The following is a 230,686-nucleotide window of genomic DNA, read 5'->3' as shown; positions in this document are numbered from 1 at the left end:
CACCTGATCGATAACCCGGAAGCGCAACTGCATGATGTGATGCAGTACGTGCAAGGGCCAGATTATCCGACCGAAGCGGAAATTATTTCACCCAGAATTGAAATTGAGAAAATATATCGCTCAGGTCGCGGCAGTATCAAAATGCGCGCGGTTTGGCATAAAGAGGGTAGTGATGTTGTGATCACAGCATTACCTCATCAAGTCTCAGGCGCTAAATTGCTCGAACAAATCGCTAACCAAATGCGCGCGAAGAAATTGCCAATGGTTGAAGATTTACGCGATGAATCGGATCACGAGAACCCTACGCGTATTGTTATTGTGCCGCGTTCTAACCGCGTAGATTGTGACTTGTTGATGAGCCACTTGTTCGCATCAACCGATCTAGAGAAAAGCTTCCGTGTTAACTTGAACATGATTGGCTTAAACAATCGTCCTGAAGTGAAAGGTTTAGTGACCATTCTTTCTGAGTGGATTGAGTTTCGTCGCACCACGGTTCGCCGCCGCTTACAGTACCGTCTTGATAAAGTCATGGCGCGTTTGCACATCTTGGAAGGTTTGCTCATTGCTTATCTGAATATTGATGAAGTGATTGAAATCATTCGTACTGAAGATGAACCGAAAGCGGTACTGATGGCCCGTTTTGGTATTAGTGCTATTCAAGCCGATGCGATTTTAGATACCAAACTTCGCCACTTAGCCAAACTTGAAGAGATGAAGATTCGTGGTGAGCAAGATGAGCTTGCCAAAGAGCGGGAAAAATTAGAGCAGTTGCTTGGTTCTGAGCGTCGCTTGAACACATTGTTGAAGAAAGAGATCAAAGCGGATGCTGAGAAGTACGGTGATGACCGCCGTTCACCACTGATTGAGCGAGCTGAATCTAAAGCGTTGACTGAGCGTGACCTTGTGCCAAGTGAAGCGATCACCGTTGTGCTTTCGGAAAAAGGCTGGGTACGTCATGCCAAAGGGCATGATGTGGATTGCCAAAGTTTGAGCTATAAATCCGGCGATCAGTATTTGGCTCATGCTTGTGGTAAGAGCAATCAACAGGTCGTATTCTTGGGTAGCGATGGTCGAAGTTATTCGCTTGAAGCTCACTCGCTACCTTCGGCGCGCAGCCAAGGTGAACCGATTACGGGTCGTCTCAACATCACAGAGGGCTCGTCTATTCGCCAAGTAGTGATGGGAGAAGAGGATCAACTCTGGTTAGTGGGCTCGGATGCCGGTTATGGTTTTGTGTGTAAAGGTGGTGAACTGCTGTCGAAAAACCGTAGTGGTAAAGCCTTAGTTAATTTGCCTGAGAACTCAGAGGTAATGACGCCGCAGGCCATCGGTAATTTGGAGTCTGATGACATTTTAGCGATCACGAATCAGGGCCGAATGTTGCTATTCCCAATCAAAGATTTACCACAGCTAACCAAAGGCAAAGGCAACAAAATAATCAATATTCCTGCGGCTAAGTCCAAAGAGCGTGAAGAGTTTGTATCACATTTAATCTCCTTGCCTCAAGGAGCGGCTATTACGCTCTATGCCGGCAAACGCAAACTTGGTTTAAAAGCCAGCGATCTAGAAAACTTCCGTGGTGAGCGTGGACGTCGAGGTAGCTTGCTGCCGAGAGGGTTACAACGTGTTACTGCGATTGAGATTGAATCAGAACTTAGTGATTCAGATCTTGAGCAAGAGTAAAAATCTATAAATAAAAGCCCTCTTCGTGAGTTGGGGGCTTTTTTATGTCTCTTTGTTTTGTTTTTGGTGGCTTAGTTTTATTCGCGTAGGTCTTCAACAATTGTCACGGGAAGTGTCATCTCTTCACCCTTACGTAAGATGAGCACATCGACAACGGTACCTGGGCGCAAGTCAGTGACAATTTCCATCACACTCTTGCGACCATTAATTTTTTTACCGCCAATTTTTAGAATAATGTCCCGCTCTTTAAAACCAGCCGTTTCCGCAGGGCCATTGGGGTCAATGCCCAACACAACTATGCCGCCAATATGTTCACTGCCAAGTAGGCGAGATGTTACTGGAGTAATATCTTGCCCATCAATACCGATATAGCCGCGAATCACGCGTCCATCAGCAATGATTTTTTCCATAATGGTATTGGCTAATTTGTAAGGAATCGCGAATGATATACCATCGGTTTTCATTTCAGTTGCTTGTTGAAACGAAGCCGTGTTAATACCGACGAGCTCTCCTTGAGTGTTGACCAAAGCTCCACCTGAATTGCCTTCATTAATGGCCGCATCAGTTTGGATGAAAGCTTGACGTCCATCGGTACTGACTGATGAACGTTCAGTGGCAGAAATGATACCAAAAGTAGTGGTTTGTCCAAGGTTGTATGGATTGCCAATGGCCAGTACCACATCGCCAACTTTCACCGAGTAATTGGGATTTTGTGGAATAACGGGAAGGTTCGTTCCTTCGATTCGCAAAATTGCGATATCCGTGCGTCGATCTTTGCCTACTAATTGCGCTGCTGCGAGACGGCCATCTTGTAAGGCCGCTACGATTTGGTCGGCTTGGGCTACTACGTGATAGTTAGTAATGATGTACCCTTTCTCGCTCACAATCACACCAGAACCTAACCCTTGAATCGACAGTTTACTGCGATCGCTTTCGGTGTATTTTTGGTTGTAAATATTGACTACAGCAGGTGCGGCGCGGCGAACGGCTTGGTTAAACGAAATTTGCAAAGAGAGCGCATTGGGAGACTCTTCGGCCGCGATTTGCGGGAGAACATTTGAACGTAGCGAGGGAACCGCTAGTAAAATAACAATAGCAGCGAGAAGCCCAAGCCCCACTGAACGAAGTAAAAAGTTAAGCATATCTTCCCCAAACAAAACCCGCTATATACTCAGCTTATTTTACACCTGAGCTTGAGAGAGGAAGAATAGCACTACATGATTGAATAAGAAAAGGGCAGCATTTAAATGCTGCCCTGATCACTCGACAAGAGATTCTCACTAATTAGCGAATAACCAAGTAAATAGTTCTATCACCTCGTTGGATATTCAGCGCAAGTATGCTCGGTTTTTTCTCCAAAATTTCGCGTAATTGTGCGAGGTTTTTCACTCGTTGGCGGTTAACACCAATGATGATGTCCTCTTTTTGTAGTTGATACGCTTCTGCCGCTGACCCTTTCTCTATAGCAGTCACTTTAACGCCAGCGATTGGGTCTTGATCCGTCGTATTGGTCAGTGCCGCACCAGTCAACCCCGAGTGCAGTTGCTCTGCTTTGGTTGTGGTGTTGTTTTCACTCAAGGTTACGTCGAAGGTTTTGCTTTTACCATCGCGGATAACATCGATTGTGATTTTTTTACCTGCACCTAATGTTGCCACTTTGGCTCTTAATTCGTTGAAGGTAGAAACGTTTTTTCCATTAATAGCTGTGATGACATCACCCGCTTTGATCCCTGCTTTATCGGCGGCGCTATCTTTGATAACTTGGCTAACAAACGCCCCTTTACTTGACTCATAGCCTAGCGCTTCAGCCAGTTCAGAGGTTATTTCCCCCCCTTGAACGCCGAGCACTCCACGTTTTACCTCACCAAATTCTAAGATCTGTTCGGTCAAGTTTTTCATCATATTTGATGGTATTGCAAAACCGATCCCAACGTTGCCACCATTCGGCCCAAGAATCGCGGTATTAATCCCAATCAATTCACCATTGAGATTGACTAAGGCACCACCAGAGTTGCCACTGTTAATCGCGGCATCGGTCTGAATAAAGTTCTCAAAGTTTTCAAGATTAAGTCCACTTCGTCCTAGCGCAGAAACAATGCCGGAAGTCACCGTTTGACCAAGACCAAACGGGTTCCCGATCGCGACAGTGAAATCACCTACACGCAGTTTGTCTGAATCTGCGATACGAATTTGGGTTAAATTTTTTGCTTTTTTGAGTTTGATCAGCGCGACATCGGACATTTTATCGCCACCGACGAGCTCCGCATCGTATTCTCGGCCGTCGTATAGTTTGACGCGAATCTTATCAGCGCCATCGATGACGTGATAATTAGTCACAACATAACCTTTGTCTGCGTCAGTAATGACACCAGAGCCTAATGCTCTAAATGGCCGCTCTTGCGATTGGTCGATTGGGAAGTCAGGACCAAAGAAAAATCGAAACTGCTCGGGTAAACGTTGATGGGAGACTTGAGTTCCCTCAACTGAGATACTCACAACCGCCGGTGTCACTTGCTCTAGCATCGGTGCTAAGCTCGGCAATGGCTCACCACTGACAGAAAAGGGTAGCGCTGCCATTGCGGGTAGTGGGGTGATGATTGAACTTAAACTTAACGATAGAGCGGTTAAAAGAAGTAAAGGTTTTTTCATCATAAGCTCCTTTGGAATAACTGTGTTCGAAGTTTAATATTTGTACGAAAGACAAAACTTCAACACTCTCGTGAGGTTTATGACTCAAAAACCTTTATAAAGTTCATGAATTCAGATTAAACGGCTTTCACCTTAACCACGTCTGCAGAATGAATGATCTCTTTTTTAGGGGTATTAAAAAGCCCTGTTGCGCCATTGGCATAATCTTTCGGTGGCTGTTCCAAAATGTCATCGTTGCTTTTCTCTGTATCATTATGCAGAGCGATTTTTTTGATAAATGGGTTATCTTGCTCTGGCATATTCGGCAGAATTTCGGACGATGTTTTGGCCATGTGTTGATACAGTTTTGTATAATCTTTACCTAGGGTATCGAGTATTTCTGCCGCTTGAGCAAAGTGATCTGACAATTCTTGGCGTTGTTGTTCCAAACTAAATTTCGCGTTATCTAATTCTTTTTGTAGAGACTTTTGGTTTTTATATTGAGGCGTAGTCAATCGTGAAATGACCATTCCCAACACGGCCCCTACTAGCAAGCCTACAATGGCATATATCCAAGGCATAACAGCTCCTTATTGTTGTTATTTAACATGTTTTTTACCTGTTGGTTACACACGTCGCTTGGACATGTTACTATGACTGCTCTAGCCAATAAAGCGAAATACACGAAATAGCAGTTTCCATTTTCTTTAGTGCAGTAGGCGGTCATGACACCAAAACAGCGATATGAACACGATGTAAAAAAACTCGGTTTTCAACGAGACTCTGCTCAAGAAAGCGCCGTCGATGCGCTGGATTTACTCTACCATCAGTTTCAGGATTATCTTAACCAACCAGTTAAGCCCTCCGCGGTTTGGACCAAATGGCTTGGTCGCCAACCTGAACAGCCTAACTTACCTAGAGGGCTCTATTTTTGGGGCGGTGTCGGGCGAGGAAAAACCTATCTAATGGATACGTTTTTTGAGGCTCTGCCAACCACTTGCAAAATGCGAGTGCATTTCCACCGTTTTATGTACCGAGTTCATGATGAGTTGAAGGCGCTGGCTGGAGTTGAAGAGCCTTTAGAAAAGGTTGCCGATATTTTTAAGTCTGAAACGGAAATTATCTGTTTTGATGAATTTTTTGTATCAGATATTACCGATGCGATGATTTTGGGTACCTTGTTTCAAGCACTGTTTAAGCGCGGTATTATCTTAGTGGCGACATCGAACATTCCACCGCACGACTTATACCGCAACGGCTTGCAGCGAGCACGCTTTCTCCCTGCAATTGCTTTGATTGAATCACACTGTCATGTGTTGAACATCGATAGTGGCATTGATTATCGCTTAAGAACATTAGAGCAAGCGGAAATTTACCACTATCCATTGGATGAAGCAGCAAGCCACAATTTACAACATTACTATCGGCAATTGGTTGGTGACGAGAAAAAAGAAGCACGCAGTGAGATTGAAATCAACCATCGCACCCTCCCTGTTGTAAAGGCTAGTGATGGTATTTTACATGCGACATTTGAACAGTTATGCCAAACGGCGAGAAGCCAAAACGATTACATTGAGTTGTCCAAAATTTACCATACAGTACTGTTGGCTGATGTGAAGCAAATGGATCGCGCCATCGATGATGCAGCGCGGCGTTTTATTGCGTTGATTGATGAATTTTACGAACGACATGTAAAAGTAATTATCTCCGCCGAAGTGGCGCTGGACGATCTGTATCTGCATGGGCAACTTGAGTTTGAATTCAAACGTTGTCAGTCGCGGTTAATTGAAATGCAAAGTCATGAGTATTTATCAAGGGAACATCTGGCCTAGCTCAATCCGAACACTTTTAAAGCAAAATAAAAAATTCGTGATTTTGTTCAAAAAGAGGTGATTTTTTCTACTGACTTCCCTATAATCCTGCGACCCACCGTTACTGCAGGCCTGTTTCTGTGAAACGAGAGGCCGAGAGAAACCAAACGCTCGAAGGGGCAACTTTGGACTCTTAGACAGTGGGGGCATTTTAATGCTCCTTTTAGTGTAAATTTTATTTAACGGGTTATTATTAGCATGAAAACTTTCGTTGCTAAACCAGAAACTGTAAAACGCGACTGGTATATCGTAGACGCTGAGGGTAAAACTCTAGGTCGTCTAGCAAGTGAAATTGCATCTCGCCTACGTGGCAAACATAAAGCTGAATACACTCCTCACGTAGACACTGGTGATTACATCATCGTTGTAAACGCTGAGAAAGTTACTGTAACTGGTAACAAAGCAGCAGCTAAAACTTACTACCGTCACACTGAATTTCCAGGCGGCTTAAAATCAATCACTTTCGACAAGCTGATTGTTCGTAAGCCAGAGATGGTTATTGAGCTAGCGGTTAAAGGTATGCTACCACGTGGTCCTCTAGGCCGTGCTATGTACCGTAAGCTGAAAGTTTACGCTGGCGCTGAGCACAACCATGCTGCTCAACAACCAAAAGTACTAGACATCTAATTGGGGATTTCGAAAATGGCAGAGAATCAATACTACGGCACTGGCCGTCGCAAAAGCTCAGCTGCACGCGTTTTTATTAAACCAGGCAGCGGCAACATTGTAATCAACAAGCGTAGCCTTGATGTTTACTTTGGTCGTCCAACTTCTCGCATGGTTGTTAAACAACCTCTTGAGCTTGTTGAACTAACTGAGAAATTAGATCTATACATCACTGTTAAAGGTGGTGGTATTTCTGGTCAAGCTGGTGCTATCCGTCACGGTATCACTCGCGCTCTAATGGAATACGACGAATCACTACGTCCTGTTCTACGTGCAGCTGGCTACGTTACTCGCGACGCTCGTTGCGTTGAACGTAAGAAAGTTGGTCTGCGTAAAGCACGTCGTAAACCACAATTCTCTAAGCGTTAATCTTTTTTCAAAAGATTCGCTTCCAGTGTTACTGGATTGTGGTTCAAAAGCCCGGTATTTATACCGGGCTTTTTGTTTTTTGGTGTTAGCAAACACTCATTTTTTTAATCACATCATTTGGTTGTTGCTCTTTAATCTTCCTTTTGTGACCTCACGTGCGATTTACTTCACGAATGTTACGAAAAGGTAGCTTTATCTTGTCAAAAAGTAGGGTTTTATTTATGATTTGCCATCAAATAAATACAACTAGATTCGTATTTTGTTAGCCATGCTCTTGATAAGCGGAATAATAATAATCCACAGGGAGCAAATGGGAGAATGTTTGGATGAGCAATGCGCCTTTAAATAACGGTCGCAGACGTTTCTTAACCGCGACAACAGCCGTTGTCGGAGGGTTAGGAGCCGCTGCTGTCGCCGTTCCTTTTATTAAATCTTGGAACCCAAGTGCCAAAGCCAAAGCGGCTGGAGCCCCCGTTGAAGTTGAAATCGGTAAACTTGAAGAGGGGCAAATGGTTCGTGTTGAGTGGCGAGGAAAACCTGTTTGGGTTGTTCGTCGTTCTCAATCAGTGGTCGATGGGCTAAAAGATATAGAAAACCAACTTCGAGATCCTCAATCGGATGAGCAGCAGCAGCCTAATTATGCGCAAAATGCTTATCGATCGATTAAACCTGAATATTTCGTTGCTGTGGGTATTTGTACTCACCTTGGCTGTTCACCTACTTATTTGCCTGATTCTTTTAGTGAACAAGTTCAAGGGGTTAAATCTGGTTTTTTCTGTCCTTGCCATGGTTCGAAATTTGATATGGCGGGTCGAGTTTTTCAAGGTGTTCCGGCACCACTAAACTTGGTTATCCCTCAATATATGTATCTTAGCGATACTCGTATTGTCATAGGATTAGATGAGACCGGGGAGGCTGCATAATGCAAGTTTTACTTGATTGGGTAGAAAAGCGTTTACCTGCAATGAACGCTTACAAAAAACACCTATCTGAATATCCAATGCCGAAAAACTTTAACTTTTGGTATTTGTTTGGATCGTTAGCCATGTTGGTTCTTGTTAACCAACTGCTCACTGGCGTGTGGCTAACCATGAACTATGTGCCATCAGGTGAAGGGGCTTTTGCATCTGTTGAATACATAATGCGTGATGTTGAGTATGGTTGGTTACTGCGCTATATGCACTCCACTGGCGCTTCAGCTTTCTTTGTGGTGATTTATCTACATATGTTCCGTGGCTTAATTTACGGTTCCTATCAAAAGCCTCGTGAGCTGCTATGGCTATTTGGTATGCTGATCTTCTTAGTGTTGATGGCCGAAGCCTTTATGGGATACTTGCTACCATGGGGACAAATGTCCTACTGGGGAGCGCAAGTTATTATCTCTTTGTTCGGTGCAATCCCCGTTATCGGTGATGATTTAACTCTATGGATACGTGGTGACTACGTTATTTCAGGTGCCACTCTGAACCGTTTCTTTGCACTGCATGTGATTGCTTTACCTATTGTTTTATTGTTGCTAATTGTTCTCCATATATTAGCACTGCATGAAGTCGGCTCTAATAACCCTGACGGTATCGAAACCAAAGTACCAAAAGGGTCGATGGGCGATGATTATAAAACGCAGTTTAAATTTCATGACTACTACACCAAGAAATACGACATCATTGATTCGATTCCATTCCATCCTTACGGGACAGTGAAAGATCTTATTGGTGTAGCTGGTTTCTTAATCCTGTTCTGTTATGTGTTGTTCTTTAACCCAGAGATGGGGGGCTACTTCCTTGAGCCGCCTAACTTTGAAGCGGCAAACCCACTAAAAACGCCAGCACACATCGCACCTGTTTGGTATTTCACGCCTTTCTATGCAATTTTACGTGCTGTTCCTGATAAGTTAATTGGTGTGGCTGCGATGGGTGCATCGATTGTGGTGTTGTTCTTATTGCCATGGCTGGATCGTTGTAAGGTTCGTTCTTACCGTTATCGTAGTAAGTTCCACTTAATCAATATTATTCAGTTCACTATCTGCTTTATTGCGTTAGGTGTTTTAGGTGCGTTACCTGCGACAGCCACTTACACAATGCTTGCACGTATATTTAGCGTTGGTTACTTCATGTTCTTTGTTTTGTTGTTCTTCTACAGCAAAAATGAAGCAACGAAACCATTACCAGAGAGGGTGACATTTAAATGAAAAAGTGGATTGTAATTTTGTTTGCAATGCTGCCATCTCTTGCTTTGGCAGCTGGCGCAAATGTACATTTAGATAAAGCAAATAATGATTTAACAGATCAAGCATCACTGCAGCATGGTGCAAAGCTATTCATGAACTACTGTTTTGGTTGCCACTCAACTCAGTACCAGCGTTATGAGCGTGTAGCGAATGATTTGAATATTCCCTCGGATTTGATGAAAGAGAATTTGATTTTTGATCCGAATGCCAAAATTGGTCAACTGATGGAGAATGCGATTCCAGATAAGTCGGCAGCGAAATGGTTTGGTGCACCACCACCAGATTTAACGCTTGTGGCTCGTGTTCGAGGAACAGATTGGTTGTATACTTACCTTCGTTCATTTTATGCCGATCCTAGTCGGCCCTTTGGCGTAAACAACATCGTATTCCCAAGTGTCGGTATGCCCCATGTGCTTGAAGAGCTACAAGGGATCCCACAACCAGTTTATGGTACTCATCTTGTCAATGGCGAGGAAGTCAAGGCTGTTATTGGTGCCGAGTCTGATGGAACGGGTGAACTGAGCCAAAGTGAGTATGATCAAGCGGTCCGTGACATTGTTAACTTCCTTGAATATTCAGCAGAACCAGTCAAGCTTGAGCGTCAAACTTTAGGTTGGTGGGTAATGGCATTCCTTGTGCTATTTACTATCGTGGTTGTTCTATTGAAGAAAGAATATTGGCGTGATGTGCATTAATTGTGCTACCATGCGGCGTTAATTTCTAATTTTTAGAATCTTCAATGGAGGCTTGGCCTCCATTGTTTTTATATCTGTAAGTGTGCTGGAGGGCTCCATGGCTGTAGCTGCCAATAAACGTTCTGTGATGACGCTATTTTCGAGTGCATCTGATATGTATAGTCATCAGGTACGTATTGTTCTAGCGGAAAAAGGTGTCAGTGTTGAAGTAGAATTAGTTGATGAAACCAATCTGCCAGCTGACCTTATTGAGCTAAACCCATATAAGACAGTACCAACGTTAGTTGATCGTGAGCTTGCTCTTTATGACTCAAAGATCATCATGGAATACCTAGATGAGCGTTTCCCTCATCCACCGCTGATGCCTGTTTATCCTGTGGCTCGTGGTAATAGCCGTTTGATGATTTACCGTATTGAGAAAAACTGGTACTCACTGGCTGAGAAAGTCGTGAAGGGTAATGCGGAAGAGTCAGAAGCTGCTCGTAATAAATTACGCAATGATCTGCTTACTCTTGGTCCTGTGTTCGCGGAATACGAATATTTCATGAGTGAAGAGTTTAGCCTCATTGACTGTTATTTAGCTCCATTACTATGGCGCTTACCTATTTTGGGTATTGATCTGATTGGTCCTGGCTCTAAAGAGCTTAAAGTATATATGAATCGTGTTTTTGAGCGTGATTCATTCTTGGCTTCTTTAACAGAAGCTGAACGTGAGATGCGTTTAGTTCGTTAAGGCAGTTTGATGGATATCTCTCAAATGACTCCTCGCCGACCTTATATGCTTAGAGCATTTTATGATTGGCTATTAGAAAATGAATTGACTCCTCATGTTGTTGTGGATGCTACTCTTACAGGTGTACGAGTGCCGATGGAGTTTGTGCAAGATGGACAAATTATCCTTAATCTTGCCCCAAGAGCGATAGGTAACCTTGAGCTTGGTAATGAAGCGATTACGTTCAATGCTCGCTTTGGTGGACGTCCTCATTCGGTCATAGTGCCTTTGTACGCAGTGCAAGCTATCTATGCACGTGAAAACGGTGCAGGTACTATGTTTGAACCTGAAGAGGCCTATATCCCTTATCTAGAAGCGGGCATAACAGAGGAATCTGAACAAGAGCCGATGTTAAGCGTTGCTTCTCAAGAAGATGAGGAATTATTAGAGACTCGAGCACAAGAAACCTCTCGGCCGAAGGGAAAACCAAGCCTAAGAGTTATTAAGTAACTCATTTTCACACATTAAGCAGTCATGATCGAAAAAGCAGCGATATTCGCTGCTTTTTTTCTAAAAAAACAAAGGATAACCGAGGTTATTCGCTGTATTGAAATGCCTTAATCACCTGTTTTACGCCTGATATGTTTCGAGCAATATCACTGGCTAGATTAGCCTGTTCCGCCGAGACATAGCCAAGTAAAAATACTTCTCTATTTTCTGTGATTACTTTGATTTTGATTGTGTTCAGTTCAGAATTGGCCAACAGCGCTGATTTTACTTTAGTCGTAATCCAACTGTCGTTACTGATTTCGCCAATTGATAAAGGCGCTTTTATTCTGACTTGATTATGAATGGTTTTGACCCCTTTTGTCTCACGTGCTTTATTTTCAAACTCATTGAGTAATCCGGAGTTTTCAGCTTGTCCCATCAACACGACAATCCCTTGATAAGAACTGGCCGTAATGCGAGTTTTTCCGTTAAAGGGGGCTTTATTGGCGATACCTGCTACTTCAAATTCGATGTTATTATCATTCCAAATTTCTTGAGTGGTTCGAGGGTCTGTTACTAGGCTCGCTGTTGTTGCCGCGCCAGCAAGGATAACTCCTGCACAACCTGATACAGCAAAGCTCAACAGTAGAATGAGTGAAAGTTTTAATCTATTCATTGTCTATTCTTCATGAGAAGGGAAAAGGACTTGATCAATCAAGTCACATAAGCAGTGTAGGGTGACCATATGAACTTCATGGATTCGAGCCGTCCGCTGCGAGGGGATGCGGATCTCCACATCATTTTCACCTAGAAGACCAGCCATTTCTCCACCGTCTTTGCCTGTGAGAGCGATAATCGTCATATCACGAGTCACAGCCGCTTCCATCGCTTTAATGATGTTTTTGCTGTTACCACTGGTTGAAATAGCCAACAAAACATCACCAGGTTGACCAAATGCACGTACCTGTTTAGAGAATATTTCTTGGTAGTGATAGTCGTTAGCAACTGCGGTTAACGTGGTATTGTCTGCGGTTAATGCAATGGCGGGTAAACTCGGACGTTCAGTTTCAAAACGGTTCAGTAAGCAAGAAGAAAAAAGCTGGGCATTGGCCGAAGAGCCACCATTACCGCAACAGAGAATTTTATGACCGTTAAGTAGCGTTGCCACCATGGCTTGTGCAGCATGCGTGATCGCATGGGGTAGTGCTTCAGCAGCCGCAATTTGAATTTGGATGCTTTCGGTAAAACTGTCTTTAATGCTGTCGAGCATCGTTTATCCTTGAGTTATTGCGTTTTTAATCCACTCAATGTGGTGCACATCTTGGTGGATGGCGATCACATCGAAACGAAAATCGGTGTCATAGGGCGATAGGCCATGTTTCAGTAGCCATAAATTCGCGGTTTTCATCAACTTTGCCATTTTTGCGGTAGTAACCATTTCTGCGGCATGCCCATGACATTGGTTTTTTCTGTATTTAACCTCTACGAACACTAAGGTGTTTTTATCTCGCATAATGAGGTCGATTTCACCGACTTTGGTATTGAAGTTTTGTTCAATAAAAGCCAAACCACAACCTAATAAATAGTGTTTGGCTGCGGTTTCATACTGTTGACCAACTGCGCGGCGACTAAAGAGCGCCATGCACCGCCCAACTGATCTCTCTCTGTACCACGCATTGCTCATCAATACTTAATGTGCCTGTTTTGCCATCGATACTATACCCCTCGACGACCTTCATTTGTGGCAACTCAATCATTAACTGATAAGCATCCATACCTAATGCTTGTAAGCGTCGCTCGCTATTGGAGTTCTTTGGCCACAATTGGTTCATTTCATTATCCAGCATTGAATTGGGATGAATGAGTAATGGAATATCGCTATAAGTTACACCAGAGAGGTCTTCATACTGTGTGTTACCACTGTTACTACGAGAGTTTGAGAACAGTTTAGGTGGCTTAGTGTCAGGGTTAATTGCGACCTCGATAAAGGGTTTAATTAAAGTCAATTCTGCGCTGTTAGCCACGATATAAACCGAATCGATATCACGACGACTGCGGGGCAGGCTTTGCAAATCAATACCCATCAACGCATCCATTTGCGCGATATTTTGTTGGCTATCTTGTAGACCAAATACTGAGTTAATGTTGCGTTGCAATTGACGCTTATCACCAAATAGGTTCACCGATACTTTATTCTTGCTGTATTTTTGCCATTCTGCGTTAAACGCTTCTACTACACGCTGGCCGTAATTACCTTGAGGAGCGAGTATTAAAGGGTATTGATAGCCTTGGCTAAACAGATACTTAGCGGCTTGTTCAACCTCTTGCTCTGGCGAAAGTGCAAGATAGCAAGTGTTAGGATGATCTTCAATTTGGTCTGGAATATTCAACGCCAGCGTAGGGATAGAAGCTAAGCGTGCTTGTTGAAGCTTATGTAGATTCTCGATGTTCTCTTTGATGAGTGGTCCAACAATGAAATCAATGTTTTTTTCAATCAGTTGCTTGTCTATGAGCGCGGCGTCTTCGACATTGGTATCAATCACAGTCAAGGTAGCATTGAGGTCACGGTTACGGTCATTCATCATCGCCATGATAAAGCCATCACGGATCAGTTGAGCTTGCGTGGCAAACTTTCCTGAAAGAGGAAGTAACAACGCGGTGTTAGTGGGCTTGATGATCTCCAGCGCTAAAATATCTTGTATCGCTTTAGGCGTATAACGAGCCGCTGGGTGATTGCTGTTTTCCGCGAGCCATTTTTCGAGCGTATTCTTCAACTGCGGAATATTACTATTGAGCGTTTTCATATATACAGCCAGTTGTAGCCAGCCATCGAGCACGTTTTCGTTAGGCTCTGGATTTAATTGGGTAATTTCACGCTCGCTATAGTGATTGAAATTGAGCCAAATTTGATCAGCAATCGCCTCTTGCTCGGCATCATCAACGTAAGTGCTTAATGCAATAAGCTCCCTACTTGAATCAAAAGGGCGGCTGAGCGCGGTAAAAATATCGGCGCGCATTTGATGGTATTGAGCCCATGTTTCAGGGCTTAGCTTCCACCAAGCCTGAAAATTAAGCTGAGAGAGCGCTTGTGAAAACTGTTCCGCATTACTCAACAACTGCGCCTTAGCCATTTGCCATTCAGCTTGTTGCGCTTCAGAGAGCGACTGTTTGGCTAAGCGCATAATCAACAGTTGCGCTTGTTCGCTGTTGTTTTCGTTAATGGCGGCTTTAAGAGCCATGATCAACCAATCATTTTGCAGTGGACCTTGGCTACTATCTGCTTGCATCAAGTAAGTTTGCGCTGACTTGGTGGGATCTTGCGTAATATCGACTGAGGTGGGCGTCGACGGTGAAGACGAACACGCCGCCAAAGCCATTGCTAATGCAACGGGCGTGAATAAGCGTGGTACACTGAGTCTCGGATGGTTCTTCATAGCCATGAGTTCTTTCGTTATTCCGTGTAAAATTGTCTCTATATTAATCGTTGAAGTGATGGTAAACAAATGACAGATAGCAAAACCTTGCCAGCAGAGATCCCAACTCTCTACATTGTTCCTACGCCAATTGGCAATTTGGGTGATATTACCCAGCGAGCCATTGAAGTACTCTCAAGTGTTGATGTTATCGCTGCGGAAGATACACGCCATACTGGCAGACTTCTCGCTCACTTCAATATCCAGACTAAAACCTTTGCCTTGCATGATCACAACGAACAGCAAAAAGCACAAGTGTTAGTCGATAAATTATTATCAGGGCAATCTATTGCGTTGGTTTCTGATGCAGGAACGCCACTGATCAGTGATCCAGGGTACCATCTTGTCAATCAATGTCGTCAAGCTGGTGTGAGAGTTGTGCCACTTCCGGGCGCCTGTGCTGTGATTACTGCGCTCAGTGCATCAGGCTTGCCTTCTGATCGTTTCAGTTTTGAAGGTTTTTTGCCGCCGAAAAGCAAAGGGCGTAAAGATAAATTCCTAGAGATCGCTAAGGCTGAACGCACCTGTATTTTTTATGAGTCACCACACCGAATTAGCGAATCACTGCAAGATATGTTAGCTATCTTAGGGCCAGATCGTAACGTGGTGCTAGCCCGCGAGCTCACCAAAACCTTCGAGACGATTCAAGGTTTGCCGTTAGGCGAACTGATTAATTGGATTAATGAAGATGAGAACCGCAAGCGTGGTGAAATGGTGTTACTGATCCATGGTTACAGAGAAAGCGTGGACGATAGCTTGCCAGACGAAGCGTTGCGCAGTTTAGCGATTTTGACAAAAGAGCTGCCTCTGAAAAAAGCGGCCGCATTGGCGGCTGAAATTTATAACCTTAAGAAAAATGCCCTTTATAAGTGGGGGCTTGAAAACCTATCTGCTTAATTAGCCAGCGGCATCTTGATGTTTTAAATCGATGGATAATTAAACGCTTAAGCGTGAATTAAACACAGAAGTTGTTTGAGCCTAGACAGTACCTATCTTTCTCTATACAATCCGCCCTCGGAGTTGACTGGGTAGTCGCTGCTTCATTGATGTCCTTTAGCCTTGTGCTGGGGAGACTGATGGAGGGGAGGAAAGTCCGGGCTCCATAGAGCAGGGTGCCAGGTAACGCCTGGGGGGCGAAAGCCTACGACAAGTGCAGCAGAGAGAAGACCGCCGATGGCCCAATTTCTTCGGAATGGGCACAGGTAAGGGTGAAAGGGTGCGGTAAGAGCGCACCGTGCGTCTGGCAACAGTTCGTAGCAAGGTAAACTCCACCCGGAGCAAGACCAAATAGGCTTCCACATTGCGTTGCTCGCGTAAGGAAGCGGGTAGGTTGCTTGAGCCAGTGAGTGATTGCTGGCCTAGAGGAATGGCTACTGCCGCGCAAGCGGAACAGAACCCGGCTTATACGTCAACTCCACCTATTGCAGACCCATCATAACTCTTGCGGTTATGATGGGTTTTTTGCTTTTTATTGACGAAAATTATTTCGTAAGCACTAAACTTAGCGCAATATCACGTGATGCCAACGTCAAGTGGTAGCGATGCGGCGTTAAATCAGTAAACTGAATACTTGCGCCGTAGCCGATTGCTATATTTCAGCTTTAGCCCGATGAGAAAACGATGACTGAACCTTTTCAACACATTTCTGTACTACTGAATGAATCCATTGATGGCCTTGCTATCAAACCAGACGGTATTTATATCGACGGCACGTTTGGCCGTGGTGGTCATAGTCGTACAATTCTCTCTAAGTTGGGTGACAATGGTCGTCTGTACAGCATAGATCGCGATCCACAAGCGATTGCTGAAGCTGGAAAAATTAACGACCCGCGTTTTACTATCATTCATGGCCCATTCTCTGGCATGGCACAATACGCTGAGCGCTACGATCTGGTCGGGAAAGTGGATGGAGTACTACTTGATTTAGGCGTTTCCTCGCCGCAGTTGGACGATGCCGAGCGCGGTTTTAGTTTCATGAAAGATGGCCCGCTTGATATGCGTATGGACCCGACGTCGGGGATCCCTGTCTCGCAGTGGCTTGCGCAAGCCGATTTGGACGACATTACTTGGGTGATTCGTGAATTTGGTGAAGACAAGCATGCGCGCCGTATTGCCAAAGCGATTGTCGCTTACCGTGAAGACGATGAAAAAGAGCCTCTGACGCGCACCAGTCAATTGGCTAAACTGATTTCAGAAGCTGCGCCGAAAAGCTTTAAAGAGAAAAAACACCCGGCTACGCGCTCATTTCAAGCATTTCGTATCTATATCAATAGTGAATTAGAAGAGATCGACACTGCATTAAAAGGCGCAGCTAAGATCTTAGCCCCACAAGGGCGCTTATCGGTGATCAGTTTCCATTCGCTTGAAGATCGCATGGTCAAACGCTTTATTCGTAAAGAGAGTAAAGGCCCAGAGGTTCCACATGGTTTGCCGTTAACAGAAATACAAATTCAGGCATTGGGCTCAGCCAATTTAAAACCAGTTGGGAAAGCGATTATGCCAACTAAAGAAGAGGTGGAACTCAATCCCCGTTCACGCAGCTCAGTATTACGAGTTGCTGAAAAACTGTAGTCCATGTCTAAGTCGCCGCCTAACTTAACCAAACTGATTGCACTTGACCTGTTTACGGTGGGTCGAGTGCCGCTTATTTTGTTAATGTTAATTTTTGCCAGTGCGATGGGAGTGGTGTTTATTACCCATCATTCTAGGCAGGCGATTTCAGAAAAAGATCAAACCTTAGTTGAGCGCGAGCGGCTCGATAATGAATGGCGTAACCTCATTCTTGAGGAAACGGCCCTCGCAGAACATAGCCGCGTGCAGAATCTTGCCAAACAAGAGCTGGAAATGAAGCGACCTGATTCTGATAAAGAAGTGGTGATTACGCTCAAATGAAAAAAAACAAAGACAAAGCCCAAGCGGCACCTCGTCAAGAAAAAGCGACATCTCCTATTTTGATCCGTTGGCGATTCTATCTCATCCTCTTTTTTGTATTCGTTACTTTCGCTTTATTGGTTGGGCGCGTTGCCTTTATCCAAATTATCGAACCGGATAATTTGATCCGCGAAGGGGATATGCGCTCTGTCCGAGCCAAAACCTTGCCATCGGCACGCGGAATCATTTCAGATCGTAATGGTGAACCTCTCGCAGTCAGTGTTCCTGTCGATGCAGTATGGGCTGATCCTGTGGCTATTTTTAAAGCCGGCGGCTTAGTTGAACGTGAACGTTGGTACGCACTGGCTGATGTGTTAGGCATTAAGCGCAGTGAGCTGCTGAAAAAAATTGAAGAGAACCAAACCCGCCGTTTTATCTATTTGCAGCGTCAAGTGAGCCCTGCAATGGCCAATTATATTCGCGAACTTAAATTAGCGGGTGTGGGGCTCAAGGCCGAATCTCGCCGTTACTATCCAGCTGGTGAGGCGAGTGCGCACTTAATTGGTGTGACGGGCATCGATGGCCACGGTTTAGAAGGGGTTGAGCGCAGCTATGATAAATGGCTGACGGGGGAAGCTGGCAAACAGGTGATCCGCAAAGATCGGTATGGCCGAGTGGTGGAAAATATCTCGCTTGAAGAGCGTGAAGAGGGCAAGCCACTGGCGTTGACCATTGACCAACGTTTGCAAGCGATCGCCTTTCGTGCGGTCAAGCAAGCTGTGGCGGACTATCGTGCCACTTCGGCATCGGCGATTTTGCTCGACGTGAAAACGGGTGCAGTATTAGCGATGGTTAACGCCCCCTCATACAACCCCAATAACCGTTCCGATTGGCAAAGTTTTAAAATGCGTAACCGCGTGATCACGGACGCCTTTGAACCGGGCTCAACTGTCAAACCTTTTGTAGTATTGGCCGCGCTTGAAAATGGCGTTGCGAATGACAAAACGGTGATTGATACAGGGAATGGCATCATGCAAATCGGTGGTAGTCGAGTGCGTGATACCTCAAAAGTCGGCAAAGCCGATTTAACCTTAATTCTGAAAAAATCGAGTAACATCGGAGTGGCTAAGCTGGCGCTTGAAATGCCTCTCGAAGCTCTATTAGGTATGTATACCTCTGTAGGGCTTGGTGAAATGTCCGGTTTAAACCTCGTCGGTGAGACTTTGGGTATTTTCCCGAATCGCCGCCGTTGGTCACCGTTTGAAATTGCCACCTTGGCATTTGGCTATGGTTTGTCAATTACCCCCATTCAGTTGGCTCATGCTTATGCCACTTTAGGCAATTTAGGTCAGTACCAACCAATCCATATTATTGACAGCAACCAGCAAGATTTATCACGCCAAGTGGTTGATAAAACTAATGCTAAGAAAGTGTTGGAAATGTTAGAAACCGTTACCCAACCCGGTGGCACAGCAACTCAAGCCGCGGTTCCGGGCTATCGTATTGCGGCCAAGTCAGGCACTTCGCGCAAAGCGATTGCCGGCGGTTATGGTGATGAATATTTTGCTTACACGGCAGGAGTGGCTCCAGTGAGCGACCCTCGAGTCTCGTTAGTGGTGATGGTGAATGAACCTCAAGGTGACTTATATTATGGCGGCTCCGTTGCCGGCCCTGTCTTTGCCGAAATAATGAAAGGAGCGTTGCAGATCCTCAATGTCGCTCCTGATGAAAATCGATTCCAAAAATAATTAAGAGAGAAGCACAATGACGCCGAGTATGTGTTTACAAGATCTCATCGCCCCTTGGCTTGACCTCGATGGCCATTCTATTTCAACGTTGTCGGTGACTCGTTTAGTGCTCGATAGCCGTAAAATATCACCCAATGATACCTTTATTGCAGTGGTCGGCCATGCCATCGACGGAAGGCAGTTTATTGATAACGCCACTCAAGCTGGGGCGAATCTGGTATTGGCTCAAGCGTGTGGGCAGCATCCGCATGGCAGTATGACTACCGTCAATGGCGTGTTAGTGATTTACCTTGCTGATCTAAACCAACATCTATCTCAACTGGCATCGCGGCTTTATCGTTCGAAGACCAACACGTTGATTGGGGTTACGGGAACCAACGGTAAAACCACCATTACTCAATTAATTGCGCAGTGGATTGACTTGTTGGGCGAGAAAGCGGCGGTGCTGGGTACGACGGGGAATGGTTTTCTTAACCATTTACAGCCTGCCGCCAATACCACAGGTAATGCCATTGAGGTCCAAGAAACACTCTATCAATTAGCGCAGCAGGGCGCTCGCTATACTGCGCTGGAAGTCTCTTCGCACGGATTAGTTCAAGGGCGAGTTCAAGCATTGAAGTTCGCTGTGGGCGTGTTTTCTAACTTAAGCCGCGATCATCTCGATTATCATGGCACCATGGAAGAGTACGCCAAAGCAAAGCTCTCCTTATTTACCGCTCATCACTGCCAACACGCTGTCATTAATGCCGACGATGCGGTGGGTGCGAGTTGGTTAGCACAGCTGAAAGCACCGATTGCCGTCTCTTTAAAACAGCAACCGCAATGCGCTAAAGCGCTGTGGGCGAGCTCGGTCTCTTACAGTGATAATGGTATTTCATTAACCTTCGACGGCTACTATGGTCAAGGTGAATTGAGCGTGCCGTTAATTGGCGAATTTAACGCCAGCAATCTTCTACTCGCTTTTGCCGCTATGCTGACTTTAGGTTTTGATAAACAAGCCTTGATGACAACGGCTTCTCAGCTGCAGCCAGTCTTAGGGCGAATGGAGCTCTTTCAAGCGCCAAATCGTGCGAAGATCGTCGTCGATTATGCACACACGCCTGATGCTTTGGAAAAAGCACTGTTGGCACTTCGCGTTCATTGCCAAGGTCAGCTATGGGCGATTTTTGGTTGTGGTGGCGACCGTGATAAAGGCAAACGTCCGATGATGGCCGAAATTGCAGAGCGCTGCGCCGATAAGATCATTTTGGCCGACGATAACCCTCGTAGCGAAAAACCGGCAGACATTGTACAAGATATGGTGGCAGGGCTTGAGTTTGCAAGTCGCGCACACGTTGAACACAATCGTTACGCTGCCGTGCAATACGCCCTGCAACATGCTGATCAGCAAGACATCATTTTATTGGCAGGTAAAGGGCATGAAGATTATCAAGTGATGGCCCATCAAACTATTCACTATTCGGATCGCGAAACGGCGCAAACCTTACTGGAGATAAGTGCATGATAGAAGTCTCTTTACAGCAATTGACGCACGTTTTGCATGCACAATTGGTTGGTTGTGATGTCACCGTGTCTGAGGTCTCGACCGACACACGTCAAATCAAACCCGGTGCGCTCTTTGTTGCCTTGGTCGGTGATAAATTTGATGCTCATGAGTTTGCTGTACAAGCGGTTGCGTCTGGTGCAAAGGCGTTATTGGTTCAGCGCCCTTTGACGGTTTCGGTTCCTCAACTGGTGGTTACCGACACCAAACTGGCGTTAGGCCAGCTTGGCGCTTGGGTTCACCAACAGTGTCAAACACCGACTGCTGCGATTACAGGCAGTTGCGGTAAAACCACAGTCAAAGAGATGGTGGCAAATATTTTATCAGCCAAAGGGCGCGTGCTCTTTACTGCTGGCAATTTTAATAATGATATCGGCGTGCCGCTCACTCTGCTTCGCTCTGATCTTAATGATGCGTATGCGGTGATTGAGTTAGGGGCGAACCATATTGGTGAAATTGCTTATACCACCTCTTTAGTGAAGCCGGATGTCGCATTAGTGAACAATGTTGCCGCGGCGCATCTGGAAGGTTTTGGCTCAATTGAGGGCGTAAAACAGGCGAAAGGTGAAATTTATCAAGGCCTTGCTTCAGGTGCGACAGCCATTATTAATTTAGAAAGCCACGGTGGTGAGCGGTGGAGCGCTATTTTAGCGGACAAAACCGTTAAAACCTTTTCCAGCCGTCAAATGGCAGATTTTTACGCCCGTGGTATTAGGCTTAACGAACAAGGTGAAGCTCAGTTTGAAATGATCACACCCGTCGGTCATATTGACATTGGGCTCAATATTGTGGGTGAACATAACGTTTCCAATGCGTTGGCGGCGGCGGCATTAGCCATTGAGTTGGGTGCAAATCTTGAAGAGGTGCAGTACGGACTTGCGCATCTAGCTCAGGTGAAAGGGCGTGTTGATGTCACCCAATTGAGCACGACTGTGAAACTGATTGATGACAGTTACAATGCCAGTGTTCCAGCGATGAAAGCGGCGGTTGATCTACTTAACACTTTCTCTGCAAGGCGTTGGTTAATTTTAGGTAATATGGCTGAGTTGGGCGATGAAAGCCTTGCACTTCATCGTCAAGTCGGTGAACATGCTGCACCATTCCAGTTTGACTATGTCCTTACTTACGGTCGCGATGCAAAAGTGATCAGTGACCTATGCCATGGCCTCCATTTTGAAAGCCATGCGGACATGATTGCTTATATCGAGCAGCAATTATCACAATTCGATCAAGAGTCTCATACCTTACTTGTCAAAGGTGCAAACAGTGCGGGTATGAGTAAAATTGTGGCTGCTCTAAAGGAGAAATACTCATGATTATTTGGCTCGCGGATCTACTCCAGCCATACTTCTCTTTTTTTCGTCTGTTCGAATATCTCTCATTTCGGGCCATCGTCAGTATTTTAACCGCACTTGCTCTGTCGTTATGGATGGGGCCGCGCTTGATTAAACGTTTGCAACTACTGCAAATTGGTCAAGTAGTGCGGAACGACGGCCCAGAATCACATTTTAGTAAGCGCGGTACGCCAACCATGGGCGGAGTGATGATCCTCGCCTCTATCATTACTACCGTACTGCTGTGGACAGATCTCTCAAACCCTTACGTGTGGGCTGTACTCGCGGTGCTGCTTGGCTATGGCGTAGTCGGTTTTGTGGATGATTATCGCAAAGTGGTGCGTAAAAACAGTGATGGATTGATCGCGCGCTGGAAATACTTTTGGCAGTCGGCCATTGCGTTGATAGTGGCGTTTGCTCTCTATGCGCATGGCAACGATACCGCAGCTACTCAGCTTGTGGTGCCTTTCTTTAAAGATGTGATGCCGCAACTGGGCTTGCTCTACATTGTGCTGACCTATTTTGTCATCGTCGGAACCAGTAACGCGGTGAACTTAACCGATGGTCTGGACGGTTTAGCCATCATGCCGACTGTTTTGGTTGCTGCCGGTTTTGCTGTGATTGCATGGGCAACTGGGAACGTCAATTTCGCCAGTTATCTGCATATTCCTTATGTTCCTTATGCCTCAGAGCTAGTGGTGGTGTGTACTGCAATTGTGGGGGCCGGTTTAGGTTTTCTGTGGTTCAACACTTATCCTGCGCAAGTCTTTATGGGCGATGTGGGTTCACTCGCTTTAGGCGGTGCACTCGGTACAATTGCAGTGTTGGTTCGTCAAGAGTTTGTGTTAGTGATCATGGGCGGCGTGTTTGTGATGGAAACCTTGTCGGTGATTTTACAAGTCGGTTCCTACAAATTGCGTGGTCAACGTATTTTCCGGATGGCCCCTATCCATCACCACTATGAATTGAAAGGTTGGCCAGAACCACGCGTGATCGTCCGTTTTTGGATTATCTCAATTGTGTTGGTGTTAGTGGGTTTGGCTACACTAAAAGTGCGCTAGTGATAGAGCAAAACGGTGTTGAATGGAATGAAGATGGATCGTTGGCAAACTGTTAATAATGTGGTGGTCGTGGGGCTGGGTATGACGGGCCTCTCGGTGGTTAACTACCTTTTGAGCCTAGATCGCTCGCTCACGATTAAGGCGATCGACACACGTGAAAACCCGCCAGGTCGAGAGCATTTAAGCTCGCAAGTTGAGCTACATTGTGGCGGCTGGAACAAAGCTTGGTTATTTGACGCTGACCTGATTGTTACTAATCCGGGCATTGCTTTAGCTACGCCAGAGATTCAACAGGCGTTAGCACAACATATTCCCGTGGTGGGCGATATTGAGCTCTTTGCTTGGCAGGTGGATAAGCCTGTTATCGCTATCACAGGAGCCAACGGCAAGAGCACAGTGACGGATTTAACCGGAGTGCTTGCTAAAGCTGCTGGGGTTAAGGTTGCCGTTGGCGGCAATATTGGTGTGCCTGCTTTAGATCTACTTCAGCAAGAGGCCGATCTTTATGTGCTGGAGCTCTCAAGCTTCCAGCTAGAAACGACCTCAAGTTTAAAACTCGTCTCTGCTGCCTTTCTCAATCTGACAGAAGATCATATGGATCGCTACGATGGTATGGAATCGTATCGCCAAGCTAAATTGCGCATTTTTAAGTATGCGCAAGCGGCGGTCGTGAACGCCGATGATAGCCAGACGGAACCTCCCTCATTTTCAGGTCACATCGCACGTTTTTCCGTTGAACATGACGCGGACTATTGCACGCAAATGATTGATGGCAAATCGTTCTTAGTGGCGAAAGGCACGCCATTGTTAGCAAGCGAAAAACTCAGCTTAGTGGGACGACACAATAGTGCTAACGTGCTCACTGTGCTCGCACTGCTCGATTTGGCGGGTGTTGATTACTCATCTGCGCTTGATGCATTGAAATCTTACCGCGGGCTGACACATCGTTGTCAGGTTGTTGCTGATAATCACGGCGTAAAATGGGTCAATGACTCGAAAGCGACCAATGTCGCAAGCACTCAAGCGGCGTTGTCGGGGTTAAATTGCCAAGGGATTTTGTATCTGCTTGTGGGGGGCGTTGGCAAGGGCGCTGATTTCTCGCCATTAGCACCGATACTAAAAACATTGAACGTAAAACTGTGCTGTTTTGGCGTTGACGGTGGGCAATTCATGCCACTGCATCCATCGGCTCAGTTCTATTCATCGATGGAAGAGATTATCGTATCGATCAAACCGCAGCTGCGTCGTGGTGATATGGTGATGCTCTCGCCTGCTTGTGCCAGTTTTGATCAGTTTAAAAACTTTATGGCCAGAGGTGACGCCTTTGCCGAGCTTGCGCAGCGTTACGCTTAATCAACAGGAAATTGCATTTTGTCCTTTTCAAGCCTCATCAAAATGACTCGTCAATGGTTTCAGAGCCAAGCGCCTGAAGCCTTGTTTGATCGTCAATTGGTATGGATTGCTTTAGGTTTGATGCTGACTGGGCTTGTGATGGTGACATCGGCTTCGTTTCCTATCAGTTCGCGTTTAACGGATCAACCGTTTCACTTTATGTTTCGTCACGCCATTTTCTTGATGCTGGCTATCGTGACATCGAGTGTGGTGTTGCAAGTGCCAATGAAACGTTGGATGCAATACAGCTCGGTGCTACTTGGCGTCTCTTTTATGCTGCTGATTGTGGTTTTGCTCGCGGGCAAATCGGTCAATGGTGCCTCGCGTTGGATCCCGTTGGGGTTATTTAACCTGCAACCTGCTGAGGTCGCGAAACTGTCACTGTTTATTTTCATGGCTGGTTACTTAGTTCGTAAACAAGATGAAGTGAGGCAAACCTTTTTTGGTGGTTTCATGAAACCGATTATGGTGTTTGGAACCTTGGCTATCTTGCTACTTGGTCAGCCAGATTTGGGAACCGTGGTTGTGATGCTTGTGACTCTGTTTGGTATGCTGTTTATTGCTGGGGCCAAACTGTCACAATTTATTGCGCTCATGGTGGCTGGAATTGTTGCGGTAATCGCACTGATTGCGGCAGAGCCTTACCGTATTCGCCGTGTAACTTCATTTCTTGACCCGTGGGAAGACCCGTTTGGCAGCGGTTATCAATTGACTCAATCTTTGATGGCCTTTGGTCGTGGAGAGTGGTTTGGTCAAGGGCTTGGTAACTCGATTCAAAAGCTAGAGTACTTACCTGAAGCGCACACTGATTTCGTATTTGCAGTGCTGGCTGAAGAGCTCGGTTTTATTGGCGTTGTACTGGTTCTACTGCTGATTTTTAGTCTAGTGCTTAAAGCGGTGTTTATCGGTAAAAAAGCCTTTGAGCATGATCAGCAATTTGGTGGCTATTTGGCCTTTGGTATTGGAATTTGGTTTGCATTCCAAACACTCGTCAATGTGGGTGCTGCAGCGGGTATGGTGCCGACTAAGGGCCTAACGCTGCCCTTGATCAGTTACGGCGGTTCAAGCTTAATTATTATGTCGGTTGCGGTGTCGATCTTATTGAGAATTGATCATGAATGTCGACTCAAAGATCGCAATCGAGTGTCTATAGAAAAAGAATCCAATGATAAACAATAAACGTTTAATGGTTATGGCTGGTGGCACGGGGGGACATGTTTTTCCCGGTCTCGCTGTGGCTAAACAGCTCCAACAGCAAGGTTGGGAGATCCGCTGGCTAGGGACTGCGGATCGGATGGAAGCAGAATTAGTGCCTAAACATGGTATTGAGATCGACTTTATTCAGGTCAAAGGTTTACGTGGCCAAGGCATAGGGCGTTTGCTGAAAGCGCCTTTTCAAATTGTGAACGCGATTTTTCAAGCGCGTCGTTATTTGAAGCAGTGGCAACCTGATGCGGTGCTCGGCATGGGCGGATACGTCAGTGGCCCCGGTGGCGTGGCAGCGTGGTCTATGGGAATTCCCGTTGTGCTTCACGAGCAAAATGCCGTAGCAGGGTTAACCAACCGTTGGCTTTCGAAAATTGCCAAACGCGTATTTCAAGCCTTCCCCGGAGCCTTTACTGAGGCGCAAGTCGTAGGTAATCCTGTACGTCAAGATGTCGCTACATTACCTGCACCGCAAGTACGCTTTGCTGAGCGAAATGAACCGATCCGCATTCTCGTGATGGGCGGCAGCCAAGGTGCGCAGATTCTCAACCGAACTTTGCCTGACGTACTAGCTGTGCTTGGCGATAATTACCAAGTTTGCCATCAAGCAGGCAAGCATAATCAACAGTCGGTTGAGCAAGCTTATCGCGCGCTTCAGATCAAAAATGCACACGTTACCGAGTTCATTGAGGATGTGGCTGGCGCTTATGCGTGGGCTGATTTACTGGTGTGCCGCTCGGGAGCATTAACGGTTTCTGAAGTGGCAGCGGCCGGTGTTGGCGCTATATTTATCCCTTTTATGCATAAAGACCGACAGCAAGCGCTTAACGCGGATCACTTAGTCGCTTGTGGTGCGGCCAAAATGATTGAACAGCCGCAGCTCACAGTAGAAAAACTAGCGCAAGAGATTGCTTCTCTTGAGCGTCATGATCTGCTGTTGATGGCGCAACAAGCGCGTGCAGCCGCACAACTGGATGCTGATAAAGTCGTTGCCGACGCTATCATCGCACTTACCCAATAACGAGAAATTTTTCATGACCATTAAACATACTCAAGATTTAGCTCAAATCCGTGCCATGGTGCCAGAGATGCGCCGCGTCAAGTGTATTCACTTTGTCGGTATTGGTGGGGCGGGAATGAGCGGAATTGCAGAAGTATTGCTCAATGAAGGCTACCAAATTACCGGCTCTGATCTCGCTTCCAACCCTGTGACTGAAAGATTGGCAAGTAAAGGGGCTATCATTTATATCGGTCATCAAGCCACTAATATTGAACTCGCCAGCGTGGTGGTAGTCTCTACTGCAATCGATGAGCTAAATCCTGAACTGAAAGCGGCGCGTGAGCGACGCATTCCTATTGTTCGTCGTGCAGAAATGTTGGCGGAATTAATGCGTTTTCGTCATGGCATTGCGGTGGCTGGTACGCATGGTAAAACAACGACTACGGCATTGGTTACGCAAATTTATTCTGAGGCTGGTTTAGATCCCACGTTTGTTAATGGCGGGTTAGTCAAAAGCGCTGGCACCAATGCGCGTTTGGGTTCAAGTCGGATTTTGATTGCTGAAGCTGACGAAAGTGATGCTTCATTCCTTCATCTTCAGCCTATGGTTAGTATCGTGACTAACATCGAAGCGGATCACATGGATACGTATGGTGGTGATTTTGAAACGCTCAAACAGACCTTCATCGATTTCTTACACAACCTGCCATTTTATGGTCAGGCGATATTATGTATTGATGATCCTGTTGTGCGTGAAATCATTCCACGTATCAGCCGTCAAGTGATCACCTACGGTTTTGCCGATGATGCCGATGTCAGGATTGAGAATTACCATCAGCAGGGGCAACAAGGCCAGTTTACGGTCGTCAGACAGGGACGAGCCAATCTGGATATCACGCTTAATATTCCAGGTCGTCATAATGCGCTTAATGCCTCCGCGGCTATTGCAGTGGCAACGGAAGACGACATCAGCGATGAAGCGATTTTAAAAGCGATGGCTAGCACCCAAGGTACGGGACGTCGTTTTGATCATCTGGGCGAGTTTGATACGGGCAATGGGGTTGCGATGCTCGTTGATGATTATGGTCATCATCCGACCGAGGTGGGCGTGACTATTAAGGCGGCGCGTAGTGGTTGGCAAGAAAAACGGCTAGTGATGATTTTCCAACCTCATCGCTACAGTCGAACTCGCGATCTGTATGATGATTTTGCCAATGTACTGGAGCAAGTCGATGTGCTGATCATGCTCGATGTCTATGCCGCAGGAGAAAAGCCGATTGCGGGAGCCGATGGTCGATCGTTGTGCCGAACGATACGCAGTCGCGGTAAAATTGATCCTATTTTTGTTCCCGACAGCACCATACTGCCTTCGATTCTGGCTAATGTATTACAAGATGGTGACCTCGTGCTGACGCAAGGTGCTGGGGATATCGGCAAGGTAGCGAAACATTTAGCGGGACTCGAACTGAATATCAGTAAAATGCAACAGGTTTAATTTAAATGGCTTATTTGTGTATCAATATTGAATAACATGGTATCCAGTCCAGATTTATTACTTTCAATGTTTGATACTTTCAGCGACCTCAGTATAATCCGGAGGTTAAAGTCAGTGCTTTTACCTCTATTGTGAACCAAATAGGGCATGCGATTGCGATTTAGAAACAGGAACATCAGGCTTTGTTAATGAATGTGTTCGATGAAAGCCGAGCTGTGTCCCGTTCGCCACTCATAAAAGATCACGCCGCTGGCGCTATTTTTTTATTTGTGGTGTTGTTGCTGATAAGTTCACTCATTTATTCAACACTTAGTTGGATGTGGGACGAACAGAGGCTACCGCTTTCAAAAATTGTTCTACAAGGTGACTTGCAATACGTATCTTCGCTAGATGTGCAGCGCGCTTTTGCTCAGTTGGATCATATCGGTACTTTCATGTCGCAAGATATTAACGTACTTCAATCGAGTGTACAGGTCATCCCGTGGGTGGCCCATGCATCGATTCGTAAACAATGGCCTGACACAATAAAAGTGTTTCTGACAGAGTATAGAGCGGTAGCGATTTGGAATGGCAACGCTTTGTTAGACGGATATGGCACGGTATTTAATGGTGATATTGGTCAATTGAACGGCGATAGAGTGAAACTTTATGGCCCGCAAGGAACCAGTCACGAAGTACTGGATGTTTGGAATAAAACGAACCCTAAGTTTCAATCATTAAACTTAAATATATCGTCACTGTTACTCAACGATCGTCGAGCGTGGCAAATAATTTTAGATAATGGCATCCGCTTAGAGTTAGGTAAAGAATCACTAGATGAGCGAGTTGCACGTTTTATTTCGCTGTATAAGAATTTAGGTAATAAAGCTGAACAAGTTAGCTATATCGATCTTAGATATGATACAGGAGCCGCAGTAGGTTGGTTCCCTGAACAAGAAGCACAAGAGAGTAAAAATGACTAAGACCGCTGATGACAACATTATTGTTGGTCTTGATATAGGCACAGCCACCGTGTCAGCTTTAGTCGGTGAAATACTGCCTGACGGTCAAATTAATATTATTGGCGCTGGTACGAGCCCATCCCGTGGGATGGATAAAGGGGGAGTTAATGATCTTGAATCGGTCGTTAAGTCTGTCCAAAGAGCGGTTGACCAAGCAGAATTAATGGCGGAATGCCAAATTAGTAATGTGTTTCTCTCTCTATCTGGGCGACATATTGCGAGCCGTATTGAAAAAGGCATGGGAACTATTTCAGATGAAGAAGTTTCTCAAGAAGATATGGATCGAGCGATTCATACCGCCAAATCAATAAAAATTGGGGAAGAGCAAAGAATATTGCACGTCATTCCTCAAGAATTTACGATTGATTACCAAGAGGGAATTAAAAACCCGCTTGGTTTATCAGGTGTGCGCATGGAAGTGAGCGTGCATCTTATTTCTTGTCATAATGATATGGCGAGAAATATTATCAAAGCGGTAGAACGCTGTGGTTTAAAAGTTGAACAACTGGTTTACTCTGGTTTAGCGGCAAGTAATGCAGTTATTACGGAAGATGAGCGAGAGTTAGGTGTGTGCGTGATTGATATAGGCGCAGGCACTATGGATGTTGCTATCTGGACCGGTGGTGCGTTACGACATACTGAAGTGTTTTCTTATGCAGGAAACGCAGTAACCAGTGATATTGCTTTTGCGTTTGGCACACCAGTCAGTGATGCTGAAGAGATTAAAGTAAAATATGGCTGTGCGCTGAGTGAATTGGTAAGCAAGGATGATACCGTTAACGTCCCAAGTGTAGGAGGAAGACCTTCGCGAAGTTTGCAAAGACAAACCTTGTCGGAAGTGATTGAACCTCGCTACACTGAATTAATGGGATTAGTTAACCAAACTATAGATACTGTCCAAGACAAATTGCGCAAAAATGGTATTAAACACCATTTAGCGGCTGGTGTTGTTTTAACTGGCGGCGCTGCGCAAATTGAAGGTTTGGTTGAGTGTGCGGAACGCGTTTTCCGCAATCAAGTTCGCGTAGGCAAGCCTTTAGAGGTGAGTGGCCTTACAGATTATGTAAAAGAGCCGTATCATTCTACGGCGGTTGGTTTACTTCATTATGCGAAAGAGAGCCAAATTAATGACGACACGGAATACAGCGAACCGAAACGCCAATCCATGTCGAGCTTAATTGGTCGTTTGCGTAACTGGATACAAAAAGAGTTTTAACCTGAGTTGCAGGGAAAACGGAGATAACACATGTTTGAACCGATGATGGAAATGTCTGACGATGCTGTAATTAAAGTCGTTGGAGTTGGTGGTGGTGGCGGTAACGCTGTTGAACACATGGTGCGTGAGTCCATCGAAGGCGTGGAATTCATCAGTGTCAATACCGATGCGCAAGCACTTCGTAAAACAAGCGTAAGTAGCGTCATTCAAATTGGTGGTGATATCACTAAAGGTTTGGGGGCTGGTGCAAACCCGCAAGTTGGACGTGATGCAGCTCTAGAAGACCGAGAAAGAATTAAAGAAGTTCTGATGGGTGCCGATATGGTATTTATCGCAGCTGGTATGGGCGGTGGTACAGGTACAGGTGCTGCTCCTGTTATTGCAGAAGTTGCCAAAGAACTGGGTATCTTAACCGTAGCGGTTGTCACGAAACCTTTCAGTTTTGAAGGAAAAAAACGTTTGGCATTTGCTGAGCAAGGTATTGAAGAGTTGTCAAAACACGTTGACTCTTTGATTACCATTCCTAATGAAAAACTACTGAAAGTGTTAGGTCGTGGTATTACCTTACTTGAAGCATTTGCGAGTGCGAATGATGTGCTTAAAAATGCAGTGCAAGGTATTGCAGAGCTAATTACACGCCCAGGCATGATTAACGTGGACTTTGCTGACGTACGTACTGTGATGTCAGAAATGGGCCACGCGATGATGGGTAGTGGAGTGGCTCGCGGCGAAGATCGTGCTGAAGAAGCGGCAGAGATGGCAATTTCTAGCCCTCTTTTGGAAGATATTGATCTTGCAGGTGCTCGTGGCGTGTTGGTCAATATTACTGCTGGTTTGGATATGCGACTAGACGAATTTGAAACCGTCGGCAATACTGTTAAGGCGTTTGCGTCTGACAATGCGACAGTTGTCATCGGTACTTCGTTAGATCCTGATATGGCAGACGAAATTCGCGTGACTGTCGTTGCAACGGGTATTGGCAATGAGAAAAAGCCAGACATTACTTTAGTTGCAGGCGGTAAAGCCAAAGTCGCACCAGCAGTTCAACCACAAATGGTTCAACAAGCAGCGAAAATCGAAGAAAAAACGGCACAACCTTTGCAAGAAAGAGCAGAAGTGAAACCGCAATCAGCATCGTCGTCAACTGTTTCATCTTCTTCCGGTGCAAGCCAAAATACGGCACCGAAAGCAGATAAGGAAAATGGATATCTTGATATCCCAGCATTTTTACGTCGTCAGGCTGATTAACAATTAGACATAATTTGACACTGTTCAAAATTATGGTAGCATTCGCGGTCGGTGCTTTACCGACCGTGTTTTGTCGCACTGACATAGAGGCAAGTAGATGATCAGACAACGAACTCTGAAAGAAATAGTGAAAACAACTGGGGTGGGCTTACACTCTGGTCGTAAAGTCACATTAACGCTTCGCCCTGCTGCTGCAAACACTGGGATCATTTACCGCCGTACTGATATCAATCCTCCAGTAGACTTCCCTGCGGACCCTGAATCTGTTCGCGATACCATGCTATGTACTGCTTTGGTCAACGATGAAGGTATTCGTATCTCTACTGTTGAGCACTTAAATGCAGCATTAGCGGGCATGGGAATCGACAACGTTATCATCGAAGTTGATGCACCTGAAATTCCTATTATGGATGGTAGTGCTAGCCCATTTGTTTACTTGCTACAACAAGCGGGCATTCAAACGCTGAATACACCAAAACGTTTTATTCGAATTAAGAAACCAGTTCGATTTGAAGATGGTGATAAGTGGGCGGAACTTGTACCCCATAACGGTTTTCGTATGGATTTTGAGATTGACTTTCAACATCCTGCTATCGATTCTGATGAACAACGCATGGTGTTTGATTTTTCCTCGCAAGGTTTCGTCAAAGAAATTTCAAGAGCTCGTACTTTTGGTTTCATGCGTGACATTGAGTACCTACAATCGCAAAACCTCTGTTTAGGTGGTAGCTTTGATTGCGCCATCGTATTAGATGAATACCGTATTCTTAATGAAGAAGGTTTGCGTTTTGCCAATGAGTTTGTCACTCATAAAGTATTGGATGCCATTGGTGACTTGTACATGTGTGGTCACTCCATTGTGGGTGAGTTCCGTGCTTATAAATCAGGCCATGGTTTAAATAACCAGCTACTGCGTGCGGTCTTAGCCGACCAAGAGGCGTGGGAATGGGCTACTTTTGAAGAAGAAGTTGGCTCTCCAGTGGCGTTTGCTGAACCAAATATGGTTCTCGCTTAATCGCAATTTTTAAATAAAAAGGCCAGACAACTGTCTGGCCTTTTTATTTGTACTAATTCATTGATGACGCTTATTTGGGCCTAGCCAATTTCGCCAAATTTTCCAAACGTTTTTTGACTTTAGGGGAAGCGCTACTCGCCACCATCAGTAATGCCTGGGCCGTATTTTCAGATAGTGGTGGGCGAGCGACCGTTTCTTTTTCTTCTTTCATACCACGATTACGATAGAGCGCTGGGTTTATCTTGAGCTCAATGCTGATCAATTTGGCAAATCCTTGGTTGCGTAACTGATTCAAAATGTGTAATCGGTCATAATCAAGCTTCATTTTTATTGATGCACTGGCCACTTCAACGATTAAATGACCACCGCGCACATTAGCGGCTCGGACATGATCGGCCGTTCCTTTAGGAAGCAACTTATTGAGTACTTTATTTAAAGCGAGGATCTCGGTGGCATGTTGCTGTATTTTCTTCAGAGATGAATCGCTGATCAGCTCTTTCGTTAACGTGGGACGGTGATCGCGCATGGTGTCTCCCTCTTAAGTTGCCATTCAATTCTATTGTGGTGCCTATGATGCGTATAGTAATAAATCCATTTTATTGCTTAAACAGTGCTCAAAAAGCGTAAAAATATTAAGTGTGCTTCAAACAAATAGTTTTGCTATTGGTTGTTGCCGCAAAAATTCCTTACACTATGCGTTACATAATTATTTAATACCTTGAAAATAAACCTCACCGTCACAATATCTGTGATACATGATTTATCTCAGTATCCTTAGTTCAAAACTGGTAGAGACTGACGGCATTAAGAGTAGATCGAAAACGATCTAATAAAGAGAGATTCCTGACACATGATAACTAAGCTACTGACAAAGGTTATTGGCAGTCGCAATGACAGAACGCTGCGCCGCCTTAAAAAAATTGTCAAAGAGATCAACAGCTACGAGCCTACTTTTGAAGCACTAACTGATGAAGAATTAAAAGCCAAAACGGTTGAGTTTCGTCAACGTTTAGAGCAAGGTGAAACCTTAGACCAATTACTTCCTGAAGCATTTGCCACCGTGCGTGAAGCGTCCAAGCGCGTATATGGTATGCGTCACTTCGACGTACAGTTGATCGGCGGTATGGTTCTCAACGCGGGTCAAATCGCAGAAATGCGCACTGGTGAAGGTAAAACGTTAACCGCGACTTTACCTGCGTATCTCAATGCCTTGCCTGGCAAAGGCGTGCACATTGTTACTGTCAACGATTATCTTGCTAAACGTGACGCAGAAACAAACCGCCCACTGTTTGAGTTTTTAGGCATGACGGTCGGTATTAACGTACCCAATATGCCACCACAAGAGAAAAAACTTTCTTATCAAGCCGATATTCTTTACGGGACCAATAACGAGTTTGGTTTCGATTACTTACGCGACAACATGGCTTTCCGTAAAGAAGACCGTGTACAGCGTGAACGTTTCTTTGCTGTAGTCGATGAAGTGGACTCGATTCTTATTGATGAAGCGCGAACGCCGTTGATCATCTCAGGCCCTGCAGAAGATAGTTCTGAGTTGTACATCCGCATTAATACCCTCATTCCACTTCTGCAAAAGCAAGATAAAGAAGATTCTGAAGAGTATCGTGGTGATGGTCACTACACGGTTGACGAAAAATCAAAACAAGTTCATTTGACTGAAACGGGTCAAGAATTTGTTGAAGAGTTGATGGTGAAAAATGGTTTGATGGAAGAGGGCGATACTCTTTATTCACCCGCGAACATTAGCTTACTTCACCACGTCAATGCCGCATTGCGTGCGCATGTGTTATTTGAGAAAAACGTTGATTACATCGTGACAGAAGAGGGCGAAGTGGTCATCGTTGATGAGCACACTGGCCGCACCATGCCAGGTCGTCGTTGGTCTGAAGGTTTACACCAAGCTGTCGAGGCGAAAGAAGGTGTTAAAATCCAAAACGAGAACCAGACTCTTGCGTCGATCACCTTCCAAAACTATTTCCGTTTATACGAAAAACTTTCTGGTATGACGGGCACTGCCGATACCGAAGCGTTCGAATTCCAATCGATTTACGGTTTGGAAACCGTGGTGATCCCAACCAATAAACCTATGGTTCGTGATGATATGCCTGATGTGGTGTATCGCACTGAAGCTGAAAAATTTGCGGCGATCATTGAAGACATCAAAGCGCGTGTTGCGAAAGGTCAGCCAACGCTAGTCGGTACGGTTTCGATTGAGAAATCTGAACTACTTTCTAATGCGTTGAAGCAAGCTAAAGTGAAACATAACGTGCTTAACGCGAAATTCCATGAAAAAGAAGCAGAAATTGTAGCGCAAGCGGGTATTCCGGGCGCGGTGACGATTGCGACTAACATGGCTGGTCGTGGTACTGATATTGTATTGGGCGGCAGCTGGCAGGCACAAATTGAGCAGCTAGAGAATCCAACACAAGAGCAGATCGATGAGATCAAAGCTAAGTGGAAAGAGGTTCATAACCAAGTGTTAGCCGCTGGTGGTCTGCACATTATTGGTACTGAACGTCACGAATCTCGTCGTATCGATAACCAGTTACGTGGTCGTTCTGGTCGTCAAGGGGATGCGGGTTCTTCACGTTTCTATCTATCGATGGAAGATTCACTGCTGCGTATCTTCACCTCAGATCGTATGGCAAGCCTTATCCAAAGTGGTATGGATGAAGGTGAAGCGATCGAAAGTAAGATGCTTTCTCGCTCGATTGAAAAAGCGCAACGTAAAGTCGAAGGACGTAACTTTGATATTCGTAAACAGCTTCTTGAATACGATGATGTTGCTAACGATCAACGTAAAGTAGTTTATGAGCTGCGTGATGAGCTCATGGAAGCAGACGATATCAGCGAAATGATTGAGCAGAATCGTCAAGATGTTCTGACTTCCGTTATTGACGAATACATTCCGCCACAATCACTTGAGGATATGTGGGATGTTAAAGGATTGGAAGATCGTTTGAAAAACGATTTTGATTTAGAGCTGCCATTACAGCAATGGCTAGATGCTGATGATAAATTGTACGAAGAAGCGCTGCGCGAACGTATTCTTGAACAAGCGGTTAGTGTGTATCGTGAAAAAGAGAAAGCGGTTGGGGCTTCTGTTCTGCGTAATTTTGAAAAATCGGTCATGCTACAAACTCTGGATACTTTGTGGAAAGAGCATCTAGCGGCGATGGATCATTTGCGCCAAGGCATCCACCTACGTGGCTATGCGCAGAAAAACCCAAAACAAGAGTACAAGCGTGAGTCATTTGAGCTGTTTGAAGAACTACTGAATTCTTTAAAAACCGATGTGATTACTATCTTGTCGAAGGTGCGCGTACAGCAGCAAGAAGAAGTTGAACGTATGGAAGCACAGCGTCAAGCGCAAGCGGAAGAAGCCGCGCGTCGCCAACAGTTCCAGCACCAAAGTGCCGACAGTTCGGTTGCAGATGAAGCTTCTGAAGATCAAGGGCACCAGCCTATGGTTCGTGAAGAGCGTAAAGTTGGTCGTAATGAGCCTTGCCCTTGTGGTAGCGGTAAAAAGTACAAACAGTGCCACGGACAGATCAACTGATCCCTTGAATGATCACCCCAAGAGTCGCTTAGGCGACTCTTTTTTTAACTCAATATTTCTCATCTTTCTTTTCTAGGTTGGGAAGTCGGCGAATCGGAGTCTTTATGAAACGTGTTCATATTGTTGCGGCTATTATCTTCAATAGCGATAAATCAGAAATTTACATTACCAAACGACCAGATCATCTTCACAAAGGCGGTTTTTGGGAGTTCCCTGGCGGCAAAGTTGAAGCGGGAGAAACGATTGAACAAGCTATTTGCCGCGAGCTAGATGAAGAGATTGGTATTCATATTACTGAGCAATCTCCTTACCAATACCTTGAGTTTGACTATTCAGACAAGTCCTTAACTTTTGATTTTATTTGCGTGACACAATTTGATCATCAGCCGTATGGTAAAGAAGGGCAGCAAGGAGAATGGGTAGCGGTTTCTGAGTTGGCAAACTATTCATTTCCTGAAGCCAATGCGCCCATCGTCGAGCGCGTCATGAAAGAGTTTGCCTAAGTCGCTAGCCACCACAAGCAAATGTTGATAGTTTACAGAAACACCTTGAACGAAGAGAAACGATGCAAGCTTAAGCTGATGTCGTCACAATGGAGAATAACGCAATGGTGAGAATTGCGATTGCAGGAGCGGCGGGTCGAATGGGCCGCAATTTGGTGAAAGCCACTTATCAAAATAACCATGCTCGAGTGGGTGCGGGCTCAGAGCGTCCTGAGTCCTCGTTGGTTGGTGTTGATATCGGTGAGTTATGCGGTGAAGGGCGATTTGATATCGCGTTGGTAGATAACCTAGAGAATGCCGTAGATAACTTCGATGTCATCATTGATTTTACAGCTCCTGTGAGCACCTTAGCCAATATTGAGTTATGTAAAAAACACGGTAAGAAGCTAGTGATTGGCACAACGGGCTTTTCTGAAGCAGAAAGAGCACAAATCAATGCTGCCGCACAACAGATTGCGATTGTCATGGCTCCTAACTACAGCGTTGGGGTTAACCTTGTTTTCAAATTGCTTGAAAAAGCGGCTAAAGTGATGGGTGATTACTGTGATATTGAGATCATTGAAGCCCACCATCGTCATAAGGTGGATGCTCCGTCAGGAACCGCAATTGGTATGGGAGAGGCGATTGCTAATGCTATGGGTAACCAACTGAGTGACGTTGCCGTCTATGCGCGAGAAGGTATTACCGGTGAACGTACTAAAAATGAGATTGGTTTTGCTACGATTCGTGCTGGCGATATCGTGGGTGAGCATACCGCGATGTTCGCTGATATCGGTGAACGTGTAGAAATCACCCATAAAGCGACGGATCGTATGACTTTTGCCAATGGTGCAGTGAGAGCGGCGGTTTGGCTTGCTGATAAACCTGCGGGTTTTTATAGCATGACTGACGTGTTAGGTTTGAACGATCTTTAATTACATAATTATGCGTCAGTGTTTGCTGGCGCATCTTTGTTACACCTCTTTTTACCGATTTAATTATCTCACTCTATTTTTACTTTTCTGACTTACTTTTGTTGTGTTTTGAGTTGGTATTGCTTTCTTTTTGCTTTAGATGTCTAAAATTGCAGTTATTCTCTGCTTGATTAACGTTTGCGTGATTTTGTTTATCGTTGATTATTTAAAATGCATCAAAGAGTTTCAGTTTGCTGATTCTAATTCCTCTATTCTCATTTTTTTACTCATCAAACCTATCTTTTTGCTGTCTTAGGTTCGCTTTTTATCTCTAACGCTTTAAATGTTGCTTTAATTTATTATGAAATGTTGACAGTAATCATGGTGGTCATTAGAATACCGCCAATTTGTCTAATTCACCCTATGGCGCGTATCAATGGCCTTAAGGAAGACAGGTTTGCAGTTTAATTTATATTTTTTGCATTTTTATTCTGGAGGTTGTCTTGAGTAAGTCAGCACTGTTAGTCCTAGAAGATGGGACGGTGTTCCACGGTGTATCCATTGGCGCTGATGGAATATCCGTTGGTGAAGTCGTCTTTAATACCTCGATGACGGGGTACCAAGAAATCCTCACTGATCCTTCCTATTCTCAACAAATCGTTACTCTTACTTACCCCCACATAGGCAATACCGGAACCAATTCCGAAGACGAAGAATCCTCTTCTATCCATGCACAAGGCCTTGTGATTCGCGATCTCCCTCTTATCGCTTCTAACTTCCGTAATGAACTTTCCCTTTCTGACTACCTTAAATCACAAAATATTGTGGGCATTGCCGATATCGACACGCGCAAGCTAACGCGCATTTTGCGTGAAAAAGGAGCTCAGAATGGCTGCATTATGGCAGGTGACCATTTAGATGAAGCATTGGCGTTGGTAAAAGCCAAAGAGTTCCCCGGTTTAAAAGGAATGGATCTTGCGAAAGAAGTTACAACAAAAGAAGCGTACCAATGGAAACAAGGTTCGTGGACGCTCGAAGGTGGACTTCCTGAAGCGAAAGATGACAGCGAGTTGCTCTATCACGTTGTTGCCTACGATTTCGGTGCAAAGCGCAATATCCTCCGTATGTTGGTTGACCGAGGATGCCGCCTAACTGTGGTACCAGCACAAACCTCGGCTGAAGAAGTTCTAGCGCTGAAACCTGATGGTGTCTTTTTATCAAATGGCCCTGGCGACCCAGAACCATGTACTTATGCGATTGAAGCAACCAAAGTGTTCTTAGAGAAAGGACTGCCTATTTTTGGTATCTGTTTAGGACATCAAATTTTGGCATTGGCGTCTGGTGCAAAAACAGTAAAAATGAAATTTGGCCACCATGGCGCGAACCATCCAGTGAAAGATTTGGATCGTAATGTGGTGATGATTACGGCACAAAACCACGGTTTTGCTGCTGATGAAGCAACGCTGCCTATCACGCTTCGTGCAACGCACAAATCGCTATTTGATGGTTCACTACAAGGAATTCACCGCACCGATAAGCCAGCCTTTAGCTTTCAGGGACACCCTGAAGCGAGTCCTGGCCCGCACGATGCCGCCCCTTTGTTTGACCATTTTATTGAACTAATTAAAAAGCACACAGCGTAATTCGGAGTAGTAGACAATGCCAAAACGTACTGACATTAAAAGTATTCTAATTCTAGGTGCTGGCCCGATTGTAATCGGTCAGGCTTGTGAGTTTGACTACTCTGGCGCTCAAGCATGTAAAGCCCTGCGTGAAGAAGGTTACCGAGTGATTTTGGTCAACTCGAACCCTGCCACTATCATGACTGACCCAGAGATGGCCGATGCAACTTATATTGAGCCTATCCATTGGGAAGTAGTGCGTAAAATCATCGAAAAAGAGCGCCCAGACGCGGTATTACCGACCATGGGTGGCCAAACTGCATTGAACTGTGCACTTGAACTGGAAAAGCATGGTGTTCTGGCTGAGTTTGGCGTTGAGATGATTGGCGCAACGGCTGATGCGATTGATAAAGCGGAAGATCGTTCTCGCTTTGATAAAGCGATGAAGTCAATCGGCTTAGCTTGTCCTCGCGCTGATACGGCAAAAACGATGGAAGAAGCTTACCGCGTTCAAGAGATGGTGGGTTTCCCTTGCATTATTCGCCCTTCATTTACTATGGGTGGAACCGGCGGCGGTATCGCTTACAACAAAGAAGAGTTTGAAGAGATTTGCCGCCGTGGCCTTGATCTTTCGCCAACCAACGAGTTGTTGATTGATGAATCACTCATCGGTTGGAAAGAGTACGAAATGGAAGTGGTTCGCGATAAAGCGGACAACTGCATCATAGTCTGTGCGATTGAAAACTTTGACCCAATGGGTATTCACACGGGGGACTCGATCACGGTAGCTCCTGCGCAAACGCTAACTGACAAAGAATATCAGATCATGCGTAACGCATCGCTAGCCGTACTGCGTGAAATCGGTGTGGAAACGGGTGGTTCGAACGTACAGTTTGGTATCAACCCGAAAGATGGCCGCATGGTGATCATCGAGATGAACCCACGTGTTTCTCGCTCTTCGGCTCTTGCATCGAAAGCGACGGGCTTCCCTATTGCCAAAGTTGCAGCCAAATTGGCGGTAGGTTTCACACTTGATGAGTTAATGAACGACATTACTGGTGGTGCAACCCCAGCGTCGTTTGAGCCAACTATTGATTATGTTGTGACGAAAATCCCTCGCTTTAACTTCGAAAAATTTGCCGGTGCTAACGATCGCTTAACCACGCAAATGAAGTCGGTGGGCGAAGTGATGGCGATTGGTCGTAACCAACAAGAATCGCTGCAAAAAGCACTGCGTGGGCTGGAAATTGGCGTAAACGGCCTAGACGAAATGGTTGATTTAGACGCACCAGATGCACTGACTAAAATTCGCCATGAGCTGAAAGAAGCGGGTGCTGAGCGTATTTGGTATATCGCAGATGCTTTCCGCGCTGGTTTGTCTGTGGATGGGGTCTTCAACCTGACTAACGTTGATCGCTGGTTCTTGGTACAAATCGAAGAACTGGTCAAAATGGAACAAGAAGTCAAAGCGGGTGGTTTTGCTGGCTTAAATGCGGATGTTCTACGCAAGATGAAGCGCAAAGGTTTTTCGGATGCGCGTCTCTCTTCACTGCTTGGCGTGGCTGAAAGTGAAATTCGTCGTATGCGTGACCAATATAATATTCATCCGGTTTACAAGCGTGTCGATACTTGTGCGGCGGAGTTTTCGTCTGATACGGCTTACATGTACTCCTCTTATGATGACGAATGTGAAGCACAACCGACCGATAGAGACAAAATCATGGTGCTCGGCGGTGGTCCAAACCGTATTGGTCAAGGTATCGAATTTGATTACTGTTGTGTTCACGCCTCACTCGCGCTACGCGAAGATGGTTATGAAACCATCATGGTTAACTGTAACCCTGAAACTGTTTCAACAGATTATGACACCTCCGATCGCCTCTATTTTGAACCAGTGACACTCGAAGATGTATTGGCGATTGTTCGTGTTGAAAAACCTAAAGGCGTCATCGTGCAATACGGTGGTCAAACACCGCTGAAATTGGCTCGTGCCCTTGAAGCCGCTGGAGTGCCTATCATTGGTACTAGCCCAGATGCGATTGACCGCGCCGAAGATCGTGAGCGTTTCCAGCAAGCGGTTGAGCGTTTAGGTCTGCTGCAGCCAGAAAACGCAACAGTGACCACGATGGAACAGGCGATTGAAAAATCGAAAGACATCGGCTTCCCGCTGGTGGTACGTCCGTCTTATGTTCTTGGTGGCCGTGCGATGGAAATCGTCTATGACGAACAAGATCTGCGTCGTTACTTTAACGAAGCGGTCAGTGTGTCGAACGAATCCCCAGTACTGCTTGATCGTTTCCTTGATGATGCAATTGAAGTTGATATCGATGCGATTTGTGATGGTGAGCGTGTCGTCATTGGCGGCATCATGGAGCACATTGAACAAGCGGGTGTTCACTCTGGTGACTCAGCTTGCTCACTACCGGCTTACACGTTAAGCCAAGAAATCCAAGATGTGATGCGTGAACAAGTTGAGAAGCTGGCGTTTGAATTGGGCGTTCGTGGCTTAATGAACACGCAGTTTGCGGTTAAAGATAATCAAGTTTACCTGATTGAAGTGAACCCTCGTGCCGCTCGTACTGTACCGTTTGTGTCAAAAGCAACGGGCGCACCGCTTGCCAAAATTGCCGCGCGCGTGATGGCAGGGCAGTCTCTAGAGTCACAAGGCTTTACTAAAGAGATCATTCCTCCTTACTACTCAGTGAAAGAAGTGGTTCTGCCATTTAATAAATTCCCTGGTGTTGACCCACTGCTTGGCCCTGAAATGCGTTCAACGGGTGAAGTTATGGGTGTGGGTACAACGTTTGCTGAAGCTTATGCAAAAGCGGAATTAGGTTGCGGTAATGTTTATCCTGAAGGCGGCCGAGCTCTGCTCTCTGTACGTGAAGGTGATAAACAGCGTGTGGTTGATTTAGCGTCGAAACTGGTGAAATTAGGTTATCAGCTTGATGCTACCCACGGTACAGCTGTAATTTTAGGTGAAGCCGGTATTAACCCACGTTTGGTGAATAAAGTGCATGAAGGTCGCCCTCATATTCTTGACCGTATTAAGAATAATGAATACACCTACATCATTAATACAGCCGAGGGGCGTCAAGCGATTGAAGATTCTAAAGTTCTTCGTCGTGGAGCATTAGCACAAAAAGTCAACTACACCACAACACTGAATGCTGCCTTTGCAACCTGTATGTCTCATACGGCCGATGCGAAGTCATCAGTTACGTCAGTGCAAGAGTTACACGCGCAAGTGAAAGCACACTTAGCATAAGCGTTAAAAAATAATAAATCAGTAGGTCTAAGATCTACATGACAACCTCATTGCCCGCTGAATTAAGCGGGCTTTTTTTATTCGGCCGAATTGAATCGTTTTACCAATGAAGAAGAGATTTGGCTTAGAGGATAGCTTTTTAATTGATGAAAAATGGGAATGGGTTGTTGTCTTGGCTTTCGCTGTTTTCACCTTTTAAGTGGTGTTATTGTTGGTTTTTATTGTTCAATGCGTTGATAGTTGATAAGAAATGGAACTTTCACTGGAAGTATTAGGCCTGTTGTTTTTGGTTGCAGGGATTGCAGGGTTCATTGATGCGATGGCTGGCGGTGGCGGTTTGCTTACTTTGCCGGCTTTGCTGGCAGTAGGCGTGCCACCGACTCAAGCGCTGGCTACCAATAAGCTGCAAAGCTCATTTGGCAGTTTTTCCGCCACTTGGTATTTTGTACGCAATGGCATTGTGAACCTAAAAGAGATGAAGTTGGCGATAGCTTGTACTTTTATCGGCGCTGCGTGTGGGGCTGAACTTGTGCAGCATATGGATGCCAGTTTGTTGACCAGCTTAATCCCGCTGTTGCTGATCGGTATTTCACTCTATTTTCTACTTGCACCCGCGACGAAAACCCACAATGGGCCTGCTCCATTGTCTGAAACGGCTTTTGCTTTTACGGTCGGTTTTGGTATCGGCTTTTATGATGGTTTTTTCGGTCCGGGCACCGGGTCTATTTTTACGGTCTGTTTTGTCGTGTTAGGTCATTTTTCGTTGATTGAAGCGACTGCAAGAACCAAGGTTCTCAACTTCACTTCAAACATTGCTGCGCTGCTTTTTTTTGTTATTGCTGGCTTGCCGATTTGGAAGATAGGGCTGGTGATGGCCGTTGGTGGTTTTTTAGGGGCGAGGATGGGCGCAAAGATAGTGGTGACTAAAGGGCAGAAATGGATCCGCCCATTAGTTATTGTGATGTCGATGTTGATGGCAATAAAACTTCTTTGGCAACAGCATCAGCAATGGTTGTTATCAATCTTTTGACCCTTGGCGAGCGATAACTATTGCTGCGCAGACAGAGATGAACAGGCCGAACCAAAGGTTGTAGTTCATCAAAATCAAAGTAATAGCGAGGTTCAATGTTCAGCGCTTTAATCACTGAAAGTGGCACTAAAGCAGGCGTCATGCCTCCTAATGCCAATTGCGCTGCGGCCGTATACGAGTCCATTTCCATCTGTGGCGTGATGGCGAGTTTCGCCAATATATCGACTTGATAGGCGTTCGCTGGGTTGGATAAATCATTGGTAACGAGCTGTTTAGGTAATGAAGATAAGGGTGTTTGGCTGACAATGTAAAAGGGTTCATCTACCAGATGAAACGTCATTAGCCCATGATTAGCGGGCAAGTAGCCTGCGCAAAATCCTAGTGTCGCTTTGCCTGATTGAACGTGCTGAACAATCCTCGGCGTATGGTTCGTGGTGATGGTGATGAACTTATCGTGCTTGAGGTACTGCCCCATTGTGGCATTAATATAGCCAGCGACTAACGTTTCTGAGCAGTCTATCCTGATCAATGTGGCATCCGTAAAAGATTGTTGATCGAAAATTAAACCGCATAACTCACTAAAGCTTGGGCCAATAGTTTCAACCAAGGCCTGTGCATCTGTGGTTAATTTAATCTGTCGGCCATCAGGCTCAATCAGCTTTTTACCGACCCTTTTTTCTAAATTAGCAATCCGCTTACTAACGGCGGACTGGCTAATGTAGAGTAGGCTGCCCGTACGCCCCATGGTTTTTTCTTTGCTCAGCACCAGCAAAGTTTCGATACCTTCTAGCAACATAATTAATGACGATGAGGAATAGATTAGCTCATCTTATCGCAAAGCGACCATAACCCATAGCGTCTGTACATGTTACTGTTTGTGGTTTTGATGAGATCGGCTTTATTTATTCAGTGCAAAAGTGGGCAGTGATAAGTGCCAGCGGATCGCGCCAAGTCGAATGATTAAGGTTGAGGCCACTCCGGCCAGAAAGGCGCTTGAGCTATCGTAGCCCATCGCTAGTGCTGTGGTATGAAACAGACCGCCGATGATACAAGCTGTAGCATAGACTTCGCTGCGCAGCACCATTGGAATTTCACGGGCCAGTACATCACGAATAATACCGCCGCCACAGCCCGTGATAACGCCCATGATTACCGCAACCATGGCCGAGTCTTGATAGTTCATCGCCTTTTCAACACCAATGCCAACAAACACCGCTAAACCGATTGCATCACAAACGGGTAATATCCACCAAGCAACGCGTTTAGGCCTGCGAACCAGCAGCATGGTGAGTAAACAAGTGATGAAAATGACCCAAAGATAAGTGGTGTCTTTTATCCAGAAAACTGGCGTCGCACCCAATGCCATATCACGAATTGTTCCACCGCCAATTGCAGTAACGCTCGCAAGCACGACCACGCCAAACGGGTCCATTTTTAATCGACCAGCTAATAATACGCCAGAAATGGCAAAGATAGCCGTACCAAATAAGTCAATAAGATAGAGCAGCATGGAGTCCATGTTACTGGGTTCTCTTTAGTCGTTAATGGAACAAAATTCGGGCAGGAATTGTACGAGATTTTATTACGCAAGCGTTAGCGTTTTTGGCGAACGACGGAAAAGTACTCACACACTTCTTCTATCGCTTGCAGTGTTCTGGGCGTTGGTCGATTTAACCAATCTGATGTCAGTGCCCACACAAACCCGTTTTGTACAGCGGGTAGTTGCTGTTGCCACTTTTGCCACATCGTGCCATTTTTTATCGCATGTTCAGAGGTGAAAATTACATCAGGTTTAGCCAGCAGCACTTGCTCAATCCCAACTTGAGGGTAGGGGGATGCGCTGTTGGCAAAAATATTTTCGCCGCCACAAAATTCAAAGACCTCACTGGGCCAACTGCCTTTGGCCAGTGTGATGATCGGTTTTTCACTGAGTTGATAGAAATAACGAACTTTACTTTGGCTGCCATAACTCTGTTTCAGAGTGATGAGTGATTGACGAAAATCACGCGCCGCTTGCTGGCCGATACTCGGATCATCGGCAAATTGGCTAAGTGCTTCAATATTATTGGCAATGTCATCGAGTTTTTGAGTTTTTGTCGTATAAATCCTCAGCCCTAACTGCTCTAATTTATCGAGCTCCTTCGCCGGATTGCCCGCAGGCCAAGCAATCACTAAATCCGGTTTTAGGGTAAGAATGCGCTCTATATTCAACCCTTGGTAATTGGCCACTTTTTCGAGTTTGAGTGCTTGTGCTGGGTAGTCACTGTACTCGCTGACGGCCACCAATTTATCACCAAGGCCAGCCGAAAAGGCCAATTCCGTGGCATGAGGGGCTAAGCTAATGATGCGTTTAACTTGCGCTTGAACTGGAAAAGCCACGCACAGCGTGACGACAACATTGAGAAACAGTAAACGCATCTAAAATCCTTGATGGACGAGCAGCAGTATCGCGCTCTCTAATGCTATCCACGCGAAAATACGCCAAGCTAACAGTTTTTGGATTTGCGCAAGGTGGAAGGCTGATGGGGCGATACGTCCGCCTATTTTTACGCGCAGGGCTTTTTTATCACCGTAGATAGCTGGGCCACCTAAGGCCAGTGATAGTTTATTGCCGACGGCGGTTAACAACCATGCAGGCCCCGGGAGTGGCCATAAGCGGCTTTGTTGTAACATGGCTGAGAAGGTGTTTGATGCGTTGCGACCAATGATAATCAATAGGCTAAATAGGCGCAGTGGCACAAAGTCAAGCACAGCCAGCAAGCGTACCGATGGAATACCAAAAGGATGAAACGCCGCTCGCGAAGGCGCCCAAGCTCTGGCGAGTTCAGCGATGAGACGGTACATCAACGCGCCAATACCGCCAAGACAGGCGTACCAAAATAGCACTGCAATCACGTTGCGCCCATAGCCAACAATGACGGTTTCAGCCCCCGCCTTACCTAACCCCAGCGCTGACAAGCTATCGGTTTCACGATTCACAAAAGGGGCAAGCACGCTGCGAGCGTATTTTTTGTCTTCTTTGCTGAGTGCGCCGATAAGCTGATTGGCTAATAATTCTTGGCTACGCCAATCAAATGCGAGTAATAGTAGCGCTAAATCAAATAGTTGAGGTTGCCATACCAAAGGTTTTAACGCGACTAAGGTGACCCATGCGGGTAGGCACATCAATAGCCAAGCCAGTGTGCCGGAAAGTAGGCTTTGTGAATAACTGCTACTGGTATTGACTTTATCCGCTAATATTTCCGCAAATTTTCGCCACAAAGTGACGGGATGAGCGTTACGCGGGATGGGTAAAATAAGATGAAAGGCAACCGCTCCCCACATAACGAGGAGCGTACCGTTGGCATACAAGTAGGTGATTAACTCGTCCATGTTGAGTCTGTCACTGCTTACTTAAGCAGTTCGACCATCTTAATCACCATTTCTGATGAGCTTTGTGCGGCAAGCGGTAAAAATTCATCAAAGGACATCGGCGACGCTTTATCGGCTACATCTGAAATGGCGCGAACGACCACAAAAGGCACTTTGAATTGGTGGCAAGTTTGTGCAATTGCTGAAGCTTCCATCTCAACCGCAATCACGGTTGGGAAGTGTTGGCGAATAAAGCTTTGACGCTCAGCGCTACAAACGAAAGCATCCCCGGTACAAATCAGGCCGCGTACCGCGTGCTTATCTTTGATGTGTGTGAGTGCTTGTTCTGCAACGCGGATCAATGCATCATCCGCTTTGAAAGCGGCTGGTTGACCTGCCATTTGCCCCATTTCATAGCCAAATGCTGTTACATCGGCATCATGGTGACGAACTTCGCTTGAAATGACTACATCACCCATGGTTAAGCTTGAATCGAAACCACCGGCAGAACCGGTGTTAATCACTACATCTGGTTGGTATTCATTAAGTAAAAGAGTGGTGCCAATGGCTGCGGCGACTTTACCAATGCCAGATTGTAGCAGCACCACATCCACCCCATGGATTTGACCTGAAAAATAGGTGCAGCCCGCTTTGCTGACTTGTTGAACATTGTCGATTGCGTTTTTTAATATCGCGACTTCTTGCTCCATCGCGCCAATAATGCCGATTTTCATGAGGTTTCTCTTATTCGGTTAATAGTAAATATCTGGTGAATATACCCTTCCTACTTGAAGCCGCAGCGGTGTTGGCTACGTTCGTTCACCCCAATCACATAGTTTGCCTATGCTCATGGGGACTCACTCACTTGCCGCCTACCTGCAACTCCAAGTTGTTTGGGTATAGCAAAATTGGCCGAAGTTTAGCACGAAACTTTCCGCCAGTGCGATATTGAGCAACTATTCAATCAAGCCTGCTTTGGTGAGGTTTTCTCGCAGTGTTTCTGCTCGCTTACGATTGACGCCCATATCTGAATAACCAATGCGCGATTCAGATCGTACGATTAAACGTCCGTTCTCTATCTTAAGTTCAAGATCATCCACAAATCGCCAAATACGACTGGTGCATTCAATGCGGAGATAATTGTCCTCTTTCACCGCCGTTTTAGAGCGAGGAATAGAAAGCGCTACCGCTTCGATTTTATCTAAAGAGACGCCTGTTTTGAGGATAAAGGGAGAGAGCGAGAACGCGTTACGCTCATCTTGAGTCGAAACGCAATTCGGTTTATTTCCGCAAGGGGTCGCAGTGCGATCGGTCATAGTTGTCACTCCTTGGCTGCAAGCGGTTAGTGTGGCAAACATCAGTAAACTTAGTACTACGCGCATGATAGTCCTTATCAAATGAATCCTCATTACCAATCGCCAAAATACAAGCAAGCTGCAGTGTCGATGGTTGAAGGAAAATGGCCTAAGAAAAAAGGATTCACGTTACCATGAATCCTTCAAGGATATTAAGCAGTTAAGGCTTAAAGACCTAAGTAGTCAAGTATTCCTTCTGCGGCTTTGCGCCCTTCGTCAATGGCCGTGACGACCAGATCGGAGCCACGTACGGCATCCCCACCAGCAAAAATTTTTTCATTACTGGTTTGGTACTGGAACGATTGCTGCGACGCGGCCTTAATGCGTCCCCATTGATCAAGTTCAACACCGAATGGCTCAAGCCATGGCATGGCATGTGGCTGAAAACCAAACGCCATAATGACGGCGTCGGCTGCCAACACATGTTCGCTATCCGCAACGGGCTCGGGCTTGCGACGCCCAGCCGCGTCAGGCTCCCCTAAAGCGGTTTGCACCACTTTAACGCCACTCACTTGGCCTTGTTCATTGACCTCAATGGCGAGCGGTTGCAGGTTGAACATAAATTCTACGCCTTCTTCTTTGGCATTTTTCACTTCTCGGCGTGAACCCGGCATGTTCTCTTCATCGCGTCGGTAGGCACAAATCACTTTGGCGGCATGTTGGCGAATAGAAGTGCGCACGCAATCCATCGCAGTGTCTCCGCCTCCAAGTACCACGACTTTTTTGCCCGCCATATCAATAAATGGTTGGGGTGATTCCAAACCCATCACTTTATAAGTATTTGATACTAAGAAGGGTAGAGCATCGTAAACACCGTTTGCTTCTTCATTTTCTAGCCCTGCGCGCATGTTTTGGTAAGTTCCGACACCGAGAAAAACAGCATCATATTCATTAAGCAGCGTCTGCAGTGTGATGTCTTTACCTACTTCGATGTTGAGCTGAAATTCGACTCCCATCTCACTGAAAATGCGGCGGCGGTTTTCCATTACGCCTTTTTCAAGTTTGAAAGAGGGAATACCAAAGGTTAGCAAGCCACCAATTTCAGGATAGCGATCAAACACCACGGGCTTTACTCCGTTGCGCACTAAAATATCAGCTGCGGCTAGGCCAGCTGGGCCTGCACCAATGATCGCTACTTTCTTATCTGTCCACTCCACGTGCGACATGTCTGGTTTCCAGCCCATCTCAAACGCTTTGTCGTTAATGTATTTTTCGATGTTACCTATGGTGACCGCACCAAAGTCATTGTTTAGGGTACAAGAGCCTTCACAGAGGCGATCTTGTGGGCAGACTCGCCCACAGACTTCGGGCAAGCTGTTGGTTTGGTGCGATAGTTCAGCGGCTTCAATAATGCGCCCTTCGTTGGCCAGTTTTAGCCATTGCGGAATGTAGTTGTGCACTGGGCATTTCCATTCGCAGTAAGGGTTGCCGCAATCTAAGCAGCGATCCGCTTGAGCGGTCGCTTGCTGTTTAGTAAAGGGTTCGTAAATTTCGACGAACTCGATTTTGCGAATAGTGAGCGGCTTTTTTGCCGGATCAACTCGATTCACATCAATAAATTGGTATACGTTCTGGCTCATTAATCTGGCTCCTTCCAATTATTGCGCTTGAACGCGAAGTTCGGCGGCACTGCGGCTTTGATGGCCGAGTAGGGTTTGCAGATCCGCCGCCTGGGGTTTGATGAGATAGAACTTTGGAATCCATTCATCAAAGTTCGCTAAGATCTGTTCAGCATGCACCGATCCCGTCTCTTCCAAATGCTCGGCAATTAAACCACGTAAATGTTCTTGGTGAATGTAGAGATCTTGCAATGAAATAGCCTCTACTGATTCACTGTTGACTCGACCTTGGAAATCACCGTTTTCATCCATCACGTAAGCAAAGCCGCCCGTCATACCCGCGCCAAAGTTAACGCCTGTTGCGCCCAAAATGGCGACGATTCCGCCTGTCATGTATTCGCAAGCGTTATCACCAGCACCTTCGATAACTGTGATAGTGCCAGAGTTACGCACACCAAAACGCTCTCCCGCTTTGCCAGCCGCAAACAGCTTGCCGCCCGTTGCGCCATATAAACAGGTGTTGCCGATGATCGTAGCGTCGTTGCAGTTAAAAGCGGTACCAAGGTGGGGTTTGATGACCAGCTTTCCGCCTGCCATCCCTTTACCAACATAGTCATTGGCATCGCCAGTAAGGTAAAGCTCAACACCACCCGCGTTCCATACACCAAATGACTGACCTGCTGTGCCATCGAGATAAATTTTAATCGGCGAGGCGGCCACGCCTTGGTTACCATAACGTTTGGCGATTTCACCAGATAGGCGAGCACCGAGCGAGCGGTCAGTATTTTGTACGTTGTAATACAAGCTGATCGATTGTTGTGCTTCAACTGCCGCTAAAGCGTCATCGACAAATTGTTGGTTAAGTTGTCCTTTATCAAACGGTGTATTGGGTTGAGTCCAGTAAAGCGGATGACCCTGAGCGGATACTGGCGCTTCCAATAAACCGGATAAGTCCAATTTGCTTTGCTTGGCGGTCATCCCTTCAAGTACTTCTAGTAAATCGGTGCGGCCAATCAGATCGGTGAGCTTTTCAACGCCCAACTGTGCCAAGTAACCACGGACCTCGTCGGCAAGACCGATGAAATAGTTCATCACCATCTCAGGTAAGCCTTTGAAATACTCTTTACGCAGCGTTTCATCTTGCGTTGCTACGCCCGTCGCACAGTTATTAAGGTGGCAAATCCGTAAGAATTTACAGCCCATCGCGACCATAGGAGCAGTGCCAAAACCGAAGCTTTCGGCACCTAAAATCGCGCCTTTAATCACGTCCAGTCCTGTTTTTAGACCACCGTCAACTTGAAGTCGAATTTTGTGGCGCAGGCCGTTTGCGACTAACGCTTGTTGGGTTTCAGCAAGGCCGAGTTCCCAAGGGCTACCAGCGTATTTTACCGAGGTGAGCGGGCTAGCCGCTGTACCGCCGTCATAACCAGAAATAGTGATAAGATCGGCGTAGGCTTTGGCAACGCCAGTGGCAATGGTGCCAACGCCCGGCTCTGAAACCAATTTGACCGAAACCAAAGCTTTTGGGTTAACTTGTTTGAGATCGAAAATCAGCTGGGCTAAATCTTCAATCGAATAAATATCGTGGTGCGGCGGTGGCGAAATTAAGGTTACGCCTTGTACTGAATAGCGCAACTTGGCAATTTCTGCGGTCACTTTATGGCCGGGAAGTTGGCCACCTTCACCCGGCTTCGCTCCTTGCGCCACTTTAATTTGCAGCACGTCAGCATTGGTGAGGTAATGCGGAGTCACGCCAAAACGCCCTGATGCGACCTGCTTAATACGGGAGTTACGTTCAGTGCCAAAACGGCGTGGATCTTCCCCACCTTCACCAGAGTTGGAGTAGCCACCTAAGCGGTTCATTGCGGTCGCTAACGCTTCATGAGCTTCTGGGCTTAAGGCGCCAATCGACATCGCCGCAGAATCAAAACGTTTAAATAGCTCCGTACTGGGTTCGATTTTTTCCAGTGCTAGCGGTGTCGCTGATTTTTTTAAGCGCAGTAAATCGCGTAGCATCGCGACGGGGCGTGCGTTGACCTGCTGGGCAAAGCTTTGGTAATCGGCGCTTTCACCTGATTTAACTGCGGCTTGTAAGGTACCAACCACATCTGGGTTATAGGCATGGTATTCACCACCATGCACGTATTTTAATAAGCCACCTTGTTCGAGCGTTTTACGTTTGGTCCACGCTTTGCGCGCTAAATTAAATAGATCTTGTTGGAAGTCTTCGAAGTTAGCACCTTGAATGCGCGTGGTGACACCTTTAAAACACAACTGAACTACGTCGCTATGTAGGCCAACCGCTTCAAACAGCTGCGAGCAGCGATAAGAAGCGACGGTTGAAATGCCCATTTTCGACATGATTTTCAATAAACCTTTGTCGATACCGTACCGGTAGTTTTGCATCACCTCGCGATAGCTTTTTTCCAACGTGCCATCATCAATCATTTTGCCGAGCGTTTCGTAGGCCAAGTAAGGGTAGACGGCTGTTGCGCCAAAGCCGATTAAGACTGCAAATTGATGAGGGTCACGTGCGGTGGCGGTTTCGATAATGATGTTTGCATCGCAGCGTAAATTGGCTTCGACTAAGCGAGTGTGTACTGCGCCCACGGCCATTGCCGCTGGGAGCGGCAGTTTATCCTTATGCAAAGCGCGGTCAGACAATACGATCAATACCGATCCTTGGCGTACGGCCTCCTCTGCTTGTTGGCAAAGTTCGAGCAAAGCTTGCTTGAGATCCTTATGCTGTGGATCGTAATTGATGTCTAAAATGGTATTGCGATAGTGTTTGTCGCTGAGCTCCAATAGCTGTTGCATGTCAGAATAGAGCAAGATAGGTGAATCAAAGGTAACACGATAAGCGTGACCATCGGTTTCACAGAACACGTTCATCTCTTGGCCGATGCTGGTGGCCAGTGACATCACGTGTTTTTCACGTAGTGGATCGATAGGCGGGTTGGTTACTTGGGCAAATTTTTGACGGAAATAATCGGTGACCAAGCGCTCTTTCGAAGAGAGCACCGCCATCGGCGTATCATCACCCATTGATCCCACCGCTTCTTGGCCTACATCTCCCAGTACGCGCAGTACTTGATCAATCTCTTCGTTGCTCATTGCAAACTGTTTTTGATAGGTTTTCAGCTCGTCATTGTCAAAGCTGCGCTCGCCCACCAAGTCGTCACTGAGTTCAGAAAATGGCGTTAATCGGTGGACGTTATTTTTCATCCACTCGCCATAAGGGTGGCGGCTTTTGAGATCGTTATCAATTTCACTAGATTGCCACAATTTCCCATGGCGGGTGTCGATCACCAGCAGTTCACCGGGCCCAACGCGGCCTTTTTCAGCCACTTCATCGGGTGCGTAATCCCAAATTCCGACTTCAGAGGCGAGGGTGATGAGTTTATCTTTGGTGATCACATAACGCGCAGGGCGAAGGCCATTGCGATCAAGGTTACAAGCAGCATAACGGCCATCCGATAACACAATGCCAGCCGGGCCGTCCCATGGCTCCATGTGTTTTGAGTTAAAGTCGTAAAAGGCACGAAGGTCTGGATCCATATCAGGGTGATTTTGCCACGCCGGCGGCACTAACATACGCATGGCACGGAAAATATCCATTCCCCCCGCTAAAAACAGATCGAGCATGTTGTCTAAGCTTGATGAATCGGAACCTGTTTCATTGACAAATGGCGCGGCGGTTTGCAGATCCGGTAGTAGGGGAGAGGCAAATTTGTAAGCCCGTGCTCGCGCCCATTGACGGTTCCCTTCGATAGTATTGATTTCACCATTGTGCGCTAAATAGCGGAACGGCTGTGCCAGTGGCCAACGTGGCTGAGTATTGGTTGAAAAGCGCTGGTGGAACAAGCAAATGGCTGATTCCATCCGTAGATCAGCTAGGTCAAGATAAAAGCGCGGTAGGTCTGCAGGCATGCACAAGCCTTTGTAAACAATGACTTGAGTCGATAGTGAGCAAATATAGAAATCACGATCTTCGGTGATCTGTTTTTCAATGCGACGGCGAGCAATGTAAAGGCGTCGTTCAATGTCTCGTTCACGCCAACCAGCTGGAGCACTAATAAAGACTTGTTGAATATCAGGCACGGATTTGGCAGCAATAGGGCCAAGTACAGCTTGGTTCGTTGGTACGGTTCGCCAACCTGTCACTGTGAGTGTTTCTTGCGCCAGTTCTTTGTTGATAATATCGCGCGCTGATTGCGCTTTGACCGGATCTTGGCTGAAGAAAATCATACCAATCGCATACTGTTTGGCGAGCTTCCAGCCTTTTTCTTCAGCGATGAGTCGTAGGTAACTATCTGGTTTTTGTAGTAATAGACCACAGCCATCACCGGTTTTACCATCGGCTGCGATGCCGCCACGGTGGGTCATGCGATCTAATGCTGAAATCGCGGTTCTGACTAATTTATGGCTGGTTTGGCCTTCCATGTGGGCGATCAAACCAAATCCACAGTTGTCTTTCTCTAAACTTGGATCATATAGAGCCATTGCAATTCTCCCTTTGCTTCTCTGTCATCCAGACAGTAAATGACTAACTATTCTATTTTTGTTGTTTTAAGTGGGTAATTATGCGTTCATTCTCAATTTAAATTTTAACAAAAATGATTATTTTAATTTTCACTGACTTCACAACCTATAGCTTATGGTGCAAAAGGTCAAGTTGTTGGTGAAAAATCATGTTGCAATGGGATTTACCACCTAATCATCTAGATTAATATAATATATTCAATGAGATAGAATTTTTGTTGTTACAGTTTGTTAACGTGGGTAATCTCATGGAATAAGAATTAGCCATAAAAAAGGCCAGCATTAAATGCTGGCCAAAAAGTAGAACGTTGGAAGGAATCATCGCTGCTTAGCGCTCTGGATCACCTTGAACCAGCGAAAAGAGCGCGAGGCACTAGGCTGAAAGCATCAATGAGTCGGCTTTCGCTTCTAAGTTGGTATTGCCCATCAAGTAAGCGTCGATCTCGCGTGCGCACTCGCGCCCTTCATTGATACAACGTACGACCAACGATTGTCCTGTACGCATATCACCTGCAGCGAAAACACCTTTTTGGTTGGTCGCAAAACCTTGTGTTGCCACATTGCCACGCTCATCCAACTTGATATCAAGCTGAGCAAGTACACCATGTGGTTCTGGATGTAAAAAGCCCATAGCAAGGAAAGCCATATCACAAGCAATAATACGTTCACTGCCCGCGACTTCATCAAAGTTCGGGCGCTCACCCGGTTTTGCCTCTTGCCAAACGATATCAGCAACACGTAGCCCCGTGACTTGACCTTGCTCGTTGCCGAGGAACTCTTTGGTTAGAATATTCCAATGACGTTCGCAGCCCTCTTCGTGGGAGGTTGAGGTGCGCAAAATCATTGGATATTGCGGCCAAGGCATATTGGCTGGGCGTTTATTGGCTGGGATCGGCATGATTTCAACTTGCGTGATGCTTGCGGCGCCGTGTCGGTTTGAGGTTCCGACACAGTCAGAACCAGTATCACCACCGCCAATCACCACCACATGTTTGCCCTTAGCGTGGATCTCGTCAGTTTTAAGATCCATGTTATTCGCGCGGCGGTTATTTTGTGCCAGAAACTCCATCGCAAAATGAACCCCTTTTAACTCGCGCCCCGGAATCGGCAGGTTACGAGGCACGGTAGAGCCGCCAGTAAGCAAGATGACATCAAACTCTTGACGCAGTTGCTGTGCGTTGATATCAACACCGATATGTGCGTTTACTTCAAACTTGACGCCCGCTTCTGCCATCAAATTGATTTTGCGATCAATAACGTCCATACCCAGTTTGAAATCCGGAATGCCAAAACGCAGCAGGCCGCCGACTTTTTCATCACGTTCAAACACAGTAACTGAGTGACCCGCGCTGTTCAGCTGCTCAGCTGCGGCCAAACCTGCTGGGCCAGAGCCAATGATGGCGATGGTTTTTCCAGTACGAGAACGCGGCTTTTTCGCTTTGGCATAGCCTTCGCGATAAGCCGTTTCCACGATGGTTTTTTCGATATTACAGATGGTAATGGGATCTTGGTTGATCCCGAGTACGCACGAACTTTCACAAGGAGCAGGGCACACGCGACCAGTAAACTCGGGGAAGTTATTGGTTGAGCTTAAGATCTTCCAAGCTTCTTCCCAACTATCACGATAAACGGCATCGTTAAATTCAGGAATAATGTTACCGATAGGGCAACCGTTATGGCAAAACGGTACTCCGCAGTCCATGCAACGAGACGCTTGAGTATTAATTTTGCTACCAAACTCTTCATTGAGGACAAACTCTTGGTTGTTTTGAATGCGAACCGTTGGATCGAGCTTTTTTGGCAGCTCGCGGCCATGTTCTAAAAATCCAGTAGGCTTACCCATTTATACGGCCTCCACTTCTTCCGTTTGTACTTGCGCAGCTGCAGCCTTGCGTTTTTGAAGAACCGCTTTGTAGTCACGCGGCATCACTTTCACCATTTGGGTAAGGTTTGCTTCAAAATTATCAAGGAATAACTGAGCCACTTCACTTCCTGTGAACTGAACATGCTTGTTGAGCATCTCACGTAGCAGATCGGTATCTTCTTGTTGCAGTGGGTCGAGATCAACCAATTCAGCGTTAAGCTTAGTTTCGAAGTCTCCATGTCGATTCCACACGTAGGCTACACCGCCGCTCATACCCGCCGCAAAGTTACGTCCTGTCGAACCTAGGATCACAGCGACGCCACCTGTCATGTATTCACAGCCGTGATCGCCGATACCCTCTACGACTACTTTAGCTCCTGAGTTACGCACGCAGAAACGTTCTCCAGCAAGGCCGCGAATATAGGATTCACCAGAAGTTGCGCCATAGAAACAGACGTTACCCACCACAATGTTATCTTGCGCAATGATGGTTGAGCGCGTGTCAGGGTAGAGCACTAACGTACCGCCAGATAAGCCTTTGCCCCAATAATCGTTGGCATCACCTTCCACTTCAAACGTCACCCCTTTAGCAAGGAATGCCCCGAATGATTGTCCTGCGGAGCCGTTGAATTTAACTTTCATTGGCTGAGGTAGACCTTGGTCTTTATATACCTTCGATATTTCGTTCGACAGCATAGTACCCGTGCTACGGTCAGTGTTGACGATAGGGAAGATTGCGTTAACCGCTTCGCCTTTCTCAAGCGCGGGGTTGGCTACTTGAATTAGCTGACGATCTAGCACGTTTTCTAGATGATGATTTTGTTTGGTTTGGCAATAAACACCATCTTCTGCACGAGGCTCTTGAATGTACAACACTGGTGACAAATCGAGGTTTTTGTATTTCCAGTGGTTGATGTTGTCACGCACTTTCAGTTTATGCGATTGGCCAACCATTTCATCGATAGTACGGAAACCCAGTTCAGCCATGATTTCACGTAAGCCTTGCGCCATATATTGGAAGAAGGTGACAACATCGTCTACGCGGCCATCAAAGCGCTCACGCAAGGTTTTGTTTTGTGTCGCAATCCCTACTGGGCAGGTGTTTTTATGACACTTACGCATCATGATACACCCTTCAACCACTAGCGCAGCGGTGGCAATTCCCCACTCTTCCGCGCCTAACAATGTCGCCATTGCAAGGTCACGTGGTGTTTTCATCTGACCGTCACTTTGCACCACAATGCGATTACGCAGGCCATTTTTAAGCAAGGTTTGGTGCGTTTCAGCAAGGCCGAGCTCCCAAGGTAAGCCTGTGTGACGAATCGAAGACATCGGTGATGCACCCGTGCCGCCATCATAGCCAGCAATTAACACCACATCCGCTTTGGCTTTAGCCACACCGGAGGCGATAGTACCAACCCCGGCTTCGGAAACTAATTTCACGTTGACGCGACCGGTACGGTTCGCGTTTTTCAAATCAAAGATCAGTTGCGCCAAATCTTCGATCGAATAGATATCGTGATGTGGTGGTGGTGAAATAAGACCGACTCCCGGAGTCGAGTGGCGTGTCGCGCCGATCCAATCATCGACTTTATCACCCGGCAGTTGCCCACCTTCACCTGGTTTCGCGCCTTGAGCCATTTTGATCTGTAGTTCATCGGCATTGGTGAGGTAGTAAGAGGTCACGCCAAAACGACCAGAAGCGACCTGTTTAATTGCAGAGCGTTCCCAATCGCCATTTTCTTTGCGTTCAAAGCGTGCTGGATCTTCACCGCCTTCACCCGAGTTGGATTTCGCGCCAATACGGTTCATCGCCACGGCTAACGTTGAGTGCGCTTCGTAGGAGATTGAACCAAATGACATGGCACCGGTTGCGAAGCGTTTTAAAATACGTTCAATCGGTTCCACTTCCTCAATAGGAATCGAACCGGCTGGATTTTTAACAAAATCAAGCTGGCTACGCAGCGTGGCAGCGTTGTCGCCTTGGTCATCTACCGCTTTCGCGTATTGCTTGAACTGCACATAATCTTTGTTGCGTGTTGATTGTTGCAGCAACGAAATCGTTTCAGGATTAAACAGGTGTTTTTCGCCACGCTGTTTCCACTGATAAACGCCGCCCACATCCAACACTTGCACTGGAACTTCGCGAGTCGGGTAACCCACGCGATGGCGAACTAACACCTCTTTTGCGATGTCATCAATGGTCAAACCTTGGATGCGCGATACAGTGCCAGTAAAGTACTTATCTACCACTGATTTGCTGATGCCCAAGGCTTCAAAAATTTGCGCACCGTGGTAAGACTGCAGGGTGGAAATGCCCATTTTGGAGAAGATCTTCAGCAGCCCGCCGTTGATGCCTTTGCGGTAATTGTCAAACAGATCTTTCGCTGCAATGGCCGGGTCGAGTTTTTTGACTCGTTGTAAATCGATAATGGTTTCAATGACTAAATACGGGTTAACCGCATTTGCGCCATAGCCAATCAATGTCGCAAAGTGGTGCGTTTCACGCGCGTCGCCGGTTTCTACCACTATGTCACATTTCGCTCGTAAGCCTTTACGGATCAGGTGGTGATGAACCGCACCGACAGCGAGCATTGCAGGGATCGCCGCATGGTTTGAGTTTACCGCGCGGTCAGTCAATAAAATAATCGAGTAACCATCGATAACCGCATCTTCGGCATATTGGCAAATGCGTTTCAGCGCGCGTTCCAATTTGCCTTGATCTTCACTGGCTTGAAATACGATATCTAAGGTTTTCGCTTGCAGATGTTCGTTATCAATAGCGCGCAGTTTCTCAAGCTCAGAGTTGGAAAGAACCGGAGATTCCAATTCGACTTTTAAGCAGTGTAGGGGCGTCTCTGTCAGTAAGTTTTGATCTTTACCGAGGTAAGTATTGAGCGACATCACCATTCTTTCACGGATCGGGTCGATCGGTGGGTTGGTGACCTGAGCAAACAGTTGCTTAAAGTAGTTGGAGAGATGCTGTGATTGATGCGAAAGCACTGCTAGAGGCCAGTCTGCACCCATGGCCGAAAGCGGTTCATAACCGGTTTTTGCCAAAGGAAGAATGATTTCATTCACCTCTTCTGAGCTGACGCCAAACGATTGTTGGCGGGACATTAGACGCTCAGGAGCCGGTTGGCTGTACTGGTTGCTCGCTTCAGGCAGTTTTTTCAAGCTGAGGAGGTTCTCTTCAACCCATTTGGCGTAGGGCTGCGCATTCGCAATGCTGTCTTTCACTTCCTCATCAGAAATGATGCGTCCTTGCTCTAAATCAGCGACAAAGATACGTCCGGGCTGTAAACGGCCACGGTATTCCACGTTCTCTGGTGCAATTTCAACCACGCCAGATTCTGAAGCCATGATCAGAAAATCATCTTTAGTCACGGTATAACGTGATGGGCGTAGGCCGTTACGGTCCAGTGTTGCGCCAACTTGTACACCATCAGTAAAACATACTGATGCTGGGCCATCCCACGGTTCCATGACGTTGGCATGGTATTGGTAAAATGCGCGGCGGGTTGGATCCATATTTTTATTTTCTTGCCACGCTTCAGGGATCATCATCATCAGGGCGTGTGGCAGGCTGCGGCCAGACAGAACCAGTAACTCTAATGCCATATCGAAGTTGGCGGAATCTGAACTGCCTTCTTGGCAAATTGGCAGCAGCATGTCGATTTCAGCTTGTGTAAACAAATCTGATTCGAGGATCGCTTCGCGCGCTTTCATCCAGTTTAAATTGCCGCGAACTGTGTTGATTTCGCCGTTGTGCGCAATGTAACGGAAAGGTTGAGCTAAGCGCCATTTAGGGAATGTATTGGTCGAAAAACGAGAATGCACCAGTGCCAGCGCGGTCACCATGGTCGGATTTTGTAGATCAAGGAAGTACTGTGGTACTTGCTCTGTGGTGAGCTGACCTTTATACACCAAGGTTTTGTAAGACATGGAGTTGATGTAAAAATCATCACCAATGTTGGACACACTTTCTAAGCAGACTCGAACGGTGTAATTACGCAGAACGTACAATTTACGCTCTAATTCTGCGGGGGTGGTACTTGGGCCACCGGAGATGAAAACGTGCTCAAATTGAGGCTCAGTGCTAAGTGGGTCTGCGCCAATCATGGAGTTATCGGTTGGCAAAACGCGATAACCCAGTACTTCTAAATCGAGTCTCTTGGCGTTGCGTTCTAAAATATCACGACACTGGGCGCGTTTGTGCTCATCTCTTGGAAACAGCACCACGCCGACGCCGTACTTTTCAAACGAAGGCAGTTTTAAGCCAAGTTTAACGGTCTCTTCAAGTAAAAACTCATGGGGTTTTTGTAATAAGATACCTGCGCCATCACCAGAACATGGGTCACAGCCTTGGCCACCACGGTGTTCCATACGAGCAAGCATGTCTAAAGCTTGAGTCACAACTTGGTGAGACTTACGGTTTTTCAGGTGGGCAACAAAACCGATACCACAAGCGTCATGCTCCAATTCAGGAGTATATAGACCTCGTGAATCCTGCTCTCTATCTACCATAGATACATCCTTCCAGTTCAATTTAGACGCACGTGTGCTAAGGCATACTTAGCGATGCGACTTGTCCTTTAATTGTTATCAATCTAAACCTGCCTGTGTTGGCGGGTTCGAATCCTTTCCGTCTCTCGCCGGAAAAATATGGCGAGAAAAACATTCCTTAGTGATATTCAATTTATTTATGCCACTTGCTAGTGGTTTGTATAGGAGGGGTGCGAATATCACCGATTTTTCCACAACTATTTATGTAAGGAATATCACAAAAAATAGGGCGGATGTGTAAGTATCCTACAATTTTGTTTATAGGAATTCCAACGAAAACTCATTTTAGTCGCCCATTTTTTTCGTTAAAAATGCATGCACTGTTTAACATTAGTGCAACATTAAGCAAATAACGCTGTTTTTATGAATGTTTATTGATTTTTGTTAGGTAGGAGAGTGTTTGATACGGCTACTCTTTGTGAATTTATTTTGCAGGGATGTAATTTAGTTACATAAATCTAACTGAGATTCATTACTATCTATAAGCGGTATTTCTTCAATGCAATTACATCAACTGGTTAACACGATCGGCCAAGATCTGCAGCGCCGTTATGGCGAAAAAGTTCACAAGCTGACCCTGCATGGTGGTTTTAGCTGTCCGAATCGAGATGGCACGATTGGGCGAGGTGGTTGCACCTTCTGTAATGTCGCCTCTTTTGCTGATGAAGAAACACAAGCCCAAAGTATTGAGCAGCAATTGACAGAACGCGCTGGTGAAATCAAACGTGCCAAAAAATATCTCGCGTATTTTCAAGCTTATACCAGTACCTATGCAGAAGTGCAGGTGTTGAAAAATATGTATCAGCAAGCGCTTCAATCGGCTGACATTGTTGGGTTATGCGTTGGCACTCGGCCTGATTGTGTACCCGATGCTGTGCTCGATTTATTGGCCGATTATGTGCGACAAGGTTTTGAAATTTGGCTCGAACTGGGTTTGCAAACCGCCAATAATCAAACACTCAAACGGATCAACCGTGGTCATGATTTTGAATGTTATGCGTTGATCACTGAGCGCGCTCGAGCCTTGGGGATCAAAGTATGCACGCATCTCATTGTGGGGCTACCTAAAGAAACGCGTACCGATAATCTTCAAACCTTAAAGCAAGTCTTAACGGTAGGCACTGATGGTATCAAGTTACATGGGTTGCATATTGTTGAAGGCAGTACGATGGCCAAAGCGTGGCGAGCAGGAAAATTACAAGCGCCAACGTTAGAAGAGTATGTTTCCATTGCGAGTGAATTGATTCAAATGACGCCACCTGAGATCATTTATCACCGAGTCTCGTCAGCCGCCCGGCGGCCGACCCTGCTTGCGCCACTGTGGTGTGAAAATCGTTGGCTTGCGATGACCGAAATAGGTCGAGCACTTAATCAAGGTGGAGCACAAGGCTCACGCTTAAGTCGACCGTTTGTCTATACGCTTCCAAACAGCTAAAGATTCAAGCAATTTCGCAAATCCTTGTGATTAACTTGGCTGACGAATCGACGTTAAACGCGTTAGACTAGTGGCACTGTTATTACATGGAAGTGTTTAATGAAACCCATGAAAAACCTTGCCCAGTACTATGTCGACCTATTGGTCAAACTGGGCATTCTTCGTTTCTCCATTCTTCTTGCGCTCGCTTTAGTGGCCTTGGCAGTGGTGGTGCAAGTTGGTATCACGTTGGTGCTCAATGGTTATGTTGATGATATCGACATCGTTCGTTCTGTCTTTTTTGGTTTATTGATCACGCCTTGGGCGGTCTATTTTCTTTCAGTGGTGGTCGATCAGTTAGAAGAGTCACGTCAACGCCTCTCGAAGTTGGTTTCTAAGCTCAAAGACATGCGCTCACGCGATCAAGAGCTCAATTATAAGCTTCAGCAAAATATCGAAAAACTCAACCAAGAAATTGAAGAGCGAATTAAGGCAGAGGAAGCGCGTGAAGAGGCGATGGCCGATTTAGAAAATGAGGTCTATCAACGCGAAAAAACGCAGCTTGAATTGGCAGAAAGAACCGCCTTATTGCGCTCTTTTATCGATGCCTCTCCTGATCTGATTTACTACCGTAATGCGAACGGCGTTTTTTCTGGCTGCAACCGAGCGATGGAAGAGCTAACGGGCAAGCGTGAGCATCAGTTGGTTGGGTTAACTCCGTGGGATGTCTATAGCAAAGAAGTCGCGCAACAGATCGTTGAAACTGACGAAAAAGTGTTTGCTGACAATCAAGCCATCACTTATGAGCAGTGGCTTGAATACCCTGATGGCCGCAAAAACTATTTTGAACTGCGTAAAGTCCCTTTTTATAGCAAAGATGGCCGCCACTTAGGGTTGGTGGGCTTTGGGCGAGACATTACCGAACGTAAACGCAATCAAGAGTCTTTGGAAAAAGCGAGCCGGGATAAAACCACCTTTATTTCAACCATCAGCCACGAATTGCGCACACCACTCAACGGTATCGTTGGTTTGAGCCGCATGTTGCTCGATAGCCCCATGACCCCAGAACAGCGTAAGTACATGCAGACCATTAATGTCAGTGCCATTACGTTAGGTAATATCTTCAACGATATCATTGATATGGATAAGTTTGACCGCCGGAAACTAGAGCTACTGCCAGCACCGTTGAATTTTGAAGAATTTGTTGCTGAAATTGAAAGCATCTCGGCGTTGATGGCTGAGCAAAAAGGGCTTAGGTTTGATCTCGAACGGCTCAGTGATTTACCTGTTGCGATTGAAGTGGATGCGACGCGCCTGCGTCAGGTGTTGTGGAACCTGATAAGCAATGCGATGAAATTTACCAAAGAAGGTGGCGTCGTCATGACGGTCTGCGCTGACATTGAGGATAAGTTTGCGCACATTACCATGGAAGTTGAAGATACAGGCATTGGTATACCAGAGGCTGAGCTCGATAAAATCTTCGCCATGTATTACCAAGTTAAATCGGGTAAGGACAATTTACACGCTGTTGGAACGGGGATTGGCTTAGCGGTATCTCGCCAGTTAATCAACTTGATGGATGGTGATATTTCTGTGAGCAGTGAAGAAGGTTTTGGTAGCACTTTCACCGTTTCAATTCGTGTGCCTTTGGCACAAGATGCCCAATTCAAACCCACGTTACCCGTTCCTCAAAAAAGTTTAGCCATTTTTATGGTTGAAGATATTGAGCTCAATATTACAGTTGCTCGTTCTTTGCTAGAAAGTTTAGGACACACGGTTACCGTCGCTATGACAGGTGAGGAAGCCAAACAAAAATTTGTGCCGCAAGAGTACGATCTGGTTTTCCTCGACATTCAACTGCCAGACATGACCGGGTTTGATGTCGCTGCGTTTTACCGAGAAACTTATGATAACCTTCCGCCATTAGTCGCATTGACCGCCAACGTATTGAAAAACAAAGCTGAATATCTAGAGAAAGGGATGGATGACGCGATCAGTAAACCATTGTCAGTACTGGCGATTCAAGAGGTGATTGCAAAATTCACCCATAGTGAGGCGCTTCAACTTGCCGACGCTAAGCTTAAGGTTGCCTCAGAAGAACACAGTGAGTTGAACACGCATTTGCTCGATCTTGAAATGCTTGAGTCTTATATCGATATTGTTGGTCCGAAACCTGTGCTGGAAAGTATCCAAATGTTCGAGCAGATGATGCCCAGTTATGTTGAAGTGCTAGATTCCAATATGGTAGCAAAAGATCAAGCAGGCATTGTTTCAGAAGCACACAAAATCAAGGGTGCTGCGGGTTCAATTGGTTTGAAACACATTCAAAACGTTGCACAAAAGGCACAGTCGCCAGAGCTACCTGCTTGGTGGGAAAATATTGGTGACTGGATAGATGAAATTAAAAATGGGTATCAACACGATATTCAAGTCTTGAAACAATGGTTAACTCAAAGGTAATGGTATGAAAAAAATCGGGTTGGCTTCATTAGTCATGGCGCTACTATCTGGCTGTAGTTCACCGCAAGTGAATTGGCTGCAGGACAGCAGTGCCGTGATATCAAATATCACCATTGGGTTGAAAAGTAACCTTTGGATCAATCAAATGCCTACAGCTAATGAGAGCGAAATACCTCTTGTGCATGGGACATTAAGATTGGATTCGTCGGCAATATTACCTGCCAATTTAACGATTGACGCGTTGATGGTCCAGCAAAGGGATAAAAATTGGCTGGTGGGCAGTGAATCGTTAGATTTACGGACTCAAAGTGAAGATCAATGGGAAGTTGTGTTTGAATGGCCGATGCAGCTTAATGTGGATAAGCCCGTTAATGTAGCTTTGCAATTGAGCGATGGTACAACAGCGCAGTGGCTTATCGAAAAGAGCGTCTTCATCGACAAAGTCTATTAGATTTATAGAACGGCTCCACGCGCAGTAGTCAGCCATGAAAAAAGCCCTTTAACCTGAGGTTAAAGGGCTTCTAACTATCTGGGGGTAGACGCTTAGTCTTCTAGATCACCACAGAAGCGGTAGCCTTCGCCATGAATTGTGGCGATGATCTCTGGCGTACCTGATACTGATTCAAAGTGTTTACGGATACGACGAATCGTCACATCTACTGTTCTGTCGTGTGGTTTCAATTCACGGCCAGTCATCTTTTTAAGCAAATCTGCGCGAGTTTGGATTTTTCCTGGGTTCTCACAGAAGTGCAGTAAAGCGCGGAATTCTGAGCGAGGAAGCTTGTAGCCTTCACCATCCGGATTCACTAAAGAGCGGCTATTGATATCCAATACCCAACCGTTGAACTCATATTTTTCCACACTGCGTTTCTCTTCTTGAGTCGTATTGGTATTCATTGAACGACCTAGAAGATTACGAGCACGAATCGTCAGTTCACGTGGGTTAAATGGTTTGGTGATGTAGTCATCAGCCCCGATCTCTAAACCGAGGATTTTATCAACTTCATTATCACGACCAGTCAAAAACATCAGTGCAACATTAGCCTGTTCACGAAGCTCACGAGCTAACAGAAGGCCATTTTTACCTGGTAAATTGATGTCCATAATGACCAAGTTAATGGGGTTATCAGACAGCACATGGTGCATCTCTTCACCGTTACTGGCCTCAAAAACAGCGTATCCCTCTGCTTCAAAAATACTCTTAAGAGTGTTACGAGTTACTTGCTCATCTTCAACGATAAGAATCTGCGGGGTTTGCATTGGCGGTACCTAAACTTGTGAAAAAATTGTGCTAATAGAATTAATTGTAGGCAAAAAATTGCAACATACAGGTAATCTGCTGCCGATAATAAACTAAAGTTTTGAAAAAAACACTTACTTCAGTTGCCCGCCGTCCTTAGGCATATCTTGCATTGAGGTCTCCATACCCTCGGTGTTCTACTAGTCTTTAAGGCGGATTCTATAATGTTAACAGCATGCTAACAACGGCAGAATGTTAATTCCAATCACTTTGTTGATTTACATCAAGAGTTCTAATGTAACAAATATTAATCGTCTTAAGCAGTTGTAAATTTACACCACATTACCCATGCAAATAGCATGCTTTTTGGGGATTTTCGCTGGGGATGGTAGCATTAGGCGCAATGGGCTTTACCTCATATGGAAATTTACCAGCAAAGAACTTGTTAACTCGATACTTGTCAAAAAATGGGAATTGCGTAAAAAATCAACGTTTACAGCGGGGGATATCGCACTATTATGGATGTCACCAATATGAATATTCAGTCTTTTAAATGCAGTTGGCCGCCAAGTTATGCTCATTCTCAGCGGGTTTTTCTTTGCATCGTTTGTATGAATAGGTGAGTAAAGTATCTGGCATTATGGTTCATTGAGCTGTGGTTTTACAGCGCGTCTAATGTGTCAGATGAAAATAATAAACAATAATCAAGGAAGAAGGATGATAGATATCACACCAGATATTTGCGATAAATTTGAATCGCAAATCAATATATTGGATTTGCCTTTGCAAACTTTTGGTTTAAGGAGTGCTTTTTGGGGGCAAATTGTCACCGTACGTTGCTATCACGATAACTCTAAAGTTCGTGACGTATTAAGCCAAAATGGTAAAGGTAAAGTTTTAGTCGTCGATGGTAACGGTTCGTGTCAAAGAGCGTTATTGGGTGACCAACTGGCGATCATGGCGATTGAAAACGGTTGGGAAGGGGTCATCATTTATGGAGCGATACGCGATGTTGCTGCGTTATCGCAAATGGATTTAGGCGTGAAAGCGTTAGCGAGTTGTCCACTTAAGACCGATAAGAGAGGTGCAGGCGAAATTAATGTGACGCTGACTATCCTCAACCAGATGATTCAGCCGGGTGACTATGTTTATGCCGATTGGAATGGTGTTTTAACGTCAACTCAAGCGCTAGACTGGCACTAGAATCTGAAACCCACCCCAAATTGAACGCCTTGCTGCCACTCTTGATAATCAAGGGTGGCATGTAAATCAACGTTTTCTGACAGTTGAAGTCGGCTAGATAGCTCCGCCGCCATAGCATCAGCACTGCTCGTATTATTCGGATTACTGGCGGCTGAACGCAAGGTGCTTTTTAGTGATAATTTGGGGGTTAGCTGGTAGCTGAGGCCACTTAAAAAACCACTTTCGGATCCGTAGTCGGAATTATTTATCCTCGCTCCAATGTACAGATCTAAATTGTCAAAAAGGTTATAAGAATAACCGCCATCAATAGTCCAACTATCAAATTGTTGACCATCACTTTCGCTTGAAAGAAATAAGCGATGTGGAGATTGGCTCTGTGAAGAAGGAAGTGCAGGTAAGGTATTGGCCATGCTAGATAAAGAAACAAGCAGAAATAAACATAGTGCGACTTTTAGTTTCATCTACCTCTCCTTATTCTTGTTTTGAGTTACTGCGTCCACTGCGGTAACAACAATTAAAGCACAAATTTCACACGATGACAGCGTTATGTATATAGCATTTTGTTATTTGCTTATGTGTAAAATGGTTGTGCTTAACGTGCAATAAGTATCTTATTTGTGTGGTGGTTTTAAATTTGATTAATTCGGAATGACTATAAAAAATAGCAGATTTTCGTTGACTAATGATGACGAAGTAAGGTAAACGTAAAGGCAATTAAACACACGAGTATTTAAATTTTTCTATGTTACAGCGCAGCCTAGTAGTAATGACAACCACCATTATTATTACCGACATGACACATGTTGGGGCGGGCCGCTGAGCGAAAAGTTTTTACAAAAAAGGCCTGTATCCCACCAGATACAGGCCTTTTTTTATACCAATTTGAACTGTTTTGGAGGAAGGGATGCGAGTATTTAAGTTTGGAGGTTCATCGTTAGCCGATGCTGATCGTTTTTTAAGGGCGGCAGATATCATCGTTAACAATGTACAGCAAGAAGAAGTCGCCGTTGTGCTCTCTGCACCAGGAAAAACCACCAATAAATTAGTGGCAGTTATTGAGAGTGCTTTGCGTAATGGCGAAGTAGAACGCCAAATAGCGGAGCTTGAATTCTCATTTTTCGATCTACTCGCTGGCATCAAAGCACAATTACCTAATGTGGATTCGGCCGCTTTTGACAATCAAGTAAAAACGTCACTGTCTCAGCTGCGTCAATTTGTACACGGCATTAATTTACTCGGTATGTGCCCAGACAACGTCAATGCGCGCATTATCAGTAAAGGTGAGCGAGTCTCTATCCAACTGATGAAAGCGGTACTTGAAGCAAAAGGACAAGCGGCTGCATTGATTGACCCAGTACAATATCTTTTTGCTAAAGGTGAGTACCTTGAGGCAATGGTCGATGTTGAGATCTCCACGCAAAATTTCAAGCAAAATCCACTTCCGCAAGCGCATGTTAACATTATGCCGGGTTTCACGGCTGGTAATGAAAAGGGTGAATTGGTCTGTCTAGGCCGTAATGGCTCGGATTATTCTGCGGCTGTGCTTGCGGCATGTTTACGTGCAGATTGTTGTGAGATTTGGACCGATGTCGATGGCGTTTATAACTGTGACCCACGTTTGGTTGCGGATGCTCGTTTATTAAAATCACTCAGCTACCAAGAAGCGATGGAGCTTTCGTATTTTGGCGCGTCAGTGTTACATCCCAAAACCATTGCACCGATTGCACAATTTCATATTCCGTGTCTTATCAAAAACAGTTTTAACCCTCAAGGCGCAGGTACGCTGATTGGTCAAGATACAGGTGAAGATAAGCTTGCTATCAAAGGTATTACTACACTCAATAATTTGACTATGGTCAACGTCTCCGGCCCTGGCATGAAAGGCATGGTCGGCATGGCTAGCCGTGTGTTTGGCGCGATGTCTGCCGCAGGCGTTTCTATTGTGCTGATTACGCAATCCTCTTCAGAATACAGCATCAGTTTCTGCATTGAGGCGCAAGATAAAGCCCTTGCCAAAAGAGCATTATCGGAAGCGTTTGAACTGGAATTAAAAGATGGCCTACTTGAGCCTGTCGAGTTTATGGATGACGTTGCGATTGTCACTCTGGTTGGTGACGGCATGCGCACTTCGCGCGGAGTGGCTTCTCAATTTTTCTCATCGCTGGCTGAAGTTCACGTCAATATTGTTGCCATTGCACAAGGCTCTTCCGAGCGAGCTATTTCGGCGGTGATTCCAGAAGATAAAATTTCAGAAGCGATCAAGGCTTGTCATGAAAATCTCTTCAATTCTAAGCATTTCTTGGATGTGTTTGTGGTCGGTGTTGGCGGTGTCGGAGGCGAATTAGTTGACCAAATTCATCGTCAGCAAGCCAAACTAGCCGATAAAGGAATTGTGATTCGAGTGTGTGGCCTTGCGAATAGTAAGGCACTATTGCTGGATAGCGAAGGCCTGCCGCTGGAGCATTGGCGTGATCGAATGCATAGCGCGAGTGAAGAATTTAGCCTCGCAAGGCTTATCTCTCTGGTGCAGCGTAACCATATCATTAACCCTGTCTTAGTTGATTGTACTTCCAGTGAAGTGATTGCCAACCAGTACGCCGAATTTCTGGCTGCGGGTTTTCATGTTGTGACGCCTAATAAAAAAGCCAATACCGCAAGCATGGCCTACTATCACCAGCTGCGTGAAGTGGCGCGCAACTCGCGCCGTAAACTGATGTACGAAACGACGGTTGGTGCTGGTTTACCTGTGATTGAAAACTTGCAAAATCTCATTGCTGCTGGTGATGAGTTGGAAAAATTCAGCGGTATTTTATCTGGCTCTCTTTCGTTTATTTTCGGCAAGCTGGATGAAGGTATGACTCTTAGTCAAGCTACGCAGCTAGCTAAAGACAAAGGTTTTACTGAGCCTGACCCTCGTGATGATCTGTCGGGAATGGATGTGGCTCGCAAGCTGTTAATTTTAGCTCGTGAGGCGGGAATGCCTTTAGAGCTGGATGACGTAAAAGTCGATCTTGCTTTGCCGCCGGGTTTCGATATTTCGGGTACAGTTGAAGAGTTTATGGCGCGCTTGCCGCAGGCTGATGCTTATTTCCAAGAGTTATTCACTAAGGCAGCAGTCGAAGGTAAGGTATTACGTTATGTTGGTGAAATATCAGAAGGCCAATGCAAGGTGAAAATTGCAGTGGTCGATGAAAATGACCCAATGTTTAAAGTCAAAGATGGTGAGAATGCACTGGCGTTTTATAGCCGTTATTACCAACCGATTCCATTGGTGTTGCGTGGTTATGGGGCGGGTACAGAAGTAACAGCAGCAGGGGTGTTCTCTGATGTGATGCGCACCTTAGGTTGGAAGTTAGGGGTTTAATTGATGAGTTCAAGTGACATGAGTGTGGTGGTGTATGCCCCAGCTTCAATTGGTAATGTGAGCGTTGGGTTTGATGTTTTAGGGGCGGCTGTGTCGCCAATTGATGGCAGTTTATTGGGGGATCGTGTTGAAGTTAAAGCGGGCAGCGAACCTTTTGTACTCGAAACAGCAGGTCGCTTTGTCGACAAGCTGCCAGAAGATCCAAAGCAGAATATTGTTTACGATTGCTGGCTTGTTTTTGCCAGAGAGCTTGAAAAAAAGAGCATTGCAGTAAAGCCGTTGCAAATGACGTTAGAAAAAAATATGCCGATTGGTTCAGGCTTAGGTTCCAGTGCTTGTTCAATTGTTGCAGCTTTAGATGCGTTGAACCAGTTTCACGGTAACCCACTTAATCAGACTGAGCTTTTAGCGCTGATGGGCGAAATGGAAGGTAAAATTTCAGGCGGTATACATTATGATAACGTTGCCCCCTGCTACTTAGGCGGCGTGCAATTGATGCTTGAAGAGCTAGGTATCATCAGCCAAGAAGTGCCTTGTTTTGACGATTGGTATTGGGTGATGGCGTATCCTGGGATTAAAGTTTCCACAGCCGAAGCGCGAGCGATCTTACCTTCACAATATCGTCGACAGGACATCATTGCGCATGGACGTCATCTTGCAGGTTTCATTCATGCTTGTCACTCAGGTCAGCCTGAGCTAGCGGCTAAACTGATCAAAGACGTGATTGCTGAACCGTATCGTGAGAAACTTCTGCCCGGCTTTTCGGATGCGCGTAAATACGCTGCATCAGCCGGAGCGCTTACCACTGGCATTTCCGGCAGTGGCCCAACACTGTTCAGTATTTGCAAAGAAAAAGAGGTTGCCGAGCGAGTTGCTCGTTGGCTTGAACAACATTATGTACAAAATGAAGAAGGATTCGTCCATATTTGTCGCTTAGACAAAAATGGCTCGACCGTTACAGGAAGTGCTCTATGAAGCTTTACAACATAAAAGAAAATGATGAACAAGTCTCTTTTGGCCAAGCCGTACGCCAAGGATTAGGACGCAATCAAGGGCTATTTTTCCCAGCAGAGTTGCCTCAGTTTGAAGATATTGACGCGTTACTAGCCGAAGATTTTATCTCTCGTAGTACAAAAATTCTCAGCGCCTTGATTGGTGATGAATTACCAGCAGAGCAAGTGAATGCGATGGTTGATGCGGCTTTTCAGTTTCCAGCACCGATTAAGCAAGTGAAAGACGGCATTTATGCTCTAGAGCTTTTCCACGGTCCAACGCTGGCATTTAAAGATTTTGGTGGTCGCTTTATGGCGCAGTCACTGGCCGCCGTTTCAAATGGTGGACAGATCACCATTTTAACCGCGACTTCTGGTGATACTGGCGCTGCGGTGGCTCATGCCTTTTATGGAATGCCCGACATCAAGGTCGTGATACTTTACCCTAAAGGTAAGATCAGCCCGTTACAGGAAAAACTCTTCTGCACTCTGGGCAACAATATTCACACTGTCGCGATAAATGGTGACTTTGATGCTTGCCAAGCGTTAGTTAAGCAGGCTTTTGATGACGCCAAGCTTCGCCAAGAGATCGGTTTAAACTCTGCAAATTCAATCAATATCAGCCGTTTAATGGCACAAATTTGCTACTACTTTGAGGCCGCATCACAATTAAGTAAAGCGCAGCGTGAAAACTTAGTCATCTCCGTACCGAGTGGCAACTTTGGCAACCTAACCGCTGGTCTGTTGGCAAAAGCATTGGGCTTACCTATCAAGCGTTTTATCGCGGCAACCAATGCCAATGATACGGTTCCTCGTTACTTAGAAACGGGTCAATGGGATCCAAAACCCACGGTCGCGACCACATCGAATGCGATGGATGTGAGTCAGCCGAACAACTGGCCGCGCATCGAAGAGCTTTGTCGCTTAAAGGGCTGGGGGCTAGATACCTTAGGTAAAGGTGCGGTATCTGATGCACAAAGTGCGGATTCAGTTCGTGAACTTTACGCGCAAGGTTATTTGTGTGAACCGCATGGTGCCATTGCGTATCGAGTTTTGGATGAGCAGTTACAAGCGGGAGAAACGGGGCTATTTTTGTGTACTGCGCACCCTGCCAAATTTAAAGAAGTCGTTGACGATGTGCTAGGCACTGACATTGAATTACCAGCCCCTCTTGCAAAACATGCAGTGATGACGTTGCTTTCTGAAGAGTTAGACAATGATTTTGACGCTCTAAAAACGGTGTTAAGACGCGTTCAGCCTTAAAGAGATCCTGATTTCATCTTATTGAAGTCAGGATGATATTCCTCTAACGATAAAAATGGCGCTCATTGAGCGCCATTTTTGGATATGAATATTCTCATCAACGCTATGATTATAGCGTCTCAGTGAAAGTACGTGCGATAACGTCACGTTGCTGTTCTTGAGTCAATGAGTTGAAACGAACAGCGTAACCAGAAACACGAATCGTCAGTTGCGGATACTTCTCAGGGTGTGCAACGGCATCTTCAAGAGTTTCACGCTTAAGAACGTTCACATTTAGGTGCTGACCGCCTTCGATGCGAGGTGCTGTTTCAATCGCAACTTCACGGCTTTCATACTCACCAAGGTCGCTGACCGCGATAACTTGATCTGCTTGGTAGCCTGCGTTAGCGGCAACGCAACGTGCTTCATTCTTTTCATTATCGAGTAACCAGATAGAATTTAGTAGGTTGTCGTTTGCTGCTTTTGTAATTTGAATGCCTTGAATCATCACTATCTCCTAGTCCACTTAAGTGGCGTTATTGGTGTTTATTTTCTAACTTTGTTGAGTTGGTTATTATATAGCTAATATCCTTAAAATTAATATTGATTTAGGTCAAAAAACAACGATAAACATTGATAATATGGGGTTTATTTTATTGATTTAAATCAATAAAGCATTTAAAAACAATGAGTTCTACTTTTTTTTAATACATAAAATATTTTTTATTTATTTTTTTGTTGTAATTTTACTACATTTTTAGCGCGTGTTTGACCTAAGTAACAGAAAATCAGACAATTGAAGTCCAATGTTGAAAGTACAAAGTGATTTAATGACAAATAGAATTCAGGGCCGTGGAATGAAATTTATTGGTGCTCATGTATCGGCCTCTGGCGGCGTTGACCAAGCCCCATTGAGAGCGAGAGAAATTGGAGCAAATGCATTTGCTTTATTCACTAAAAACCAGCGCCAGTGGGTTGCTAAACCGCTCGAAGAGGCAACCATTCGCGCTTTTAAGGCTAACTGCCACATGCTTGGTTTTAAAAGTGAACACATTTTGCCGCATGATTCATACCTTATTAATCTGGGCGCGCCAGAAGCCGATAAGCTTGCTAAGTCACGCGAAGCTTTTATTGATGAAATGCAACGTTGCCAGCAACTGGGGCTGACGCTTCTGAATTTTCATCCGGGTAGTCACCTTAAACAAGTCTCAGAAAGTGAATGTCTTGCGACGATTGCAGAATCGATAAACCTTGCACATCAAGCCGTGCCTGAGGTCGTTGCTGTGATTGAAAACACCGCAGGGCAGGGGACGAATCTAGGCTGGCGTTTCGAACATTTAGCCGAAATTATCCAGCAAGTTGAGGATAAATCGCGAGTAGGTGTGTGCCTTGACACGTGTCATACTTTTACTGCAGGTTATGATTTGCGCACAGTTGAGGCGTGCGAGGCAACCTTTTCAGAGTTTGATAGCGTGGTGGGAATGCACTACTTACGTGCAATGCACATCAACGACTCAAAGGCAAAGTTTGCCAGCCGTGTTGACCGCCATCATTCTCTAGGGCAAGGCGAAATTGGTTGGCCATGCTTTGAATTTATTGCCAAAGATGCAAGGTTTGATGGTATCCCATTGATTTTAGAAACAATCGATCCAGACATTTGGGCCCAAGAAATTCAAACATTAAGAGATCTACACGCACAATCGGTAGATTCAGTAGCATCTTAAATAAGTTGGCATCTTTCTTTCATAAAGACAAAGGCATAGCCGCGTCAAAATGAAGGAGGATGTCACTATGTTTCATATGATCTCACGTTCACCATCAATAGCTCGACCACCAGTCCGATTGCCTATACCTAACCGACATGTGAACGGTCAAGGGCATACTCGAACGCCACAAAAATCACATTAACTGGCAAAAGCTCTGTGACATTGACTCATGCAGTGGTGGCTTTTTATGGTTACAATGCGGTAATTAGTTAATTTGCAGAGCGTTGTTATGACTCAATCATTGACTTGGCACGATGTTATCGGCCATGAAAAACAGCAGGAGTATTTTCAACAGACGATAGCGTTTGTTGAAAAGGAAAGGCTGGCGGGGAAAGTGATTTATCCACCTGCTGCTGACGTGTTTAATGCGTTTCGTTTTACCGAATTTGGCGATGTTAAGGTTGTGATTTTAGGGCAAGATCCTTATCACGGGCCAAATCAAGCTCATGGGTTATGTTTTTCGGTGTTACCCGGCGTTAAAACCCCACCTTCACTGGTGAATATCTACAAAGAGCTGGTGCAAGATATCCCCGGTTTTGTTACTCCTCAGCACGGTTACCTAAAAAGTTGGGCCGAGCAAGGGGTGCTATTGCTCAATACCGTATTGACTGTTGAACAAGGTATGGCGCATTCGCACGCTAATACTGGTTGGGAAACCTTTACCGACCGGGTGATTGAGGCGGTAAATCAGCAGCGTGAAGGTGTTGTTTTCCTGTTGTGGGGTTCACACGCGCAGAAGAAAGGCAGCATGATTGATCGCAGTAAACATCATGTATTAGTAGCACCGCATCCTTCTCCTCTTTCTGCGCATCGAGGCTTTTGGGGCTGTAAACATTTTTCAAAGACTAATCAATTACTTATTGATCAGGGGAAAGCGCCTGTGAATTGGCAACCCGTATTGGATAAGTGATTAATTGATGTTTTTTCGAGCAGGGTCAAAACAAGCACGCTGAAGCTTTTATACACTTATCTAAAATAAGTGTAATGGAGAAGCACAATGATGATTGAAAGGATCCGTAGAGAACACGGGTATATGGCGCGTTTGCTTGCCATTTTGCGAGATAAACAACGGCAATTGAGTAATGAACAAAGTATCAACTACTCTTTAGTGAGAGAGATTATTGACTACTTGGCGACGCATTCAGAGTCAGTACACCACCCCAAAGAAGATATTCTCTATCACTATTATATTGATCATTATGGTCAACATAATGATATTCAAAATTTAGCGAGAGAACATGTAGAACTTTCTGAGAAAACTCATGCTTTTCTAGAGATTGTCGATATGATTTTGCAAGATGCTGTTGTACCACAGCACGTGTTCATCGAGCAGCTTGATGCATTTATTTCTTCCCAGAAGCGTCATCTGGAGTTAGAAGAACAATCGGTTTTACCTTTGATCAGCCGCACCTTTAATGTGACTGATTGGCAAGCGGTGGAGGCGAGCTGGCAACAATCCGAAGATGATCCAGTATTTGGTGAGACAATTGCGGAGCAGTACCAACAATTAGCTCACCGAGTTCGACAAACCGCACAAGAGTGCCAGTAATCTCTGCTGATTCAGTTAAACAAAAAAGGCACTGTTGAAGTGCCTTTTTACTCAGAGTTTTATTTGATCAGCCTCGAAGCAGACATCCATTTCCATCAATTCTCTTTGTAACCGTTTTTGATCCTGAATCGCTTCAATTTCTCGCCACATTCTTTTGACTGGTTTAGTGCGACTAGAGCGGAGTTTTGTGATTTCCATTTCCAACATTTCGTCAAATTGCAAGCTTTCCATAAGCAACCTCTTGTTGTTGTTATTACGCCATGTCGTGCTCTCTAGATAGCACAGTTTTCGCTAGCCTAGCTATGATTTGTTTCTCATTTGTTTCCTTTTGATGAACCTTTTATTGGATTTTGACCAGAATTTCACAGTTTCAGAGGGATTCTTTAGTACAAAAAGGGAGCGGTTAAGCGACGCAAACGATTTTATTTGCATTTTGAAATGTTAAATAAATGTTGTTTTGAAAATTTACAATTGCCTGGTTGGTTGTTTTATGACCATTCAATAAAAAATTATCATAAATTTATGCAAGATTTAGTGGTGAAACTGATTAGCCCTTTATTCTCAAGGGGTGAGATTAAGTGAGTGCAACTGGGTTTTTATGGTTGTTTTTTATCTTTCAATGTTTCCAGTTTGGGTTGTTTTGGTTGCCAGGCTGTTGCTGTATTGGTTTGTTAAATGTTAATCAAAGGTGATTTTATAGTGAAAAATAACATTTTAACTAAACTTGTTGCATATTGATTTTTGTTCTTTCAGGTTGCATTATCCGCCCGTCAAAAATACGTTGCCCCTTCAAAAGTTGAGACTCCTCACTTTTTGGACGAATAAAATGCATTGCATAATATCGATAAAAACATGCTGGTTAGAACGTTGACTCGCAGCATGTGCATTTTTTCGTGAAGCTTTTCGCTTAGGTCAGCGCTATCACTCTATGAGAGGTTCTTGTGACAGACTTAATCAATTTAATGAATGATTTACTTTGGGGATCCATCCTTGTTTATCTTTTAGTCGGTGTTGGTGTGTACTTCACCGTTCGCCTAGGATTCATTCAATTTCGCCATTTCGGCCACATGTTTAGTGTGTTGAAAAACAGCCGCAAAGCAGATAAAGCCGGTATTTCTTCTTTCCAAGCACTTTGTACTAGCCTTGCTGCGCGTGTTGGTACGGGAAACATGGCCGGTGTAGCCGTTGCTTTAACGGCGGGTGGTCCAGGCGCGATTTTCTGGATGTGGTTGATTGCTATGCTTGGTATGGCGACTTCATTTGCTGAAAGCACGTTGGCTCAGCTATACAAAACCCGTGACAAAGATGGTAACTACCGCGGTGGCCCTGCGTACTATATGGAAAAAGGCCTTGGTATGCGTTGGATGGGTGTCCTGTTTTCCATCTTCCTGATTATTGCTTTTGGCCTAGTATTCAATGCCGTTCAAGCTAACTCAATTGCAGGAGCTATGAAAAATGCTTTTGGATTTGATCCGCTGTATGTCGGTATCTTCATCGTTGCAATTTCGGCTTTCGTCATTTTTGGTGGTATCCGTAAAATTGCGCGTACCGCTGAGTTGATTGTACCTTTCATGGCATTAGCTTACTTAGCGATTGCGATGTTTGTCATGGTCACTAATATAGAAAAGCTACCAGCCGTATTAAGCCTTATTTTCAAAAGTGCATTTGGCCTTCAAGAAGCGGCCGCAGGCGGTTTAGGTTACGCGATTGCTCAAGCCATGATTAACGGCATCAAACGCGGTCTGTTTTCCAATGAAGCTGGTATGGGTTCAGCACCTAATGCAGCGGCTTCTGCAACGCCTTATCCGCCGCATCCTGCTTCTCAAGGTTACGTGCAAATGTTGGGTGTTTTTATTGATACGATTGTGATCTGTTCAGCAACCGTCGCCATTATTTTGATGTCGGGTGAATATGTACCGCACGGTGAAATTACCGGTATCGAGCTGACTCAGCGCGCATTAAGCTCACAAGTGGGCAGTTGGGGTGGGATTTTTGTTGCTTTTGCGATTTTCTTCTTCGCCTTTACTTCAATTATTGCCAACTACTCTTATGCCGAAACGAACCTGATTTTCTTAGAGCACAACAATAAGAAAGGGTTAACGTTGTTCCGTATTGTTTTCCTTGCCATGGTGATGTTTGGCTCATTGGCGACCTTGCCTACCGTATGGGCAATGGCGGATGTCTCGATGGGGTTAATGGCGATTGTTAACTTGGTGGCGATCATTCTGCTCTCTGGCATTGTGATTAAGCTCGCGAAAGATTATAACCGTCAGCTAGCCGCAGGTAAGGTTCCCACCTTCGATGCTAATGATTACCCTGAGTTAAAATCTCAGTTGGAAGATGGCATTTGGTACAACAACAAATAGCCTGTTATCGTTACTGACGATTAAATAGATTGAAAAAGCCATGCAGACACCGCATGGCTTTTTTTGTACTCTGTGAGCCATAAAATAAGAATAGAAAGGAAGGAAAATTATGCTCATTGTTGTTTCCCCAGCCAAGACGTTAGATTACGAATCCCCGTTGGTGACAAGCAAATATACTCAGCCGGAGCTTATTGACCATTCAGCTCAGTTGATCGATGTTTGTCGTCAATTGACTCCTGCCGACATCTCAGCGTTGATGAAAGTGAGCGATAAAATCGCTGGGCTCAACGTGGCTCGCTTTGCGCAGTGGAGCCCAACCTTCACGTTGGATAATGCACGTCCTGCCATTTTGGCGTTTAAAGGGGATGTTTATACAGGATTTGAAGCAGAAACATTATCGGATGCCGGATTTGAACATACACAACAGCATTTAAGAATGCTCTCTGGCTTGTATGGTGTATTGAAACCACTGGATCTGATGCAACCGTACCGTTTGGAGATGGGCACGAGATTGGGTAACCCGAGGGGGACTAACCTGTACCAGTTTTGGGGGGATATCATTACCGATAAACTCAATCAAGCTCTGAAAGAGCAAGGCGATGATGTGTTGATTAATCTCGCTTCCAACGAGTATTTTAAAGCGGTTAATCCGAAAAAGCTTAAGGGGAGCATCATTACTCCGGTATTTAAGGATTGTAAGAAAGGGCAATACAAAGTCATTAGCTTCTATGCTAAGAAGGCTCGTGGCATGATGGCGCGCTACATTATCGATAAACAAATCTCTTCTGTAGAGCAATTGGCTCAGTTTGACAGTGCTGGCTACTATTTTGTAGAACAGGAGTCATCAGCAACTGAGTTGGTCTTTAAACGCGAAGAGCAGTGATGTAAGAGAGGCGGTTATGTGGCAGTGGTTGAAAAAGCAGGTTGCACGTTATGATCGCTGGTGTGAGAACATGGGTTTAACACCAGATAAAAAACGTAGCTGTGTTCCTTATCGTCAAGATCCTGTTCAGAGTAAAGAACGTGAGCGAGAATAAGAAGCTGCGTTTATTTGATACGCATTGCCATCTCGATTTTTCTATCTTTGAGCGTGAGTTTGAACACCATTTACACTTAGCTCGCCAGCAAGGGGTTGAGAAAATAGTGATTCCCGCGGTTGGTCCAAGTAACTGGCAGCGAGTGGCCGAGCTTGCTAACGGTTATCCTGAACTCTACTTTGCTCTCGGTTTCCATCCCTGTTTTTTATCAACCTCTTCCCCTGCGGATATCGACGAGCTTGAGCAAAAGTTACTTCAAAAACCAGCTCAATGCGTGGCTCTGGGGGAGTGTGGCTTAGATTTTACGACGGATATTGCTCCCGTTTTGCAAGAAACAATGTTTGAAATGCAACTAGAGCTTGCGAAACGAGCCAGACTTCCATTGATATTACACAGCCGCAAAGCGCACAACCGCCTTATACAACTGTTAAAAAAACATCAATTTAGCCAAGGTGGAGTGCTGCATGCTTTTTCTGGCAGCGTTCAACAGGCAAACCAGTTTATTGAACTGGGTTTTAAGATTGGCGTGGGTGGTGTTATTACCTATCCAAGAGCCAACAAAACCCGTCTTACTATTGCGGCACTCCCCATCGAAAGTTTAGTGCTAGAAACGGATGCTCCTGATATGCCACTCAATGGTTTTCAAGGGCAAGCGAATCACCCACAAAAACTGCCGATTATCCTACAAACGCTTGCGTTGCTGAAGAACCAATCAGAGCAAACGGTTGCTGATGTTTTGTGGAAAAACAGCCATTCTCTGTTCTTTCCGGTGTGAATAAATTCGAAATGAAATGTAGGTTTAATGATTCTAGTATCAGTAAATATTGAACGTGCTCACATAAATGAGTGAATGGGCAGTGAATCTTATAAGAAAGTGTGAGGCTGGCATTACTTTATCTTAGTGGTGATGAGTATAATCACCCCGCTTCATGAGCTCCATTTTATAACACGCCAACAATAACCTAATAAGGAAATCATAAACTATGAGCCTGTTTATGAGCCTAGTCGGTATGGCAGTTCTGCTAGGACTTGCAGTTCTACTGTCTGATAACCGCAAAGCTATCAATCTAAGAACAGTGGGTGGCGCTTTTGCTATCCAATTTATTATCGGTGGTTTCGTTCTTTACGTACCATGGGGTCGTGATCTCCTTGCAGGTTTCTCTGCGGGTGTTCAAAACGTCATCGACTTCGGTAAAGACGGTACTGGTTTTCTATTCGGCAGCCTAGTTAACTTTTCAGTTGACGGTATTGGCTTCATCTTTGCTTTCCAAGTTCTACCTACTCTAATCTTCTTCTCGGCACTTATCTCTGTGCTTTACTACATTGGCGTTATGCAATGGGTAATTAAGATTCTAGGTGGTGGTTTACAAAAAGCACTCGGTACCTCTCGTGCGGAATCGATGTCTGCTGCAGCCAACATTTTCGTAGGTCAAACAGAAGCGCCACTCGTGGTTCGTCCGTTTGTACCTAAAATGACTCAATCTGAGCTGTTTGCAGTAATGTGTGGTGGTTTGGCTTCAGTTGCGGGTGGTGTACTTGCTGGTTACGCATCGATGGGTGTGCCGCTAGAGTACCTTGTTGCGGCCTCTTTCATGGCAGCACCGGGTGGTCTACTGTTTGCAAAAATCATCAAACCAGAAACCGATACTCCAGATGAAGAACTGGGTAGCGATATGGATGGCAATGATAAACCTGCCAACGTAATCGATGCTGCTGCAGGTGGTGCTTCTGTTGGTCTGCAACTTGCGCTAAACGTAGGTGCAATGCTACTTGCCTTCGTTGGTCTAATCGCGTTAGTTAACGGTATGCTTGGTGGTGTGGGTGGTTGGTTCGGTATGCCTGAACTGACTCTAGAACTACTGCTTGGTTGGCTTTTCTCTCCATTAGCATTCCTGATTGGTGTGCCATGGGAAGAAGCGACGCTAGCGGGCTCTTTCATCGGTCAAAAACTGGTTGTAAACGAATTTGTTGCTTATCTAAACTTCGTACCTTACGTGGGTGATAACGCACAGATCGTTGCTGCTACTGGTGCAGTGATGTCTGAGAAAACTCAAGCTATCATCTCATTTGCACTGTGTGGCTTTGCCAACCTTTCTTCTGTTGCGATTCTACTCGGTGGTTTAGGTGGTCTTGCTCCTAACCGTCGTCACGATATCGCGAAGATGGGTGTAAAAGCCGTTTGTGCTGGTACACTGTCTAACTTAATGGCAGCAACCATTGCTGGCTTCTTCCTTTCTTTCTAATTAAACAAGAGAAAGAGATATAGACGCCGTTTAACATCGCCCCGTAGCAAGAGATTGCTGCGGGGCTTTTTTGTTTTGGCGAAAGGAATACTGTGATTCACTCTTTAGTCGGGTGGTCAGTGTTTATCACCTCAAGCTCTCTTTTATAAGTTAGCTTTTAATGGATAGATCAGAGTTTATCGGTAAACGAGATTATCGTTGACGCTGATCTTTTTTGAGATACAAACCGTTTGCTCTATGAATGACGCTACAGTTTTGTAGTGAAAATCTATACTGTATCAGTGAGATTCATTTTCAATAGAAGAGTGAAGATATCAGCTAGCGCCAATCAATACATGGAGTATGATTTGACGCAAAGGCAGCCCGTTTTATCATGTCGTGTTGCTTTGATATAAATTAGATACGGGTATAAGTTACACACGGATATACGTTAGACACGGCGATGAGTGCAAATAAGCGGCATATCATGGTTGTGCCATAGGCCAAATTGGTACTGTGCGGTGACAGGGATAGCAATTGAAATGCAAGTGCATTTCGAGTCTTCAAGGAACCAAGTCCGTTCATTTGTGGCTAGCAAGCCATCTCGCTCTCAACACTGAGCGTGGTTTACTAGTGAACTATTTGAATATATTGATCGGAGATAGAAATGAGCGATTTAAAAGCAGCCGCACTACGTGCACTGAAATTGATGGATTTGACTACGCTAAACGATGATGACACGGATGCGAAAGTGATTGCCCTTTGTCATGATGCCAAAACGGCTGTAGGTAATACCGCTGCAATTTGTATTTACCCTCGCTTTATTCCTATTGCGAAGAAGACACTTCGTGAGCAAGGCACGCCAGAGATTCGTATCGCAACCGTTACCAACTTCCCACACGGTAATGATGATATTGAGATTGCCGTTGCGGAAACTAAAGCCGCTGTTGCGTACGGTGCTGATGAAGTCGACGTTGTGTTCCCTTACCGCGCATTAATCGCCGGTAATGAGCAAGTCGGTTTTGATCTTGTTAAGCAATGCAAAGCCGCGTGTGGTGACATTCTGCTTAAAGTGATCATCGAAACTGGTGAGCTAAAAGAAGAAGCATTAATCAAAAAAGCGTCTCAAATCTGTATTGAAGCGGGCGCTGATTTCATCAAAACCTCAACGGGCAAAGTCCCTGTGAATGCAACACCAGAATACGCACGTATGATGCTAGAAGTGATTCGCGATATGGGCGTTGCCAAAACTGTAGGCTTTAAACCTGCGGGCGGTGTACGCACAGCGCAAGATGCTGCATTGTATCTCGCGATGGCTGATGAGCTACTTGGCGCAGATTGGGCCGACAGCATGCACTACCGTTTTGGGGCCTCAAGCCTGCTAACCAATCTTTTGAATACATTAGAAGTAACAGACCAAAAAGCCGATCCAGCTGCGTATTAATTATGCGCTGAAGTAGGACTGATAATAATAAGTCTGACTCGTGGAGCTGAGCCATCAGCTCCCGATTACCTCTTTACCTTACTGACCAAAGCATCATGCTTGGGAGGCAACTAATGTATTCAACTCAAACTTTTTTACCTCAAGAAATCATTCGTAAAAAGCGTGACGGCGAGATCCTCACCACCGAAGAAATTAACTTTTTTATTCAAGGTGTGGCGAATAATACCGTCTCCGAAGGCCAAATTGCGGCCTTTGCCATGACGATTTTCTTCAATGAAATGACTATGCCAGAGCGCATTGCACTGACGTGCGCTATGCGTGATTCTGGGATGGTGATCAACTGGGATGCGATGAACTTCGGTGGCCCTATCGTTGATAAACACTCAACTGGCGGTGTGGGCGATGTTACTTCGCTGATGCTTGGTCCCATGGTCGCAGCCTGCGGTGGTTTTGTTCCTATGATTTCAGGGCGTGGCCTTGGTCATACGGGCGGCACGCTGGATAAATTGGAGTCGATTCCCGGTTATAACATCACGCCAAGTAATGACGTATTTGGTCAAGTAACCAAAGAAGCGGGCGTTGCTATCATCGGCCAAACGGGTGATCTCGCGCCAGCGGATAAACGCGTATACGCCACACGTGACATTACCGCAACGGTCGACAATATTTCACTCATCACCGCCTCGATTCTTTCTAAAAAATTAGCCGCTGGGTTAGATTCCTTGGTGATGGATGTCAAAGTCGGTTCTGGCGCATTTATGCCGACTTACGAAGCTTCTGAAGAGTTGGCTAAATCTATCGTCGCAGTGGCTAACGGCGCCGGTACGAAAACCACGGCTATTTTAACGGATATGAACCAAGTGCTGGCCTCTTCGGCAGGCAATGCCCTTGAAGTGCGTGAAGCGGTACGCTTTTTAACTGGTGAATATCGCAATCCTCGCTTACTGGAAATTACCTTGGCCTCTTGCGTTGAAATGTTGTTATTAGGCAATTTAGCAAAAGACAGCAGTGATGCTCGTGCGAAACTGATGGCCGTTCTTAATAACGGAAAAGCGGCTGAATGCTTTGGCAAAATGGTCAAAGGGTTAGGCGGCCCCGCTGATTTTGTTGAAAATTACGATCACTATCTTGAAAAAACCGAGCTGGTTAAGCCCGTTTACGCTCTAGAAAGTGGCGTCGTATCGGCAATGGATACTCGCGCGATTGGCATGGCCGTGGTGGAGATGGGCGGTGGACGTCGCGTCGCAACTGACACTATTGATTACGCGGTTGGGTTTGACCAATTTATTCGCCTAGGTGACGTTGCCGATAGCAGCAAGCCGTTGGCGGTGATCCATGCGCGTAATGAAGCGCAATGGCAACAAGCGGCCAAAGCATTACAAAGCGCCATTCAAATTGGCGGAGAATACACACCAACACCCGATGTCTACGGCCAAATTCGCGCAGAAGACGTATAAAAATATCGGTTGGAGAGAGCAATGAAAAGAGCATTTATTTTAGTATTAGATTCATTTGGTATCGGCGAAACCGCTGATGCACCACAATTTGGTGATGTTGGCGCTGACACTTTGGGCCACATCGCAGACCAATGTGCTAAAGGCGAAGCGAATAACGTGGATCGCCAGGGCCCATTGACGCTGCCAAACTTATCGAAACTGGGGCTTGCCATGGCGCATAAAGAGTCAACGGGGCGTTTTGCTCCGGGGCTTGATGCCAACGCTGATATTATCGGTGCGTACGGCCACGCAGCTGAGCTTTCATCAGGTAAAGATACTCCTTCGGGTCACTGGGAAATTGCTGGTGTTCCTGTGCTGTTTGAATGGGGTTATTTCAGCGATAAGCAAAATAGTTTCCCGAAAGAGCTGACCGATCGCATTATTGAACGCGCAGGTTTGGATGGTTTTCTTGGTAACTGCCATGCATCAGGCACTCAGGTTTTAGATGATTTGGGTGAAGAGCACATGAAAACGGGTAAACCGATTTTCTATACCTCGGCTGACTCAGTGTTCCAAATTGCTTGTCACGAAGAGACGTTTGGTCTTGATCGTTTGTTAGAACTTTGCCAGATCGCACGTGAAGAATTGGCGGATTACAACATTGGCCGCGTGATTGCGCGCCCGTTCATTGGCCCGAAAGCGGGAGAATTTGCTCGTACTGGCAACCGTCGTGATTTATCCGTTGAGCCGCCAGCGGCGACCGTGCTGCAAAAATTGGTTGATGAGAAGCAAGGTAACGTGGTTTCTATTGGTAAAATTGCTGATATTTACGCCTACTGCGGCATCACTCATAAAGTCAAAGCGACAGGCATCCCGGCTTTATTTGATGCAACACTAGAACAAATCAAACAAGCGAAAGATAACACCATCGTCTTCACTAACTTCGTTGATTTTGATTCTGCTTATGGCCATCGCCGTGATGTAGCGGGCTATGCTGCGGCACTGGAGTACTTTGACAAGCGTCTGCCACAAGTGCTTGAGTTAATGGAAGAGGACGATGTACTTATTCTTACAGCGGACCATGGTTGCGATCCAACTTGGCCGGGTACGGATCATACGCGCGAGCACATTCCAGTCTTGATTTATGGGCATAAAGTGGCCCCCGGTTCATTGGGCCGCCGTGAGACGTTTGCTGATATTGGTCAGTCACTGGCGCACTATTTCGGTACGTCTGCGATGGATTACGGCACTAATTTCTTACAGTAAGCGTAGCGATTCATTTTTTGAGGATGAATAGAGAGATCACTCTCTATTCTTTGGTCAATTTAGATAAAGGATACTTTTAATGGCAACTCCACATATTAATGCTGAAATGGGTGCATTTGCAGACGTTGTTTTAATGCCGGGTGACCCACTTCGCGCAAAATACATCGCAGAAACTTTCCTTGATGATGTGGTTCAAGTGTGTGATGTCCGCAACATGTTTGGTTATACAGGGACGTACAAAGGTCGTAAAATTTCGGTAATGGGCCATGGCATGGGGATCCCTTCATGCTCAATTTACGTGACGGAACTTATCAAAGATTTTGGCGTGAAAAAAGTGATCCGTGTCGGAAGCTGTGGTGCGGTCAGCGACGATATCAAAGTGCGTGATGTTGTGATTGGTATGGGGGCTTGTACCGATTCCAAAGTTAACCGCATCCGTTTTAAAGACCACGACTTTGCTGCGATTGCCGATTACAAAATGGTTAAAGCCGCAGAAGAAGCGGCTACGGCGCGTGGTATTAACGTGAAAGTGGGTAACTTGTTCTCCGCAGAGCTTTTCTACACGCCAGATCCAGAGATGTTCGATGTGATGGATAAATACGGCATTGTTGGTGTAGAAATGGAAGCGGCAGGAATCTACGGCGTAGCGGCGGAATATGGCGCAAAAGCACTGACGATTTGCACTGTGTCTGATCACATCAAAACTGGCGAGCAAACGACTTCAGAAGAGCGTCAAAACACTTTCAATGAAATGATTGAAATTGCGTTAGATTCAGTATTGATTGGCGACGCTCAATAATATTCTTTTATAAAAAACCTCAGTGTCGCAACTGAGGTTTTTTTTATTTACAAAGCCTGCTAAGTCATATCATCCACATTCTGTAGCAGCAGGTTCTCACCACCACTCTTCGGTTTTCGACGCAGTAGTAGCAGTGTGAGCAATACACCGCTGACAAAGCTGGTTAGCAGCATGAGATACATGTAGCGATCACTTTTACGATAGTGGTGATCTGAAATTGCGGTGACGCGGCCAGTTTCAAAAGTAATGCGGATAAAACCAATAATACTGCTTTCATGATATACAGGCTCAACCAGTTGCTGACGGCCAATGCTGGCCGTGCGCAGTGGTGTATCCAATCCTAATACTTCGCGTACGCTTAACGCGTTATCGCTGGCGGCTAATTTGACCCCTTCGGAATCATAAATGGTGGCATCAAACACCAGTTTGTCTTGAGCTAACTGGTTGGTAAGGGCTAGCAGGCGCTCTTGATCTTGCTCTGATATCATGCTGCCCGCAGATAATGATGCCTGTGAAATCAAAACCTTAGTTAATGTTTCTAGTTGGTTGGCCTGAATTCGTTCGTTACCTTTACTGATCACAACGCTGTTTTTTACGGTAAAGAAGAACATGCCTGCTAATAAAATGACGGTAAGCACACGAATTGCGACGCGAAATGAAAATAAAGAGCCGTCCATAACCCACCTGATTGGATAAATAAAAACTTTACTCATATTGAGACTTGCGTTTTTAAATTGCAATAGGGTAACGTCAGGGGCATACACCCATTTATTGATACTCGAGCATTGAATCGAGTTGATCCCATTTTGCTTGTGGTGCGTTTAAGCAGGCTGAAGGAAAAGGATTGATTAAGGAATGATAAACATGGATGCCCTCAAAACATTGCCGATCAAAAGGCACACAACGCTGCTCAACCGCTTGCCTGAAACTCGTTTCTCTTCACAATTTGACAAAGCAAAAGCAAGTTGGATTGTTTTTGCACCTTATCTCTCCACTCAACACTTTGATGATATTGATTTTTTTACCGGTTACTACAACGCTGTCCTCGATATGTGGAAAGTGGGACATTATGAAGTGGCGCTGATGTCAGGTGAGCTGACGACAGAGCACGAGAAAATTTTACAAGGGCTCGAAATTGATTATGCCCGTTTGTGTGAAGTACCAGACCTTTCTAAACCGGGTTTGATTGTGATGGATATGGACTCCACGGCGATTCAAATTGAATGCATTGATGAGATAGCTAAGTTATCGGGTGTCGGAGAGGAGGTAGCCGAAGTCACTGAGCGAGCGATGCAAGGTGAATTGGATTTTGAGCAAAGCTTGCGTCAGCGGGTTGGAAAGCTTGCTGGTGCCGATGAGTCGATTCTTGAAGCGGTTCGCTCTACATTACCCATGATGCCCGATTTACGTGAACTGGTGGCGACACTGCATGCATTGGGGTGGAAAACGGCGATTGCATCCGGTGGCTTTACCTATTTTTCAGATTATTTAAAAAGCGAACTGCAACTTGATCATGCGCAATCCAATACGTTGGAAATTGTTGATGGCAAGCTTACTGGTCAAGTACTAGGTGATGTCGTTTCGGCACAAACCAAAGCCGATATTTTGGTTGAGTTAGCACAACGTTATGAGATTGAATTGCACAATACTGTCGCGGTTGGCGATGGGGCTAATGATTTAGTTATGATGGCTGCGGCAGGGTTAGGCGTTGCTTATCACGCAAAACCTAAAGTGGAAGCAAAAGCGCAAGCGGCTGTGCGTTTTGCAGGCCTTGGCGGCGTGCTCTGTATTCTCTCTGCCTCATTGGTGAAGCAGCAAAAACTCAGTTGGAAAGTGAAACCTTAAGTTAAGTAAGGCCCAACCGTGAGAGATAAGAGAGTGGGCGATGCTCACTCTCTCTATTACAAAATCAGTCTCTATTACAAAGTTAGTTCTAATCGAATTAATACTTCTTCTGTAATATCAATAATTTCACCATAACCAATGATCGAGGTGATCTCTTTTTCTAACGTACGAGCGTGATGAAGACTAATTTGTGCCAACTCATTGAGATCACTGCGCAGCAGCGTAGTTATTGGGTCAAAGACGGGTGCACTGCAAATCCTCAAGATGTAAATTTCACCCATGTGCTGCGCTTTTTGAATGAAATCAATACGCTCTTTAGTGTTTTCAAAATCACTTAATAATTTCGATTGGATTGATTGAATACGCGTGCCAAATTTGATTGCCGCAATATAAACGTCGTGATATTGCGGTATCGCTCCTTCAATGCGCCGCATCGGTTTAGCCAGTAGCGTATTGGTGTGACCTTTGAATATTGGCTCTAACGTGATGCGATTTTCTTGGCCTAATTTAGCCAGTAACACAAGATGAGGCGGCAAGGGATAATTCACGCCAATCACTTTAGGGCGTAAATTTGCACCGTGTTTATCAACGAAAATTGGCGAACTTATCATCTTATCAAGCAAAATGTTGTGCAACCCTTCCAGCAAGTTATGACTTGGTAGCACTTCTTCTTTCTGTAACAACTTATCTTGATTGTTTTCAATAATGCTATTGAAAAAAGCGATTGTTTTGATGGTATGTATATTTTCTTCTATCACCAATTGTAGACGCCGACCTTCGGGCCCAATTCGAATGACATTATAGGGAAGGCTATGCAGTGGCAGCTTTTTGTCGTAAAGCTGTAATTCGTGGTAATTGATGGTGACGTTATCGCCTGCTTTCACTGGTAGTGGTGTATCAACAATAATACTTAAACCACGTTTGGATAAATCAACCGTATGGCCAGTCGCATTTACTCCAGAGTCTGAGGTGATGGTTAGCGGTGTCTTGAATTGGTAACGAGGCTCTTTTCTACGCGAGCGAGCATCAAAATAAATGCCTGTAGGTTGACCAATGATTTGCCTTGGATGACGAAATTTATTGAGTTCGCTATTGGGTAAATTGGGTTTGTCAGTCAATAGGTAATCTTTTGCCGAATCCTCATCGCCAATTTCTTGTAAAACGCCACAGTGCGTTAAGTGGCTTGAGCGATCTGACAATTCATGGGCATGAACCGCAAGTTCTTGACGCTCTTCATCCGAGAGTTCAAAGACAAATAAGCGAAACGCTTTCCAACTTTGTCGACGAGCGCCAACATGCCAAAACATTTTTCTTTGTTCACGGTTGGCCTCTGGCATCATCATTGAAAAAAAGAGCGTTTTTTCCTGATGTTCATGCTTAAAAGCATAAAGCACATTATTGCTACCCCGCATCCCCGGCTTGGTTAACTGTTCCATCCGCTCTTTATTGAATAACGAACCGAGTGCTTGTTGATTACGCTCGTCGTGCCAGTATTGCCAGATTGGTTGGTTATTTTCAGTCAGCAGCACCAACTTCAATTCACTGCCACTAAAAAACACTGGTAAGTTACAGGTGTGTTTTAAATAGGTGTGCTCGTAACCACGGGTTCGAGCTCGGATGAGTTTATCTTGGTTATCGTGGCGCGCTTTTTGAGTGTTATTTTGCAGCGATTCAGTAATCACTTTTTCGATGATGTTAGTGTCGGAAAGTTTTAGTGTACGCAGAAATTTCACGGCATCGTTATCGTAAGACTCATCAATACCTAAAATACGATATTCAATGGCGTGGTGCAGTCCAACCACTTCTGACGTTTTGTTGAGTTCGGAAAAATAGACTTTGATCACCTCACCGAGCTTGTAGTTAAAAGCGGCGGGAACTTTAAATTTTGCACCCGAAACAGATAGATCAACACTGAGGCCATTGACCAGCTGTTTACTAGGTAGGTGAATTTCAACTTGTGAGGTGACTTTCAAGCGATTTTCTTGACGCTTGAGATCATAACCAAGCTTAATTGGCTCAGCCTCAAAAAACGTACTGCCACCACCGTCTTTTTGTGGGTTTTGGGCACCACGTTGTTGCATCACACGGAAGTTGTTTGGCGTATTGTTTAATGCTTCCCATACACCTTCCGTGTACGCACCAAATTTTTTGACCCCTTTGTGATACGCGTTAAAGGCCACATCGTCGAACCAATGTTTGCGGCCATCTAATTCATATTCTCGGCATTCCCCTTGTACCCGACCTCGCAAGTCAATACTTTTAACACAAGGAGCCATGATGCGATTGAGCTCCATTTTGACCAGTAATTTTGCCGACGGGGATTCATCTTCTGTCATTTGAGAAAGAAGATGTTCAAAATCAGATGAACGGTAAGCTGGGATCAAACGCTCTGCGATTGATAGAATTTCAGATTGCTGCATACTTTTCTGTTAGAGTGTCCGTCTTAAAGATTAATCGGCATCGTTATCATAATCTTTAGTTATCTGTTGCGAAGGTTCAACCTTTATTTAAACGTAAATCAACCTATATCACTTCATGATTACTTAACAGTTTAATCTTTAAGCTTGAAAAGTATAGGTTACCAACAAGAAACAGGAATTGTTGAGGAAGCATGGCAAAAGCAAAACGCGCCTATGTATGTAATGATTGCGGCGCAGATTTTCCGCGTTGGCAAGGTCAATGTAGTGCTTGTGGTGCATGGAATACTATCACCGAAGTACGCTTGGCAGCATCGCCGCAGGTTGCACGTAATGAGCGACTAGGTGGTTACGCTGGGGCGGTAACGGAATCACAAGTCCAAGTGCTGTCGGATATTAATCTGCAGGAAGTTCCACGGTTTTCTAGCGGCTTTAAAGAGTTGGACCGAGTATTGGGTGGTGGTGTCGTACCCGGCGCGGCGATTTTAATCGGTGGTAACCCTGGCGCTGGGAAATCGACTTTATTGCTGCAAACCATGTGTCAGCTCGCAGCGTCAATGCCTGCTTTGTATGTCACGGGTGAAGAATCGCTTCAGCAAGTCGCGATGCGAGCCTCTCGTCTTGGTTTACCTAAAGATAAGCTTAAAATGCTGTCGGAAACCAATGTAGATCGCATTTGCCAAATCGCTGAAAAAGAGCAGCCCCGCATCATGGTCATAGACTCAATTCAAGTGATGCATGTGGCCGACGTCCAATCCTCTCCCGGTACGGTGGCACAAGTGCGCGAGTCTGCGACAACGCTTACACGCTACGCTAAGCAAAATAACGTTGCCGTATTTTTAGTCGGACACGTTACTAAAGACGGTTCTTTGGCTGGCCCAAAAGTGCTAGAGCATATTATTGACTGCTCGGTATTGCTCGACGGAGGGACTGATAGTCGTTTTCGTACATTGCGCAGTCACAAGAACCGATTTGGTGCGGTCAATGAACTCGGCGTTTTTGCCATGACGGGACAGGGCTTGCGTGAAGTGAGTAATCCTTCTGCCATTTTCCTTTCGCGAGGCGAAGAAGATACTTCAGGCAGTTCGGTGATGGTCGTATGGGAAGGAACGCGTCCACTACTAGTGGAGATCCAAGCACTGGTTGACTATTCACAATTAGCGAACCCAAGGCGGGTCGCCGTTGGGCTTGAGCAAAATCGCTTATCTTTATTGTTAGCAGTGCTTCACAAGCACGGTGGCTTACAAATGTCCGATCAAGATGTGTTTGTTAATGTGGTTGGTGGCGTTAAAGTGACGGAAACAAGCGCCGATTTAGCTCTTCTGATGGCACTGCTTTCAAGCTTCAGAGATAAACCACTTGCTAAAGATGTTGTCGTGTTTGGCGAAGTCGGTTTGGCCGGAGAAATTCGCCCAGTACCTAGTGGTCAAGAGCGATTAAATGAAGCATTTAAACATGGTTTTAAGAAAGCAATTATTCCGATGGCGAATATGCCTAAAGGTGGAATACCTGGCATGCAATTGCACGGTGTGAAGAAATTATCTGAAGCAATTGAAGCATTTGATGAGTTATAAATCTTAATTAAACTCGCCTCTTTTACGGTTATGACCTATATTTCACCGACAGTTCGTAACCGTACTATATTTTTTTTCAAGCAAGCGTATGCAAGGGTATCAGTCTTGACAGATTGTGATATACTCTGCGCGCACTTTATACCTTATTAACAGAGTAAGACAATGGCAGATTTATCAAAATACAGAAACATTGGTATTTTCGCGCACGTTGATGCCGGTAAAACCACTACCACTGAGCGTATTCTTAAGCTTACTGGTAAAATCCACCGTACAGGTGAAGTACACGATGGCGCTTCTACCATGGATTTCATGGATCAAGAAGCTGAACGCGGTATCACAATTCAATCAGCAGCGACGACTTGTTTCTGGAAAGATCACCGTTTTAACGTTATCGATACTCCTGGGCACGTTGACTTCACAGTTGAAGTTTACCGTTCTCTGAAAGTTCTTGATGGCGGTGTTGGTGTATTCTGTGGTTCTGGCGGTGTTGAACCTCAGTCAGAAACTAACTGGCGTTACGCGAACGATTCAGAAGTAGCTCGTCTGATCTTCGTAAACAAACTAGACCGTATGGGTGCAGACTTCTTCCGCGTTGTAGGACAAGTGAAGAAAGTTCTTGGCGCAAACCCACTTGTTATGACTCTTCCAATTGGTCGTGAAGACGAATTCGTTGGCGTTGTTGACGTATTAAACCGTCAAGCTTACGTTTGGGATGATTCAGGTCAGCCAGAAAACTACGAAATCAAAGAAATTCCAGCAGACATGGTAGAGCAAGTTGAAGAATACCGTGAAATGCTAATCGAAACTGCAGTAGAGCAAGACGACGAGCTAATGATGGCTTATATGGAAGGCGAAGAGCCAACTATTGAGCAACTAAAAGCTTGTATCCGTAAGGGTACTCGTGAATTAGCGTTCTTCCCTACATTCTGTGGTTCAGCATTCAAAAACAAAGGCATGCAACTTCTACTAGATGCCGTTGTTGATTATCTTCCAGCTCCAGCTGAAGTTGTACCTCAAGATCTGACTGATCCTGAAACAGGTGAGCCTACTGGTAAAGTTGCAACAGTTTCTGTTGACGAACCATTCCGCGCACTTGCATTCAAGATCATGGATGACCGTTTTGGTGCCCTAACGTTTATCCGTATTTATTCTGGTAAACTGAAGAAAGGTGACACCATTCTTAACAGTGCTACTGGTAAGACTGAGCGTATTGGCCGTATGGTTGAGATGCACGCGAACGATCGTAACGAACTTGATTCCGCTCAAGCGGGTGATATCATCGCTATCGTTGGTATGAAAAACGTGAAAACTGGTCACACTCTATGTGATCCTAAACACGAATGTACTCTTGAGCCAATGATTTTCCCAACGCCTGTAATCTCTATCGCTGTTGCTCCTAAAGACAAAGGCGGTTCTGAGAAGTTAGGTATTGCGCTAGGTAAAATGGTTTCAGAAGATCCATCATTCCAAGTTGAGTCTGATGAAGAAACTGGCGAAACCATCCTAAAAGGTATGGGTGAACTTCACCTAGATATCAAAGTTGATATCCTTAAGCGTACACACGGCATTGATCTTATCGTTGGTGCTCCTCAAGTTGCTTACCGTGAAACTATCACTAAAGCAATTGAAGACAGCTATACGCATAAGAAACAGTCTGGTGGTTCTGGTCAGTTCGGTAAGATCGACTACCGTATCAAACCAGGTGAGCCAAATTCAGGTTTCACGTTCAAATCAGTAGTTGTTGGTGGTAACGTACCTAAAGAATTCTGGCCTGCGGTAGAGAAAGGCTTTAAGTCTATGATGGACCAAGGTGTTCTTGCTGGGTTCCCTGTATTAGACGTTGAAGTTGAACTGTTCGATGGTGGCTTCCACGCAGTTGACTCATCTGCAATCGCATTTGAAATCGCAGCGAAAGGTGCATTCCGTCAATCTATGCCTAAAGCTGGCGCTCAACTTCTAGAGCCAATTATGCACGTTGACGTGTTTACTCCAGAAGATCACGTTGGTGATGTTATCGGTGACCTTAACCGTCGTCGTGGCATGATTAAAGATCAAGAAGCTGGCGTAACAGGTGTACGTATTAAAGCGAACGTTCCTCTATCTGAAATGTTTGGTTATATCGGTCACCTACGTACAATGACATCTGGTCGTGGTCAGTTCTCTATGGAGTTCTCACACTACGCTGCATGTCCTGCAAACGTTGCAGAGCAAGTTATTGCTGACGTTAAAGCACGTAAAGAAGCAGATAAGAAGTAATTCTTAAAAGCTAAGCTGAACGTAAAAAGCCCCACCAGTGAAAGCTGGTGGGGCTTTTTTATGTAACAACGAAATAGAAAAAGGCATAAAAACCGATAAAAGCAGAACCGAAGTGGAAACTGCTGGGTGAAGGTAGTTTATACCACTCAATTCATATCGTTTAGTTAGCCCTTAAGGTTGATATAGATTTCTTCAACTTTAATACGTGCCCATTCAGTTTTACGTAAAAACTTCAAGCTTGATTTAATACTCGGATCCTTTTTAAAGCAGTTAATATTGACCATATAGCTGAGCTCTTCCCAGCCATAGTATTCAACGAGCTCCGTGAGTAGTTTTTCTAAAGTGACCCCATGCAGCGGGTTATTATCTTGTGTCATGATCCAATTATTCAATGGCGTTATTTAAGCTAAGTATAGCAGGCACAGGAGTTAAATTAGGACAAAATATTAGGCAATATAGGAGGTTGTTAGTGTGAAAACTTGGTGTATTGGCAGGTTAGAGGTTAAGTCCAACCTGCTCAATTAGAATGGATTACTCTTCCCAAACAACCAGTTGTCCTTTTGGCCAATTGTGCCCCATTTCATGATATTTCTGTTCTAATACATGCCGCTTGATTTTTAAGGTAGGAGTGAGGACACCATTTTCGATTGACCATGGCTCCTTTATCATTAGCACGCCTTTGATTTGCTCATGCGATTCCAATTCCTCATTCATCCGCTTAATGACTTTTTGAGTAGTACGCTCATAACGAACGCGATCAAAGTGAGGAAAATTATGTGGAACAACCAGCAAAATAGGGGCGGGAAGCCCTAAGCCAATCAGACACATCATCTCGACTCGAGTGTATTCGAACAGTTTATTTTCGATAGGTACGGGAGCCACAAACTTGCCTTTGGCTGTTTTAAATGTGTCCTTTTTGCGCCCTTGAATGGTGAGATAACCTTCAGCATCAATAAAACCGATATCGCCAGTATGTAGCCATCCTTCTTTATCAAATGACTCTTGAGTTGCAATGTCATTTTTATAATAGCCAGAAAATAGTCCTTGGCCACGCACCATAATCTCATGATCATTATTAGCGATTTTAAGTTCGATTCCTGGGCCTGCTCGTCCAACCGACCCCAATTTGTCGGCTCTAAACGGGTAGTTCAGGGTGCTATAAGCAAAAGATTCTGTCATGCCCCAAGCTTCGGTAATGTTTAGCCCAATTTGGTGATACCACTCTAATAACGCCGGTGATACGGGAGCAGAGCCACAACCAAGCACACGTGCTTGATCAAGCCCTAAGCCATCAGCAAGTTTCTTCTTAATCAGCGTGCTTACAAAAGGGATCTTTAGCAGAAAATTGAGCTTTTTCTGCGGTAATTTGTCTTGAATGCGTTGCTGAAATAGAGTCCATAACCTTGGTACTGAGATAAAGAGCGTCGGGCGCTGCATTTTGACATCTTCAATAAAGGTGTCTAATGATTCAGGGAAAGCCGTTTGTACCCCACCCATGATGGAAGAGCCAAAAATATAAACACGTTCAGTAATATGAGCCAAAGGGAGGTAGGAAAATAAACGGTCGTTTTCTTGAATGCCAATGTGGTTTATAAGCTGCTGAGCTGACCAGCTAAATGCACCGTAGGTCAGCATAGCCCCTTTCGGCAAGCCCGACGTACCCGATGTATAGACTAAAGACATCAACTTATTGTCATGATGTACAGGGCGTTCTGTGCTTGGCGGATAGTGCTCAATCAATTTTGTAAACAGGTGATCGCAAGTGGGAGCAGAATCATAGGGTAGCGCAATACTGATGATATCTGGCAAATGGCTCAATACTTGTTGGGTGGCTTGGCCGTTATCGAGTTTACCTACAATGACTATTTTTGTTTCGCTATGGGTGAGGCAGTATTCGATGGTATCGGCGCCAGCTGTTGGAAAAATGGGAACACTGACAAAGTCGCCGAGCATCATTGCGAGATCACACACAAACCATTCAGCGCAGTTTTTGGAAATGAGTGCAATTTTATCTTGGGGTTTTGCCCCTAGCGCTTGTAGCGCCGAGGCGAGCCTGAGTGCTTTGTCGGCCACTTCAGCATAGGTGTATTCAACAAATTTTCGGTTAATAATTTGTCTTAAATAAACTTGGTTGGGGCGTTCCGCTGCCCATTTCAAGATCATTTCATTCGGTGGTGGGAGAGCACAAGTTGCTTTGCTTAACTCGTTAGGCTGAATCATTCTCTAACTCCATGTTATTGGCAAAAATATTATTATTCTTATGTTAATGTTTTGTTAACTTTAGCATGGTGGAATGGTTAGGTAAAAGAAGATTGTAGTTACTAAACGTTAAAGTTGCGCGCTGGATTCACTTTCTTATTTTGACACTATTACCTCAGAGTGACGTTTATTTCTGTTCAGTTGAATCTATCCTTCGGGTCGATTTCTGGGTGAATATCAATCACATGTTTTAAGTAATCTTGATGATAGCGAAGGGCATTGACACAGTGTTTATCAAGCTTGCCGCTCACGACCATTTTTTCCAGTTCGAGAAGGGCAAAAGGAACAGACCAAGCTTGTTTGTATGGACGATGGCTTGTTAAGGCATCAAAGACGTTGGCAACAGCAATAATGCGTGCCGATATCGGGATATTGTCTTGCATTAGGCCGTAAGGATAGCCACTGCCATCCAAAAACTCATGATGATAAGCGACGATCTCTTTTAATATGGATATGCAAGGGTGATCAGGTGTACCTATGTCATCAATAATTTGATTAATGATTTCAATCCCTTTTTCTATGTGGCTATACAGTTGAGCGCGCTCTGGTTTATCTAATGAATTTGGGTTAAGTAATAAGCTTGTCGGTAGGGCAAGTTTGCCTATGTCGTGATAGCGCGAAAACTGGATGATGTTATCAATGGTTTCATCATCCAGTTGATAAATGTCAGCAACCTCAGTAGCGATGACTTTGGCATAACAGCTAATACGTTCTTTATGCTCTTTCGATTCCAGTTGATGCTCTGGGGAGCGCGCTTGAGTCAAATTTACAGTCTCTAAAATAGTGTGGACTAAATCGTATTCAGAGCAAACTGCAAAGCGAATCATCTCAATAAAAGGTTCTACATTCTGCCTTACCTGTTCGGTAAACAAATGGCTTTGACACGAGTTGAGGAAAATAAAGCCAATAAATGCTTGCTGGTGGTAAGTCGGAATCGCCAGTGATGAACAATAACCTTGCTCAATTAGCCAGCGAGTATGAGGATAGTCTGGCTTCAATTGGATTGGGATATTTTCAACGCTACGACTCTGGCCGTTTTGTGCACATTGCTTAAGGACTGGAAGCTCAGCAAGTGGAAACTCGTAATGTATAAGCTCGCCCCCGTGAAAGGTGCTGTCGGCGTAGGTTTTCAAATTATCATGATGATGGTCGTATAGCGCAAAAGAGATACGGTCAATCTCTGGGACTTTGACTTGCATTCGTTGGTGTATGTTAGCCAGTTGCTTATTGAGTGGACCAACATGTGGAAAATAGGCGTGCTCGCAACCTTTGCTATGCGTATCCATCGCGTGTTCCTCTGCGCTACAGGGTCTCCAAGGTTGAAATGGAGAGGCTCTTCTAATTGATAAGTTTAGAACAGATAAGCGATGCGTGCGTTAAATTTAACTAAAAAATGGGTTATATAATCAAGCAATATGAGGTGGTACTGGAAAGCAGTTGGATGACGCTGGGTCACTAGATAAATACGGCTATTTGACGCCATGTTTAGTCACAAGGCGTATGGCCAGTTTCAGTTTAATCCAAGTGCAATACCACTGAGCATAAAGAATATAACCAGCCAGACAATAGGCAGTTTGAGCTGTTTTAGTAGGTAAAAACCGGTCAGAACGATCGCCATATCTAGATGATTGCTGACCGAGCTTGTAAATACAGGGTGATATAAGGCTGAGAGCAGCAAACCAACGACGGCGGCGTTAACACCGTTGATTGCTCCTGATACTGATCGATAGTTTGCTAAGGCTTGCCAATTTTTAAGCACGCCGAGCAGTAACAAAAAACCCGGCAAAAAGACGGCAATGGTCGCCAGAGTTGCGCCTAAGATTGGCGCTTGTGGTAGTAGAGCGTAACCAATGTAAGTGGCGAAGGTAAACATTGGACCAGGAACCGCTTGTGCTGCGGCATATCCTGTTAAAAACAGATTCGGGTCAAGTGCGTCGCCAACTAAATTTTGCAGCAATGGAAGCACGACATGCCCACCGCCAAACACTAAGCTACCCGCTTGATAAAAGTGGTTAAATAGAGCGATTTCAGGCATTAAGTGGGCGGCAAAAGGTAAACCGACCAGTAAGCCAATAAAGAGAGCGAAAGGGATGAAAGTGGGGACAAATGAACGTTCAGTGGCTAAATCTTGACTAGGGAGCCATTTCACTCCGATCAGCGCTGCCGCAATGAGAACTCCGATTTGCGTTCCAATACTGGGTGCAACAATCAGCATCACAGCGGTGGCCACACACAACCCAACAGTTAAGCGATTCTTACAGAAGTTTTTATACATTCCCCATGTGGCATCCGCGACAACCACAACGGCTAGCAGTTTTAAGCCGTGAATCACGTTTTGAAATAAGGGGGTTTGTAGTAATTGGCTGCTGGCGATGGCAAGGGCAACCATGATCAAAACCGAAGGGAGTGTAAAACCAGCAAAAGCGGCGCATCCACCCAATAAGCCACCACGATGGTATCCTAGTGCAAACCCAACTTGGCTTGAACCTGGCCCTGGCAAAAACTGACTTAAGGCAACGATCTGTGCGTATTCTTTATCTTCAATCCATTTTAATTTTTCAACGAATGTATTGCGGAAATAACCAATGTGAGCGGCTGGCCCACCAAAGCTTATCCACCCAAGCAGAAAAAAAGTTTTGAAAATAGTAAACATGTGCATAAGCACTCTTAAAGAGACGTTGTTTCGCTACTTTAAAAGGATGTTTGAGCAGATTCAAATTTAATCCTTAACCATTTGTAAACCGCAGAAAAACGATAAACAGACAGGCATGGGTTAACTGAGTTTAAACTTAGTCCAAGCCTTAGATCGCCAACGCCTAAACATGATGATGCCTCTAAACCATTCATCCACCGAAATGGCCACCCATGCACCCATAACTCCCCATCCCCAATGTAGGCCAAATAAGTAAGTTAAACCTGCGCCAAAAGTCCACATGCTTAATATGCCCATCTGCACTGGAAAGCGAATGTCTCCTGCGCCTTTGAGTGCGGCAATAAAAATTAGGTTAAACGTGCGCCCAGCTTCCATTGCAATGGAGCCAGCAATTAACCCTGCGACCAAGGCCGTTATCTCAGGATCAGAAGTGAAGAGGGCGGTGATGTCAGCGCGCAGTAGATAAATTGAGATCGTCAATGTGCTGGAGACGAGAAAGCCAACCACAAAATATTGTTGTACTTTAGTCAGAATCTCATCCACCCAACCTTTACCAATGTAGTAGCTAGTTTGAATTTGCCCGGCTTGCCCAAGAGCCACTGAGAATGCAAAGGCGAGACGGGCAATATTTTGCGCATAAGTAAACGCGGCCAGTGAAGCCGTGCCCATTTTTACAACGAAAAAAATCACCGTCAGTTGCATCATGTTATAGGAAAGAATTTCTCCCGCATTCATCATGCCGATCTTGATGATCTTCTGGTATAGCGGCTTCGGGATGATTTTCCACTCTTTCACCGGTAGTGATATGTGGTAGTACTTAACGGTGTAGTACAGCAAAATAGTGCTGACAATTTGGCTGAACACTGTTGATATCGCAACCCCTTGTACACCGTAGACGGGCAGTCCAAAGGGTTGAAAAATAGCAATATAGTTACCGATGATATTCAATAATCCGGCAAATAAATTAATGAACATCGGCGCTTTGGAGTAGCCGTTACTGCGCAAAATCGTCGCCAGTACAATGCCGATGGTAACGTTTACTGTAAAGCTGCCACTGATAACCAGATATTCATAGCCATATTGTGCAACCTGCGCTTCTAGGCCGTAGGCATTCATGACTGAATTAGCGCTCAAATAAGCGGCTAAACTGAGCGATGAGCCAATGATTAATCCAAGCAGTAAACTGGCCACCCCAACATGTGCCGATTCACTTTGGCGGCCAGAGCCATTGTATTGCCCAATTAGGATCCCAGTACCACTGCTGACCATCATTGAGACAATCAGCAAGAAAAAATTGATTTGAGTGATAACCCCAACCGCTGATACAGCCTTGTCTGAATAACTACTCAGCATAAACACATCACTGGTGTTAATCGCCGTCCGTAATAAAATCTCAATAAAGATCGGCCAAGTCAAAGTGACGATATTCATTCGGTTATTCAGTTCTACACGGCTTTGGGTCATGGGCTAAAACTCAGCAAGGTAAGTCGAACTAGAGAAGATGATGGTGCAAGGTGGTGGGCAGCAAAACATCTCACTAGAGCCTACCTGTGCGTATTGTATACGTAATTTAAATAAAATCAGTTAAGTGAAGGGAATTGTTTTAGAGTTTTCGTGGAAACGTTTACATTGTGGTGTTTTGATCACAGATTAAAAGCGAGTAAGGCTGTTAGACTTTTTCAAAAGCGAAAATCAACCTCTATCGGTATCCCAATAGGAGAGTATGGTGAAAGTATTAGTGACGGGCGGTATGGGCTATATCGGAAGTCATACCTGTGTACAAATGATACAAGCGGGTATCGACCCCATTATCGTTGACAACTTATCTAACGCGAAGATTGAAGTATTAAGCCGTATCCATGCACTGACAGATAAAACGCCCGTGTTTTATCATGGTGATATCCGTGATGAGGCCTTTCTCGATAAGGTATTTGCTGAACATAATATTGATGCTGTGATTCATTTTGCAGGTTTAAAAGCTGTCGGTGAATCCGTGATAAAACCGCTCGAATATTATGACAATAACGTCAATGGTTCGTTGGTGCTAGCGCGCAGTATGCGTAAAGCTGGAGTGAAAAGTATTGTATTCAGTTCATCGGCGACAGTGTATGGCGATCCTGAAATCGTGCCGATAACTGAAGATTCTCCAACCGGATCAACCACCAATCCTTACGGTCGTAGCAAATATATGATTGAGCAGTGCCTATCGGATTTAGTGGTTGCTGAGCCAGATTGGAGTGTGACCTTACTGCGTTACTTCAACCCTGTGGGGGCTCACCCTTCGGGCACTATGGGCGAAGACCCGCAAGGTGTGCCGAATAATCTGATGCCGTTTATTGCCCAAGTTGCGGTAGGGCGCCGCGAGAAGTTATCCATATTTGGTAGCGACTACCCCACACCGGATGGTACGGGTGTGCGTGATTACATTCATGTGATGGATCTAGCCGATGGCCATTTGGCCGCTTTAAATACGGTTGCGATGAAAGCGGGAAGGCATATTTACAACCTTGGATCGGGTAACGGATCGAGTGTGTTAGAGATAGTTTCAGCCTTTGCTCAAGCAAGTGGTGTTCCTATTGCTTATGAGATTTGCCCACGACGCCCGGGTGATATTGCCGAGTGTTGGGCTAGTACCACAAAAGCGGAGCGAGATCTGGCTTGGAAGGCGACGCGCAGTATCAATGAAATGGCTGCTGATACATGGCATTGGCAATCCAATAACCCGCAAGGGTACTAGTTTTATCCGGCGTGACGCGTCGGACTATCAAATAGCATAATTGAGTAAGCAATATGTCGAATGTTGAATTTAACCCAGTGGATCACCCACATCGTCGCTACAACCCACTCACGGGGCAGTGGATTTTAGTCTCACCACATCGCGCCAAACGCCCTTGGAGCGGGGCTGATGAAAAGCCAGCGGTAGATGAACTGCCAAGTTATGATGAGAAGTGTTTTCTTTGCCCGACAAACGAGCGTATCTCTGGTGATGTCAACCCAGACTACCAAAGTACATACGTATTCAACAACGACTTCGCAGCACTGATGGTAGATTCACCAGATGCACCGGAGTCCGATAGCCCTCTATTCAAAACTCAAGGTGTGCGTGGTTTGAGCCGAGTGATTTGTTTCTCTCCAGATCACAGCAAAACTCTGCCAGAGTTACCCGTGGGCAACATTCGCAGCGTGATTGATACGTGGAACGATCAAATCGAAGAGTTAGGTAAAGAGTACGTTTGGGTGCAAGCATTTGAGAACAAAGGTGAAACCATGGGTTGTTCCCAGCCTCACCCACACGGCCAAATCTGGGCTAATAGCTTCTTACCCAATGAAATTGAACGCAAGGAGCACAACCTAAAAGCGTATTACCAACAACAGGGTAGTAACCTGCTGGTGGATTATGTGCAAGCTGAGCTGAAAGATGGCTCACGCATTGTGCTGGAAACAGAGCATTGGGTGGCTGTTGTGCCTTACTGGGCTGCATGGCCATTTGAAACCATGTTGCTGCCAAAAACGCATATCCGTCGCATGAGTGAGTTGAGTGAGGCGCAACGTGACGATCTCGCCGTTGCGATTAAAAAACTGACCAGCCGTTACGACAACCTGTTCCAATGTTCTTTCCCTTATTCTATGGGCTGGCATTACGCGCCTTTCTTTGAAGAGGGTACGAACATTGACCATTGGCAACTGCATGCACTGTTCTACCCACCACTGCTGCGCAGTGCCTCGATTCGTAAGTTTATGGTGGGTTATGAAATGTTGGCTGAAAGCCAACGAGATTTAACCGCAGAACAAGCGGCGCAGCGTCTGCGCGAGCTAAGTGATGTTCACTACAAAGAGCAGTAACGTCATCTGTGAAGTTGTAGCTTTGTTGCTGCGTAAACGCACCCTAAGAACATAGGTAATCTATGTTCATTGGCTGAATTTACTTATCACCTCGCTGCACCTCCAACGACTTGGGCTTAACAAAGTTTTTTTCATAGTGCTAAGTGGTTAATGAGAAATGAAAACCAGTTTATGAGTTTAGGAATGCAAATGTTTGATTTAATCCAAAATGTGAAAGCCTCTTTTGAGCAAGTGTTGGGCTACGCGCCTAGTCATATCATTCAAGCGCCAGGCCGTGTAAATTTGATTGGTGAGCACACCGACTATAACGACGGTTTTGTGCTCCCCTGCGCAATTAACTATCAAACCGTGGTAGCGGCTGCCAAGCGTGAAGATAATTTAGTCCGCATCGTATCTGTTGATTATGGCAATGCACTTGATGAGTTTGACCTCACCCAAGAGATTACTTTCCAACAAGACAAAATGTGGGCGAACTACATTCGCGGCGTGGTGAAATGTTTGCTTGCGCGTGGGTACTCGTTTACCGGGGCGGATATTACTGTCAGCGGTAATGTTCCACAGGGAGCGGGGCTTAGCTCTTCGGCTGCGCTTGAGGTCGTGACCGGTCAAACTTTTAAAGAACTTTATCAACTGGATATTTCTCAAGCGGAAATTGCACTAAATGGCCAACAGGCCGAGAACGAATTTGTCGGCTGTAATTGCGGTATTATGGATCAAATGATTTCGGCGCAAGGTCGTGAAAACCACGCGCTACTTTTAGATTGCCGTAGCTTAGAAACACAAGCGGTTTCAATGCCAGAAGAGATGGCCGTCGTGATCGTCAACTCCAATAAAAAACGCGGCTTGGTGGATAGCGAATACAACACCCGCCGTCAGCAGTGTGAAGAGGCTGCGCGTATTTTTGGCGTCAAAGCGCTGCGTGATGTAAGCATTGAACAGTTTAACCAAAAAGTTTCTGAGATTGATGAGTTGGTGGCTAAACGTGCTCGTCACATCATTACTGAAAATGACCGTACTGTTGAAGCGGCCCAAGCGTTGCGCGCCCACGACATGAAGCGTATGGGCGAGCTGATGGCTCAATCGCACGCATCGATGCGTGATGATTTTGAAATTACGGTCAAAGAGATTGATACCTTGGTTGATATCATCAAAGAGGTGATTGGTGACCAAGGCGGTGTGCGTATGACTGGGGGCGGCTTTGGTGGCTGTATTGTGGCACTTGTCCCACCGACATTGGTTGATGCAGTGAAAGCGGCTGTCGATGAGAAATATGAAGTGGCGACTGGCCTCAAAGCGTCGATTTACGTCTGCCAAGCAAAAGAGGGCGCTGGTCTAGTGGAGGCTTGCTGCACATCTTCACTTGTTCACACTATGACTCAGCAAGTAGCCTATGATGGCCACCCGGCACAACTTGTCAGTTTGACTAACCGCATTGGTAGCCGCGTAGTATTAATGGATATTGGCGCAACATGGCTCAGTTGTGAGTTGGCGCTTAAGGATGGGGAACGCAGAGAAGTTCTGCTGGGTGTTTCCACCATGAGCGACTTCCAGAAACAACAAAGCTATATGGGCGTCACTGTGGGACGTTATGCCAACCGGATCGCTAAAGGCCAATTTGAATTAAATGATCAACGCTATCAAGTGACGACCAACCAAGCTGGAAATAGTTTGCATGGCGGTCTTGAAGGGTTAGATCAGCGTCGTTGGACTATTGCTCACAAAAGTGCTCAACAAGTGACGTTTTCAATCCATTCATCGGATGGTGACCAAGGTTTTCCCGGTAATGTTGACATTGCCGTGAGCTATGAACTGAACGATCAGAATCAATTGATCCTCCGCTATTTAGCGACCACAGATAAACCAACGCCGCTTAATTTAACCAACCATGCCTATTTTAATTTGCTAGGCGCAGAGAGTGATCATACGATTTTAGATCATTCACTTTCTATAAAAGCCGATCAATTTTTACCCACAGATCCACATGGAATCCCATTGTCAGGGCCAAAATCTGTCATCGACACGGGCTTTGATTTTCGCGTTGCAAAATCAATAGGTCGTGACTTACTCAAAGATGAGCAGCAACAAGCAAGCAAAGGGTATGACCACAGTTATTTATTGCCTGATAAAGCTGATTTAACCGTGTGCGCCGCGCAACTGAAGTCACCAGATGCAAAGGTAACCATGAGCGTATTTACGACTAAGCCTGCCATACAACTTTATAGTGGAAATTGGTTATCGGGGACGCCCAATCGGCGCGGTGGGGTTTATCAAGGCTATACGGGGGTCGCATTAGAAACTCAATACTTGCCGGATGCTCCCAATCATGCCGAATGGCAGCAACCCAGCTGTATTACTCTGCCAGGGCAAGAATATACTCATACCACCATTTACCAATTTGACGTTTAAGGTGGGTGCGTCGCTTAGATGTTGAGTATTGATGCCCAAAGTGGCGAGTGAAAGTGTAACCTGAGTGCGTCAGATTTTTTCTACCGAATCTCGACGCACCAAAGTCGGTGAGAAAATCATCGGTTCTTTTTCTATCGTTTCGCCACGGGCTAATTGGAGTGCCAGTTTAGCGGCTTTTTCAGCCATCATCTCGATTGGGTAGCGGATGGTGGTCAGCCTTGGGCGAATGTAGCGTGCGATCAACGCATCATCAAAGCCGATCACTGAAATTTGCTCAGGGCTTTTTACACCATTCTCCTCAAGCACATTTAACGCGCCCGCTGCCATATTGTCGTTGTAGGCGACCACGGCAGTCATGTCGATCGAACGGATCAGCAAGTGAGTCATCGCTTGCTCGCCACCTTCGCTGTGTGGTTCGGCCAACTCGATGTAATTAGGAGCGATCTCAATACCGTGATCTTTCAACGCGGCTTGATAACCAGCTACGCGATCTGTAGCGTCTTCAATCGAATGAGAAGAGCCAATACAAGCGATTTTTTTATGACCGTGGCGGATCAAAAACTCAGTCGCCAAATAAGCACCTTTGTAGTTATCCAATGAGATGCAGCGGTTAGCTAGTTGCGGGATATGACGGTTGATCAATACCATCGATTTCACTTCGGCGGCGTAGTCGATCAATTCTTGATCCGATAAACCTTTCGAGTGAATCACCAAAGCGTCACAACGGCTGTTGATCAACAGTTCAATCGCTTGGCGCTCTTCTTCAGCACGGTGATAACCATTGCCAATCAACAGATGCTTGCCATTGTCATGAGCCACATTATCGACCGCTTTCACGAGCATGCCAAAAAAAGGATCGGAAACGTCACTGACTAGCACGCCTATGGTGTCGGTACTTTGGCTGACTAAAGCTCGTGCGGCGGCGTTAGGCCGATAGCCAAGTAAACTCATTGCGGCGGTGACCGCTTCAATCGATGTTTTACTCGCTTTAGGGGATTTATTGATGACTCGTGAAACCGTTGCCACTGACACACCGGCTTCGCGAGCTACATCTTTGATGGTAGCCATATTACACCTCTTGCTATTGCTCGCTGTATTTAACAATGGTGGTGTAAATAAGGCAAACGAACAATGCAATCAATGTGATAATTACGACTTTCTATATAGGTAAGTCAAGGCTTCCTATATAGGTAAGTCAAGGCTTCTAATTAATGTAAACGTTTAAAATTGGAATAAAAGCTAATGCGCTAACGGACCGTAGCAATCAGCCCATCAATGATCGCATGATGACAGGGTTCTACCCCTGCTAAATTACCGTATTTCGGCGCGAGGCGATCGTTAATCAGCGGATGTTGCCAGCCAACCGTGTGCTCAACAAAATGGCGCGCAAAGGTTTCTGAAAACTCTAAACAACCAGCCAGCACGGTATCGACATAGGTTTGTACGATAGGGCTTCGCTCGCAGGGAGGCTCTGGTGCCTCTTTGACATAAACCCAAATCGGCCATTGAAGGTTAAAAGCGTCATTACTCTCGATTTGATTAGCGTTGAGGGGCACTCGCTCATAACCACGCTCTCGACGGTCAAATTCTGCCAAAGCGGTTTCATCGATCTCCAGTAGTACGCCGTTGACTTGCCCTTGTCCTTCATTCACCACCAAAGGTGACAATATGTAGCTCTCATCAATTTTTCCCCAGTAACGAACTAAACCATGCGCGACCACGGGAATAGCTCTTCCTGTTTGCCCTGTTAACTGGCGAGAAGCGGAGTTGATCAAGCTGCCATAACCAAAAATATACATCATCAGTGAATTACGACTCCTTGTTGAAAAAACGTAACCGATGCAAAATCCAAAACTCTAAACCAAAAATACCAACCAGTGCGATGCAAAAGAGAGCAAAAGCAACGGGGGATTCAGTGCCGGGAATACCGCCGACATTAACCCCAAGTAAGCCAGTTAAAAAGCTTGTTGGTAGAAAGATCGCCGCAATCACCGAGAATAAATAGGTGTTTTGGTTCATCTTCTCTGCATGATATTGACGTAATTCCCCTTTGATCAGTTCGAGCTCACCAAGGTAAAAATCGAGGGTTTCATTAATGCGCGTGATGGTGTTAACGCTGTGGCGCAGACGCAAGTTTTTATCATTTGCCAGCGAGACTTTGGAATCACTGAAATCATCGATGGCGTATTGCTGAGGTTTGATAAAACGTTTGATTTTGAGCAGCGCTTTATGCGTCTGCATCAGCTCGTCACTGAGTTCAATCTCGTTATCGTATTGGGTGATTTTCGCTTCAATGCTGTTTAAGTAGTCATCGATGTTTTTGTTTAAACCATCAATGATCTGCACGAGTACATCTGAAAGAGTTTGCGGGCCTTGCCCGGCCTGCAGTAGGTCACGGATTACATTGACGGCTTTTGACGGGATTTTTCGGGTTGAAAATAGCGCGCCATTGAAATAGAGAATGCGAACGCTCAACATATCTTCTGGGTTGGCGTTGTCGTTCATGTTGACGCCACGCAAAATCAGTAAAAAGTTATCATCATCGTATTGCTCAAACAGTGGACGAGTGTCCTCTGCTAAGAGGCTGTCGACAATTGAAGTGGGGATCTGATACTGCAGCAACCACTCTTTTAAACCGGGAATATCGCGTTGGCAGTGATACCAATTCCCTGCTTCAATCAGTGAAGCACTATTGAGTTTTTGCTGCGGAGCGGATGCAGAAAAATGCCACTGGTCGATCAAAAATTCCATGAATATCCTTATAACTTGCTCCTCAATGACTCTGCATTGAGGAGCAGTAGATTATACCAATTGAGATCAGAAGCCGCGCATTTGAATACGGCGCAGAAACTCAGTCATGATCCTATCGTAAAGAAGATCGCCTAAAAACGCATCCTCAACTTGGTGATCAATACTAGGGTTATCATTCACTTCAATTACATAAACTTGGCCATCAATCTCTTTCAAGTCAACGCCGTACAAGCCACTGCCGATAAGGTTTGACGCTTTTAAGGCAACATCAACCACGTTTTTAGGTACTTGTTTTAAATCCAAGGTTTCAAAGCCGCCAGAAGAGACTCGGCCACTGTTGTGATGTTGATAAATTTGCCAGTGGCCGCGGCTCATCATGTATTTGCAGGCGAAGATGGCTTGGCGGTTCATTACACCGATGCGCCAGTCAAAGTCAGTTGGCATGAAGGCTTGTGCCAAAATCAGAGCACTTTTTTCAAACAGTGCGCCGGCTTCGCGTTCCAGCTCTTGCTCGTCGCGTACTTTGACCACACCACGTGAAAATGCGCCATCTGGAATTTTTAATACCATGGGAAAGCTCAACTCCTGCATGACATTGCTTTTCCATTGCTCATCAAAACTTTGCAAAATCACGCCTTTTGGCGCAGGCACTTTATTGCGTTGCAACAACTCAGTTAAGAACACTTTATTGGTGCATTTCATGATCGATTCAGAATCATCCATCACCACCAAGCCCATTTTCTCAGCCGTTTTTGCAAAGCGGTAAGTGTAATTACTGATGTTCGTGGTGGCGCGAATAAACAAGCCATCAAATTCACCCAAACGCGATAAGTCATCCGGTGAAATGGTTTCTAGGTTAACCCCTAAACGGTTTGCGGCGCGGCGAAAACGTTTTAATGCTGAGGGATCAGAAGGTGGCATTTTCTCTTCTTCGTCCACCAGCATGGCAATATCGTAACGGTATTTTTTCTCTTGCTTCGGTTTACGCCAAACTTTGGTTGAAAACAGCTCTAATGATTCGACGAAGAAATCTTGCTCTTGGTCGTTCAAATCTTGGAATGGGAAAGGGCCAATTTTGCTGATTTGCCACTGCCCTTGAACGCGGTTCATTTCCAACTCAATAACGGGCACCATAAACTGTTCAAACAGGCGGCGAGCCAGTTTATCCAAGCCTTTTTCTGCGGTGCGGCCAAAATAAATTTTGCACTGTATAAAATCGGTTTGGGCGCACAGTTTATTGAGTTTCAATAAGCCAGAAGAGAGTAAAAAGGGTTGATTGATGTCGTTGATTGCCATCACTCGAGGGATAACGCGGTGGCCGCGTGCCTCTGCCATCAGCGAGCAGTAATAGCCGCTGCTCATGTAGCCATAATCGCGACACAGGTTGACCACTTGCAGGCTGCGATGAGTATGGGTGCCATTACTATTGAGGTATTGGTCTACACTTACCACTTGCTCTGAGGGGAAATATTGTTGCCAGTCACTGGACTGGTCGGTCACGATCAAAAGGTTTGCCATTGCTATTCTTTTCCTTAATCAATAGGAATAATATTGAGCCGCAATCTTGCCAACCACTTAAGGACGTCGTATGGACTTTCGTCTTGCGAAAAGTGCTGATCTCACTGCTCTTAATGCGTTAGAACAACAGCTGTTTGACGGAGATAAAATCTCTCCACGTCAAATGAAGCGTTTTTTACATTCCAACCAAGCGGTGTTGTTTGTGGCCGATGCCGGCACAGAGCTGGCTGGATATGCATTGCTACTATTTCATCAAGGTACACAGCTATCAAGGTTGTATTCGATTGCCGTAAAACCTGATTTCAGAGGCCGGAGGATTGCTCAAAACTTGGTCGAGCAATGCGAGCGTGCTGCTCTTGATCAAGGTGCCACTACATTACGATTAGAAGTGCGTGAAGACAATACGGCAGCGATAAATTTATATGAAAAAATGGGCTATAAAACCCTGAAATTTCTTATCCATTATTACGATGATTTGTGTAATGGACGCCGGATGCAAAAACGCTTGTCGCCACAAGGGCCTAAGGTGCAATTACCGATGCCACTTTATGTTCAGACTACGCCATTTACTTGCGGTGCGGCATGCTTGCTGATGAGCTTTTCTTGCTTGTCTAAATCGTTTGAGCCGAGTCGCACCGCTGAGCTGCAACTGTGGCGAGAAGCGACAACGATTTTTATGGCGGCGGGGCACGGTGGGTGCAGCGGCCAAGGGTTGGCATTGGCTGCTAGTCGACGCGGTTATCATGTGGAGCTGTGGAGCCAATCCAAAAGCACGCCTTTTATTGATAGCGTGCGAGATGCCAATAAAAAACAAGTTATCGAATTGGTTCATCTTGATTTTTGTGAGCAGCTTACTCATCAAGATGTGGCGATGATTGATGCACCACCGAGTCAAGAGCAACTGGAAGCGTGGGTGACGGAAGGGGCATGTGTGCTGCTACTCATCAGCACTTATCGTTTCGATGGTAAGAAAGAGCCGCATTGGATCGTACTCAGTGGTATGAGCGATAAATTCTTCTTCATTCACGATCCACATGCAGAAACAGAAGCGGATGCGATGGCTTCGGCCTTCATTCCGGTCGGTAAAAAAGCGCTGTCACAAATCATCGGTTTTGGTAAACAAAAACAGACGGCTTGTGTGGTGATTAGCTCGAACAGCAGTGCTATGCGTGTAACCACTGCTATGGGTGTAACCACTGGTTAGGATAGAGTTTAAGTGAATTCACTGAGTCATAATGACTGTTTTTTATTGAGTTGTTATGACTCTTTTTTTTGAGTTATGTTTCTTATTGCGTTGTTTTTATTTGGTATTTTTATTGGCTTGAATTGTGCTTGTGGTGTTGGTCGTCTGTCATGATATCCACCACCGCCGTAAGAGGTCACTGTGCTCAATATTACCGATATAAAAGTAGAACAACGCATACCCGCTTGGTTGCGCCTTGGTTTTCGTCCCTTTTTCCTACTCGGTAGCGCATATGCCGTTTTAGCGGTGACGTTATGGGTCTGGATGTTTCAAACAGGTCAACCATCGGCATTGCAAGTTCCTGCGCTGTGGTGGCATGTACATGAAATGCTGTTTGGTTTTGCTATGGCAATTGTGGTCGGTTTTCTATTGACTGCCGTACAGAACTGGACTGGCATTAATGGCACGAAACATTATCGCTTAGCCGTGTTAGTCGCCTTGTGGCTAGCGCCTCGAATCTTATTGTGGACGCCGACACCTTTGTGGGTCATCTCTTCTGTCGAAGCGCTTTTTTTGGCGGCTTCGGCCTATGAAATTGGCCGCCGAGTAGTGCAAGCGAAAGGCTGGAAAAATCTCTTTTTTGTGCCGCTGTTTATTTTAGCGATCGGCGCGAACTTTGCGAGTTATGCCACCATCAAAGGAATGCCGCCCTTTAGCTCGGCGGCGGTATGGCAGGCGATGTTGTGGTGGTTCACATTGTTGCTATCAGTCATGGGAGCGCGCGTGATCCCTTTCTTCAGCGCAAGGCGTTTTAACTTTGAAAAAGCACAGCCATGGGTATGGCTCGATTGGTTAGCCAATGCACCCATTGCGGCCTTGTTTATTTTGAGTTTCTTCCCGCTGACGATGGTGCAGATTGGTCAGCCTATCATGTTACTGGCTGGGTTAGCGCAGTGGGTACGTTGGATGCGTTGGAAGCCATGGCTAACACTGAGTGAGCCTCTGGTTTGGTCGCTGCACGCTGCGTATGCCTGTATTCCTTTGAGCTTATTACTGCGCGGGTTGATTGATGATGTATATGTCACTCATAACCTGATCCATCTCTTTGCCATTGGAGCCATCTCAGGCTTGATTTTGTCGATGATTACACGCGTGACCATGGGGCATACCGGCAGGGCGATTTATCAAGGGCCTAAAATGAGTATTGCGTTTGCGGCTTTGATGATGTCGGCATTGGTACGCAGCCTCGGTGTGGCGTTTTTTCCAGCACAACTATTTTTGATGGTGAATATCAGTGCCACACTCTGGATATTGGCTTTTACTCTGTTTGTGTGGAAATTCGGCACGATGTTACTTACGCCGAGAGTCGATGGCCACCCGGGATAACGGTTTGGCTCGTAACGTGGAAGTAGCAAAATAAAAAAGTAGAAAGTAGCCTAGCAGTAGAAAGAGCGTAAAAGAAAAAGGCTTGGCACATTGCCAAGCCTTTTTATCAGAAAAACTGGATCAGTTATGGCTGTGCAGCATACTGTTCAGTTCAACGGCTGATTTATTGGCTAAACACTCAATTTGACCTGTGATCGAGTTGCGACGGAAAAGTAGATCCGATACACCAGCTAAATCACGTGCTTTGACGATTTCCACTTCTTGGCCTTGGTTATCGAGCATACGCACTTTAGTGCCAGCAGTTACATACAAACCTGATTCTATCGTGCAGCGATCGCCGAGTGGGAAACCTAAGCCTGCATTTGCGCCAAGCAGTGAGTTTTCACCGATAGAGACCACGACCTTACCGCCGCCAGAAAGCGTACCCATGATAGAAGCGCCACCGCCGATGTCCGATCCATTACCAACAACTACACCTGCAGAAATACGCCCTTCAACCATGCTCACGCCTGTTGTACCAGCGTTGAAGTTGATAAAACCTTCATGCATCACTGTGGTACCTTCGCCCACGTGCGCGCCAAGGCGAACGCGCGAGGTATCCGCAATACGGATGCCCGCTGGGACAATGTAATCAACCATTTTCGGGAATTTATCGACACAATCTACCGTTAAAGCACGGCCTGCAAGGCGAGCTTCAATTTGACGATCTGCTAGTTCAGGTAGGTCGATAGGACCTTCATTGGTCCATGCGATGTTGTGCAGCAGGCCAAAAATACCATCAAGCACAGTACCGTGTGGTTTCACTAAACGGTGTGAAATCAGTTGTAGCTTCAAAAAGCCTTCAGCGACTGATTGAGGTTGTTGGTCGGAAGCTAAAATAACCAGCACTAGTGGTTGTGAGGCGTTAGCGGCTTTATCGGCAAAATTGGCATTGTTAGCCTGATCATGTTGAGCAAATATCGCGGCGAGTTGGGCGCTTTGCTCGGTTGAGATGTCGAGATACTGGTTGCCTTCGCCATAACCAGAGACTTGAGCAAGCTCGCTCACTAGTGCGTCACTTGGGTTGAGAATTGGCGCTGGAAAAAACGCTTCAATAATTTTTCCATCACGGTTTTTGGTTGCCGTGCCAAAGGCAAGTGCAAAGTAAGCCATTTTGATATCTCCATGTTGTCACTATTGATGCGCTCGCCAGCGTAGGTTGAGCATCATTGCGGCGCACTCGATTTATCAAGCATCATAAAGAGTGAGGCAGGGGTAGGAAAGGGCAAAAGGGGAGAAAGTCCGTAAAACGATACCTTTTGTCTTTTTAGCGATGTATTTCTTTAGACAGAAATACAAAACCGCTGACGAAGCAGCGGTCTTTTCACGTTCTATCATCTTAAGTTAAGCGTTTAATCGCCTTAAGCTGCATCTTCTTCTGGTGCTTCGTCTTTTACCGCTTTGGCTTTTTTAGGCTTAGCCGGTGCAGGCTTGCGCTTTGCGCCAAGTGCGTAAAGCACTTCTTCTTTGTTTTGCGCTAAGAACATCGCCAAAGCTTCTTGCTTGGCTTCATCTTCTAGCAACTCACTTTTCCCTAACAGTTCGAAAAGCTCATCTGCCATATCGAGCATTTTGTCATAAGCGTCAGCGTCTGCTTTAGAGGTAAAAGTCATCTTTTCTTCTCCGTTGCGTTCCACCACGTACTTGACGATTACAGCCATGGTTAATCCTCTAACTTAGTCATTAATTCTACTGGCTGTTTATACAGTTTTTAAACCATGAAGTCTAGGTGAGCAGGAAAAAGTGAGAGGTGGATGGCTACTCTTTGTTCCATTGATAACAAAATTCAATAAAGTGTTTGAGCAGTGGGCTTTGGTATTTTTCTTTATGCACCAATAGCCAAAAACGGCGTTTCATGTCCAGCGGAACATCGAGTCTTTTAACCCGGCCATCTTGCAGTGCTGAATGCGCAGCAAGGGTGGATAAACAACCCAAACCTAACCCTGCCGAAACACTGTTGATTAAGGCTTCAGTGGTATTCAATTCAAAGGCTTCATGCCACTGCTCAAGTCGTGGTGCGATAGCCCGTAAGAAAAACTCTCGCGAGCCAGAACCCGCTTCGCGCAATACCCATTGGCTCTGTTCGAAATCATTTAGGGTGAGCTGATTTATCATTGTGAGTGGATGTTCGGGTGCGCAAATAATACACATTTCATCGTGTGAAAAAGGCGTTGAAATCAGCTCTGGGTGCAGTGTTTTTCCTTCAATCAACGCAAGATCCAGTTCGTAATCGACCAACTTTTGGCAAATCAGCGCCGAGTTGGAAATAAACAAACTTTGCGAGATGTGTTGGGTTTGCTGGCGAAATTGACTGAGTAGATAAGGCGCAACATGGTTGCCAATCGTATCACTGGTGCCAATGCGCAATTGGCCTGCGAGGGTTTGCTCACTGTCAAACAGTTGGTTAATGTTGCTCGCACGGCTTAGCAGTTCATCGGCGAGCGGCAACAGTTTTTGTCCCTCTTGATTGAGGATTAAACGGTTATTGACCCTATCGAACAGCGCATGCCCAAGCTGTTTTTCCAGTTCAGACAGTGACATGCTCACGGCCGCTTTTGACAAAAACAGCGCCTCTGCGGCTTGGGTCAAGGTTTTATGTTGCGTAATCGAAGTGAATACTTTCAATTGCTTAAGAGAAATATTGGCAGCCATAATTTTGTTTAATTAATCTGAACGTGTGTTCTATATATTTAGATATATCAGAACAAAAGGCAAGCGTATGATAGCGACATTGAACAACTACTTTGTTAGTTCTGATGAGAGGTCAATATGATTCGAGCAGCAAAAGCGAAAGTTATGGGTGCGCCAACCCCTATGGCGGGTTTAGCTCTAGGCATCGCAAGCTTGGGTTGGAGTTGGGAAAACTTTGCACCATTACAAGGTTATGGCCAATTAAGTGGAGCCGTTATTGCCAGCGTGTTGCTGGTGGTTCTTGCGTTTAAATTTCTCTTTCATGGCCACTTATTACGCCAAGATCTCGCTCATCCGGTCGTGGGCAGTGTTGTGCCTACTTTTGCGATGGGCACAATGGTGGTTTCCAATTCATTAGGCCATTTTTACCCAATGGCTGGTGATGCGTTATGGCTATTTGCTGTGGGTTTACACATCATCTTCTTGGTCAGTTTTTTGTACCATCGTGCACAGTCTTTTGAACTTCACCACATGGTGCCAAGTTGGTTCGTTCCACCTGTGGGTATTATTGTGGCCGACGTGGCGTTTTCTGGAAACCCAGCACTTGCACCAATCGCAAATGCAACCATGATGTTCGGTTTAGTCGCTTATGCGGTGATGCTGCCGATGATGATTTACCGTTTCATGTTCACGCATGAAGTTCCAGATGCAGCAAAACCAACCATGGCTATTTTGGCGGCGCCAGCGAGCCTCTCATTGGCTGGTTACTTAACTGTCACGGCTAACCCATCGCCAGTGATTATCGGCATTTTATTTGGTATTGCCGTGTTAATGACAACGATTATCTACTTAGCTTTCTTTAAATTATTACGCTTGCCTTTTAGTCCAGGCTACGCAGCGTTTACCTTCCCAATGGTGATTGGAGCAACGGCGCTATTTAAACTCACACATTGGATGGAAACCGTTGGGGTGAGTGCTGAGTATGTACAGCAAGTGCATTGGTTGGCTGGGTTAGAGTTGATTGTGGCAACCATTGTGGTGGGTTATGTTGCTATTCGTTACTTAAATTTCTATCAACCTCATCGCGTACTACTCAGCAGCATGAATGAGCTAGAAGAGCAAGATGAACACGCATTGAACTGTGAAATGAAATAGCCTGCAGTTTAGGCAATTCAAAACATAAAATTCTCAAGTATAGAATGCACTTATGCTAATCTCAGTCCTTATTGTGACAAGAAAAGCGTGAGTGCATTTTGTTTACTGTCTACCATTCCAATAAAGTCGATACCTTAAAGATCCTACTCGTGCATTTGATCAAAAGTGCACCGTTAGCCAACCCCTTTGAGAAAGAGCAGATCTTGGTGCAAAGCCCGGGGATGTCGCAATGGCTCAAAATGGCCTTAGCGAAAGAGCTCGGTGTGGCGGCGAACCTTGAGTTTCCTCTACCGGCGACCTTTATCTGGGACATGTTTACTAAAGTGCTACCTGATGTACCTAAGCGCAGCGCTTTTAACAAAGAAGCGATGACGTGGAAACTGATGCATCTGTTGCCAACCTTGCTCACTCTCGAACCCTTTGCTCCTCTGCAGCGTTATCTTGAACAGGATGATGACCATTCCAAGCTCTATCAGTTGGCCGAGAAAATTGCCGATATTTTTGATGGTTATTTAGTCTACCGCCCCGATTGGATTGCCAAGTGGGAGGCGGGCGATGATGTGAGCGAGATTGGTGATGAGCACCCATGGCAGCCGATATTATGGCAAGCCTTATATCAATACACGCTAGATCAAGGCCAGTCGCACTACCATCGTGCCAATCTCTATCAAAGTTTTATTGATCAGCTTGCGCGTGGCTCGGTTGATTTAACCAAACTGCCCAAACGTTTGTTTATTTTCGGTATTTCATCACTGCCGCCTCGTTATATGGATGCACTCAAAGCGTTGGGCGAGCAGATTGATGTTCACTTGATGTTTACCAACCCTTGTCAGCATTATTGGGGCGATCTTCGAGATAGAAAAACGCTCGCCAGACTGCACAGCCAGCAACGTAAAACGTTCGCCTTACAAGGTGATGAGATTCAGTTTGAAGGGCAACGCTCGCCGCTTAAAGGCGACATTGAAGCTAACCTCGTGGATGAATTGCATACCGAAGCTGCGGTTGGCAATGAGTTATTGGCCTCGATGGGAAAACTTGGGCGCGATAATCTTTTTTTACTCTCCCAAACGGAAAATGAAGAGCACGAATTTTTTATTGATCTGCCACGCGATAACTTATTGCATCAGTTGCAGGCCGACATCTTACATTTGCAAGAGCATCGAGATGATAGTCAACTGGACAGTAGCGACCACAAACAAGTGATTGCTTTGGATGATCCATCGCTCACTCTTCATGCTTGCCATAGCCCGATGCGAGAAGTGGAAGTGTTGCACGATCAATTGCTGGCAATGTTTGATGCTGACCCTGAACTGAAACCGCGCGATATTATTGTGATGGTGGCGGACATCAATGCCTACAGCCCAGCCATTGCGGCAGTATTTGGTAACGCACCGGGTGAGCGCTTTATTCCTTACTCCATTTCAGACCGTACGGCAGATCAAGAGAGCCCGATCTTAGCGGCATTTATGCAATTAGTGCATTTGCCCGATTCTCGCTGCCTAGCATCAGAGTTATTAGAGCTGCTTGAAACTCCGGCGATGATGGCAAAATTTGAGCTTAATGAGCAAGACTTTACGCAAGCCAAATTGTGGGTAGAAGAGTCAGGCATTCGCTGGGGGCTCAATGCGAGCACCGCGCAACAATTTGAGTTGCCACAGACCGAGCAAAATACTTGGCAATTCGGAATTGAGCGCATGTTACTTGGTTATGCCATGCCTGCCTCAGCAGGTTTATTTACGCAAGGCGAAGTGACGCTCGCGCCTTATAATGAAGTGCAAGGCATGAACGCTGAATTGGCGGGTAAATTAGCGCACTTTATTCAGCAAGTGAGCCATTACCGCGAGCAGTTAGCGCAAACCCAAAGCGTGGACGAGTGGCGCCGCTTGCTCGGTGAGATGCTTGGCGATTTTTTCAAGGTTGAGCTGGAAGGGGAGCTCGCACTCAAGTCGATTCGCGACACCTTGTCGCAGTTAAAAGATCAACTGGCCGAGGCCGGTTATGAGCAAGCACTTGCGCCAAGTATTATTACTCAATATTTGCAAAACAAATTGTCAGGTACGCGCATCAGCCAGCGTTTTCTGGCGGGACAAGTCAATTTCTGTACTTTAATGCCAATGCGTTCCATCCCTTTTAAAACCGTTTGTTTACTAGGAATGAACGATGGCGTTTACCCGCGCACTATGCCAGCCGAAGGGTTTGATTTGATGAACGGTCGCACCCGCGCTGGCGATCGCTCGCGGCGTGACGATGACCGCTATTTGTTCTTAGAAGCGATGCTCTCGGCGCAGCAAACCTTGTACATCAGCTACGTCGGACGCTCAATTCAAGATAATACCGAACGCGTTCCTTCAGTGTTGGTCTCTGAGCTTTTAGAGTATTGCCAACAAAACTACTGTTTGGTCGGGGATGAAGCGCTTGGCAGCGATCAATCGGCCAAAAATTTAGCCTGTGCTTTAACGACCACTCACGCCATGGTGCCTTTTAGCCCTAATGCTTTTTTGAGTAAAACTGGTAGCTATGCCAAAGAGTGGCTACCTGCCGCCAGTCGGCAAGGGCGAGCCAGTGGTGAGTTTAATCTCGCCCTGAGCGATTATTTACAAGGGGCGAGCTTTCCTGTCAGTTTAGATCTGGTTGAGCTGCAACGGTTTTGGCGTTTGCCTGTGCAATATTTCTTTAACCGTCGCCTTAAAGTGACGTTCGAGCCTCCGTTACCAGTAATGGAAGATGATGAACCCTTTGCCTTAAATGGCTTAGAGAGCTACCAGTTACGCGATGAACTGCTAGAGTTGCTGCTTGATCAACCCAATTCACCGCATGCCCTTGAGAGATTCATCGACCAGCAGCGCGCGCAAGGAAAGTTACCGATTGGTGCTTTTGGATCCTTGGAATTTGAAACTAATCGCGTGCAAGCACAAGAATTGGCGCAAAGAATCGCTTTCTTATGCCATTCGCCACTTGATGACCAAGAGATCGATCTGCGATTTGAATTGTTTGGTGAAGGCAAAAACGTACAACTGACGGGGTGGCTGACTAAGCGCTATCAATCCGGTTTAGTGCGCTACCGCAGTGGTTCGATTCGCGCGCAGGACTATTTAGCCGCGTGGATTGATCACCTCTCACTAGCGGCGATGGGCGAAAGTCAACCTACTCATTTGATGGGCTACGATCGTAAAGAAGGTGTGCAGCATTTTATTTATCCGCCCATGCCCGATACTGAACAAGCCAAAGCGTTGCTCGCAGAACTGGTGGGTTTGTTTTATCAAGGTATGACAGCACCGCTCGCTTACTTTCCAAAAACCGCGTTAGCCTGTGTAGAAGCTGGTTTCAGCCGTGGTCAATGGGTTGATGATCGCGATAAATCGCTCAAGAAAATGGCCGATAGCTTTAATGAAAGTTACATGAGCCACGGTGAAGGAAGTAATGTTTACATCGCGCGTATTTGGCCGCAGTGGAATGAAGCCTTAGCTGAGCAGGTGCGTTTATTGGCCACTTTGGTGATGCAAGGGCCACGATTGTGGGTTCAAGTGGCGCAGGATGTTTAGTGATGGATAACTGCTTGGAAAGTAGAGTGGCCGCCAGTCAATCATTATTGTGTAGGGCGTTTTCTGTACGGCCACAGGTCAGAGGGACCATGATTTGGTTGGTTCGCATCATCGTGAGATTTACGAAACACGTGGCGCGGATAGTAAAGGCTGCCCGTTTGGCGAACCGTGAGAAAGATCTCACAACGTCTTAATTTATAAACTTATTTTGATTATTCATACCATTATTCAAGCGCGATCACATTCGCTTGCGTATTCAAAGGCTAACTGTTTATGAGTATGACCCCGGCTACGGTCACAACACCATTAAATACCCTTACGTTCCCGCTGCACGGAGCAAGGCTTATCGAAGCGTCGGCGGGCACAGGTAAAACCTTCACCATTGCAGGTTTGTATTTACGCCTGTTACTTGGGCATGGTGATGCAAAGTCACGTCATCAAGTGCCACTGACGGTCGATCAAATTCTAGTGGTTACTTTTACTGAAGCTGCCACAGCTGAGCTTCGCGACCGTATTCGGCGGCGCATTCATGAGGCGCGTATCGCTTTTTCGCGCGGTTTCAGTGATGACCCTGTTATCAAACCGCTACTTGAGCAAACCAGTCATCACAAGCAAGCGGCGCAAGTATTACTGCAAGCGGAACGGCAGATGGATGAAGCGGCAGTCTATACCATTCACGGCTTTTGCCAGCGTATGCTCACCCAAAATGCGTTTGAATCGGGAAGCCGTTTTAATAACGAATTTGTGACCGATGAAAGCCATCTAAAAGCGCAAGTGGTCGCGGATTATTGGCGTCGTCAGTTCTATCCGTTGTCGATTCAGCTTGCTGCGGAAGTGCGCCGTTTATGGTCATCACCAGCGGCGCTGCTTGAAAAAATCAGTGGCTATTTAACTGGCTCGGCGCTAACGCTCTCTGTTGAAGCGATGAGTGGCGATTTAAGCGCGCTTTATCAATCGTGCCTGTCACGCATAGAGTCGCTAAAAAAGCAGTGGCTTGATTCATGCGATGATTTACCGCTGTGCATTGAAGCTTCAGATTTGCATGCAGCAACCAAGAAAGCGTTACTGAAACGGCTAGAAGGGTTAGCGTTGTGGGCAAGCAACCCGCAGCATGAATTGAACCTACCGAGCGAATTACAAGAGTTTGCACAAAGCGCGTTGGAGGCTAAGTCGAAAAAAGGTCAACCCCCGCAACATGCGCTGTTCACGACCATTGAGCTCTTTTTGCAACAACCCATCAGCTTAGAAGCGCCGCTGCTAGCGCACGCTATTACTCATTGCCGAGCCATGCTTGCCAAAGCGAAAGCACAAAAGCAGTGGTTATCGTTTGATGATTTGCTCACTCAGCTTTCTGCCGCGATAGATAATGATGAGCTGGGCATACTGACTGAGCGGATTCGCAGCCTTTACCCCGTTGCGATGATCGATGAATTCCAAGATACCGATCCGCTGCAATACAGTATTTTTAGCCGCATTTATCTGCCTAAGGCTGAATGCGGTTTGTTTATGATTGGCGACCCAAAACAAGCGATTTACGCGTTTCGTGGTGCAGACATTTTTACCTACATCAAAGCGCGTAAACAGGTGAGCGCACACTACACCTTGGGGACCAACTGGCGTTCTAGCGCGAATATGGTCAATGCCGTCAATCAGATTTTTAGTACGCCTGACAGTGCTTTTATCTACGACCAAGACATTCCCTTTTTACCCGTTGAAGCCAGCCCAAATGCGCAGCAGCGTCAATGGTGGCTTAACGGAACCGTGCAACCAGCGCTTACCTATTGGCTGCAAGAAGCGCAAGACAGCCCGTTGCCAAAAGGCGAATACCTGCAATGCATGGCCAAAGCGTGCGCCAGCCAAATTCAGACAATTTTGAGCGCCGCGCAGCATCAACAAGCGTACTTTGATACTGCTAAAGGGCAAAAGAGCGTGCAAGCAGGCGACATCGCGGTCTTAGTTCGAACGGGTAATGAAGGTCGTATGGTGAAAGAGGCGCTCGCCACGCAAGGCATTGCCAGTGTTTATCTCTCGAACCGCGATAGTGTTTTTAGCAGCGAGGTAGCACAAGATGTACAGCGTCTATTGCAAGCAGTACTGACTCCTGAACATGATCGCGCCTTGCGGGCTTGTTTGGCCTCACCACTTTTCGCGTTAGATGCTGCCAGCTTGGATGATTTAAACAACGACGAATCGGTATGGGAAAACGCGGTTAACGAATTTAAACAGTATCGCCAATTGTGGCTTGAGCGCGGCGTGCTTCCTATGTTGCGCAGTGTGATGAGTAAACGTCACGTCGCTGAACGTTGGTTGGAAGAGCCGCAAGGTGAGCGCTCACTGACCGATTTTATGCACATCGGTGAGCTACTACAGCAAGCGCGACAAGAGATTGATAGCGATCACGGTTTGCTGCGTTGGCTGGCACAAGCTATCAGTGACGCCAAGCATGGCCTAGGAGGCCGTGATGATCAAATTCAACGTTTGGAATCCGAACGCAACCTAGTGCAGATCGTTACTATTCACAAATCGAAAGGTTTGGAATACGACTTAGTGTTTCTGCCGTTTGTGGTCAGCTATCGCGAGGCAAGTGAAGGCAAATATCATGATGCCGTGAATGAGGAAACTGTGCTGGATATTACCGCCAGTGAAGCTTCTCTCAAGCAAGCAGATAAAGAGCGGCTTGCGGAAGATCTGCGCTTGATTTATGTAGCGCTGACTCGTGCTGTGTATGGCTGTTTTATCGGCATTGCGCCGCTGCGTAATGGCCGCTCCACCAAAGAGCCAACCGGTGTGCATTTAAGTGCCATTGGCTATCTGCTGCAAAATGGTCAAGCCGCAGGCATTGCCGATCTTAACGCTGCGTTGCACGCTCAATCCAATCAATACATTCGTGTCTCTGAGCCACCAGCCGATCAGCCAGAGCCGTTTAAAGCGTTGAGCGTCGAGACGCCGGTATTGAGTGCCAAAACACTGCAAGCGCAGATTGACCGTTTTTGGCGAATGACCAGCTATTCTGGGTTGGTAAAACAAGGTGTGAAACACGCTAGCCACGACGCGAGTTTAGAAGTCTCAGGCTTTGATATCGACTCTGCTGATGAGCAAGCGGAAGCTTTACTGGTTGAGCCCGAACGTTCCATTTTTACTTTTCCACGCGGTGCAACGCCCGGTACTTTTTTGCACTCTCTCTTTGAGGAGGTCGAGTTTACTGAGCCTGCTAGCAGCGATGCTAACCAAAAAGTGATACTGGATTTACTGGTGCGAGAACAAATCGATATTGAATGGTTACCAGTATTACAAACGCTGGTCGATACCGTGTTACAGACACCTTTAGATGGCAAAACGTTGCGTTTGAACCAAAAAACCGCCACTCAGCGTTTGGTTGAAATGGAATTTCTATTACCGGTAGAAGTACTGAGCGCTCCTGCATTGAACCGTGTTATTCAACGCCATGATCCACTGTCGGCTAAAGCTGGAGATCTTGGTTTTTACACTGTGCAAGGCATGCTGAAGGGCTTTATTGATTTGCTGTTTGAGCATCAAGGAAAGTATTACGTGCTGGACTGGAAGTCGAATCATTTGGGGGATGATGTGAGCGCCTATCATGGCGAGCGTTTGAAAGCGGCGATGGCAGAGCATCGCTATGATTTACAATATCAACTCTACGCATTGGCGCTGCATCGATTCTTACGCAGCCGTCTAGCAAACTATGACTACCATCGCCATTTTGGCGGAGTCTATTATCTCTTTTTGCGCGGCATGGATGGCGAGTCTGAGCATGGGATTTTCTCAACCAAACCGAGCTTTGAACTGCTTGATGAGATGGACAGATTGATTGATGGAGAAACCGTAGATACTCGCGCGACCGATGCAGGGCAAATGGAGTTAGATTTATGAGCAGTACGCTAATGACAACGCTTAAGCAGTTAGCGGAAAAAGGCGCTATGCGTCAGTTAGATTACCAATTCGCGCGTTTTATCGAACAAAAAAGCCAGCAGCAACTTGGCGCTGAACATAGCCAAGCGCTCGGATTTATTGCCGCGGTGGTCAGTGCTGAATTGGCCAAGGGACATATCTGCTTACCTTTAGTGGATGCTTCAACGGCGCAGGGTGTTGATCTCGCGGCTAAGTTAGGCTTGTTTGGTGAGGCAGCATTGGCGGTCAATCAGCACCTATTGGCGATTGATTGGCCTTGGCTACTCAACCGTTCAGACTTAGTCGGACAACAAGGGGAAGCGGTGCCTTTAATGTTTGATGGGCAACGTTTATACCTACACCGTTATTGGCATTATGAAGTTACCTTAGCACAGCGTTTAACCAGCTTTGGGACACCCATGAGCCTAAAGCCTACTGATGTCCAAAAGCTAAAATTGCTGCTCGATACACTGTTTGCGCGTCAATACCACTTTCTGCTCCATGCGCTTCGCCAATTGCCAGAGACAGCCAATGCATCAGCACGCCAGCAACAAGTGTGTGATTTTCTGGATGTGGTCAACGCCGATGAACTTGATTGGAATGAGATTGATCAAGTCATTAGCCAAGCACGTACGGCGAAAGAACTCGAAGCATTAGAGACGCTGATCCCGCAAAGCGTTTGCATCAACTGGCAAAAAGTCGCAGCGGCAGTGGCACTGACACGCCGCTTTGCCGTGATTTCTGGCGGGCCGGGAACCGGTAAAACCACCACGGTTACCAAATTACTAGCCGCTTTGATTACCCAAGCCCAACAGCAAGGTGAGACGCCCACCATTAAATTGGTCGCACCAACGGGTAAAGCTGCGGCACGTTTAACGGAATCGATCGGTAAAGCGGTGGCTGAACTGGCGGTTGAGCCGGCGTTGAAAGCGGCGATTCCCACCGAGTCGAGCACTCTTCACCGTTTATTGGGCGTCATACCTAACAGTGTTGAGTTTCGTCACCATCAGCGTAACCCGCTGCATTTGGATATATTGGTGGTCGATGAAGCATCGATGGTTGATTTACCTATGATGGTCAAGTTAATCGAGGCGTTGCCCAAACACGCGCGTTTGATTTTACTGGGTGATAAAGACCAACTCGCGTCAGTCGAAGCGGGCGCTGTGCTGGGGGACATTTGTTCATTTTTGACCTTAGGCTACAGCCGAGCGCACAGCGAGTACCTAGCTAAGTTAACAGGCTATCAAACACTGATTGCTCATTCACACCCTAACGCAACCCCGATTTCAGACAGCTTATGCATGCTGCAAAAAAGCTACCGTTTTGATGTCCGTTCAGGTATTGGTCAGTTAGCAAAAGCGATCAATGCTGGGCAAGTGGCTATGGTGGATGAGGTGTTAAAACGCGATTATGCTGACATTACGCACCACTCACTCAGTAGTGAAAGCTATAACCTAATGCTGCAAACCTTAGTCAAGGAGTATGGCCGTTATCTCACGCGCATCGAGAGTTCTGGTGCTTATGCTGCGGAAACTCAAGCCCAAAAAGCCAAAGCCGTATTGGATTGCTTTAATCAATGCCGTTTGCTTTGCGCTATTCGTGAAGGGGATTTTGGGGTAAGTGGTTTGAATCAACGTATTGAACGTGCGCTGGTCGCACGTAAGTTGATCAAGACTCAAGATGAGATTTGGTACCACGGCCGACCCGTGATGGTGGCGCGTAATGATCATGGGCTGGGTTTGTATAATGGTGATATCGGCATATGCATGCTTGATACGAGCGAGCAAGAACCGCGTTTGAAGGTGTATTTTGAGCTGCCAGATGGTAGCGTGAAAGCTATTTTACCAAGCCGTGTACCAGAGCACGAAACAGCCTATGCGATGACCATTCATAAATCACAAGGCAGTGAGTTTGATCTAACGTTGATTATTTTACCGCCTGATTTTAGCCCGATATTGACCAGAGAGCTTATCTATACTGGCATTACGCGCGCCAAGAAGCAGCTGATGCTTTTTGCTGACATGGGAACGATGAAACGAGGGCTCAAGATAAAAACGCAGCGAGCCAGCGGCTTAGTTACGAGATTAGACAAGAGACTAGCGTAAATCAGCAACTGGAATAAACGAGTTTGAGCTGTCCCCACACAGTTTGAAATTTAGATGGTATGTTCAATTCATTCCGTTGTTTGGGGGAAGCTCAATTGCTGATTTGGTGTGCTGCTATGCGAAAGCATGAGTAAAAGAGATGTTTCTGATTTTATAACGATCTTGCGAGCTGAGTATAAAGACTCGTAGCTTGTCGTTAACGGGAAATACGCAATGCACATGTTGGCCTTCAAGGAATTGGTTATCAGCCATATCCCAAAAGCTTTGAAGTGAGTTACAAATAACAGTTTTCATAGAATTTTTGCTCTTAAGTACGTGTCGTAGTAAAAGCAATCCGTGCAAGCCGACCTACTGGTATCTGACCAATCGGTATAAAGCCAAGTTCCTGTGTTGTTCATTAAATGTACATCGTTAATGATGTCGGCGGATTCTACACATAATATTAAGTTAAATAAAGCGCTTATTTTGTATACAAAACAATGAAAACGTTTGCACTTGATCAAAGATAAACTATTCACCATAACTTAACGAATAAATACAATATCCTGACGTTAGAGCGTCAGGACTAAAATTTTTGAACGGCGTTGATAGTTGTACAAACTCTGTTTAGTTATCGGTAACGATTCCACACCGACTTCATAAAAACCTTGTTCTCTAAACCAATGCAAACTGTGCGTTGTCAAAACAAAGAGCCGATCTAAACGCATCGATTTTGCCTGTTGCTTCATGTGATTGAGTAACAATAAACCGCGGTTGCCGTCCCGATACTCCTGGTGAATAGCGACACACGCCATTTCTGCCATGCCCTCTTCTGGGTAAGGGTAAAGCGCGGCGCAACCAATCAATAAGCCATCCTTATCAATAATCGTGAATTTGTGGATCTCTTGCTCTAACTGCTCACGTGAACGCCGTACTAATATTCCTTGTTCTTCTAACGGGCGGATTAAATCGAAAATTCCGCCGATATCATCGATCTGTGCCTGACGGACTTGTTCAGCACTTGCCATGACGATCTGAGTGCCGATCCCGTCAAAAGAAAACAGCTCCTGAATTAAAGCACCATCTTGTTTGTAACTGACTAAGTGGCTACGTGGCACACCTGCACGGCACGCTGAAACGGCGGCACGCAGAAAGCGTGAGGTACCTGAGCTATTATCCTGAACTTGGTCGGTATCTGCTTCAATACGCTGCATTATCCTTTCAACATCAGATGGGAACAGTTCAGCAATCGCGTTGCCTTGCTCATCGATAATGCCTTGCTCTGAGCAAAAACCGATCAGCTTATCTGCTTTTAGGCGTATTGCGACTTGTGTGGCTACTTCTTCAGAGAGCAAATTAAAACATTCGCCAGTGACGGAACTCGCAATAGGCCCCAGTAGCACGATCGAACCTTGGTCAAGCATACGGTTGATGCCTTCAATATCAATACGGCGAATGCGGCCACTGTGGCAATAATCGACACCATCATCTATACCTAATGGTTGAGAGATAACAAAATTGCCACTAACGATATTGAGCTGAGTACCAGCCATTGGCGTGTTATTTAAGCTCATTGAAAGGCGTGCTGTGATAGCGAGTTGGAGCTGCCCCGCGGCTTGCATGACTAAGCTGAGCGCTTCCTCATCAGTGACTCGAATGCCTTTGTGATAAGGAGTGGAGCAATGATGTGTCGCCAGAATCTGGTTGATTTGTGGGCGAGCACCGTGCACCAAAACAATTTTGACACCAAGGCTATGCAGCAGTGCGAGATCGCTGATGATATTAGCGAAATTTTTATCGGCAATCGCTTCACCGCCGAGCATGATCACCATGGTTTTACCACGGTGAGCGTTAACATAGGGAGCAGATTGTCTAAATCCTTTAACGAGAGCTGTACTGCGAATTTTCACTCTGAGAGTACCTTGGTGTTTAAATATGTTCAAATAATGACTTTTTATTCACGTATCGGCAAGTGGTTTTTTGAGTTTGGTGCAATTATTCAATCGCCGATTTTATCTCTGATTTAGGACACGTTAGACTGCTTGCCAATAAAGGCGAAATATGGCCAAAACCAACGAGTTGAGTCGCATGAAAATGACAAAAAACGTAGGCCTTACGGCTACGCCTCAGTTCACAAACTTGCGAAGACGTAAGTACATTGAACGAGGCTTGATGCTGGTTGTGATGATTGGCTTGCTTTCCGTAGCGTCGCTATACGGTGATCTCTTTACTCGGTTGGAAAACTATTTTTCGCCAAAGGATGAGGTGTATGGGGTTTGGGTTGAGCAGTATGTTGCCCCTTATTCAGCCAAACGAATTGAATTGGGGAAAGCAGGCGTGATCAGTAGTGGCCGAGTACTCACCACTTCATTTGAGTTTGATGGTCATTTTTTAGAATACCAGATTGGTGATACGAGCTATCGTTACAAAATGCGTGATGATAACAATACCGAAATGACACAAATGTCGTCGTCGCACTACAATCCAACCTTCCGATTGTCAGGGAAATACCAAAAAAACCTCCGTTAACAATTCGCTGATTGCGGTTTAGGCGCGAGTTTGTCATGCTTTTAGCAACTCAAATAACGGATAACTTCTGTGATTAAGCAAATTTTTCCTCTTGCGGCAGTACTGCTGCTGTTTGGTTGTGCGCAACCGACCGACCGTGCTCAGCAATATTTGGATGGTGATTTCTCTAAAGCGCTCAACAAAGTAGACACGGTGCAGTCCAATACGCCGCGTGACTTTACGCAATTTTCCAAACAGAGCGAACAAGTGGTGACTCGCTCGGCGTCGATGGCAGCGATTTATCAACCTTTGTATCAACAGATCAGTGAATGGATTTTGCAAAGTGGTGATCCACAAGATTTGGCGAGTTTTGGAATACAAGCGGCGCAGCTTGGTGGTGGCGATAAAAAAGGTAATGTGCTTTTCACTGGCTATTTTTCTCCGGTGATGGAGCTTCGCCATCAACCGGATGAAATATTCAAATATCCCGTATTTGGTTTGCCTGAATGTTCGGTCGATTGCCCAACGCGTGCGCAAATTTATGATGGTGCGTTAGCTGAAAAAGAGCTTGAGTTAGGTTATGCGGCTAACCTGATTGACCCTTTCATCATGGAAGTGCAAGGCAGTGGTTTTGTGCATTTTGAAGATGACGATACGCTTGAGTACTTCGCTTACGCTGGTAAGAATAACAAAGCCTATATCAGTATTGGCAAAGTCTTGATTGAACGAGGTGAAGTGACACGAGAGAAAATGTCACTCAAAGCGATCAAGGAATGGGTGCTAGCCAATGATGAACCGACGGTAAGAGAGCTGCTAGAGCAAAATCCTTCCTATGTCTTTTTTGCGCCCAAAGCGGCAGCCCCCGTCACTGGCTCTGCCGGTATTCCACTCCTGCCGATGGCCTCGGTGGCCGGAGATCGTTCCATCTTTCCAATGGGCACACCTATTTTAGCAGAAGTGCCGCTGCTCAATGCCGATGGCACATGGAGTGGCGCTCATCAGTTGCGAATGTTGATTGTGCTAGATACGGGCGGCGCGGTAAAAGATAACCACCTCGATCTGTACCATGGCATGGGCGAGCGCGCCGGAACGGAAGCAGGGCATTACAAACATTTTGGTCGCGTTTGGAAACTGGGGTTAGAAAACTCAGCCACACAAGCGCCTTGGGCATTGCCGCCTGAAAAGCTACAATAGTGACACAGGTTTCGACCTAGACTTTTAAATAAAGAGTGCGTATAAATCGCACTCTTTATTTTTCTATCGCTTTCAATCGGACTTTTAATTATGCGTGAACTCGATACCCCTGCTTCAGATAGCTACAACCAACGCTTCGGAGGCACTCGTCGCCTTTATGGAAATCGTGAGGTTGAAATACTGCGCGCCGCGCACGTGTGTGTGATTGGTATCGGTGGCGTTGGCTCGTGGGCAGTCGAAGCATTGGCGCGCACCGGCATTGGCGAGTTAACGCTGATTGATATGGACGATGTGTGCGTCACCAACATCAACCGTCAAATCCATGCGATGAGCGGTACGGTTGGGCAAAGTAAGATTGAAGTGATGGCCGAGCGGGTCAAGCTCATCAACCCTGAGTGTGTGGTGCACTTAATTGATGACTTTGTCACGCCAGATAACCAGCACCACTATTTGAGTCAAACGTTCGATTACGTGCTTGATGCGATAGACAGTTTGAAAGCGAAAGCTTCACTACTGGCTTATTGCCGTAGCAATAAAATTAAAGTGATTACCGTCGGTGGTGCGGGTGGTCAAGTTGACCCAACTCAAATCAAGGTCGCGGATTTAACCAAAACGATTCAAGACCCATTGGCAAAAAAACTCAAAGATACACTTCGTCATCGCCATAATTTCCCTGTAAACCCTGCGCGTAAGTTTGGTATTGATTGCGTGTTCTCGACAGAGCAGCTCAAATATCCGCAAGCCGATGGCAGTGTGTGCGCGGTGAAATCAACCGCAGAAGGGCCAAAGCGGATGGATTGCGCCAGCGGATTTGGCGCTGCGACGGTTGTTACCGCAACCTTTGGTTTTGTTGCCGTAGCGCGCATTGTTGAAAAGTTAATTCAGAAACATAAGGTGTAACGTTAATGACTCCTTTTCCTGCCTCCCCCTTTGGTCGTGAGATTAGCGCTGATGACATTGTGGCGACCATGCAAAATTTTACTGGCTGGGAAGATCGCTATCGACAAGTGATCCTGTGGGGGAAGTTATTGCCCACGATGCCTGATGCTTTGAAATCGCAGCAAGTCAGTGTTGCAGGCTGCGAGAGTCAAGTATGGTTAGTGGGGCTGGAGCACCAAGGAATATGGTCTTTCTGTGCCGATTCGGATGCGCGGATTGTGCGTGGTTTAATTGCTTTAGTCCTTGCTGCGTACAACGGCAAGACCTACGCACAAATTCAAGCGTTTGATGTGGATGCTTATTTTGAAAAAATAGGCTTGATTGCCCATTTAAGTCCTTCACGTGGTAATGGCCTTAAAGCCATTGTCGATAAGATAAAAAATATCGATCCAAGCTGAGCATCTCCCCCTTTTGATGAAAGGGGGAGTTATTACAGCATATAAACCGCTTTAGTGATGGCGGCGATCAACTGTTCAACCTCTTGTTCGGTATTGTAAATACCAAACGAAATTCTCACTGTGCCAGTTAACCCGAGCGCATCCATTAATGGGTGAGCGCAGTGATGGCCAGAGCGAACCGCGATGCCTTGCTGATCGAGTAAGGTGGCTATATCTTGATGATGAACGCCATCCATCACAAAACTGAGAATACTGGCATTCGGTTGATAGCCGATTACGCGAATATCATCGAGCTGTTGCAGGGCTTGATAAGTGCGTGCTTGCAATCTATGCAGGTGAGTTTCTACGGCCATTCGATTGCAGTTTTGTAACCATTCGATTGCTTTGGCAAGGGCTATCGCCCCTGCGATATTCGGTGTGCCTGCTTCAAATTTCCCCGGCAGTTCGGCAAATGTTGTACCTTCAAACGAGACTTTTTCTACCATCTTGCCGCCGCCATGCCATGGAGGCATTGTTTCAAGCAGCGCTAATTTTCCGTACAGAACACCAATGCCAGCGGGAGCGTAAAGCTTGTGCCCAGAAAAGAGATAAAAATCGGCGTCGAGTTCGCGCACGTTGACAGTTTCATGCACAATTCCTTGCGCGCCATCAATCACGACCACAGCGCCGACTTGGTGCGCCAGTTTAATCACGGTTTCAATCGGTTGGCGCGTGCCCGTCACGTTGGTGGTATGGGCTAAGGCGACAATTTTGGTTTTACTCGATAGTCGTGCTTGAAAAGCCTCAAGATCAAAGTGGCACTCTGGCGTGATGGGGATTTTGACGACGCTTGCTCCGGTTTGCGCTGCGACGATTTGCCAAGGCACTATATTGGCGTGGTGTTCCATTTCACTGACCAGAATCTCATCACCGGCTTGCAATGTATTACGTGCGTAAGTCTGCGCGATCAGGTTGATCGCTTCGGTCGCTCCGCGAGTCCAAATAATCTCTTTACGAGATGATGCGCCAATAAATTGAGCCATAGTGTCACGCGCCGCTTCAAAATCGCTGGTCGCTTTTGCTGTTAAGCGATGGCTACCACGATGTACATTGGCATTTTGCGTACTGTAGTAATGGCTAATGGCATCTATCACCACTTGCGGCTTTTGCGTGGTAGCGGCGCTGTCTAGATAAATCAGAATTTCGCCATCCACGGCTTGATTGAGCGCGGGGAATTGGTCGCGAATGGTCTGCACGTCAAACATTATTGCTCACCTAACTTGTGATAATTCAATGCTGCCAGTGTCACCATTGGCTGTGCAACTGACCATGCGTGTGCTTTACCTGAGAGTGATATGATGATCTCCATCGCGAACTCAAGTGCTGTTCCCGGCCCTTGGCTGGTGATTAATTGATGGTTTGTATCGATGGTTACGCGTTGATCTCGCCATAAATCAGTGGGGATATGATCGCGAAAAGCCGGGTGCCCTGTCATGATCGCTTGCGGGAAAAGCTGATGATGTTGCAAAACTAAGGCTGGCGTGGCACAAATAGCCGCCAACCATCGACCATGGTTATGCTGTTGCTTGAGCATTTCGATTAGCACTGGATTGTCACGAAAGATCTCAGCGCCTCCAACGCCACCGGGCAGCGCAATCACGTCAAACTCTTCATCGATCACATCCAGCAGTTTACAGTCTGCGGTTAATGTCACTCCGCGTGAGGCTTTCATCATCAATTGTCCGTCGAGATTAGCGCTGGCAACCACGACTTGATAGCCAGCTCTGACCATCATATCAATCACGGTGATCGCTTCCATCTCTTCGCAGCCTGTTGCTATCGGGACTAAAATTCGTTTACTCATTGGCTTTTCCAGCTGTGTTCTATCTGTTGAATAGCGTGATATAACTTACTATTTTCTGGTGTTGCGAGCTGATGTTGCTCTGCTTTCTTCAGTAAATAGCCCGTAATAAAGTCTATCTCAGTCTTACGTTGATAGAAAATATCTTGATGCATTGACGAATAATTCTCTGCTGTGGCTTGAATCACCTGCTTAACCTTAGCAAGCAGTGATGATTGAGTGATCGCAAAGCCTTCAGCGCTCATGACATCGGCGACTTCTGCAACAATATTTTCCAGCGGCCGTTGGAAGCGTTCATCGGCTAACTCACCATTGCGACATTGCTCTAATGCGGTGAGCGGGTTAATCGCGCAGTTAATTGCAAGCTTATGCCATAGTGCTTCTTCAATCGTGTTATTCCACATTACGTCTGGCAATGCATGCTGAAGTACATCCACTAGAAACTGACACTGCTTGCCTTGGGCGTTGTAAGCCCCTAATTGAGTTACGCCTTTGCCAGTATGCAACACTTGGTTCATTGACGGCTTGAGTGCACCGTGCGTAGTGGTTGAAAGCACAATAGGAAAGTCATTCAGTTGATCCTGCATCGAATCAAGCGCACCCATGCCGTTGTGCATAAATAGCAAAATGGTGTCACGATTGAGTGTCTTCAGCTGTGGAGTGAGCGCTTGCTCGACTTGCCAAGCCTTAACGGTAATCAGTAAGAGATCGGCATGGCAGAGCGCGCTGTGATCATTGTAGGGCAGGGTAATAGACGCCTGTTTATCTAAAGCAATGGAAAGCGAAGATTGAGGTTGTTTGCCCCATAATGAAACGCGGTGTCCAGCAGCATGCAGCTTTGTCGCCCAAAGCAACCCAACCGCGCCCGGCCCAAGCACGACGATATTCATAACACCTCTCCATTGTTGACTTTGCGCCAAGGATAATGAGGTAGAAATGGAAAGCAATAAAAATGGCGCTCGAGAGCGCCATTTGCCAAAACTTAGGTTCGATTAGAACTTGTAAGTCACAGCTAGGTAGTGACCAAAGCCAGTTGACTTGAAGCCATCAGTATCTTTGATACCGTAGATATCTTTGTAACCTTTTAGACCGTAACCCACAGCAAAGCGGTCTGAGTGCCAGTAGATACCGTTAAACATAGCACCGCCATCGCTAGATGTTGCGTATCCTTTACCTGTTTCCATACCAAATTGGTAATCGATGTAACCTTGGTAAGAGATAAATGAGCCGTTTTCAAAGAAGTAGAAAGGCTTGAACCAGTTGGTTGAGATTTGGAAACCATTCCAATCTTTCTTATTTGAATCGTAAGTACCGTACAGGTTTAAACCTACTTTACCTAGCCAAGGCACATTCACATCAGAGCCAAGGCCCACTTTTTGAGTGTTAACGCCAGAGTTACCACCCCATTCCATTAGCGTAGAGACATACAACTCTTGCACTGGCCCGAAAGACAAATCTTTACCTGTAAGTGCATCTAGTGACATACGAGGTGCAAATTTCATAAAGATTTTTTCGGCACCTTCTTTGTCACTGCTTGGGTTGCTTAGCAGGTTAAAGATATCAACGTAACCGTACAGATCAAAAATCCCTGAGCGGCCGCCAAATTCCATCTCTAGGTAATCATGCGATGACTCACCTGGTAATTCATCGATTGCAGCCATTAGGTTAAATTGCATCCATTTGTAATCGTTTTTATGGATGTCGCCATCTGAATAGTCAGCGGCCATAACAGGAGCAGAAGTTGCAGCCACTAGGCCTAGAGCTAGAAGTGATTTACGCATAAGGGGGACTCTCTATGTTTTGTCATAATTCAGCACACGTATATTTCTGATGTGCGTTCAATTGGCCCGAATAATAACGATAAAAATCTCAATTAAAAGTGATTGCGAATGCAAAAGTGAACAAACTTAGTGACTACGGTCACGTTAATGAATATTTGCTCGGAACTAAATTAATATTTCGTTCGCTTGCATCTTTAATGTGATTTTAATCACTTAAACGTTTGCTTTAGTATTGTTTTATGCAAATCGATAAACCAACATTTTTAGTTAGTGATCGTTTTGTAATCTTCAACGTATTTATTGACGGGCATGATGAAGAGTGATGAATGATGAAGAAATTGATGCTGTTTCCTTTAGCTTCAATCGTTTTACCAGAAGGGAAAATGAAGCTACGGATCTTTGAATCAAGGTATAAGAGGATGGTCACTCAATCCAGCCAGTCTGACTCTACATTTGGGATTTGTTTGATTGATAACAAAAAAGGCAATAAAGCAAATCAGTTATCTAAATTTGGGATGTTGGTTAAGATTGTTGATTTTGAAGCGCTCGACAATGGGATGTTAGGATTAACCGTGATGGGAATGGAGCGCTTTAAAATAGAGTCAGTAGTGAGCGAATTTGATGGCCTGCGAGTTGCTCAGGTCACGTCATTGCCCAGTTGGCCAGTAAGAGATTTAGAACCTCACGAATGGTATTTAAGCCACCAGCTACAAGCGGTTTATCAACAATTCCCTCAGCTTGGCGAGCTCTATTCGCACTGTTTTTTTGATGATGCCAGTTGGGTGGCGCAGCGATGGCTAGAGCTTCTCCCTATCTCGATTCAACAATTTGATGATTTAATGAGGCAGGATGACACGCACAGTGCGGTTGACTTTTTATTGCAGGTAATCGAAGTCTCACACTAACTTTGAAAGCGTGCAGTACACTGATAATGTGAAGTCGCTCTGTAGTAGTAGTGGCTCTGCATAAAAAAGAATACGACGAGTGATCGATGTATGCATTACTCACGTATAAAGGTTCATGGCTACTGTATGCCAATAACAACGGTTACTCCTAAAGGAAGAGCGCAGCATGAGCAGTGATTCTCAGCATAGTGTGTCGCTAAGCCCAAGCTACACCAAGCAAGACTGGGCTGAATGCATGGAACGTGTCAAGCAACGTGATAAGCAGGCGTTTGCCTTAGTGTTTCGTTATTTCTCTCCTCGCTTACAACAGTTTGCGTTTAAGCATGTAGGCAGTGAGCAAGTGGCCTTAGAAATGGTGCAAGAAACCATGACCACGGTGTGGCAGAAATCGCATCTATTCGATAACCGAAAAAGTTCGCTTTCGACATGGGTTTACACGATTGCACGCAATTTGTGTTTTGATCTCCTGCGTAAGCAGCGCGGACGAGAGTTACATGTTTATGCCGATGATATTTGGCCAACTGACTACTGCCCACCTGATTTGGTTGAACATTATTGTCCTGAACATGACATGTTAAAAGAGCAAATATTAAAGTTTGTGGCGTTGTTGCCTGAAGCTCAGCAAGCCATCGTGAAGGCGGTGTATCTTGAAGAACTGCCCCAGCAGCAGGTTGCGGAGATGTTCAATATTCCTCTCGGTACTGTCAAATCGCGTTTACGACTAGCCGTTGAAAAACTTAGACATTCTATTCAAGCGGAGCAATTATGAGCCACCATCCAAGCAACGAAGTACTGCAGCAGTATGCCAATGGTTCAATTGATGCGGCGCATGGCATTATGATTGCCACTCACCTTGAACTCTGTACTCAGTGCCGTCAAAAGGTTCAATACTTAGAAACTCGGGCCGCCGAAGCGTTGTTGAGCCAATCGTTGCCGCAGCAAATGATGGCCGCTTCTAATGATGATCATTTAAACCAGATGTTTGAAACGATCACGGCGCTGGATACCCTACACCCATCGACCTTGCGTAAGCCTGAGTCGATAGAAATTAAAGTCAATGATCGCGTTGTGATGCTGCCTAGTACGCTGAGCCAACTGATTCGTTTCAAAGGCGAGTGGCGCAGCTATGGTGGTAAAGTTTTTAGTGCCCACCTAGATATTGCTGAAGACTCTCGCATGAACCTGATGTACATCAATCACAACGTGCAGATCCCTCAGCATACACACAAAGGGGTTGAGTCGACCTTGGTGCTCCATGGTGGTTTCAGTGATGAAGATGGACATTATCAAGTGGGTGATTTCATTCAAAGAGATGCGAGTATTAAACACAGCCCTTTTACCAAAGTGGATGAAGATTGTTTATGCTTAACGGTGCTAACTGAGCCGATGCTGTTTACGCAAGGTGTTGCGAGAGTGTTTAACTTATTTGGTAAAGGTCTCTATCCGTAGTCTATAGCGGGCACATCAAATTAAAAAAGGTCGTATTGTACGACCTTTTTTTCATCTAACGCTTATCAACGCCTTGCTTGGCAATATCATCGATGTCTCTCTGCCGAGCTTTTTGCAGTAAATCAGCAAAATAATGGCGCAGTGAGTAGAGCATGATAAGGCTTGGTACTACCATCAGTGCGGTAATAATAAAGAATAGTGACCAATTATTGAGATAGTCGACCAACTCCCCGCTAAAGGAAGCCAGCGTGGTGCGGCCAAAGTTTCCTAGAGAGGCCAATAGCGCATATTGCGTTGCTGAAAATGCCTGCCCTGTTAACACAGTAAGAAACGAAACAAAGGCCACGGTGGAAAACGCAGTGGTAAAGTTATCGACAATAATGGTCGCCAAGAACAGATGCTCATTAGGGCCAACTTGAGCGATCCACGAAAACATCAAATTACTGGCAGACATCGCGATGCCACCAATCATCAAGCCGCGAACAATACCAAATCGCACGTTAAACATACTGCCAATCAAAGTGAAGAACAGGGTTGCTCCCCAACCAATTAACTTCGAGTAGTGACCAATTTGTTCGTTGCTAAAGCCAATTTCTTTGTAAAATGGAATCGACATTCGGCCAAGAAAAGCTTCGCCAATCTTGAATAAAAAGACAAACAACAGCAGGGTTAGTGCTACTTGCGCGCCATTGCGTTTGAAGAAATCGAGAAATGGTTCGATTACGGTAACGGTGAACCACGCGACGACTTTCGAACCAACTACCTGATTGTGCCGCAGCTCCGCTTGATGCTGTAGCGCTTCGCGATGTGTTTTTGGTTCGCCCACCAAGAGCGTGAAAAGCATTAACAGCCCGACACAGAGTGCCATGCCATAATAAACGGCATTCCAACCGATACTATCGGCGTTTACAAAAGCGAGATAGCCCGGCAGAGAATATCCAGTCCACCACCCCATGATGGCCATGGCGGAGGCTTGTGGCAGCTTATTGGCTTGTGATTTGGGGAAAGTATCGATACGAAAAGCATCAATCGCGATATCTTGAGTGGCAGAAGCGATCGCAATGCCCAAGGCAAGCATTGAGGTAAACATCAAATTTTGGGCTGGATTGACACCCGCAATCAGCAACGTACAGATCAAAATGATCGATTGGCACAAAAATACCCAACTGCGGCGTTGACCTAATAATGGCGTCAGAATGGGTAATTTGACGCGATCCACCAATGGGGCCCATAGAAAATTAATCGCGTAAACTGCGAAGACACTGCCAAAATAACCAATTGCAGCGGTGGTTAAGCCTGCATCTTTTAGCCATCCTGACATATTTGAACCAATCAAAACCCACGGAAAACCGCTCGAACACCCCATCATAAATACCCACAATAGGCGTTTATCAAGATAGCTACGGATAGTTTCCATCCAAGTGAGAGAGGAGGAGGTTGATGGCATACAGCGAATCCTTGTCAGTAAAGCAGCTTAGGTCGAAAGGCGACCCAATAAAATCAAACGCCGATAAATCGGCGTTGGTATGGTTATTGTTCTAGTGTGACATTCGTAATAACGATTGGTTCGATGGGGACGTCTTGCATTCGTCCTTTCGTGCTGGTCGGTTGTTGAGCCATTTTTTGCACAACATCAAACCCTTGCGTGACTTTACCAAAGACTGCATAACCCGGTGGGCGAGCGTTGTAGTTGAGAAAATCATTATCGACCAAGTTAATAAAGAATTGGCGAGTAGCTGAGTTAGGATCATTGGTACGGGCCATTGCGATCGTCGCGGTGTCATTGGTCAACCCATTGCTCGCTTCATTTTTGATGGGAGCGTAAGTGGTGAGTTGTTTTAAATCCGCATCAAATCCGCCGCCTTGTGCCATAAACCCTGGGATAACGCGGTGGAACTGGCTGCCAACATAACTGCCATCTTCAACATATTTTACGAAGTTTGCGACAGTCGTTGGCGCTTTCTCTGTATTAAGTTCAACAGTAAATGACCCTAAGTTCGTCTCAATTAGGACGTTGGGCGCCGAAAACGCAGTGCAACTGACGAGCGCTAATGTCGTAACGAGAGAACGTAACATTAAAAGCGCTCCTGTAAATAACCATTAAGTTCGCTGTCATTGGCAATTTCTTTAAGTACCAAGTTCATGACATCGTTGAGTACCATTTCAATCTCATCATTTGAAGCGCTGAGTGTACCGGAACGTTTTGCCGTTCCGTTGAACGTTTTCACCAATTTGCCTTTTGGTGTTTCCGCGGTGATTTCAAGCGTGACACTGCCATCCATTTCATTCGACATGACGCTGTGTTTTACCGTCACTAGTGCTTCTGCAATTTCAACGGTGACATTGTTTTCGCTGTTCACTGTTAAGCGATAGCCTTGAGAGCTAAATTGTTCTGCCAACGCATTCTCAACCGCAATACGAACATTTTGTTTGGCATGAATTGGCTCAATATTAGAGCGGCCACTATCCACTAAAGCCACATATTGCGCCGATCGAACATCTTTGCTAACCAGAGTAAAGGCTTTATTGTTAACGACCGTATTTTTGCTGGTCGTTGCAGTAGGCATAAAGTTGATTTGCTGTTGCTGTTGCTGAGGTGCGGCACAAGCGGTGAGTAATGCGATTGAGGCTGCGAGAACCAGTTTTTTCATGGTCATTTCCTTTCTTATCCTTGCCTATTTAGTTGCTTGTAAGATAACAAATTTATGGTTGGTCGCGACAGTTTTTACCTGCCCTTGGCCAAATAATCTTGCTAGTTTTACATCGTAGCCGAGGTGGCGATTGCCGATCACTAATAATCGTCCCCCTTTTTTAAGAACATGCTTTGCATCACAGAACATCTGCCAAGCAATGTGATCCGTGATAGCTTGTTGTTGATGGAATGGTGGGTTACATAATACTAAACAGCTACTCTCTTGTTGAAAACCATCTAAGCAGTTATTCGCAATGCATTGAATATTGCGATCTTCTCCTAAATTCTCCAGCAAATTTAGCTTTGCAGACTCGACGGCCATCAAGCTTTCATCAACGCAGGTCATGCGTACTTGAGGATTGAGTTGGCCCATCTTGATTGATAACACCCCGTTGCCGCATCCAAGGTCGATGATGTGTTGTAACTTAGGATCTTGTGGAAGATGCTGTAGAAAAAAGCGTGCGCCGAGATCCAATCCCTCACCTGAGTAGACATTCGGCAGATTTTTTAGACGGATGGATTCGCTTTCTACGGCCCATTCAGTTATGGGTTCCACCGTTTCAATCGGTGATACGTTCGGTGCTGAAAAAACGAGGCGGTGTTTTTTCCATGCAAGAGAAGTGCTTGTTGAACCTAAATACTTTTCAAATAAATTTAAGGTTGATGTGTGGATCTCTTTCGCTTTGTTGACCGCTATCACAGGGCAATCTTGGGTAAGGGACTGACGGAGTTGGCTTAATTGCCAAACCAAGTGGCGATTGCTCTTGGGCAATTGAAAAAGCACCAGATCGACCGATTCAGGGATGGCATCCATTGTTGAGAGCAATTGCACGTTGCGGCACTGATTGCGCTGAAGATTGTTTAACGTACCTTGTTGCGAAATAAAAGAGTCGCTCATCATGGTGACGTGGTGCTTATCTGCAAACCAACACGATAGAGCGCCAAAGTGATCGTTTAAAATAAGGATGCGTTTGCCTATTGCTAAATTCAACGCTTCAATATGATTAATCACATATTCATCGCCCGCATCCCAAGCTTGTAATGTTTCGTTTGAACGATGTGGGAAACGGTGCAAGCTCAACGTTCGATCATTCAGTGCCAACTCTGTTTTCATAATTTTTTATAGGTCGTAGTGAGAATTACGGATGCATTGTCTCAAATGGCGTAGAAACAAGGAACCAAAACCTTTCGCTATTCTATAAGGCTAGTTAAACTTAAATCTCTTTACACTCGTATATGTTCTCATGCTCTTATTTGAGGAAGAAAGGCAACGGTATGATCCAACCCATAATCGAACAAAAATTGCATCAAGCATTTCACCCTGATTATTTGAAAGTCGAAAATGAAAGCTACATGCACAATGTGCCTTCAGGATCGGAAAGCCATTTTAAAGTCATTGTGGTGAGTAACAGTTTTGAAGGAATGCGTTTGATTGGCCGTCACCGACAGGTTAACCAAGTGTTGGCAGAAGAGCTAGCGAACCACATTCATGCACTCTCGATTCATACCTACACACCACAAGAGTGGCAGGCGCAAATTAGTGGCGTACCTGATAGTCCTATGTGTATGGGCGGTGGAAAATAACTCGTTCAGAACCGTCTGAATATGCCGTTCTCTTGTTCTGTTTTTGAGCGGAATGTTAACAGTATTTAAACAAATTGACGAGATGAACAAGTTGAGAGAAATTGTTTTAGGTAGTGAATAAAAATAAATACTCATAAGGGGTAAGGAATAGGTTATTTGTGCGATGCTTCAAAGTTATGACTATTCGCTAGCCTTTATGATTCAAATCCTTCCAAATAAAACGACTTATCAGAGGATTGGTCATGGCATCAGGTTCCGAAAAAATGCTAGACTATTGCACCTAATGGATCTCATACCATACTTGTGATGAGGTTATTAAAAGGATGTTGCGGTTCTGGCGTTTAAAACAAGCCAAAATCGGACACAGAAATGTCGTGTCTAAGGCTGGTTTAACTTTCATTTGGCCTCTTATCAAGAACGACCATGAAAGATAAACAAGCCTTGAACTTACGCAATTAAAAGAATCTTTTTCCCGATAAAATAGTGCAAGTGCGTATGATTACAATAAAAAGGGGTTTGGACCTTCCTATTGCAGGAACTCCTTCCCAGGTGATTAATGATGGTAAGACCATCACTAAAGTCGCCTTGCTTGGCGAAGAGTACGTTGGCATGCGTCCTACCATGCATGTTCGCGTAGGCGATGAAGTAAAGAAAGCTCAAATTCTTTTTGAAGATAAAAAGAATCCGGGTGTTAAATTTACTTCACCAGCAAGCGGTAAGGTTATCGAAGTCAATCGTGGCGCCAAACGTGTCCTACAATCCGTTGTGATTGAAGTGGCAGGTGATGAGCAAATCACGTTCGATAGCTTTGAAGCTAGCCAACTAGCAAGTATTGACCGTCAAACGGTTAAAACTCAGTTAGTTGAGTCTGGTCTTTGGACTGCGTTGCGTACTCGTCCGTTTAGCAAGGTTCCAGCAATTGAGTCTTCAACTCAGGCTATTTTTGTGACAGCAATGGATACCAATCCATTAGCGGCAAAACCTGAGACGATCATTAATGAGCAATCTGAAGCATTCGTCGCTGGTCTCGATATCCTTTCAACTCTGACTGAGGGCAAGGTTTACGTCTGTAAATCTGGTACTAGCTTACCACGCTCTTCACAGCCAAACGTTGAAGAACATGTGTTTGATGGCCCACACCCTGCAGGTCTTGTAGGGACTCACATGCATTTCCTCTATCCAGTAAATGCAGTCAATGTGGCGTGGAGCATCAATTACCAAGACGTGATTGCGTTTGGTCAATTGTTCTTAACCGGTGAGCTATACACACAACGAGTGGTGTCGCTTGCAGGACCCGTAGTCAACAAACCTCGTCTTGTCCGTACTCAGATTGGTGCTAGCCTCGAAGAGTTAACGGATAACGAATTGATGCCGGGCGAAGTTCGTGTCATCTCTGGTTCTGTACTTTCTGGTGTGAAAGCGGCGGGGCCTGTAGCTTATCTTGGTCGTTACCACCTCCAAGTATCGGTTCTGCGTGAAGGTCGTGACAAAGATTTTCTTGGTTGGGCAATGCCTGGCAAGAACAAATTTTCAGTCACTCGCTCTTTCCTTGGTCATCTATTCACAGGTCAGTTGTTCAACATGACAACCACAACCAATGGTAGTGATCGTGCGATGGTACCTATTGGTAACTATGAAAAAGTGTTGCCACTAGATATGGAACCAACGCTCCTACTTCGTGACCTATGTGCAGGTGACATCGATAGCGCTCAACGTCTCGGTGCCCTTGAACTGGACGAAGAAGATCTCGCATTGTGTACCTTTGTATGTCCTGGTAAATACGAATATGGTCAGCTACTTCGTGAGTGCCTAGACAAGATTGAGAAGGAAGGGTAATTTTCATGGGCCTTAAAAAGTTTCTTGAAGACATCGAGCATCATTTTGAACCTGGCGGCAAACATGAAAAATGGTTTGCCTTGTATGAAGCAGCAGCAACGCTTTTTTATACGCCTGGTTTAGTTACAAAACGAAGCTCACACGTTCGTGATAGTGTTGACCTCAAACGCATCATGATCATGGTTTGGCTAGCGGTATTCCCAGCGATGTTCTGGGGTATGTATAACGTTGGTCACCAATCGATTACTGCACTTAACCATCTGTATTCTGGCGCTGAATTGGCGACAGTCATCAGTGGTAACTGGCACTATTGGCTAACTGAAATGCTTGGCGGTACATTAAGTACGCAAGCCGGTTGGGCAAGTATGATGCTGCTCGGTGCGACTTACTTCCTACCTATCTACGCCACGGTATTCTTGGTCGGTGGTTTTTGGGAAGTGCTGTTTTGTATGGTGCGTAAGCATGAAGTTAACGAAGGTTTCTTTGTAACTTCAATTTTGTTTGCTCTGATTGTTCCACCCACACTGCCTTTATGGCAAGCCGCTTTAGGGATTACCTTTGGCGTGGTTGTTGCCAAAGAAATCTTTGGTGGTACCGGGCGTAACTTCCTAAACCCAGCATTAGCCGGTCGTGCTTTTCTATTCTTCGCCTACCCAGCACAGATCTCTGGTGACGTTGTTTGGACAGCTGCAGATGGTTTTTCAGGTGCAACGGCGCTAAGCCAATGGGCTCAAGGTGGTAACGGTGCTCTGATCAATAAGGTCACTGGCGAAGCCATTACTTGGATGGACGCATTTGTTGGTAACATTCCTGGCTCTATCGGTGAAGTATCGACGTTAGCACTGGCGATTGGCGCGGCATTTATTGTCTACATGGGCATTGCTTCATGGCGCATTATTGCGGGTGTTATGGTAGGTATGATTGCCATATCAACGTTGTTCAATGTTATTGGTTCAGACACAAATGCAATGTTTAATATGCCTTGGCATTGGCACCTAGTACTTGGTGGCTTTGCGTTTGGTATGTTCTTCATGGCAACCGACCCAGTATCGGCTTCATTTACTAACAAAGGTAAATGGGCATACGGTATTTTGATTGGTGCAATGTGTGTGATGATTCGTGTGGTTAACCCAGCTTACCCAGAAGGTATGATGCTGGCGATCTTATTTGCGAACCTATTTGCACCTTTGTTTGACCATATTGTGATTGAGAAGAACATCAAGCGGAGACTAGCACGCTATGGCAAGTAATAACGATAGCATTAAAAAAACGCTGTTTGTTGTTATCGCATTGAGCTTAGTGTGCTCAATCATCGTATCGACAGCAGCGGTTGGCCTGCGTGACAAGCAAAAAGTTAACGCAGTACTTGATAAGCAAAGCAAGATTGTTGAAGTTGCAGGCATTAACGAGTCTGGTAGCGTGCCAGAGCTTTTTGCTAAATACATTGAACCTCGTTTGATTGATTTTAAAACCGGGAACTTTGTTGATGGCGATGCAACGGCCTATGATCAACGCAAAGCTTCTAAAGACCCAGCTCAATCTATCAAGCTAACAGCGGAACAAGATAAAGCGAAGATTATTCGTCGTGCCAATACTGGGGTTGTTTACCTAGTGAAAAGTGGCGACGAGATTTCTAAAGTGATTGTTCCCGTTCACGGTAATGGTTTGTGGTCAATGATGTACGCATTTGTGGCTGTAGAAACCGATGGTAATACCGTTTCCGGCATTACTTATTACGAACAAGGTGAAACACCGGGATTGGGTGGTGAAGTTGAAAACCCATCATGGCGTGCTCAATTTGTTGGCAAGAAATTGTTTGATGACAACCACCAACCTGCAATTAAAGTTGTCAAAGGTGGCGCTCCTGCCGGATCTGAGCATGGCGTTGATGGACTTTCTGGCGCCACACTGACCAGTAACGGTGTTCAACACACTTTCGACTTCTGGTTAGGTGATATGGGCTTTGGTCCATTCCTAGCAAAAGTTCGTGACGGAGGTTTGAACTAATGTCTAGCGCAAAAGAGATTAAAAAGAGCATTCTAGCGCCAGTGTTGGATAACAACCCAATCGCACTTCAAGTGCTTGGTGTCTGTTCTGCCCTTGCGGTAACCACTAAGTTGGAAACGGCGTTTGTTATGACGCTAGCCGTTATGTTTGTAACGGCTTTCTCTAACTTATTCGTTTCGTTAATTCGTCACCACATACCTAACAGTGTGCGTATCATCGTTCAGATGGCGATCATTGCTTCATTGGTTATTGTTGTTGACCAGATCCTACGTGCTTACTTATACGATATCTCGAAACAGCTATCGGTGTTCGTAGGGTTGATCATTACTAACTGTATCGTAATGGGCCGTGCTGAAGCATTTGCAATGAAGTCGGCACCGATTCCTTCCTTTATCGATGGTATCGGTAATGGTTTGGGTTATGGTTTTGTCTTGATCACTGTTGGTTTCTTCCGCGAACTTCTTGGTTCAGGCAAGCTATTTGGAATGGAAGTTCTACCTCTTGTAAAAGATGGTGGCTGGTATCAACCTAACGGTTTGATGCTGCTAGCACCTTCGGCATTCTTCCTAATTGGCTTCATGATTTGGGCGATTCGCACGTTCAAACCTGAACAACTAGAAGCGAAGGAGTAAGGGCGTTATGGAACATTATATCAGTTTGCTTGTTCGATCGATTTTTATCGAAAACATGGCACTCTCTTTCTTCTTGGGTATGTGTACATTTCTTGCTGTATCTAAGAAAGTAAAGACATCGTTTGGTTTAGGGATTGCGGTTACTGTTGTTCTGACCATTTCAGTACCAGTGAATAACTTGGTTTATAACTTGTTACTTAAACCGGGTGCATTGGGTGAAAATATTGATCTTACATTTCTAAATTTCATTACCTTTATCGGTGTTATTGCCGCATTGGTACAGATCTTAGAGATGATATTGGATCGTTTTTTCCCACCTTTGTATAACGCGCTGGGCATTTTCTTACCTTTAATCACAGTGAACTGCGCCATTTTTGGTGGTGTATCTTTCATGGTGCAGCGTGATTATAACTTTGCTGAATCCGTCGTTTACGGTTTCGGTTCGGGTGTGGGTTGGATGTTAGCGATTGTCGCTCTTGCCGGTATCCGTGAGAAAATGAAATATTCAGATGTACCTCCGGGTTTACGTGGTTTAGGGATTACCTTCATCACGGCGGGTCTAATGGCGTTAGGCTTTATGTCTTTCTCTGGTGTTCAACTGTAAGTCGGGTAAACCGCAACAATTAAGGAATAGTCAATGGACATTATTCTTGGTGTAGTGATGTTTACCCTGATTGTTCTAGCACTCGTTTTGGTAATTCTATTTGCTAAATCTAAGCTAGTTCCAACAGGCGACATTACAATTTCAATTAACGGTGATTCAGATAAGTCTATTGTGACTAATCCAGGTGGTAAGCTACTGAGCGTACTTGCAGGTTCTGGTGTCTTTGTATCATCGGCGTGTGGTGGTGGCGGCTCTTGTGGTCAATGCCGTGTAAAAGTGAAATCTGGAGGTGGTGATATTCTTCCTACTGAACTTGATCACATTACTAAAGGTGAAGCTCGTGAGGGTGAACGTTTAGCGTGTCAAGTGGCTGTGAAAACAGACATGGATATTGAACTTCCTGAAGAAATTTTTGGTGTTAAAAAGTGGGAATGTACCGTTATCTCTAACGACAACAAAGCCACCTTCATTAAAGAGCTTAAACTTCAGATCCCTGATGGCGAGTCAGTACCTTTCCGTGCTGGTGGTTACATTCAGATCGAAGCGCCAGCACACCACATCAAATATTCAGATTTTGACGTGCCAGAAGAGTATCGTGGCGATTGGGACAAATTTAACCTGTTCCGCTACGAGTCAAAAGTTGATGAAGATATTATTCGTGCTTACTCAATGGCGAATTATCCTGAAGAGTTCGGTATTATTATGCTAAACGTGCGTATTGCTACGCCGCCGCCTAATAATCCCAATGTGCCACCGGGTCAGATGTCTTCTTACATTTGGTCACTGAAAGAAGGTGATAAATGTACTATTTCTGGTCCATTTGGTGAGTTCTTTGCCAAAGATACGGATGCAGAAATGGTCTTTATCGGTGGTGGTGCGGGCATGGCTCCAATGCGCTCACACATCTTCGATCAGCTTAAGCGTTTAAAATCTACCCGTAAGATGTCTTATTGGTATGGTGCGCGTTCTAAGCGTGAGATGTTCTACGTTGAAGATTTTGACGGCCTTGCAGCTGAAAACTCGAATTTCGTATGGCACTGTGCGCTTTCTGATCCAATGCCTGAAGATAACTGGGATGGATACACAGGTTTCATCCACAATGTATTGTATGAAAACTATCTGAAAGACCATGAAGCGCCTGAAGATTGTGAATACTACATGTGTGGTCCACCGATGATGAATGCGGCTGTGATTGGCATGCTGAAGAACCTTGGTGTAGAAGATGAGAACATCCTTCTTGATGACTTCGGTGGTTAATTCACTGAAGTAAGTAAAACCTATGGCTGGCTCTGATGAGTCAGCCATTGTTTTTTTAGTTTTAGTTTTGCCTTGTGGCTTTGAATTCCAACTCAGTTAACATAGAAAATAGGTGTAGGAATTTCTTTTCTATAACCACTTCTTTTCTATATTCACTTTCATTTTTAGGAGTAAACAAGTGAAAAAATGGCTTGTTGCGTTAGCTTCTCTATTCATCTTGGCGGGTTGTGAAAAATCGGTTGAGCAAGTTCATCTCAGTGGCCCTACTATGGGCACGACTTACAATATTAAGTACCTGAAAGCTGAAGGTATCCCTAGCTCGGAGGCTCTCCAAAAGGAAGTTGATCGGTTATTGGAAGAAGTGAACGATCAAATGTCGACCTATCGTAAAGATTCTGAGCTCAGCCGTTTTAATCAATATCAAGGAACGGAACCTTTTACGGTTTCTTCTCAAACCGCAACCGTGGTGAAAGAAGCGCTGCGTCTTAACGGTCTTACTTTAGGTGCATTGGATGTCACTGTTGGTCCTTTGGTTAACCTATGGGGTTTTGGCCCTGAAGCTCGTCCTGATGTGGTGCCAAGCGATGCAGAATTGGCTGAGCGTAAAACCAATATAGGCATTGAGCATCTTAGCGCAACCGACACTACGTTAAGTAAAGATCTTCCTAATCTCTATGTGGACCTTTCAACTATTGCGAAAGGATGGGGAGTCGACGTGGTTGCTGACTACATTCAATCACAAGGCATTGCCAATTACATGGTTGAAGTCGGTGGTGAGATGCGCTTAAAAGGCGTAAATCGAGAAGGCGTACCTTGGCGAATCGCCATAGAAAAACCGACAGTTGATGAACGTACCGCTCAAGAGATCATTGAACCTGGTGATCTGGCAATTGCCACTTCAGGTGATTACCGCAATTATTTTGAGCAAGATGATGTGCGTTATTCTCACATTATCAATCCAATCACTGGAAAACCCATCCATAATAAAGTGGTATCGGTTACCGTTTTGGACGCATCTTCAATGACGGCAGATGGCCTAGCGACTGGATTAATGGTACTAGGAGAGACGAAAGGTATTGAGGTTGCAGAGCAATACAATATTCCTGTGTTCATGATTGTGAAAACAGAACAAGGTTTTGAAGAGATTGCCTCCAGCGCATTTAAGCCATTTCTAAATAAAAAGTGAGTTAAGTTATGAATACTTTTTTCATTACATTCAGTGTATTTCTGTGTGTCATTGCCGCGATGGCGGTTGGCTATGTCTTTCAAAAGAAAGTAGTCAAAGGCAGCTGTGGTGGATTAGGTGCTGTTGGCATTGAAAAAGTGTGCAATTGCCCAGAGCCTTGTGATGCACGTAAAAAACGCGAAGCTAAGGCCGCAGCAAGAGCTGAAAAGTTAGCGCATTGGGAAAAAGATCGTATCGCCTGAGCTACGATTAAAGAGCCTGTTTTGTGCAGGCTCTTTAATTTTTAAAAGCAATTCATTTCAATCCATAGAAACCAAGAATATACTGTTTATGCATACAGTCTTTTGATGGTTTTGAATTGGAAAATAAAATCAAAAAAATTATCCATATTGATATGGATTGTTTCTACGCTGCGGTAGAAATGCGTGATAACCCCGAATATAGGCATCGCCCTCTAGCCGTTGGTGGTCATGAAAAGCAGCGTGGTGTGTTAAGTACTTGCAATTATGAAGCGAGGAAATTTGGCGTTCGTTCCGCCATGCCGACCGCTCAAGCTTTAAAATTATGCCCCAATCTGCTGGTCGTTCCGGGGCGAATGTCGGTATACAAAGCTATCTCCATTCAAATCCGACAGATATTCGAACGTTATACTTCTATTATTGAGCCGTTATCATTAGATGAAGCATTTCTTGATGTGAGTGATTCACCGTTATGTCAAGGAAGCGCAACATTGATAGCTCAAGCTATTCGCCATGATATTCACAACGAACTCCAACTGACCGCCTCTGCAGGTGTAGCACCTGTAAAATTTTTGGCTAAAGTGGCCTCTGATATGAATAAGCCTAACGGCCAATTTGTAATACCACCCGATAAAGTACAGCAGGTGGTCGATTCATTGCCGCTAGAGAAAATACCCGGTGTCGGTAAGGTTAGTCTGGAAAAGTTGCACCAAGCGGGTTTTTATAAGTGTGAAGATATTAAGCTAACAGACTATCGAGAGCTACTTCGTAACTTTGGCAGATTAGGCGCTTCACTATGGAAGAAAAGTCATGGAATTGATAATCGCGAAGTCGTGACCGAGAGGGAGCGCAAATCATTAGGTGTAGAAAGAACATTTAGCCAAAATATCTCCAGTTATGAAGAGTGCTGGCAGGTGATTGAACATCATCTCTACCCAGAGATAAAAGCGAGGTTAGACAGATCGAGTGTTGATGGGGCGATTGTCAAACAAGGGATCAAAGTCAAGTTTGCCGATTTTCAACTTACGACGATTGAGCATCTTCATCCACAGTTAGAGCTCAATGATTTTCGAACCCTTTTGGAGAATATTTTGTTGCGGCAAAATGGGCGAGAAATTCGCTTACTTGGTTTACAGGTGATGTTAAAGCCAGAAATGCTCAATAAGCAGCTCAGTTTTTTTTAAATTAGTGAAACAAACTAACATTTATGTCATTAAATTGACGGTTTTTAGGTTGAAATCATTTATATTGCTAGCGAGAAATACTAACTCATCAAATATCCACACCTGATATGGTTAGTCATAAAACGATCGATGAGAGAAAACAATGAAAAAAGTAGTGTTAGTCACTTTAATGTTGCTGAGCTCCCCTTTGTGGGCATCGCAGTGCCGAGTTGATGTGAACCATGAAGTTCACCTTGATGGTGATAAGGTTGAAATTCTTAAAACGAGCACCGACACTGTTTTGATAGATAAACAGAATAATCTCTATATCCGTGGTGAAAAGATGGAACTCGACAGTGAGCAGAAAACGGCCCTTGAGCAGTATAGAGAAAGCATGAATGCTTCATTGCCTAAAGTAAAACAGATGGCGAGTGATGGCTTAGCGTTGGCGAATGATATTTTGGATGATGTTGCGAAAAGTATTGAATCTCCCAACGCCTTCGATAGCGCCAAGCAATCCATAGCCGCTTTTTTTGCCAATATTGAATCTCGTTATTACAAAGATGGTGAGCTGGTTCTCCCTGCGCAGACTTTTGAATCAATGACGCAAACTTGGGCCGATGATTTTGAAAAAGCGAAAGCTTTATTTAACAAAGAGTTTATATCCGGTGCCTTCGATGCCCTTTCACTGAAAATGAGAGAAGAGGGTGGCTTAAACATCACAAAATTGACCGATACAATGGTGGACTTAAAAGTTAAGTTAGCCGAGCGAATTCAAGAAAACGCCGCCACAATTCAAAAAGAGAGTCGTGATTTTTGTGAGTCTCTTGATGATATGGTTGAGCAGGAGCAACAACTGCACCAAAAAATACCAGTATTAAAAGATTATCAAGTCTTTACCATCTAAACTTAAAGAGCACATTCAGTGCTCTTTATTTGTCTCTATGATGTTATGTTAATTTGCTGGTATGGATGTCGTTTAATAATTTTAGTTTGAGATGGTTAACAGCATTAGTTTCAATAGCCTTCGTTGTGCTGTTTATTTTGTGTTATCTGCTATTTAAGTTTATGTGGTCTTATGATCGCGCCGTTGAAGATGCTCTTTCCTTGCAACGAGGTGAGGTTAACCGAGTTCGAACTGTTCTTAATATGCAAAAAGCGGACATGGGGGCATCATTGGCTGATTATGCCGCATGGAATGAAATGGCCGATTTTATTGCTAAGCCTAATGATGATTTTATTCGCGACAGTATTGGTACTCACACCTTTGAATCCAAGTCATTAGACGGTATTTTTATTTTTAATCCAGATGTGCAATTAGTTTGGGGCCAGCGCTACGACTATGAGACTGGCCATGAAGCCAGTTATGATGCGATTCGATATAATTTTGGTGATATTTTAGCGGACGCGATGAAAGCACCAAAAGATTTCATCAAACCGAATCTCAGTTTTATCGTGATAGACGACAAACCTTTTATCGTTGCAACCTCTCGGGTTTGTAATAGTGACGCAAAGGAATGCGACAAAGGTTATTTACTTTTTTTAAAAAGGATCAGTGGACAGTTTATCAATGAGCTTGTGATTGCAACTGGGGTGAATGTGGAAGTGATGCTGATCAAAAGTCTTAATGATCAAACCGTTGCCGCGCCACATGAAGATAATATCTCTTACCTTGAAATGCTTGATTATCGCAATCGTCTTACTGTGTTGATTAAAGTAAGTCATACCGTTAAAGTCCCACCGTTTATTCAATGGCAGGAGCTGTCTGGGCTTGCTTCATTCTCTATCCTAATGTTTTTCTTGAACTTAGTTGTAGCGAATAAAGTAGTCAAGCCAATCAATGATGCCAATCAAGTACTGGATCAATTTAAAGCATCGGGTGGAAAGATGCCTAGTGAGCGATCCTTCATATCGAAGGAAATGAAAGAGTTTTCTCGTACGATGAACCAAATAGTATGGGAGCTGGAAACCAGTCGGCGTGAACTAAAATGGCAATCAGAGCACGATCCACTCACACGTATTGCGAACCGCCGTCGTTTAGAAAAGGTCTTTAAAAGCTATATCGTTGATTATCAATTTAGATATATCGTATTGTTTTTAATCGATATTGACTATTTTAAATTGTTCAATGATCACTACGGGCACTTAGAGGGTGATGAAGCATTGAAATCTGTTGCGACCAGCTTAAAAAAATTGGATTTTGGCGGTGAAAAACTGGTTGCTCGCTTTGGTGGAGAAGAGTTTTGTGTAGTTTTGGCGAGCGACATCGAAATTGATGGTCAAGCTTATGCTAAACGACTGATCGAATCGGTTGAATCACTGCGCATTACCCACCAATTTTCCCCGGCTAAGAAGACGCTTTCAATCAGCGTTGGAGGGGTTGAAATTGATACCCCACAGTTGAATCACTATCTAGATTTCTTTCATGTGGCTGATAGAGCACTTTATGCAGTCAAAGCACAAGGAAGAGGTCGTTATCTCGTGCAAAAATTCACCTCTAATCTCCCGTTAACATTGCCTGTTCAATAATCTTTACGCAGTAAATTCTGTTTATTTTGGCAATGCTTGTTTAATAAATAAGCAGTGGAATTGCTCTATTTGATTGCCTGTATTACCGTACTAGCTAACTAGTCTATTGATATTCGTGTGAGTGGTATGACACAGTCTGATTCTCGTGAACATTTTGGTTCACGTCTTGGTTTTATTCTTGCGGCGGCGGGTGCGGCAGTTGGCCTAGGTAATATCTGGGGCTTTCCAACCCAAGCGGCAAGCAACGGCGGCGGCGCATTCTTATTGGTTTATTTGGTGATGATCATGGTCGTTGCCTTCCCTATGTTAGTGGTTGAAATGGCGATAGGCCGTTTTGGGCAAGCAAACCCTGTTGATAGCATGCGCTCATTAACGCCTCATCCACTAGGTAAAATTGTCGGTGGCTTTGTTGGTTGGATTGGCTTGAGTGTTCCGAGTGCGGTACTGGCGTTTTACAGCATCGTCGGTGGCTGGCTAATCTGCTTTTTACTCGGTGCGATGACAGAGTTATTGGGTTTTGTGGAAATCACAGCTTGGTTGAAAGGGTTTAGTGTTGAGCGTAACTTATTCGGAACCTTAGTGTTTTATATTTTGACGATTCTAATCGTGCAAGGTGGTGTTAAAGACGGGATTGAGAAATGGTCAACGCGTTTAATGCCTGCATTGTTTGTACTGTTTGGTGTGCTGTTTGTTTACATCATGATGCAAACTGGAGCTATGGAAGGTTTACAACACTATTTAGTCCCTGATTTTTCAAAGGTTTTTGACAGACATCTCTTACTGGCGGCAATGGGGCAAGGTTTCTTCTCATTAACCATTGGTGGCTGCTCGATGCTGATTTACGGCTCTTATCTGAGCAAGCAAGAAAACCTGCCGAAGATGGCACTAAATGTGACTTTAGTTGATACCGCCGTGGCTTTTATTGCTGGCCTTGTTGTGTTGCCTGCGATGTTTGTTGCGATGCATAAAGGGGTGGAAATCTATGCCACTGACGGTTCTTTACTAAATTCAGACACGCTCGTTTTTACCGTGTTGCCATTGATGTTTGATAGCCTTGGTTGGATGGGGCAGGTGTTTGCTATCGTATTTTTCACTTTACTGACGATCGCCGCGTTAACCTCTTCTATCTCTATGCTGGAATGCCCTGTAGCCTTAGTCAGCGAGCGTTTTAATACGAAACGCGCACCAACAAGCTGGGTATTAGGCGCGTTAATTGCGCTAGTCAGTGTCGTTATTGTTTATAATTTTGGTGCGCTATTTGGCTTAGTGGCAACGGTTGCGACGCAATATTTGCAGCCGACAGCAGCGCTGATGTTCTGCCTATTTGGCGGTTGGGTATGGCGTCGTCACGCGAAGGTCAAAGAGTTAGAACAAGGTTTCCCTGAGTTCCAATTGGGTTGGTTTGGTAAAATCTGGCCTTGGTATGTGAAATTTGTCTGCCCTGTATTAGTGGCTACGGTGATTTGGGCCTCGTTCGGTTAGTGAGTTACTTTCTTCATCCCACTCACGCTTAAACAGCCATAAAGCCCTTTGAATAAGGGCTTTATTATTGAACTTATGTGTCTCTATTGTTTAGAGTTATCGACTATTTAGACCATCGACGGTGGCATCAAGTGTCCCGTGGTCAGAGGTTCTAAATCGCTGTCTGCGACCTCTTCAATAAAATCGCCCACGACTTGCTCAACCATCTCATCGCTTTGCGAGAAGTAGGCGAGATGGAATACGGCATCTCCTTCATTAACAAGAGGCAGAGTTTGTTGCCCAATCACAATACCCCCCTTATTGGCTCTTAATTCGACTTCGACATGACCAAGCGGTGAGTTGATATAGGCAAGCACTTGTCCTTTTTCGACCTTGTCACCAAGAGTCACCACAGTGCGCAAGATGCCATCGCTTTCGGCTCTGAGCCAACTGGTTGATTTTGCGATGATCGATGTCGGTACGGCCTTGCGACTTTTGCGCATCATACCAATGGCTTGCATGGTGCGTTTCACACCGACAATACCCGCATTGATGGCAATAGGTTCAAATTTTAGCGCTTCACCTGCTTCATAAGTTAATACTGTGATGCCTGATTTCTCTGCTTCACTTCTGAGCGAGCCATTACGCAGTGGAGAGTCGATGATCACTGGGGTTGCAAATGCTTGGGCAATACGCAAGGTTTCAGGATTAGTGAGATCGGCGCGGATTTGTGGCAAATTCGTGCGATGAATAGCACCAGTATGCAGGTCGATGATGTAATCACAACGTAAAGCGACTTGGGAAAAGAAAGTATGTGCAATGCGAGAGGCGAGGGAGCCAGTTTCACTTCCAGGGAAACAGCGATTGAGATCGCGTCGATCAGGAAGGTAGCGAGATTTATGAATAAAGCCAAAGGCATTGACGATGGGGACAACAATCAGTGTCCCTTTTAGTTTTTGCGGGTCGATGGAGTTGATCAGTTGACGGACTATTTCAACGCCGTTCAGTTCATCACCATGGATGGCGGCATTGACCATTAAGGTTGGGCCAGTGGATATTCCATTAATGATTTCGATAGGGATAGAGAGTGGCGAGTGTGTATAAAGCTTAGCCGCTTCTAGCTCCATTGCCTTGCGCGTTCCTGGGGGAACTGAATCCCCCAGGAAATGAAATGCTGTGTTTTTCCTAACCTTTGCCACGTGTTTTTGTCCCTTTCGTTGCCGCATTTTTTTCAATAAATTCGACAATCAACCCGGCGATATCTTTACCAGTAGCGGCTTCAATACCTTCAAGACCTGGCGATGAATTGACTTCCATCACTAATGGGCCACGTTCCGATCGCAAAAGATCCACACCCGCAACATTGAGACCCATAATCTTCGCCGCATCGATAGCCGTCTTACGTTCTAGAGGGGTGATTTTTACCAAAGAGGCCGTTCCACCGCGGTGTAGGTTAGAGCGAAACTCACCATCGGCACCTTGCCGTTTCATGGCTGCGATAACTTTGTCGCCAATAACGAAACAGCGAATATCGGCGCCACCAGCCTCTTTGATGTACTCTTGCACCATGATATTGGCTTTCAAGCCCATGAACGCTTCGATCACACTTTCTGCTGCTTTGCGTGTTTCCGCTAACACTACACCGATGCCTTGAGTTCCTTCAAGTAATTTAATTACTACCGGTGCTCCTCCGACCATGTCGAGTAAGTCTTTGACATCATCGGGTTTGCTGGCGAAACCAGTAATTGGCATACCAATGCCGCGACGAGACAATAGCTGCATTGAGCGAAGTTTATCTCTGGAACGGCTAATAGCCACAGATTCATTGACGGGATAAACCCCCATCATTTCAAATTGGCGTAATACCGCAGTACCGTAAAACGTAACGGATGCACCAATACGAGGAATGACTGCATCAAAACCCGCTAACTCTTCACCTTTAAAGTGAATTTCGGGTTTTTCAGAATTGATATTCATATAGCAACGCAGCCCATCAATCACTTTGACTTGGTGGCCACGGCTTTTACACGCTTCAATCAGACGCTTGGTTGAATACAACGAAGCATTACGTGACAGAATACCAATTTTCATTATTTGCTCTCCTCGAAAGCGATTAAAAACGATTTAGTTGGATTAACTAAAATTCGACGGTGCATTGCGGTGCGACCTAATAGCATACGAAAACCCATATTTTCGCGATTGGTTAACGTTATTTCAATGGGCCAAGTTTGGCCGCCCAAACTGACGTCTGATTGAATAACGTAACGTGACTCTTCATGGCCACCGGAATCACGGACGATTCGTTCATCAATGACTTTAGCTTCGCACACTGTGACCTTGTCATTATTGCGCTGCACAGGGTGGATCCAAAAGCGAACCCAAAGAGTCTCTTCCTTGATGAAGCTCTCTACCTTAAATGCGTGTAAGCACGACGTGCGGGCTCCGGTATCGACTTTGGCATTAATTTGCTCAATACCTAACCCTGGAAGGCTGAGAGTTTCTCGCCATCCGACAATCATTTTTTCTTTCATCGCAGTTTCAATATTTTTGGAGAATATAAGACGCCGCTAAGGAGTAGCCGCATCCCCGATACAACTTTTAAATGGTGTTATCGCTTGAAGAGAGTGTGGTGAATAACTCTAGGAACTTCAAGGGGGCGAACTCTAGCAGTCACAAAAAATGTGCGCTAATGAAATTAATTTGCCTTATCGATAAAATTAATTGATAGAAAAAGAGGTAAGGATTGATGCCGAATTCCGCTGCCAAAGCAAGATATTCATCAACTTGCTATTACACGCTGGTTGAAGAATTCGACATCAGAGTGGGTTAAACTTTCGCTGGAATATGCTCTAGTAGGGAAACCATTTGCTCCCAGAAAAGGTCGACTGTGTCGATCTTCACTTTCTCATCCGGTGAGTGAGGGAATTTAATGGTTGGGCCAAACGAAACCATATCCATTTCTGGGTACGGTTTTTTGAAAAGACCACATTCTAGACCAGCATGGATCACCATGATATTCGGTTTATGACCGTAAATACCTTGGTACATGTCTCTGAAAATAGCCATGATCTCTGAATCGGCATCTGGTTTCCAGCCCGGATAAGCACCAGTAAAGGCAATTTCCGCATTCGCTAGCTCAGCAACGGATTTGAGCATGCTTTCAACCTGTTGGCGACCTGAATCAATCAGAGAACGAATAAGGCATAACACAGTCACAGAGTTTTCTTGCGTGGTAATCACACCGACATTCAATGAGGTTTCAACCACGCCTTCAATTTCATCGCTCATCCGGATCACACCGTTTGGACACGCGTTTAATGCGGCAATAAAACGTTGTTGATCAACAAGAGCGAAGACATTTTCTGCATTTTCTTGCGGGTTGTTGAAAGTGACAATTCCTGTTTCGACGCGTCCAAGCTCTTCTTTCACTAGCTGGGTATAGGTGCTAAATAGCTCATCCAGTTTTACCCCATTTTCGGCAGGAATGGCCACGGTGACAAACGCTTCTCGAGGAATGGCGTTACGTAGGCTACCACCGCGAAACTCGATCAAACGTAAATCAAGTTCTTGTGCGTGACTAGCAAGAAAGCGAGCCAGCAGCTTGTTAGCATTCCCACGGCCAGTATGGACGTCACACCCAGAGTGACCTCCTTTTAACCCTTTCAAAATCAATTGATGTGTTACGTAACCAGCAGGCATGGCTTGTCGTTGGATATTAAAAGTCATTGCGCCATCAATACCACCAGCACAGCCCATATATACTTCGCCCTCTTGTTCTGAATCAGTATTGAGCAGGATCTCTCCTTCTAACCAACCCGCTTCAAGGCCGAAAGCACCTGTCATACCCGCTTCTTCATCAATCGTCAGTAACACCTCAATAGGACCGTGCTTGAGCTCTTTTGACGCGAGAACAGCCAAACATGCTGCCATACCCATACCGTTATCGGCACCTAAAGTGGTTCCTTTGGCTGTTACCCATTCGCCATCGATATACGGTTGGATAGGGTCCTTAGCAAAGTCGTGCTGCGTGTCTTCGTTTTTTTGCGGCACCATATCAATATGAGCTTGTAGAACCACACCTTTCTTATGTTCCATGCCAGCTGTCGCTGGTTTTTTTATGAAAACGTTGCCGGTTGGATCTCGGCGTACCGCTAAACCCTGCTCTGTCGCCCACTGGATGATGTGTTGGGCTAAGGCTTCTTCATGCTTAGATGGGTGAGGAATGGAACAGATTTTATCGAAAAATTGCCATACGGGTGCCGATGACAATTTACTGATTTCAGAATAGAACTCAGACACGGAATACTCCTTTTATTCGAGCTTGCCAGATCATGAACAGGCGAAATGTTTCTTTGGTAGCGATATCGACTAGATCTGAGCATGACTTGTAGTGGTGGACAGCATACCACTCTCGACAATCAGCGAGTAGCCTCACCGCTTGAGAATTGTTTTATTGGTGTCACATTAAATCGACTGTAGCGTATAGAAGAGATGACACAATCGGCGATGAGATTCTTCCCCTTACCGCCTAATAATCATTTTCTGCTGATATTTGTGTAATTTAATTACCTAAATCTGTTGATGTAGATCATTAAAATAAAATTATGTGATTTTTATCACGCTAAATATTGTAATTTAATTTCTTGGTGGTATATTTGTAACCAACTTCGAAAGCGAAGAAAAAATGCTCAAAGGATGAGTCCGTTTATCGCCTCCATGGAACCGAGAAATCAAATTTATGTTCAATTGATTTTATAAGGTGATAGTTATGAAAGGTTTACCATCAGCAATGTTCTGGACAAACAAGTCTGTTTACACTGGCAACTTTGCTTACCCAACAAGCTTTGGTTATTAAGACTTTAAGCATGTTATTTGAACTGTATGTTCACCCCCTAGATATTGGAATTTTTTTGTAGTCAGTTTGGCTAAAATGATTCGCCGCCACCTCAAATGAGGTGGCGTTTTTTTATCTCAATGTTCAGCACTTCCTTTACGGCTCAATGGCAACACGATATGGAAATCCGCTTTTTCTTTTTGAAGAAATGAAGCGCGACTAGGTTCATAAGCCATTAATAAAAGCATATTACAGCCTTAATTCTATCTGGAATTTGTGATCTGATCTCTCTATAATCCACAGCCAATCGATTACGCAACCGTTTACTTTTTACCCTTATAGGACTCGATCATGCTCGAAAGGCTATTTAAACTTAGTGAATATGGCACAAACGTGCGCACTGAGGTTATCGCAGGAATAACGACATTTCTCACGATGGCATACATTATCTTTGTTAACCCTGCGATCTTAGCGGATGCCGGCATGGACCGTGGTGCAGTATTTGTTGCTACGTGTCTTGCGGCGGCTATTGGCTGTTTCATCATGGGTTTTGTCGCCAACTACCCAATTGCGCAGGCTCCGGGTATGGGGTTAAACGCATTTTTTACTTACGCCGTTGTGCTCGGCATGGGATATACATGGCAAGTTGCGCTGGCGGCGGTATTCGTTTCTGGTGTGCTGTTCATTTTTCTTAGTATCTTTAAAATCCGTGAGTGGATCATCGGTTCGATTCCGATGTCATTACGAACGGGGATCTCGGCCGGTATTGGACTTTTTCTTGCCTTTATTGCCCTGAAAAATGCAGGCATTGTGGTTGATAACCCTGCAACTTTGGTTTCTGTCGGCGCAATTACTTCTCTTCCTGCTGTACTCGGTGCGATAGGTTTCTTCCTGACGATTGCTTTGGTTCATCGTGGTTTAAAGGGTGCCGTAATGATCGCGATTCTTGCGGTTACTGGCCTTGGTTTAGTGTTTGGTGACGTTCAGTGGCATGGCATTATGTCGGCACCACCAAGTATTGCGCCAACTTTTTTGCAGCTTGATTTCTCAGCCGTTTTTGAAGTGGGTATGATCTCAGTGGTATTTGCGTTTCTGTTTGTCGATCTATTTGACACGGCTGGCACCTTAGTTGGCGTGGCGCAAAAGGCAGATTTGATTGGCAAAGATGGTAAAATCCCACGTCTAAATAAAGCATTGCTTGCCGATTCTACCGCTACGTCAGTCGGTGCCCTGCTGGGTACATCAAACACAACCTCTTACATTGAAAGTGTGGCGGGTGTTGCTGCTGGCGGGCGCACAGGGCTGACTGCAGTCGTTGTTGGCATTTTGTTCTTACTTGCATTATTCTTCTCGCCATTAGCTGGAATGATCCCTGCGTACGCTACGTCTGGTGCATTATTTTACGTGGCAATTTTGATGCTTTCTGGTTTGGTCAGTATTGATTGGCGCGATTTAACAGAAGCGGCTCCTGTCGTCGTTACCTGTTTATTAATGCCGCTGACATTCTCTATCGCAGAAGGTATTTCTCTTGGTTTCATTGCTTATGCGGCTATCAAACTATTTAGTGGCAAAGGGCGCAGTGTATCGATGAGTGTGTGGGTGATGTCAGCCATCTTCATCTTTAAGTATATCGCCTCTGCAATGTAATGAACGACACAGATTATTTAAATAATTAGGTTTACAACAATGAGCAATAAATTCGTTATCACTTGGGACAACATGCAGACTTACTGTCGTCAATTGGCAGAAAAACAGATGCCTGCAGAGCAATGGAAAGGTATTTGGGCGGTGAGCCGTGGTGGTCTGGTTCCTGGTGCCATATTGGCGCGTGAATTAGGTATTCGCCATGTCGATACGATTTGCATTTCAAGTTACGATCATGATCATCAGCGTGACATGACAGTGATCAAAGCACCTGAAGGTGACGGCGAAGGTTTCTTAATTGTTGAAGATTTGGTCGATAGTGGTGATACCGCACGTAAGCTACGTGAAATGTATCCTAAAGCGAAATTGATTGCGGTGTGTGCGAAGCCTTCTGGCGTAAGCTTGTTAGATGATTATGTTGTGGATATTGCTCAAGATACGTGGATTGAGCAGCCATGGGATATGACGATTCAATACGCAGAACCGATTAACCGTAAACAAAAGTAATGCTTTTCTTGCGTTTATTTGAAAATGGCCCTTTATCGGGCCATTTTTTTTATTACTATTAGAGCACCGCTCTCAATTGAATCGACTTATGTCTGAATCTAACAGCCAAAATCTTTCTGAAACCTTGTTCCAGAAACACAAGCAAGCTCAAGAAACCTCGGCATTAATTCGCTATATGCCAAGTAGCCAAGAAATTTTGGATCTTAAAAAACAACAAGAAGGGTACGTTTGGTATCGAAATCTCAGGCGTTTACAGTGGATATGGCAAGGTGTTGATCCTGTAGAGCAAGAAGAAGTTCTCGCCCGCATTGCCTCTTCGAAACATTCGCGAACCGAAGCGGATTGGTTAGATACGGTTATGGGCTATCACAGTGGTAACTGGGCATACGAGTGGACTAAGCTGGGGATGCGTCACCAAAAGCGCGCTAATGACAAGCAAGACGAAGAGGCGGCCAATGAACTTTTTTCCGCGTCGCTCTGCTTTAGCATTGCTGGTTATCCGCATCTAAAAAATGATAATTTATCCTTGCAGGCGCAGATACTGTCAAACAGCGCTTATAACGAAGCGGCCAAATTGACTCGTTATGTGATTAAGCAAGTTGAAGTACCCTATAAGAACAAAAAAATAGTCGCTAATTTGCATTTGCCCAATACCGATAGGCCTCATCCGGTCGTTTTGGTTAGCGCCGGTTTAGACAGTTTGCAGACGGATATGTGGCGTTTGTTTAGAGATTATCTCGCGCCTAGAGATATTGCGATGTTAACCATTGATATGCCCTCTATAGGTCATAGCTCCCATTGGCCTTTAACTGAAGATTCTTCATGTCTGCATCAAGCCGTACTCAATGAACTGGAAAGCTTGCCTTGGGTTGATCATCGAAACGTGGGGCTTGTTGGATTTCGATTTGGTGGTAACTCCATGATCAGGCTCTCTTTTCTAGAGCAAGATAAAATCAAGGCTTGTGTTTCATTAGGTGCACCTATCCACGATATTTTAGCTTCGCCAGAAAAATTGAAAAAAATGCCCAAAATGTATATTGATGTGCTGGCGTCTCGTTTAGGTAAAGACGTGGTGGATATTAATAGCCTTGCTGGGTTGATGCGAGCGTGGTCACTGAAAGTGCAAGGTTTTTTAACCAGTAGGCGAACTAAAGTTCCGATTTTGGCTTTAGGATTAGAAGGTGATCCCATTTCACCCTATTCGGATAATCAATTAGTTGCAATTTTTAGTGAATATGGCAAAGCGAAACAGATAAAAAGCAAAACAATTACACAAGGATATGAGCAATCCCTCGATTTAGCGATAAAGTGGTTAGAAGATGAGCTATTTAGGTGACTTTTCTACTAAATTAGTTAAGCATGATATTGGTATGCGGTAACAAGCATATGATTAATAAAAATAATGATCGTTCTTAACATTGAAATGGAGAGTCAATATGTCAGAAATGACCCACACCCCGACTCATTATCGCTTATTGTCTGCTTTAAAAGCTATTGGACCTTATTTACGAGAAGGCCAATGTCGTGAGGATCACTACTTATTTGATTGCCTTGCGTCTTGCGTTAATGACAAGAAATCCCCAGAAAAACGAGAGTTTTGGGGCTGGTGGCTAGAACTTACTAAGAAAGAATCAGGGTTTGAGGCTAAGTATCATACAGGACGTTACAACTTAGCTGGCGCGTGGGATGCCGACGCGATTCCTAAATCCGTATTTTCTGAAGTCAAACGTACCCAAGAAGAGTTTCATGCCAAATTGGTAGCGAGTCTCTATGAGCGCTTTGAATTGAGTGTTGAGATTGCACAAGATTCCGCTGAATTCGTCTGATTTTCGTTATCCCCTTACCCTCGTGATGAAAAAGGTGCTTTTTAGCACCTTTTCTACTTGTGAATTATTGCTTTGATTGCTAAAACATCAGCTCTTATGTGTTTTCCATTTCAGAAGAAATCATGACAACGAATCAACAAAGCGGAAAAGCGGTGCAACTTCAAACAATCGTTGTGAAGCTAGGAACCAGTGTATTAACCGGTGGTACTTTGGCGTTAGATAGAGCTCATATGGTTGAGCTTGTCCGTCAATGTGCTGAACTGAAAAAGCAAGGCCACTCAGTGGTGATTGTATCGTCGGGCGCAATTGCCGCTGGTCGAGAACACTTAGGTTACCCCGCACTCCCCAACGCAATGGCTAGCAAACAGTTGCTTGCTGCGGTTGGGCAGAGTCAACTGATTCAAGCATGGGAATCTCTTTTTGCCATCTATGGGATTAAAATAGGTCAAATGCTACTGACTCGTGCCGATCTAGAAGATCGTGAGCGTTTTTTGAATGCGCGAGATACCATTAATGCTTTGGTCGAGCACGATATTATTCCTGTGGTCAACGAAAACGATGCCGTGGCAACCAGTGAAATCAAAGTGGGCGACAACGACAATTTGTCAGCTCTGGTCGGTATCTTATGCGGTGCCGATAAACTATTGCTGCTGACTGACCAAAAAGGGCTCTTCACCGCGGACCCGCGTAAAGATCCTAACGCTGAACTGATTAAAGAAGTCAAAACCATTGATGATACCTTGCGTAAAATCGCTGGGGGTAGTGGTACTACGCTTGGCACCGGAGGTATGGCAACTAAGCTTCAGGCCGCTGATATTGCTCGTCGTGCAGGGATTGAAGTCATTATCGCCGCAGGGCGTGCCAGCAACGTTATTTTTGACTCTTTAAGTGATGCGCCACAAGGCACCCGTTTCTTGCCATGTACTGAAGCGTTAGAAAACCGCAAACGCTGGATTTTAGCGGGTCCTGCCGCTTCTGGTGACATTGTCATTGATGGCGGAGCCGTCAACGCTGTAGTCGCGAATGGCAGTAGCTTATTAGCGAAAGGGGTAGTGAATGTCAGTGGTACTTTTGCACGTGGTGAAGTGGCGCGAGTAACCGATAAACAAGGCGTATTAATTGCCCGTGGCATCGCCGCTTATTCCAGCCAAGACTTAGCCAAAATCGCGGGCAAACACAGCAAAGATATCGGAGGCATTTTAGGTTACGATTATGGCTCAGAAGTCATTCATCGCGATGATCTTGTTGTGATCCAAGAATAGTAAGGAAAAGAAAGTGGATTTAACCATAATGGGTAAAGCCGCCAAACAGGCCGCTTTCCAGCTCGCTACCGTTTCAACGACACAAAAAAACAATGCATTAGCGATCATTGCCGATGAACTGGAGGCGCAGAGCGCCGCGATTTTAAAAGCGAATGCCCAAGATATCGAACTGGCCCGCCAAGCCGGGTTGAACGATGCCATGCTTGATCGCCTATTGCTCAATGAATCGCGCCTGCAAGCCATTGCTAATGACGTGCGTAATGTGATTAATCTCAATGATCCTGTCGGTAGTGAAATCGATAGCCGAGTGCTTGAAAACGGATTGTCATTGTCTCGCCGCCGAGTACCGTTAGGTGTGGTGGGCGTTATTTATGAAGCGCGTCCTAATGTGACCATTGATATTGCGGCATTGTGTTTAAAAACGGGTAACGCCAGTATTTTACGGGGAGGGAAAGAGACCTTTTTCTCCAATATGGCGCTAGTCAACGTTATTCAATCGGCGCTAGAAAAAGCGCAACTTCCAGCGGCTGCGGTGCAGTATATTGAAAAACCGGATCGCGAACTGGTTTCACAGCTGCTCAAGCTGGATGAATATGTTGATATGATCATTCCGCGCGGCGGTGCTAGCCTACATAAAATGTGCAAAGAAAACAGCACGATTCCGGTGATTATTGGTGGTTTTGGCATTAGCCATATTTTTGTTGACCAATCGGCGGATCTGGATAAATCAGTCGAGGTAATTGAAAACGCCAAAATTCAGCGCCCTTCTGCGTGCAACGCACTGGATACTTTGCTGGTTCATCAAGCGATTGCGAGTGAATTTTTGGCAAAACTGGTGCTACGACTTAATGATCAAGTGACCTTCGTTGTCGAGCCAAAAGCCCAAGCCTGCATGAGTCATGCAAAACAGTTGAGAGAGGCCGTTGAGGGCGATTTTGACACCGAATGGCTAAGTTACACTTTGGGCGTCAAAGTGGTCGATGACGTGCAGCAAGCGATTGAACATATGCGTGAACACAATGCAAGTCATTCGGATGCGATCATGACAAATGACCTATTTAATGCAGAGCTGTTTATTAATTCCGCGGGCTCTGCTGCAGTGTATGTCAATGCTTCGACGCGTTTTACCGATGGGGCTCAATTTGGTTTAGGCGCTGAAGTGGCCGTTTCGACCCAAAAATTGCACGCTCGCGGGCCGATGGGCTTAGAAGAGTTGACCAGTTATAAGTGGGTTGGCAAAGCCAATTACTTATCACGTTGTTAAGTTCTTTTCGTTATGGATAACGCAAAGTGTGGTTGTTAACAAAATAGAGATTGAAAAGGGGCTGATGCCCCTTTTGCGTTCAACTTGCGTACTAATTCCGGTACACTGATGCTCATTGCTATGGAGGTGATATGCATTGTCCTTTTTGTTCAGAGAACGACACCAAAGTGATTGATTCTCGTCTTGTCGCAGATGGCCATCAAGTGCGCCGTCGCCGTCAATGTTTGGCATGTAATGAACGTTTTACCACGTTTGAATCGGCCGAGCTCTTGATGCCAAGAGTCATCAAATCAAATGGAAATCGTGAACCGTTTAACGAAGATAAAATGGTCGGTGGTATACAGCGAGCATTAGAAAAACGCCCCGTCAGCGCCGATGCGATTGAGCTTGCAATCAGTATGATTAAATCTCAGTTGCGAGCCACTGGTGAGCGAGAAGTCCCAAGTAAAATGATTGGTAACTTGGTGATGGAGCAGCTCAAAGTACTCGATAAAGTCGCTTACATCCGCTTTGCCTCCGTGTATCGCAGTTTTGAAGATATTCGTGAGTTTGGTGAAGAAATCGCGAAGCTGGAAGATTAATCGCTTATGTTTACTCCTTTTGATTATCAAATGATGTCGCGAGCCATTGAGCTTGCCAAAGGTGGCGTTTTTACCACTCAACCTAACCCCAATGTCGGCTGCGTGATCACTCAAGGAGAGCAGATTGTTGGTGAAGGCTTTCATGTTCGTGCTGGTGAGCCGCATGCCGAAGTGCACGCCTTACGCATGGCAAACGAGCAAGCGCAAGGCGCTACCGCTTATGTCACTTTAGAGCCTTGCTCGCATCATGGCCGTACACCGCCTTGCACTGAAGGCTTGATTAACGCCAAAGTGGCGAAAGTGATTTGCGCAATGCAAGATCCGAATCCTCAAGTCGCTGGGCGTGGTATTCAAATGTTGCGTGACGCTGGGATTGAAGTCGAAGTCGGTTTGTTAGAAGCGGATGCCATCGCGCTCAATCCGGGTTTTATTAAACGTATGACAAGTGGGATGCCCTTTGTCCAATTGAAAATGGCCGCAAGTCTTGATGGACAAACGGCACTCAATAATGGTCAGAGTCAATGGATAACTTCAGCAGCCGCGCGGCGAGATGTGCAAAAATTTCGCGCCAAAGCGGGTGGGATTTTATCGACCAGCAAAACAGTGATTGAAGATGATGCTTCATTGACTGTGCGTTGGGATGAACTGCCTCCATCAGTGCAAGTGAACTACCCACAACATCAGTTACGCCAACCAGTGCGAGTCATTCTTGACAGGCAAAACCAACTCCATGATGGTCTAAAGCTGTATCAACATTCCGGTGAAGTATTGGTGCTTGGCACTGAACATACGTCATTGCTCAATAGCAACCAGACACAATTTGAGTTAGCGGATACCTTAGCTTATTTAGCTGAGCAGTCACAAATGAATCATCTCTGGGTAGAAGCTGGTGCCACACTGGCTCGTTCACTGATCCAAGCCCAATTGGTCGATGAGATCATTTTGTACTTAGCGCCTAAAATCATGGGTAGTGATGGTCGGGGGCTATTTGGTGCTTTGGGGCTATCTTCCATGGCGGATACGCTAGAGTTAATCATCAAAGATGTACGACAAGTTGGGCCGGATATTCGGATCATTGCCGTACCTAAAATAAAAGATAAATAGCATGTTTACAGGAATTATCGAGGCGGTAGGTACACTTGCCGCGATTACACCCAAAGGTGAAGACATCAGTGTGACCGTGAAAGTCGGTCATCTTGATATGAGCGATGTCAAACTTGGTGATAGTATTGCCACAAATGGTGTCTGTTTGACCGTGGTAGATTATAACAGCACTCAATATACAGCGGATCTCTCACTAGAAACGCTCAACAAAACCGGGTTTGCTCACTATCAAGTTGGTGACAAGGTCAACCTAGAAAAAGCCATGTTGCCCACCACTCGTTTTGGTGGACACATTGTTTCTGGGCACGTTGACGGTGTTGGTGAAATCATTGAACGTAATCCTGTTGGTCGTTCGATAGAGTTTTGGGTAGCGATCCCACCGGCATTGAATAAATACGTGGCTGAAAAAGGCTCAATTACAGTAGATGGTATCAGCCTCACTGTGAATGATTTAAGAAAGAATGCCTTTAAGCTGACCATAGTGCCTCACACTTCTGCCGAAACGACCATTGATGCGTTTCATGTTGGGCGTAAAGTGAATTTGGAAGTGGATGTGCTCGCGCGTTATATGGAGCGTTTGCTGCAAAACCAGCAAGATGAAGAGACACCAGAGTCGAAAATTAGCTTAGCATTTTTACAACAAAATGGTTTTGCGTAAACCGCGCATTGTCCCATGCCACCACGGTCGTGGATAAATCTAAGTCAGGGACTGTGCGGAAAATAGTTCAGCGATAGGAAAATAGAGTATGCCAATAAGTACCCCGCAAGAGATCATTGAAGATATTCGTCTTGGGAAAATGGTCATTTTAATGGATGACGAAGATCGTGAGAACGAAGGTGACTTGATCATGGCCGCCGAGCACGTTACTCCTGAAGCGATTAATTTTATGGCTAAATTTGGTCGTGGCCTGATCTGCTTAACCATGACTAAAGCTCGTTGTCAGCGTTTAGGCTTGGCTCCTATGGTGCAGGATAATAATGCTCAATACACCACCAATTTTACCGTCTCGATTGAAGCGGCCGAAGGCGTAACCACCGGCATTTCAGCGGCCGATCGCGCCGTGACGGTACAAGCTGCGGTGGCGAAAGAGGCGAAAGCTTCAGACTTAGTGCAACCTGGGCACATTTTCCCACTGGCTGCGCAAGAGGGGGGCGTTTTAACTCGCGCTGGACACACGGAAGCCGGTTGTGATTTAGCGCGCCTTGCGGGGTTAGAGCCCGCGTCTGTGATCGTCGAAATTTTAAATGATGATGGCACCATGGCGCGTCGCCCTGATCTTGAAGTGTTTGCCGAGCAACATGGTTTAAAACTCGGTACGATTGCCGATCTGATTGAATACCGTAACAATACTGAGACGACCATTGAGCGTGTTGCACAGTGCAAGTTGCCGACAGAATACGGTGAATTTGAACTGATCACTTACCGCGACGTGATTGATAATCAGATCCATTACGCATTGCAAAAAGGAACATTGGATGGTCAAGCGCCATTGGTGCGAGTTCATTTGCACGATACCTTTACCGATTTGCTGCGCAGTGATCGCAATGCTGAACGCAGTTGGACTTTAGATAAAGCGATGCAGCGTATCGGCCAAGATGGCGGCGTATTGGTCATTTTAGGTAATGAAGAGTCGAGCGACTTATTGATCCACCGCGTTAAAATGTTTGAGCAACAAGACAAAGGCCAAGCGCCTACTTTAGCGAAAAAACAAGGCACTTCACGCCGTGTGGGGATTGGTTCACAAATTCTGGCGGATTTAGGTGTTCGTGATATGCGTTTACTCTCCTCAGCCAATAAAAAGTATCACGCTTTAGGCGGTTTTGGCTTGAATGTGACTGAGTATGTTTGCCAATAACGTCATCTCGTTTTAGCGCTTAGAACCTAACGTCACATTTAAAAATACACCGTAATAAAACCAATAAAGGAAGCCCAACGCTTCCTTTATTATTTCGCTGATTAGCCGCTTGGTTTGCCGTCTAAGCCGAATTTCCATTAGATATTGCTCACAAAATTGTGCTAGAATCCGGCGATTCTCACTTGTGTATATAGTTAAAGGAAGGCTTATGAAAGTGATCGAGGGTGGTTTCCCCGCACCAAATGCAAAAATTGCTATCGTTATTTCTCGTTTCAACAGTTTTATTAACGAAAGCCTGCTTTCTGGTGCAATCGATACTTTAAAGCGTCACGGACAAGTTAGCGATGACAATATTACTGTTGTTCGCTGCCCTGGTGCTGTCGAATTACCTCTTACTGCTCAACGCGTAGCAAAAACGGGTAAATACGACGCTATCGTGTCTCTTGGCACTGTGATTCGTGGTGGTACGCCACACTTTGATTATGTGTGCAGTGAATGCAATAAAGGTTTGGCGCAAGTGTCTCTGGAATACAGCCTTCCAGTGGCATTTGGTGTTCTAACTGTTGATACCATCGATCAAGCCATTGAACGCGCGGGAACCAAGGCTGGTAACAAAGGTGCAGAAGCTGCACTAAGCGCGCTTGAGATGATTAACGTTCTTTCAGAAATCGATTCCTAATGGGGGCCAGTGTGAAACCAGCCGCACGTCGTAATGCACGTCAATTTGCGCTACAAGCAATTTATTCTTGGCAAATTACAAAAGAAAATGTTGCCACTATCGAAGAGCAATTCCTCTCGGGTGGTAAGTATGATGAAGAAGAGCATCATGCTGCTGAGCCAGCGTTAGCGGCTCCAGAAACCGACGTTGCATATTTCCGTGATCTACTCACGGGTGTAGTGCTAAGCCACACAGAGCTAGATAGCAAATTGCGTCCTTTCGTGTCTCGTCCAATGCAAGACTTAGACATGATGGAATTGGCGTTACTTCGTTTAGCCATGTACGAAATGACTCGTCGCGATGATGTGCCATATAAAGTGGTCATCAATGAGGCGATTGAGTTAGCAAAAGTATTTGCTGCTGAAGATAGCCATAAATTTGTGAATGGCGTGCTTGATAAAGCCGCCCCACATGTACGCAAAAAATAATAAGTCGTTTTAAAATAAAAGGTCAGCATTCGCTGACCTTTTTTATGACGGATCTTTCTCCGCGAAAGCCCTAAGCGATGAGAAATGATGTACATAATAAAAACTCAGGGCAGGGAATTTTTTATGTTCGGTGAATTCAATTTAATCGATACCTATTTCTCTAACCGTCAGTCACAACGTAAAGATGTCTCTCTTGCTCTAGGAGATGATTGTGCATTGGTCAAAGCACCAGAAAATGTTCGGATCGCCATCAGTACCGACACCTTAGTCGCAGGCACTCATTTTTTAACCGATGCGAATCCGGCTTGGGTGGCTCATAAAGCATTGTCATCTAACATCAGTGATCTGGCTGCTATGGGGGCAACGCCTGCTTGGGTATCGCTCGCACTCACTCTACCTAGTGTCGATGAAGCATGGCTAAAACCCTTTTGTGATGCTTTTTTCGAACTTGCGAATTACTACAATATTCAGCTAATTGGTGGAGATACAACCAAAGGACCACTGAGCATTACCTTGACAGTACAAGGTTTTGTGCCACAAGAATTGGCGCTGCTGCGCAGTGGAGCCAAAGTGGGAGATTGGGTTTACGTCACTGGTGAACTCGGTGATAGCCAAGCAGGGCTCGATGTGATTCTTGACCCAAGCTTACGCCATAAACCTTTTGCCCAAGAGCTTGAAAAGCGTCACTATCTCTCAACGCCAAGAATTCTTGCTGGCCAAGCATTGCTTCATTTGGCTTCTTCTGCAATTGATATTTCCGATGGTTTGGTGTCTGATCTCAAGCATATTTTGCATCGTTCAAATGTTGGGGTGAGTTTAGATGTCGGTGCGTTGCCTATTTCGCAAGAGCTGTTGCAGTTTGTGGGCGAAAGAAAAATTGCCCAGCAATATGCACTAACCAGCGGTGAAGAGTATGAGTTGTGTTTCACTGTTCCAGAGCATAACCGAGGTTCCATCGAAAGTGCGCTTGCTCATTGCGGTTGCAAGGTGAGTTGCATTGGCCAAATTCGCCCGCAGGGTATTTTTGAGCTCCAGCATCAAGGAAAAAAACTCAATTGGCAGTTAAGCGGCTATGATCATTTTAAGGTGAACGGATGACAAACCCTATCGCATTAATCTCATTAAAGAACCCTTGGCATCTTTTGGCCACGGGTTTTGGCAGTGGCCTATCGCCTATCGTGCCCGGCACAATGGGAACGCTTGCCTCAGTGCCTTTTTATTTGCTGTTAGTACAGCTACCTCTCACTGTATATTGTGCTGTGGTTGTGCTGGCTTGCTTGGTGGGCGTGAAAATTTGCCAAGTGACTTCTGACGACATGAAAGTGCATGACCACGGTTCGATTGTGTGGGATGAATTTGCCGGTTTTTGGATAACAATGCTAGTCGTGCCACTGTTTGAATTGCCTAGTTTAGATTGGAAATGGCTGGTGGCTGGATTCGTGCTGTTTCGCTTTTTCGATATGCTCAAACCGTGGCCGATTAGTTGGTTAGATAAACGAGTGCATGGTGGTTTGGGGATTATGCTCGATGATATCGTGGCAGGTGTTGTATCCGCGATTGCGCTGTATTGGGTCGGCTTTTGGGCGGGTTGGTTATAACATTGTCAGCGTTCAATATTGATTGACGGCTTAGACTTAGCAACAAAAAAGGTTCCTTTGGGAACCTTTTTTGTCAGTGAAGAGTTATCTGAAACAGGGTTATTCGATGCTCTGGGTATCTAAAGTTACTTTACCGTCTTGAGACTATTTTAGCTTCTCTAAGTCAGCTTCAATTTCAGCGATTTTGCTCGTGACCACTTTTTCCAAATGGCGCAAGTCAGTCAATATTTTTTGCTTCAGATCGAGATCACTCATAGGAACCGGCTTAGTGATTTTATTTAGTTCATCAATCACCAAGGTTAAATTACGGTTGATCTCCGTCACCTCTTTGTATTGATGGCTGCCGCTATCGACCAATACATTTTTTACTTGTCGAGGGTATTTAAATTTCACGCTTTTAGCGAACAGCTCGCCTTTCTGCTTATGAAAGTAAATCTTCAACACATCTTTATGGGCTTCTTGACGAAGTGAATAGCGCTCAATCTGTTTAGGATCTTGAATGCCTAAACCGGTGAGGTAGGGATACATAGGCAACCTCTATTGTATTTTGTGACACATCAATGAACCATTTCAATGTAGCAGTCCATGCTCGCCCGAGATAGTTCATCGTGATATCAATGGTTCAAGTTGTGGACCAGATCGCTTTCCTTTTCCGTTTAATTTGGCGCGAGTTCAGAAACATTTTTAATCAGCATTTCACGTAACGTGCTCTCTTCTTCTTCACTCAATTTTCCGCCTTGCGAACCGGTGAGAATAAACAAGTCTTCTGCTCGTTCGCCAATGGTGGTGATTTTTGCACCATGCAGGTTAATGTTTAAGTCAGCAAATGTGGCTCCGACCGTTGCTAGCAGTCCCGGAGTATCAAGTGCGACTAATTCCATTAAGGTTCGTTTATTGCTTTTGGTGGGTAAAAAATCGACTTTAGTTTTGACTTTAAAATGTTGCAAGTTACGTGGCGTGCGGCGCAATTTCAGTTTGTTCTGCCAACCCGTTTCTAGCCCACTGAGTAGGTGTTTGATCAACGATGGGTGACACTCTTCGTCAATTGCATGGCCGTTTTGATCCAGTACCATGAAGGTATCAAGGACGTAGCCATCTTTACTCGACATGATCTGCGCATCATGAACATTGAGATTTCGACGGTCCAGTTCAGCAACCACAGTTGCAAAGAGGGCGGGTTGATCTTTAGTATAAACAAACAATTCAGTGCCGCCACGAGTGGCTTTTTTGCTCATCAGGATCAGCGGTTGGCTTGGGTCGCTATGTTTGAGTAGGTGCTCACAATGCCAAGCGATCTGCTTGTGAGTGTGACGCAAAAAGTAATCGGCTTTAAAGCGCTGCCAAAGCACTTCAATTTCACGTGCGCTGTAGCCTTCTTTACGAAGCAATGCGGATGCCATTTGTTGGTTGTGGCGAATGCGATCGCGCACATCTACCGGGTTTTCAAGCCCACGCCTAAGTGCCCGCTGTGTTGAGTGATATAGCTCTGCCAGCAAGGTGCGTTTCCAACTGTTCCAAAGCTCAGGGTTAGTAGCGCAGATGTCCGCGACAGTTAGGCAAACAAGATGTTCGAGATACTCTTCATCGCGCACTTTTTTGGCAAATTCGGTAATGACATCTGGGTCGTAAATGTCGCGTCTTTGCGCCGTTACCGACATCAAGAGGTGGTTTTGTACCAGCCAAGAGACTAATTTTGCTTCAGGTTTTGATAAACCGTGTTCAATACAAAAATCATAGGCTTCTACCGCACCGATTTCAGAGTGATCGCCGCCACGCCCTTTGGCAATGTCGTGAAAAATAGCGGCCAGAATCAGCATCTCCTTTTTCTGGAGACGTGGGTAGACTTCGCAACAGATGGGGTGTTTATCGTGATTTTGTGCGTAGCTAAAGGTATTGATGTGTTTGAGAAGACGAATGCTGTGTTCATCGACCGTATAAACATGGAATAGGTCGAACTGCATTTGTCCAACAATTTGGCTCCATTGGGGAAGATAAGCGGCGAGCACGCCTAATTTATGCATCAGGCTGAACGCACGATGTAGTGCGTTAGGGTGACGTACCAATGCCATGAATTTTTCACGCGCTTCGGGAATGGTGTGCAGGAATTTATTGAGCCGCCTTCTGGCTGTACGCAACTGGCGCATGGTTGTGGGTGCGACACTTTCGATGCTGGAATCATTGGCGATATGAATAAACATATCTAAGATCGTTTCAGGGCGAGCTTGGAAAAGCGCGGGTTTACGAGCTTCTATTAAGTTGCCACGACGTTGAAAATCATCATCTAAAATTTCTGCCACGGCTTCTTCGCCGTTATTGAGTATGGCTTGATCAAACAGACGCAGGAGCATTTTGTTGAGTTCTGCAACACGACGTAGCGTACGGTAGAACTCTTTCATCATCATCTCGACTGCGCGATTCCCTTCACCCGTAAAGCCCAGATGTTCTGCCACTTGAGCTTGATGAGCAAAAATAAGCCGATTGTCATAGCGTTTTAATTCAATGTGCAGCGCAAAGCGCACGCGCCATAAAAAGTCTTGGCACTCTACTAGCTCACGATATTCAGCATCAGTTAAAAAACCAAAACGACTCATTTCAAACAGTGATGTTGCACCAAAGTGACGTCTAGCGACCCAGCTTAAAGTATGAATGTCCCTCAAGCCTCCAGGAGTCGATTTGATATCGGGTTCAAGGTTATAAGTGGTGTCATGGTAACGAGCGTGTCGGTCGCGCTGCTCTTGAATTTTGGCGCGGTAAAAGGTTTCGCTTGGCCAAAACGATTCGGAATGAATCAACATCTTGAGTTTATAAAATGTCTCTTCGCTACCACATAATAGCCGAGCTTCTTGTAAGTTTGTTGCGACGGTTAAATCTTCACGGCCAATTTCAGCGCACTGTTGCACGGTACGCACGGCATGGCCTACTTCTAAACGCAAATCCCACAGCAGGGTAATAAATTCACTAATTTTACTGCCGAGTTCAGCGGGTAAAGTATGATTGGAGACGACCAGAATATCGATATCCGAAAGAGGATGAAGTTCACCGCGGCCATAGCCTCCGACGGCCACTAAACTGATGTCTGGAACCTGCGAAAATGAATAATGTTCCCATAACCTGTAGAGCAGTTGGTCCATATATTCAGAGCGGCCTAGTACCAGGTCGTTGACCGGATGGTGGTGCAAAAATTGATGTTTCTGATACTGAGTGAACTGTTCAAGTTGTTGTTTAAGCTCGCCGATAGTGAGTTGTGTGTCAGTAAAGGTGAGGGGAGACTGAAAAGGCATAACGGCAATCCATGCTAGTGATATGTCACAACGTAGACTGACTGTATCAAATCACTGCAGATAAAAAAATATCCCTGCAAGAGGGATATTAATTGATAAGGTTTTGGTTCGATGTAATTAGGCGTTATGCATCAGACGTGGAATGGTTTCTTCTTCACGCAGCGTCAGCACTTCACAGCCAGTGGCGGTAACCAAAATGGTGTGTTCCCACTGCGCTGAGTTTTTGCCATCGGCGGTGTAAACCGTCCAATTGTCTTCATCATCAAGGCGGCAACCAAATTTACCCGCATTAATCATTGGCTCGATAGTGAAAATCATCCCTTCACGCAGTACGGTTCTGTCGCTGTTTTTATAGTGAACCACTTGTGGTTCTTCATGAAATTGAGCGCCAATACCGTGGCCGCAATAATCTTTCACAATCGAAAATTTAAGGCGTGGGTTATTTTTATTATTGGTTTTAATGTGTTTTTCGATCGCAGTACCAATCTCACCCAATTGAACTCCGGGTTTGACCTTCTTCATGCCGATATAAAGACACTCTTGCGCAACAAGACATAGGCGCTTATCTGCTGGCGACACTTCACCGACAAAGAACATCTTTGAGGTATCACCGTGGTAGCCATCTTTAATAACCGTGATATCAATGTTCAGAATATCACCCTCTTTCAGTACCGCTGGACGCTGTAATTGCCCATACTGCGTATCTTGAGTTGCCGGAATACCGTGACAAACAATGTGATTGATAGAGGTACAGATCGATTTAGGAAAACCGTGGTAATTCAATGGTGCTGGAATAGCTTGCTGTACTTCAGTGATGTACTTGTGGCAGATCTGGTCAAGTTCTTCAGTGGTGATGCCCACTTTTACATGCGGTTCAATCATCTCAAGGACATCGGCAGCCAGTTTACCCGCGACGCGCATTTTGGCTATTTCTTCAGCAGTTTTGATTTTTACAGACATCGGCTTTCTCTATGCATTAATTCTTAAGCACTTAACTGTGCGAATGGGCGTTATTCTAGCAGTGCATGGATGAATCGCAAGGGATCCCTGTCGGTAAGTAAGAATTGTTTGCATAACTACAGCTTACCTAAGCCATGATGTGTCGTATTTTTTTCTAGCCAGAGAAGGGCTAAATATGGTATAAAGCGCGCCGGAATCGAAGTGCGTTTTCTTCTGAAATGACGAAGCCCACCTTCCTTTCTAAACACATTATCTTTAAATCACACACATTCCGACACGTGTTCCGGGGTGCTCCAACAATAAAACTATCGGCAACAACCGAATAGATGTTAGGGGTCGGATACATGGGGAATGTGGAGGCCTAACCCCATAGAGGATTTTTAAATGGCAACTGTATCAATGCGCGACATGCTAAAAGCTGGTGTTCACTTCGGTCACCAGACTCGTTACTGGAACCCAAAAATGAAGCCATTCATTTTTGGTGCTCGTAGCCGTGTTCACATCATCAACTTAGAAAAAACTGTTCCTATGTTCAACGAAGCTCTAGCTGAGCTACAAAAAGTTGGCGAGAAAAAAGGTAAAGTTCTTTTCGTTGGTACTAAACGCGCAGCATCTGAAGCTGTTAAAGAAGCGGCTATCGCAAGCAACCAATTCTACGTTAACAACCGCTGGTTGGGCGGCATGCTAACTAACTGGAAAACTGTTCGTCAGTCAATCAAGCGTCTAAAAGAGCTTGAAATTCAAGCAACAGATGGCACTTTTGATAAGCTAACTAAGAAAGAAGCTCTAATGCGTACTCGTGAAATGGAGAAGCTAGAGAAATCTCTTGGTGGTATCAAAGATATGGGCGGTCTACCTGACGCACTATTCGTTATCGATGCAGATCACGAGCACATTGCAGTTAAAGAAGCAAACAACCTAGGTATCCCAGTTTACGCTGTTGTTGATACTAACTCTAACCCAGATGGCGTTGACTACATTATCCCTGGTAACGACGACGCAATCCGTGCAATCCAGCTTTACCTAAATGCTGTTGCAGAAACGGTTAACGAAGGTCGTAACAAAGATGCAGCTGCACTTGCTGCTGCAAAAGACGGTTTCGTAGAAGCAGAATAATAGCGGCTCTGAGTCACACTTGATTATATGTGTCACACGATTGATGCATTGAACAAGTTATAGTTAGCATCAGGGGCCAAACAATCGGCCCCTGATTTTTACCACCAGAATCAACTGAGGAATCGAGAATGGCAACTGTAACTGCTGCTCTAGTAAAAGAACTGCGCGAGCGTACTGGCGCAGGTATGATGGAATGTAAAAAAGCGCTTGTAGAAGCAAACGCTGACATCGAACTAGCAATTGAAAACATGCGCAAAAGCGGCGCAGCTAAAGCAGCGAAAAAAGCAGGTAACATCGCAGCTGAAGGTACTATCCTAATTAAAGAAGCTGATGGTTTTGCAGCACTTCTAGAAGTGAACTGCCAAACTGACTTCGTAGCAAAAGATTCAAGCTTCCTAGCGTTCGCTAACGAAGTTCTAGCGGTTGCACTTGCTGAGCGTCTAGATATCGCAGCACTTCAAGCTAAATTTGAAGAAGCACGTATTGCTCTTGTTGCTAAAATTGGTGAAAACATCACTATCCGTCGCGTTCATTACATTGAAGGCGCTAAAGTAGGTTCATACCGCCATGGCGACCGTATCGGTGTTGTGGTTGCTGGTGAAGCGGATGAAGAGACCATCAAACACGTAGCAATGCACGTTGCTGCTGCAAAACCTGAGTACGTGAACCCTGAAGATGTACCAGCAGAAGTTGTGGCTAAAGAGCGTGAAATCCAAATCGAAATCGCAATGCAATCTGGCAAGCCAGCAGCAATTGCTGAGAAAATGGTTGAAGGCCGCATGACTAAGTTCACAGGTGAGGTATCACTTACTGGTCAAGCGTTCATCATGGATCCTTCTCAAACTGTTGGCGCAATGCTGAAAGCTAAAGGCGCAACCGTTACTAACTTCGTGCGTCTAGAAGTTGGTGAAGGTATTGAGAAAGCTCAAGAACTTAGCTTCGCTGAAGAAGTTGCAATGGTTCAAAAAGGTTAATCCTAGCGATTTTGCCTAAAAAGAGACCGTAGCCAAGGCTGCGGTCTTTTTACGAATGGCATATTGAGACTAATTGTGATGATTTAGAATTCAGTATTCAGTTTTAAATCATGACTGTTAATTAACAACTCTCTATTTGGAAGGTAAGCTCCATGACTACGAACCCTAAACCAGCCTATCAACGTATCCTGTTAAAACTTAGCGGTGAAGCGCTACAAGGCGAAGAAGGTTTTGGTATTGATCCTGCGGTGTTAGATCGCATGGCACAGGAAGTAAAAGAACTGGTTGAACTGGGTGTTCAAGTGGGTGTTGTCATCGGCGGCGGTAACTTATTCCGTGGCGCAGGTCTTGCTGAAGCGGGCATGAACCGTGTTGTGGGCGACCACATGGGAATGCTGGCAACCGTAATGAATGGTTTGGCAATGCGTGATGCTTTGCACCGTGCTTATGTGAATGCGCGCGTGATGTCTGCCATTCCTCTTAAAGGTGTGTGTGACGATTACAATTGGGCCGATGCTATCAGCCAACTACGTCAAGGCCGTGTTGTGATCTTCTCAGCGGGTACTGGTAACCCATTCTTCACAACTGATTCTGCTGCCTGTTTGCGCGGTATTGAAATTGAAGCGGATGTGGTTCTAAAAGCGACAAAAGTAGATGGCGTATTTAGTGCAGACCCAGTGGCAAACCCAGACGCAGAACTGTATGATAAGCTGTCTTATACAACCGTGCTTGAAAAAGAGCTAAAAGTGATGGACTTGGCCGCGTTTACGCTAGCGCGTGACCATAAAATGCCAATCCGCGTATTTAATATGAACAAACCGGGCGCACTACGTCGCGTGGTAATGGGTGAAGCGGAAGGTACACTAATTAGCACCGCTGACTAATCACTCCAAAACAAAAAAACAAGTAGGTGATATTTGTGATTAACGAAATCAAGAAAGACGCTCAAGAGCGTATGGATAAGAGCGTAGATGCCCTGAAAAACAACCTTTCTAAGGTACGTACTGGTCGCGCTCACCCAAGTTTACTCTCCGGCATTTCTGTCGATTACTATGGTGCTTCGACACCGCTGAATCAAATCGCTAACGTTGTAGCTGAAGATGCACGTACTCTCGCGATCACTGTTTTTGATAAAGAGTTGACGCCAAAAGTTGAAAAAGCGATTTTGATGTCTGATTTGGGTCTAAACCCAATGTCTGCAGGTACGGTTATTCGTGTACCACTACCACCACTGACCGAAGAACGTCGTCGTAATTTGGTGAAAATTGTTCGTGGTGAAGCCGAAGGTGGTCGCGTTGCAGTTCGCAATATTCGTCGTGATGCCAATGGCGACTTAAAAGCTCTACTGAAAGATAAAGAAATCTCTGAAGACGAAGATCATAAAGCTCAAGAAGAGATTCAAAAACTTACCGATGTAGCGATTAAGAGAATTGATGAAGTTCTTGCTGCAAAAGAAAAAGAGTTAATGGAAGTTTAATTCGCTCTTTTTAGCCTTTCTAAAACGCTGTGCTCACAGTGCAGCGTTTTTTTATGCTATTTTGCCCTATCAGTTTGGTAATCAATTAATTTCTTATGCAAAACTCATCCCTCTCATCTGATGTATTACCCCAACACATCGCAATCATTATGGACGGAAATGGCCGTTGGGCTAAAGCACAAGGTAAACCTCGTGTGTTTGGTCATAAGAATGGTGTAGCAGCGGTCCGAAGAACGATTTCTACTGCAGCGAAATTGGGTATTAAAGCCGTTACTTTGTTTGCCTTTAGCAGTGAAAATTGGCGGCGTCCGGAAGCTGAAGTGGGCGTGTTGATGGAGTTATTTATTACTGTGCTATCCACAGAAGTAAAAAAGCTGCATAAGAACAATCTGCGTCTTAGAGTCATTGGTGATAAAACACGTTTTAGCTCACGCTTACAAACAAAAATCGCTCAGGCAGAAGAGTTAACCTCATCAAACAGTGGCATGGTCGTTAATATCGCCGCAAACTATGGCGGAAAATGGGATATCACAGAAGCAATGCGCTCTATCGCGGTCAAAGTGGCGAGCGGTGAGCTTTCTCCTGATCAGATTGACGAGACGCTGATTACACAGTCGCTAACGATGTCTGATATTCCTGAAGTGGATTTGCTCATTCGTACCAGCGGTGAATGTCGTATTAGTAATTTTATGTTGTGGCAATTGGCCTATGCAGAGATGTACTTTACGCCGATTTACTGGCCCGAGTTTGGTGAAGAAAGTTTAATTGAAGCAGTGACTTGGTTTGTTAACCGTGAACGCCGTTTTGGCTGCACAGGGGAACAGGTTAAGGCATTGATGGAACAGAAATAAAGGATCCATTAGTTTGAAGCAACGAATTATCACGGCGCTCATATTAGCTCCACTGGTGATGCTGGGCATTTTTGAACTGCCACTCCCCCTATTTATGGCCGTTTTGGCCCTTGTGGCGCTCGTCGGTGTATGGGAATGGACGCAGTTTATCGATTCGACATCTAGGTATCTGGCGCTGTTACCCGCCATTATCATTGGTGGAGCAAGTTACCTACTGATTTCCCCTGATGCCGTTAGCCTAGCCAACATGAACTCGAATCACTATGTGATATTAAGTATTGGGGTAGCTTGGTGGCTGTTTTCTAGTTTTTTAGCCATTACCTATCCTAAATCCCGCCCCTGGTGGGAAAAATCCAATCTACTTAGGCACCTTTTTGGTGTGCTTACGCTACTTCCTTTTTTCTGGAGCGTCCTTTTTTTACGCGCAGAAGCCTTTTTGAGTGAGCCATACCACGGTGCTAAGTTGGTGCTATTTGTCTGCTTAATTGTTTGGGCTGCAGACAGTGGCGCTTATTTTGCGGGCAAAAGTTTTGGTAAGCACAAAATGGCACCAGCAGTCAGTCCAAATAAAACCATTGAAGGGTTGATTGGTGGCATTATTACGGCATTGATTGTGGCGTGGTTTACTGCTGATTGGTTTGATATCCGGTTTACAAACACGCTGTCGATGGTCGGTATTACATTAGCGACTGTGATTATCTCTGTGCTCGGTGATCTGGTCGAAAGTATGTTTAAGCGCGTTTCAGGAATTAAAGACAGCAGTAATATTATTCCTGGGCATGGCGGCGTTTTGGATCGTATCGATAGCCTGACGGCTGCATTTCCTGTTTTTGCTCTACTGTATTTCATTTTCTAATGCTTGGGTTAAGCTGTCTTACCCCAATCTTAATTCACGGTTGTTGCTATGCGTAAGTTAACGATTCTCGGGGCCACAGGTTCAATTGGGGCAAGCACATTAAAAGTCGTGGCTCAAAATCCCGAACACTTTTCCGTTGTGGCTTTAGCCGCGGGAAATAATGTCAATAAAATGCGTGAGCTATGCCAGCGTTGGCAGCCAGTTTATGCGGTAATGGCAAACCAAAAGGCGGCGGATGAGCTTTTAGCTCAATTGCAGTCATTGAACTTAAAAACAACCGTATTATTTGGTGAAGACGCCATGTGCCACGTCGCCGCATTAGATGAGGTGGATACGGTGATGGCGGCGATTGTTGGTGCAGCAGGTTTGTTACCAACCATGGCCGCGGTAAAGGCGGGCAAGCGTGTTTTGTTGGCAAACAAAGAAGCCTTGGTGATGTCTGGCCAGTTGTTTATTGATGCGGTCGAAAAACACGGTGCGGAATTGCTCCCTGTCGATAGCGAACATAACGCGATTTTTCAATGCTTACCCCCTGAAATTCAAGGCTCTTTGGGTCGCTGTGATTTACAAGAACATGGTGTGCAACATATTCTGCTCACGGGCTCTGGCGGCCCTTTTCGCTACAGTGATTTATCCACGTTAGCAGATGTTTCACCACAGCAAGCGATTGCTCATCCTAACTGGTCGATGGGGCCGAAAATTTCGGTTGATTCCGCCACTATGATGAACAAAGGTTTGGAATATATTGAAGCTAAGTGGCTGTTTAATGCATCGAAACAGCAATTAAAAGTGTTAATCCACCCACAATCGGTGATCCACTCTATGGTGCAGTACCGCGATGGTTCGGTGCTTGCGCAAATGGGGGAACCCGATATGTCCACGCCAATTGCTTTAACTCTCTCTTATCCAGAACGCATTACTGCGGGGGTTCCGGCACTGGATTTTACCAAATTAAGTAATTTGAGTTTTATGGATGTGGACTACGAGCGTTATCCTTGTTTGGGATTGGCGATTGATGCTTGCTATCAAGGGCAACATGCCACCACCTCTTTAAATGCAGCCAACGAAATAGCCGTTGAAGCTTTTTTAAATAAGCAAATTCGTTTTACCGATATCGCACAAGTTAATGAACGTGTATTGTCAAAAGTGTGTGCAGCACATACTCAGTTACATTGCTATGACTTGGAAAGCTTGTTAGAGCTCGATAGAATGGCGCGCACTATTGCCCAGCAAATCATACAAGAGCATTTATTATGAGTGGTATTTTGTGGAATTTCGTCTCTTTCATCATTGCGTTAGGTATATTGGTTGCTGTGCATGAATTTGGTCATTTTTGGGTAGCACGTCGCTGTGGAATTAAAGTCGAAAAATTTTCCATTGGCTTTGGTAAATCACTTTGGAGCCGAGTAGCCAAAGATGGCACCGAGTACAACCTCTCAATGATTCCTCTCGGCGGCTACGTTAAAATGCTCGATAGCCGTGTTGATGATGTTCCAGCTGAATTAAAACCCTTAGCTTTTGACCAAAAACCATTGTGGAAACGTGTCGCTGTCGTGAGTGCTGGGCCTGCTTTTAACTTTTTCTTCGCCATTTTTGCCTATTGGCTCGTGTTCTTAATTGGCGTCCCAGCGGTAAAACCTGTGATTGGCGAAATTGCTCCGCAATCGATCGCCGCTCAAGCGGGTTTAGAGCCAGGAATGCAGATCAAAGCAGTCTCAGGAGTGAATACCTTAGATTGGGAATCGGTCAATATGGGGCTGATTAGCCATATTGGTGATGAACAATTAACGCTCACCGTCGGAACCAATAATGAAATTGGTGTGGATGAAATCAAAACATTAGATATCCGTTCTTGGAACTTTAACCCAGAAACAGAGTCTGCTATGGGAGCGTTGGGTTTTAAACCATTTGTCCCTGAAATATCGCTGACGCTAACCAATGTTTCTCAAGGCAGCGCCGGAGAGAAGGCCGGGTTAGAAGTTGGGGACACCTTGATCGAAGCCAACGGTGCGAAGATAAACCATTGGCAGCAAGTTGTGGAGTTGATACAAAGCCATCCCAATCAGCCAGTTTCATTGGTTGTTGTGCGTGATGAACAACGCTTGACTATCGAGCTTACGCCTGACGTTCGTGAGTTACCGCAAGGCAAAACGATAGGTTTTGCGGGAATCGCTCCTAAAGTCGCAGAATGGCCGGAAAGTTATCGATTTGAGCTGCAATATGGTGTATTTGAATCAGTCGGAAAAGCGGTTGAAAAAACACAGCAAGTGATCAACCTAACCGTCAGTATGTTGAAAAAACTGGTGGTCGGTGATGTGGGGTTGAATAATCTGAGTGGGCCAATTTCGATTGCCAAAGGAGCTGGAACTACCGCTGACTATGGTTTGGTCTATTTCTTGGGTTTTCTGGCTCTGATTAGTGTCAACTTAGGCATTATCAATCTAGTACCACTGCCAATGTTAGATGGCGGACACTTACTGTTTTTTGCAATTGAAGCCGTTATTCGTCGTCCTGTCCCAGAGAAGATTCAAGAAATGGGATACCGAATTGGTGGGGCGATCATCTTTTCTTTGATGGCTGTGGCAATATTTAATGATTTTAGTCGCCTGTGATTTGTAACCATTAGGCAGAAGTTGTAGCAAGGAATAACAAGAATAAATATGGCAATGAAACAGATCCTTTTCGCGACACTATTGGCAACCAGCCTCTCAGCACATAGTGCCGAGAATTTCGTAGTGCAGGATATTCAAATTGAAGGGCTTCAACGCGTTGCGCTCGGCGCCGCATTGCTTAAAATGCCCGTTCGAATTGGCGATACCGTTGATGCACAAGATGTCGCGGATATTATCAAAGCACTTTACACTTCGGGCAACTTTGAAGACATCAAAGTATTACGAGACAACAACGTTCTGATCGTTCAGGTTAAAGAACGTCCAACCATTGCAAGTGTTTCCTTCTCTGGAAATAAAGCGATCAAAGAAGAGCAGTTGCAGCAGAATCTTGATGCATCCAATATACGCATCGGTGAGGCGCTTGATCGTACGACCTTGAGCAACATTGAAAAGGGGTTGGAAGATTTTTACTACAGCGTGGGTAAGTACAACGCGACCGTAAAAGCGGTGGTGACACCTTTACCTCGCAACCGTGCTGACCTTAAATTTGTGTTCAGTGAAGGGGTTTCTGCGAAAATCCAGCAAATCAACTTTATTGGCAATGAAGTGTTTAGTGACCAAGATTTACTGTCACGCTTCAATTTGAATGTCGATGTGGCGTGGTGGAATTTCCTCTCTGATGATAAATACCAAAAGCAGGTCTTAGCCGCTGATATTGAAGCTTTGCGCTCTTTCTACCTCGACCGTGGCTACTTAAAGTTTCAAGTCGATTCCACGCAAGTTGCTATTTCTCCTGATAAAAAAGGCGTTTATATCACTTTAGGCATTAGCGAAGGTCAGCCTTATAAAATCAAAGACGTTAAATTCCGCGGAGAGCTGATTGGCAAAGAGGCTGAATTTACCGCTTTGATCCCGTTTGAAGCCGAGGAAACCTATAACGGCTCACTGGTGACCAAGCTTGAAGAAGATGTAAAACGAGTATTGGGTGAAGCTGGCTATGCTTATCCTCAAGTTCGAACCATCCCAGAATTTAATGATGAAACGCAAGAAGTTTCCTTGGTTGTTCATGTGGAAGCGGGTAAGCGTATCTATGTCCGTGATATTCGCTTTGTCGGTAATAACTCAACCAAAGATGAAGTTTTGCGCCGCGAAATGCGTCAAATGGAAGGCAGTTGGCTGAGCTCTAAAGCGATTGATACAGGTAAGAGCCGTTTGAACCGTCTTGGCTTCTTTGAAACAGTGGATGTGCAAACCGTACGTGTACCTGGTAGTGAAGACCAAGTCGATCTGGTGTACAACGTGAAAGAGGCCAACTCAGGTAGTGTTAACTTTGGTGTCGGTTATGGTACAGAATCAGGCGTGAGTTTTCAGGTTGGTTTACAACAAGACAACTTCATTGGTTCAGGTAATCGAGTTGGCATCAATGCCATGATGAACGACTATCAAAAGAACATCAGTTTAGATTACCGTGATCCCTACTGGAACCTTGATGGTGTCAGTTTGGGTGGTAAGATTTTCTATAACCAATTTGAGGCTTCTGAAGCTGGTATTGTTGATTATACCAATGAAAGCTACGGCACAAGTTTAACGTGGGGTTTCCCATTTGACGAATTAAACCGTTTTGACCTCGGTATCGGTTACACGCACAACAAGATCGGTAATATCGATGAGTATGTGCAAGTTAGTCAATTCTTACAGTCTCAAGCGAGTAATCGTAGCGATGATGGCAGTTTGATCACCAATGACTTTGACGTCAACATTTCATGGACGCGCAATAATTTAAACCGAACCATTTTCCCAACGGCGGGGAATCACCAACGCGCTTTCTACAAGATGACCGTGCCGGGTTCAGACGTAAAGTATTTCAAAGCGCAGTACGATGTTCGCCAGTATTTCCCATTAACCAAAAAACATGAGTTTTCACTCTTGCTAAGAGGACGCTTAGGGTATGGTAATGGTTACGGGAAAACGGATGGTAACGATAACTTGTTCCCATTCTATGAAAACTATTATGCAGGTGGCTTTACCACTTTGCGTGGTTTTGGATCTAACTCGGCTGGACCGAAAGCGATTTATAACGATGCGACAGGATGTAATGGCAATAATGGTGGCAACAACCGCTGCTATAGCGCAACAGATGACTCTGTCGGTGGTAACGCGGTCGCGCTAGCCAGTGTAGAACTGATTGTACCGACGCCATTTGCCTCTGATGAAACTCGTAGCCAAATTCGCACCAGCATCTTCTTCGATATGGCCAGCGTTTGGGATACAGAGTTCGATTACAAAGATGGGAAACTCGGTTATGGTGATCAGTATTATTACGATTACTCAGATCCAATGAATTACCGTTCCTCTTATGGTGCGGCACTACAGTGGATGTCACCTATGGGGCCATTGGTATTTTCAATTGCCAAACCTATTAAAATTTATGAAGGTGATAATGAAGAATTCTTCACTTTCACGATCGGCAGAACATTCTAATTAGAGGAAAGTATTTTGAAAAAAGCGATTCAAGCGGCAGGATTGGGCCTAGTTGTACTTAGTTCATCATTTTTTGCGCAAGCTGCTGAGGCGGCGCAGAAAGTAGGTTACATTAATACCGCGCAAGTATTCCAAGCATTACCTCAACGAGAAGTTGTGCTGCAAAAATTACAAGAAGAGTTTAAAGATAAAGGGGCAGAGCTACAGTCAATTCAAGCTGAAGCAAAAACCAAAATTGAAAAACTTAAACGTGATGGCGAACTGCTAGGTCAAGATGAAGTTGAGAAGCTGCGTATTGAAATTGGTCAATTAGACAGCAAGTATAAAATCAAAGCGCAAGCGTTAGAGCAAGCCTCAGCGCGTCGTGAAAGTGAAGAGAAGCAAAAACTCTTCATGGTGATTCAAGACGCTGTGAAGAAAGTTGCGGAAAAAGAAGGTTATGACATCGTTGTTGACGTGCAAGCTATGCAATATGGTAAGCCGGACTACAACCTATCAGAGAAAGTAATTAAACAACTAAAATAATCTTATTATGGCAAAACTGACTTTAGCCGAATTGGCAACCATCACCGGGGGAGAGCTGTTTGGTGATGGCTCTGCGACAGTTTCCGCTGTCGCACCTATGGATAAGGCGCAGGAAGGTTATGTAACTTTCCTCTCTAATCCCAAATATAACAAACACCTTGGTCAATGCCGCGCAACGGTGATTATGGTCAAGGCTAGTGAACGTGAATTGTGTACAACCAATGTATTGGTCGTCGCTGACCCATACGTTGCTTTTGCAAAGGTGGCGCAAGCGCTGGACACGACACCGCGACCTGCGAGTGATATCAGCCCCACGGCTGTTATAGCACAGGATGCCCTGCTGGGGCAGAACGTTTCTATTGGTGCAAACGCGGTCATTGAGACGGGCGTGCAACTGGGCGATAACGTCTCCATTGGTGCCGGCTGTTTCATCGGTAAAAACGCCAAAATTGGCGCTAACACCCAGTTGTGGGCAAATGTCAGCGTTTACCACGAAGTGGAAATTGGCTCGGCGTGCCTTATTCAGTCAGGTGCCGTGATTGGTTCTGATGGTTTTGGCTATGCCAATGAGAAGGGTGAGTGGATTAAAATTCCGCAAATTGGCACAGTCCGGATCGGTAATCGAGTTGAAATCGGTGCCTGCACGACAATTGATCGCGGCGCATTAGATGACACGATTATTGAAGATAACGTCATTCTCGATAACCAATTACAGATTGCACATAACGTCTGTATTGGCTATGGCACTGCAATTGCTGGCGGTACCATCATTGCTGGCAGCACCCACATAGGCAAATATTGCATTATTGGTGGCGGTGCGGTGATCAATGGCCATATCGAGATTGTTGATGGGGTCACCATTACTGGCATGGGAATGGTGATGCGTAGCATCACCGAGAAAGGCATGTTCTCTTCTGGTATTCCGTTGCAACCGAACAAAGAATGGCGTAAAACTGCCGCTCGCGTTCACCGTATCGAAGATATGCACAAGCGACTTAAAGCACTTGAAAAGTACTTAGAGCAGGAAGCGGAATCCTAATTCTACTTTTTCCCGATTAGGCTCGCCAATTGCGAGTCTTTTTCGTCTATAATGCCGAATAATTTTTGAAAGTTTTACTGTATAGGAATATGACTTTGACGACTGAAACGAAAACGATGCACATCACTGAAATTCAGAGGCTGCTTCCTCACCGTTACCCATTTCTGTTGATTGACCGTGTAATTGACTTTGAAGAAGGCAAATACCTTGTTGGCTTGAAAAATGTGTCAGTTAATGAACCTCAGTTCACTGGTCATTTTCCGCAGTTACCTATTTTTCCAGGTGTACTGATTTTAGAAGCAATGGCACAAGCAACGGGCCTACTAGCATTCAAAACCTTTGGTGCACCGAAAGATAACGAATTGTATTACTTTGCTAGTATTGATAATGCGAAGTTTCGTAAACCTGTAGGTCCTGGCGACCAACTGATCATCGAAGTGCAGTTCATTAAAGAGCGTCGTGGTATTGCGTTGTTTAATGGCGTAGCGAAAGTTGATGGTGAGGTTGTGTGTTCAGCTGAAATGAAATGTGCTCGTAGAGAGTTTTAATATGATTCATGAAACTGCACAAATCCACCCAAGTGCGGTGGTTGAAGATGGCGCTATCATCGGAGCTAACGTCACTGTTGGTCCATTTACTTACATCACTTCTGGGGTAAGCATTGGCCAAGGTACGGAAGTGATGTCACATGTGGTCATCAAAGGAAACACCGTCATTGGTGAAGATAACCGTATTTTCCCTCACGCCGTCATTGGCGAAGAGAACCAAGATAAGAAGTATGGTGGTGAAGATACACGAGTCGTCATTGGTGATCGCAATGTTATTCGTGAAGCGGTGCAAATTCACCGTGGTACTATGCAAGATAAAACACAAACAGTTGTTGGCAACGACAACCTATTGTGTGTGAATGCCCATATTGCACACGATGTGATTGTTGGTAATCATACGCACATTGGTAACAACGCAATTCTTGGCGGCCATGTGACGGTCGGTGACTATGCCGGTGTTATGGCGTTGTCGGCGATTCATCCTTTCTGTAGCGTTGGTGCTTATGCCTATATCGGTGGTTGTTCTGCTGTTGTGCAAGATGTCCCTGCTTACGTGTTAGCACAAGGTAACCATGCTTCACCATTTGGCCTTAACCTTGTTGGTTTGAAGCGAAATGGTTTTGAAAAAGCCGAAATTCGCGCGCTACAAAAAGCGTATAAAGAGATTTACCGATCAGGTAAAACGCAAGCAGAGGTCTTACCTATATTGGTTGAGATGGCGAAAGAGTACCCATCGATTCAGCGTTTTACTGATTTACTAGAAAAAACTGAGCGTGGCATTATTCGTTAGTTCGCCACTGAATTTTGATTAATATCCGAAGATCGCTACTTGTTTAGCGATCTTTTGTCTTTTTGACGCCGCATAACGGCTGAGCGGATTCTGTTAGGAAACGATATGCACTCACATGAAAATCCCCTAAGAATCGGTATTGTTGCCGGAGAGCTTTCTGGCGATACATTAGGAGAAGGCTTCATTCAAGCCATCAAGCAGCAATACCCCAATGCACAATTTGTCGGTATTGGTGGCCCTAAGATGATTGCTCAAGGTTGTGAATCTTTATTTGATATGGAAGAGCTAGCCGTGATGGGGCTGGTTGAGGTGCTTGGCCGCTTACCGCGTTTACTGAAAGTTAAAGCGCAGTTGGTGAAGTATTTTAAAGCCAATCCGCCGGATGTGTTTGTTGGTATTGATGCACCAGATTTTAATTTACGACTAGAGCTTGATCTCAAAAAAGCGGGTATTAAAACCGTCCACTATGTGAGCCCATCTGTATGGGCATGGCGTCCCAAACGTATTTTTAAAATCGATGCGGCGACCGATTTAGTGTTGGCATTTCTTCCGTTTGAAAAAGCGTTTTACGACAAGTATCAGGTTGCGTGCGAATTTGTCGGCCATACACTGGCCGATGCCATTCCACTGCAACCCGATAAAATCGCCGCTCGTGAATTGTTGAAATTAGAGACAGATAAACAGTGGCTGGCTGTGCTACCCGGTAGCCGAGGGGGAGAAGTCGGTTTAATTGCCAAGCCATTTATTGAAACATGTAGACAAATCAAACAGAAATACCCTGATATTGGTTTTGTGGTAGCAGCCGTCAATCCCAAACGTAAACAGCAGTTTGAAACCATTTGGCAGGAGATCGCCCCAGAGCTCGATTTTGCTATTATTGAAGACACCGCGCGCAATGTCATCACGGCCGCAGATGCTGTGCTACTTGCCTCTGGCACAGTCGCACTGGAATGCATGTTGCTCAAACGGCCGATGGTGGTGGGATACAAAGTGAACTGGCTCACCGGATGGTTGGTTCAGAAGCTTGCGATAACCGAATTTGTTTCACTGCCCAATATTTTAGCCGGAGAAGAACTGGTTCCTGAGTTCATTCTTGATGAATGCGACCCGCAACATCTGTTTCCTGCGGTCGATAGCATGCTCAGCCGTGATAATTCCTCTTTAATTGAACGTTTTACTGAAATGCATCACTGGATCCGCAAAGGCGCCGATCAACAAGCCGCCAAAGCGGTTTTAAGCTTGATTAACCGTTAACGATTAAAAAGAGCGATTGAAAAATAACGAGAGGAAAATAGACAAGATGGCAGAACAAACACTGACTCCTTTTGAATACCCTAAGGGCTATGTTTTGATTGCAGGAGTGGATGAAGTTGGCCGAGGTCCATTAGTGGGCGACGTAGTGACTGCCGCAGTAATCTTGGATCCGAATAATCCGATTGAAGGTTTGGCCGACTCGAAAAAGTTATCAGAAAAAAAACGCCTAGCGCTTTTTCCTGAAATTCAACAAAAGGCGCTCGCTTGGTCTGTTGGCCGCTGTTCACCAGCTGAAATTGATGAGCTTAATATTCTTCAAGCGACTATGGTGGCGATGCAACGCGCGATTGCAGGTCTAGCGATTCAACCTGATTTGGTTTTAATTGATGGCAACCGTGTTCCACAATTACCGATGCATGGTATCGCAGTCGTCAAGGGTGATATGCGTGTGGCGCAAATCAGCGCCGCCTCAATCATTGCTAAAGTGGTACGCGATAAAGAGATGGAAGCGCTCGATAAATTGTACCCACAATTTGGCTTTGCTCAACATAAGGGCTATCCAACTAAAGCGCATTTTGCCGCGATCGAACAACATGGCGTCATCGCAGAGCACCGTAAAAGCTTTAAGCCAGTGAAACGCGTGCTGGGAATTGACTAATTGCGGGTGTCAGCCACGAGCAGATTCGCGTAGAATAACCGCCAAATCTTGTACCAAACCTAGCATCTAGGATTTTATTGCATGCCAGAACCAAAGTTTGTCCACCTTCGTGTCCACAGCGACTTTTCTATGATCGATGGCTTGTCCAAAGTGCCACCGCTTGTGAAAAAAGTGGCCGAGATGGGGATGCCTGCCGTAGCGTTGACCGACTTCACGAACTTATGTGGTTTGGTCAAATTTTATGGTACCGCTCATAACTGTGGGGTAAAGCCGATTATCGGTGCAGATTTTGTCATGCAATCTGAGGAGTTTGGTGATGAGCTCACCAAGCTGACGGTTCTAGCGAGTGATAATGTTGGTTACAAAAATCTGACCTTACTGATCTCCGATGCTTATCTACGCGGTCATGTGCAACACCTGCCTGTGATTGATAAAGCGTGGCTAGTGAAATATGCCGAAGGCTTGATTGTGCTTTCGGGTGGAAAAAGTGGTGAAATAGGCAAAGCACTGCTTAAAGGTAATCAGGCGTTAGTCGATAAATGTGTCGAGTTTTATCAAACTCATTTTGTCGATCGTTTTTACCTTGAATTGACTCGCACAGGGCGAGCCGACGAAGAGAGCTATCTGCACTTTGCTCTAGAATTGGCTGAAAATAACGATCTGCCCGTCGTTGCAACCAATGAAGTGGTGTTTCTCAGCGAAGAGTTTTTTGAAGCGCATGAAATTCGAGTAGCGATTCATGATGGCTACACCATGGAAGATCCTCGTCGGCCAAAAAATTATAGCCCACAGCAATATTTGCGCACCGAAGCGGAAATGTGTGAGCTGTTTGCCGACATTCCTGAAGCGCTGCAAAACAGTGTTGAGATTGCCAAACGGTGTAATGTTACCGTCCGTTTGGGGGAATATTTCTTGCCCGCCTTTCCAACGGAAGGAATGAAAGAAACCGAATACTTGGTGATGAAATCACAAGAAGGCCTTGAAGAGCGTCTTGAATTTCTGTTCCCCGATCCTGAGGTTCGCGCACAACGTCGCCCTGAATATGATGAACGGCTGCAAATTGAGCTCGAAGTAATTAATAACATGGGATTCCCCGGTTATTTCTTGATTGTGATGGAGTTCATCCAGTGGTCAAAAGATAACGATATTCCGGTGGGACCGGGGCGCGGATCGGGTGCGGGTTCATTGGTGGCTTACGCGCTCAAAATCACCGATTTAGATCCACTACAATATGATTTACTTTTCGAACGTTTCTTGAACCCAGAACGGGTTTCAATGCCCGATTTTGACGTCGATTTCTGTATGGATAAACGTGACCAAGTTATTGATCACGTTGCTGAAATGTATGGTCGTGATGCGGTATCACAGATCATCACCTTTGGTACTATGGCTGCCAAAGCGGTCATTCGTGACGTGGGACGCGTGCTTGGTCATCCGTTTGGATTTGTCGACCGCATTTCAAAGCTTATTCCACTAGATCCAGGAATGACACTCGAAAAGGCGTTTAAGGCTGAACCCGCGTTACCTGAGCTGTACAACAATGACGAAGACGTCAAAGAGCTGATTGATAAGTGCCGAATTCTAGAAGGTTGCACGCGTAACGCCGGTAAGCATGCGGGTGGGGTGGTGATCTCCCCAACCACAATTACCGACTTTTCGCCGATTTATGCGGATGCTGAAGGGCATTTCCCCGTCACTCAATTTGATAAGAACGATGTTGAAACCGCAGGCTTGGTCAAGTTTGACTTCTTAGGTCTACGTACCTTAACCATTATCGATTGGGCTCTAGGGCTGATTAACCCGCGCTTACAACGAGAAGGCAAAGAGCCCGTTCGTATTGAAGCTATCCCGTTAGAAGACCCAGTTTCATTTCGTGTATTGCAAAATTCTGAAACCACCGCGGTATTCCAGTTAGAATCGCGCGGCATGAAAGATCTGATCAAACGTCTCCAGCCAGACTGCTTCGAAGATATCATTGCACTAGTGGCCCTGTTTCGCCCAGGGCCTTTGCAATCGGGTATGGTGGATAACTTTATCGACCGTAAACATGGCCGAGAGGCGATCTCCTACCCAGATGAAAAATGGCAACATGAGTCATTAAAAGAAATTCTAGACCCAACCTACGGCATCATCTTGTACCAAGAGCAAGTGATGCAGATCGCCCAAGTCCTAGCCGGATACACACTAGGCGGTGCGGATATGCTGCGCCGAGCGATGGGTAAGAAAAAGCCAGAAGAGATGGCCAAGCAGCGGGCGATTTTTGAAGAGGGTTCGATAAAAAACGGCGTGGATGGCGAATTGTCGATGAAAATCTTCGACTTAGTAGAAAAATTCGCCGGTTACGGGTTTAACAAATCGCACTCTGCGGCTTATGCTCTGGTTTCTTATCAAACCTTATGGTTAAAAACCCACTACCCAGCCGAATTTATGGCGGCCGTAATGACGGCCGACATGGACAACACCGAAAAGGTGGTTGGCTTAGTGGATGAATGTTTGCGTATGAATCTTAAAGTGTTACCACCGGATATTAACGCCGGCTTGTACCGCTTTAACGTCGATGAAAATGGCGCAATTGTCTATGGTATTGGCGCGATCAAAGGTGTCGGTGAAGGACCGATTGAAGCGATTTTAGAAGCGCGCACAGCAGGCGGCTATTTTAAAGATTTGTTTGATTTTTGCGCCAGAATTGATCTGAAAAAAGTCAATAAGCGTGTGATTGAAAAGCTTATTTATGCGGGTGCTTTGGATCGTTTAGGCCCACACCGTGCTGCAATGATGGCCTCATTAAATGATGCTGTGAAAGCGGCCAGCCAATTCCACCAAGCTGAAGCCTTTGGTCAGGTTGATATGTTTGGTGTATTGACTGATGCGCCAGAAGAAGTAGAACATAAATATACGCAAGTCCCCGAGTGGCCTGAGAAAGTTTGGCTTGAAGGTGAGCGCGATACATTGGGCCTTTATTTGACCGGGCATCCAATAAACGCACATATTAAGGAACTTGCGAAGTACACCAGTTGTCGACTAAAAGATGCCACGCCAACGCGACGCGATCAATCCGTCACTTTAGCGGGGTTAGTGATTGCGGCTAAAGTCATGACCACCAAGCGTGGCACGCGGATTGGCATCATGACGTTAGATGATCGTTCAGGACGTATGGAAGTGATGTTATTCTCTGATGCGTTAGAGCGGTATGCAGAGCTGTTAGAAAAAGATAGAATTTTAGTGATTTCTGGACAGGTCAGCTTTGATGACTTCAATGGTGGCCTTAAAATGTCGGCGCGCGAAGTCATGGACTTGGGCAGTGCGCGTGAAAAATATGCCCGTGGCTTGTCGATATCGATTGAGCAATCACAGATAGACAGCCAGTTTTTTGAGCGCTTTAGTCAGATCTTAGAGCCTCACCGAGCAGGGACTATACCTGTCAATGTATACTACCAACGCGCAGAGGCGAGAGTGCGACTCACTCTTGGTACGCAGTGGCGTGTAACCCCAAGTGATACATTGTTAGACGAATTGAAACAGCTACTTGGCAAAGATCAGGTAGAACTCGAATTTAACTAAAATTTGGCGTCAAATATGTTGAACGCTGAGTATAAAAGGATCGGTAGATGAGCCTAAATTTTCTAGAATTTGAAAAACCAATTGCTGAACTTGAGGCTAAAATTCAGGCGCTACGCGACGTGTCTCGCCATGGTGGTGATAAGTCCGTTGATCTCGACAAAGAGATCGAACAGCTAGAAAAGAAAAGCTTAGAGCTTAAGAAGAAAATCTTTGGTGATTTAGGGGCATGGCAAGTGGCTCAATTGGCACGCCATCCACAACGCCCTTACACGCTTGATTACATCAACCATGTCTTCACTGAGTTTGACGAGTTGGCTGGTGATCGCGCTTTTGCTGATGACAAAGCGATTGTCGGCGGCATTGCTCGTTTAGAAGGACGTCCGGTGATGGTGATTGGTCACCAAAAAGGACGTGAAACGAGAGAGAAAGTAAGACGTAACTTCGGAATGCCAAAACCAGAAGGCTATCGCAAAGCGCTACGTTTGATGAAAATGGCTGAACGTTTTGGCATGCCTATTATTACCTTCATTGATACCGCAGGTGCTTATCCTGGTGTTGGCGCTGAAGAACGTGGCCAATCTGAAGCGATTGCTACAAACCTAAAAGTGATGTCAGGCTTGAAAGTGCCAGTTATTTGTAATGTTGTCGGTGAAGGTGGCTCTGGTGGCGCTTTAGCGATTGGCGTGGGTGACTACGTGAACATGCTGCAATATTCCACTTATGCGGTAATTTCGCCAGAAGGATGCGCTTCAATCTTGTGGCGAGATTCAGATAAAGCGCCGCAAGCGGCTGAAGCGATGGGCTTAGTCGCTCCTCGCTTAAAAGAGCTTGAGCTGATTGATGAAATAATCGAAGAACCATTAGGTGGCGCGCATCGCGATCCAATACAAATGGCCGCCAACATGAAAGCAACACTGCTAAAACAGCTTGCTGATTTAGAGCCGCTGAATGAAGAAGCATTATTGGCTCGTCGTTATCAACGTTTGATGAACTACGGCTACTGCTAAGCAGCAGAGCGGACAATAAATAAAAAGGGTTGGATTCTGTCCAGCCCTTTTTTATTAGCCCGATTTCAGGACTGGTTTGCTTGGCGCGTTTCAAGGTAAACTTGCATCAATTCCTCTTAGCGCTGAAAACCCATGTCTGAACTTTATTCGCTATTTTCACACGTTATCAATCGTCATCGCTTAGCAAGCAGCCAATTGGTCTTGGGTTTTAGTGGTGGCATGGACTCGCGAGTGATGCTTGAACTATTGGCGCAATATCGTGACGAAACCTCCTGTGAGTGCTGCGCTGTTTATGTTCATCATGGATTAAGTCAACATGCCGATGAGTGGGCCAAACAGTGCCAGCGCTGGGCCCAACACGCCGCGATCCCTTTTTTTATTGAACGGGTGCAACTCGATACCGCTAGTGGTGAAAGTGTGGAGTCATTGGCGCGTACGGCGCGTTACCAAGTTTTAGCGAAATACATTAACACTGACGATTTGTTGCTAACTGGACAGCATAGCGATGATCAGATCGAGACATTTTTGCTCGCGTTAAAGCGTGGTAGTGGACCCAAAGGACTCTCTTCGATGGCACAAGCGATGCCATTTGGCGCGGGGAAAATCGTCCGTCCTTTGCTTGCGGCGACTCGCGTACAGATCGAAAGCTTTGCCGTAACCCAGAATTTGGATTGGGTCGAGGACGAAAGCAACCAAGATACCCGTTTTGATCGTAATTTTATCCGCCATCACATCACGCCAGTTCTTACGCAGCGCTGGCCGCATATTCACCAAGCGGTTGCTCGTAGTGCGACATTGTGTGCTCAGCAGCAGGTGTTGCTTGAAGAGCTGCTACAAGAGGCAATGCAAGAGGCAAAAATGCCTGATGGTAGTTTATCAATTACCGCGCTTTCTCATCGCAGCGAATTAGCACGCTATCAATTGCTAAGAATGTGGCTTGCTCAATTGGGGGAGCCAATGCCGGCTCAAGAACATTTAGCGATGATTTGGCAACAAGTGGCGTCTGCGCGTATTGATGCGAATCCTCGGCTTAAACTAGGGCAAAGTGAGATCCGCCGCTTTGACCAAAAGCTATATTGCATCCAAACTTATCAAGACATTTCAGATTGGCAGGCGATGATTGTGCCCGATCAATCATTAACCTTGCCTGATGGACTAGGTAATCTGACGTTATCGTCTCATGGTGCTAGCAAGGGAATAGCCTTGCCTGATGATTGCCATCAATTAAGCGTTACGTTTAATCCTGAAGGGCTGGCAGCATGCCCTGTCGGACGAGTGGGAAGTCGAAAGCTAAAAAAATTGTTCCAAGAGTATGGCGTGCCGAGTTGGTTACGACGAAGAACGCCAATATTGATGCATCGGAATCAAGTGGTTGCGATTGCAAATTTATTTGTTGATCGTGACTTCAGTGGGCAAGATTGTGAACTCATCTGGGACAAATGAACGCTTTTCATGCAAAATTCGTATAAAACATACAATGAATATGGACATAAAGGTGGAGCAATGAAAAAAGTCGCGATTGGAATAGTTATGGGTTTAACGTTGTTAGCGGGAAGCGCGTTTGCTGGAGACCCAGCCGCAGGGCAAGCCAAAGCGGCTATCTGCGCGGCGTGTCACGGCGCAGACGGGATTGCCCTTATTCCGGGATACCCAAATCTAAAAGGGCAAAATGAGCAATACCTTATCTCATCAGTTAAAGCCTACAAGAATAAAGAGCGTAATGGTGGTTTAGCCGTCGTAATGCAAGCGCAAGCGGCAATGCTCAGTGATGCCGATATTGAAAACTTAGCGGCCTATTTCGCAAGTCTTAAGTAAATGACAGTGAACGGGTTTCAATCAGCCCAAGCGTTGCTTGGGCTTTTTATTGATTGTTTTTTTTTGCTAGCAGATAATGCCACCAATTGACGAAAGTGTAAGGGATGAACATGAAAAAAATCGAAGCCATTATTAAGCCATTTAAACTTGATGACGTCCGCGAAGCGTTAGCTGAAGTAGGGATCACGGGTATGACTGTTTCTGAAGTAAAAGGATTTGGTCGTCAGAAAGGGCATACTGAATTGTACCGTGGCGCTGAGTATATGGTGGATTTCTTACCTAAAGTGAAGCTTGAAATTGTGGTGACTGACGATGTCGCTGATCGCTGCGTTGACACCATTATTGAGACGGCGCAAACGGGAAAAATTGGTGATGGTAAAATTTTTATTACCAATATTGAACGAGTGGTACGAATTCGTACCGGTGAAGAAGACGAAGACGCTATTTAGCCGTACACTGAGAAGAAGGGAGCCAATGGCTCCTTTTTTGTCTCTTTATTAATGCATCCCTACCAATTTTGTTGAACGTTATGAAAAGAAAATATCTGCTTGTTTTGCCGCTGTTGCTGATTACCGCGGCTGTGGTTAGTTTTTTCTCTATTTTTACTATTCCTTCAACGCCGCAATTGTTGACTATTGATGGGAAAAACGCTTCATCTCCACTGATTTGTTACGATAATCCAAACGCTCGCGCAATTGATGTGCGTGGTCAGCTTAATGTACTGGTTTGGAATATCTATAAACAAAATAGAGCAACATGGCAAAGTGAGCTGGATAAATTCAGCCAAGATGCCCAATTGGTGTTGCTACAAGAAGCGAGCATGAGCTTGTCATTGAAAGAGTGGATCAGCCAAAAGCAGTGGGGGGGGACGCAAGCGGATGCTTTTCGTATTTTTGGTGAATCAGCCGGAGTGTTAAATCTTGGCAGGCAGATGCCAGTATTAGCGTGTGCTTACACCGAATTAGAGCCTTGGTTGCGCTTACCCAAATCGGCGATTTACGCCCTGTATCGTTTAAGTGATGGCCAGACTCTGGCGGTTGTAAACCTGCATGCAGTGAACTTTACCTATGGAACGCAAGAGTATACCAATCAGTTGGAAGCGTTACTCGTTCAATTAAAAACACATCAAGGGCCGGTGATTGTCGGTGGCGATTTTAATAGCTGGAGTCAAGCAAGAATGGACACATTAACCGCTGCATTAAATCGTGTGGGTTTAAAGGAAGTGTTGTTCGAACCCGATCACCGTGTTCAGTTTGTGACGGGCTTGGTGCTTGATCATCTTTTTTATCGCGGTTTAACACTGCTCAATGCAAAAGCGCCCGTAACGGACGCTTCTGATCATAACCCACTATTGGCGATTTTTAGTTTATAACCACTTTCTAACTGATGGCGATGTACAGCGCCCAAATCAGGTAATAGCCAATCCAAGGCAGCGCCGAAATCACCAGAGCTTGGCCGCGTTCAAGCTCTGTCCATGCGCCCACCGCCGCGTAGCCAAGTACGATGTACCAAGGCAAAAGCAGTGGGAAGGAGCTGGCAAATTGAGACCAATCATTAGTCAGTGGCAACTTAATTAGGCCATTTAAACTATTAAGGTCAGCAGCGTAAGTCATCACGTGGCCATGTTTGAGTAATAAGCTCGCGTAACTGGCGAGATCGCCCAACACGGCTGGGAAAGTGATGACAGCACTTGCGGCAAACCAACGCCAGAAACCGTGCTGATGTTGGCTCTGCTTGGTCGCCAAATTGAACCACAATGCCAACATGAAAATCGTTAGCGTGCGGCCTACCACATCACTGATAATTTCGCTGGCCATCAAGGTGTTGGCATCTAACATTTCAAGCTGAGCGGGGTTGATCATAGCCAACTGCGCCGAGAGCCCAGCTTTTAACCATTCAAGGTTAACTACGTCAAAATAAGCCCCCCAAAATAGAAAGGGACTCAGGATTAAAAAGAGATAAGGTTGCCAACCCCACATGCCGCGTTGATAAAGGGCTAAAAAACAAGACGTGGGGGAACGGAAAATATCCACCAACATGATTAACGGGTTACTGGAAGGATTCATACACTGACCTTAGTGACATCGACGTAGAGCTTGAGTTTTTGACCCGGCTTTAAGTACTTTTGGTTTGCAAGCTCGTTCCATTTTACAATGTCGAGGCTTTTGACTTTAAACTTATTAGCGATGGCGCTGAGTGTATCGCCGCTACGCACTTGATAAAAGACGGTGCGAATGATGGCACCCTCACTGCTATTTTTCCAAATGACCAGTGTTTGGCCAATCTTCAATGTGTCTCTTGGCCCCATACCGTTCCATTTTGCTAAGGACTGATGGGAAACATTGTGCTGTTTGGCAATGCTCCATAAGCTATCACCTTTGGCTACCGTATGAGACAGCTTATACTGACCACGGGCCATCGCTTGCGTTTTTGCCAAGCGGTTACTGGCACTGAGTGCGTATGCTTTTTCGTCTTTTACGGATGTTGGGATCATTAAATACTGTCCAACGCGAATGACGTTGCCATTGAGATTGTTGGCCGTCTGAATCACTTTGCTGGTGGTATTGTGCTGTTGAGCAATCACACTCAAGCTATCGCCGGATTTTACCTTGTAGCGTACTAACTTCATCCCCTTACCGCGATTCTCTTCAACTTTCTGGGCAAAGCGTTCCACTTTATCTACTGGGATAAGCAGTTGATGAGGTCCCGTCGGCGAGGTCGCCCATTGATTGTAAGCTGGGTTGTAACTTTGCAACTCTTTCACGCTCATTCCGGCGTAATTGGCGGCAATGGCAAGATCAAGCTGTTCTTGAGGGTCGACTAACGTTAACACTGGTTTGTTAGCAATCGCTGGGATTTCAATGCCATATTTTTCTTGATTGGCAACAATATCGGCCAGTGCGAGTAATTTAGGGACGTAGCCTGTGGTTTCATCGGGTAAGTCGAGTGAGAAAAAGTCGGTTGGTTTACCAGCCTTGTGATTTTTACGAATCGCGCTAGAGATCCGCCCACCACCGCTGTTATAGGCGGCAATCGCATGGCTCCAATCACCATCAAAACGCTTATTTAATGCAGTGAGATAATCCAAAGCCGCATCGGTGGCGGCGTCTACATCTCGTCTTCCGTCATACCAAAAATTTTGCTCTAGGCCATACATCTCTCCCGTACTCGGCACAAATTGCCACAGCCCCGCAGCGCTACCGTGTGAGTAGGCAAAGGCATCAAACGAGCTTTCAACAATGGGTAAGAGTGCTAACTCAAGTGGTAAGCCGCGCTGCTCAATTTTCTCAGTGATAAGGTAAAGAAATGGCTTTGCTCGCTCGGCAACAGTTTGTAGGTGATTTGGGTGTTTAAGATACCAAGTTCGATAATAATTCACTGATTTATGATCTGGGATATCCATCGACAACTGCATTGCGATGCGCTGCCATACATCCGCTTGCTCTTGTGGCGTGATCACTTTCGGCGTTGTCTTTTTTGCAGATGACGACTTTTGTTTAGCCATCTCTTTTTGTGTCTGAATCTGAGGGCTATTTGCCTCTTTGGCATTTGGCGCTGTTGTTTGGTCTGTTGGCTGAGTGATTTGGCACCCCGCTAACAAGAGCACCATCACCCAGCTAAATTGAAATCGCATCTATCTCAGCCCTTTGACTTAATGGCTGCTGATAATACTTGGCACTTTATTGCTATGACAAGCAGCAAATCGTCAAAATTCGTTCTTCCACTCACGTAACGCGGTAAAAATTGATAGAGGATCGGTTTGTTGAGTACGATTCGCGACGGATTTCATCACACTCTCTTGCTGGGTCCGCAAAAATGGATTGATCCATTTTTCTTGGCGGATCGTGGTCGGTAATGTCGATTTCTGCTGAGCTCGGAGCCGGTTGACGGTATCTCGATACTGTTGAAGTTGGTCATTATCGGGCTCAACGGCTAAAGCAAATGCGACGTTACTTGCGGTATATTCGTGCGCGCAATAGACCTCAGTTTCTTCTGGCAATGCGGCAAGTTTACACAGTGACGTAAACATTTGCTCCATTGTGCCCTCAAAAACACGGCCACACCCTGCGGAGAACAGTACATCGCCACAAAACAGTTTATTGTCACCGACATAGCCAATGTGACCTTTTGTGTGTCCGGCGAGATCAAGCACCATAAAGATTTCATCGAATAGTTCTAGCTGATCGCCAGCTTCAACCGCGTGCGTTAAGGTAGGAATAGGTTCATGAGCGGGACCAACAACGTTAATGCTGGGAAACTGGCGAACCAGTTCTGCAACACCACCAATGTGATCATGGTGATGGTGGGTAATTAATATTGCTTCGAGCGTTAATTGATGCTTCGAGAGGTACTCAAGCACTGGTGCTGCATCACCGGGATCGACCACAGCACAACGCTGATCGCTATTTTGGATCAGCCAGATGTAATTATCATTAAATGCGGGTATGCTTTTGATCTGTAACATGAGTATCTCCAATCACCGAGGTGAAATAGGTTATCGATGAAGCCAGCGCGTAGCGAAAAAAAATTAGATAAGCCTCATTCTTGGTCCCAACTTAAAAATGGCCAGTGGGTTAGTGATTCTATTCAGACTCGGCTTGATGAATGGTGCTCTAAATTATTTGGCTATCATATGCTTAAGCTCGGTGGTTTGAGTTGTGAGCTTGCCAGTTGCAACTGCAATATTCAACACCAAGTTCATCTTGATATTGAAAACCCACTCCATACGGTGATTGCCGATAGCTACGAACTGCCTTTTCTCGAAAAGAGTTTTGATGTGGCTATTTTAGCGCACCAACTGGATTATTGTGGCGATCCGCACCGTATCTTACGCGAAGTTGATCGCGTGATGATGGATGATGGCTACATCATTATTACGGGGTTTAATCCAATCAGTTTTACGGGGATCGCAAGTTTGATGCCTTGGCGAAAACATAACTTACCTTGGAGCGGTCGTATGTTTACCGCTAATCGGATTAAGGACTGGCTGAGTGTCTTGAACTATCAAGTGATTGACTGTGACCAATATGCCCTTTTCCCGATGCAAAAATATCAACCCATGTGGGCGTGGTTGGAAAATGGTATTGGCGACTGGGCCGCTCCATTTGGTAGCCTGTATTTCATCGTAGCGCGCAAACGTACTTATCCCTTGAAACCGATTAAACCTCATTGGCGTTTTAAACGGCGTCTTTCGCCAGTTAGCCTGAACTACCGTTTATCAACTCAGAACCAAGATAAGGCCTGTGACCCTTATTCGGATGCTTGATACCCAATATCGTCTTCGGTTGGGTTTTCTGCTGCATTGCGTGCTAATTCATCGCACATTTCATTTTCACGATGACCCGCATGGCCTTTCACCCAGCGCCAGTCAATGGTGTGGCGGGCGCTTTCTTTATCAAGTGCTTGCCATAAATCGGCATTCTTCACTGGTTTTTTATCCGATGTTTTCCAACCGCGTTTTTTCCAGTTGTGGATCCACTGAGTAATACCTTGACGAACGTATTGGCTGTCTGTGGTGAGAATAACATTACATGGCTCTTTCAGTGTTTGCAGTGCAACCACTGCCGCTAACATTTCCATTCGGTTGTTAGTGGTGAGTCGGTAGCCTTTGGCTAACGTTTTTTCGGTTTCTTTGTAACGAAGGACAACCCCATAACCACCCGGGCCAGGATTACCTAAGCAAGATCCATCAGTGAAAATTTCCACCTGTTTTGTCATGATTTGATACTATTAGGTTACGCACATTATTGGCATAGTCTGACATACATATCCTTATGAATACTAGCAGCAATTCCCAATCCCAACGTATCGTCGTTCTCGATACGGAAACCACGGGTATGAACCGTGAAGGCGGCCCTCACTATGAAGGACACCGCATTATTGAAATCGGTGCCGTTGAAATTATCAACCGCAAGCTGACAGGCCGTCACTTCCATGTCTACCTGAAACCCGATCGTGAGATTCAGTTAGAAGCGATCGAGATCCACGGTATTACCGATGAGTTTTTGATGGACAAACCGCAATATCGCGATGTGCATCAAGAGTTTTTAGATTTCATCAAGGGAGCTGAGCTGGTGGCGCACAACGCTCCCTTCGACGTCGGTTTTATGGATTACGAGTTTCGCAAGCTCGACGCTAAAATCGGTAAGACGGAGCAGTATTGCAAAGTGACCGATACGCTTGCTATGGCAAAGCGTATTTTCCCCGGCAAACGCAACAATTTGGATATACTTTGTGATCGTTATGGTATCGATAACTCACATCGTACCTTGCACGGTGCATTGCTTGATGCGGAGATATTAGCAGACGTTTATCTGCTGATGACAGGTGGGCAAACCTCTTTACAATTTAATGCTGGAACGCGCAGTGATGGCAGTGTGGGAGGAGAGTCAATAAAACGAGCTGTCGCAGGTCGGAAAAAGCTAAAGGTTTTACATGCTTGTGCCGATGAACTACAAGCACACCAAGAAAGATTGGATCTAGTCGAAAAGAGTGGAAGTTGCCTTTGGCGTCAGTAGGAGAAAATATGTTGAGGATAATGGTGGCTATTGCTGCGCTGATGTGGAGTATTGGCGTTTTTGCGGCAAATCCCTCCTCGATGTCGCTACTCGATAATCGTTTTCGAGTGGATCCAACCATTTCACAAATTACTTTTGTCGTGTATCGCGAAAAGTCATCTCAGCCAGTGGTGCTTGTGCGGCCAGATGGTAAGAAATATTACGCGTGGCGGTACGATGAGAATATGCGTTGGTATCAAGAACCCACAATGGATATCATTTCAATTGATAAGCCAATGCCTGGCCCTTGGCAGGCTATAGGAAAGGTTTCGCCACAAAATAGCATTAAGCTAATCTCACACTTGCAATTGGATACAGATGTATTTCCTAGCCGTTTGTATCATGGTGAAGAATTAAAATTTACAGCTCGCTTAACCTCCGACGGTAAGCCTTTATTGTTGAGAGACTTTCTCGATAGAGTCAACTTAAAAGTGACTTTTACTAAGTTCGTTGAAAATGAAGAAGAACTGATCAAAGAAGCGCGTCCATTACCGGAAGTGATTGGTGAATTTGCTGATGATGGACGTGGTTTAGATGAACGTCCTGGTGATGGTGTATTTACGGTTGCGTTACCTATCACTCCAGTGCCGGGTAAATACCGTGTTAGGATCACTTCTGGTAACGGTGTATTTTTACGCGCTCAAGAGCAAGAAGTGTTAGTTTACCCTACGCCAGTGTCGACTACCTTTATCCAGTCCCGAGTAGATGGCGCGCCGCACCAAATTGTGTTTGCAGGTGAGTTAGGCATGGTTGAACCCGGATCGATAGCGGCGCATGTTGAGCATGCCAATATTTATGATGATATTTTTGCTACTGAAGGACTATCCGGAAAAGAGTCACTCAAGCTTAATTTGGAAATTCCATATAAAGGGGATAACGGTAACTATCGTTGGTCTGGAAGGTTGTATGCGACAGAGCTCGCTAGCCAGCGCCCACTTTATTTCCCACTTTCAGAGCGTACTTACAGCGTGGTGGATGATGTTAACATTGAGGAGACTCGCCGTTTGCAGATGGAAGAAGAGATTAAGCAGCGTAGGCTTGAACAGGAGCAACTTATTATTCAGATGAGAGAAGAGGCAACGAGTCGCAGTATTATGTTCATTGTTATTGGTAATATTGGTGCGATATTGATTGGGCTTTTGGCGTGGTTTGTGATGCGTAAGATTAAAGCGAAAAAGACGTTGCAACCCGAATTACAGTTGAATATGCCGAAGAAATAACAAGGGATGTTGCCGAGTTGGCAACCTCTTGATTCTGTATTCTAGTCATAGAAAAGGGCACTTAAAGCGCCCTTTGACATTCAATAGATTGACTTACGCAACATCATTTATTGCCGGATATTGAGGCTTTGCGGCCAGTTCCTGTGGCGCAAAATCATCGACATTAATGGTATACAAACGATGAGCCTCAGCTTCCGTTAATAGCTGTGCTTCTTGTTCGGTTAGAATTTTTTGTTGTAAGCCAATGGCGGCCACTTCATCTAAACGCAAAAATGGACGGCGTTGATTGGTGACGCTGCACACTTTATCGAACAAAGGCTCTGCACGTAAAATGATGTCCAGTGCTTGTTCAATCTTACCCGCCGCATTATGCGCCGTTGGGGCGAGATATTGGTTGCGACCGATGCGTGAACGAGTTTCACTCGGTGTTTGCAGGATCTGCGCAACTTGGCTATCTAATTTATCACTAGGTGCTTTGCGTACTCGACCAATCGGCATCAACAATATACGAAGTACCTTACCAATCGCTTTATTCGGGAAGTTGGCTAAGAATTCATCAATGGCGACTTCCGTCTGCTTCAAACTGTCTTGTAGACCCCAATGAACCAAAGGAAGATCCTCCACGGGACGACCATCATTTTCAAAACGCTTAAGTGTGGCAGAACTGAGGTAGAGTTGGCTCAAAATATCGCCAAGGCGTGCTGACAAGCGCTCTTTACGTTTGAGAGAGCCTCCCAATACAGCCATCGAAATATCAGAAAGCAGTGCTAAGTTAGCGCTGTAACGGTTTAGTTGTTGGTAGTAGCGTTTGGTTGCATCATTAGTCGGTGCAGATGAACCCAAACCATCGGTGACACCAAACCAAATACTGCGCACAAGATTACTCATGGTGAAGCTGACGTGACCTGCAAGAGCGGCGTCAAATTTCTCAACGGCATCAGAATCTTGTGAATAAGCGGCGTTCATTTCTTCTAAAACATAAGGATGACAACGGATAGCGCCTTGACCAAAGATGATCATTGAGCGAGTCAGAATATTGGCCCCTTCGACGGTTACGGCAATCGGTGCACCTTGGTAGCTGCGAGCTAAAAAGTTAGCAGGACCAATACAAATGCCTTTCCCGCCCACGATATCCATTGCATCAATAATGCTGCGTTGACCACGGTGGGTACAGTGGTATTTGACTATAGCGGAAATGACCGAGGGTTTTTCGCCCAGATCAATACCAGCTACGGTTAAATTGCTCGCCGCATCCATCACATAAGCGTTACCACCTAAACGTGCTAATGGCTCTTCGACACCTTCCATATGGCCAATTGGTTGCTTAAATTGACGACGAATCCGAGCGTAAGCTCCTGTTGCTAGCGCCGCAGTTTTAATTCCGCCCGTCGAGTTAGAAGGTAACGTAATACCACGTCCAACCGATAAACACTCTACAAGCATACGCCAGCCTTGTCCTGCCATGCTTGGTCCGCCAATAATGAAATCAAGCGGCACAAATAAGTCGTTAGCACGTGTCGGACCATTTTGGAATGGAACGTTCAATGGCATGTGGCGATTGCCAATTTCAACTCCTTTTAAGTGGGTTGGGATGAGCGCACAAGTGATGCCAAGCTCTGTTTTATCCCCAAGTAAGCCGTCAGGATCGCGCAGTTTGAATGCTAGGCCTAATACGGTTGCAACCGGGGCGAGCGTGATGTAGCGCTTGTTCCACGTTAGGCGCATCCCTAACACTTCTTTTCCTTCCCATTTCCCTTTACATACCACGCCAAAATCAGGAATTGAACCTGCATCGGAACCCGCTTCTGGGCTGGTTAATGCAAAGCAGGGAATCTCTTTACCTTCCGCTAAACGTGGCAGGTAATGGTTTTTCTGATCTTCAGTACCATAATGTTGTAAAAGTTCGCCCGGGCCTAAAGAGTTCGGTACACCAACGGTGGATGAAAGCACTCCAGATACACCCGTTAGCTTTTGTAGCACAATGGATTGTGCATAAGCTGAAAACTCCAAGCCGCCGTATTGTTTTTTTATGATCATGGCGAAGAATTTATGATCTTTTAAATATTGCCAAACCTCAGGAGGTAAGTCGGCTAATTCATGCGTAACTTGATAATCGCTAACCATGGCACACACTTCGTTGACTGGTCCATCAATAAAGGCTTGCTCTTGTGCACTTAATGTCGGCGCTGCAATTTTGTGTAGTTTGTTCCAGTTCGGTTTGCCTTTAAACAGTTCAGCTTCCCACCAAACGGTTCCTGCATCTAATGCCTCTTTTTCGGTTTGTGACATTGCAGGCAGCACTTTTTTGAACAGTGTTAATGCTTTTTCGCTAATAACGCTTTGACGGATAGAGGGAACGGCTAATAAAGCGATAGCCGCTAAATACAGCAACCATCCAATCACCCCGGTGTAATCCAGCAGGGTAAGAACCACCATGGTTACCGTTAGCGCAACTAATGCGCTAAAAAGTGACATTCGGTGGTAGAGGCACACACCGAACACGGTGAGAAAACCAAGTATAGAGAGCAAGATGTCCATAATTTCATTCCTTTGAGACTGTATTCACGCCATTGCGGCTGATTTTTCTCAGTGCATTGGAAAGTGTTGTTAGTCGTCTCGTTTGTGTAAGTGGTCTAACCAGTTCTAAGTGTAATCAAATTATTAACGAAATGTAAAACCTTGTATTGTTCAAAAAGTGATCCATGTAGGGCAAAACCTCAAAATAAATAACCCATAGAGGGCTTTCTGGAGTGGGAAGCGGGAGAAAACAACAATTCTTGAAGTCGAACTATCGACAGAAAGGATGGTTTGGGTAAACTCAAGCCTGTTACTGGCTCTTGATTGATGGAGCCTATCGGTAAACAGATTAAAAAGAGAATATATCTATGTACCAGGATTTAATTAAAAGTGAATTGACCGAAGCGGCTGACGTGCTAAACAAATTTCTTAATGATGAGCATAACATCGCTCAAATTGAGGCCGCCGCAAAACTGATTGCCGACTCATTTAAGCAAGGCGGAAAAGTGCTCTCTTGCGGCAATGGCGGTTCCCACTGTGATGCAATGCACTTTGCTGAAGAGCTAACGGGGCGCTATCGCGAGAATCGTCCGGGTTATCCTGGTATTGCTATTTCAGATCCAAGCCATTTGTCTTGCGTTAGCAATGATTTTGGTTACGATTTTGTATTCTCTCGCTATGTGGAAGCGGTGGGCTCAAAAGGCGATGTCCTGTTTGGCCTATCGACTTCTGGTAATTCAGGGAACATTTTGAAAGCGATTGAAGCGGCCCAAGCCAAAGGGATGAAGACCATTGCACTGACCGGTAAAGATGGTGGGAAAATGGCAGGTTTAGCGGATATCGAGATTCGTGTCCCGCACTTCGGCTACGCGGATCGTATCCAAGAAATCCATATCAAGATCATCCACATCGTTATCCAACTGATTGAAAAAGAGATGGCGTAAGAAGTTCAACACCGTTCTTTTCTTTTAATGTGTTTGTGGTTGCAAAAGGGAGTGCATTAAACCATGTGTGAATTGCTCGGTATGAGTGCCAATGTGCCGACTGATATTTGCTTTAGTTTTACTGGGTTGATTCAGCGTGGCGGCAACACGGGGCCGCATCGTGATGGTTGGGGAATCACTTTCTATGAAGGGAAGGGGTTTCGTACCTTTAAAGATCCTAACCCTAGCTTTCAGTCAAAAATTGCAGAGCTTGTGCAGAGTTACCCTATAAAAAGTCGGGCAGTGGTTAGCCATATTCGTCAAGCAAATCGGGGTGGGGTGAATTTGGAAAATACTCACCCATTCACTCGAGAATTGTGGGGGAGATATTGGACGTTCGCTCACAATGGACAATTGGCGGATCACCAGCAGCTAGAAACTGGGCGCTATCGCCCTGTTGGTGAAACCGATAGCGAGCAAGCTTTCTGTTGGTTGTTAAAGCAGTTAGAAGCGCGTTATCCTGAACCGCCTCAAGATATGCTCAGTATGTTTCAATTCGTTGCGAAGTGTTGCGATCAACTTAAGCTGCAAGGTGTGTTTAATATGCTACTTTCTGATGGTGAGTTTGTGGTGACCTATTGCACGAATCATCTGTACTGGATTACTCGACGAGCTCCCTTTGGGAAAGCAAGTTTACTTGATGAAGATGTCGAGATTAACTTCCAAGAAGAAACAACGCCTGATGATGTTGTGTCAGTGATTGCGACTCAGCCACTGACGGGAAATGAAACTTGGCAACGAATGAAGCCAGGCGAATATGCGATTTTCCATTATGGCGAATACGTTGATGGCAATGCGCAGTCCTTAGCTGACATTCCGTTTGCCGCGGCAAAGCCAGGCTGCCAAGCACCTATTTAAGTTTTTTATTCTTAAGCTTGTTCTATTTACTGCTGTTTGAATTGTATTTGAGATGACAATAAAAAAGGTTGCTGTTGAGGCAACCTTTTTCGCACTATTTAGAGATACGATTTATTCATCGAAAGCATAACCATGCATGCCAAGTAATTGGCCATCTAAATAGGCTTTACCTTCACGCATTTCCAAGCGTCCTTCAACGAACCATTGTGCCACTAGTGGGTAAATTCGATACTCTTGAGCTTGGACACGTTGAGTCAAAATCTCAACGGTATCTTCATCAAAAATAGGCACTTTTGCTTGTAGAATGACAGGGCCACCATCAAGTTGTTCAGTCACAAAATGCACACTGGTGCCGTGCTCTTCATCACCCGCGTGAATCGCGCGTTGGTAGGTATTCAACCCAGGATATTTAGGAAGTAAAGAAGGATGAATATTGAGCATCCGTCCTAAATAGTGACGCACAAACTCACCACTCAGAATACGCATGTAGCCAGCAAGAATGATTAAGTCAGGCGCGTATTGGTCAATTTTCTCCATCAATACCGCATCAAACGCATCTCGCGTGTCAAAGGCATTTGGGTCAATATGCACCGCCGCCGCACCTGCTTTTTTAGCTCGTTCTAAGCCATAAGCAGTTGCTTTGTTTGAAAAAACAGCCGTTACTTTGCCATCTTTAATTTTCGTTTCACACGCATCAAGGATAGCCTGTAAGTTGGTGCCATTTCCTGAAACTAAAACAACAATACTTTTCATCAGTTATTTGATCTCTACTTGCTCTTCATCGAGTTGAGCTTCAGCAATATGACCGATAACCCACGCATTTTCGCCTTCCGCTTGCAGTAATTGAACCGCCGCTTGTGCTTGATCCATTGGAAGCGCAACAATCAGTCCTACACCACAGTTAAATGTGCGGTACATTTCGTGAGTGGTTACATTCCCTTTTTCTTGCAGCCATTGGAAAATAATTGGCCATTCCCAGCTATTGCCATCAATCACCGCTTTCGTCCCTTGCGGAAGAACGCGAGGAATGTTTTCCCAGAAACCACCGCCAGTAATGTGTGAAATGGCGTGAATATCGTGCTCGGCGATCATCTTAAGCGCTGATTTGATGTAAATTTTGGTTGGTGTCAGTAAGTGTTCACCAATCGTTTTGCCAGCTAAGTCTTCATTTTTGTCGGCACCGGATACTTCGAGGATCTTGCGAACTAATGAATAGCCGTTTGAGTGAGGGCCGCTAGAGCCAACCGCAATCAGAGCATCACCTGCTGCTACTTTTGAGCCATCGATGATCTCTTCTTTTTCAACCACACCGACACAAAAGCCAGCGACATCGTAATCTTCACCTTCGTACATACCCGGCATTTCCGCGGTTTCACCACCGATCAAAGCGCAACCTGCTTGCACACAACCATCGGCAATACCCGACACCACATCAGCAGCCGTATCTACATCCAATTTGCCCGTTGCGTAGTAGTCCAAAAAGAAAAGCGGTTCAGCACCTTGAACAATCAAATCGTTAACACACATTGCAACCAAGTCAATGCCAATGGTGTCGTGCTTATTCATATCCAATGCGAGGCGAAGTTTTGTGCCAACTCCATCGGTGCCAGAGACTAAAATAGGATGTTTATATTTGGTTGGTAGCTCGCAAAGCGCGCCAAAACCACCAATGCCACCCATAACTTCAGGGCGACGAGTGCGTTTGACGGCGCCTTTAATTCGTTCAACAAGTGCATTGCCTGCATCAATATCTACGCCAGCATCTTTGTAACTAAGAGAAGTGTTATTACCGCTCACGGGGAAGTCCTCGGTCATAAGTTGGATATGAAAACGGCGCTATTCTAACAGGGCTTAAAACAAAAAGGAAAACGTTTGCGTCAGTTTTTTTGTTTATAATTGGCACTGAAATTAGCATAAAAAGTGTGTACAATTCGAAGGTTTGTTTAAATGTCGTCGGAGATGAAAATGAAAGTTGTTGAAGTTAAACACCCTCTAGTTAAGCACAAACTTGGGTTAATGAGGGAAGGGGATATCAGCACTAAGCGTTTTCGTGAGTTAGCTACAGAAGTGGGTAGCCTACTAACTTATGAAGCAACCTCAGACTTTGAAACAGAAAAAGTGACGATTGAAGGCTGGAATGGCCCAGTTGAAATTGATCAAGTCAAAGGTAAAAAAGTAACGGTAGTACCTATTTTGCGTGCTGGTCTTGGCATGATGGACGGCGTTTTGGAGCACATTCCAAGTGCGCGGATTAGTGTTGTTGGCATCTATCGTGATGAAGAAACGCTTGAGCCTGTCCCTTATTTCAACAAACTCGCTTCTAATATTGAGGAGCGAATTGCGCTTGTGGTTGACCCAATGCTGGCAACTGGCGGTTCCATGATTGCGACGATCGATTTGCTCAAGGAGCGCGGCTGTAACCAATTTAAAATTCTCGTTTTAGTTGCAGCGCCTGAAGGCATCGCGGCGTTAGAAAAAGCGCACCCTGATGTTGAGCTCTATACGGCGGCAATTGATGAGAAATTGAATGATAAAGGTTATATCGTTCCTGGTCTTGGCGATGCTGGCGATAAGATTTTTGGTACGAAATAAGCGTTAATTTTATACTGTCTTAAAGGAGAAACGAAAGTTTCTCCTTTTTTATAGTTGCTTCAGTGATGCGTCATTACGGTCATTTTATTGCTCAACAGAATTAACGCATTGTTCGATGATTATTTTTTAAGGCTTAACGTACTGCTTTTTCTGTGGCTATTAGCTGGCGCACCTTGTGATGAATTTGTGGGTCGGCGCGGTGCTCTTTTTGTTGTATTTGGAGCATGACGAAACTCATCGGCATTGCGTCCTTGGAACGTTTTTGGCTTTTGATTTCTGCGTGCCGTCGAGGTTTGATTTTGCTCACGACTATCATACAGTTTTGCATCGGTAGCTTTGCGAATACGCTTACCCGTCACATCAAGCTTGGACGCGCCTTCCGTACCGCAAGAACTTTCGCACATAGCTAATATTTCAGCGACTTCCTCGTCGCTTAAATAACGCCATTCACCATTAGGGATACCGTCTAGGCTGATGTTCATAATACGAACTCGGCGTAGTTTAAACACTTCGTAACCTAAGGCCTCACACATACGACGAATTTGACGGTTTAACCCTTGTGTTAACACAATTCTAAAGGAGAACTTCGTTTCTTGGGTTACTTTGCAAGGCAGTGTCACCGTATCAAGAATTTCCACACCAGAGGCCATCTTATGTAGAAATTCATCGGTGATGGGTCTATCTACTCGAACGACGTACTCTTTTTCATGGTTATTACCAGCACGTAATATCTTATTGACTATGTCACCATCGTTAGTCAGAAAGATCAGTCCATCTGATGGTTTATCTAATCGACCTATCGGGAAAATACGTTTGTGGTGGCCAATAAAATCAACAATGTTACCTGGAATATCGCGCTCTGTTGTGCAGGTGATTCCAGTCGGTTTGTTAAGGGCAATGTATATCGGTTTTTCTTTTGATTTTAATGGATTACCATCAATACACACCTCATCGTTCGGCGTGACTTTAGTGCCCATTTCCGGCAATAGTCCATTGATGGTTACTCGGCCTTGTTCAATTAACTTATCGGCCTCTCGACGAGAACAGAAACCAGTTTCACTGATGTATTTGTTTAAACGGATGGTGGCTTGTTGTGACATAAGTTGCTCTTACGTTTCCCAACGGCGGTGAATAAAAAGAAAGCAACACTCTGAGTGTTGCTTATTAACGTTGCGATATTTTAGCAGTTAATATTAATTAACCAAGGCGTTTTTAATGACACTCATGGTTTCCAGCCTTTCCCCATCACTTTTCCTCAACAAGATATAGACGGCATTGACGTATTTATTTATGCGAAGAGGGAATGCTTTTATTTGTATGAGAAAATGGAAACTATTTTGAGACAGGTGTTCTTATCGAACCGTTCTTGAGTAGCGAATGATGCCATTCATCAAGAAGATAGAGTTATTAACGCGATAAAAAACCGGAGCAGACAGATAATCCACCCCGGTGCATAGCGTCACACTATTTTTCAATAGGTGCTAAGCGATCTAGTGAGGAGATTTGTCATTCATCACTTTATAAATGAAGAAACCGCCATAAAACAGCATAAGACCAAAAGCACCAAAGATTACTATCATTGAAGATAGTCCCACAGCATTACCAAATAGGAGATCAAGCCAAAAGTCCATGTTTCCTCCAAAGTTTCGAAGACACAGCCAAGTTAAAGTTTGCTCTGTTTGTTGACACTGATCTGGATCAATTATGTTGCATAGGTTAACTTGATGTTTCTGTTGGTGTGTAATTAGTCACGTTTTTATGTGTATTTGATGGTGATTTAGCCAATGAGTTTGTTATTTGATGGAAATAAGATTAAAGGCTTGCGTCTTAATTTTAGATGAGTAATATACGCATCCGTTCTAGGCAAAAAGCTCGGAACTGCTCGTTAAGTGCAGAGCAAAAATTTCGGTGAATAGCGCAGCTTGGTAGCGCATCTGGTTTGGGACCAGAGGGTCGGGGGTTCGAATCCCTCTTCACCGACCATACTTAAAAGCCTCGCAGTAATGCGGGGCTTTGTTATATCTGGAAGCGGTGAGTTTTTTCGTTACCAAAGAGAAAGGGGTTCGCCTCTTTCACTATCTGGCTCTTCACCGACCATATTTAAGAGCCTCGCAGTAATGCGGGGCTTTGTTGCATCTGGATGTGATCACTTTCATTACCAAAGATAAAGGATCTTCCACTGTCCACCCTTCACCGAGAAAATTCAACTATTGAAAATAGCAGTCAATATTCCACGATAATAAATAGCATTAGGATGTGTAAAAAACGTCACTTTAGCGCATTTTGACGTTTGATGAGTCATTACAATTTATGACCTATATCACGATTTAACCTGCCAAATCCCTTTAATGAACTTCTCGCCTTGTAGTGAGTAGTGATCTCTATTCATAAATTCATTTTTGTTATGCATTTTTATGTGATCTTTCTCAAGTTAAACTCGTCAAATAATAAATTACGGTTTTGACGTCAAGTTTAATCTATTGATTTTAAATGGTTTTGTTTTGATTGTATTTTAGAGAATTTGAACTGGATCACTTCGTGTAGCTAATTATTTTACGCTTAGAAATAACTCCTTGTATGGTGAATGCCTTAGGTCACAAGCCTTTATGCTTGTTGCTGTTTTGAGTCCTTTTAACAGGATATTGGGTTTTTATTTTAAAGGTAGGGTGAGTCAAATGTTGAAACCTAGTTTGATTGCTGTTTCGGTTATCGCCACATTATCAGGTTGCTCTTTGTTGCAATCACCAGAGCAGAAAGTAGTCGATGCGCTGGCGGAAAATTTGGATATTCATTACACCGTATTAACGAATCACGGGGCAGATGAAGGATTGGCATGTCAGGCTCTCGAAGCAGAATGGGCATCGTGTAATAAAGTGAACATGACCTTGGTTAACCAAGGTGAAGCTGTGAATTCAAAGCAGTGGGCTATCTATTTCCACAGCATTCGACTGATTCTGGATGTTGAAAATGATCAATTCAAAATTACCCGTTTAACGGGTGATTTACACAAACTTGAACCTACTGATAAATTTGATGGTTTTGCTGCGGGCGAAGAGGTTGTTTTGCCTCTGGTCGCTGAGTATTGGCAGTTGTTTGAAACGGACTTTATGCCGCGTGCATTCGTTGCGGCGCCCAATACAGAGCCTAAACTTATTGTATCTCTTAACACAGAGGATACGTCGTCATTTGTGCGTGGGCTTGAGGGCGACAATATAAAACGCACTACCAGCGATAATAATGTGTTTGCCACGGCCATCAGCCGATTTGAGAGAAATAGCGATGTATCACTGCAAGATGTATCAACGGCTCTGTTACCAACGCCTCTAAAAACAACGCTTGGTCAAGGTGTTGTTGACATTACTCGTGGCCTTAAGCTTGATGTGAAGGACTTTGCGACGGATCAGTTTTCAGCATTGCAGGCGCGTGCTAAAACGATTGGGCTGAAGCTTGATGGAGAGTTGGCGGTTGGTGTTGCGATTACACCGAGCGAATTTTCTGACCAGATGGCGACATCGGGTGCTTATGAGTTGGAGATTGCACCGAATGCTATCTCTATTCGTGCATTTGATGAGGCGGGAGCTTTCTACGCCGTTCAATCTATTTTGGGTTTAGTGGATAGCCAGAATGTCACAGCGCTGCCAGCGATCCGCATCGAAGATGCTCCACGTTTTGATTACCGTGGTGTGATGGTGGATGTCGCACGTAACTTCCATTCTAAGCAAGCGATTTTGGCCACGTTAGATCAAATGGCGGCTTATAAGATGAATAAATTACATCTTCATTTGACCGATGATGAAGGTTGGCGTTTAGAAATTCCGGGCTTACCTGAATTGACCGATATTGGTGGACAGCGCTGCTTTGATTTAGATGAGAAAAACTGCTTGCTGCCACAGCTTGGCTCCGGTCCAAATTCTGATAACTTTGGCTCTGGTTATTTTAGTCGAGCTGATTACATTGAAATCCTCAAGCACGCTAAAGCGCGCAATATTGAAGTGATTCCTGAAATTGATATGCCAGCCCATGCTCGCTCTGCGGTTGTGTCAATGGAGGCTCGTTTTGAACGTTTGAGCCAAGAGGGGAAAACCGAACAGGCTAGCCAGTATCGCTTGATGGATCCTCAAGACAGCTCCAATGTTACGACGGTTCAGTTTTATGATAAGCAGAGTTTTATTAACCCTTGTTTAGACTCGTCTAAACGTTTTGTGGACAAGGTGATCACTGAAGTGGCCTTGATGCACAGTGAGGCGGGCATGCCTTTATCGACTTGGCATTTTGGTGGCGATGAGGCGAAAAACATCAAATTGGGCGCGGGTTTCCAAGATATTAATGCGACGGAAAAAGTCAGTTGGAAAGGTAACTTAGATCTTTCACAACAAGATAAACCATTTGCGAAATCGCCACAGTGCCAAGCATTAGTCAGCCAAGGAGTAGTAAGTGACTTTGCTCATTTACCGAGTTATTTTGCTGAGCAAGTATCGGAAATTGTCGCCGATAAAGGGATTGAGAATTTCCAAGCATGGCAAGATGGCTTGAAATACAGCGAGGGAGAATCCGCTTTTGCCACGCGCAATACACGTGTGAACTTTTGGGATGTCCTCTATTGGGGCGGTACAAGCTCTGTTTATGAATGGGCAAAACAAGGTTACGACGTAATTGTTTCTAACCCTGATTATGTCTACATGGATATGCCTTATGAGGCGGATCCTAAAGAGCGCGGTTATTACTGGGCCACCCGTGCGACCGATACGCGCAAAATGTTTGGTTTTGCACCGGAAAATATGCCGCAAAACGCTGAAACTTCATTAGATCGTGATGGTAATGGTTTTGTCGGTAAAGGAGAGGTGACGTCGAAACCATTCTACGGTTTGTCAGCTCAATTGTGGTCAGAAACGGTTCGTAATGATGAGCAGTATGAGTATATGGTTTTCCCTCGAGTGTTGGCGGCTGCCGAGCGTGCTTGGCATAAAGCGGAGTGGGAGAACGACTATAAAGTAGGGGTTGAATACTCTCAGCAAACGAACCTAGTCAATAAGTCTGCACTGAATCAAGATTGGACTCGTTTTGCTAATATTGTTGGGCAACGTGAGCTGGCGAAACTGGAAAAAGCTGGCATTGATTATCGCCTGCCAATTCCCGGAGCTAAGATTGAAGCGGGTAAATTGTCGATGAATTCGTCATTCCCAGGTGTTGAGCTGCAATACTCATTAGATGGTCAACAATGGCTTACTTACTCGAGCATCGAACAACCGAAGGTGTCCGGTGAGGTCTGGATCCGTTCTATCTCTGCTTCAGGCGAGCGAGTCAGCCGAGTAACTAGCGTTAAATAACTGTAGCCATATCAAGGCACCCCAATGAAAGCCTCCGCATCTGTCGGAGGCTTTATTACATAAAATCAATTACCTTCGTGGTGAGCAAACTCAAACACCTGACCTTGCTCGTTAAAAGCAAAAACCGAATAGGCTTCTTTCTTATCACCAGATTCCATACCTGGAGAACCGATTGGCATGCCGGGCACGGCTAACCCTTTGGCATTTTTCGGTGGATTAGCGAGAAAGGCTTGAATGTCTGTGGCTGGAATGTGACCTTCGAAAACATAGCCGTCGATAACGGCTGTATGGCAAGAGGCGAGCTTGGGTGTAATGCCCAATTGTTGTTTTATCGCCGTCATATCTTCTTGCAATTGCTCGTTAACCTTAAATCCTGCTTGTTGCATGTGAGTGGACCACTCAGTACAGCAGCCACAATAAGGGGATTTGTAATTGGTCATCTCGGTCACCGTGGCGAATGCGGAGTAGCTCATAAGAGACAAGGTGCTAAGCATAGCGGCTGTGATCATTTTCATTTTTATCTAACCTCTAAGAGTGAAAAGGGGATTTAAATAGACGCAAGCGGTTAGCGTTGCTCACGACTGTGATTGAGGACAAAGCCATTGCCGCTCCTGCAACTACAGGGCTAAGTAAAAAGCCAAAAGCGGGATAAAGCACACCAGCGGCAATGGGAATGCCGAAGGTGTTATAAATAAACGCGCCCAATAGGTTCTGCTTCATGTTTTTTACCGTCGCTTTAGAAAGAGCGATAGCATTGACTACGGCAAGCGGTGAGGAGTTGAGCAATGTCATTTGCGCACTCTCTATTGCGACATCACTGCCACTGCCCATTGCGATACCAATATCGGCTTGCGCAAGGGCTGGCGCATCATTAATACCATCACCGACCATGGCGACGATTTGGCCTTTCTCTTGTAACTGCACGATTTTTTGTGCTTTTTGATCCGGAAGTACTTGAGCAATCACTTGCTGTATGCCTAGCTGTTTGGCTATTGCAGTGGCCACGCTTTGGTTATCTCCGGTTAGCATCACGGTACGAATGTTCATTTTGTTCAGTGTGCTGATAGCTTGTGCAGCGTTAGGTTTGATTGGATCAGCAATTGCGATGAGACCTTTGAGTTCACCGTTAATGGCAACCGCGACCGGTGTCCAAGCTTGTTCTGCGTAGTGTTCAATGGTCGTTTGTGCTTGAGTAAGAGGAACGTCCAGTGACTCAAGGTGCGATAAAGAGGCAACGACGACGGAATCACCGCCAATATTTGCCATTAGCCCTTTGCCTCTTAGGTTGGTAAATTGCTCGACTTCGGCGCTGGTTGATACCAGCGGTTGCGCATAATGGCAGATAGCCTTGCCAAGAGGATGTTCAGAGCGCAATTCCAAAGCGTAAACAAGGGTTAACAATTTGCTATCTTCAATTCCCCACGTGACTAAGTTCTGAACGGTTGGCTTGCCTTGAGTGAGCGTACCTGTCTTATCAAATACTACAGTGGTGATTTTGCTTGCCGATTGCAATACATTGGCATCTCTGATCAAAATACCCATTTCAGCGGCTTTGCCAACTCCTACTGTAACCGAGAGTGGAGTAGCTAGACCCAAGGCACAAGGGCAGGCAATGATCAATACTGTTGTTGCAACCACTAGCATATAACTGGCCTTAGGTTCAGGGCCTACAAAGTACCAAATCAGAGCGGAAAACAGGGCAATCATAACCACTGTCGGTACAAAAATAGCGGATATCTGATCTGCCAGTTTGGCGATGGCTGGTTTACTGCTTTGCGCCTGACGCACCATTTGGATGATGCGCGAGAGCATGGTTTGCGCCCCTACGCCGGTGGCTTCGATGACTAAGCTGCCATCATGATTGATGGTACCTGCCGCAATGGCATCGCCTGCCACTTTTAGGACGGGGATCGGCTCGCCAGTGAGCATGGATTCATCAACATAAGATTCACCGCTGAGGACTTTGCCGTCTATCGGCACTTTTTCTCCCGGTTTTATGCGCAGTTGCATACCAAGTTGTACTAATTCAACTGCAATCTGTTGATCGCCTTGCGCCGTGATGCGTGTTGCTTGTTGTGGTTGCAAGTTAATTAAGGCTTGCAAGGAGTGGGTTGTCTTCGCTTTGGCTTTCGCCTCAATGTAGTGGCCCAGTGAAATCAAACCGATAATCATCGCGCTGGCTTCAAAATAAACATGACGCGAGGCGACGGGAAACCAAGTTGGGTAAATCACTACCAACATTGAATAGGCCCAAGCTGCTCCAGTTCCTAGGGCGACTAAGCTATCCATGGTGGCGCGCTTATGGGTTAACGCAAGCCAAGCATGGCTAAAAAAGTGGCGGCCAGCGGTGGCTAATAGGGCTAAGCACACAATGCCGATAACGCCCCAATATATTTGCTGCTGAGTGGTCACAATCATCATGCTGCCACCAAGAAGGCCCCAAAGCATTAACGGAATACCCATTATTAAACCTAGTAATGCATTGGTTTTATGTTGCTTTTGTAAATCAAGTGATTGCTGTTTTTGTTTTTCTTGCTGTTGGGCTGGATCATCGACTCGCTCTGCACGGTAGCCTGCATGAGTAATGGCATTGAGCAATTGCCGTTCAAGGTCAGCGATATCTGCTTGCGAGAGCACTAAGGCGCTTTGTTCCGCTAAATTGATTTGCGCTTTTTGTACGCCGTTAACGCTTAGAAGTGCTTTTTCCACCGAAGAAACACAGCTTGCGCAAGTCATTCCTTGGATCAGTAAGTGGGTACTAACCAAACCCGTTGTTGAGACTTCTGTCTCTTGTGCGAGTGGCTGTGTATCGCTAACCAAGGTTGTGGGTTGCGATGAGGGCAGAGGATCGCTGTTCGTGCTGAGCAAGGCTTGATAGCCTAAGGATTCGATAGCGGCGATGAGTTCACTTAAAGAGGCCGAAGTGCTCAGCTCGATGAATGTGGGTGACAGCTGGTGGATTTGTACCTCAAATTCTTGTTTGAAATGCTGCTCAAGTTTCTTCGCGCAACCCATGCATTTCAGCCCTGATAAAGGCAATTGAAAGCGTTTCATTGAAAAATTCCTCATAAAGCAACTCAATAGCTAGAAGCATAAACCTTACCTTTAGGGCAAGGTCAAGTTCCACTAAAGGAAAGTTAAGCGAATTTTAAGCGTTATTCTTGAGCGCAGAAAAACGAAAGGCAATCGAGGATTGTAGATTTAGCCGTCAGTGGTAAAATGTCGCCACTTTTTATCCTGGTACTTGCAGTGGACATGTTCTCCGCTGTCTTTTTATCCCTAAGGAAATCAAATGACGGTTAAAACTCGTTTTGCTCCTAGCCCGACAGGCTATCTTCACGTTGGTGGTGCGCGTACTGCACTTTACTCTTGGCTTTATGCAAAAAGCCAAGGTGGTGAGTTTGTTTTGCGTATTGAAGACACCGACCTAGAGCGCTCGACGCAAGAAGCCGTAGACGCGATTCTTGAAGGTATGACTTGGCTAGGTTTGAATTGGGATGAAGGCCCATATTTCCAAACTAAACATTTTGATCGTTATAACGAAGTTGTCGATAAGCTGCTTGCTGAAGATAAAGCCTACAAATGTTACGCCTCTAAAGAGCTGTTAGATGAAGTTCGTGCCGAGCAAGAAGCGAACAAAGAGATGCCGCGCTACGATGCTGATCACCCAAAAATCAAAGCGGTTAACGACGCCGCAAAAGAAGGGGATCCGTGTGTTATCCGTTTCCGTAATCCTAAAGAAGGCAGCGTAATTTTTGACGACCAGATCCGCGGTCGTATCGAAATCTCCAACAGCCAGATGGATGATCTGATCATTCGCCGTACCGATGGCTCACCCACCTATAACTTCTGTGTGGTGGTGGATGACTGGGATATGGGGATTACTCATGTCGTTCGTGGCGAAGATCACATCAACAACACACCTCGTCAAATCAACATTTACGAAGCGTTAGGTGCTCCTGTACCTGTGTTTGCGCACTGCGCAATGATCTTAGGTGACGACGGCGCGAAGCTATCTAAACGTCATGGCGCTGTTTCTGTGATGCAGTATCGCGATGAAGGTTATCTGCCTGAAGCACTGAATAACTATTTAGTTCGTCTAGGTTGGTCTCATGGCGACCAAGAAATTTTCTCGCGTGAAGAGATGATTCAGTTCTTCAGTTTAAATGCTATTAGCAAATCGGCATCTGCATTTAATACTGATAAGTTGTTGTGGCTGAACAATCACTACATCAAAACGTCAGAGCCTGAATATGTTGCAAAACACCTTGAATGGCACTTTGAGCAACAAGGCATCAATAAAGACAACGGCCCAGCATTAGCTGAGATCGTTAAACTGGTTGGTGAACGCTGCAATACCTTGGTTGAACTTGCTGCTCAATCTCGTTACTTCTTTGAAGATTTTGCTGAGTTTGATGCTGATGCGGCGAAAAAACACTTACGCGGTGTGGCTAAAGAGCCGCTAGCACTTGCTTTAAGCAAATTAGAAGCGTTGAGTGACTGGACAACGGAAAACCTGCACGCTGTCATCGCTCAAGTGTGTGAAGAGCTTGAAATCGGTATGGGTAAAATAGGCATGCCGCTGCGCGTTGCTGTCACTGGCGGTGGTCAATCGCCATCGGTTGATGCTGTTATGCAACTGATCGGCAAAGAGCGTGTCATTGCTCGTATCAATATGGCATTGGCCTTTATTGCTGAGCGTGAAGCGAACGCTCAATAAGTCAATCATACGAACAACGCTTTGAACCGCAGCTTATGCTGCGGTTTTTCTTTATATCGGCTTTGTTAAATCCTTTGGTGTAGAGCACTGACAATATTTCACAAAACGATGACAGAGAATAAACTAATGCGCTATTTAAGCTTTCTTTACATACAGTATAGTGGTTCCGAGTTATGTAGGTATGTGTGTAGGCGAAAAGTAAACCGTTTTTTGGGTACCGCAACCGCATTATGATAACGATAAATAGGAAAGGAAAAAGTATGAAAAAGTTAGCAGCAGCAGTTTCAATGGCGCTTGTTTTTGCATCTTCTGCCGCAATGGCTGAAGTATACGTAGGTGCTAAAGTTGGTAAATCTTGGCTTGATGACGCTTGTCGTGCTGGAGATGTGTGTGAAGATGAATCTTCTACCGTCGGTGCTTACCTTGGTTACCAAGCGTTTAATTGGCTTTCATTAGAGGCAGGTTACGATTACTTGGGCAAATTTAGTGGTGCGGGGCTGAATGATGAAAAAGTAACGGCCATTACACTCGCACCGAAAGTCAGCCTTCCTTTGACTGATGCCATTGCCTTATATGCTAAAGTCGGCGGTGCTTATGTTGATTATGGCAATAAAGATGATTACTCATATTTAGGTGCCGCTGGTATTGAGTTCAACACCGATAATAACGTCACTTTACGCTTGGAATATCAAAGCCTCACCGATATTAATAACGATCTTGTCCGAGCGGCAGGTAACTCGGCTACCTTAGGTGTTTCGTATAAATTTGGTGGAAGTAAAGCAGAACCTGCGCCAGTCATCGTGCAAGAGGTGTTTGTTGAAGAAGTTGTACAGCCAGTGGTTGAGCCTGTCGTTATTCCCCAAGAACCTGAAACGGTTGTTAAGCATGTGCCATTTCAACGTTTGGACAGCAGTAGTTTTGCCCATAACAGTACTAAGCTAACAGCAGAGAGTACTAACCAGCTCGATAAACTAGTGAAATATTTGCAAGCTTACCCACAAGCCGATGCTGAAATTATTGGTCATACTGACTCAACTGGCGCTGCGGCTTACAACCAGAAACTATCAGAAAAACGCGCACAAGTTGTTGCTGATGTTGTGATTGCTAAAGGTGTGGATGCGAACCGTCTTACCGTAAAAGGTGAAGGGGAAAATAGCCCAATCGCATCGAATGATACAGTCGAAGGTCGAAAGCAAAACCGTCGTGTTGATATCGTTATTCCAAGCTTTGATTATGAAGTGAAATAATAACGCTTAAGTATTAGAAAATAGAGAAAGCCCGTGAAAAACGCGGGCTTTCTTCTTGTAAAACAATGGATTTGAGCCTCTAACCGCTCCGGTATCACGCCACGTTATTTCAAATCAATACTATTCAATCGGCCCATGTAGACAAGAATATCCAAGTCTTCTTTATAAGCCTCTAATAGCGCCTTTTTCGTCTTGGTATAAGCGGCAAGCTTGCCATGTTTGTTGATCGAACAAACGACGCTTTGAAATATACAGTTACCTTTTTCATCATAGTGTCTCCAAGCCGCGATATAACAAGGATCCCGAGCTTCCGGGTTATCGAGCGTTGGTCTGGGTTTGTATATGATTTTAGGTTCTAAACTGTGTGGTAGGCGAGTCATCAAATAGGGATCTTTGAGCAGACGACGCCAATGTTTGCCCCACATCTCTGAACCTAATTCATTACGCAGCTTTATCGCCTTTTTAAGCCCTTTTTTCTCACCAATACGGATATAGCCGACAGAACGGTGCAGCACCGTATCATCCGGCGTATGGATATGAATTTTATAGGCGGTCTTTGCTTTAGAGATAAAGCGGTGACCAGTATTCGTGATTAGATTGCTCTTTTTCATCATTTTTTCTATCGATAAATCTGTTAATACTAATTCTAGATTATTTGACATAGAACTTACAGTAAGCACTGTATATGAATCATAGTGGCTCAAATCAATATTAGGTCAGTTTTTCGTCATAAGAAAAAAGCCTCAACACCGGTTGGGGGTTGAGGCTTTATCAAAATGGCGCTCCCGACAGGAGTCGAACCTGTGGCCTGCCCCTTAGGAGGGGGCCGCTCTATCCTACTGAGCTACGGGAGCAAGGTGGGATAGTTTACTCAATAATTTTGTGAAGTTAACTAGTTAAAACGAAAATTAAAGCTGTTTGTGCATAACATCGCCAATTTGTATGCTGGAGGCGAGATTTTCTTGATCAACACTCAGCTCCGCTTCGTTTTCATAGACGCGAGTAACCGTAAGGGTAATATCACTTTGAGTCACTTTATTTCGTGGTAGCCCTTTCTGATCAATGAATGAACCTGTATGCCACAACTGCAATTGGTCACCGGTTTTAACGCCATGCACACGTCCTAAATCCATCGTGATGGTGTTACCATATTTAGCAACCACTTCGGGGAGTGTTATTTTACATGAAAGTTCGGATTCAAGATCAAGCATGATATTTCGGCTGACACGCAGCATCATGCTGCCAAAGGTTGAAGCCCAAAAACGAGCACTACTAGTATCTATCTGACTGGTTTTGGCGAAGGGCCATTTAGCGACTTCTCTATAATGTCTAGTCATGACTTCTTGGCCTGTTTTGCCATCAAAAACTTGGATTTGCATAGCAAATTGACGGTTAATCACATCATCGGCGAGTAATTTTTGCTCTATCGTGGCAGTTAAATCGGTGATGGTTCCCCCCAAAATGTACTGCGCCCCCGTGTCCTCTGCAATCATGGTTAAGCGTCCTGGGTGCTGTTTTTCAATTGCATAATCTGTGGTGCCAACCGACACAAAACTGCGAGATTCTTGATCGAGTTGACGGTTGAGTACCTGTGCAAAATCATCTCCCACACTGTAAATTTGCCCCATAACCGCCTGTTGTGGCGATGCAAGATCAATGTTGCCCACTAAAAACGTTTTCTTATATTGGCTAACGTGGCAACCTGTTGCCGAAGGATAAATATCAATTCGAGCTTTAACATACATCACTCCCCGACGTGTTTTATTCTCTTCAACTAACACATAGCGTACTTCATGGTTAGTAAACTGGTACTCTTTACGGTCTGATTCCAGCAGTGGTCGTAAGTTACTGATACTACCGATGTCTGCCCCGGCAAAGTTTACCGCCTTATAGATGGCATCTTCCAATGCATTGAGGCGAGCGACTTCCTCTGAGGAAACAATGGCTGACGATCCGGTCACTTCATACCAAGCAGCATTAACGGCTTGAGAAAAGGTAATTGTGTAACATATTGAAAATAAAACAGAAATAATTTTTTTCATTGTTATTTACCAGTTGGGTATAAATTTTGCTTTTAAAATCTTAGCTGATGTAGGCAGTGCGTTTTGAAAGTGTAACAAGTTTTGAAAAGCAAAGAGTGTTCCAAGTTTTTTAATCTGAAGTTTGGAATCAAGATTGCCTCAGTATATCTGGAGATAAGAGAATGAAAAAATGGCTTTCGATAGTGCCAGCAGTTTTGTTAACTGCTTGTGCCTACGCCCCGATTTATAACGGTAAAGAGCCATACAATGGTTCACAGTTTATGCTAATGGAGAGCCCACGTCACACGTTGGACTTCTTTGTTGAAAGCATGACAGAAGATTTGATGGTGTCCAATACTAGTGTTTCTGCTCGCACTCCTATTGCTGTAACATCGTTTGTGGACCTGCAAAGTATGGATGCGACTAACTGGTTGGGTAACTCGGTTTCTGAAGGATTTATCCATCAGTTTCAGCGTCGAGGATTTAAAGTGGTTGATTTCAAAACCACAGGCTCGATTCAGGTAACGCAGCAAGGTGATTTTGCTTTCAGTCGTGACTGGAAAGACCTCGCTCAAGAGCAAGAAATCCAATACATACTGACAGGGACAATGCTTCGTCAAGAAGGCGGTGTATTAGTCAATGCTCGTGTTGTGGGAATGCAGTCTCGTGTTGTGGTTGCTACCGCACAAGGCTTTTTACCTGCTGATCGTATTGGTCGTGATCTTGATACGCTCAACAGTATCCGTACACAAGATGGTGTGTTAATTCGCTCTGACCCTACGATTAAGCAGCCGTATACTGTTATCTTGCGCCCATAGGAGAAACCAATGAAAAAATGGCTATTACTTCTAGTGACTATCATGATGGTGGGTTGCCAGCCATTACAAACCATGCGCGCTGATGAATGGTTGACGGCGGTAGGTTATGCCAATATCAGTGAGCAAACTGGGCGTAGTGTGGATGAAAAGCAAGTCCGTGCAATGCGTGCCTCTAAAATCGATGCTTATCGCGAACTGGCAGAGCAAGTCTATGGAATGCGAGTGAGTGGTCGTGCTGAACTACAAGATCAGCGATTGGGCACAGAGCTGACGTCGGGAGCGGTTGATGGTGTTATCCGCGGAGCAGAAGTGGTCCGCAGTTATAAGGTGGGTGACAGTTATGTTACTGAGTTACGTCTCGATATCCGTAAGATGGATAAACTGCGTGACTACGGCGAAGTTCAGCAAGTACCAGAAAAACGTCAACAAACACTCTTCTAAATCTTCCTTCTCTCCAGATCGAAAAAGCGGCAAAGTTTGCCGCTTTTCTGTTTAATTCGTTTCAGCTTAAAAAATTTAGTCACTCAGCTGCATGTTGGTTACGCTTTAATATTGGTCCCTAAAGTGGACACAGTGTGGGTTTGCCCACCAGCGTTATACGTCATGCCAATTTTTCCGTGGCTTTGCTGCATCAAATTATTGAGTTTATTAAAACTGAGTTGTGCACGTTGTAGCGCTTCACCATTAACAAGGTTTGCTTGCTGGCAATCGTGAACAATGGAACGAATTTGATCAACGATTTGCGACAGGAGTACATCTTCAGCCAGGCTCACGACATGAGGATGTTTCGCAATTCGGAGGTCAGTTTGTTGAAGTTGTCCAACTAAGGTCATCTTTTGTTTGGCAATAGCTTCGATTTCACTTGATGAACGGCCCGTAATTGCTAACTTTTCTTGTTCAAGTAGCGAAGAGAGTTCTAGTGCATTTTTCAATTGGAAATCGACTAAGTCTTTTAATACAGCCATTGTATGTTGCCTTAATTAGTCAAAAGTAGGGCTAGTTAAAACCACCCAACTCTTTTTCAAATTTAATCATATTATCAGCCAACTTTTCTGGGTCGACTCTATATGAGCCATTGGCTATCGCATCTTTAATTGCAGCGACTTTGGCACTATCAAAACTTGGCTGAGATACCATTTGGTTGTGCATTTCACCAATGGCCTTACCTTGGGTACTAAGTGATACCGCATCTTGATTTTGAGGTGAACGAGTGACCGAGCCGGATGTCGATGGAGATGCATTCGATTCAGTACGAGCATTACTACGATTTGTCGTCGTTAATGTTTGCCCCGAACGTATGTTATCAATACCTGCCATATGTGAGCCTTATTAATAATAATGGAAACCTGTACAGTCAATATCGACGGTGCTTGTGATTACTTTAGCTTTTTTTTCTGTTTCACTTTCTTAACAACGTAAACACATTTAGAAGTGTAATGAAAGCGTTAAAATTGAACCGTGACTTCGCCAATACCGGTTACTTGTGCATCTATTATACGGTTTGATTTATCATTTTTCACTTTTATCTGCTCACCAAAAATACCATCACTTAAAGCGGTTCCTTTGGTTGTGATGATCATTCCCTGCTTGACTGCTTGAATCATAACGTTTTCATTACGACATACGACGCATATATCATCTTGCTCAACGACATCGCCAATACGCATGTTTTTTTTCACTTTAGCTCCGACGATACGATTTATATCGGAAAAACCTTGTCGTCTAAAGCGGTGTAAGTCTACCATTGTAATCAAGACATCTTGCTGCGTAATTTGCTGCCCACGAGAAATGGGTACGGCAACGGTGACAAGTGGCAGTGAAATGGTCAGTCTTACAGGAACATAAATTTTCCAGTTATCTTCAATGCATTCAACCAGAACTGTGATATTACTTGCAGAACCATTACTGGATGAGGAAGAGGTCGATAACGGTGTGGGGCAGTCGGTGGCATAAATTCGGTCATCAACATTTGCCGCTTTTACGTTTAACTCCCCGCTGGGAGGCCACTCAATTGTTTCTAAAACATGTTGTTCCGCAGCTTGTTGAATGGCTTCAACTTGCGGCAAAGTGGCAGAATGAAGAGAAAAATTAAAGAAAAACAATAAAAAGCCGATAGAGAGATAAAAATTTCTATAGAAAGCTCTACACTTAGTTATGGAAAGTAGATGTAAACATATTTTTGTATGCATCATTCTGTTTCTCTGGTTTCTTCATAGCCTGTAGTAGACTACCACTTTTTTGCATAAAAGTTTGAGATGGAGATGAGCTTATGACGGGTATTCTTGATTCTGTGAATCAGCGTACGCAACTCGTTGGTCAAAACCGATTAGAACTCTTAACGTTTCGTCTAATGGGACGGCAACGTTATGGTATCAACGTATTTAAAGTTAAAGAGGTACTCCAGTGCCCGAAGTTAACTTTGATGCCCAATTTACATCGCCTAGTCAAAGGTGTTGCTCATATTCGTGGTCAAACCGTTTCTGTCATTGATTTGAGTTTGGCCGTGGGCGGACGTCCCACCGCGGACCTTGATAAGTGTTTTGTGGTCATTGCTGAATTCAACCGATCTATCCAAGCTTTCTTGGTCAGCTCGGTGGATCGAATTGTCAACATGCACTGGGAAGCCATTCTTCCTCCACCAGATGGCTCAGGCAAAGATAACTACTTAACCGCAGTCACCAATATTGATAACGAATTGGTAGAAATTCTCGATGTAGAGAAAATTTTGGCAGAGATTTCTCCGGTTAATGAGACAATGGATTCATCTATTGGTGAATCGATCGCCCAAGTAGAAACAGAAAAAGAGATCATCCGTCGAATTTTAATTGCCGATGACTCAACCGTTGCGCGTAAACAGGTTCAAAGAGCAGTAGAATCGATAGGTTTTGAAGTCGTTGCTGTTAAAGATGGTAAAGAGGCGTATGAAAAATTGATCGAGATGGCAGCAGAAGGGCCAATTTACAATCAAATATCTTTAGTGATCTCTGATATTGAAATGCCTGAAATGGACGGCTATACATTAACAGCAGAGATACGTAGAAATTCAGATTTGAAAGATCTATACGTTATTCTTCACTCTTCACTGAGCGGCGTTTTTAACCAAGCCATGGTTGAGCGAGTGGGTGCAAACTCATTCATTGCTAAATTCAACCCTGATGAGCTTGGGAATGCGGTGAAAGCTGCACTAGTTAACTAAAGAGAAATTAATGACTGCTATAACTATAAGCGATCAAGAATATCGCGATTTCAGCCGTTTTTTGGAATCTCAGTGCGGGATTGTACTTGGAGATAGCAAACAGTACTTAGTGAGAAGTCGCTTAAGTCCACTGGTTGCTAAATTCAAGTTAACCTCTCTTTCTGACTTGTTACGTGATGTGGTTACGGGGCGAAACCGTGAGCTACGAGTTGCAGCGGTCGATGCCATGACCACCAACGAAACACTGTGGTTCCGTGATGCTTACCCATTCACCGTTTTAGCGGAACGTCTATTACCCGAGGTCGCTGCAAATAAACGCCCTATAAAAATTTGGTCAGCGGCAAGCTCTTCAGGTCAAGAGCCTTACTCAATGGCGATGACGGTGCTGGAAACTCAACAGCGCAAGCCGGGTATGTTGCCGAGCGTAGCCATCACCGCGACGGATATTTCTGCCAGCATGCTGGATATGTGTAAAGCGGGGATTTATGACAATTTAGCACTTGGCAGAGGGTTATCACCGGAGCGTCGTAAAATCTTTTTTGAGGATGCTGGTGATGGCCGAATGAAAATCAAAGATAACGTTAAGCGTTTAGTTAACTTCCGTCCTCAGAACTTAATGGAGAGCTATGCCTTATTGGGTAAATTCGATATTATTTTCTGTCGTAACGTTTTGAT

Annotated in this window: 199 protein-coding genes, 2 tRNA genes, 1 other RNA gene, 1 pseudogene and 1 other annotated feature (2 of these 204 only partly in view); of the genes and pseudogenes, 133 read left to right on the top strand and 70 right to left on the bottom strand. The window is 45.3% G+C overall.

The window, feature by feature from the left end:
- On the top strand, positions 1 to 1,683 hold the 3' portion of the coding sequence (gene parC / locus AACQ79_RS07120) for a DNA topoisomerase IV subunit A (protein WP_017042665.1). It extends 594 nt beyond the left edge of the window; the window shows 1,683 of its 2,277 coding nt (coding positions 595-2,277); the start codon falls outside the window, past its left edge; the stop codon is at positions 1,681 to 1,683.
- 77 nt (positions 1,684 to 1,760) lie between these two features.
- Here parC and degS read toward each other — a convergent pair whose 3' ends face one another.
- The 3 genes from degS to zapG form a co-directional block, all read right to left on the bottom strand.
- Positions 1,761 to 2,825 (bottom strand): outer membrane-stress sensor serine endopeptidase DegS, encoded by a 1,065-nt coding sequence (gene degS / locus AACQ79_RS07115; RefSeq protein ID WP_026027947.1) that lies wholly within the window; start codon positions 2,823 to 2,825, stop codon positions 1,761 to 1,763.
- Positions 2,826 to 2,967: 142 nt separating this feature from the next.
- The gene (locus AACQ79_RS07110) at positions 2,968 to 4,332 is read right to left on the bottom strand and encodes a Do family serine endopeptidase (protein WP_026027948.1); all 1,365 of its coding nucleotides are present in this window, start codon (positions 4,330 to 4,332) and stop codon (positions 2,968 to 2,970) included.
- A 116-nt stretch (positions 4,333 to 4,448) separates the two neighbouring features.
- Positions 4,449 to 4,892, bottom strand: coding sequence for a Z-ring associated protein ZapG (gene zapG / locus AACQ79_RS07105; protein WP_017046504.1), 444 nt, complete (start codon positions 4,890 to 4,892; stop codon positions 4,449 to 4,451).
- A 144-nt stretch (positions 4,893 to 5,036) separates the two neighbouring features.
- On the opposite strand from zapG, the gene zapE reads away from it, so the two are divergent.
- The 8 genes from zapE (at position 5,037) to sspB (ending at position 11,361) form a co-directional block, all read left to right on the top strand.
- Positions 5,037 to 6,143, top strand: coding sequence for a cell division protein ZapE (zapE, locus tag AACQ79_RS07100; protein ID WP_170898879.1), 1,107 nt, complete (start codon positions 5,037 to 5,039; stop codon positions 6,141 to 6,143).
- Positions 6,144 to 6,380: 237 nt separating this feature from the next.
- On the top strand, positions 6,381 to 6,809 hold the full coding sequence (gene rplM, locus AACQ79_RS07095; RefSeq protein ID WP_010318042.1) for a 50S ribosomal protein L13: 429 nt from the start codon (positions 6,381 to 6,383) through the stop codon (positions 6,807 to 6,809).
- Between the two features lie 15 nt (positions 6,810 to 6,824).
- Entirely contained in the window at positions 6,825 to 7,217 is a 393-nt protein-coding gene (gene rpsI / locus AACQ79_RS07090) for a 30S ribosomal protein S9 (RefSeq protein ID WP_010318040.1), read from the top strand.
- Between the two features lie 326 nt (positions 7,218 to 7,543).
- On the top strand, positions 7,544 to 8,140 hold the full coding sequence (gene petA, locus AACQ79_RS07085) for a ubiquinol-cytochrome c reductase iron-sulfur subunit (RefSeq protein ID WP_010318038.1): 597 nt from the start codon (positions 7,544 to 7,546) through the stop codon (positions 8,138 to 8,140).
- Positions 8,140 to 9,405: a cytochrome b gene (locus tag AACQ79_RS07080; protein ID WP_017046505.1), complete on the top strand. Its 1,266-nt coding sequence runs from the start codon at positions 8,140 to 8,142 to the stop codon at positions 9,403 to 9,405. Before petA ends, AACQ79_RS07080 begins: the two co-directional genes overlap by 1 nt.
- Positions 9,402 to 10,139: a cytochrome c1 gene (locus AACQ79_RS07075; RefSeq protein WP_017046506.1), complete on the top strand. Its 738-nt coding sequence runs from the start codon at positions 9,402 to 9,404 to the stop codon at positions 10,137 to 10,139. The genes AACQ79_RS07080 and AACQ79_RS07075 overlap by 4 nt, the downstream gene beginning before the upstream one ends.
- Positions 10,140 to 10,236: 97 nt before the next feature.
- Entirely contained in the window at positions 10,237 to 10,872 is a 636-nt protein-coding gene (sspA, locus tag AACQ79_RS07070; protein ID WP_026027272.1) for a stringent starvation protein SspA, read from the top strand.
- A 9-nt stretch (positions 10,873 to 10,881) separates the two neighbouring features.
- Complete coding sequence (sspB, locus tag AACQ79_RS07065; protein ID WP_026027949.1) at positions 10,882 to 11,361, top strand: ClpXP protease specificity-enhancing factor; 480 nt, start codon at positions 10,882 to 10,884, stop codon at positions 11,359 to 11,361.
- An 85-nt stretch (positions 11,362 to 11,446) separates the two neighbouring features.
- Here sspB and AACQ79_RS07060 read toward each other — a convergent pair whose 3' ends face one another.
- From AACQ79_RS07060 to AACQ79_RS07045, 4 genes are read right to left on the bottom strand one after another with little or no spacing between them, the layout of a single operon-like run.
- Entirely contained in the window at positions 11,447 to 12,016 is a 570-nt protein-coding gene (locus tag AACQ79_RS07060; protein ID WP_017042658.1) for a BON domain-containing protein, read from the bottom strand.
- Between the two features lie 3 nt (positions 12,017 to 12,019).
- Entirely contained in the window at positions 12,020 to 12,610 is a 591-nt protein-coding gene (locus tag AACQ79_RS07055; RefSeq protein WP_010318025.1) for a phosphoheptose isomerase, read from the bottom strand.
- Positions 12,611 to 12,613: 3 nt separating this feature from the next.
- Entirely contained in the window at positions 12,614 to 12,982 is a 369-nt protein-coding gene (locus AACQ79_RS07050) for a YraN family protein (RefSeq protein WP_017046509.1), read from the bottom strand.
- A complete protein-coding gene (locus tag AACQ79_RS07045; protein WP_170898905.1) occupies positions 12,969 to 14,774 on the bottom strand; it encodes a penicillin-binding protein activator in 1,806 nt (601 codons plus the stop codon). Before AACQ79_RS07045 ends, AACQ79_RS07050 begins: the two co-directional genes overlap by 14 nt.
- 69 nt (positions 14,775 to 14,843) lie before the next feature.
- Here AACQ79_RS07045 and rsmI point away from each other — a divergent pair, with 69 nt between their 5' ends.
- The 16 genes from rsmI (at position 14,844) to lpxC (ending at position 32,943) form a co-directional block, all read left to right on the top strand.
- Positions 14,844 to 15,710, top strand: a complete 867-nt coding sequence (rsmI, locus tag AACQ79_RS07040) for a 16S rRNA (cytidine(1402)-2'-O)-methyltransferase (RefSeq protein WP_013856074.1) — start codon at positions 14,844 to 14,846, stop codon at positions 15,708 to 15,710.
- A 119-nt stretch (positions 15,711 to 15,829) separates the two neighbouring features.
- Positions 15,830 to 16,233: RNase P RNA component class A (gene rnpB, locus AACQ79_RS07035), an RNA gene on the top strand.
- A gap of 200 nt (positions 16,234 to 16,433) precedes the next feature.
- Complete coding sequence (gene rsmH / locus AACQ79_RS07030) at positions 16,434 to 17,384, top strand: 16S rRNA (cytosine(1402)-N(4))-methyltransferase RsmH (RefSeq protein ID WP_010318016.1); 951 nt, start codon at positions 16,434 to 16,436, stop codon at positions 17,382 to 17,384.
- Between the two features lie 3 nt (positions 17,385 to 17,387).
- On the top strand, positions 17,388 to 17,705 hold the full coding sequence (gene ftsL / locus AACQ79_RS07025) for a cell division protein FtsL (RefSeq protein WP_010318013.1): 318 nt from the start codon (positions 17,388 to 17,390) through the stop codon (positions 17,703 to 17,705).
- Complete coding sequence (locus AACQ79_RS07020; protein WP_094147960.1) at positions 17,702 to 19,432, top strand: penicillin-binding transpeptidase domain-containing protein; 1,731 nt, start codon at positions 17,702 to 17,704, stop codon at positions 19,430 to 19,432. The genes ftsL and AACQ79_RS07020 overlap by 4 nt, the downstream gene beginning before the upstream one ends.
- A 16-nt stretch (positions 19,433 to 19,448) precedes the next feature.
- Entirely contained in the window at positions 19,449 to 20,936 is a 1,488-nt protein-coding gene (gene murE / locus AACQ79_RS07015; protein ID WP_170898878.1) for a UDP-N-acetylmuramoyl-L-alanyl-D-glutamate--2,6-diaminopimelate ligase, read from the top strand.
- Positions 20,933 to 22,291, top strand: a complete 1,359-nt coding sequence (locus AACQ79_RS07010; RefSeq protein WP_170898877.1) for a UDP-N-acetylmuramoyl-tripeptide--D-alanyl-D-alanine ligase — start codon at positions 20,933 to 20,935, stop codon at positions 22,289 to 22,291. The genes murE and AACQ79_RS07010 overlap by 4 nt, the downstream gene beginning before the upstream one ends.
- Entirely contained in the window at positions 22,288 to 23,370 is a 1,083-nt protein-coding gene (mraY, locus tag AACQ79_RS07005; RefSeq protein WP_013856079.1) for a phospho-N-acetylmuramoyl-pentapeptide-transferase, read from the top strand. The genes AACQ79_RS07010 and mraY overlap by 4 nt, the downstream gene beginning before the upstream one ends.
- A gap of 15 nt (positions 23,371 to 23,385) precedes the next feature.
- Entirely contained in the window at positions 23,386 to 24,723 is a 1,338-nt protein-coding gene (gene murD / locus AACQ79_RS07000) for a UDP-N-acetylmuramoyl-L-alanine--D-glutamate ligase (RefSeq protein ID WP_373433073.1), read from the top strand.
- A gap of 42 nt (positions 24,724 to 24,765) precedes the next feature.
- On the top strand, positions 24,766 to 25,941 hold the full coding sequence (ftsW, locus tag AACQ79_RS06995) for a cell division protein FtsW (RefSeq protein WP_038198341.1): 1,176 nt from the start codon (positions 24,766 to 24,768) through the stop codon (positions 25,939 to 25,941).
- Positions 25,928 to 26,989, top strand: coding sequence for an undecaprenyldiphospho-muramoylpentapeptide beta-N-acetylglucosaminyltransferase (gene murG, locus AACQ79_RS06990; RefSeq protein ID WP_170898875.1), 1,062 nt, complete (start codon positions 25,928 to 25,930; stop codon positions 26,987 to 26,989). The genes ftsW and murG overlap by 14 nt, the downstream gene beginning before the upstream one ends.
- A 13-nt stretch (positions 26,990 to 27,002) precedes the next feature.
- Positions 27,003 to 28,463 (top strand): UDP-N-acetylmuramate--L-alanine ligase, encoded by a 1,461-nt coding sequence (gene murC / locus AACQ79_RS06985; protein WP_013856083.1) that lies wholly within the window; start codon positions 27,003 to 27,005, stop codon positions 28,461 to 28,463.
- Between the two features lie 188 nt (positions 28,464 to 28,651).
- The gene (locus AACQ79_RS06980) at positions 28,652 to 29,425 is read left to right on the top strand and encodes a cell division protein FtsQ/DivIB (RefSeq protein WP_088718004.1); all 774 of its coding nucleotides are present in this window, start codon (positions 28,652 to 28,654) and stop codon (positions 29,423 to 29,425) included.
- Positions 29,418 to 30,680 (top strand): cell division protein FtsA, encoded by a 1,263-nt coding sequence (gene ftsA, locus AACQ79_RS06975; protein ID WP_010317995.1) that lies wholly within the window; start codon positions 29,418 to 29,420, stop codon positions 30,678 to 30,680. The genes AACQ79_RS06980 and ftsA overlap by 8 nt, the downstream gene beginning before the upstream one ends.
- Before the next feature lie 30 nt (positions 30,681 to 30,710).
- Positions 30,711 to 31,928: a cell division protein FtsZ gene (gene ftsZ, locus AACQ79_RS06970; protein ID WP_017042647.1), complete on the top strand. Its 1,218-nt coding sequence runs from the start codon at positions 30,711 to 30,713 to the stop codon at positions 31,926 to 31,928.
- Positions 31,929 to 32,025: 97 nt separating this feature from the next.
- Positions 32,026 to 32,943: a UDP-3-O-acyl-N-acetylglucosamine deacetylase gene (lpxC, locus tag AACQ79_RS06965; protein ID WP_064625869.1), complete on the top strand. Its 918-nt coding sequence runs from the start codon at positions 32,026 to 32,028 to the stop codon at positions 32,941 to 32,943.
- Positions 32,944 to 33,013: 70 nt separating this feature from the next.
- Here lpxC and AACQ79_RS06960 read toward each other — a convergent pair whose 3' ends face one another.
- Entirely contained in the window at positions 33,014 to 33,469 is a 456-nt protein-coding gene (locus AACQ79_RS06960) for a DUF721 domain-containing protein (RefSeq protein ID WP_017046518.1), read from the bottom strand.
- Positions 33,470 to 33,793: 324 nt separating this feature from the next.
- Between AACQ79_RS06960 and secA the strand changes: the two genes are divergently transcribed.
- The 6 genes from secA to AACQ79_RS06930 all read left to right on the top strand — a co-directional run bounded on the left by secA (position 33,794) and on the right by AACQ79_RS06930 (position 43,836).
- Positions 33,794 to 36,520, top strand: a complete 2,727-nt coding sequence (gene secA, locus AACQ79_RS06955; RefSeq protein WP_170898874.1) for a preprotein translocase subunit SecA — start codon at positions 33,794 to 33,796, stop codon at positions 36,518 to 36,520.
- 104 nt (positions 36,521 to 36,624) lie between these two features.
- Positions 36,625 to 37,023: an 8-oxo-dGTP diphosphatase MutT gene (mutT, locus tag AACQ79_RS06950; protein WP_081244967.1), complete on the top strand. Its 399-nt coding sequence runs from the start codon at positions 36,625 to 36,627 to the stop codon at positions 37,021 to 37,023.
- Positions 37,024 to 37,127: 104 nt separating this feature from the next.
- Positions 37,128 to 37,937 carry a 4-hydroxy-tetrahydrodipicolinate reductase gene (dapB, locus tag AACQ79_RS06945; protein ID WP_026027267.1) on the top strand — a complete coding sequence of 270 codons (810 nt, stop codon included), beginning with the start codon at positions 37,128 to 37,130 and terminating at the stop codon, positions 37,935 to 37,937.
- A gap of 482 nt (positions 37,938 to 38,419) precedes the next feature.
- Positions 38,420 to 39,559, top strand: a complete 1,140-nt coding sequence (carA, locus tag AACQ79_RS06940; protein ID WP_105976898.1) for a glutamine-hydrolyzing carbamoyl-phosphate synthase small subunit — start codon at positions 38,420 to 38,422, stop codon at positions 39,557 to 39,559.
- Between the two features lie 16 nt (positions 39,560 to 39,575).
- Positions 39,576 to 42,806 carry a carbamoyl-phosphate synthase large subunit gene (gene carB, locus AACQ79_RS06935; protein WP_170898873.1) on the top strand — a complete coding sequence of 1,077 codons (3,231 nt, stop codon included), beginning with the start codon at positions 39,576 to 39,578 and terminating at the stop codon, positions 42,804 to 42,806.
- Between the two features lie 250 nt (positions 42,807 to 43,056).
- Positions 43,057 to 43,836, top strand: a complete 780-nt coding sequence (locus AACQ79_RS06930; RefSeq protein ID WP_017047462.1) for a TSUP family transporter — start codon at positions 43,057 to 43,059, stop codon at positions 43,834 to 43,836.
- Here the strand turns inward: AACQ79_RS06930 and AACQ79_RS06925 are convergent.
- The 10 genes from AACQ79_RS06925 to gltB (AACQ79_RS06880) all read right to left on the bottom strand — a co-directional run bounded on the left by AACQ79_RS06925 (position 43,760) and on the right by gltB (AACQ79_RS06880) (position 61,034).
- Positions 43,760 to 44,632 (bottom strand): LysR family transcriptional regulator, encoded by an 873-nt coding sequence (locus AACQ79_RS06925; protein ID WP_064625866.1) that lies wholly within the window; start codon positions 44,630 to 44,632, stop codon positions 43,760 to 43,762. The two genes, AACQ79_RS06930 and AACQ79_RS06925, sit on opposite strands and share 77 nt — an antisense overlap.
- A 102-nt stretch (positions 44,633 to 44,734) precedes the next feature.
- The gene (locus AACQ79_RS06920) at positions 44,735 to 45,355 is read right to left on the bottom strand and encodes a TRIC cation channel family protein (protein WP_013856095.1); all 621 of its coding nucleotides are present in this window, start codon (positions 45,353 to 45,355) and stop codon (positions 44,735 to 44,737) included.
- 74 nt (positions 45,356 to 45,429) lie between these two features.
- Positions 45,430 to 46,254, bottom strand: coding sequence for a vitamin B12 ABC transporter substrate-binding protein BtuF (gene btuF / locus AACQ79_RS06915; protein ID WP_088729140.1), 825 nt, complete (start codon positions 46,252 to 46,254; stop codon positions 45,430 to 45,432).
- Positions 46,255 to 47,208, bottom strand: a complete 954-nt coding sequence (locus AACQ79_RS06910; RefSeq protein ID WP_170898872.1) for a cobalamin biosynthesis family protein — start codon at positions 47,206 to 47,208, stop codon at positions 46,255 to 46,257.
- A gap of 17 nt (positions 47,209 to 47,225) precedes the next feature.
- Positions 47,226 to 47,921, bottom strand: coding sequence for a 5'-methylthioadenosine/S-adenosylhomocysteine nucleosidase (mtnN, locus tag AACQ79_RS06905; protein WP_170898871.1), 696 nt, complete (start codon positions 47,919 to 47,921; stop codon positions 47,226 to 47,228).
- A 222-nt stretch (positions 47,922 to 48,143) separates the two neighbouring features.
- A complete protein-coding gene (locus AACQ79_RS06900) occupies positions 48,144 to 48,569 on the bottom strand; it encodes a DUF1499 domain-containing protein (RefSeq protein WP_081244961.1) in 426 nt (141 codons plus the stop codon).
- Between the two features lie 140 nt (positions 48,570 to 48,709).
- Positions 48,710 to 50,122 carry an FAD-dependent oxidoreductase gene (locus tag AACQ79_RS06895; protein WP_094149219.1) on the bottom strand — a complete coding sequence of 471 codons (1,413 nt, stop codon included), beginning with the start codon at positions 50,120 to 50,122 and terminating at the stop codon, positions 48,710 to 48,712.
- A gap of 18 nt (positions 50,123 to 50,140) precedes the next feature.
- Positions 50,141 to 54,604 (bottom strand): glutamate synthase large subunit, encoded by a 4,464-nt coding sequence (gene gltB / locus AACQ79_RS06890; RefSeq protein ID WP_170898869.1) that lies wholly within the window; start codon positions 54,602 to 54,604, stop codon positions 50,141 to 50,143.
- A 412-nt stretch (positions 54,605 to 55,016) separates the two neighbouring features.
- A complete protein-coding gene (locus AACQ79_RS06885) occupies positions 55,017 to 56,486 on the bottom strand; it encodes a glutamate synthase subunit beta (protein WP_170898866.1) in 1,470 nt (489 codons plus the stop codon).
- Positions 56,487 to 61,034, bottom strand: coding sequence for a glutamate synthase large subunit (gltB, locus tag AACQ79_RS06880; RefSeq protein WP_088732826.1), 4,548 nt, complete (start codon positions 61,032 to 61,034; stop codon positions 56,487 to 56,489).
- A 538-nt stretch (positions 61,035 to 61,572) separates the two neighbouring features.
- Between gltB (AACQ79_RS06880) and AACQ79_RS06875 the strand changes: the two genes are divergently transcribed.
- From AACQ79_RS06875 to AACQ79_RS06865, 3 genes are all read left to right on the top strand, one after another.
- Complete coding sequence (locus AACQ79_RS06875; RefSeq protein ID WP_115339268.1) at positions 61,573 to 62,508, top strand: TIGR01212 family radical SAM protein; 936 nt, start codon at positions 61,573 to 61,575, stop codon at positions 62,506 to 62,508.
- 99 nt (positions 62,509 to 62,607) lie between these two features.
- On the top strand, positions 62,608 to 64,947 hold the full coding sequence (gene arcB, locus AACQ79_RS06870) for an aerobic respiration two-component sensor histidine kinase ArcB (RefSeq protein ID WP_170898864.1): 2,340 nt from the start codon (positions 62,608 to 62,610) through the stop codon (positions 64,945 to 64,947).
- Positions 64,948 to 64,951: 4 nt separating this feature from the next.
- Positions 64,952 to 65,398, top strand: coding sequence for a hypothetical protein (locus tag AACQ79_RS06865; protein ID WP_013856107.1), 447 nt, complete (start codon positions 64,952 to 64,954; stop codon positions 65,396 to 65,398).
- 92 nt (positions 65,399 to 65,490) lie between these two features.
- Here AACQ79_RS06865 and arcA read toward each other — a convergent pair whose 3' ends face one another.
- Entirely contained in the window at positions 65,491 to 66,207 is a 717-nt protein-coding gene (gene arcA, locus AACQ79_RS06860) for a two-component system response regulator ArcA (RefSeq protein ID WP_013856108.1), read from the bottom strand.
- Positions 66,208 to 66,904: 697 nt separating this feature from the next.
- On the opposite strand from arcA, the gene AACQ79_RS06855 reads away from it, so the two are divergent.
- Positions 66,905 to 67,390: a putative 4-hydroxy-4-methyl-2-oxoglutarate aldolase gene (locus AACQ79_RS06855; RefSeq protein ID WP_010318275.1), complete on the top strand. Its 486-nt coding sequence runs from the start codon at positions 66,905 to 66,907 to the stop codon at positions 67,388 to 67,390.
- On the opposite strand, the gene AACQ79_RS06850 is transcribed toward AACQ79_RS06855, so the two are convergent.
- Positions 67,387 to 67,851: a hypothetical protein gene (locus AACQ79_RS06850; RefSeq protein ID WP_081244957.1), complete on the bottom strand. Its 465-nt coding sequence runs from the start codon at positions 67,849 to 67,851 to the stop codon at positions 67,387 to 67,389. The two genes, AACQ79_RS06855 and AACQ79_RS06850, sit on opposite strands and share 4 nt — an antisense overlap.
- 281 nt (positions 67,852 to 68,132) lie before the next feature.
- Between AACQ79_RS06850 and thrL the strand changes: the two genes are divergently transcribed.
- From thrL to thrC, 4 genes are all read left to right on the top strand, one after another.
- Positions 68,133 to 68,210: a thr operon leader peptide gene (gene thrL / locus AACQ79_RS06845; protein WP_100208354.1), complete on the top strand. Its 78-nt coding sequence runs from the start codon at positions 68,133 to 68,135 to the stop codon at positions 68,208 to 68,210.
- Positions 68,148 to 68,265, top strand: a sequence feature (Thr leader region). (Overlaps the previous gene by 63 nt.)
- Before the next feature lie 29 nt (positions 68,266 to 68,294).
- Positions 68,295 to 70,754: a bifunctional aspartate kinase/homoserine dehydrogenase I gene (gene thrA, locus AACQ79_RS06840; RefSeq protein WP_170898862.1), complete on the top strand. Its 2,460-nt coding sequence runs from the start codon at positions 68,295 to 68,297 to the stop codon at positions 70,752 to 70,754.
- 18 nt (positions 70,755 to 70,772) lie between these two features.
- A complete protein-coding gene (thrB, locus tag AACQ79_RS06835; RefSeq protein ID WP_026027386.1) occupies positions 70,773 to 71,729 on the top strand; it encodes a homoserine kinase in 957 nt (318 codons plus the stop codon).
- The gene (thrC, locus tag AACQ79_RS06830) at positions 71,726 to 73,009 is read left to right on the top strand and encodes a threonine synthase (protein ID WP_017047475.1); all 1,284 of its coding nucleotides are present in this window, start codon (positions 71,726 to 71,728) and stop codon (positions 73,007 to 73,009) included. Before thrB ends, thrC begins: the two co-directional genes overlap by 4 nt.
- Positions 73,010 to 73,118: 109 nt before the next feature.
- Here thrC and grcA read toward each other — a convergent pair whose 3' ends face one another.
- Entirely contained in the window at positions 73,119 to 73,496 is a 378-nt protein-coding gene (gene grcA, locus AACQ79_RS06825; RefSeq protein ID WP_026027385.1) for an autonomous glycyl radical cofactor GrcA, read from the bottom strand.
- A gap of 298 nt (positions 73,497 to 73,794) precedes the next feature.
- On the opposite strand from grcA, the gene nfo reads away from it, so the two are divergent.
- The 3 genes from nfo (at position 73,795) to AACQ79_RS06810 (ending at position 76,303) form a co-directional block, all read left to right on the top strand.
- A complete protein-coding gene (gene nfo / locus AACQ79_RS06820; protein ID WP_019282352.1) occupies positions 73,795 to 74,712 on the top strand; it encodes a deoxyribonuclease IV in 918 nt (305 codons plus the stop codon).
- 271 nt (positions 74,713 to 74,983) lie between these two features.
- Positions 74,984 to 75,664 carry a uracil-DNA glycosylase gene (gene ung, locus AACQ79_RS06815; protein ID WP_170898860.1) on the top strand — a complete coding sequence of 227 codons (681 nt, stop codon included), beginning with the start codon at positions 74,984 to 74,986 and terminating at the stop codon, positions 75,662 to 75,664.
- A gap of 87 nt (positions 75,665 to 75,751) precedes the next feature.
- Positions 75,752 to 76,303: a hemerythrin domain-containing protein gene (locus AACQ79_RS06810; RefSeq protein WP_017047477.1), complete on the top strand. Its 552-nt coding sequence runs from the start codon at positions 75,752 to 75,754 to the stop codon at positions 76,301 to 76,303.
- A 51-nt stretch (positions 76,304 to 76,354) separates the two neighbouring features.
- Here AACQ79_RS06810 and AACQ79_RS06805 read toward each other — a convergent pair whose 3' ends face one another.
- On the bottom strand, positions 76,355 to 76,534 hold the full coding sequence (locus tag AACQ79_RS06805; RefSeq protein WP_010318284.1) for a DUF3545 family protein: 180 nt from the start codon (positions 76,532 to 76,534) through the stop codon (positions 76,355 to 76,357).
- Between the two features lie 710 nt (positions 76,535 to 77,244).
- On the opposite strand from AACQ79_RS06805, the gene AACQ79_RS06800 reads away from it, so the two are divergent.
- The 9 genes from AACQ79_RS06800 to deoD all read left to right on the top strand — a co-directional run bounded on the left by AACQ79_RS06800 (position 77,245) and on the right by deoD (position 86,873).
- Entirely contained in the window at positions 77,245 to 78,669 is a 1,425-nt protein-coding gene (locus AACQ79_RS06800) for an alanine/glycine:cation symporter family protein (protein ID WP_013856119.1), read from the top strand.
- A gap of 109 nt (positions 78,670 to 78,778) precedes the next feature.
- A complete protein-coding gene (gene yaaA, locus AACQ79_RS06795) occupies positions 78,779 to 79,552 on the top strand; it encodes a peroxide stress protein YaaA (RefSeq protein WP_088729133.1) in 774 nt (257 codons plus the stop codon).
- A 16-nt stretch (positions 79,553 to 79,568) separates the two neighbouring features.
- Positions 79,569 to 79,706: a DUF5363 family protein gene (locus AACQ79_RS06790; protein WP_013856121.1), complete on the top strand. Its 138-nt coding sequence runs from the start codon at positions 79,569 to 79,571 to the stop codon at positions 79,704 to 79,706.
- Complete coding sequence (locus tag AACQ79_RS06785; RefSeq protein WP_170898858.1) at positions 79,693 to 80,481, top strand: TatD family hydrolase; 789 nt, start codon at positions 79,693 to 79,695, stop codon at positions 80,479 to 80,481. The genes AACQ79_RS06790 and AACQ79_RS06785 overlap by 14 nt, the downstream gene beginning before the upstream one ends.
- A 208-nt stretch (positions 80,482 to 80,689) precedes the next feature.
- Entirely contained in the window at positions 80,690 to 81,949 is a 1,260-nt protein-coding gene (locus tag AACQ79_RS06780) for a NupC/NupG family nucleoside CNT transporter (protein ID WP_017043062.1), read from the top strand.
- Between the two features lie 646 nt (positions 81,950 to 82,595).
- Positions 82,596 to 83,372, top strand: coding sequence for a deoxyribose-phosphate aldolase (gene deoC / locus AACQ79_RS06775; protein WP_013856124.1), 777 nt, complete (start codon positions 82,596 to 82,598; stop codon positions 83,370 to 83,372).
- Between the two features lie 95 nt (positions 83,373 to 83,467).
- Positions 83,468 to 84,829, top strand: a complete 1,362-nt coding sequence (gene deoA / locus AACQ79_RS06770; RefSeq protein ID WP_170898856.1) for a thymidine phosphorylase — start codon at positions 83,468 to 83,470, stop codon at positions 84,827 to 84,829.
- 21 nt (positions 84,830 to 84,850) lie between these two features.
- Positions 84,851 to 86,074 (top strand): phosphopentomutase, encoded by a 1,224-nt coding sequence (locus tag AACQ79_RS06765; RefSeq protein ID WP_170898853.1) that lies wholly within the window; start codon positions 84,851 to 84,853, stop codon positions 86,072 to 86,074.
- A gap of 79 nt (positions 86,075 to 86,153) precedes the next feature.
- A complete protein-coding gene (gene deoD / locus AACQ79_RS06760) occupies positions 86,154 to 86,873 on the top strand; it encodes a purine-nucleoside phosphorylase (RefSeq protein WP_013856127.1) in 720 nt (239 codons plus the stop codon).
- Between the two features lie 59 nt (positions 86,874 to 86,932).
- Here the strand turns inward: deoD and AACQ79_RS06755 are convergent, their stop codons facing one another.
- Positions 86,933 to 87,550, bottom strand: a complete 618-nt coding sequence (locus tag AACQ79_RS06755) for a YtjB family periplasmic protein (protein WP_026027378.1) — start codon at positions 87,548 to 87,550, stop codon at positions 86,933 to 86,935.
- A 187-nt stretch (positions 87,551 to 87,737) separates the two neighbouring features.
- On the opposite strand from AACQ79_RS06755, the gene serB reads away from it, so the two are divergent.
- Positions 87,738 to 88,718 carry a phosphoserine phosphatase gene (serB, locus tag AACQ79_RS06750; RefSeq protein ID WP_170898851.1) on the top strand — a complete coding sequence of 327 codons (981 nt, stop codon included), beginning with the start codon at positions 87,738 to 87,740 and terminating at the stop codon, positions 88,716 to 88,718.
- Between the two features lie 74 nt (positions 88,719 to 88,792).
- Here the strand turns inward: serB and AACQ79_RS06745 are convergent, their stop codons facing one another.
- The gene (locus AACQ79_RS06745; RefSeq protein ID WP_170898849.1) at positions 88,793 to 91,138 is read right to left on the bottom strand and encodes a PilZ domain-containing protein; all 2,346 of its coding nucleotides are present in this window, start codon (positions 91,136 to 91,138) and stop codon (positions 88,793 to 88,795) included.
- A 191-nt stretch (positions 91,139 to 91,329) separates the two neighbouring features.
- On the opposite strand from AACQ79_RS06745, the gene radA reads away from it, so the two are divergent.
- Together radA and fusA are read left to right on the top strand one after the other, a co-directional pair.
- The gene (radA, locus tag AACQ79_RS06740) at positions 91,330 to 92,709 is read left to right on the top strand and encodes a DNA repair protein RadA (protein ID WP_013856131.1); all 1,380 of its coding nucleotides are present in this window, start codon (positions 91,330 to 91,332) and stop codon (positions 92,707 to 92,709) included.
- A gap of 162 nt (positions 92,710 to 92,871) precedes the next feature.
- Entirely contained in the window at positions 92,872 to 94,965 is a 2,094-nt protein-coding gene (gene fusA / locus AACQ79_RS06735; RefSeq protein WP_017043055.1) for an elongation factor G, read from the top strand.
- Between the two features lie 164 nt (positions 94,966 to 95,129).
- Here the strand turns inward: fusA and AACQ79_RS06730 are convergent, their stop codons facing one another.
- The 5 genes from AACQ79_RS06730 to AACQ79_RS06710 all read right to left on the bottom strand — a co-directional run bounded on the left by AACQ79_RS06730 (position 95,130) and on the right by AACQ79_RS06710 (position 101,308).
- The gene (locus AACQ79_RS06730) at positions 95,130 to 95,342 is read right to left on the bottom strand and encodes a VF530 family protein (protein WP_017046551.1); all 213 of its coding nucleotides are present in this window, start codon (positions 95,340 to 95,342) and stop codon (positions 95,130 to 95,132) included.
- 154 nt (positions 95,343 to 95,496) lie between these two features.
- Positions 95,497 to 97,185 (bottom strand): AMP-binding protein, encoded by a 1,689-nt coding sequence (locus AACQ79_RS06725; RefSeq protein ID WP_013856134.1) that lies wholly within the window; start codon positions 97,183 to 97,185, stop codon positions 95,497 to 95,499.
- Positions 97,186 to 97,361: 176 nt separating this feature from the next.
- On the bottom strand, positions 97,362 to 98,510 hold the full coding sequence (locus tag AACQ79_RS06720; protein ID WP_017047485.1) for an HD-GYP domain-containing protein: 1,149 nt from the start codon (positions 98,508 to 98,510) through the stop codon (positions 97,362 to 97,364).
- Positions 98,511 to 98,734: 224 nt separating this feature from the next.
- Positions 98,735 to 99,883 (bottom strand): chromate efflux transporter, encoded by a 1,149-nt coding sequence (gene chrA, locus AACQ79_RS06715; protein ID WP_170898847.1) that lies wholly within the window; start codon positions 99,881 to 99,883, stop codon positions 98,735 to 98,737.
- A 114-nt stretch (positions 99,884 to 99,997) separates the two neighbouring features.
- Positions 99,998 to 101,308 (bottom strand): MATE family efflux transporter, encoded by a 1,311-nt coding sequence (locus tag AACQ79_RS06710; RefSeq protein WP_094150819.1) that lies wholly within the window; start codon positions 101,306 to 101,308, stop codon positions 99,998 to 100,000.
- 292 nt (positions 101,309 to 101,600) lie between these two features.
- On the opposite strand from AACQ79_RS06710, the gene galE reads away from it, so the two are divergent.
- The 4 genes and pseudogenes from galE (at position 101,601) to galM (ending at position 106,126) form a co-directional block, all read left to right on the top strand.
- Positions 101,601 to 102,614: a UDP-glucose 4-epimerase GalE gene (gene galE / locus AACQ79_RS06705; protein WP_013856138.1), complete on the top strand. Its 1,014-nt coding sequence runs from the start codon at positions 101,601 to 101,603 to the stop codon at positions 102,612 to 102,614.
- A 53-nt stretch (positions 102,615 to 102,667) separates the two neighbouring features.
- Positions 102,668 to 103,720 (top strand): UDP-glucose--hexose-1-phosphate uridylyltransferase, encoded by a 1,053-nt coding sequence (locus tag AACQ79_RS06700; protein ID WP_170898845.1) that lies wholly within the window; start codon positions 102,668 to 102,670, stop codon positions 103,718 to 103,720.
- A 189-nt stretch (positions 103,721 to 103,909) separates the two neighbouring features.
- Positions 103,910 to 105,061, top strand: a pseudogene (galK, locus tag AACQ79_RS06695) (galactokinase); the annotation flags it as partial.
- A 30-nt stretch (positions 105,062 to 105,091) separates the two neighbouring features.
- A complete protein-coding gene (galM, locus tag AACQ79_RS06690; protein ID WP_249339189.1) occupies positions 105,092 to 106,126 on the top strand; it encodes a galactose-1-epimerase in 1,035 nt (344 codons plus the stop codon).
- 69 nt (positions 106,127 to 106,195) lie between these two features.
- Here galM and AACQ79_RS06685 read toward each other — a convergent pair whose 3' ends face one another.
- The 4 genes from AACQ79_RS06685 to AACQ79_RS06670 form a co-directional block, all read right to left on the bottom strand.
- A complete protein-coding gene (locus tag AACQ79_RS06685; RefSeq protein WP_026027964.1) occupies positions 106,196 to 107,194 on the bottom strand; it encodes a substrate-binding domain-containing protein in 999 nt (332 codons plus the stop codon).
- 179 nt (positions 107,195 to 107,373) lie between these two features.
- Positions 107,374 to 107,925 carry a gamma-glutamylcyclotransferase family protein gene (locus AACQ79_RS06680; RefSeq protein ID WP_029388244.1) on the bottom strand — a complete coding sequence of 184 codons (552 nt, stop codon included), beginning with the start codon at positions 107,923 to 107,925 and terminating at the stop codon, positions 107,374 to 107,376.
- Between the two features lie 10 nt (positions 107,926 to 107,935).
- Positions 107,936 to 108,877, bottom strand: coding sequence for a zinc transporter ZntB (locus tag AACQ79_RS06675; RefSeq protein WP_170898841.1), 942 nt, complete (start codon positions 108,875 to 108,877; stop codon positions 107,936 to 107,938).
- Between the two features lie 66 nt (positions 108,878 to 108,943).
- Complete coding sequence (locus AACQ79_RS06670) at positions 108,944 to 110,395, bottom strand: RimK family protein (protein ID WP_017046561.1); 1,452 nt, start codon at positions 110,393 to 110,395, stop codon at positions 108,944 to 108,946.
- Between the two features lie 70 nt (positions 110,396 to 110,465).
- On the opposite strand from AACQ79_RS06670, the gene AACQ79_RS06665 reads away from it, so the two are divergent.
- Both AACQ79_RS06665 and AACQ79_RS06660 read left to right on the top strand, forming a co-directional pair.
- Positions 110,466 to 111,599: a GNAT family N-acetyltransferase/peptidase C39 family protein gene (locus AACQ79_RS06665; RefSeq protein ID WP_170898839.1), complete on the top strand. Its 1,134-nt coding sequence runs from the start codon at positions 110,466 to 110,468 to the stop codon at positions 111,597 to 111,599.
- Between the two features lie 180 nt (positions 111,600 to 111,779).
- Positions 111,780 to 112,964, top strand: coding sequence for an NnrS family protein (locus AACQ79_RS06660; protein ID WP_170898836.1), 1,185 nt, complete (start codon positions 111,780 to 111,782; stop codon positions 112,962 to 112,964).
- A gap of 120 nt (positions 112,965 to 113,084) precedes the next feature.
- Here AACQ79_RS06660 and dapD read toward each other — a convergent pair whose 3' ends face one another.
- The 3 genes from dapD to AACQ79_RS06645 all read right to left on the bottom strand — a co-directional run bounded on the left by dapD (position 113,085) and on the right by AACQ79_RS06645 (position 115,655).
- Complete coding sequence (dapD, locus tag AACQ79_RS06655; protein ID WP_081245327.1) at positions 113,085 to 114,116, bottom strand: 2,3,4,5-tetrahydropyridine-2,6-dicarboxylate N-succinyltransferase; 1,032 nt, start codon at positions 114,114 to 114,116, stop codon at positions 113,085 to 113,087.
- Positions 114,117 to 114,364: 248 nt separating this feature from the next.
- Positions 114,365 to 114,664: a YebG family protein gene (locus AACQ79_RS06650; protein WP_010318120.1), complete on the bottom strand. Its 300-nt coding sequence runs from the start codon at positions 114,662 to 114,664 to the stop codon at positions 114,365 to 114,367.
- A gap of 97 nt (positions 114,665 to 114,761) precedes the next feature.
- Positions 114,762 to 115,655 carry a LysR family transcriptional regulator gene (locus tag AACQ79_RS06645; RefSeq protein ID WP_013856148.1) on the bottom strand — a complete coding sequence of 298 codons (894 nt, stop codon included), beginning with the start codon at positions 115,653 to 115,655 and terminating at the stop codon, positions 114,762 to 114,764.
- A 117-nt stretch (positions 115,656 to 115,772) separates the two neighbouring features.
- Here AACQ79_RS06645 and AACQ79_RS06640 point away from each other — a divergent pair, with 117 nt between their 5' ends.
- The 4 genes from AACQ79_RS06640 to recD all read left to right on the top strand — a co-directional run bounded on the left by AACQ79_RS06640 (position 115,773) and on the right by recD (position 126,345).
- Positions 115,773 to 116,789, top strand: a complete 1,017-nt coding sequence (locus tag AACQ79_RS06640; RefSeq protein ID WP_013856149.1) for a TDT family transporter — start codon at positions 115,773 to 115,775, stop codon at positions 116,787 to 116,789.
- A 98-nt stretch (positions 116,790 to 116,887) separates the two neighbouring features.
- Positions 116,888 to 120,331 (top strand): exodeoxyribonuclease V subunit gamma, encoded by a 3,444-nt coding sequence (gene recC / locus AACQ79_RS06635; RefSeq protein ID WP_170898834.1) that lies wholly within the window; start codon positions 116,888 to 116,890, stop codon positions 120,329 to 120,331.
- 273 nt (positions 120,332 to 120,604) lie between these two features.
- A complete protein-coding gene (recB, locus tag AACQ79_RS06630) occupies positions 120,605 to 124,222 on the top strand; it encodes an exodeoxyribonuclease V subunit beta (RefSeq protein WP_445285852.1) in 3,618 nt (1,205 codons plus the stop codon).
- Positions 124,219 to 126,345: an exodeoxyribonuclease V subunit alpha gene (gene recD, locus AACQ79_RS06625; RefSeq protein WP_170898832.1), complete on the top strand. Its 2,127-nt coding sequence runs from the start codon at positions 124,219 to 124,221 to the stop codon at positions 126,343 to 126,345. The genes recB and recD overlap by 4 nt, the downstream gene beginning before the upstream one ends.
- Before the next feature lie 114 nt (positions 126,346 to 126,459).
- Here the strand turns inward: recD and AACQ79_RS06620 are convergent, their stop codons facing one another.
- Together AACQ79_RS06620 and argA are read right to left on the bottom strand one after the other, a co-directional pair.
- Positions 126,460 to 126,639 (bottom strand): hypothetical protein, encoded by a 180-nt coding sequence (locus AACQ79_RS06620; protein ID WP_013856153.1) that lies wholly within the window; start codon positions 126,637 to 126,639, stop codon positions 126,460 to 126,462.
- Positions 126,640 to 126,896: 257 nt separating this feature from the next.
- Positions 126,897 to 128,234: an amino-acid N-acetyltransferase gene (gene argA, locus AACQ79_RS06615; protein ID WP_026027647.1), complete on the bottom strand. Its 1,338-nt coding sequence runs from the start codon at positions 128,232 to 128,234 to the stop codon at positions 126,897 to 126,899.
- A gap of 151 nt (positions 128,235 to 128,385) precedes the next feature.
- On the opposite strand from argA, the gene AACQ79_RS06610 reads away from it, so the two are divergent.
- From AACQ79_RS06610 to csdE, 4 genes are all read left to right on the top strand, one after another.
- Complete coding sequence (locus AACQ79_RS06610) at positions 128,386 to 128,853, top strand: DUF2850 domain-containing protein (protein ID WP_013856155.1); 468 nt, start codon at positions 128,386 to 128,388, stop codon at positions 128,851 to 128,853.
- Between the two features lie 69 nt (positions 128,854 to 128,922).
- Positions 128,923 to 130,026 (top strand): murein transglycosylase A, encoded by a 1,104-nt coding sequence (gene mltA / locus AACQ79_RS06605; RefSeq protein ID WP_170898830.1) that lies wholly within the window; start codon positions 128,923 to 128,925, stop codon positions 130,024 to 130,026.
- A 90-nt stretch (positions 130,027 to 130,116) separates the two neighbouring features.
- Positions 130,117 to 130,926, top strand: coding sequence for a tRNA cyclic N6-threonylcarbamoyladenosine(37) synthase TcdA (tcdA, locus tag AACQ79_RS06600; protein WP_170898829.1), 810 nt, complete (start codon positions 130,117 to 130,119; stop codon positions 130,924 to 130,926).
- Positions 130,927 to 130,931: 5 nt separating this feature from the next.
- A complete protein-coding gene (gene csdE, locus AACQ79_RS06595; RefSeq protein WP_017047340.1) occupies positions 130,932 to 131,363 on the top strand; it encodes a cysteine desulfurase sulfur acceptor subunit CsdE in 432 nt (143 codons plus the stop codon).
- Positions 131,364 to 131,395: 32 nt separating this feature from the next.
- Here csdE and csdA read toward each other — a convergent pair whose 3' ends face one another.
- The 4 genes from csdA to AACQ79_RS06575 all read right to left on the bottom strand — a co-directional run bounded on the left by csdA (position 131,396) and on the right by AACQ79_RS06575 (position 134,984).
- Positions 131,396 to 132,607 carry a cysteine desulfurase CsdA gene (gene csdA, locus AACQ79_RS06590; protein WP_170898826.1) on the bottom strand — a complete coding sequence of 404 codons (1,212 nt, stop codon included), beginning with the start codon at positions 132,605 to 132,607 and terminating at the stop codon, positions 131,396 to 131,398.
- Positions 132,607 to 133,206, bottom strand: coding sequence for a DJ-1 family glyoxalase III (locus tag AACQ79_RS06585; protein ID WP_064625831.1), 600 nt, complete (start codon positions 133,204 to 133,206; stop codon positions 132,607 to 132,609). The genes csdA and AACQ79_RS06585 overlap by 1 nt, the downstream gene beginning before the upstream one ends.
- Positions 133,203 to 134,093: a 2-dehydropantoate 2-reductase gene (panE, locus tag AACQ79_RS06580; protein ID WP_081245440.1), complete on the bottom strand. Its 891-nt coding sequence runs from the start codon at positions 134,091 to 134,093 to the stop codon at positions 133,203 to 133,205. The genes AACQ79_RS06585 and panE overlap by 4 nt, the downstream gene beginning before the upstream one ends.
- 102 nt (positions 134,094 to 134,195) lie before the next feature.
- A complete protein-coding gene (locus AACQ79_RS06575) occupies positions 134,196 to 134,984 on the bottom strand; it encodes a nucleoside-specific channel-forming Tsx family protein (protein ID WP_170898824.1) in 789 nt (262 codons plus the stop codon).
- Between the two features lie 329 nt (positions 134,985 to 135,313).
- Between AACQ79_RS06575 and AACQ79_RS06570 the strand changes: the two genes are divergently transcribed.
- From AACQ79_RS06570 to AACQ79_RS06560, 3 genes are all read left to right on the top strand, one after another.
- The gene (locus tag AACQ79_RS06570) at positions 135,314 to 135,889 is read left to right on the top strand and encodes an LON peptidase substrate-binding domain-containing protein (protein WP_170898903.1); all 576 of its coding nucleotides are present in this window, start codon (positions 135,314 to 135,316) and stop codon (positions 135,887 to 135,889) included.
- A 166-nt stretch (positions 135,890 to 136,055) separates the two neighbouring features.
- Positions 136,056 to 136,658 (top strand): RNA polymerase sigma factor, encoded by a 603-nt coding sequence (locus AACQ79_RS06565; RefSeq protein ID WP_013856164.1) that lies wholly within the window; start codon positions 136,056 to 136,058, stop codon positions 136,656 to 136,658.
- Positions 136,655 to 137,338: a ChrR family anti-sigma-E factor gene (locus AACQ79_RS06560; RefSeq protein ID WP_170898822.1), complete on the top strand. Its 684-nt coding sequence runs from the start codon at positions 136,655 to 136,657 to the stop codon at positions 137,336 to 137,338. Before AACQ79_RS06565 ends, AACQ79_RS06560 begins: the two co-directional genes overlap by 4 nt.
- Before the next feature lie 55 nt (positions 137,339 to 137,393).
- On the opposite strand, the gene AACQ79_RS06555 is transcribed toward AACQ79_RS06560, so the two are convergent.
- From AACQ79_RS06555 to AACQ79_RS06540, 4 genes are all read right to left on the bottom strand, one after another.
- On the bottom strand, positions 137,394 to 138,785 hold the full coding sequence (locus AACQ79_RS06555; RefSeq protein WP_170898820.1) for an AmpG family muropeptide MFS transporter: 1,392 nt from the start codon (positions 138,783 to 138,785) through the stop codon (positions 137,394 to 137,396).
- An 83-nt stretch (positions 138,786 to 138,868) separates the two neighbouring features.
- Positions 138,869 to 139,414, bottom strand: a complete 546-nt coding sequence (locus tag AACQ79_RS06550; protein ID WP_013856167.1) for a peptidylprolyl isomerase — start codon at positions 139,412 to 139,414, stop codon at positions 138,869 to 138,871.
- Positions 139,414 to 139,989 carry a YajG family lipoprotein gene (locus AACQ79_RS06545; protein ID WP_170898818.1) on the bottom strand — a complete coding sequence of 192 codons (576 nt, stop codon included), beginning with the start codon at positions 139,987 to 139,989 and terminating at the stop codon, positions 139,414 to 139,416. Before AACQ79_RS06545 ends, AACQ79_RS06550 begins: the two co-directional genes overlap by 1 nt.
- Positions 139,990 to 140,013: 24 nt before the next feature.
- Positions 140,014 to 141,144, bottom strand: coding sequence for a methyltransferase (locus tag AACQ79_RS06540; protein WP_170898816.1), 1,131 nt, complete (start codon positions 141,142 to 141,144; stop codon positions 140,014 to 140,016).
- Between the two features lie 161 nt (positions 141,145 to 141,305).
- On the opposite strand from AACQ79_RS06540, the gene AACQ79_RS06535 reads away from it, so the two are divergent.
- The 13 genes from AACQ79_RS06535 to AACQ79_RS06475 all read left to right on the top strand — a co-directional run bounded on the left by AACQ79_RS06535 (position 141,306) and on the right by AACQ79_RS06475 (position 154,549).
- Positions 141,306 to 141,614, top strand: a complete 309-nt coding sequence (locus AACQ79_RS06535) for a BolA family protein (protein ID WP_170898814.1) — start codon at positions 141,306 to 141,308, stop codon at positions 141,612 to 141,614.
- A gap of 495 nt (positions 141,615 to 142,109) precedes the next feature.
- Positions 142,110 to 143,450, top strand: coding sequence for a Na(+)-translocating NADH-quinone reductase subunit A (locus tag AACQ79_RS06530; RefSeq protein WP_026027642.1), 1,341 nt, complete (start codon positions 142,110 to 142,112; stop codon positions 143,448 to 143,450).
- Positions 143,451 to 143,455: 5 nt separating this feature from the next.
- Positions 143,456 to 144,700, top strand: a complete 1,245-nt coding sequence (locus AACQ79_RS06525) for an NADH:ubiquinone reductase (Na(+)-transporting) subunit B (protein ID WP_013856172.1) — start codon at positions 143,456 to 143,458, stop codon at positions 144,698 to 144,700.
- Positions 144,690 to 145,457 (top strand): Na(+)-translocating NADH-quinone reductase subunit C, encoded by a 768-nt coding sequence (locus AACQ79_RS06520; RefSeq protein ID WP_013856173.1) that lies wholly within the window; start codon positions 144,690 to 144,692, stop codon positions 145,455 to 145,457. Before AACQ79_RS06525 ends, AACQ79_RS06520 begins: the two co-directional genes overlap by 11 nt.
- A complete protein-coding gene (locus AACQ79_RS06515) occupies positions 145,457 to 146,089 on the top strand; it encodes an NADH:ubiquinone reductase (Na(+)-transporting) subunit D (RefSeq protein WP_013856174.1) in 633 nt (210 codons plus the stop codon). The genes AACQ79_RS06520 and AACQ79_RS06515 overlap by 1 nt, the downstream gene beginning before the upstream one ends.
- A 7-nt stretch (positions 146,090 to 146,096) precedes the next feature.
- Positions 146,097 to 146,693 carry an NADH:ubiquinone reductase (Na(+)-transporting) subunit E gene (nqrE, locus tag AACQ79_RS06510; RefSeq protein ID WP_013856175.1) on the top strand — a complete coding sequence of 199 codons (597 nt, stop codon included), beginning with the start codon at positions 146,097 to 146,099 and terminating at the stop codon, positions 146,691 to 146,693.
- Positions 146,694 to 146,726: 33 nt separating this feature from the next.
- On the top strand, positions 146,727 to 147,950 hold the full coding sequence (gene nqrF / locus AACQ79_RS06505; protein WP_170898812.1) for an NADH:ubiquinone reductase (Na(+)-transporting) subunit F: 1,224 nt from the start codon (positions 146,727 to 146,729) through the stop codon (positions 147,948 to 147,950).
- Positions 147,951 to 148,128: 178 nt separating this feature from the next.
- Positions 148,129 to 149,136: an FAD:protein FMN transferase gene (locus AACQ79_RS06500; protein ID WP_170898810.1), complete on the top strand. Its 1,008-nt coding sequence runs from the start codon at positions 148,129 to 148,131 to the stop codon at positions 149,134 to 149,136.
- A gap of 8 nt (positions 149,137 to 149,144) precedes the next feature.
- On the top strand, positions 149,145 to 149,378 hold the full coding sequence (gene nqrM, locus AACQ79_RS06495) for a (Na+)-NQR maturation NqrM (protein WP_013856179.1): 234 nt from the start codon (positions 149,145 to 149,147) through the stop codon (positions 149,376 to 149,378).
- A gap of 116 nt (positions 149,379 to 149,494) precedes the next feature.
- Positions 149,495 to 150,559, top strand: a complete 1,065-nt coding sequence (dinB, locus tag AACQ79_RS06490) for a DNA polymerase IV (protein WP_170898808.1) — start codon at positions 149,495 to 149,497, stop codon at positions 150,557 to 150,559.
- 142 nt (positions 150,560 to 150,701) lie between these two features.
- Positions 150,702 to 151,445, top strand: a complete 744-nt coding sequence (locus AACQ79_RS06485) for a YggN family protein (protein WP_170898805.1) — start codon at positions 150,702 to 150,704, stop codon at positions 151,443 to 151,445.
- A gap of 65 nt (positions 151,446 to 151,510) precedes the next feature.
- Positions 151,511 to 153,067, top strand: coding sequence for a diguanylate cyclase (locus AACQ79_RS06480; protein ID WP_170898803.1), 1,557 nt, complete (start codon positions 151,511 to 151,513; stop codon positions 153,065 to 153,067).
- 126 nt (positions 153,068 to 153,193) lie between these two features.
- Positions 153,194 to 154,549 carry a sodium-dependent transporter gene (locus AACQ79_RS06475; protein ID WP_170898801.1) on the top strand — a complete coding sequence of 452 codons (1,356 nt, stop codon included), beginning with the start codon at positions 153,194 to 153,196 and terminating at the stop codon, positions 154,547 to 154,549.
- Between the two features lie 107 nt (positions 154,550 to 154,656).
- Here the strand turns inward: AACQ79_RS06475 and AACQ79_RS06470 are convergent, their stop codons facing one another.
- The 4 genes from AACQ79_RS06470 to AACQ79_RS06455 form a co-directional block, all read right to left on the bottom strand.
- Positions 154,657 to 155,754 (bottom strand): succinylglutamate desuccinylase/aspartoacylase family protein, encoded by a 1,098-nt coding sequence (locus tag AACQ79_RS06470; protein WP_088718002.1) that lies wholly within the window; start codon positions 155,752 to 155,754, stop codon positions 154,657 to 154,659.
- Complete coding sequence (gene rimK, locus AACQ79_RS06465) at positions 155,714 to 156,619, bottom strand: 30S ribosomal protein S6--L-glutamate ligase (RefSeq protein WP_010320145.1); 906 nt, start codon at positions 156,617 to 156,619, stop codon at positions 155,714 to 155,716. The genes AACQ79_RS06470 and rimK overlap by 41 nt, the downstream gene beginning before the upstream one ends.
- Positions 156,619 to 157,059, bottom strand: a complete 441-nt coding sequence (locus AACQ79_RS06460) for an ATP-dependent zinc protease family protein (protein WP_013856185.1) — start codon at positions 157,057 to 157,059, stop codon at positions 156,619 to 156,621. Before AACQ79_RS06460 ends, rimK begins: the two co-directional genes overlap by 1 nt.
- A gap of 295 nt (positions 157,060 to 157,354) precedes the next feature.
- Positions 157,355 to 158,827, bottom strand: a complete 1,473-nt coding sequence (locus AACQ79_RS06455) for a beta-Ala-His dipeptidase (RefSeq protein ID WP_170898799.1) — start codon at positions 158,825 to 158,827, stop codon at positions 157,355 to 157,357.
- Positions 158,828 to 159,713: 886 nt separating this feature from the next.
- Here AACQ79_RS06455 and AACQ79_RS06450 point away from each other — a divergent pair.
- The 14 genes from AACQ79_RS06450 (at position 159,714) to pgpA (ending at position 172,150) form a co-directional block, all read left to right on the top strand.
- Positions 159,714 to 161,009, top strand: a complete 1,296-nt coding sequence (locus tag AACQ79_RS06450) for an NCS2 family permease (RefSeq protein WP_013856188.1) — start codon at positions 159,714 to 159,716, stop codon at positions 161,007 to 161,009.
- A gap of 39 nt (positions 161,010 to 161,048) precedes the next feature.
- The gene (gene tet(34) / locus AACQ79_RS06445; RefSeq protein WP_010320141.1) at positions 161,049 to 161,513 is read left to right on the top strand and encodes an oxytetracycline resistance phosphoribosyltransferase domain-containing protein Tet(34); all 465 of its coding nucleotides are present in this window, start codon (positions 161,049 to 161,051) and stop codon (positions 161,511 to 161,513) included.
- An 88-nt stretch (positions 161,514 to 161,601) separates the two neighbouring features.
- Positions 161,602 to 162,849 (top strand): esterase FrsA, encoded by a 1,248-nt coding sequence (frsA, locus tag AACQ79_RS06440; protein WP_170898797.1) that lies wholly within the window; start codon positions 161,602 to 161,604, stop codon positions 162,847 to 162,849.
- Between the two features lie 100 nt (positions 162,850 to 162,949).
- Positions 162,950 to 163,339, top strand: a complete 390-nt coding sequence (gene crl, locus AACQ79_RS06435; RefSeq protein WP_026027640.1) for a sigma factor-binding protein Crl — start codon at positions 162,950 to 162,952, stop codon at positions 163,337 to 163,339.
- A 122-nt stretch (positions 163,340 to 163,461) separates the two neighbouring features.
- Complete coding sequence (gene proB, locus AACQ79_RS06430) at positions 163,462 to 164,601, top strand: glutamate 5-kinase (RefSeq protein WP_038148735.1); 1,140 nt, start codon at positions 163,462 to 163,464, stop codon at positions 164,599 to 164,601.
- A 13-nt stretch (positions 164,602 to 164,614) separates the two neighbouring features.
- The gene (locus tag AACQ79_RS06425; RefSeq protein ID WP_170898796.1) at positions 164,615 to 165,865 is read left to right on the top strand and encodes a glutamate-5-semialdehyde dehydrogenase; all 1,251 of its coding nucleotides are present in this window, start codon (positions 164,615 to 164,617) and stop codon (positions 165,863 to 165,865) included.
- A gap of 131 nt (positions 165,866 to 165,996) precedes the next feature.
- The gene (gene nrdR / locus AACQ79_RS06420) at positions 165,997 to 166,446 is read left to right on the top strand and encodes a transcriptional regulator NrdR (protein ID WP_010320136.1); all 450 of its coding nucleotides are present in this window, start codon (positions 165,997 to 165,999) and stop codon (positions 166,444 to 166,446) included.
- 6 nt (positions 166,447 to 166,452) lie between these two features.
- Positions 166,453 to 167,550: a bifunctional diaminohydroxyphosphoribosylaminopyrimidine deaminase/5-amino-6-(5-phosphoribosylamino)uracil reductase RibD gene (gene ribD, locus AACQ79_RS06415; RefSeq protein ID WP_170898793.1), complete on the top strand. Its 1,098-nt coding sequence runs from the start codon at positions 166,453 to 166,455 to the stop codon at positions 167,548 to 167,550.
- 1 nt (position 167,551) lies between these two features.
- A complete protein-coding gene (locus AACQ79_RS06410; RefSeq protein WP_010320134.1) occupies positions 167,552 to 168,208 on the top strand; it encodes a riboflavin synthase in 657 nt (218 codons plus the stop codon).
- A gap of 88 nt (positions 168,209 to 168,296) precedes the next feature.
- Entirely contained in the window at positions 168,297 to 169,406 is a 1,110-nt protein-coding gene (ribBA, locus tag AACQ79_RS06405; protein ID WP_094129757.1) for a bifunctional 3,4-dihydroxy-2-butanone-4-phosphate synthase/GTP cyclohydrolase II, read from the top strand.
- Between the two features lie 208 nt (positions 169,407 to 169,614).
- Entirely contained in the window at positions 169,615 to 170,085 is a 471-nt protein-coding gene (gene ribH, locus AACQ79_RS06400) for a 6,7-dimethyl-8-ribityllumazine synthase (RefSeq protein WP_026027639.1), read from the top strand.
- Entirely contained in the window at positions 170,085 to 170,552 is a 468-nt protein-coding gene (nusB, locus tag AACQ79_RS06395; RefSeq protein ID WP_013856197.1) for a transcription antitermination factor NusB, read from the top strand. The genes ribH and nusB overlap by 1 nt, the downstream gene beginning before the upstream one ends.
- A gap of 123 nt (positions 170,553 to 170,675) precedes the next feature.
- The gene (thiL, locus tag AACQ79_RS06390; protein WP_029189876.1) at positions 170,676 to 171,650 is read left to right on the top strand and encodes a thiamine-phosphate kinase; all 975 of its coding nucleotides are present in this window, start codon (positions 170,676 to 170,678) and stop codon (positions 171,648 to 171,650) included.
- The gene (pgpA, locus tag AACQ79_RS06385; protein ID WP_013856199.1) at positions 171,647 to 172,150 is read left to right on the top strand and encodes a phosphatidylglycerophosphatase A; all 504 of its coding nucleotides are present in this window, start codon (positions 171,647 to 171,649) and stop codon (positions 172,148 to 172,150) included. Before thiL ends, pgpA begins: the two co-directional genes overlap by 4 nt.
- A 144-nt stretch (positions 172,151 to 172,294) precedes the next feature.
- Here the strand turns inward: pgpA and AACQ79_RS06380 are convergent, their stop codons facing one another.
- From AACQ79_RS06380 to map, 3 genes are all read right to left on the bottom strand, one after another.
- Positions 172,295 to 172,678 carry a DUF3461 family protein gene (locus AACQ79_RS06380; protein WP_026027637.1) on the bottom strand — a complete coding sequence of 128 codons (384 nt, stop codon included), beginning with the start codon at positions 172,676 to 172,678 and terminating at the stop codon, positions 172,295 to 172,297.
- 128 nt (positions 172,679 to 172,806) lie between these two features.
- Entirely contained in the window at positions 172,807 to 175,431 is a 2,625-nt protein-coding gene (gene glnD / locus AACQ79_RS06375) for a bifunctional uridylyltransferase/uridylyl-removing protein GlnD (RefSeq protein ID WP_170898791.1), read from the bottom strand.
- A 117-nt stretch (positions 175,432 to 175,548) separates the two neighbouring features.
- Positions 175,549 to 176,391, bottom strand: a complete 843-nt coding sequence (gene map / locus AACQ79_RS06370) for a type I methionyl aminopeptidase (RefSeq protein WP_081245045.1) — start codon at positions 176,389 to 176,391, stop codon at positions 175,549 to 175,551.
- 384 nt (positions 176,392 to 176,775) lie between these two features.
- On the opposite strand from map, the gene rpsB reads away from it, so the two are divergent.
- The 21 genes from rpsB (at position 176,776) to AACQ79_RS06265 (ending at position 199,327) form a co-directional block, all read left to right on the top strand.
- Complete coding sequence (gene rpsB / locus AACQ79_RS06365; protein WP_013856204.1) at positions 176,776 to 177,507, top strand: 30S ribosomal protein S2; 732 nt, start codon at positions 176,776 to 176,778, stop codon at positions 177,505 to 177,507.
- A gap of 128 nt (positions 177,508 to 177,635) precedes the next feature.
- Positions 177,636 to 178,481, top strand: a complete 846-nt coding sequence (gene tsf / locus AACQ79_RS06360; protein WP_013856205.1) for a translation elongation factor Ts — start codon at positions 177,636 to 177,638, stop codon at positions 178,479 to 178,481.
- Between the two features lie 152 nt (positions 178,482 to 178,633).
- Positions 178,634 to 179,365 (top strand): UMP kinase, encoded by a 732-nt coding sequence (pyrH, locus tag AACQ79_RS06355; RefSeq protein ID WP_010320123.1) that lies wholly within the window; start codon positions 178,634 to 178,636, stop codon positions 179,363 to 179,365.
- 35 nt (positions 179,366 to 179,400) lie between these two features.
- Complete coding sequence (frr, locus tag AACQ79_RS06350) at positions 179,401 to 179,958, top strand: ribosome recycling factor (protein WP_010320122.1); 558 nt, start codon at positions 179,401 to 179,403, stop codon at positions 179,956 to 179,958.
- Between the two features lie 95 nt (positions 179,959 to 180,053).
- Positions 180,054 to 180,809, top strand: coding sequence for an isoprenyl transferase (locus AACQ79_RS06345; RefSeq protein ID WP_013856207.1), 756 nt, complete (start codon positions 180,054 to 180,056; stop codon positions 180,807 to 180,809).
- 13 nt (positions 180,810 to 180,822) lie between these two features.
- Entirely contained in the window at positions 180,823 to 181,665 is an 843-nt protein-coding gene (locus tag AACQ79_RS06340) for a phosphatidate cytidylyltransferase (protein ID WP_170898789.1), read from the top strand.
- 48 nt (positions 181,666 to 181,713) lie between these two features.
- Positions 181,714 to 182,922: a 1-deoxy-D-xylulose-5-phosphate reductoisomerase gene (gene ispC, locus AACQ79_RS06335; protein WP_019282312.1), complete on the top strand. Its 1,209-nt coding sequence runs from the start codon at positions 181,714 to 181,716 to the stop codon at positions 182,920 to 182,922.
- Entirely contained in the window at positions 182,919 to 184,277 is a 1,359-nt protein-coding gene (rseP, locus tag AACQ79_RS06330) for a sigma E protease regulator RseP (protein WP_094163815.1), read from the top strand. The genes ispC and rseP overlap by 4 nt, the downstream gene beginning before the upstream one ends.
- Positions 184,278 to 184,325: 48 nt before the next feature.
- Positions 184,326 to 186,758 carry an outer membrane protein assembly factor BamA gene (gene bamA / locus AACQ79_RS06325; RefSeq protein ID WP_017046601.1) on the top strand — a complete coding sequence of 811 codons (2,433 nt, stop codon included), beginning with the start codon at positions 184,326 to 184,328 and terminating at the stop codon, positions 186,756 to 186,758.
- A 15-nt stretch (positions 186,759 to 186,773) separates the two neighbouring features.
- Positions 186,774 to 187,283, top strand: coding sequence for an OmpH family outer membrane protein (locus AACQ79_RS06320; RefSeq protein WP_170898787.1), 510 nt, complete (start codon positions 186,774 to 186,776; stop codon positions 187,281 to 187,283).
- Between the two features lie 7 nt (positions 187,284 to 187,290).
- Positions 187,291 to 188,322, top strand: a complete 1,032-nt coding sequence (lpxD, locus tag AACQ79_RS06315) for a UDP-3-O-(3-hydroxymyristoyl)glucosamine N-acyltransferase (protein ID WP_170898785.1) — start codon at positions 187,291 to 187,293, stop codon at positions 188,320 to 188,322.
- A gap of 116 nt (positions 188,323 to 188,438) precedes the next feature.
- Positions 188,439 to 188,870, top strand: a complete 432-nt coding sequence (gene fabZ / locus AACQ79_RS06310; protein WP_026027636.1) for a 3-hydroxyacyl-ACP dehydratase FabZ — start codon at positions 188,439 to 188,441, stop codon at positions 188,868 to 188,870.
- Position 188,871: 1 nt separating this feature from the next.
- Positions 188,872 to 189,660, top strand: coding sequence for an acyl-ACP--UDP-N-acetylglucosamine O-acyltransferase (gene lpxA, locus AACQ79_RS06305; RefSeq protein WP_064625809.1), 789 nt, complete (start codon positions 188,872 to 188,874; stop codon positions 189,658 to 189,660).
- Between the two features lie 105 nt (positions 189,661 to 189,765).
- Positions 189,766 to 190,914 carry a lipid-A-disaccharide synthase gene (gene lpxB / locus AACQ79_RS06300; RefSeq protein ID WP_170898782.1) on the top strand — a complete coding sequence of 383 codons (1,149 nt, stop codon included), beginning with the start codon at positions 189,766 to 189,768 and terminating at the stop codon, positions 190,912 to 190,914.
- A 46-nt stretch (positions 190,915 to 190,960) separates the two neighbouring features.
- Entirely contained in the window at positions 190,961 to 191,572 is a 612-nt protein-coding gene (gene rnhB / locus AACQ79_RS06295; RefSeq protein WP_010320111.1) for a ribonuclease HII, read from the top strand.
- An 81-nt stretch (positions 191,573 to 191,653) separates the two neighbouring features.
- A complete protein-coding gene (dnaE, locus tag AACQ79_RS06290; protein WP_017046604.1) occupies positions 191,654 to 195,133 on the top strand; it encodes a DNA polymerase III subunit alpha in 3,480 nt (1,159 codons plus the stop codon).
- A gap of 47 nt (positions 195,134 to 195,180) precedes the next feature.
- A complete protein-coding gene (gene accA / locus AACQ79_RS06285) occupies positions 195,181 to 196,140 on the top strand; it encodes an acetyl-CoA carboxylase carboxyl transferase subunit alpha (protein ID WP_013856219.1) in 960 nt (319 codons plus the stop codon).
- Between the two features lie 132 nt (positions 196,141 to 196,272).
- A complete protein-coding gene (gene tilS, locus AACQ79_RS06280) occupies positions 196,273 to 197,583 on the top strand; it encodes a tRNA lysidine(34) synthetase TilS (RefSeq protein WP_170898780.1) in 1,311 nt (436 codons plus the stop codon).
- 60 nt (positions 197,584 to 197,643) lie between these two features.
- Complete coding sequence (locus AACQ79_RS06275) at positions 197,644 to 197,955, top strand: c-type cytochrome (RefSeq protein ID WP_026028528.1); 312 nt, start codon at positions 197,644 to 197,646, stop codon at positions 197,953 to 197,955.
- A gap of 110 nt (positions 197,956 to 198,065) precedes the next feature.
- Positions 198,066 to 198,404, top strand: coding sequence for a nitrogen regulatory protein P-II (gene glnB, locus AACQ79_RS06270; protein ID WP_010320105.1), 339 nt, complete (start codon positions 198,066 to 198,068; stop codon positions 198,402 to 198,404).
- A gap of 80 nt (positions 198,405 to 198,484) precedes the next feature.
- Complete coding sequence (locus AACQ79_RS06265) at positions 198,485 to 199,327, top strand: endonuclease/exonuclease/phosphatase family protein (RefSeq protein ID WP_170898778.1); 843 nt, start codon at positions 198,485 to 198,487, stop codon at positions 199,325 to 199,327.
- A 7-nt stretch (positions 199,328 to 199,334) separates the two neighbouring features.
- Here the strand turns inward: AACQ79_RS06265 and AACQ79_RS06260 are convergent, their stop codons facing one another.
- From AACQ79_RS06260 to gloB, 3 genes are all read right to left on the bottom strand, one after another.
- The gene (locus tag AACQ79_RS06260) at positions 199,335 to 200,021 is read right to left on the bottom strand and encodes a YIP1 family protein (RefSeq protein ID WP_013856224.1); all 687 of its coding nucleotides are present in this window, start codon (positions 200,019 to 200,021) and stop codon (positions 199,335 to 199,337) included.
- Entirely contained in the window at positions 200,018 to 201,589 is a 1,572-nt protein-coding gene (locus AACQ79_RS06255; protein WP_017043992.1) for a lytic transglycosylase, read from the bottom strand. The genes AACQ79_RS06260 and AACQ79_RS06255 overlap by 4 nt, the downstream gene beginning before the upstream one ends.
- 72 nt (positions 201,590 to 201,661) lie before the next feature.
- The gene (gloB, locus tag AACQ79_RS06250) at positions 201,662 to 202,420 is read right to left on the bottom strand and encodes a hydroxyacylglutathione hydrolase (RefSeq protein ID WP_026027910.1); all 759 of its coding nucleotides are present in this window, start codon (positions 202,418 to 202,420) and stop codon (positions 201,662 to 201,664) included.
- A 36-nt stretch (positions 202,421 to 202,456) separates the two neighbouring features.
- Between gloB and AACQ79_RS06245 the strand changes: the two genes are divergently transcribed.
- Positions 202,457 to 203,221 carry a methyltransferase domain-containing protein gene (locus tag AACQ79_RS06245; protein ID WP_013856227.1) on the top strand — a complete coding sequence of 255 codons (765 nt, stop codon included), beginning with the start codon at positions 202,457 to 202,459 and terminating at the stop codon, positions 203,219 to 203,221.
- On the opposite strand, the gene rnhA is transcribed toward AACQ79_RS06245, so the two are convergent.
- Complete coding sequence (gene rnhA, locus AACQ79_RS06240; RefSeq protein WP_013856228.1) at positions 203,206 to 203,673, bottom strand: ribonuclease HI; 468 nt, start codon at positions 203,671 to 203,673, stop codon at positions 203,206 to 203,208. The two genes, AACQ79_RS06245 and rnhA, sit on opposite strands and share 16 nt — an antisense overlap.
- A 56-nt stretch (positions 203,674 to 203,729) precedes the next feature.
- On the opposite strand from rnhA, the gene dnaQ reads away from it, so the two are divergent.
- The gene (gene dnaQ / locus AACQ79_RS06235; RefSeq protein WP_094132457.1) at positions 203,730 to 204,473 is read left to right on the top strand and encodes a DNA polymerase III subunit epsilon; all 744 of its coding nucleotides are present in this window, start codon (positions 203,730 to 203,732) and stop codon (positions 204,471 to 204,473) included.
- Positions 204,474 to 204,481: 8 nt separating this feature from the next.
- Positions 204,482 to 205,732, top strand: coding sequence for a TIGR03503 family protein (locus AACQ79_RS06230; protein ID WP_161441835.1), 1,251 nt, complete (start codon positions 204,482 to 204,484; stop codon positions 205,730 to 205,732).
- A 93-nt stretch (positions 205,733 to 205,825) separates the two neighbouring features.
- Here AACQ79_RS06230 and fadE read toward each other — a convergent pair whose 3' ends face one another.
- A complete protein-coding gene (gene fadE, locus AACQ79_RS06225; RefSeq protein WP_017049704.1) occupies positions 205,826 to 208,270 on the bottom strand; it encodes an acyl-CoA dehydrogenase FadE in 2,445 nt (814 codons plus the stop codon).
- Between the two features lie 347 nt (positions 208,271 to 208,617).
- On the opposite strand from fadE, the gene lpcA reads away from it, so the two are divergent.
- Together lpcA and AACQ79_RS06215 are read left to right on the top strand one after the other, a co-directional pair.
- A complete protein-coding gene (gene lpcA, locus AACQ79_RS06220) occupies positions 208,618 to 209,193 on the top strand; it encodes a D-sedoheptulose 7-phosphate isomerase (protein ID WP_010320095.1) in 576 nt (191 codons plus the stop codon).
- 63 nt (positions 209,194 to 209,256) lie between these two features.
- Positions 209,257 to 210,090, top strand: a complete 834-nt coding sequence (locus AACQ79_RS06215; RefSeq protein WP_094145424.1) for a class II glutamine amidotransferase — start codon at positions 209,257 to 209,259, stop codon at positions 210,088 to 210,090.
- A 111-nt stretch (positions 210,091 to 210,201) separates the two neighbouring features.
- On the opposite strand, the gene purN is transcribed toward AACQ79_RS06215, so the two are convergent.
- Positions 210,202 to 210,843 (bottom strand): phosphoribosylglycinamide formyltransferase, encoded by a 642-nt coding sequence (purN, locus tag AACQ79_RS06210; protein ID WP_017047307.1) that lies wholly within the window; start codon positions 210,841 to 210,843, stop codon positions 210,202 to 210,204.
- A 3-nt stretch (positions 210,844 to 210,846) separates the two neighbouring features.
- Positions 210,847 to 211,887, bottom strand: a complete 1,041-nt coding sequence (purM, locus tag AACQ79_RS06205) for a phosphoribosylformylglycinamidine cyclo-ligase (RefSeq protein WP_170898776.1) — start codon at positions 211,885 to 211,887, stop codon at positions 210,847 to 210,849.
- 168 nt (positions 211,888 to 212,055) lie between these two features.
- Here purM and upp point away from each other — a divergent pair, with 168 nt between their 5' ends.
- Positions 212,056 to 212,682 (top strand): uracil phosphoribosyltransferase, encoded by a 627-nt coding sequence (upp, locus tag AACQ79_RS06200; protein WP_026027908.1) that lies wholly within the window; start codon positions 212,056 to 212,058, stop codon positions 212,680 to 212,682.
- A gap of 119 nt (positions 212,683 to 212,801) precedes the next feature.
- On the opposite strand, the gene rluF is transcribed toward upp, so the two are convergent.
- Both rluF and AACQ79_RS06190 read right to left on the bottom strand, forming a co-directional pair.
- A complete protein-coding gene (gene rluF, locus AACQ79_RS06195; protein ID WP_170898774.1) occupies positions 212,802 to 213,782 on the bottom strand; it encodes a 23S rRNA pseudouridine(2604) synthase RluF in 981 nt (326 codons plus the stop codon).
- 390 nt (positions 213,783 to 214,172) lie between these two features.
- Entirely contained in the window at positions 214,173 to 214,313 is a 141-nt protein-coding gene (locus AACQ79_RS06190; RefSeq protein ID WP_010319399.1) for a DUF3149 domain-containing protein, read from the bottom strand.
- A 275-nt stretch (positions 214,314 to 214,588) separates the two neighbouring features.
- Between AACQ79_RS06190 and AACQ79_RS06185 the strand changes: the two genes are divergently transcribed.
- Positions 214,589 to 214,665 (top strand) — tRNA-Pro (locus AACQ79_RS06185).
- Between the two features lie 692 nt (positions 214,666 to 215,357).
- Positions 215,358 to 218,009 carry a beta-N-acetylhexosaminidase gene (locus tag AACQ79_RS06180; RefSeq protein ID WP_170898772.1) on the top strand — a complete coding sequence of 884 codons (2,652 nt, stop codon included), beginning with the start codon at positions 215,358 to 215,360 and terminating at the stop codon, positions 218,007 to 218,009.
- 65 nt (positions 218,010 to 218,074) lie between these two features.
- Here the strand turns inward: AACQ79_RS06180 and AACQ79_RS06175 are convergent, their stop codons facing one another.
- Positions 218,075 to 218,524 (bottom strand): DUF411 domain-containing protein, encoded by a 450-nt coding sequence (locus AACQ79_RS06175; RefSeq protein ID WP_081245276.1) that lies wholly within the window; start codon positions 218,522 to 218,524, stop codon positions 218,075 to 218,077.
- A 13-nt stretch (positions 218,525 to 218,537) separates the two neighbouring features.
- The gene (locus tag AACQ79_RS06170) at positions 218,538 to 221,063 is read right to left on the bottom strand and encodes a heavy metal translocating P-type ATPase (protein ID WP_249339184.1); all 2,526 of its coding nucleotides are present in this window, start codon (positions 221,061 to 221,063) and stop codon (positions 218,538 to 218,540) included.
- A gap of 238 nt (positions 221,064 to 221,301) precedes the next feature.
- Here AACQ79_RS06170 and gltX point away from each other — a divergent pair, with 238 nt between their 5' ends.
- A complete protein-coding gene (gene gltX, locus AACQ79_RS06165; protein ID WP_013856240.1) occupies positions 221,302 to 222,729 on the top strand; it encodes a glutamate--tRNA ligase in 1,428 nt (475 codons plus the stop codon).
- A 260-nt stretch (positions 222,730 to 222,989) separates the two neighbouring features.
- Positions 222,990 to 223,976: an OmpA family protein gene (locus tag AACQ79_RS06160; protein ID WP_170898768.1), complete on the top strand. Its 987-nt coding sequence runs from the start codon at positions 222,990 to 222,992 to the stop codon at positions 223,974 to 223,976.
- Positions 223,977 to 224,080: 104 nt separating this feature from the next.
- Here the strand turns inward: AACQ79_RS06160 and AACQ79_RS06155 are convergent, their stop codons facing one another.
- The 3 genes from AACQ79_RS06155 to AACQ79_RS06145 all read right to left on the bottom strand — a co-directional run bounded on the left by AACQ79_RS06155 (position 224,081) and on the right by AACQ79_RS06145 (position 226,018).
- On the bottom strand, positions 224,081 to 224,587 hold the full coding sequence (locus AACQ79_RS06155) for a Fe3+-citrate ABC transporter substrate-binding protein (protein ID WP_029189872.1): 507 nt from the start codon (positions 224,585 to 224,587) through the stop codon (positions 224,081 to 224,083).
- A 166-nt stretch (positions 224,588 to 224,753) separates the two neighbouring features.
- A tRNA-Arg gene (locus AACQ79_RS06150) sits at positions 224,754 to 224,830 on the bottom strand.
- 54 nt (positions 224,831 to 224,884) lie between these two features.
- On the bottom strand, positions 224,885 to 226,018 hold the full coding sequence (locus AACQ79_RS06145) for a flagellar assembly protein FlgT (RefSeq protein ID WP_170898766.1): 1,134 nt from the start codon (positions 226,016 to 226,018) through the stop codon (positions 224,885 to 224,887).
- A gap of 161 nt (positions 226,019 to 226,179) precedes the next feature.
- On the opposite strand from AACQ79_RS06145, the gene AACQ79_RS06140 reads away from it, so the two are divergent.
- Both AACQ79_RS06140 and flgP read left to right on the top strand, forming a co-directional pair.
- Positions 226,180 to 226,815 carry a FlgO family outer membrane protein gene (locus AACQ79_RS06140; protein WP_013856244.1) on the top strand — a complete coding sequence of 212 codons (636 nt, stop codon included), beginning with the start codon at positions 226,180 to 226,182 and terminating at the stop codon, positions 226,813 to 226,815.
- Positions 226,816 to 226,824: 9 nt separating this feature from the next.
- The gene (gene flgP / locus AACQ79_RS06135; protein WP_017043110.1) at positions 226,825 to 227,256 is read left to right on the top strand and encodes a flagellar assembly lipoprotein FlgP; all 432 of its coding nucleotides are present in this window, start codon (positions 226,825 to 226,827) and stop codon (positions 227,254 to 227,256) included.
- A 98-nt stretch (positions 227,257 to 227,354) separates the two neighbouring features.
- Here flgP and AACQ79_RS06130 read toward each other — a convergent pair whose 3' ends face one another.
- The 3 genes from AACQ79_RS06130 to flgA form a co-directional block, all read right to left on the bottom strand.
- Positions 227,355 to 227,780 carry a flagella synthesis protein FlgN gene (locus tag AACQ79_RS06130; protein WP_094132030.1) on the bottom strand — a complete coding sequence of 142 codons (426 nt, stop codon included), beginning with the start codon at positions 227,778 to 227,780 and terminating at the stop codon, positions 227,355 to 227,357.
- A 31-nt stretch (positions 227,781 to 227,811) separates the two neighbouring features.
- On the bottom strand, positions 227,812 to 228,132 hold the full coding sequence (gene flgM / locus AACQ79_RS06125) for a flagellar biosynthesis anti-sigma factor FlgM (RefSeq protein ID WP_013856247.1): 321 nt from the start codon (positions 228,130 to 228,132) through the stop codon (positions 227,812 to 227,814).
- A gap of 128 nt (positions 228,133 to 228,260) precedes the next feature.
- Entirely contained in the window at positions 228,261 to 229,007 is a 747-nt protein-coding gene (flgA, locus tag AACQ79_RS06120) for a flagellar basal body P-ring formation chaperone FlgA (protein ID WP_013856248.1), read from the bottom strand.
- A gap of 77 nt (positions 229,008 to 229,084) precedes the next feature.
- Here flgA and AACQ79_RS06115 point away from each other — a divergent pair, with 77 nt between their 5' ends.
- Both AACQ79_RS06115 and AACQ79_RS06110 read left to right on the top strand, forming a co-directional pair.
- Positions 229,085 to 230,011, top strand: a complete 927-nt coding sequence (locus AACQ79_RS06115) for a chemotaxis protein CheV (RefSeq protein WP_013856249.1) — start codon at positions 229,085 to 229,087, stop codon at positions 230,009 to 230,011.
- A gap of 10 nt (positions 230,012 to 230,021) precedes the next feature.
- Positions 230,022 to 230,686: the 5' portion of a protein-glutamate O-methyltransferase gene (locus AACQ79_RS06110; RefSeq protein WP_013856250.1), read on the top strand. 163 nt of this gene lie beyond the right edge of the window; only the first 665 of its 828 coding nucleotides appear in the window; its start codon is at positions 230,022 to 230,024; its stop codon lies beyond the right edge, outside the window.

Source organism: Vibrio sp. 3-2(1) (assembly GCF_963887575.1).
GTDB classification, from domain to species: domain Bacteria; phylum Pseudomonadota; class Gammaproteobacteria; order Enterobacterales; family Vibrionaceae; genus Vibrio; species Vibrio anguillarum.
Note: the sequence above shows the minus strand (reverse complement) of the source record. Positions and strands in the feature narration are given on the sequence as shown.

What these genes read in the sequence shown, in the direction of transcription:
- degS (WP_026027947.1), bottom strand. Translation starts at nt 2,825, where the DNA reads ATGCTTAACTTTTTACTTCGTTCAGTGGGGCTTGGGCTTCTCGCTGCT.
- AACQ79_RS07110 (WP_026027948.1), bottom strand. Translation starts at nt 4,332, where the DNA reads ATGAAAAAACCTTTACTTCTTTTAACCGCTCTATCGTTAAGTTTAAGT.
- zapG (WP_017046504.1), bottom strand. Translation starts at nt 4,892, where the DNA reads ATGCCTTGGATATATGCCATTGTAGGCTTGCTAGTAGGGGCCGTGTTG.
- zapE (WP_170898879.1), top strand. Translation starts at nt 5,037, where the DNA reads ATGACACCAAAACAGCGATATGAACACGATGTAAAAAAACTCGGTTTT.
- rplM (WP_010318042.1), top strand. Translation starts at nt 6,381, where the DNA reads ATGAAAACTTTCGTTGCTAAACCAGAAACTGTAAAACGCGACTGGTAT.
- rpsI (WP_010318040.1), top strand. Translation starts at nt 6,825, where the DNA reads ATGGCAGAGAATCAATACTACGGCACTGGCCGTCGCAAAAGCTCAGCT.
- petA (WP_010318038.1), top strand. Translation starts at nt 7,544, where the DNA reads ATGAGCAATGCGCCTTTAAATAACGGTCGCAGACGTTTCTTAACCGCG.
- AACQ79_RS07080 (WP_017046505.1), top strand. Translation starts at nt 8,140, where the DNA reads ATGCAAGTTTTACTTGATTGGGTAGAAAAGCGTTTACCTGCAATGAAC.
- AACQ79_RS07075 (WP_017046506.1), top strand. Translation starts at nt 9,402, where the DNA reads ATGAAAAAGTGGATTGTAATTTTGTTTGCAATGCTGCCATCTCTTGCT.
- sspA (WP_026027272.1), top strand. Translation starts at nt 10,237, where the DNA reads ATGGCTGTAGCTGCCAATAAACGTTCTGTGATGACGCTATTTTCGAGT.
- sspB (WP_026027949.1), top strand. Translation starts at nt 10,882, where the DNA reads ATGGATATCTCTCAAATGACTCCTCGCCGACCTTATATGCTTAGAGCA.
- AACQ79_RS07060 (WP_017042658.1), bottom strand. Translation starts at nt 12,016, where the DNA reads ATGAATAGATTAAAACTTTCACTCATTCTACTGTTGAGCTTTGCTGTA.
- AACQ79_RS07055 (WP_010318025.1), bottom strand. Translation starts at nt 12,610, where the DNA reads ATGCTCGACAGCATTAAAGACAGTTTTACCGAAAGCATCCAAATTCAA.
- AACQ79_RS07050 (WP_017046509.1), bottom strand. Translation starts at nt 12,982, where the DNA reads ATGGCGCTCTTTAGTCGCCGCGCAGTTGGTCAACAGTATGAAACCGCA.
- AACQ79_RS07045 (WP_170898905.1), bottom strand. Translation starts at nt 14,774, where the DNA reads ATGAAGAACCATCCGAGACTCAGTGTACCACGCTTATTCACGCCCGTT.
- rsmI (WP_013856074.1), top strand. Translation starts at nt 14,844, where the DNA reads ATGACAGATAGCAAAACCTTGCCAGCAGAGATCCCAACTCTCTACATT.
- rsmH (WP_010318016.1), top strand. Translation starts at nt 16,434, where the DNA reads ATGACTGAACCTTTTCAACACATTTCTGTACTACTGAATGAATCCATT.
- ftsL (WP_010318013.1), top strand. Translation starts at nt 17,388, where the DNA reads ATGTCTAAGTCGCCGCCTAACTTAACCAAACTGATTGCACTTGACCTG.
- AACQ79_RS07020 (WP_094147960.1), top strand. Translation starts at nt 17,702, where the DNA reads ATGAAAAAAAACAAAGACAAAGCCCAAGCGGCACCTCGTCAAGAAAAA.
- murE (WP_170898878.1), top strand. Translation starts at nt 19,449, where the DNA reads ATGACGCCGAGTATGTGTTTACAAGATCTCATCGCCCCTTGGCTTGAC.
- AACQ79_RS07010 (WP_170898877.1), top strand. Translation starts at nt 20,933, where the DNA reads ATGATAGAAGTCTCTTTACAGCAATTGACGCACGTTTTGCATGCACAA.
- mraY (WP_013856079.1), top strand. Translation starts at nt 22,288, where the DNA reads ATGATTATTTGGCTCGCGGATCTACTCCAGCCATACTTCTCTTTTTTT.
- ftsW (WP_038198341.1), top strand. Translation starts at nt 24,766, where the DNA reads ATGACTCGTCAATGGTTTCAGAGCCAAGCGCCTGAAGCCTTGTTTGAT.
- murG (WP_170898875.1), top strand. Translation starts at nt 25,928, where the DNA reads ATGATAAACAATAAACGTTTAATGGTTATGGCTGGTGGCACGGGGGGA.
- murC (WP_013856083.1), top strand. Translation starts at nt 27,003, where the DNA reads ATGACCATTAAACATACTCAAGATTTAGCTCAAATCCGTGCCATGGTG.
- AACQ79_RS06980 (WP_088718004.1), top strand. Translation starts at nt 28,652, where the DNA reads ATGAATGTGTTCGATGAAAGCCGAGCTGTGTCCCGTTCGCCACTCATA.
- ftsA (WP_010317995.1), top strand. Translation starts at nt 29,418, where the DNA reads ATGACTAAGACCGCTGATGACAACATTATTGTTGGTCTTGATATAGGC.
- ftsZ (WP_017042647.1), top strand. Translation starts at nt 30,711, where the DNA reads ATGTTTGAACCGATGATGGAAATGTCTGACGATGCTGTAATTAAAGTC.
- lpxC (WP_064625869.1), top strand. Translation starts at nt 32,026, where the DNA reads ATGATCAGACAACGAACTCTGAAAGAAATAGTGAAAACAACTGGGGTG.
- AACQ79_RS06960 (WP_017046518.1), bottom strand. Translation starts at nt 33,469, where the DNA reads ATGCGCGATCACCGTCCCACGTTAACGAAAGAGCTGATCAGCGATTCA.
- secA (WP_170898874.1), top strand. Translation starts at nt 33,794, where the DNA reads ATGATAACTAAGCTACTGACAAAGGTTATTGGCAGTCGCAATGACAGA.
- mutT (WP_081244967.1), top strand. Translation starts at nt 36,625, where the DNA reads ATGAAACGTGTTCATATTGTTGCGGCTATTATCTTCAATAGCGATAAA.
- dapB (WP_026027267.1), top strand. Translation starts at nt 37,128, where the DNA reads ATGGTGAGAATTGCGATTGCAGGAGCGGCGGGTCGAATGGGCCGCAAT.
- carB (WP_170898873.1), top strand. Translation starts at nt 39,576, where the DNA reads ATGCCAAAACGTACTGACATTAAAAGTATTCTAATTCTAGGTGCTGGC.
- AACQ79_RS06930 (WP_017047462.1), top strand. Translation starts at nt 43,057, where the DNA reads ATGGAACTTTCACTGGAAGTATTAGGCCTGTTGTTTTTGGTTGCAGGG.
- AACQ79_RS06925 (WP_064625866.1), bottom strand. Translation starts at nt 44,632, where the DNA reads ATGTTGCTAGAAGGTATCGAAACTTTGCTGGTGCTGAGCAAAGAAAAA.
- AACQ79_RS06920 (WP_013856095.1), bottom strand. Translation starts at nt 45,355, where the DNA reads ATGGACTCCATGCTGCTCTATCTTATTGACTTATTTGGTACGGCTATC.
- btuF (WP_088729140.1), bottom strand. Translation starts at nt 46,254, where the DNA reads ATGCGTTTACTGTTTCTCAATGTTGTCGTCACGCTGTGCGTGGCTTTT.
- AACQ79_RS06910 (WP_170898872.1), bottom strand. Translation starts at nt 47,208, where the DNA reads ATGGACGAGTTAATCACCTACTTGTATGCCAACGGTACGCTCCTCGTT.
- mtnN (WP_170898871.1), bottom strand. Translation starts at nt 47,921, where the DNA reads ATGAAAATCGGCATTATTGGCGCGATGGAGCAAGAAGTCGCGATATTA.
- AACQ79_RS06900 (WP_081244961.1), bottom strand. Translation starts at nt 48,569, where the DNA reads ATGCGCGTAGTACTAAGTTTACTGATGTTTGCCACACTAACCGCTTGC.
- AACQ79_RS06895 (WP_094149219.1), bottom strand. Translation starts at nt 50,122, where the DNA reads ATGAGCCAGAACGTATACCAATTTATTGATGTGAATCGAGTTGATCCG.
- gltB (WP_170898869.1), bottom strand. Translation starts at nt 54,604, where the DNA reads ATGGCTCTATATGATCCAAGTTTAGAGAAAGACAACTGTGGATTTGGT.
- AACQ79_RS06885 (WP_170898866.1), bottom strand. Translation starts at nt 56,486, where the DNA reads ATGGGTAAGCCTACTGGATTTTTAGAACATGGCCGCGAGCTGCCAAAA.
- gltB (WP_088732826.1), bottom strand. Translation starts at nt 61,034, where the DNA reads ATGGTAGATAGAGAGCAGGATTCACGAGGTCTATATACTCCTGAATTG.
- AACQ79_RS06875 (WP_115339268.1), top strand. Translation starts at nt 61,573, where the DNA reads ATGCAATTACATCAACTGGTTAACACGATCGGCCAAGATCTGCAGCGC.
- arcB (WP_170898864.1), top strand. Translation starts at nt 62,608, where the DNA reads ATGAAACCCATGAAAAACCTTGCCCAGTACTATGTCGACCTATTGGTC.
- AACQ79_RS06865 (WP_013856107.1), top strand. Translation starts at nt 64,952, where the DNA reads ATGAAAAAAATCGGGTTGGCTTCATTAGTCATGGCGCTACTATCTGGC.
- arcA (WP_013856108.1), bottom strand. Translation starts at nt 66,207, where the DNA reads ATGCAAACCCCGCAGATTCTTATCGTTGAAGATGAGCAAGTAACTCGT.
- AACQ79_RS06855 (WP_010318275.1), top strand. Translation starts at nt 66,905, where the DNA reads ATGATAGATATCACACCAGATATTTGCGATAAATTTGAATCGCAAATC.
- AACQ79_RS06850 (WP_081244957.1), bottom strand. Translation starts at nt 67,851, where the DNA reads ATGAAACTAAAAGTCGCACTATGTTTATTTCTGCTTGTTTCTTTATCT.
- thrL (WP_100208354.1), top strand. Translation starts at nt 68,133, where the DNA reads ATGTTACAGCGCAGCCTAGTAGTAATGACAACCACCATTATTATTACC.
- thrA (WP_170898862.1), top strand. Translation starts at nt 68,295, where the DNA reads ATGCGAGTATTTAAGTTTGGAGGTTCATCGTTAGCCGATGCTGATCGT.
- thrB (WP_026027386.1), top strand. Translation starts at nt 70,773, where the DNA reads ATGAGTGTGGTGGTGTATGCCCCAGCTTCAATTGGTAATGTGAGCGTT.
- thrC (WP_017047475.1), top strand. Translation starts at nt 71,726, where the DNA reads ATGAAGCTTTACAACATAAAAGAAAATGATGAACAAGTCTCTTTTGGC.
- grcA (WP_026027385.1), bottom strand. Translation starts at nt 73,496, where the DNA reads ATGATTCAAGGCATTCAAATTACAAAAGCAGCAAACGACAACCTACTA.
- nfo (WP_019282352.1), top strand. Translation starts at nt 73,795, where the DNA reads ATGTTGAAAGTACAAAGTGATTTAATGACAAATAGAATTCAGGGCCGT.
- ung (WP_170898860.1), top strand. Translation starts at nt 74,984, where the DNA reads ATGACTCAATCATTGACTTGGCACGATGTTATCGGCCATGAAAAACAG.
- AACQ79_RS06810 (WP_017047477.1), top strand. Translation starts at nt 75,752, where the DNA reads ATGATGATTGAAAGGATCCGTAGAGAACACGGGTATATGGCGCGTTTG.
- AACQ79_RS06805 (WP_010318284.1), bottom strand. Translation starts at nt 76,534, where the DNA reads ATGGAAAGCTTGCAATTTGACGAAATGTTGGAAATGGAAATCACAAAA.
- yaaA (WP_088729133.1), top strand. Translation starts at nt 78,779, where the DNA reads ATGCTCATTGTTGTTTCCCCAGCCAAGACGTTAGATTACGAATCCCCG.
- AACQ79_RS06790 (WP_013856121.1), top strand. Translation starts at nt 79,569, where the DNA reads ATGTGGCAGTGGTTGAAAAAGCAGGTTGCACGTTATGATCGCTGGTGT.
- AACQ79_RS06780 (WP_017043062.1), top strand. Translation starts at nt 80,690, where the DNA reads ATGAGCCTGTTTATGAGCCTAGTCGGTATGGCAGTTCTGCTAGGACTT.
- deoC (WP_013856124.1), top strand. Translation starts at nt 82,596, where the DNA reads ATGAGCGATTTAAAAGCAGCCGCACTACGTGCACTGAAATTGATGGAT.
- deoA (WP_170898856.1), top strand. Translation starts at nt 83,468, where the DNA reads ATGCTTGGGAGGCAACTAATGTATTCAACTCAAACTTTTTTACCTCAA.
- AACQ79_RS06765 (WP_170898853.1), top strand. Translation starts at nt 84,851, where the DNA reads ATGAAAAGAGCATTTATTTTAGTATTAGATTCATTTGGTATCGGCGAA.
- deoD (WP_013856127.1), top strand. Translation starts at nt 86,154, where the DNA reads ATGGCAACTCCACATATTAATGCTGAAATGGGTGCATTTGCAGACGTT.
- AACQ79_RS06755 (WP_026027378.1), bottom strand. Translation starts at nt 87,550, where the DNA reads ATGGACGGCTCTTTATTTTCATTTCGCGTCGCAATTCGTGTGCTTACC.
- serB (WP_170898851.1), top strand. Translation starts at nt 87,738, where the DNA reads ATGGATGCCCTCAAAACATTGCCGATCAAAAGGCACACAACGCTGCTC.
- AACQ79_RS06745 (WP_170898849.1), bottom strand. Translation starts at nt 91,138, where the DNA reads ATGCAGCAATCTGAAATTCTATCAATCGCAGAGCGTTTGATCCCAGCT.
- radA (WP_013856131.1), top strand. Translation starts at nt 91,330, where the DNA reads ATGGCAAAAGCAAAACGCGCCTATGTATGTAATGATTGCGGCGCAGAT.
- fusA (WP_017043055.1), top strand. Translation starts at nt 92,872, where the DNA reads ATGGCAGATTTATCAAAATACAGAAACATTGGTATTTTCGCGCACGTT.
- AACQ79_RS06730 (WP_017046551.1), bottom strand. Translation starts at nt 95,342, where the DNA reads ATGACACAAGATAATAACCCGCTGCATGGGGTCACTTTAGAAAAACTA.
- AACQ79_RS06725 (WP_013856134.1), bottom strand. Translation starts at nt 97,185, where the DNA reads ATGATTCAGCCTAACGAGTTAAGCAAAGCAACTTGTGCTCTCCCACCA.
- AACQ79_RS06720 (WP_017047485.1), bottom strand. Translation starts at nt 98,510, where the DNA reads ATGGATACGCATAGCAAAGGTTGCGAGCACGCCTATTTTCCACATGTT.
- chrA (WP_170898847.1), bottom strand. Translation starts at nt 99,883, where the DNA reads ATGCACATGTTTACTATTTTCAAAACTTTTTTTCTGCTTGGGTGGATA.
- AACQ79_RS06710 (WP_094150819.1), bottom strand. Translation starts at nt 101,308, where the DNA reads ATGAATATCGTCACTTTGACTTGGCCGATCTTTATTGAGATTTTATTA.
- galE (WP_013856138.1), top strand. Translation starts at nt 101,601, where the DNA reads ATGGTGAAAGTATTAGTGACGGGCGGTATGGGCTATATCGGAAGTCAT.
- AACQ79_RS06700 (WP_170898845.1), top strand. Translation starts at nt 102,668, where the DNA reads ATGTCGAATGTTGAATTTAACCCAGTGGATCACCCACATCGTCGCTAC.
- galM (WP_249339189.1), top strand. Translation starts at nt 105,092, where the DNA reads ATGACTCAGCAAGTAGCCTATGATGGCCACCCGGCACAACTTGTCAGT.
- AACQ79_RS06685 (WP_026027964.1), bottom strand. Translation starts at nt 107,194, where the DNA reads ATGGCTACCATCAAAGATGTAGCTCGCGAAGCCGGTGTGTCAGTGGCA.
- AACQ79_RS06680 (WP_029388244.1), bottom strand. Translation starts at nt 107,925, where the DNA reads ATGTATATTTTTGGTTATGGCAGCTTGATCAACTCCGCTTCTCGCCAG.
- AACQ79_RS06675 (WP_170898841.1), bottom strand. Translation starts at nt 108,877, where the DNA reads ATGGAATTTTTGATCGACCAGTGGCATTTTTCTGCATCCGCTCCGCAG.
- AACQ79_RS06670 (WP_017046561.1), bottom strand. Translation starts at nt 110,395, where the DNA reads ATGGCAAACCTTTTGATCGTGACCGACCAGTCCAGTGACTGGCAACAA.
- AACQ79_RS06665 (WP_170898839.1), top strand. Translation starts at nt 110,466, where the DNA reads ATGGACTTTCGTCTTGCGAAAAGTGCTGATCTCACTGCTCTTAATGCG.
- dapD (WP_081245327.1), bottom strand. Translation starts at nt 114,116, where the DNA reads ATGGCTTACTTTGCACTTGCCTTTGGCACGGCAACCAAAAACCGTGAT.
- AACQ79_RS06650 (WP_010318120.1), bottom strand. Translation starts at nt 114,664, where the DNA reads ATGGCTGTAATCGTCAAGTACGTGGTGGAACGCAACGGAGAAGAAAAG.
- AACQ79_RS06645 (WP_013856148.1), bottom strand. Translation starts at nt 115,655, where the DNA reads ATGGCTGCCAATATTTCTCTTAAGCAATTGAAAGTATTCACTTCGATT.
- AACQ79_RS06640 (WP_013856149.1), top strand. Translation starts at nt 115,773, where the DNA reads ATGATTCGAGCAGCAAAAGCGAAAGTTATGGGTGCGCCAACCCCTATG.
- recB (WP_445285852.1), top strand. Translation starts at nt 120,605, where the DNA reads ATGAGTATGACCCCGGCTACGGTCACAACACCATTAAATACCCTTACG.
- recD (WP_170898832.1), top strand. Translation starts at nt 124,219, where the DNA reads ATGAGCAGTACGCTAATGACAACGCTTAAGCAGTTAGCGGAAAAAGGC.
- AACQ79_RS06620 (WP_013856153.1), bottom strand. Translation starts at nt 126,639, where the DNA reads ATGAAAACTGTTATTTGTAACTCACTTCAAAGCTTTTGGGATATGGCT.
- AACQ79_RS06610 (WP_013856155.1), top strand. Translation starts at nt 128,386, where the DNA reads ATGGCCAAAACCAACGAGTTGAGTCGCATGAAAATGACAAAAAACGTA.
- tcdA (WP_170898829.1), top strand. Translation starts at nt 130,117, where the DNA reads ATGCGTGAACTCGATACCCCTGCTTCAGATAGCTACAACCAACGCTTC.
- csdE (WP_017047340.1), top strand. Translation starts at nt 130,932, where the DNA reads ATGACTCCTTTTCCTGCCTCCCCCTTTGGTCGTGAGATTAGCGCTGAT.
- csdA (WP_170898826.1), bottom strand. Translation starts at nt 132,607, where the DNA reads ATGTTTGACGTGCAGACCATTCGCGACCAATTCCCCGCGCTCAATCAA.
- AACQ79_RS06585 (WP_064625831.1), bottom strand. Translation starts at nt 133,206, where the DNA reads ATGAGTAAACGAATTTTAGTCCCGATAGCAACAGGCTGCGAAGAGATG.
- panE (WP_081245440.1), bottom strand. Translation starts at nt 134,093, where the DNA reads ATGAATATCGTCGTGCTTGGGCCGGGCGCGGTTGGGTTGCTTTGGGCG.
- AACQ79_RS06575 (WP_170898824.1), bottom strand. Translation starts at nt 134,984, where the DNA reads ATGCGTAAATCACTTCTAGCTCTAGGCCTAGTGGCTGCAACTTCTGCT.
- AACQ79_RS06570 (WP_170898903.1), top strand. Translation starts at nt 135,314, where the DNA reads ATGAAGAAATTGATGCTGTTTCCTTTAGCTTCAATCGTTTTACCAGAA.
- AACQ79_RS06565 (WP_013856164.1), top strand. Translation starts at nt 136,056, where the DNA reads ATGAGCAGTGATTCTCAGCATAGTGTGTCGCTAAGCCCAAGCTACACC.
- AACQ79_RS06560 (WP_170898822.1), top strand. Translation starts at nt 136,655, where the DNA reads ATGAGCCACCATCCAAGCAACGAAGTACTGCAGCAGTATGCCAATGGT.
- AACQ79_RS06555 (WP_170898820.1), bottom strand. Translation starts at nt 138,785, where the DNA reads ATGCCATCAACCTCCTCCTCTCTCACTTGGATGGAAACTATCCGTAGC.
- AACQ79_RS06550 (WP_013856167.1), bottom strand. Translation starts at nt 139,414, where the DNA reads ATGTTACGTTCTCTCGTTACGACATTAGCGCTCGTCAGTTGCACTGCG.
- AACQ79_RS06545 (WP_170898818.1), bottom strand. Translation starts at nt 139,989, where the DNA reads ATGAAAAAACTGGTTCTCGCAGCCTCAATCGCATTACTCACCGCTTGT.
- AACQ79_RS06540 (WP_170898816.1), bottom strand. Translation starts at nt 141,144, where the DNA reads ATGAAAACAGAGTTGGCACTGAATGATCGAACGTTGAGCTTGCACCGT.
- AACQ79_RS06535 (WP_170898814.1), top strand. Translation starts at nt 141,306, where the DNA reads ATGATCCAACCCATAATCGAACAAAAATTGCATCAAGCATTTCACCCT.
- AACQ79_RS06530 (WP_026027642.1), top strand. Translation starts at nt 142,110, where the DNA reads ATGATTACAATAAAAAGGGGTTTGGACCTTCCTATTGCAGGAACTCCT.
- AACQ79_RS06525 (WP_013856172.1), top strand. Translation starts at nt 143,456, where the DNA reads ATGGGCCTTAAAAAGTTTCTTGAAGACATCGAGCATCATTTTGAACCT.
- AACQ79_RS06520 (WP_013856173.1), top strand. Translation starts at nt 144,690, where the DNA reads ATGGCAAGTAATAACGATAGCATTAAAAAAACGCTGTTTGTTGTTATC.
- AACQ79_RS06515 (WP_013856174.1), top strand. Translation starts at nt 145,457, where the DNA reads ATGTCTAGCGCAAAAGAGATTAAAAAGAGCATTCTAGCGCCAGTGTTG.
- nqrE (WP_013856175.1), top strand. Translation starts at nt 146,097, where the DNA reads ATGGAACATTATATCAGTTTGCTTGTTCGATCGATTTTTATCGAAAAC.
- nqrF (WP_170898812.1), top strand. Translation starts at nt 146,727, where the DNA reads ATGGACATTATTCTTGGTGTAGTGATGTTTACCCTGATTGTTCTAGCA.
- nqrM (WP_013856179.1), top strand. Translation starts at nt 149,145, where the DNA reads ATGAATACTTTTTTCATTACATTCAGTGTATTTCTGTGTGTCATTGCC.
- AACQ79_RS06485 (WP_170898805.1), top strand. Translation starts at nt 150,702, where the DNA reads ATGAAAAAAGTAGTGTTAGTCACTTTAATGTTGCTGAGCTCCCCTTTG.
- AACQ79_RS06480 (WP_170898803.1), top strand. Translation starts at nt 151,511, where the DNA reads ATGTCGTTTAATAATTTTAGTTTGAGATGGTTAACAGCATTAGTTTCA.
- AACQ79_RS06475 (WP_170898801.1), top strand. Translation starts at nt 153,194, where the DNA reads ATGACACAGTCTGATTCTCGTGAACATTTTGGTTCACGTCTTGGTTTT.
- AACQ79_RS06470 (WP_088718002.1), bottom strand. Translation starts at nt 155,754, where the DNA reads ATGCGGCAACGAAAGGGACAAAAACACGTGGCAAAGGTTAGGAAAAAC.
- rimK (WP_010320145.1), bottom strand. Translation starts at nt 156,619, where the DNA reads ATGAAAATTGGTATTCTGTCACGTAATGCTTCGTTGTATTCAACCAAG.
- AACQ79_RS06460 (WP_013856185.1), bottom strand. Translation starts at nt 157,059, where the DNA reads ATGAAAGAAAAAATGATTGTCGGATGGCGAGAAACTCTCAGCCTTCCA.
- AACQ79_RS06450 (WP_013856188.1), top strand. Translation starts at nt 159,714, where the DNA reads ATGCTCGAAAGGCTATTTAAACTTAGTGAATATGGCACAAACGTGCGC.
- frsA (WP_170898797.1), top strand. Translation starts at nt 161,602, where the DNA reads ATGTCTGAATCTAACAGCCAAAATCTTTCTGAAACCTTGTTCCAGAAA.
- crl (WP_026027640.1), top strand. Translation starts at nt 162,950, where the DNA reads ATGTCAGAAATGACCCACACCCCGACTCATTATCGCTTATTGTCTGCT.
- proB (WP_038148735.1), top strand. Translation starts at nt 163,462, where the DNA reads ATGACAACGAATCAACAAAGCGGAAAAGCGGTGCAACTTCAAACAATC.
- nrdR (WP_010320136.1), top strand. Translation starts at nt 165,997, where the DNA reads ATGCATTGTCCTTTTTGTTCAGAGAACGACACCAAAGTGATTGATTCT.
- ribD (WP_170898793.1), top strand. Translation starts at nt 166,453, where the DNA reads ATGTTTACTCCTTTTGATTATCAAATGATGTCGCGAGCCATTGAGCTT.
- AACQ79_RS06410 (WP_010320134.1), top strand. Translation starts at nt 167,552, where the DNA reads ATGTTTACAGGAATTATCGAGGCGGTAGGTACACTTGCCGCGATTACA.
- ribBA (WP_094129757.1), top strand. Translation starts at nt 168,297, where the DNA reads ATGCCAATAAGTACCCCGCAAGAGATCATTGAAGATATTCGTCTTGGG.
- ribH (WP_026027639.1), top strand. Translation starts at nt 169,615, where the DNA reads ATGAAAGTGATCGAGGGTGGTTTCCCCGCACCAAATGCAAAAATTGCT.
- nusB (WP_013856197.1), top strand. Translation starts at nt 170,085, where the DNA reads ATGGGGGCCAGTGTGAAACCAGCCGCACGTCGTAATGCACGTCAATTT.
- thiL (WP_029189876.1), top strand. Translation starts at nt 170,676, where the DNA reads ATGTTCGGTGAATTCAATTTAATCGATACCTATTTCTCTAACCGTCAG.
- pgpA (WP_013856199.1), top strand. Translation starts at nt 171,647, where the DNA reads ATGACAAACCCTATCGCATTAATCTCATTAAAGAACCCTTGGCATCTT.
- AACQ79_RS06380 (WP_026027637.1), bottom strand. Translation starts at nt 172,678, where the DNA reads ATGTATCCCTACCTCACCGGTTTAGGCATTCAAGATCCTAAACAGATT.
- glnD (WP_170898791.1), bottom strand. Translation starts at nt 175,431, where the DNA reads ATGCCTTTTCAGTCTCCCCTCACCTTTACTGACACACAACTCACTATC.
- map (WP_081245045.1), bottom strand. Translation starts at nt 176,391, where the DNA reads ATGTCTGTAAAAATCAAAACTGCTGAAGAAATAGCCAAAATGCGCGTC.
- rpsB (WP_013856204.1), top strand. Translation starts at nt 176,776, where the DNA reads ATGGCAACTGTATCAATGCGCGACATGCTAAAAGCTGGTGTTCACTTC.
- tsf (WP_013856205.1), top strand. Translation starts at nt 177,636, where the DNA reads ATGGCAACTGTAACTGCTGCTCTAGTAAAAGAACTGCGCGAGCGTACT.
- pyrH (WP_010320123.1), top strand. Translation starts at nt 178,634, where the DNA reads ATGACTACGAACCCTAAACCAGCCTATCAACGTATCCTGTTAAAACTT.
- AACQ79_RS06345 (WP_013856207.1), top strand. Translation starts at nt 180,054, where the DNA reads ATGCAAAACTCATCCCTCTCATCTGATGTATTACCCCAACACATCGCA.
- ispC (WP_019282312.1), top strand. Translation starts at nt 181,714, where the DNA reads ATGCGTAAGTTAACGATTCTCGGGGCCACAGGTTCAATTGGGGCAAGC.
- rseP (WP_094163815.1), top strand. Translation starts at nt 182,919, where the DNA reads ATGAGTGGTATTTTGTGGAATTTCGTCTCTTTCATCATTGCGTTAGGT.
- bamA (WP_017046601.1), top strand. Translation starts at nt 184,326, where the DNA reads ATGGCAATGAAACAGATCCTTTTCGCGACACTATTGGCAACCAGCCTC.
- lpxD (WP_170898785.1), top strand. Translation starts at nt 187,291, where the DNA reads ATGGCAAAACTGACTTTAGCCGAATTGGCAACCATCACCGGGGGAGAG.
- fabZ (WP_026027636.1), top strand. Translation starts at nt 188,439, where the DNA reads ATGCACATCACTGAAATTCAGAGGCTGCTTCCTCACCGTTACCCATTT.
- lpxA (WP_064625809.1), top strand. Translation starts at nt 188,872, where the DNA reads ATGATTCATGAAACTGCACAAATCCACCCAAGTGCGGTGGTTGAAGAT.
- lpxB (WP_170898782.1), top strand. Translation starts at nt 189,766, where the DNA reads ATGCACTCACATGAAAATCCCCTAAGAATCGGTATTGTTGCCGGAGAG.
- rnhB (WP_010320111.1), top strand. Translation starts at nt 190,961, where the DNA reads ATGGCAGAACAAACACTGACTCCTTTTGAATACCCTAAGGGCTATGTT.
- dnaE (WP_017046604.1), top strand. Translation starts at nt 191,654, where the DNA reads ATGCCAGAACCAAAGTTTGTCCACCTTCGTGTCCACAGCGACTTTTCT.
- accA (WP_013856219.1), top strand. Translation starts at nt 195,181, where the DNA reads ATGAGCCTAAATTTTCTAGAATTTGAAAAACCAATTGCTGAACTTGAG.
- tilS (WP_170898780.1), top strand. Translation starts at nt 196,273, where the DNA reads ATGTCTGAACTTTATTCGCTATTTTCACACGTTATCAATCGTCATCGC.
- AACQ79_RS06275 (WP_026028528.1), top strand. Translation starts at nt 197,644, where the DNA reads ATGAAAAAAGTCGCGATTGGAATAGTTATGGGTTTAACGTTGTTAGCG.
- glnB (WP_010320105.1), top strand. Translation starts at nt 198,066, where the DNA reads ATGAAAAAAATCGAAGCCATTATTAAGCCATTTAAACTTGATGACGTC.
- AACQ79_RS06265 (WP_170898778.1), top strand. Translation starts at nt 198,485, where the DNA reads ATGAAAAGAAAATATCTGCTTGTTTTGCCGCTGTTGCTGATTACCGCG.
- AACQ79_RS06260 (WP_013856224.1), bottom strand. Translation starts at nt 200,021, where the DNA reads ATGAATCCTTCCAGTAACCCGTTAATCATGTTGGTGGATATTTTCCGT.
- AACQ79_RS06255 (WP_017043992.1), bottom strand. Translation starts at nt 201,589, where the DNA reads ATGCGATTTCAATTTAGCTGGGTGATGGTGCTCTTGTTAGCGGGGTGC.
- gloB (WP_026027910.1), bottom strand. Translation starts at nt 202,420, where the DNA reads ATGTTACAGATCAAAAGCATACCCGCATTTAATGATAATTACATCTGG.
- AACQ79_RS06245 (WP_013856227.1), top strand. Translation starts at nt 202,457, where the DNA reads ATGAAGCCAGCGCGTAGCGAAAAAAAATTAGATAAGCCTCATTCTTGG.
- rnhA (WP_013856228.1), bottom strand. Translation starts at nt 203,673, where the DNA reads ATGACAAAACAGGTGGAAATTTTCACTGATGGATCTTGCTTAGGTAAT.
- dnaQ (WP_094132457.1), top strand. Translation starts at nt 203,730, where the DNA reads ATGAATACTAGCAGCAATTCCCAATCCCAACGTATCGTCGTTCTCGAT.
- AACQ79_RS06230 (WP_161441835.1), top strand. Translation starts at nt 204,482, where the DNA reads ATGTTGAGGATAATGGTGGCTATTGCTGCGCTGATGTGGAGTATTGGC.
- fadE (WP_017049704.1), bottom strand. Translation starts at nt 208,270, where the DNA reads ATGGACATCTTGCTCTCTATACTTGGTTTTCTCACCGTGTTCGGTGTG.
- lpcA (WP_010320095.1), top strand. Translation starts at nt 208,618, where the DNA reads ATGTACCAGGATTTAATTAAAAGTGAATTGACCGAAGCGGCTGACGTG.
- AACQ79_RS06215 (WP_094145424.1), top strand. Translation starts at nt 209,257, where the DNA reads ATGTGTGAATTGCTCGGTATGAGTGCCAATGTGCCGACTGATATTTGC.
- purN (WP_017047307.1), bottom strand. Translation starts at nt 210,843, where the DNA reads ATGAAAAGTATTGTTGTTTTAGTTTCAGGAAATGGCACCAACTTACAG.
- upp (WP_026027908.1), top strand. Translation starts at nt 212,056, where the DNA reads ATGAAAGTTGTTGAAGTTAAACACCCTCTAGTTAAGCACAAACTTGGG.
- rluF (WP_170898774.1), bottom strand. Translation starts at nt 213,782, where the DNA reads ATGTCACAACAAGCCACCATCCGTTTAAACAAATACATCAGTGAAACT.
- AACQ79_RS06190 (WP_010319399.1), bottom strand. Translation starts at nt 214,313, where the DNA reads ATGGACTTTTGGCTTGATCTCCTATTTGGTAATGCTGTGGGACTATCT.
- AACQ79_RS06180 (WP_170898772.1), top strand. Translation starts at nt 215,358, where the DNA reads ATGTTGAAACCTAGTTTGATTGCTGTTTCGGTTATCGCCACATTATCA.
- AACQ79_RS06175 (WP_081245276.1), bottom strand. Translation starts at nt 218,524, where the DNA reads ATGAAAATGATCACAGCCGCTATGCTTAGCACCTTGTCTCTTATGAGC.
- AACQ79_RS06170 (WP_249339184.1), bottom strand. Translation starts at nt 221,063, where the DNA reads ATGAAACGCTTTCAATTGCCTTTATCAGGGCTGAAATGCATGGGTTGC.
- gltX (WP_013856240.1), top strand. Translation starts at nt 221,302, where the DNA reads ATGACGGTTAAAACTCGTTTTGCTCCTAGCCCGACAGGCTATCTTCAC.
- AACQ79_RS06160 (WP_170898768.1), top strand. Translation starts at nt 222,990, where the DNA reads ATGAAAAAGTTAGCAGCAGCAGTTTCAATGGCGCTTGTTTTTGCATCT.
- AACQ79_RS06155 (WP_029189872.1), bottom strand. Translation starts at nt 224,587, where the DNA reads ATGAAAAAGAGCAATCTAATCACGAATACTGGTCACCGCTTTATCTCT.
- AACQ79_RS06145 (WP_170898766.1), bottom strand. Translation starts at nt 226,018, where the DNA reads ATGAAAAAAATTATTTCTGTTTTATTTTCAATATGTTACACAATTACC.
- AACQ79_RS06140 (WP_013856244.1), top strand. Translation starts at nt 226,180, where the DNA reads ATGAAAAAATGGCTTTCGATAGTGCCAGCAGTTTTGTTAACTGCTTGT.
- flgP (WP_017043110.1), top strand. Translation starts at nt 226,825, where the DNA reads ATGAAAAAATGGCTATTACTTCTAGTGACTATCATGATGGTGGGTTGC.
- AACQ79_RS06130 (WP_094132030.1), bottom strand. Translation starts at nt 227,780, where the DNA reads ATGGCTGTATTAAAAGACTTAGTCGATTTCCAATTGAAAAATGCACTA.
- flgM (WP_013856247.1), bottom strand. Translation starts at nt 228,132, where the DNA reads ATGGCAGGTATTGATAACATACGTTCGGGGCAAACATTAACGACGACA.
- flgA (WP_013856248.1), bottom strand. Translation starts at nt 229,007, where the DNA reads ATGATGCATACAAAAATATGTTTACATCTACTTTCCATAACTAAGTGT.
- AACQ79_RS06115 (WP_013856249.1), top strand. Translation starts at nt 229,085, where the DNA reads ATGACGGGTATTCTTGATTCTGTGAATCAGCGTACGCAACTCGTTGGT.